Origin of the sequence: Galbibacter marinus, from assembly GCF_000300875.1 — a bacterium.
Classification (GTDB): Bacteria; Bacteroidota; Bacteroidia; order Flavobacteriales; family Flavobacteriaceae; genus Galbibacter; species Galbibacter marinus.
Genome location: NZ_AMSG01000005.1, coordinates 1 through 182195, shown reverse-complemented (window position 1 = coordinate 182195; position 182195 = coordinate 1). Strand labels below are relative to the sequence as shown.

Genomic DNA, 182195 nt, shown 5'->3' with positions numbered 1-182195 from the left:
TCGGGTATTGTAATACTTGCTTGGGATGTATTACCAATTGATTTCATTACTAAAGAGTTTCCATAAACATCACATTTTACCAAGAACCATTCGAGTCTACTGTTTTCGAGATTTGGAACTTGGTAACTCCATGGGGTTTCTGAGGTTTTAAATACCGCTGTATACTTGTATGGAAAATCCACTTTTAATCGAGAAGCAGGTTTTAAAATGTTAATTTTTAGATCTTCTGGAGTGTACTTTTGGTGATTTAAAAAAGATTGAACCCTATAAAGATCTGGTTTTATAGCGCCTTTAAAATCGATCAACCCATTTAAGTCCATGCTGTTACTCTCATGTCTATCTTGAAAGTTAGCAATATAGAGGCTTTTGTTCTCTTTGTAGAGTGCTTCCACTTGTGGGAGTGTTTTAGGAGGTACAGTACCTAATTGATAGGCAATGTGATGCTGTTTTGCAAATGCAACAAATTCTTTCAGATAACAATTGTCTTCTTCCTTATTTAGGTTTAAAGCTAGGGCGTCAATAGGGGGCGCCTTAGAGAGTAGTATTGCGGTGTTTGTAATTGTGTACTTATTTAAGTCTAGGGAGACGATAATCGGACGAGAGGAATCTTCGGACTTAATTTTTATCAAAAGTTCTTGTAACCAATCAGTATACTGTTGTTGTTTAGAATCAATGTGTTCTGATTTGTACGTTTTAGCATAATGACTCAGTAAGTCATTTGAGAAATGCCAAGAATCAATAATTTGCTCATTTTTTAATTGGCGAACCTTGTCTAGTACTTGATTTTCTATCTTTTCTATGAATGCGATATTGGTAAAGTCTTCAATCTCGGGGAGCCAAAAACCATAATCGATTTGTAAATTGTACTGTTTTGCTGTTTTAAATACATTGTGGTTGTAAATGGGGCTTCCAAAATATTTTACACGATTAAACCCAAGTGTTCTTATCTGGCTAAAATCTTTTTGAAGGGTGTTAATATCAAGAGTGTAATAATTTTTATACCAATTAAGACCCTTGTTATAAATAACTCCTTTGATATTTTTAGTGATCTCCACAAAGTTTGTAGTGTGCTGGGTTAACTTAAGGGTGTCGGTGGATAAGGGGATACAATTTTCTTGACGAATTTCAGCCTCCCAAAGGGTTCTTCGAAGCTGGTTGTAATCTGCAATTTTCCAATTTAATATCGAGGTGTCTAGCTGTTCAGGCACATTTCTATCGATTGAACTATTAAAAATTACCAAATGATTAATCTCAGGGTAGTTGTCAGCGATACTTTCTACCCCTTGGTTAATCCAGGTGGTTTGATTGGTGTTATTGGCTAAGCTACCGAATTCTGCTAGGATGACGGGTTTTTGGATTCCTTGGGAAGTAAGAGCATTTTTAAATGGAGCGTACCAATGATCAAAACTGGGCTGTTTGCCATAATTCAGTGCAGTTAGTCCCACATAGTCAACATAAGTGTCGCCAGGGTAATATAAATCAATCGCCTCTGATTTCCATGGATTCCATACCCATTTTACATTATCCACACCAAGTTCTTTGTAAATGTTCCAGATATAGACCCATGCCTTTTTGAATTCTTCAGCTGTATTGTTCCCGCTTTGGGACCATGGGTAAAAAGGGTTGTCAAACTCATGTGCAAATCTTAAATACACTGTTTTTCGATAATTTTTAAATGCAAAGGCTGTTTGTTTGATATAATTATCGAAGTCTCCTTGTAGAATATGTTTAAAAATATTTTTGTTTTCTTGATATTGCTTTCGACTTTTACTGAAGCTAAAATCATTGCTCCAAGGTTCCCAGCTAATAATGGGAGTGTGTTTATTCTGATTTAGGACCTTTTTTAGATTCTTGAATTGAAAGGTGTCTCCCCAAGGGATATAGTGTGCACTGATATCGAAGGCGATATTTAATTTTTGCTCTACTTTTTTTATTTCTTCGGCATTACTGAAACCATTGTTGTATAGTGGGTTATATATGCCTAAGTAGCGTTGGGAGAGATGTGCTGGTTTTACATTTGAATCAACTCCATCCCATTTTCTATATTGTTGTTTGTTAATTGAAATCAGAGAAAAGCACATAATTAAAAGAAGTAATGGCATCCCTGTCTGGCGTACCAGACTATAGATAGCATGACGAAATCTCCACAATTGAACCTTCACATTGAGGTTGGTTTGGTAAGCCTTTTTGGAAAAGTTATTCTTTATCGCGGCCAGTTGACTGGATTTATGGAAACCCAGATAAATGGTGAAAAACATGAAGAAGGCATTTAAAAGTGCGAACCCGGACATAAATAGACTAAATGGCGTGAGGTTTTTTTGTAAGCCATAGATAATCGAGGCTAAGGATACAACCCCCACTATGATATTCGGGGCAAGTAACTTCCAACTAGTTTTATCTTCTCCTGTTTTTGGGGTTGGTAGGTATGGGATCTTTTTGGAAAATACGGTGTAAATACATCCCAAACAAAATATCCACCAAGTGCTGATTTGCAATAATCCTCCCACGGCATGAAAACCTCGTTCCGTCTCTTCCATAACCCAGCGTTGGACATAATTTCTAATGATAATTACAGTGGCCATTAAAGGAAACAAACTTAGTCCGAACAGTAATATATTGCCTTTCCACGGAGTAATGGAAAAGCTTAATGAAATGATAGGAATTAAAAAATTGATCAAATAAATAAAGCCAAAGATATAATGTAAAGGAATCAGACCGTAATGAATGCGCTGTCTCCAATTAAATTGCTTGAATAACTTTGGGTACACATGAGCAAGTAAATCTGTGGTGCCTCTAGCCCATTTTAATTGTTGTTTGTAGTATGCTGTTAATGATGATGGAACTAGACCTCTAGCTAAAATCTTCGGAACATAAACTGACTTCCATCCCTTTGCATGTAGTTGCATAGCGGTATGCATATCTTCGGCTAACCCAGGGGCGTGACCTTGAATGCTATCCAGGGCCGCACGTCTAAAGGTGCAATTTGCCCCGATAGCATTTACGGTCCCATAGCTGTTCATACACATCATAATGGGGCCATAAAACTGAAACGTCTGTTGGGCGGAACCTTTTGCTACATATGATTCGTGGAGGTTTTTGTATGCTTGAACTATTTGTACAAAACCTATGTTGTCATCCTCGAAATAGGGCAGGACATGATCCAAAAACTCCGGCGCTGGAACGTGGTCTGGATCTAAGATTACACATATTTCACCTCGGGCAATTTTACATAAGGCATTATTGATGTTTCCAGCCTTTGCGTCAGTGTGAACCGATCTTGCGATGTGGCGAATATCATGCTTAAGACAAAAGGTAATCAAACGAGGATCATTGGCCTCATCACATAGAATAGTCGTATGTGGATAGGTTATATTTTTAATAGCTATCAAAGTGTTTTCAACCATCTCATAGGGCTCACCTGGGAAATAGGTAGTCAATATATCTACCGTAAAGTTTTTTGTCAAGGGCTGAAACTTAGGGATGGAGATATCCCAGTAGTGATACCATTCGTATAATATTCTTGCTAGACTGTAGGCTAGTGTCGTACAGAGTAGGATGTAAAGAAATTTGTTTCCAATTTTATCGATGGAAAAGAAAATAAACACAAAATAAATCAGGGCAAGACAACCTACAACGATCATAAATCGCAAAGTGATTTTTTCCTTTTTAGTAGGTGGTTGTATAGTAATACGACGTTTCATCTTAAAACGTAGAATGGTATATTAGCGGTGGTAAAGTTTTGATTTGTATCATATAAATAAACAAATAAGCGATAAGGCCCCTCATTTTCAGGCGCTTGGAAAGTTATTTTTTCTAAACCTTTTGTCAAGGGGTAAGTAGTTGGCTTGATCTCCTTTTTACCGGGTTCGACATTCCACCCTTCTTTTACGATTTCCCAATGTATATCCAGACTGTCTGAAGCTTTGTATTCAACCTTAGCTTTACAAATTGTATTGGGCTCTATAATAATGTCAGACCAACTGTTTTGGGAATTTAAAAGCATGTTTTCTATTAAAGGCGGGCGATTTAACATAGTGTTAGGTCCTTGAAAATACTGAGCAACGCTATTGGCCATATTGCTTTTTCTTCCCTGAGAATCTAACAGGCTAAACCAGGTATGCGTGGTTTCTTGCTTCTCTCCCCAGTAGAATACAAGGTCTCCAAGGTTTCTAGAAGGATATGCATCTAGGTATTGGGTGTATACTTTTTCGATTTCCTTTGCTTTTTCACCATCTTTATGTTCAATGGTTGAATTCCAATTTGTTTTTCTATTTATCCAGGGGCCTTCTGCTCCCCACTCGCTAATTAAGAAGGGTCCATCCCAAAAGAGACTTAATTTGGAAATTTGAGAATCCATTTCATGGATTTGCCCAAAGATGTTAATGGAGATAAAATCTAAATTAGGACTTCTTCTCTGAATACTAAAAATTCGTTTTTTTGAAATAGAGGCAATACTAGTAGAGACAGGATGGTTGGGATCCAATTCATGAATTTGCTTTAAAAGTGTGTTAAAAAATGCGATAAAACTAAGCTGCCTGCTGTTCAAAAAATAGTCGGTTGGAAATTGTAGTTCATTGCCCAGCATCCAAAATAAAAGTGCGGGATGATCTTTGTGACCTTCCACAAGCTTTTTAATGCGGATAAAGGCGGAATCCCGATTGGCTTGAGACTGATAAAAGGTGCTTTGGTAATTTGCCATTGGAATATCAACCGCTACTGCCAAATTGTGGGCCAAGGCCTTATCTAATACTGTCTTTAGATCGGTGGTGTCATAGACGCGAATGGTATTTGCGCCAGCCTGGGCTAAGGACTCGATATGGTCTGGGGAACCTGCAGCCCCTTTAATTTTAAAAGGTAGGGAGTTTCTCATAAGGGTGAACCCTTCTGTTGTTTTAGCTACATATACAGTTTTCTCTTCGTGGAACTCAGAAGGTGTGGAGCAATAAGTCAGTAGGGTTAGAATTAAAAAAAATAGTATTTGACGCATGTATTTTAGGATTGCTCTTTAAAGTTAAAACAAGTGCTTAATCCATCAGTTTTATACAGTCCAATGTCCTAAAAAATAGACGAATGGAAATACTTTTAATTGCTCAAGAGGACAAATCTTACATTAAGTGGAAGTCTTCAATTTGCTGTAATTTAAATTTGCATTGATTTGAAGTGTGATTTGTCTATAGCTCAGACTTTAAAACATGAGCTAAATACTTATATTTGCAGCTAAATTTGAAAGTTGATGAATATTCAAGAGCTTATTATATCCAAGGTTAAGGAGGCGGTAGCTACGATTTTTGAAAAAGAACTCGAAATGGTAGAACTTCAAATCACCCGAAAGGAATTTGAAGGTGATTTAACGGTTGTAATCTTCCCAATGCTTCGCACCCTTAAAGGAAATCCACAACTTATAGGTGAAGAGATAGGGGCTTACCTAGAGCTCAACATGGATCAGGTGATTCGTTTTAACGTCGTAAAAGGATTTTTAAACTTGGTTATTTCTGAGTCTTATTTCATGGACTTTTTTAACGGGATTAGAACCCAAGCCCATTTTGGGTATGTAAGTGCAGAACCAGGAAGTAATGCTGTAATGGTGGAGTATTCATCTCCAAATACCAACAAGCCATTGCATCTAGGACATGTTAGAAATAATTTGTTGGGTTATTCGGTATCGGAGATCCTGAAGGCCTCTGGGAAGAAGGTTTATAAAACTCAAATTATAAATGATCGCGGAATCCATATTTGTAAGTCTATGCTGGCTTGGCAAAAGTATGGCAATGGTGAAACTCCGGAGTCCACAGGGCTTAAAGGAGATAAATTGGTAGGGAACTACTATGTGGAATTTGATCGTGCTTATAAAGAGCAAATCAGTGAGCTTATCGCTCAAGGTGTTGATGAACAACAAGCTGCAAAACAAGCTCCTATTATATTAGAGGCTCAAGAGATGCTTCGAAAATGGGAAGCTGGAGATACCGAAGTGGTTAGGCTTTGGAATACAATGAACGGATGGGTGTACGATGGTTTTAATAAGACTTATAAGAATTTAGGAGTAGACTTTGATCAGCTTTATTACGAGAGTAATACCTATTTATTAGGGAAAGATATTGTCGCAGAAGGTTTAGAAAAAGGTGTTTTTTATACTAAAGAAGATGGTTCTGTTTGGATCGATTTAAGCGAGGAAGGCTTGGATGAAAAGATCGTGCTTCGCTCCGATGGAACAGCTGTTTATATGACGCAAGATATTGGGACTGCGATTCAAAGGGTAAAGGATTTTCCAGATGTGGGTGCCTTGGTTTATACTGTTGGAAATGAGCAGGATTATCACTTTAAGGTCTTGTTTTTAATTTTAGAAAAGCTTGGATATTCATGGGCAAAACATCTCTATCACTTAAGTTATGGGATGGTTGATTTGCCTGATGGTAAAATGAAAAGCCGAGAAGGAACGGTAGTGGATGCTGATGAACTTATTCAACAAATGACGGATACTGCTGGGGAAATTTCAGCAGAGCTAGGTAAGCTAGAAGGCTTTAGTGAACAGCAAAAGCAAGAACTTTATAAGACCATTGGTCTTGGGGCTTTAAAGTATTATATATTAAAGGTAGATCCTAAAAAACGAATTTTATTCAACCCTAAAGAATCCATCGATTTCCAAGGAAATACAGGCCCTTTTATTCAGTATACCTATGCTCGCATACAATCCATTATCCGCAAGGCGGATTTTGATTATGAATCCAATGTGAGCCCCACCTACGAGTTACATGAGAAGGAACGAGAACTTATTAAATTGATGCAACAATTCCCAGAAGTGATTCAAAATGCAGCTTCGAATTACTCTCCAGCACTGATCGCTAATTATGTCTTTGATTTAGTGAAGGAGTTCAATTCTTTCTATCAGAATGTCTCGATCCTTGGAGCTGACCAGCTTGAAGAAAAAATATTTAGAGTTCAACTTTCTAAAAAGGTTGGTCAAATTATAGAAGATGCACTCGTATTGTTGGGTATTCAAGTGCCTGAGAGAATGTAGCACTCCTTTAATTATATAAAATTTAAAAACCCCAAGACTTCTTGTTTTCTTGGGGTTTTTCCTTGTTATAAGCAAGGTTGAACTAACAAACTCAAAATATAATTGGCTTTCTTTTTTTCAGATCTAATGTCAGGCGAAGCTTAATTTGGCTGCCAATTGTAATTTATATCTGATGCCGTGATCAGCTCTTGATTACTTTGATGCATGGCTATCAAGCGTTTTAATTCCAAAACCTCCGCTTTGTTTAGTAAAATCAATAGATTGGATTGAATAGTCGGTATTGGAATGCGCTTTTCATATATCGAATATTTGAATTCTTCTTCCCAAAAGTCAACCTCTAATGTATACATATACCGTTGAAAACTTTCATATTCACCTTGGGTGAAATTAAAGTTGAGGTTGTTAAATAACAATTGATACATGTGATTATGCTGGCAAAAAATGAGTAATCCGTTCTTTGATCTGCTTAGTATTTTTAGGTGTTTACACATGGTCAATTGGTTTAAATGAAACTCTACTAAAACAAAATTATAAAATTTATTTAGATTTAATAAAAATAAAAGTATATTTGTTCATCTATTATCCATGAAATAGTTGATTGACCTTTTATTGTTTTTAAGCTAAGGTACTTTAGTTTTTATCTCTGAAGAGAGGGTAGGGTTAATCGAACAAAAATTCAAAAATTCTTAATAGATGTGATTGTAATTAGTTGACTTTGTGTATCCATAAGGAAAATTACATTATTAGTTTCATCATTAAATTCATGTGGTTAGGGGGCAATCTGTAGTAGACTGCTCCCTTTTTGAATTTAATGATTGATTTATGTTATTATGACAAAGAGTGTTGCTTTGTGCCAATCCACTCGGATGCGTGGTTGAATGTAAAAATTCTATATATTGCAAAAAAAGTACATCTATGAATAAATTTTTTTACGGGCTGATCCTTATATTGGGCTTTATATCTTGTTCGGATGGTGATGACGCTAATGAAATTGCTAGATTAACTGCTTCAAATCGATTATCAACTGGGGATTCTGCAAGAGACTTCTTGACCCAGGACCATTATAAAGAGCTCGTAATGGAGATTGTATATGTGGAAGAATTTCCACCTTCAGATGAAGCTTTGCATAGTTTGGTGGAATTTATAAATCAATATTGTCATAAATCAGGGGGTATAGAAATTACAAAAAGAGCTATTGAATCTCCATCAAAGGAGTTTTATACCATTTCTCAGGTTGATAGTCTAGAAAAGGAGTTACGTGGACATTACAATAGTGATGGTCGTTTGGCTATGTTTGTTTTTTATCTCGATGGGAGGTATAAAAGCATGGAAGAATCTTCAAAATCAAGTGGTTTTGATGTGGTTTTGGGAGTTTCTTATAGAAATACTTCTTTTGTTATTTTTAAGCAAAGTATCAATTCCATGACCACTTCGAAGTCATTTGCATTAGAGAGTACGGTACTAAGGCATGAATTTTCTCATTTGCTAGGACTTGTCAACGTGGGTACCCCTATGCAACAAAATCATATTGATCCTGAAAATGGACATCATTGTAATGTAGAGGACTGTCTTATGAATTACAAAATCGAAACTGGATGGGAATTTTCTGGTTTTAACACAGACCAGCAGCTTCCACAGCTCGATAACTATTGTGAAGCGGATTTACGAGCCAATGGTGGTAAATAAGTTATTTAAATCTAAAGGGCTATAGTATTGCTTACCGTATTAATTATTAATTTTGTACGGTGATGCAACAAAGGATACTTTTTTCTAACGAAAATAAACACATTTTAAATACCATACTCAAATTGGCATTTCCTATAATAATTGCCAATGTTTTACAAACCATGTACCAGCTCGTAGACACCTTTTGGTTGGGACGCTTAAGTGCCAACGCGGTAGCGAGTGTGAGCTTGAGTTTTCCAATTTTATTTTTAGTGGTTTCCTTAGGTGGGGGTTTAACTCTTGCTGGGACTGTTATCGTGGCGCAGCATAAAGGAGCGGGGGATCAAAAAATGGTCAATTATGCTTCTTCACAAACGGTCATGGTTATTTTTTTCATTTCTATTATTTTAGCTCTTATTGGTTATTATTCTGCAGGGACTTTGATGAACCTAATCGGTGCAGGAGAGGAACTCATGGATGATGCCGTGATTTACTTTCAGGTGTCTTCCTGGGGTTATATCTTTATGTTTATGTTTTTTGTCTATCAATCTCTAATGAGAGGGATTGGTAATGTTATTATACCCATGTATATTGTTCTGGGAACCGTGTTTTTAAATTTGGTTCTAGATCCTTTATTTATCTTTGGTTATGGTCCCATCCCTGGATATGGGGTTGCAGGAGCTGCGATAGCTAGTATTTTTACCCAAGCTATTTCTGCTGCCTTTGGGTTGTATATTCTCTTCAAAGGAAAGAGGGGTATTAAGATTCGTCTTATTCATATGAGTTGGGATTTTAAGTGGGTTAAAAACTTATTTTCTTTAGGACTTCCAGCGAGTTTGGATCAATCAAGTAGAGCTGCGGCAATGGCGGCTATGGTGATGCTAGTCACTAGCTTTGATAGTGAAATAGTAGCTGCTTATGGAGTAGGGGCGCGAATATTGAGTTTAGTGGTCGTTCCCGCATTAGGGCTTTCTATAGCAACTACTAGCCTAGTTGGGCAAAACATAGGAGCAGGTCGGTTGGATCGTGCAGAGCGGGTAGGTAATATAGGGATGCTTATAGCGGCAATTGGCTTGAGCCTTTTAGGAATTATATTATTTTTCCTTGCTGAACCTTTAACGCGTTTCTTTGTCCCAGATGATCCGCATGTTATTGAAGTGGGATCAAAATTCATTAAGATTATGGCGCCTACCTTTGGGCTTTTAGGGATTCAACAGGTACTCAATGGTGTGTTTAATGGAGCTGGACTCACAAAAGTTTCCATGCTTATTTCTGTAATGGTACTTTGGATGGCTAGATTTCCAGTAGCATTTATGCTTTCCAATAATACCAGTCTAAGCTATGAGGGTATATGGTGGGCTTTCCCAATTTCAAATGCCATCGCAGCCATGATTGCATTTATGTATTACAAGAGAGGTAGTTGGAAAAAAATACAACCACAGCTGGTGTAATGGCTAAATTTTTACGGAAGTGTTTTTAATTTTAAGCTGCTGTAAATCCCCTGATTAAGAAGTCTAAAATAACTTTCGAACTTCGAGTTCAAATTCTTAAATTTGCAACTCTCTATAAATTCGCAGTTGAATTTTTTGAGAATATTACCAATTCTCAGTATTGAGTAAAAGCAGTAAGATAATATGTTTGATAATTTAAGTGAAAAATTAGATAAAGCCTTTCATGTTCTTAAAGGACATGGGCAAATTACCGAGGTTAACATAGCAGAGACTCTTAAGGAGGTTAGACGTGCATTGTTGGATGCGGATGTGAACTTTAAAACAGCCAAAGAATTTACCAACTCGGTTAAAAGCAAAGCGCTTGGGCAGGATGTATTGACATCCTTGAAGCCAGGACAGTTGATGGTGAAGCTTGTCAAAGATGAGCTTACCGAGCTTATGGGTGGTGAAGCCGCTGGGGTGGATCTCTCAGGTAATCCTTCTGTTATTTTAATGGCGGGTCTTCAGGGGTCAGGTAAAACAACCTTCTCAGGTAAATTAGCTAATTTTCTAAAAAATAAAAAAACAAAGAATCCTCTTTTGGTAGCTTGTGATGTGTACCGTCCGGCTGCGATTGATCAGTTGCATGTTGTAGGTGAGCAAATAGGAGTGTCGGTATATTCCGATAGAGAGAATTCTGATCCAGTAGCTATTGCTAAGGCTGGTGTGGATTATGCGAAGGCTAATGGTCATAATGTGGTTATTGTGGATACCGCAGGTCGTTTGGCAGTGGATGAGCTTATGATGAAGGAAATTTCTAATATTCATAATGCCATTAATCCAAATGAAACCTTGTTTGTGGTTGATTCTATGACAGGTCAGGATGCTGTTAACACTGCAAAGTCATTTAATGATGTCTTAGACTTTGATGGAGTTATTCTTACAAAACTCGATGGTGATACTAGAGGTGGGGCAGCTTTGTCTATAAAATCTGTGGTAAATAAACCGATTAAATTCATCGGTACTGGAGAGAAAATGGATGCGGTAGATGTCTTCTATCCTTCTCGTATGGCTGACCGGATCCTAGGAATGGGAGACGTTGTTTCCTTGGTAGAAAGAGCTCAGGAGCAATACGATGAGGAGGAGGCTAGAAAACTACATAAAAAAATTGCCAAGGATCAATTTGGTTTTGACGACTTTTTGAGTCAGATACAACAAATCAAAAAGATGGGTAGTATGAAGGACTTGCTCGGGATGATTCCTGGCGCAGGAAAGGCTTTAAAAGGAATGGATATAGATGATGATGCATTTAAGGGAATTGAGGCCATAATTCATTCTATGACGCCTGAGGAACGTTCTACTCCTTCTGTCCTTAATGGAAGTAGAAAAAAACGTATTGCAAAGGGTAGTGGAACTTCAGTTCAGGAGGTAAACCAACTTCTAAAACAGTTTACTCAAATGAGTAAAATGATGAAAATGATGCAAGGAGGCGGTGGTAGAAAGATGATGCAGATGATGCAAGGGCTAAAGTAAATTACCTTTTTGCAAATTATGTAATCTGGATTTGTAAACAAGCTTAAAAATAATAAACCTATATAATGGAACTTCTAGACGGAAAGAAAATATCCAATCAAATTAAGGACGAGATTGCAGAAATCGTTCAAAAGATAAAAGCAAGAGGCGAAAAGGTACCTCATCTTGCGGCTGTGATAGTAGGTAATGACGGTGCGAGTCTGACATACGTGGGAAGCAAAGTAAAGGCTTGTGAGCGTGTTGGATTCGAGTCTACTCTTGTAAAGCTGCCAAGCACTACTAGTGAATTGGAGCTTATGCGTAAGATTGATGAGCTTAACAAGAATAAAGATATCGATGGATTCATCGTTCAATTACCATTGCCTGAGCAAATCAATGAACAACGTGTGCTAATGGCAATTGACCCTAATAAAGATGTGGACGGTTTTCATCCAACAAATTTCGGGAAAATGGCCTTGGATATGAGTACTTTTATTCCAGCGACACCTTTTGGTATTCTAGAGCTGTTGGAGCGATATAACGTTGAAACTAAAGGAAAACATACTGTGGTCATAGGTCGCTCACATATCGTGGGACGCCCAATGAGTATTTTGATGGGTCGAAAAGGGTTTCCAGGAAATTCTACAGTAACACTTACTCATAGTCATACTAAAAATATTACGCAGATCACTTCTCAGGCTGATATTATTATCACGGCATTAGGGCATCCGAATTATCTCAAGGCTGAAATGGTTAAAGATGATGTTGTAGTGATCGATGTTGGAATCACCAGAGTACCAGATGAGAATTCTCCCAAGGGTTACCGCATTACTGGAGATGTTGACTTTGATAACGTGAGTAAAAAGGCAAGTTTTATCACCCCAGTTCCTGGTGGTGTAGGTCCAATGACCATTGCAATGCTTCTTAAAAACACGCTTCTAGCAAGAGAGCGCCACCGTGTGACTGCAGAGCCTAAATAAGCGATATAAAAAATAATTTTGAGGTTATGCTAAGCTTACCCTGTCTATTGATGGGGTAAGTTGGTATCCTTATTGCCGTATTCATTTTTGTATATTTTCACCAATAACAGAAATAGACTCAGTAACAAGGGACCAAATACGAGTCCTATAAAACCAAATAAGGGCACACCTATGATCACCCCTATAAGAGTAATAAGAGGGTGGAGATTGGCGAGTCTTCTCTGCACGACCATTCTAAATACATTATCGGTGGACCCAACCACTGCTATTCCATAAATCAGTAAACCTACAGCTTGCCATTGTTCTCCTTGTGCGTATAGAAGTAGGGTTACGGGTATAACCCCAAGGGCTGTCCCAACAAAAGGAATCATGGAGCCTATTACGGTCACTACAAACCAAAATATTGGGTCTTGAACCCCGAAAATATAGTAGCCGATTAGGGCAACTATCCCTTGTAAAAGTGCTACCAAAGGAATTCCGATGGCATTTGATTTTACGACTTCACTACTTTCTTTGGAAATTAATCTGATGTTTTCATCACTAAGAGGAAGGAAGTTCAATACTCTTTTTTGTAAATTCTCCGAGTCTATTAATAGAAAATAGAGAATAAAATACATGATTGTTAAAGCGATCAGTGCATCAAATGTCCCACCAGCTAAGCCTTGAATTTGAGTAGAGACCCAACCTGTGATTTCTTTGGTGTTTAATTCGGTAGATAAACTGAATCCTACATATTGTTCGACCTCCAATATTTTACTTTTTATAATAGCGATCAGATCCTCTGAGTTTGCTACGGCTTTTTGAATCTTAGAGGATAATAATAAAACTATTAAGCTTACCGGTATGATGATAATCACTATTGAAATTAAAATGATAATCGTTGCCGCTACCCAGCGCCTACAGCCTATCTTAACAAGTCGCTTCATGAGCCTTTTGAAAATGACATACATAGTGACTGCTCCTAATATACCTGAGAGGTAAGGAAGCAATTCCTCAATTATAAGATATCCTAATAGTACTATGGATAGAAGTACAAATAGTTGCCGTATGAGGCCTGGACTTAGTTGGTCTTTATACATTTCTAATGATTCAGTAAACTCAAATTTAATCAATGCTTTTATGATTCTACTACTTTAGAGCATATTTTTAACATCATGTACTAATTTGATAGGTGTAAGGACTATTGTTGTCTTAAAATAAGGGTCTTCTTCTAGGCTTTAAATTTGGTGTGAATTTGTTAGATTGGAGCTCAGGGGGGACTCTGCAAGCATTAATCTAGGATGTTTACTGAAAAGTTGTGGTCGTTTTGTAGGCATAAAAAAAAAGCCTGCACTTTTTTAAAAAAGTGCAGGCTCTATTGTATTGTGTCTGCCGATAAATTATTGATTCATCGTCATTAAAAATTCTTCATTATTCTTAGTCATACGAATACGTTGATCCATAAACTCCATAGCTTCAACAGGGTTCATATCCGATAGGTATTTACGTAAGATCCACATTCTTTGAATCGCATTGTCATCTAATAATAAATCGTCTCGTCTAGTTGAAGAAGATATTAAATCAATTGCAGGGAAAATTCGTTTGTTAGCAATACGTCTGTCAAGTTGTAACTCCATATTACCTGTTCCTTTAAATTCTTCGAAAATAACTTCGTCCATTTTAGAACCAGTATCGGTTAGTGCTGTAGCAATAATAGTTAAGGAACCACCGCCTTCTATATTTCTTGCCGCACCGAAAAAGCGTTTAGGTTTGTGTAAAGCGTTCGCGTCAACCCCACCACTTAAGACTTTACCACTAGCTGGTTGAACGGTGTTGTAGGCTCTAGCTAGACGTGTGATGGAATCTAAAAGAATTACTACATCGTGTCCGCATTCTACTAGACGTTTTGCTTTTTCTAATACAATATTGGCAACTTTTACGTGTCGGTCTGCAGGTTCGTCAAAGGTAGAGGCAATTACTTCTCCTTTTACATTACGTTGCATGTCGGTTACCTCCTCAGGACGCTCATCAATTAATAGAATTAATTGATAAACCTCTGGATGGTTTGCTGCAATTGCATTGGCGATGTCTTTTAAAAGCATCGTTTTACCAGTTTTAGGCTGAGAAACGATCATACCTCTTTGGCCTTTACCAATAGGAGAGAAGAGGTCCACAATCCTAGTGGATATGGTGCTTCTATTTTCAGCTAACCTGAATTTCTCCTCTGGGAATAGGGGTGTTAAATGCTCAAAAGATACGCGGTCACGAACAACCTGTGGATTTAATCCATTAATTTGGTTTACCTTAATGAGTGGAAAATATTTTTCTCCTTCTTTAGGTGGACGTACTGTTCCTCGTACAGTATCTCCTGTTTTTAAACCAAATAAACGTATTTGTGATTGAGATACATAAATGTCGTCTGGTGATGAAAGGTAGTTGTAATCGCTACTTCGTAAAAACCCATATCCATCTTGCATGATATCTAAAACACCCTCACTCTCTACAATACCGTCAAATTCAAAATCAGGTTCCCTGTACCTGTTTCTCTTTTCCTTGTCAAAATTGTCTTTATCCTTAGGACCGTTATTGTTATTTTTCTTATGGGAATGAGCTTGATTGTTGTTATTTGGATTATTATTGGGGTTGCGTGCATTGTTAGCGTTCTCGTTACGCTTAGTATTGTTTTGCTGATTGTTGTTAGCGCTGTTAGGCTGTTGTTTTGATTCCGTTTTAGGTTTCTTTACAGCTTCTGGTTTCGCTTGGTTATCAACTTCTTTCTTTACAGGCGCACTCTCTTTTTTGGGTTTTGGCTCTGTTGGATTAGCCTCGGTAACTGGCCTTGAGGGCGCAGGGGTTGAGGTAAATGCTTTATTTGCACCACCATTAGTATCTTCCGCTTTCCCAGTAGATCTTTTTGTGGTACGCGTTCTTTTTTTAGGCCTTTGCGCAGAAGGTGTTTCTTCGCCTTTAGGAGTGTCCTTTTTTGGAGTATCTATAGTGCTTACTGCACTTGGGCTAGCAGCTTGGACGTCGAGAATTTGATAGATGAGGTCGTTCTTTTTGAACGTTTTAAATTTTGGAATACCAGCCACTCTAGCAATCTCATGTAGTTCGGCAAGCTTTTTTGCCTTTAAATCTGAAATTTCAAACATTGATTAAATAAATATATTATTATTTGGTCTGAGGTAAATTATGATTGTTGTTTTGAAAAAAAATAGAAGTACAAAATCTATTGAAGTAAAGTACTCGTTTCGAATTGACTACGCAATATTACAAATTTATTTTAATAAACAAGCATTATTTTTAGAAAAGAACATTATTTTTGCCTAACAAAATTCAAATTTGTGATACAACGAATTCAAACTATTTATTTACTAGTGGTGGTCCTTGTTAGTGGGGCTTTGCCTTTTTGGTTGCCTTTATGGACGGATCAAGAGGCTAACTGGGTGTATGCTCAAGATGAGCTAATGATTCTAGGTGGTTTTGGAGTTGTTTCAATTTTAGCGCTTATCGCTATATTTTTATTTAAGAATAGAAAAAATCAGTTTGTGGTGAACAGACTTAATATGATATTTAATCTTTTTCTACTAGGATTTTTCGTTTATCGGTCGCTAACTTTATCCGGAGAAACGAACGTTTCTGAGAAGGGTATTGGGATGCTTCTCCCTATTGTTTCTATCGTTTTTTTAGTGTTAGCCAATAAGGCTATTAAAAAGGACGAGGATCTCGTAAAATCTGTTGATCGGTTACGATAAACCTAACATCTTAGTATATTAGTGCGTTAAAAAGCCCCTTCATTATGTAGGGGCTTTTTTATGGGATTCTCCACTGGAAATAAGTTGAACTATTGTCCACCTATTTTAGGACGACTCAATATGTTCTGTTATTTGTATTCCGATACAAAATGTAATTTCACTGTCGGATACTTTTGCTGTGCCATTTGTATAGAAAATGCCGAGTCGGCCAAAAAGACTAATTGACCTTGTTTGTCATGAGCTAGGAATTTTTGCTTTACGCGTTTGAATTCAGCAAATTCTTCGTTATTAGGATCTTCTGCTTCTACCCAACACGCTTTGTGTACTGGGAAGTTTTCGTAGCTACACTTAGCCCCATACTCATGTTCTAATCGGTATTGGATCACCTCGTATTGAAGTGCTCCAACAGTTCCAATAATTTTCCTGTTGTTTAATTGCAGGGTGAATAACTGAGCAACCCCTTCATCCATAAGTTGTGTAATTCCTTTTTCCAACTGTTTAGATTTCATTGGATCGGCATTATTAATGTAGCGAAAATGTTCTGGTGAAAAACTTGGGATCCCTTTAAAGTTTAATTGTTCACCTTCAGTTAAGGTGTCGCCGATTTTAAAGTTTCCTGTATCGTGTAAACCTACAATATCACCAGCATAGGATACATCAACAATTTCTTTTTTCTCAGCGAAAAAAGCATTTGGACTTGAGAATTTTAGGTTTTTTTGATGCCTTACATGTAGGTATGGTTTGTTGCGTTCAAAAGTTCCAGATACAATTTTAATAAAGGCCAAACGGTCTCTGTGTTTAGGATCCATATTGGCGTGAATTTTAAATACAAACCCGCTAAATGTATTTTCCGTGGGAGTAACTGCGCGTTCCTCCGCTTTTTTGGGAAGTGGAGGTGGGGCGATGGTAATAAAGCAATCAAGAAGCTCACGTACTCCAAAATTATTTAAAGCAGAGCCAAAAAACACGGGTTGTAGTTCTCCTTTAATGTAGGCCTCTCTGTCAAAATCTGGATATACCTCTGAGATTAACTCTAGGTCTGTTCTTAGCTCTTCAGCTTCGTCTGATCCTATAAGTTTTTCAAGTTCTGGACTTTCGATATCGTCAAATGCTATGGTGTCCTTGATGTTTTTCTTATTGTCACCACTAAATAGATTAATGTTTTTCTCCCAAATATTATAGATGCCTTTAAAATCATACCCCATTCCAATAGGATAACTTAAAGGGCATACTTTTAGTTCGAGCTTTTGTTCGACTTCATCTAAGAGGTCAAAGGCATCTTTTCCTTCCCGGTCTAATTTGTTGATAAACACAATCATTGGGATTTTTCGCATACGACAAACTTCAACCAATTTTTGTGTTTGTTCCTCAACTCCTTTTGCTACATCAATTACCACTATAACACTATCAACCGCGGTTAGGGTTCTAAAAGTATCTTCGGCAAAATCTTTGTGTCCTGGGGTGTCAAGGATATTAATTTTTTTGTCCCTATAATTAAAGGCAAGTACCGAAGTAGCTACAGAAATTCCTCTTTGGCGTTCTATTTCCATGAAGTCACTAGTAGCTCCTTTTTTGATTTTATTACTCTTGACGGCTCCTGCTTCTTGTATGGCGCCTCCAAAAAGTAATAGTTTTTCAGTTAATGTTGTCTTTCCTGCATCCGGGTGGGAGATAATCCCAAAGGTCCGTCTTTTATTGATTTCTTTTTCTAGCTGCATCTCTCTAATTTACAGAGGTGCAAAATTAATCTTTTTCTATCAAAAGGGCGCATAAACTTTAAAACATCTAAAGGAGTGGTTTTGTGTTGTTTTCCAGTCTTAATAATCAGTGGGTTAGTTGTTTAATGTGGGCTATAGCGTCTTATGGTTTTACTGGGCATCTATGTTTTGGGAATTGCTTAACCTTTTTTGTAATTTTGTTGATGTATTTTTAAAGCTCAATAAAGAGTGTACCCTAATTATTAAATTTAAAATTAACACAATGTATAAAGAAAAAGAAAAGGTAGTTCTGGTGGATAAAGATGATCGGCAGATTGGGTTGATGGAAAAAATAGAGGCTCATGAGAAGGCATTATTGCACCGCGCTTTTTCTGTATTCGTGTTTAATGATAAGGGAGAAACCTTGTTGCAGCAGCGGGCAGCTCATAAGTATCACTCTCCAGGGCTATGGACAAATACGTGTTGTAGTCACCAGCGTGATGGAGAAAGTAATATAGCTGCAGGAAAAAGAAGGTTGCAGGAGGAGATGGGCTTTACAACAGCGCTTGAAGAGGTGCTGTCATTTATTTATCATGCTCCATTTGATAATGGGCTCACGGAGCATGAGTATGATCATATTATGGTTGGGAAGTTTAACGACCAGCCAGTGCCAAATCCGGATGAAGTAGCTTCTTGGAAATGGATGTCCTTAAAAGATATTAAAGCTGATATTGCCGTTAACCCTGATCATTATACTGCTTGGTTTAAAATTATTTTTGAAAAATTCTATGTCCATATTGAGCAGCAATCCACCAATGTATTATGAAATTAAAAGTAAGTAGAAAAGCACATTTTAACGCTGCTCACCGCCTGTATAAAAAACAGTGGGATGATACTAAGAATCTAGAGGTTTTTGGCAAATGTAGCAATCCTAATTTCCACGGACACAATTATGAGTTAATCGTTAGTGTTACTGGTGAAGTGGATGAAGAAACTGGTTTTGTAATTGATCTTAAGATATTAAAACAACTAGTTCGAAGAGAGATCGAGGAGCATCTAGATCATAAGAACCTCAATATTGAGGTGGAGGAATTTAAAAACCTTAATCCAACTGTTGAGAATATTGCTGTGGTTATTTACAATCGATTAAAGCCGCATTTACAAGATTTTGAATTGGAAATCGTGCTCTACGAGACTCCAAGAAATTTCGTAACCTATAAGGGATAGATTACCTCCCTGATCAATTTATATATTTAATTCAAAAGCATTAGATGGAAAGTTTAAACCATAATAGTACTTCAAATGACCTATGTTATCCAATAAAATTTTCCCCAATATTCAAGGAATATCTATGGGGAGGGACTAAACTAAAAGAGGTGCTGAACAAGGATGTGACAACCGAGACTGCCTCAGAGAGTTGGGAAATTTCAGGCGTAGAAGGGAATGTTTCTCAGGTATCAAATGGAAGCCTAAAGGGAAGGAACTTGCAGGAATTAATGGATACCTATACCTCAGAGATATTAGGGAATTCTGTTTATAAGCGTTTTGGGACAAAGTTTCCTATTTTGATAAAATTCATTGATGCGCGATTGGATTTATCAGTGCAATTGCATCCTCATGATGATTTAGCCAAAAAGCGCCATAACTCTTTCGGGAAAACCGAAATGTGGCATGTGATGCAGGCAGATCCAGGTTCTAAGCTAATTGTTGGTTTTAATCAAGAGCTCACTAAGGAGTCTTATTTGGAATCTCTTGAGAAAGGACAACTTTTAGAAATCTTAAATCAAGAGGAAGTTGTAGCGGGGGACACCTATTTTATAAATACAGGGAAGGTTCATGCTATCGGAGCAGGAATTTTGCTAGCTGAGATCCAGCAGACCTCAGATATTACATATCGAATCTATGATTATCAGCGAAAGGATAAAGATGGTAATACTAGGGAGCTTCATACGGAGCTCGCGGTGGATGCCATAGATTATTCATTAAAGAAGGATTTTAAGGTGAACTATCCTAAGCAATCCAATACGACCAATAATATGGTTAACTGTCCGTACTTTGTTACTAATTATTTAAACGTGGAAGGTACCTATGTTCAGCAGTTAGTTAATCGTGACTCCTTTACCATATACCTATGTGTAGATGGGAAGGCACAGATTAAAATTGGCGAACATACTGAGAATTTGAGTATGGGTCAGACTGTCTTAGTACCTGCGGTAGTCAATGATGTAGTGATTAGTGCGGCTGATGCGAAAATTTTAGAGGTATATTTGTGAAATTAGCTTATTTTTGCAAAAAAAATAGAATCAAATGGCGAGTGTTAGAAATTTAAAGAGAGATATTAATAATGTACTTGGAGACATTATTGAGGCGGTTTACATATGGGAAATCAGCACGGAGAATCCAAACTCAAAAGCAGGTGATAAGATTATAGATAAGGCAATTACAACCTTTGATGCTCTTATTGAGAAGGTTAATGATAAAACTGTGGAAAACAGAAAGGCACATCTTAAGGATGTCAACAAAGAGTTGGAGTCACAAGCCAATGCGCTAGTTGAGGAGTTAAATAAACTTTCTGTTTCTAAAGCTTAAAAAAGTTTAAATAAAAATTTGGAATAATAAATTTCAGGTTTATATTTGCGCACTTTTAAAAGCAAACGCCGATGTAGCTCAGCTGGCTAGAGCAGCTGATTTGTAATCAGCAGGTCGTGGGTTCGAGTCCCTCTATCGGCTCAGAAAAAAGTCTTTCAGAAATGGAGGACTTTTTTTTTACACCCATTTGAAGGGTAAAATGTTCTTCTTTTGTTGGTCAAGAAAAATTGTAATTCGGTTAATTTTGAAAAATGATTTCGTGCTATCGGGGGTAGGATAACTAATTTTTGGTCAAAAAAATTCTACCAATGTTGCCACTGGTAGAATTTATATAGTTAAAATAACCGATTAATCGAACTATTGAATCTCAGTAATTTCTAGATCAAATACAAGGTCTGCCTTTGGTGGAATAGGACCGTATCCTGCTTCACCGTAAGCAAGGTAATAAGGAATAAACAGACGGTATTTAGAGCCTTCTTCCATTAACATGATCCCTTCCTTAAAGCCAGGAATAATGCCTGCATCAGGGCTAACTTCCATCATCATTGGTTTGTACATCCCGCGAGCTTTTTTTTCTGGATTTACACTACCAAATTTTTCTGCAACTTCTAAAACGCTAGTGTCAAAAAGTTTACCATCCTCATAGTGACCAGAATAATGAACTAGTATCACATCTCCAGTTTTAGGTTTGTTTCCGTTACCTTCACTAATTACTACATATTGAAGGCCAGATTCAGTACTTTGGGCTACTTTCTTTTGTTCTTCAAATTCTGCAGCAGCTTCACTTATGGTTTTCTCAAGTTCTTTTTGTTTTTCTGCTTCCCCAGCAAAATAATCATCCATAACTTTTAAAGCATCAAATTTTCTGGCGTCCTTGCCATTTCTGATGATTTCTACATGGTTGATTACTACCTCGTCAACTGGTCTGTCTTTAGCGGCAGTTTCAACATTTGCAATACTATCCACAACCTCTAAGCCGATAACAACTTCTCCAAACACAGTGTGTTTACCGTCTAAAAAAGGAGTTTCTTTATGAGTTATAAAAAATTGACTCCCGTTGGTTCCGGGTCCTGCATTAGCCATTGAAAGAATTCCTTTTTTATCATGTTTAAGGCTATCTACAAACTCATCTGTAAATTTATATCCTGGATTTCCATTTCCTTCACCTGAAGGATCTCCTCCTTGAATCATAAAATCTTTTATTACTCGGTGGAATATAATACCGTCATAATAGCGTGTTCCTTTTAGGGAGTCAACTACGTGTGTGCTAGTTCCCTCAGCGAGGCTGATAAAATTGGCTACTGTAATAGGGGTTTGTTGGTAGTATAATTCTACAACCATATCCCCTTTATTGGTCTGTATATCTGCAAAGATGCCATCACCTAAATCTGAGTATTTAGAACTAGAACATGATGCAAAAAATAACATTGAAATAAGAATGAGATTTAACTTCTTCATCGTTGTAAGGTTTTTTTTAATTTGCGGTTAAACTATCTGTTGATTTTTGGATAATTTCAATAATATGGATGGTGCTTTTAATGGTTTGGTTGGTTCCAATTCTGTGGTCATCACCATGGTACCCATAGGCCAAAGAGGACGGAAATAAGAAAGTTGCGGTCTCTCCTTCTCTTAAGAGCTTGACAGCTGTTCGCAGACCGGGAAAATAATCTTCCTTGTCGACCTTAAAGTTAATTTCACCTATTTCTTCACTGGAGTAGATGGTCTGGTTGTTTAAGGTTCGTATATCGTAATTTATTTTTACCACATCTCCTTCTTTTGGATGGTAACTGTTTGTGGAATCAAGTTTGTTGAAATAATAAGAGTACCCATTAGGAGAGCTATGGTATTGATTAAGAGTGTCTTTAGTGATTATTCTATCTATAATCGCTTCTTCATGACTCAGTAATGCTTTACTTCGTTCAATGGAAGTTGACATAAAGCTCCCAGTTTTTACACTAATCGGTTTTCTGGGTTTTGGTTGGCTACACCCTGCGGTTAAAAAAACTAGGCAGAGTAGGTATAGGTAGCTGAGGTGTAGTTTTTTCATAAAAATTTCTATTAGGTTTTGGAGCGTATTTGATTATTGTAATTGATTCTTATAATCAGGAAGAAGGTCTTTAAATTTTCTCACCGTTTCTTCCAATGAAATTGTGCTTCTACCTCCAGCGGCATTGGTATGCCCACCGCCGCTAAAATGTAATCTTGCAAAGTCATTTACCGAGAAATCTCCTTTGGATCTTAAGGATATCTTTACGATTTCTTCTTGTTGACTTTCAATAAAAATTACAGCAAATTTAATACCTTTTAATGAAAGTCCATAATTCACAAAACCTTCAGTATCACCTTTTTTGAAATTATTTAAAGCGAGTTCTTCTTTTGATAATGTGATGTATACTGTGTTGTATTGTGGTAAGAGAACTAGGTTTTTTAATGCGGTTCCTAATAATTGTAATTTATCCAATGAACTCGTATCATAAATAGCATTGTGAATTTCTGAATTGTTTGCGCCTTTGTCGATTAAATCTGCAACCACGCGATGAGTTACGCTGCTGGTTGAAGGAAAACGGAATGAACCTGTATCGGTCATAATGCCTGTGTAAAGACAGGTGGCTATATCTCTAGTGATCTTTTGACTATCTGCCATCATTCCAATGAAATTGTACACCATCTCACAGGTGCTGCTCATGGCAGTATCCGAATAAGTGTATTTAGCATAGGAATCTGGCGCTTGATGGTGGTCGATCATTACATAATCACCCTTGAACTGTTCTAATGTCTCTGCTACGCCGTTTATTCTGCTGAGGGAATTGAAGTCTAGTGTAAATACTAGTTCTGCTGATTTAATACAACGCGTGGCTTGATCAAGCTGTCTTTCGTGAATGAGTATTTGATCAGCTCCAGGCATCCATTTTAAAAAATCTGGAAATTCATTTGGAGCGATTACCGTAGGGTTGCATTTATATTGTTTCAGGTAGTGGTATAGCGCTAAACACGATCCTATGGCATCTCCATCAGGGTTTTTGTGGGGAATTATAACAACCTTTAAGGGAGTGGAAATTCGTTCTTTTAATTCGTGTATTTCTATTGTAGTCAAAAGTTTTAATTTTAAGCCATTTAAGCGAAGCGAATATACAATTTAAAATAGAATCATGGGCGTATCGTGTACGGGAATCCCCTTTAGGAAGTTAGGGTGAATTCACTTGTTTTGTATGCTTTAAGAATTTTTTTAATGGTGATGTGAAAATGAATAGTACATTTGTGGTACCAAACTGATATGAGATGCGGGTACTATACTGTGGGTTTCTACTGATGTTATTAATGGGTTGTAATGCGATACAGAACACGTTGTATCCCCTGGATAATGACGAATTCGTAATAGCTTTTGGCTCTTGTAATAGGCAAGATCAGGAGAATCACCTTTGGGATGATGTAGTGGCAAACAAGCCTTCGGTCTGGATCTGGGGTGGGGATAATATCTATTCCGACACCGATGACCTTAGAGAAATGCGCAAAGATTACGAAGAGCAGCGTTATCAAAACGGCTACAAGGAGGTTCGAAAGTCCATGGATATCATAGGGACTTGGGATGATCATGATTACGGCTTAAATGACGGGGGACGTGAATGGGCTTTTAAGGACCAAGCACAGGAGCTCTTCTTAAACTTTTTAGAAGTGCCTAAACACGATCCAAGGTGGAATCAAAAAGGAGTTTACGATGCCAAAACTTACCATACCCCACAAGGAGATGTGAAGATCATAGTGTTGGATACGCGTTATTTTAGAAGTCCTTTGACTAAAAATTTAGGAGATGATGGCAAGCGATTTATGCCAAACCCTTATGGAGAGGGAACTATTCTTGGAGAAGTGCAATGGGCGTGGTTGGAAAACGAACTTAACACCTCACAGGCAAGCTTTAATATTATTGTAAGTAGTATACAGTTCTTATCCAATAAACATGGGTTTGAAACCTGGGGTAATTTTCCTTCAGAAGTGGAAAAGTTAGTAGACTTAATCAAATCAAGTAAAGCTGAGCGAGTAATTATACTCTCTGGTGATCGCCATATCTCTGAATTTTCTCAAATCAATATTAGCGATTTGGATTACCCATTAATAGATTTTACTTCGAGTGGACTTACGCATACCTATGAAGCTTTTTCTGGTGAGCAAAACCCTTATAGAGTGGGTGAGGTTGTTAAGGAAAAAAGTTTTGGGTTACTTCGACTTAATTTAAAAAATTATAGGGCTACCCTTCAGATGATCGGGGATGGAAATAAGGTGTTAAATGAGTTGGAGCAAGCTTATTAAAGGTTCGAATTACAACTTTGTTTTCTGTTTTTTTGGTGTAAATACGAAGCGTGTCAAAATTTTTTAAGTAGTATTTATTTAAAAGCTATACGAGCATTAAATTTAATTCCCTTACTTTTGCGCAAAATTTAATAACCCAACAAAGGCAGTACGTTGAATGTTTCTTACTGAGTTGGGAACAAAAAATTAGTAAAGTAAAAAAATGGCAACAAACAGAACATTTACAATGATTAAGCCCGATGCAGTTGAAAACGGTCATATAGGGGCTATTCTTGAAAAAATTACTGCTGCTGGATTTAAAATAGTTGCAATGAAGTACACGCAACTAAGCCGAAGAGATGCAGAAGAATTCTACGCGATTCACAGCGAACGCCCTTTCTTTGGGGAGCTAGTGGAATTTATGACTCGTGGACCTATTGTGGCTGCAATCTTAGAAAAAGACAATGCTGTAGAAGACTTTAGAGCTTTAATTGGGGCTACAAATCCAGAAGAGGCTGCTGAAGGTACCATCCGTAAACTTTTTGCTACTTCTATTGGAGAAAATGCAGTTCACGGATCAGATAGCGACGAAAATGCTGCTATTGAAGGTGCTTTCCATTTCTCTGGTAGAGAGGTTTTTTAAAACATACTCATAGAATTTAAAAAAAAACTGAGATTGCCTTATTGGTAGTCTCTTTTTTTTTGAGTACTAAAGACTTGGATTTAGCGAAAAATAATTGCTTTTACAATGTCCTTTCCGAGTTCTTCATTGATCATTCTAATGATCTTATCCTTACCAAAGGCAAGTTCCTGTCGTAGAACAGAAGAAGATAAACAGACGTACAAAGTGTCTCTTTTGAGTTCGATTTGAGTGGTGTAGGTATTGACTCCTTTGCCCATTAGATTAATCCATGCGTTACGAACATCAATCTTGTCCATACCTTTTTCAAGACTGTTTTCTTGTACAAAAGTTTTAAGCAGATCGTTTAAAGAATTAGATTCGTTACGTCGTTTGGCCATTATTTTAACTCAAATTTTTTAAAGGGTTTGTAGTGATATGTCAATTCATCCCTGTTGATTACTACCAATTTTTCTTGATTTAATGAGATTACTCTTTCACTGTGAGTTACACCGTCTTTATCGTAATCTAAGTAAAGCTCACCTTCGCGTAATGATATCTTAAAGGGTTCTTGATCTCCATTGCTAATAAATGTACCATCAAGTTGTGGCATAACTTTTTGGCGTACTCCGCTAGAGTCCCCAGTAAGTAAAAAGTAATCCACTACTGCATTGACTTGATAGATCTTGGTTTGCCCTGATGGAAAACTTACCTTTTCGATCTCCCAATATCCGTTAAGTATGGTAGTGTCTTTTACTTTTTCTTGGCTACAACCCCATAAAATAAGGCCGACTAAGCCCATTAGAAGTGCTCTCAAATTGGTCGGATTTAGTTTGTTGACAAAGGTAGGTAAAAGAAGAGGGTTTACGCAATGAGATCGGATATATATTGGAATTTTTCCAGTTAAGAGATGCTATAGCTCGATCATTCTGTAAGATTGTTCGGCTTGTTTAACTACATTTTCTGTGCGCTCGCGATGGGTGTCACTAATGAATATTTGCCCAAAAGAATCCTTGTTAACAAGACTTATAATCTGGCTAACGCGCTTTTCATCTAGTTTATCGAATATGTCGTCCAGAAGCAAAATTGGGGTCTGTCCTGATTGCTGTTTTGTGAAGTCAAATTGTGCCAGTTTTAATGAAACTAGGTAAGATTTCTGTTGTCCTTGGCTACCGAATTTTTTAATGGGGTGGCCGTCGATCTCAAAAATTAAATCATCTTTATGCGTCCCAACCGAGGTGTATTGTAAAGCTTTGTCTTTGTTTAGATTTTCATCAAATAGTTGTCCCAGGCTCTTATTTTCTAATTGACTCTGATATTTAAGGTCCACTGTTTCTTTTCCTGAGGAGATTTCCATGTAGCGATCCTTGAAAATTGGGATGAACTTTTCTAAGAATTTTTTTCGCTCTAGGTGAATCTGTGTACCGAATTGGTTTAACTGATCATTGTATACCGACAAGGTGTCTTGGTTAAATGTGTTATTAAGTGCAAAGTACTTAAGAAGTGCATTGCGCTGAATTAGTACTTTATTGTAATTAATCAGGTTTTGAAGATAAGTTTTATTGCCTTGGGAGATGACGCTATCTATAAATTTTCTTCTCATTTCACTTCCTTCGGTAATTAAATCTCTGTCAGAGGGAGAAATAATCACTAAAGGGATTAATCCTAGATGGTCCGATAATTTATCATATTGCTTGCCATTTCTTTTGATGAGCTTTTTTTGTCCCTTTTTAAAGCTGCAAATGATCTTTTCAGTTTTTTGGCCTTTTAGAAAAGTCCCGTCGACAACAAAGAAATTTTCATCGTGATTGATATTTTGAGAAGCTATAGGGTTAAAATAGCTTTTTCCGAAAGCAAGTAAATATATGGAATCCAATGCATTAGTCTTTCCAATACCGTTTTGACCTACAAAACAATTTATTTTGTGGTCAAATTCAAATTCTTGAGATTTAAAGTTTTTAAAATTAATAAGGGATAGCCTTTGAAGTTGCATAGGAGTGCTTCTACTGTTTTTATTGTTGAGGTACTTGATAAGAAGTTGCAAATTATAAAAAATATCAAATGAATAAGCTTTCCTATTTGAATAAATATTTTATTTTTGCCACGCTTAACAATATATCATTATTATGGCAACATATAAGAAACGCGGCTACAAAAAAGCTGTAGATAAGAGTGAAGAAGGACAAGGTGGACCAAGTACAACTAGAGATGTATTCTCTGCACTGGACGAAGGTGCTGGAAAAACTGAGGCATGGGTGATGAAAAACCAAAAGATTCTTTTGGGTGTAATTGGTGTTGTGGTTGCAGTGATTCTTGGATTTTTAGGCTATCAACAATTTGTAGTGAAGCCAACAGAAGCAGAAGCTTCTAATGAATTGTTTTTTGCACAACAATATTTTGACCAAGCTGTTAACAGTACTCAAAATGACTCTCTATATGTTTTAGCATTAAATGGTGCTGATGGAAAATACGGATTGTTAGATATTATTGATAATTATTCTGGTACTAAGGCTGCGAACCTTGCGCAATACACTGCTGGAATGGCATTTTTGAATACTCAAAAATACGATCAAGCGATCGCCCACCTTCAGGAGTTTAGTTCTGATGATGAGATCTTAGGATCTTTAGCTTTAGGAGGAATAGGTGATGCTTTTGTTCAATTAGGACAACAGGCTGACGGCTTGGATTATTATGAAAAAGCAATCAAGAACTCTACGAATAACTTCACGACTCCTAAATTTTTATTTAAGGCTGGTGTGATTTTACTTCAAGACGGAAAGGCTGACCAAGCTGCGAAGTACTTCAACAGAATTAAAAATGAATTTCCTAACTCTGAAGAAGGACGAACTATTGATATTTATATTGGAAGAGCAGAAACTGCTCAACAATAATTAGAAGTTGTACATTTGTGCGTTGTAAAACGAACAATAATCAATGATAAAATATTATGGCAACAGCAAATACTAATTTGTCTGATTACGATAAGTCAACAATCCCAAATGCGGAAGATCTTCGATTTGGGATTGTTGTTTCTGAATGGAATTCATCTATAACTGATGCGCTTTACCAAGGTGCTGTAGAGGCGTTGCTTGATTGTGGTGCTGTAGAGCATCAGATCGTTAAATGGGATGTGCCTGGTAGTTTTGAACTAGTCTATGGTGCTAAAAAAATGATCAAAAGACATGATCCAGATGTGATTATTGTCATAGGAAGTGTTATCCAAGGAGAAACCAAGCACTTTGACTTTGTTTGTCAAGCAACTGCCCAGGGAATCATGGATTTAAACCTTCAGCACGAGACACCAATTATCTTCTGTGTGCTCACTGATAACAACATGCAGCAGGCCATAGACCGTAGTGGGGGTAAACATGGAAATAAAGGTGTTGAGGCGGCAATTGCTGCTATTAAAATGGCCGTCCTTGGCCGGGGTAGTGCTTTCGCTGATGAATTGGAATTCTAATATTACAAAAATCTTATCGTATTTGTTGATTTAGCGCTTCTTGTTAACAAGTTTTAGGATTTAAAGCCTGCGTTTCTGCCACTTTTTAAGTAATTTTGGTAATTAAGCTAGTGTGCTCAAGTGAAGTAATTCGCTCGCTTGCACATTGCCAATATTAATTTTAAAACTAGACCAGTGAGACTTCCGTCACTTTTTAAAACCCAGAAACCGAAAGCTTATAACTATAAGCCTAGGTATTATGATGAGCGAAAGGAACGCTTGGAGGCCCTTAAAAAAAGTAAGGAATCACGTTCTGATGAAGAATACGTAAAAGGGTATAGGCCTAAGGGTTTTAAAGATAATTGGAAAGCTGCTCGCAAAAGCAGTGATAATAAAAATTCAAGGTTACGCTTTATCGTTATACTAATCCTTCTTTTGTTATTCGCATGGTATGCGCTTAAGGAAATTAAACTTGAGACTCTCTTTTAATGGCAGATATAATACAGCTTTTACCCGATCATGTTGCAAACCAAATAGCAGCCGGTGAGGTAGTACAAAGGCCTGCCTCGGTGGTAAAGGAATTGGTAGAAAATGCAGTAGATGCAGGAAGTACAGTAATTCAGCTTATCATTAAAGGCGCAGGGAAAACACTTATCCAGGTTGTCGATAATGGAAAAGGGATGAGTGAGCGCGATATGTTGCTCTCTGTGCAGCGTCATGCTACCTCTAAGATCAGAACGGCAGAAGATCTCTTTCAATTACACACCAAAGGGTTTAGGGGTGAAGCATTGGCTTCTATTGCGGCTATTGCGCACCTTGAGATTTCAACTCGGGAAGAGGATAATGAAGTAGGTATACAACTTAAGATTGAAGGGAGCACTATTAATGACCCAAAACCAATCGCCTGTGAAAAGGGAACCTCTATTGCTGTTAAGAACTTGTTTTTTAATATTCCAGCACGACGTAATTTTCTAAAGTCAGATACTGTGGAACTGCGTCATATTATTGATGAATTTCATCGGATTGCGCTTGCTCATCCTGATATTCATTTTGACTTTTTCCATAATAATTCCGAATTATTTAAATTACCACCTTCTAACCTTCGGCAACGAATTGTCAATGTTTTTGGAGGTAAAACTAATGAAAAATTGGTGCCCATTAAAGAGGACACAGATGTGGTTAAAATTAATGGTTTTATCAGTAAACCAGCTTTTACTAAAAAAACTAGAGGTCAGCAGTTTTTCTTTGTCAATAACCGTTTTGTAAAAAATTCTTATTTACACCATGCGGTTAGCTCAGCATTTGAAGGTTTATTAAAACCAGGTCATCACCCTGGGTATTTTATATTTTTAGAGGTAGATCCATCTTCTATTGATATTAATATCCATCCCACAAAAACGGAAGTAAAATTTGATGAAGACCAGGCGATGTATGCCATTCTTCGATCAACTGTCAAACATAGTCTTGGGCAGTTCAACGTGGCACCTGTACTAGATTTTGATCGGGATTCCAATTTGGACACCCCTTATAGTTATAAAACCAAATTACCAAAGCAACCTGGGGTAGAGGTTGACGCCGACTTTAACCCCTTTAAGGAGGAAGGTAAAGGTGGTGTTAGGGTAGCCTCAAAGCCCTATCTCAAAGCCGATAGAGTAGAGGCTTCTTGGGAGAGTTTATACGTGTCGGTAGATTCTAGTGAGAATTTTAAAACCGTCAGTATTGAGTCGGAATCTACAGCGAATGAATTATTCACCGAAGAGGAAACAGATATTTCACCGACCACCTATCAGTTGCACAAAAAATATATTGTCACTACCATTAAATCAGGTATGGTGATTATCAATCAACATCGTGCACATCAACGGGTGTTATATGAGCAATATTTAAAAAATATCACGGTGGATACTGGAAGTAGTCAACAATTGTTATTTCCATTGACATTGGAATTTTCCACCACAGAGATGGAGCTTTTAAAAACAATTAAGGACAGTCTAGAACGTACTGGATTTGTGTTTTCAGAAATGACTGAAAATGAGGTTCAACTCAGTGGGATGCCCTTGAATGTATCAGAAAGTGAAGTTGGCGGGATCATTGACCAGTTGCTGGCTGATTTACAGCAAGAAATTCCGGAATCTTCACTCTCTCAATCAGATGTTTTGGCCAAGGCGATGTGTAGGACTCTTGCGGTGAAGAGCGGAGCACATTTAAACACTGCTGCCCAGGAATCTTTAGTAAATAATTTGTTTGCTACAAAAGAGCCCATGGTTTCTCCATTTCAAAAGCCTATATTTATTACAATGTCATTAGAAGAATTAGATAAACGATTTTTATAACAATAGCATGGGAAGAATAACAGACGCGGTTAAGCATATACTGATTGTCAATGTGCTGTTTTTTATCGCCACACAGCTTCTTGGGGATCAAATGTATCAGTGGTTTGCGCTATGGTTTCCAGAAAATGAAAACTTTTACCTCTGGCAGGTAGTCACTCATATGTTTATGCATGGGGGCTTTATGCATATTTTATTCAATATGTATGCACTTTGGGCTTTTGGTACTCCATTGGAACAAATGTGGGGACGAAATAAATTCATATTCTTTTATTTTTCTTCAGGTCTTGGAGCAGCTTTAATTCATATCTTGGTTAATTATTATCATTTCAATAGTGGATTGCAGCTTTTACTTGCTGAGGGGTATGATAAATTTGAGATTTATACAATTTTAAGAGAAGGAAGGTATATGATTACCTGGGAAGCCATACTATCGCCAGATGGGTTGGATAATTTCCTTGGATCTTATATTAGTCCTTCCGTGGGTGCCTCAGGGGCTATTTACGGAATTTTGGTGGCCTTTGGAATGATGTTTCCAAATGCAGAGCTTATGCTGATATTTTTCCCAATTCCAGTAAAGGCTAAGTATTTTATACCAGGACTTATCTTAGTTGATTTGTTTTCAGGTCTCTCTGGATCCTCTATTCTTGGAGAAGGAATAGCACATTTCGCGCATTTGGGAGGAGCACTATTTGGATTTATAATGGTTTGGTATTGGAAACGAAATCAATTTAGAAATAACCGCTGGGATTAGTGTAGTAGATCAATGAGGGTTTAAAACAATAATTAAGTATGGGTATAAGGGATGAAATAAATATGAAATTTTCAGCATTAAACATCGCGGAAAAGCTGATCATAATCAATACCGCTGTGTTTATCATCAATGCACTTGTGGTGTTTTTATTTCAGTTACCAATCGATTTTATAATGGGCTGGTTTGAGCTTCCTAAAGGATTTGATGACTATATTATTCAGCCTTGGGCTTTAATCACCTATTCGTTTTTCCACGGAAGCTTTATGCACCTATTTTGGAATATGCTCCTGCTTTTTTTTGTAGGACGTTTTTTTCTAATGATACATCCTACTAAGCGCTTTATTAGTTTGTATATCTTAGGAGCTATGGCAGGGGGGCTTTTATTTTTGCTGAGTTATAACATATTCCCTGTCTTCTCTGGGGTGAACTCTTCTCTTATTGGGGCTTCAGCTGCTGTAATGGCGGTTATGATTTTTGTTTGTACTAGTATGCCTCACCAAGAAGTGAAATTGTTCTTTATTTTGAATGTAAAACTTTGGTATATTGGAGCTGCCCTAGTTTTACTTGATTTAGTGTCATTGCCTTTTTCAAATTCAGGTGGCCATCTAGCGCATTTAGGTGGTGCTTTACTCGGCTTTGTGTATGCCAAAAAGTTGCAACAAGGCAATGATATGGGGAGAGGGATTTACATGATTATGGATAGCGTGTCATCTTTGTTTAGCAAATCAAAGAAGGCACCCATGAGGACTGTTTACAGAAGCAAGAAATCTAGGAAAGGTAATGCCCCTGAAATATCAGATCACCAGAAGAAAATAGATGCTATTTTAGATAAGATTAGCAAAAGTGGATATGAGAGTTTGTCTAGGGAAGAAAAAGACTTTCTATTTAATGCAGGCAAAGATTAATCACCAATAAAACCGGAATCGGACCGATAGTAGATGAAAAAGTTAAGTTGGGCAAACAAGTTTGTTTTTAGTATTAATATAGTTGTTGCTGTGCTGCTTATTTTAGGATATATATCCCCTTATATTCCTGTGAAATCATTTCCTAGAATTTCTATTTACAGTCTTATTACGCCCATTCTTATAATAATCAACATTCTTTTTATGTTGTATTGGGGGCTGAAGTTTAAAAGGCAATTTCTACTGTCTTTCCTGATCCTTTTGCTGGGATATCCAAAGGTAAGTTCTCTGTATAAATTTTCCGGCAAAGAGGAAGTTGTAGGTAATGGAGCTTTAAAGGTGATGACCTACAACGTACGTGTTTTTGATGTTTATAAATGGATTGGTGGGGATACGGAAGTCTTTGATCAAATTAAGTCGCTCATCAAGGAAGAGAATCCTTCCATACTGTGCTTTCAGGAGTTTTATTTTACTAAGGAGGATAAGTTCGAAGAATTTCCTTACCGTTATGTGAATTACAAAACCAAGGAAACGGGCCAGGCTATCTATTCAAAATTCCCTATTGTAAATAAAGGTTCTTTAGATTTTCCAAACTCTGGAAACAATGCCATTTTTGCCGATATTGTAAGGGATAATGATACTGTTCGAATATACAATGTGCATCTGCAATCCTTTCATATAGATCCTCAAAGTGAGGAGTTGAGCCAAGAAAATTCAACTCGCCTGGCTAGTCGTATGGGTGCCGTGTTTTCTAAACAACAGGTCCAAACTGATATCTTTGTCAAGCATTTCAGTGAAAGTCCGTATAAGACCATTACCTGTGGGGATTTAAACAACAATCAGTACTCTGCCATATACGACCAAATACGAGGTGATAATATCGATACCTTTGAAGAGCAGGGAACAGGTACTGGAAAAACCTTCTACTTTAAGTATTTTCCTTTGCGTATTGACTTTATTTTCACTGACCCAAGTATAGAGGTGATCTCGCATAAAAATCGTTATGAAAAGCTCTCAGATCACTATCCAGTAATCGCTCAGTTACAGCTGTAAAGACATTAATAAACAATCTGTGCTGTCGGCAACAAGATGTAACAGTAAGGCTAATCCATAGATTCGAGTCTTGGGGTATACAAATAAGACTAAGTAAATTATAAAGGCTACAAAGGTATGTAGGGTATGAAATCCGATACTACAGCGATCAGGATCAAATATCGGAACGGCCCATAAATGATCTAGATCGATAATAATTCCAAGCCATAGAATTAGCACAGCCTCTTTAAATCGTTTTCGGTAGAAAAGCCAAGCAATTGCAATAGGGACTATAAAGTGTATTCCGTAATGGACTAAAAATCGAATCAAGGAATTTGGTTTAAATCCACGTTTAATAAATAATTCAGGGAATTAGGTCCTTCATTGAACAGGAGGTCTAGTATGCTTAAGTTTGGTATAAAACCATGCTTATCATCAAAAACCTGTACATAGGAATCAAACGAGTACTCTTGTTTTGTTTTGGCGTTTACTAGTGATCGCTTATCTAATTTGTCCTGGTGGTTCAAAAGGAATTCATCTGTAAGCTCATAGGTGAAAGGTTCTAGTTGCATGCACTGAGCTATGATTTCCATGCTCTCAAGATTCATCTGAAACAAACATTGGTGTTCTTTCTTAAAAAACGGTTCTAACTCATCTTCGTAGAATTCAAAATACGGAGAAGTGCGGTACGCCGTTTCGATAGATTTCCAATGTTGTTTTTTCCAATCAAAGCTTTCTTCTATGGTTACCTGATTGTACTTTTGACGACCAGTGGTTTTTGTGTGTACAATAGGGACCGTTAGTAGTTGCTTTGCGTTTGGGCTATAGATATAGGTTCTATTTCTATAGGTTTGTTTTTGATAATTATCCTTTGCCTCAATCACTAATTTCCCTTGGTGATGTGCGATAACAACCCAATGAGAAATGCTGGGAAAATATGTAGGATGTATCAGAACCTTCATTTGTGTGATGGAAAAAAAATCGATTTAAGATTTTGGATTTTTACGTTTTCTAAAAACGCTATACCCGTACCACAGTCCAACAGCTACTAAGAAATAGACCAAGTAGGAGCGAGGCTGGTTGTCGCCACTGACAGTGGTGAAAACACGTTCCCAACGAATTTTATTCCAAAATGGACCACTTGCGTTGCTATCGAAACTCATCCAGATAAACACTGGCTTACCAACAATATGATTTTCAGGAACAAAGCCCCAATAACGGCTATCCTCTGAGGCGTGGCGGTTGTCACCCATCATCCAATAATAATCTTGTTTGAAGGTGTAGCTATTTGCCACCTGTCCATTGATAAGAATTTGATCACCATCTTGTTTGATGGTGTTGCCTTCATAACGTTCTATGATGCGTTTATATATTGGAAGAACTGTTGGGTTTAAATCTATTGTTTTACCAGCTTCTGGAATGTAAATTGGACCGAATTGATCTTGATTCCAAGGGTAATTACCATTATCATTTGGAAATACACTTCCCATCCTAGCGCTTCCTTCTTCCTCAATGTTTCTTTGAATTTGAACCACATTTGGATTGTCTTTTAACTTATCAGCTGCCTCTTGGGTGAGGGAAGAAAAGAAGTAGACGCCTTCTTTGACCTTACCAAAGCTTCCTGTTACTCCATAGCGCTCATACATGTACCTAGGAGTGAGTTCTCCAGTGGTTTGGACATAATAAGAGAATTGCAGCTTTGCTCGTCCAGGTAATTGGTTTTGTTCTCCATTTATGAAGACATATCCATCTCTTATCGATAGGGAATCTCCTGGTAATCCTACAGAGCGCTTAACATAGTTGGATTTCTTATCGATCGGTTTACGAATCTTGCGGTGTGTTATTTTAAAAAATTGTTCGACCGTATCTGTGGGCCAGTTAAATACCACAATGTCATTTCGTTTGATATCCTGTAGCCCAGGTAGTCTAAAATAAGGCAATTGTGGTTTGTCTAGATAGGACTTGGTGTTGATCACTGGAATGGTGTCGTGTACCATCGGAAAAGCAACAGTGGTCATCGGTGTTCTTGCTCCGTAGTGAAACTTACTTACAAATAAGAAGTCCCCTACTAATAATGTTTTTTCTAATGAGGAAGTTGGGATCACAAAGGGTTGCATGAAATAGGTGTGAACCAAGGTAGCTGCGATAACAGCAAAGAGTATGGAACTTATCCATTCTCCAGTTGCTGTACGTGGTTTTAAATTGCGATCCTCTATGTGTTTTACATCCAAAACGTAGTTAACGTAATAGACGTAGAATCCAAGAGTAAGTATTGCTAACCATGTGTCTGTTGTGCTATTTCTTCCATAACTTCGAATGGTTTCCACCCAAACTACTGGAAACATGATTAAGTTAATGATGGGGATAAATAGTAAAATCACCCACCACCAAGGACGGTTGATGATTTTCATCAAAACTACAGCATTGTATACAGGAACTAATGCTTCCCATGGCTTCCTACCAGCTTTTATATATAATTTCCAAGTTCCTGCGAAGTGAATTACTTGCAGTAATAGAAAGAATATAAACCATTGTGTTATTGTCATAATTTTTGGTTTAGCTTAAAGTAATTTTTTTAACTATGTTGGTAAAAGTAAAATTTATTACCGCATAAGCTTCTCTATGTATGTTCTAAATGCGGTTTTTAACCCAAGTTTAACACGTCTTTCATAGTGAAGATTCCGGACTTTCCAACGATCCACTCTGCTGCCACTACGGCTCCAAGAGCAAAGCCTTCACGACTATTTGCTGTATGAGTCATTGAGATGCTGTCAATTTCGCTTTCATAACTCACCGTATGAGTTCCAGGTACTGCATCAATTCTCTTGGCGCTGATCGGAATTTCATTGGCTTTAGGAGTCTCAAGGGTCCAGTTCTCTTTATCGGTATGTTTTATAATACCTTCAGCTAAGGTGATTGCAGTCCCGCTTGGAGCATCTAATTTTTGGGTGTGGTGAATCTCTTCCATGCTTACTCCATACGCGGAGTGATTATTCATGATCTTGGCTAGATATTCATTGATTTGAAAGAAGATGTTAACTCCTAGACTATAATTAGAGGCATAGATAAAAGCACCTTTATGTTTTTCACATAAAGCAACCGCCTCAGGGTATTTGTCAAGCCATCCGGTGGTTCCACTAATTACTGGAACGCCGTTTTCTAGGCAAAGGCTAATGTTGTTAAAAGCAGCATCAGGGATGCTAAAATCGATGGCTACATCGGCCTTAGTAATATCTGTATCTGAACTATTGATGTCTATTTTGGCTACAATTTCATGGCCACGGCTTAGGGCAATCTTTTCAATCATTTTTCCCATTTTCCCATACCCTAGTAAAGCTATTTTCATCAGTATTATTTTATAGATTTTAAAAATTCAAACTCAGGCTTAGCCCGTAGTTTGGATTGTAATTAAGTTGATTTTGTTCAATATATGGCTTGAATGATATATTTTCATTGACGTTGAATTGTTTTAAATGCGCATCGACATTGGCGTCCACAATATTTAAGACATATAATCCAATGGTAATCAGTAGTGAAAGATCGCGATTTCGTTGATAGAATTCCTGTGCGTCCCTTAAGGCGTCATCACTGACATCTGGGTTTCCAGGAGAAATACCATCACCGTTAATATCGTAGAATTCATCATCGTGAAATCCTGCTAAACGTCTTTTGTAGGCGTCTCGGTAACGATTGTAATTATTGGTGTTTTCAATGTAAAAATAAGCCCCAGTACCAATGGCTCCATATACTAAAGGAACTTTCCAATAACTTTTATTATAGATTTGTCCAAGACCTGGAAGTATGGCAGAATAAAAGGCCGCTTTAGCAGGTGCTAAAGGATCAATATCCACTGGGATTTTGGCAATACTATCGCGTTTTTGTTGTCTTTTGAGCTGTCTGACTTCTTTTTTAGACAAGGTGTCGCTAGCGACCGTGTCCTGAACTGCCAAAGGCTGTATGGAGTCTTTTGCTTCTTCTTCTAGCTTCTTGAGTTCTCTTTTAGTCATTTCATGAATGGGATCCTCATTGACCTGTTGGCTCGATATCGAATCCGTTTGCTTTTCCTGAGCGAAAACTATAAAATGAAAAAGCGAGAAAAAAAATATGGATAATCCTTTTTTAAGCACTATTTAAGAAGTTTAGTAAGACGTAAAAAATCTTCTTTAGAGTGGAATGGTATAATTAACTTACCTTTTCCATTCTTTGCTACTTTAACGTCAACTTTTGAAGAAAAGTATTCTGTTAATTCATCGACATTTTCGGAGATATACTCTGGAACTTCTACATTAGCCCTTTTTACAGTCTTTTGATCTTTACTTTCTTGGTAGGCTCGAACTAATTTTTCAGTATCGCGAACACTAAGGCGTTGAGAAATTACTTTTTCATAAATCTCTAATTGGTCTTTTTTGTTCTCTATGTTGATCAGTGCTCGTCCGTGACCCATACTGACAAAACCATCCCTCATTCCAGTTTGGATGATGGGATCTAATTTCAACAGGCGTAAATAGTTGGTGATTGTGGATCGTTTTTTACCTACGCGATCACTTAATTGTTCTTGAGTAATATTGATCTCATCGATAAGTCTTTGATAAGAAAGTGAGATCTCGATCGGATCTAGGTCTTGTCGCTGAATGTTCTCTACCAAGGCCATTTCTAAGGACTCTTGGTCATTGGCAATCCTTATATAAGCAGGAATGAGTTTCAGACCTGCTAATTTTGAAGCTCGCAATCTTCGTTCACCAGAGACTAGTTGGTATTTGTTGAAGTCTAATTTGCGAACCGTTATAGGTTGAATTACTCCAAGCTCGCGAATAGAGGTGGAGAGTTCTTGTAATGTTTCTTCGTTAAAATTGGTTCTAGGTTGAAATGGGTTTACTTCTATGGAGTCAATTTCCAGTTCCACAATGCTACCCACTACCTTATCGGCATTCTTATCCGAGGCCGTTTTGATATCGTTGTCGGGATCCTTAAGTAATGCAGATAAACCTCTTCCTAAAGCCTGTTTCTTTGTCGCCTTTGCCATTTACACCGTTTGCTTATTCTTCTTTATTATCTCGTGTGCCAAACTTAAGTAGTTTGTTGCACCTTTACTAGTAGCGTCGTAGTTTATAATGGTTTCTCCATAACTGGGAGCTTCACTGAGTCGCACATTTCGCTGGATTATGGTTTCAAAAACCATTTCGCTAAAGTGTTTTTGAACCTCTTCTACGACTTGGTTGGATAGTCTAAGTCTAGAATCGTACATCGTTAGTAGTAATCCTTCGATGTCCAGATTCGGGTTGTGTATCTTTTGTACGCTTTTGATTGTGTTGAGTAATTTCCCTAATCCTTCTAATGCAAAATACTCGCATTGAATTGGAATAATTACGGAATCAGACGCCGTTAAGGCATTTAATGTCAATAAGCCAAGAGAAGGAGCGCAGTCTATCAATATATAATCATACGAATTCCTAAGCTTCTCAATAGCCTTTGCTAACATATATTCACGCTGATCTTTATCGACTAGTTCGATCTCAATAGCGACTAGGTCAATATGTGCAGGTATGAGTTCAACGTTTGGGGATTCCGTTTTTACAATGATTTCTTCGGGGGTTGCCGAATGTTCTAACAATTGATATGTGCCTCCCTCCACCGACTCAACATCAATTCCTAAACCGGAGGTAGCATTTGCCTGAGGATCAGCGTCAATTAGCAATACTTTTTTTTCAAGTACGCCCAAAGATGCCGCTAGATTAACGGAAGTGGTGGTCTTACCGACCCCACCTTTTTGATTTGCTACAGCAATTACTTTGCCCATGAGTTAATTCGATTTTAGTAAGGTAATTTTAGTCAGGTAAAAATACGATTATTTGTGAGTTTAGAAAATGAATTTTGTTAACAGTTAGCCAACAAAGTAATTAACAACTACAAATTGGTCTTATTTAGTGAAAATAGGGTGGTTTTTATGATTTTAATTTTGAAATTTTACTTCTTGTTAGCACGAATCATGGCTTCGAGCTGATCCCACATTGTCTCGGGTATAGCTTCTAAAATATTAAATTGACCAGCACCTTTTAGCCATTCTCCACCGTCTAAAGTGATCACCTCTCCATTGAGGTAGGCTGAAAAGTCTGAAACCATATAAGCGGCAAGGTTAGCGAGCTCTTGATGTTCACCCACTCTTTTGAGTGGTACTTTTTTAGCTAGGTCAAATTTCTCTTTTAAATCACCTGGTAATAAACGGTCCCATGCTCCCTTTGTGGGGAAGGGGCCAGGTGCAATGGCATTAAAGCGCATTCCATATTTTGCCCATTCAACTGCCAAGCTGCGTGTTAGGGCTAACACACCAGCCTTGGCCGTAGCTGAGGGAACGACATAGGCAGAACCTGTCCAAGCGTATGTTGTCACTATATTTAATACTGTGGTATTGGTTTGTTTACTCTCAATCCAATGCTTGCCAAAGGCCAAGGTGCAATTTTTTGTCCCTTTTAATACTATATCTATAATGGTGTCAAAAGCATTAGAAGAAAGTCGTTCTGTGGGAGAAATAAAATTACCTGCTGCATTGTTAAGAAGAGCATCAATCTTTCCGAACTTTTCAACAACTGCCTTGTGCATGGCCTCCACCTGTTCATAATGTCTAACATCACAGGACACAGCAAAGCAATTTCCGCCTGTTTGCTCTTGTAGTTCCACCGCTGTTTTTTGTAATTTTTCTAGGTTCCTTGAGGTAATGGCTACTTGTGCTCCCAATTCCAAAAAATAACGCGTCATGGCTTTACCTAAACCACTTCCGCCCCCAGTTACTACTATTGTCTTACCTTTTAAGGCATTGTCGCGAAGCATTTTTTTGCTGTAATTCATATTTTTAAATATATTTATAAACAAAATAACTTTTTTTCTCCTAAACCAAATGTAATCTAATTTATCCAATTTTGACTTTCAAATCATTCGCAAATTATGACTTAAATCATATTTTTTATCTGGGGTTCAGTGTATATTTGTTTCAAATAAGATAAAGTTATCCGATTTATTAAAATCCTAATTAAAATGTTATAGCTATGAGTAATTTAATTAAATTTTTCGTTTGCCTTTTACTGGTTTATTCTTGCTCTACTAAAAAGGAAGAAACCGTAGATTTAGAGCACTCTAATGTAGAATTAGAAATGGTTGCGGATCTTACTTCGCCACCTTTTGTACCCAAACCCACCGCTAAGCGTAAGGCTAAAAAGTTGATTGTGGATATGGAAATTGTAGAGAAGGAAATGGAGCTTGCAGATGGGGTAAATTATGTTTTCTGGACCTTTGGTGGAACTGTTCCAGGGAGCTTTATTCGCGCCAAGGTAGGGGATGAAATTATGTTCACCTTAAAGAACCACCCAGACAACAAGTTGCCTCACAATATCGACTTGCACGCTGTGAACGGTCCTGGCGGTGGTGCCGAATCATCCTTCGTGGCTCCTGGGTATGAGAAATCATTTTCTTTTAAAACACTCAACCCTGGTTTGTTTGTATACCACTGTGCTACAGCTCCTGTGGGGATGCACATCGCTAACGGGATGTACGGATTGATTTTAGTAGAACCAGAAGAAGGATTACCACCTGTGGATAAGGAGTACTATATCATGCAGGGAGACTTCTATACCAAAGGAAAAACTGGCGATAGGGGACTTCAACCATTTGATATGGAAAAAGCGATGGCAGAACAGGCGGATTATGTGGTCTTTAACGGACACACTGGTTCGATGGTAGGTAAAAATGCGATCACCGCTAAAGCTGGTGAGACCGTTCGATTGTATGTCGGAAATGGAGGTCCAAACCTTGTTTCGTCCTTTCATGTGATTGGTGAGATTTTCGATAGAGTCCACGTTGAAGGAGGTGATTTGATCAACGAGAATGTACAAACAACATTGATCCCAGCTGGAGGCGCTGCTATTGTAGAATTTAAAGTAAATGTACCTGGTAGTTATGTGTTGTTGGATCACTCTGTATTTAGAGCATTTAACAAAGGGGCTTTAGCACAATTGCAAGTTTCAGGTGATGAAAACCTTAAAGTGTTCTCTGGAGAATTAAGAGAAGGAATCTATCAACCAGAAGGGGGAACAATTCAAGAATTACCTTCTAATAATGAGGTCATTACCCCACCAACAGCAGTGGATTTAGAGGATCAATTGGCTTATGGAAAACAAATCTATATGGCTACTTGTTTTGCTTGTCACCAATCAGAAGGGCAGGGGATAGAGAATGTGTTCCCTCCACTAGCTGCAGCAGATTATCTGAATGCTGATGTGGATCGAAGTATTAAAATTGTCCTACAAGGTTTACAAGGAGAAATTACTGTAAATGGATCAACTTATAATAACGTAATGCCTAGTCAAAGACTTTCTGATGAGGAGATTGCCAACGTACTGACTTATATCTATCACAGTTGGGATAACTCAAAAGCACGGGTTACCCCAGAAATGGTGGCAAAAGTTAGGGCTGGGGAGTAGTGGTGAATTATATAAAGGGGGGCTTACTAGGAGTTTAGTTTAATTCCCCAGCGCCCCCTTTTTATACAATATTATCTTGAATCTAGGTCCTATTGGATTGTTTAACAGTTACTAAAAGATGGTTATGATGGCAGAATTTAAAAAATACGGAGTTCTTATAATATGTTTACTGCTCACTACCATAGCGCTAGCCCAGCAACCAACCATGGCTCGTATTAGGGCAGGGGAGTATATTCCACTTTACGGTAATGATACGGTAGCAGTCAAGGTGGATGCTTTTCTTCTTGATAAATATCCTGTTAGTGTTAAAGATTATCTTCAATTTGTAAAGACCAATCCTTCATGGAAACGTTCTAATATCAAATCCATTTTTGCCGATAAGGGGTATTTAAAGAGTTGGGAAAGTGATATCCTGCTAGGGGATGAGCTCAATGAAAATGCTGCTGTTAATTATGTGTCTTGGTTTGCAGCCAAGGCTTATTGTGAATGTCAAGGTAAACGGCTACCAACCCTAGATGAATGGGAGTATGTTGCAATGGCCGATGAGACTAAAAAAGACGCTCGAAAGGATGTGAATTATACCGAAAAAATCTTATCCTGGTATGAAACCCCAAATACAGCCCTTCTAAGTGTTGGACAAAAACAACCGAATTATTGGGGGGTCTACGATATGCACGATTTGGTGTGGGAATGGACCATGGATTATAATTCAGTGATGTTATCTGGAGAATCGCGTAGGGATGTGGATAGCGATCAGAACCTATTCTGCGGTGCAGCTTCCATTGGTGCTACAGATTTGATGAACTATGCCGCCTTTATGCGCTATGCTTTTAGAGGAAGTATTAAAGCGCGTTATGCGGTAAAGAACCTCGGGTTTAGATGTGCCTTAGATATTAATTAAATTGTCAACAACAGAATTATGATGAATCGATATAACATGATGGGCTTAGTGTTAATGAGTCTATTTATCTCATGCAACACTGCTACGGATAAAAAGGATCAAAGCGATGATCAACCAACACATGTAGTAAGTAGTGATCAGGCGATTTCTGATATGTCTATATACAATTTGCCTTCCCAGTGGACCAATCAGGATGGTAAGGATGTTAGTTTTTTGGATTACCGAGGAAAAGTTTTGGTCAGTGTAATGATTTATACCTCATGCCAAATAGCATGTCCAAGATTGGTTGCTGATATGCGAACCATTAAGGATCGCTTGCCTGAGGATCAATTGGATAAAGTACAAATGTTGCTCATTAGTATCGATCCAGAGACCGATACCCCAGAGCGCTTAAAGTCATTCGCTATAGAAAACCATATGGATCAAGATCCATGGGTGTTTCTACGATCTTCTAAGGCTAATACTAGAGAATTCGCGGCAGTGCTAGCGGTCAATTATCGCAAAATTTCACCTATTGATTTTTCACACTCCAATATTATCAGTGTTTTTAATGAAAAAGGAGAACTAGCTTTTCAGCAGGAAGGAATCAATGTAGGTCCTGATGCTATTGTAAAGCAAGTAGAAAAGGCGATTTCTGCTATGCAATAAAAGTGGATGTTATTTCTTTAGGTTACGTTGTTTGTGATACTTCGGCTAGGCCAATTTTTAGTACTGAACTTTGCAAAACGCTTATAAGTAATAGAAGGATCCCTACCACCAGTACGGCACTTCCAATAAATAACCACAAATAGTATTGGGGTAATCCAGAACCTAACCTAAGGATATAGATTAAACCTTGAGTGAAAAGCAGTAGTTCTGTTACAACGATTCCAATAAGAAATAAATAAGATCCCCATTTAAAGCAAAAGAGGTTCGATACTCTTAAACTTCGGTAGAAATATACAAACAGCAGACTGCTGATAATCCCAAGCATAAAAAGATGGATAAATCCTATTACTAAATTTCGGTAGAGATGTGCCTGGTCTGCAATATATGGCACACATGAAAATATTTGGGTAATTACCTTGATCATAAAACTAAAAATGGCAAAGCGGTATAGGTTCTTTACCAGCGTATTTTGGTTGCTTAGATAATCACCAAGAGGTTGTCTTAGTAATCTAACTAGGTAATACAACATTGCCAGCTGTAATATAACTCCTAGGGCGTTCACCCAATACAGCATGTCTAAATTTAGATACCAACTTGCTGGAAAGGCAAAAGTCAATATAGTAGATATAATCCCAAGAGTATAGACTTTGCTAACTAATGAGCTATTGGGTATCTTCAGAATTTTAAGTAATATGGATAGAACCGCAAATAAAAACCACCCATTGAATTGAAAATGTAAGAAATATTGAATGGCCAATTGATAAAAAGGGGACGATTTCCCAAGCTGAGAAACGGTTGGACCTAAACACCAAACACCGATGGTAGAGAGTATCATAAAGATAAATGCCCAGCGCATGAATTTATTGGCAGGATTGATCGGTTTAATTTCTTTTAAGCAGTAGTAGGCAAGGAAATAACTACAAAAGATATGAAGGGTTGAAAAACTAATTGATATGGCTGCATACCCTTGAATTGGAAAACTAAGTAGCATTCCTAAAACTGCCAATTGTGTAACCCAAAATAATCGCTTGTATTTCTTTAAGGAACCTTTGATGAACCAGCCCACAACAAAACACTGGATGGATAAATAAACCCATCCTAACATAGCGATATGTGAATGAGCATGGGTTAGGAATTTAAAGTTAAAACCAGTGGTTGGATATATATACAAGAACCTAAGGAATAGTCCTAGTGTTGCAGCAATTAGGAAATTACTAAAACACAGGCTCATGAATTTCTTTTCCATTACAAAAATGATTTCAGGATGATTTACAGTTGCTATAAAGGTATAAAAGTTACCATTATAGTAGTTAATATGTAGGTCAAAAGAATTATTAAGGGGCAGGGCTTTTACAAATTTAAATACAATACCATAAGTGATTCTAAGGGGTAAGGGTAAGAATCACTTATGGTAGAACAAACCTAGGAACAAAAACTCAAAACATAATTGCTCGTTCAAAGCTACTTTTTAATGTAAATAGCATCGCTTCTTTTATGGTTTATAACCGGGCTTTAAACCACAGCGCTTTCTAATTCAATAGCCCTAGGAAACAGAATGTTGTTTTCCAAGTGGATATGCCTGTGAAGATCTTTTTCGAACTCATCCAACATGGCATAGGTAATCCTATATGTATTGCACGCATCTGCTGGTGGGGTGTAATTATTGGAGAGTTCACTGATTTTCACAAATCGGTCACCTTCATCTTCGTGTTCTTGCATCATCATAGCAATTGGATTTTTAACCGTTCCAAACCCAGGAGGTGTCCAAGTAGTCCCAGTTTTTTGGGCGTTTTCCATTTTTTTAATTTGTGGGAAAAGCATGAGTTCTTCCTTTTTCATATGAGCGGCTAGGTCACCTGCGGTGTATTGAAAGTGCTCGTGAATTTCAAAAAGTTCAGGGTGAGCCTCTCCGTGCACCTTGCAGAGTTTGGCTAAGAATTGCAATAGGATAGGTGACTTTTGTTCAACGTACCTATGGTGCGTTGGGACAATATGGTCGATGAGCTTTGCTAATGTCCAAGTCCTTGGATCATCAACTCCTCTACCAGCGGTATCGAGTGCTTCCCTGAGTTCGGCTTCCAATTTAGTGGGATCGATATTTTTCTTCTCACATACATCATTTATGACTCTATTACCTCGGCAGCAAAAATCGATTCCGTGGTTGTAGAATACTGCGGCAGTTCTAAAATTTTCTGCCACTACTTGACCAATGGTTTCATTCATTAAATTTTCCATGACTGTTCTATTTTGAATTAATTTTATTTTTAATAGTTAGATCGAATACGAAATAACAACAACTTAGAATTCCAACTGCAAATACAACATCACCTATAGTTCTAAGCCATTTAAGGGTGATCATTGTTGGGTGTTGCATAAGTTCAGAGGATCTCGCATACCACATACCGTGTTCAATGCTCTCAACGGCTTGCCATATTCCAATTGGAAGTAGACTTAAAAGGGCCATAGCGAGTAATCCGATATTTAAGGTCCAAAAAGTGATGGCTATTAGACGATCATTCCATTTAACATTTCTGTATAAACTTCTTAGCACAAAGAGCATTAAACCAATACCTAACATACCGTAGACTCCAAATAGGGCTGTGTGTGCATGTAGAGCAGTGGTGTTTAGGCCTTGGATGTAATACAAGGCAATCGGCGGATTGATAATAAATCCGAAAACCCCAGCTCCAAGAAAGTTCCAAAACGCCACGGCGATCATAAAATAGATAGGCCATTTATAATCCTGGATCCACTGGGTTGATTTGGTCACTTTATAGTTGTGATAGGCCTCATATCCTATAAGAGTTAAAGGCACCACTTCTAGAGCACTAAAGGTAGCTCCAAGGGCCATAACCGCTGTTGGGGTTCCACTGAAATACAAGTGATGGAAGGTTCCCAGAATTCCTCCGGACATAAATACAATTGTCGCAATGAGCACGTTTAAAGTAGCCGTTTTGGTTTTTAAAAGGCCAAGTCTTACAAATAGGAATGCGATTACAACGGTAGCAAACACTTCGAAAAATCCTTCTACCCAAAGGTGAACGACCCACCATCTCCAATATTCTGCGATAGCCAAATTGGTTTGTCTACCCCACATAAGGCCAGCGCCGTAGAACAAAGCAATAGCACAACAAGAAACTAGAAATAAAATGATGAGGTTTTTTTCTGCTGTTTTTTGTCTTATAATATCAATTAGTGGTCGAACCATTAAGGCTAACCAAATAAATAAGCCTACAAATAAAAACAGCTGCCAGAATCTCCCAAGATCCACATATTCGTACCCTTGGTGTCCAAACCAAAAGTTATCAATAAGATCCAGTTTTTGCATGATTCCCATCCATTGTCCAATCATAGACCCTACTACAATGATCAAAAGGGATATAAATAGTAGGTTTACACCCAGGCTTTGGTATTTAGGGTCCTTTCCAGATACCGCTGGGGCAATGTAAAGACCAGTTGCTAACCAAGCTGTTGCGATCCAGAATATAGCTAGTTGGGTATGCCAAGTCCTGGATACCGAATATGGAAGGAACTGGTCTAGGGGGATACCATAAAGTCCATCGCCTTCAACCCCGTAGTGGGCAGTGATAATTCCTAGTACCATCTGTAGTACCATCAGTAAACAAACCACCCAGAAATAATTCTTGGTTAGACGCATAGAAGGAGTAATGCCTTGTTTTAAAAGTGGGTCTTTCGCGGGAGCTAATACTTCGTCTTCACCACCAGATCTCACGTGATAGAATACCATAATACCAATGCATAGAATAAGCAGGATAATACTCACCCCCGACCATGCCAATAACTCAGTAGTAGCCTTGTTTCCGACTAAATCGTCTGCTGGCCAGTTGTGAGTGTAACTTACCTGCGAATCTGGACGCTGTGTTACAGTAGCCCAAGTAGCCCAAAAGAAAAAGGCATTGAGTTGCTTTAGCTTTTCAGGATCTTTAAGAGAGTTTTTTGGAATAGCATAATCGTGCCGGAGCTTTTCAAAATCTGGATCGTCTGTAAAAAGTGAGGAATAATACTGAGTTAATTCTTCTATTGCAATAGCACGCTCCTTGGAGATGTATATCACTTCACTGATTGGATCATAGGTGTTTTTACGAATATACTCTTGAAGATCCACCTCAAGGGCAGCTTGCTGTGCTGGGCTGGCTTGCTGATAGTTTATATTGTATTGCTTGTTGGCATACTGATCAAGAATCAACAAGGCCTCACGGTGAAGCCAGTCTGCCGTCCAATCAGGTGCCTGATATGCACCGTGACCCCAAATTGAGCCTACTTCCTGTCCACCTATACTTTGCCATACATTTTGGCCGTCTAAAATTTCTTTTTCGGTAAAAATCACTGTCCCATCTTCGGTTTGAACCGATTTGGGAACAGGTGGCATTTGTTGGTAAATCTCAAAACCGTAGTAACCAAGCACTGCAAAAGAGAGTACCATTACAGCCGAAAATAATATCCATAGTTTTCGTTCTTTGTTCATTGCTTATGTGTCGTTAAATCGGACAATTATATCCTATTTCTGTTTAAATTTTTTTAATTTGTCGTTAAATTTTTAAAACAGTTGTCCCGTCATCAAGCTTAAGAGCGAGTTCTTTTAAAGAAGTATTTTCTAACATTTCTTTTAAATTTTCGCGAACGACTTTGAATTTATCGTGAATAGGGCAGGGGTTAAGCTCATCACATTTTACTAGACCCAAACCACATCCCTTATAAACATCATCGCTATCAATAGCCTTGACAATTTGGGATAATTTAAGTTCTCCAGGATTGTGAATTTCAAAACCTCCACGGGCGCCTTTAATGGAAGTGACTACCTGATTTCTAGCCAAGTCTTGTAATATCTTAGCTGTAAATGCTACAGGTGAATCAATCTCAGCAGCAATCTCTTTTAAACTTACTCGATTGTTTAAAAGCGAGTTTTGCGTAATATAGATTGCTGCTTTAATTCCGTATTCACATGCCTTTGAAAACATAAATGTCTTGTTTTATTGGGTACAAATATACATTGAAAATTTAATTAGGACAAAAATATCTTAATTAATAATTAGTCCATTAAAATCTCTAAAATTGTAATTGCTGCATCACTGATTTTAGTACCAGGACCAAATACTGCCACTACACCATTATCAAATAAAAATTCATAATCTTTCTTAGGAATAACTCCACCGACGATCACCATAATGTCCTCTCTTTGGTAGGCTTCTAAAGATTCCATAATTTCCGGAATAAGAGTTTTATGCCCTCCAGCTAAAGAGGATATTCCTAAGATGTGAACATCGTTTTCCACGGCTTGTTTGACAGCCTCTTCTGGGCTTTGAAACAATGCGCCAATATCGACATCAAAGCCTATATCGGCATAGCCTGTTGCCACTACTTTAGCGCCCCTGTCATGGCCATCTTGTCCCATTTTGGCTATCATAATGCGGGGTCTTCGACCATCTTGCTGGGCAAAGCGGTCTGCTAACATTCTTGCTTTTTCAAAGTTGGTATCCTTGTTCACTTCTTTGGCATATACTCCACTAAAAGTTTGTACTTGGGCCTTATAACGGCCAAAACTATTCTCAAGGGCAGTTGATATTTCACCCAATGTAGCACGCTCTTTTGCGGCATCAATGGTTAAAGCTAGTAAATTTCCTTGGCCTACTTGTGCTGCTTGTTGGATTTTCTTTAAACACTCTTGGACCTTTGTATTGTCTCTTTTTTGTTTGAGTTGTTGTAATCGATCGATTTGTCCTTGGCGTACGGCGTGATTATCGACCTCTAAAACCTCTAAGAAGTCCTCCTCTGGGGATTGGTATTTATTCACTCCTATTATAAGGTCTTGATCACTATCTATTCTGGCCTGTTTTCGGGCTGCTGCCTGTTCGATCCGCATTTTCGGAATACCAGAGCTAATTGCCTTTGTCATTCCTCCAAGTGACTGAATCTCTTTGATATGTTTCCAGGCCTTTTGAGCAATATCTGCCGTTAGGCGTTCTACATAATAACTTCCTGCCCATGGGTCAACGGTTTTGGTAATCCCTGTTTCATGTTGTAGATACAATTGGGTGTTTCTTGCAATACGAGCAGAGAAATCACTAGGTAGAGCAATGGCCTCATCCAGCGCATTGGTATGTAAGGACTGTGTCCCGCCAAATGCCGCAGCAGCAGCTTCAATACATGTTCTAGCAACATTGTTAAAGGGGTCTTGTTCGGTTAAACTCCATCCACTGGTTTGGCTATGGGCTCTAAGGGAACTAGACTTGTCTTTTTTAGGGTTGAATTGCTTTAGTAATTTTGCCCAGAGCATTCTACCGGCTCTTAATTTGGCAATTTCCATAAAGTGATTCATTCCTATTCCCCAGAAAAATGAAAGCCTTGGTGCAAATTCATCGATGTCCATCCCTTGGGATAGCCCTGTTTTAATGTATTCTAGTCCATTGGCCAAGGTGTAAGCCAGCTCAATATCCGCTGTGGCTCCTGCTTCTTGCATATGGTAGCCAGAGATACTTATACTGTTAAATTTTGGCATGTTACCACTTGTATATTCAAAGATATCTGCAATAATCTTCATCGAAGGTTCTGGTGGATATATGTACGTATTACGAACCATAAATTCTTTCAAAATATCATTTTGTATGGTTCCAGAAAGTTTATCTTCACTAACGCCTTGTTCTTGTGCTGCAATGATATAAAATGCCATTATTGGAAGCACCGCACCATTCATAGTCATGGATACCGAAATCTGATCTAAAGGGATTTGGTCGAACAGAATTTTCATATCCTCCACACTATCGATTGCCACTCCTGCTTTTCCGACATCAGCATTTACCCGTGGGTGATCGGAATCATACCCTCTATGTGTGGCTAGATCAAATGCTACTGAAAGCCCTCTTTGACCCGCCGCTAGATTTCTTCTGTAAAATGCATTACTTTCTTCTGCGGTAGAAAATCCAGCATACTGTCGTATGGTCCATGGTTTTCTAACATACATAGTGGTGTACGGACCACGGAGATAAGGAGGAAAGCCTGCAGCAAAATTTAAATGATCAAGCTGGGCAATATCTTCTTTAGTATAATGAGCCTTTAGAGCGATATCTTCAGCGGTATTATATTTGGTATCACTTTGTGGTTTTTGATTATAAAACTTGTCAAAGCTTAATTCAAGTTCTTGGAGGTCTTTCCTACTCATGGTGTTTCAGTCTTTAGTCGTTGTTTTTCTAGCTGCTCTGATAGGCGTCTCTCTATAATGGGTTCGATGAGTGTTTTTCTTGAATTGGTCTTTACAAATGGATAAAGTTCTAAATCCTCAGACATTCTGTCCTGTGGATTCTCATAACGGTTTGTACCCACAAGCACCGTGGTATTTTCTTGAAAACGGGTGGATTCTTTACTGGCACTCTCTTTTATTTTCTTTTGAATCTGATGCGATTTTAATTGTGATAAAAAGCCTCCACTTTTCTCTATTTGTTTAAAGAGCTTAAAGGCCTTTTCACACAACTCACGGCAGAGTTCTTCAATATAATAGGTCCCATCTGCTGGATTTTTTACTGTGTCAAAATAACTTTCATGTTTTAAAATTAACAACTGGTTGCGGGCGATCCGGGAGGAAAATTCATTGTCCTTGTGGTATATAGCATCGTAGGGAAGAAATGAAATTCGGTCTGATCCCCCTAATATAGCACTCATGTATTCCGTAGTGGTTCGCAGCATGTTGAGATTGTAGTCGTACAGGGTTTTATTGCGCCTTGATGGGGTACTGTGAATAAATAGTTTGGAAGGTATTTGATAGGCCGAGATCAAATTTTCCCACAATACACGTATAGCTCTAAGTTTAGCGATTTCAAAGAAATAGTTCCCAGACATGCTGTTGAGAAAGGTAACATTCACGCAGGTGTCCTTAAAATAATCTAAGTATTCATTAGCATGAGAAAGGCCATAGGCCAATTGTTGTACCATGGTCGCTCCAGCATTTTGGTATAAACTCAGGTCAATAGCTATTGAACTCTCGACTTGGCTGCTTTCTTGGACTTGGTTTATAATCCAGGACAGCTTCTCAAAATCCTTCTTTTGATTTTCATGCCAGTTCCCCTGCCTAGCTAAACGACCTATAATGTCTAGGTTTAAATGAAGCTTGGCTTTTTTGCCTGTGAAAAACCTTAGTAGTGAATCAATGAAATCGACGCAGAAAAATTCAAATTCAAAATCGATCTGCAGTCCCTCTAAAGGAACTTGATTAAGGACCGCCTCTAAAGAGATGTCCTTTGAGGCAATGGTTAAGTACAGACCCTCAGCACCATTTTCAAGTGCTTTTAGAATACTAACATTTGAAGCGCTTTTGTTTTTTACATATATTTTTTCTGCAATTTTCCATCCTTGATGATGCATTGTGATGGGACGGTCATCTTTTACACCTTGGTAAAAGGGTTTGATGTTAATATCCTCCGCTGTTCTAGTTAGTAAGGTCTGGTTATAATCTTCGCCCTTTAACTCGAATTGGATTTTTTGTTTCCATTGTTTTGCGGTAATCTCATCAAAGTCACTAAATAGAGAATTTTGCATTGTTGTTAGTTTTAGAGATTAAAGATATAATCTTGTATTGAATTCACCACCCCTTAAAACGCACCATATTTATTATAAGGTATAAGCATTGTGTTTGTTGCTAATCCTTTTTGATACTATCTTGATATTCTATCAAGTAGATTTCTTCACCGTCCTTTTTTAGGTAATATTTCTCGCGAGCGTATTTTTCGAGATCCTCCTTGCTTTTAAGATTCTTTAGAATCTTTTTATCATCTGCAATTTCTTTTTGCAAATGAATTTTTTGTTTTTGGAGTTTTTCAATTTCATTATTGAGCTCCCTATGGGTGAACCACCAAGAGTTGGTGTCGAAAAATAGCATCCAAACCACAAACAGGGTGAGTACCAATACATATATATTGGAAAAAAATTTAAACCACCTGGATTTTCTAAGTTCTTTAAATGTCATGCTTATATCAGACGCTCGTTAATAATAGTACGTACTATGTTAATGGCTACGGTGTTGTATTTATTGTTTGGTATAATAATATCCGCGAATTCTTTGGATGGTTCTATGAATTGTTGGTGCATTGGTTTCAGGGTTGTTTGATATCTGGTAAGCACCTCATTGACATCTCTTCCTCGTTCTGTAATATCCCTTTTAATTCTTCGTATTAACCGCTCATCCGAATCTGCGTGTACAAAAATTTTAATATCAAATAACTCACGTAACTTTGGGTTGGTCAATATAAGGATTCCTTCGACAATCATCACCTTTCTTGGGTGTGTTAATATGGTATCTTTTGTACGGTTGTGTTTTACAAAGGAATACACAGGTTGCTCGATAATTTGATTGTCTTTTAATTGTAGTAAATGTTCGTATAACAAATCAAAATCGATGGTCCTAGGATGGTCAAAATTAATTTTTGTTCGTTCCTCGAAACTCAGGTGTGAGGTGTCCTTATAATAGGAGTCCTGAGAGATTACGCCAACTTCGTTCTCAGGGAGTTCATTGATAATTTGATTGACTACTGTTGTTTTTCCACAACCAGTCCCACCAGCTATTCCTATAATAAGCATTCGTTATAATTTTTTACAAAAATAGAAAATTTGTGGGTTTTAAAAATTGGTAATTAACAAAAGCTAGGTTCTGGACTAGAATATATTTTGTACTGCTTGGTGCATATCTAGTAAGTGTAGTGACTTTTAGCTAGGGTTCAATAAAGGCTTTACTTTGGTAGAACTGAAATTTTTGTAATTTAGAGGAATAGTTTTAAAACTGATGAAGCTTCATTTTTTAGATCGTACTAACTCTCAACAAAATTCCTTTTCTATTACTAGAAATAGACACCCTCATTTTTTAAAAGTATGGCATTATCACCCAGAGCTTGAACTAGTTATTATTCTTGAAAGTACTGGAACACGCTTTATTGGAGATAACATTGAACCCTTTGCCGTAGGCGATGTGGTACTCATTGGAGCAAACCTTCCTCATATGTGGATGAATGATGGAATCAAGTTAGACGGTATTGATGATGAGCATTATGCCGATGCTATTTCGGTGCATTTTCGTGAAGATTTTTTAGGCGATCATTTTTTCAACACCTTCGAATTGAAACCCGTGAAGGATCTTTTGCAAAGGTCAGAATTGGGGATATGTTTTCGTAGACTTCCAAAAAGGTTTATTAATAAATTCATCAGCCTTTCTGAAAATAAAAATCGCTCACCCCTTATGAAGACCATCACTTTATTGGATTTACTAGCGCAATTATCTGAACATAAAAATTATCAAATACTTTCGACTGCTGGATTTAAAAAATCATTTGAAAAAGAGGAAAACTCCAATCTCAAGAAGATTTACGAGTTTATATATGAGAATTTTAGAAACCCAATTAGTTCTTCAGATGTAGCGGAGGTGGTAAATATGAACAATGCAGCCTTTAGCCGATTTTTTAAACGAATACACAGAACTACTTTTACCAATTATCTAAATGAAATCAGAGTTGGATATGCTTGTAAGTTGTTGATCGAGAACAAGCTGAGAATTACTTATATATGTTATGATTCTGGATTTAATAATATCTCTAATTTCAATCGACAGTTCAAACTGGTCAAAAACATGACGCCTTCTCAATACACAAAAAAATTTGGTGTTAAGTATTAAGGGCAAAAATAGTATCATGTTTTGTGAATTCTGTGGTGGTAATATGACGAAATTGCTATTACATTTGAAAAAAGCAATTTTAGCATTTCAAAGAAATGACCATAACGGATATTATTATAAAAGACGTTCGATTTCCAACCAGTAAGACTCTGGATGGATCTGACGCTATGAATACTGACCCAGATTATTCAGCTGCTTATGTGATTTTACAAACGGACCATTCCGATTTCCAGGGACACGGTCTTACCTTTACCATTGGAAGAGGAAATGAGTTATGTACGGCCGCTATCGCTAGTTTGGCACCATTAATTAAAGGGAAAAAACTAGAAGAATTCACCACTGATATGGGCGGCTTCTGGAAAATGATTACAGGAGATAGTCAGCTGCGGTGGTTGGGACCTGAGAAAGGGGTTATCCATTTAGCAACTGGTGCGATCGTTAATGCGGTTTGGGATCTGTATGCTAAGGTGGAAGGTAAACCACTTTGGAAGCTTCTTGCCGATATGAGTGCAGAAGAATTAGTGCGTTGTATTGACTTTACCTATATCACCGATGTGATAACACCAGAGCAAGCCATTGCGTTTTTAAAATCTAAAGAATCTGGAAAAGCAGCCCGTATTGAGTATTTGAAAACCCATGGTTATCCAGCCTATACCACCTCTGCAGGTTGGCTAGGTTATTCGGACGAGAAAATGAGAAGGCTTTGTCGAGAGGCCAAAGTACAAGGCTTTAAGCATATGAAAATAAAGGTGGGATCTAACCTTCAAGATGATATCAGGCGTGCGGCTATTATTAGAGAAGAAATCGGGGAGGATTTAAAATTAATGATGGATGCCAATCAAAAGTGGGATGTGGATCAAGCAATTGAAAATATGGAATCCTTAAAGCAATTTAACCCATGGTGGATAGAAGAACCTACAAGTCCAGATGATATTTTAGGTCATGCCAAAATCGCTAAATCGGTGTCTCCTATCAAGGTTGCCACCGGTGAGCATTGTCAAAATAGAGTTATATTTAAACAACTAATGCAAGCTGGAGCTATTCAAATCTGCCAGATCGATAGCTGCAGAGTAGGAGGGGTTAATGAGAATTTGGCTATTATGTTAATGGCCGCCAAATTTGGAATACCTGTTTGTCCACATGCTGGTGGGGTGGGGCTTTGTGAGTATGTGCAGCACCTTTCTATGATCGATTTTATTGCCATTAGTGGTAGTATGGAGGAACGGGTTATTGAATTTGTGGATCATTTACACGAGCATTTTCTAGATCCTGTAGATATAAAAAACGGAGCTTATATGCCACCTAAAATGCCTGGATACAGTATCACAATGAAACAAGAATCGTTAGAGAAGTATAGCTTTCCAAATGGGGAAGCCTGGATGAATTCTTAAAATTAACATATACATTAACCTAAAAACCAAATAGATGAAAACTATTTGCCTTTACATTTGCCTTTTAGGATTGATCACCACCACCACGATGGCTCAAGAGAAGTATGTCCCGTCTCAGGAAAACTTGGAGGCTAGGGAATGGTTTGAAGATGCCCGATTTGGAATGTTTATTCACTGGGGAGTATACAGTATACTTGGCGATGGTGAATGGGTGATGAATAATCAAGATATACCTGCGCAGCGTTACCGATTATTGCCTTCATTTTTTAATCCTACAGAATTTGATGCTCAGGCGATAGTTTCCTTAGCCAAAGAGGCTGGGATGAAATACATCACTTTTACCTCGAAACATCATGATGGTTTAGCGATGTATGATTCTAGGGTTTCAGATTATACGGTTGTTAAATCTACTCCTTATAAGAAGGATGTGCTTAGGTTGTTGGAAGAGGCTTGTAAAGAACAGGGCCTTAAACTCTTTGTTTATTATTCGCAATTGGATTGGGATCATCCTGATTTTTATCCAAGAGGTTGGACTGGAAGAAAAACAGGTAGACCTGAGACCGGAGATTGGGATGCGTATCTAGACTATCAGGATGCACAAATTAGAGAGTTGGCGGAGAATTACGATATCGCTGGATTTTGGTTTGACGGATGGTGGGATCAGGCTCCTCACAAGGAGGATTGGCATCGTGAGGTTGATTACAGAATTAGCGGAAATGATTGGAAGCTCAGCAATACCTACCAAATGATTCACCAGATAAATTCAGCCTTATTAATTGGTAATAATCATCACGAGATGCCTTTTGAAGGAGAGGATTTTCAGATGTTTGAGAAGGATTTACCTGGAGCAAACACCACTGGTTTTGGTGGAGCAGGGATTAGTCAATTACCCTTAGAAAGTTGTCAGACGATGAATACTTCTTGGGGTTTTAATCTTCAGGATACCAAGGAAAAGAGTAAAAAAGAGTTGATTCAGTTTATGGTGCAGACCTTTGGAAATGGAGCCAACCTACTACTTAATGTTGGGCCAATGCCAAACGGGAAGATTCAACCGCAGCATGTTGAAAACTTAAAATTCATAGGGCAATGGATGGATCAATATGGACAGACCATTTACCAAACTCAAAAAGGCCCTGTTAGTATAGAGGGCGTTATGACATCCACTCAAAAAGACAAGCGGGTGTACTTGCATTTTTATGGATCTTATGAATCTGATATTTCCCTCCATGGATTGGATGGAAAAATAAAGGAGGTACTTCTTTATAAGGATCAATCAAAGATTAAGTATAAAAAGAATAAACAGGGTGTTACTATTGAGATTCCAGAGAATAAACAGGACTCGATAGTTACTGTTGTGGAAGTTGTTTTAAAATAAAAAAAAAGTATTTTAAATCTAATAAATAGATACCGGAAAGATGTCAGGATTTAGTTTAAAAAATAAAACCGCCATAGTAACAGGCGGTGGAAGTGGAATAGGAAAGGCGATTGCAACTACTTTTGCTAAAAGTGGCGCATTTGTGTATATATTGGAATATAACAAAGACAATGCAGCTGAGACTTTATATGAGATCACCTCTAGTGGAGGGCAGGGGGATTGGAGAAAATGTGATGTTTCCAATCATAAAGAAGTGGTTTCTATTTTGGATGAAATTGGCCGAGAAAGAAAAGTGGATATCTTAATAAACAATGCTGGAATTGCTCATGTAGGAACTATAGAACAAACACCCGAAGAGGATCTTGATCGCATTTACGAGGTGAATGTAAAGGGAGTGTACAATTGTATCTATGGGATTCTTCCACACTTTAAAGGTAATGGAGGCGGAGTGATTATAAATATGGCCTCAATTGCTTCAGTTGTGGGGATTTCAGATCGCTTTGCGTATTCAATGTCTAAAGGAGCTGTCCTTACGATGACCTACTCAGTTGCCAAAGATTATCTTTCGGATAATGTACGGTGTAATTGTATATCACCCGCTAGAGTACACACTCCATTTGTGGATGGATTTATTGCAAAGAATTACCCGGGTAAGGAAGAGGAAATGTTCGAGAAGCTATCCAAAACACAGCCTATTGGTCGCATGGGAACTCCAGAGGAAGTTGCTAACTTAGCCCTTTATTTATGCAGTGATTCGGCCTCGTTTATCACAGGGACTAATTTCCCAATCGATGGTGGATTTATTAAATTAAACGGATAAAGGATAGAAAAAGAAAAAGTAAAAAAACGTACATAGAGTAAAAAATAATAAAAATGAAATTAATTCGATTTGGAGCAGTAGGACAGGAAAAACCAGGACTGCAACTTGAAAATGGTAAGCGCATCGATGTGAGCGCTTTTGGAGAAGATTACAATGAAAACTTTTTTGGCGATTCAGGAGTCAATCGTTTGCGTGAATGGTTAAAGGATCATTTGGACTCTTGTCCTGAGGTTTCTGATCAAATCAGATTAGGATCTCCGCTTGTTCGTCCATCTAAACTGATTTGTGTAGGGTTAAACTACGCTAAACATGCTGCAGAAAGCGGTATGGATACTCCAAAGGAACCAGTATTATTTTTTAAGGCAACTTCAGCTATAGTAGGTCCTTTTGATGATGTGGTTATTCCTAAGAATAGCGTAAAAACTGATTGGGAAGTGGAACTAGCAGTGGTTATAGGAAAAAAAGCTTCTTATGTGTCTAAAGAGGATGCATTGGATCATGTGGCTGGATATGTGCTCCACAATGATTACAGTGAGCGTGAATATCAAATAGAACGCGGTGGACAATGGGTCAAAGGAAAATCATGTGACACCTTTGCGCCTTTAGGACCATTTATTGCTACTTCAGACCAGATCAAGGATCCAAATAATTTACAACTTTGGTTAAAACTAAACGGAGAACTGATGCAAAATAGCAACACTGAAGATTTTGTCTTTGATGTACAGACTCTAGTGAGTTATATTAGTGAATTTATGACTTTATTACCAGGAGATGTGATTTCCACGGGAACGCCGGCAGGGGTAGGAATGGGCCTAAGTCCACAACGTTACCTTAAAGCTGGGGATGTGGTAGAGTTAGGAATTGAAGGGTTAGGAGTATCAAAACAAACAGCGAAAGCCTACCAACAAAGTTAAGCTATGTATATTGATAGCCACCAACATTTTTGGAATTATGACCCCAAGCGTGATGCTTGGATTACAGATCAAATGAGTGCTATACAACGTGATTTTACACCCAAAGATCTTGAGGTGTTACTAAAGCAGTGTAATTTGGATGGTTGCGTTGCTGTGCAATCAGACCAATCGGAAGATGAAACTCATTTTTTGTTATCATTAGCAGATCAATACGATTTTATCAAAGGTGTGGTCGGTTGGGTGGATCTTTTGAAAGAAAATCTAGAGGAGCGATTGTCCTATTTCTCCACCTTCGATAAATTTAAAGGGATACGACATATTGTACAGGATGAACCTTTAGGTTTTATGGGTAACCAAGGATTTGAAAATGGTATTGGTTGTTTGGGCGCATTTAATATGACCTATGATATTTTAATTAAACCACCACAGCTAGCGGAAGCCATCAGGTTGGTTGATAAATTTCCTAAACAAAAATTTGTGCTTGATCACATTGCCAAACCTAGGATATCCAAGGGGCTAGATTACAAGTGGGCCAGTGAAATAAAGGAGTTGGCTAACCGTGAAAACCTGTATTGTAAAGTCTCGGGTATGGTGACAGAAACCGATAATTTTAAATGGACCTCTGATGATTTTACAGTGTTTTTAGAACTAGTAACTGAAGCCTTTGGGACCGATCGAATCATGTTTGGCTCGGACTGGCCGGTGTGTTTACTAGCGGCAAGTTATCAGCAGGTGCATTCCATTATCTCCGATTTTTATTCTCCTTTAGATCTAGATAAGGTCATGGGTGAAAATGCGGTGCGATTTTATAATTTATAAATAAAAAAAGAAATAAAAGTGAGAATACAATCTTTAACCCTGGCTTTAATTACCTTAATAAGTGTTGGATGTAACCAGCGGGATGCCCAAAATAAGGGCGTGGAAGTGGATGAATTGTGGTATGAGCAAGCGGCCGAAGATTGGATGCAAGCCCTTCCTGTAGGTAATGGACGATTAGGTGCCATGATTTTTGGAAACCCTGATATAGAACACCTGCAACTCAATGAAGATTCTATGTGGCCAGGCGGTCCTACATTAGGGGATAGTAAAGGAACGGTGGAAGACTTAGTAGCTTTACGAGCTTTGATTGATCAGGGTAAGGTTCATCAGGCTGATAAGTTTATAGTCGATAAGTTTTCACATTTGGAGGTCACAAGATCCCATCAAACCGCTGGGGATCTTTTCTTAGATTTTAAACGCAAAGGTGAAGTAACGGATTATTACCGTGGACTCGATTTGGATAAGGCCGTGGCTACTGTATCTTATAAGGTTGACGGGGATCAATTTACTGAAAAAATTATCGCTTCTAATGTGGATGATGCCTTGATTATTTCTCTTGAAACAACAGCTGAGAAAGGTCTTGATTTTGATATACAGCTCTCCAGACCTATGGATAAAAGCGCTCCTACAGTATTAGTTACAACTCATAATAGTGATGAACTCATTATGGATGGTATGGTCACCCAACGCGGTGGAGTGGTTGAAAATAAACCCTATCCAATGCAGGAAGGCGTCGAATTTCAAACCCGACTAAGGGCTACCACAGAGGGAGGGACTATTGAACCTTCTGATGGGATTTTAGAATTAAGAGGCGTTAGAAAAGCGGTCATTTATCTGGTGACTAAAACCTCTTTTTATCATCAGGATTTTAAGGCTAAGGCTCAGGAGAATTTAAATGAGGTGGCCTCAAAATCTTTTGACGAGCTACTTCGTAGACACAGCCAGGATTTTGGAGAGTTCTACGACCGAGTGAATTTTAGTCTTGGTAGTTCCGATCTAGATTCTTTACCTACTGATAAAAGGTTACAACGTTACAAAGACGGACAGGTGGATTTGGATTTACAAACCAAGTTGTTTGACTATGGACGATATCTTTTAATTTCCAGTTCAAGAGAAGGAACTAATCCAGCCAATTTACAAGGAATTTGGAACAATCATATTTCAGCACCTTGGAATGCCGATTACCATTTAAATATTAACTTACAAATGAACTATTGGCCATCAATGGTGGCGAATCTTAGCGAATTACAGCAGCCCTTATTTGATTTTTCAGATCGGTTGCTGCAACGTGGAAAAAAGACTGCTAAAGAGCAATATGGGATACAAAGGGGTGCGGTGATGCATCATACAACTGATCTGTGGGCACCGGCATTTATGTTTTCTTCTCAACCCTATTGGGGATCTTGGATCCACGGTGGTGGGTGGCTCGCTCAGCATTACTGGGATCATTATCGATTTACTCAAGATGCTGACTTCTTAGAAAACAGAGCGTATCCATTTATGAAAGAAATTGCCTTGTTTTATATGGATTGGTTGCAAAAAGATGCTACAACCGGTAAATGGGTTTCGTATCCAGAAACCTCTCCAGAAAATTCATATTTAGCGGCAGATGGAAAACCAGCTGCGGTATCTAAAGGAGCGGCTATGGGTCATCAAATTATTGCAGAGGTTTTTGATAATGCTCTTTCGGCGGCAAAAGTTCTAAATATAAACGATGAATTTACCCAAGAACTGAAAGCTAAACGCGCAGACCTTACTCCAGGAATTGTTCTGGGTGAAGATGGAAGAATACTGGAATGGGACAAACCTTACAAGGAGCCTGAAAAAGGACATAGACATCTTTCGCATCTCTATGCCCTACATCCAGGAGATGCTATCACGGAGGCAACACCAGAGCAGTTCAAGGCGGCTAAAAAAACTATTGATTACCGATTAGAACATGGAGGAGCAGGAACTGGCTGGAGTCGCGCATGGATGATTAGCTTTAATGCTCGTTTGTTTGATAAGGCTTCTGCTGAGGAAAATATTAATAAATTTTTTCAAATTTCGATAGCTGATAACTTATTTGATGAACACCCTCCATTTCAAATTGATGGTAATTTCGGATATACTGCTGGTGTGATCGAATTGCTACTTCAATCTCATGAGGATTTTCTTAGGATATTACCTAGTTTACCAGAGAATTGGAGTGAGGGATCCATTAGTGGGATTAAAGCACGGGGTAATATTGAGGTCGGTATTACCTGGGATCAAAATAAATTAACACAACTTAGCTTAGTATCACCTGAGACAAAAAGTGTTGAGGTCAAATATGGTGATATTAAAAAGAAACTTTCTTTAAAGGCAGATCAGCCACTGATATTGGATGTTTCCTTAAACTCTAAAACTAACAATTAAACGCAACCGTATATGATCAAGCATTATCTTTTTTTTGTCTCCATTGCAATGTCAATGATAAGCTGCATGGAAGATCCTCCTCAAGCCTTAGGGCCAGTTCCATCACAGAGACAGCTTAAATGGCAGGAGTTAGAGTATTATGCGTTTTTTCACTTTAATATGAACACCTTTACCGATATGGAGTGGGGACTTGGTGGTGAAGATCCTTCTCTTTTTAACCCTACAGAATTAGACGTTGAGCAATGGGTTGAAACGGTGAAGAATGCCGGGATGAAAGGGGTGATATTAACGGCAAAGCATCACGACGGGTTTTGCTTGTGGCCTACAAAAACAACAGAACATTCCATTAAAAACTCACCTTATAAAAATGGAGAAGGTGACCTGGTAAAGGAGTTGGCCGAAGCCAGTAAGAAGCATGGACTTAAGTTTGGTGTATATCTTTCTCCTTGGGATCGAAATAGTGAGTTTTATGGAACCGATAGGTATGTGGATATATTTCATGAACAGCTACGGGAATTACTAACTAACTATGGTCCTATATTCGAAGTATGGTTTGATGGCGCTAACGGTGGAACGGGTTACTATGGAGGAGCCAACGAAAGGCGTGAAATTGATAATAAAACATATTACCAGTGGGATAAAACAATAGCTATAGTGCGGGAGCTACAACCAGAGGCGGTTATTTTTGGGGACAATGGGCCAGATATTCGATGGGTTGGAAACGAAGAGGGTTGGGCCAATGAGACTAACTGGAGTATAATGCGAAGAGATGAAATTTACCCAGGATGGCCTCGCTATAAAGAACTCAGAGGAGGTCATTACGACGGGACACATTGGTTACCTGCGGAATGTGATGTATCTATTCGTCCAGGATGGTATTATCATGCCTCGGAAGATCATCAGGTGAAAACTCTGACGCATCTTTTGGATATCTATTATCAATCCATTGGACGCAATTCTAATTTACTACTCAATATCCCTGTGGATGATAGGGGATTAATACATCCTAAGGATTCCATTCAGTTGATGCGATTAAAAGAACAGATCGATAAAGATTTTGCAGAAGACCTCGCTTTGAAAGCTCATGTACAGGCTTCAAGTAGTAGAGGTAGAGGATATAAGGCTGATAATCTAAATGATTCAGACGATGGAAGTTATTGGGCAAGTGGACAAGCAATAGATACTGCCAGTGTAGTATTAAAATTTAATGAACCTACTACTTTTAATAGAATTCTGCTGCAAGAGTTTATAAGTCTAGGTCAACGAGTCTCTGAATTTACCCTAGAGGCTGAAGTAGATGGAAAATGGCAATTGATCGATAGTCAAACAACTATAGGGAATAAAAGGATTCTTCGATTCGATACTGTACGATCTTCTAAAATTAGAATTCGTATCAAAGCTTCGAAAGGGGAGATCCTGCTTTCTAATATCAGTATTTACAATGCACCTACCCTGTTAGTGGCGCCAGAGATAAAAAGAGATAAGGATGGAACACTTACCCTTAAGGTGCCAGATACAAAGGTTCAGGTTTATTATACGCTTGATGGCTCAATGCCTGATTTGAGTTCTACAAGGTATACAGATCCTTTTATTGTAGAGAATGAATCGATGCTCAAAATGTTTGCTTATAACCCAGAAACCGAGCAAAAAACTGGAATTACGGAGCAAAAATTAGAAGTTTCCAAAAAGGATTGGAGTATTGTTAAAGGGGGAGAAAAATCATCTCATGTAATCGATGCTAATAGTGATAGTTTCTACACCACTTCGATTAAGGATCAAAATCAGGTGATTGTGGACCTTGGAAGTTCGATGGGCCTCAAAGGTTTTTCATACACACCAATGCAGGCTCGATTCCCTCACGGAATTATTACAGATTATGAGTTTTCAGTGTCTATGGATGGGGGAAATTGGACCGTGATATCCAAGGGAGAATTTGGAAATATTGTCAATAACAGAATTAGACAGGAAATTTATTTTGAGTCTTCCAAAGCGAGATTTATAAAATTAAAAGCACTAAAAGTAGCAGGGGAAAAACCAAATGCCACTTATGGAGAAATAGGAATTTTACAAAACTAAAAGAATGGATTTAGAATTAAATAACAAAGTAATTTTAGTAACCGGTGGTGATAAGGGTATAGGGTTTGGTATTAGCCAGGTCCTGGCTCAGGAAGGAGCCAAAGTTATTATTATCGGTCGAACAGAGAAAGATGTAATAAAAGCCGTAAGGGATATTAAGAATCAGGGAGGATCGGTGGATTATGAAATTGCTGAACTGACCGATCCCAAGGCTTGTCAGCGGGTGGTTTCTTCGATAATTACAAAGCATAAGCGCATAGATGGTCTGGTGAACAACGCTGGGGTAAATGATGGCGTGTCACTCTCTGGAGGGAGCTATGAGAAGTTTATTCATTCGATAAATAAGAATTTAACACATTATTACATGATGGCTCACCTGTGTTTGGATGAGCTTAAAAAAAATCAAGGTTCTATTGTCAATATTAGCTCTAAAACAGCTTCTACCGGGCAAGGTGGAACCTCAGGATATGCCGCTGCAAACGGGGGGCGAAATGCACTTACCCGGGAATGGGCTGTAGAGTTATTGCCTTATAAAATTAGGGTCAATGCCATTATTGTAGCTGAGAGTTATACTCCTTTATACAAAAGGTGGATTCAAGGGTTTGAGAATCCTCAGGAGAAACTCAAAGGAATCATCGAGAATATACCACTAGAAAATAGAATGACCACAGCAGAAGAAATAGCAAATACCACGGCATTTTTATTATCTTCAAAATCTAGTCATACCACAGGACAATTGCTTTACGTGGATGGGGGGTATACCCACCTAGATCGCGCCATTAAACCAATCAACTAAATGAAAACTGAAAAAATCAAAATTGTAAACAAAAAAAACTTAAAGCCTTTTATTTTAATTACCTCATTATTTGCACTTTGGGGCTTTGCTAACTCAGTGACCGACCCTATGGTTCAAGCCTTTAAAAAGGTATTGGAATTGTCGAATTCCGAGGCTGCATGGGTGCAGATGGCCTTTTATGGCGGATATTTCTGCATGGCACTTCCTGCTGCTTTATTTGTACGTAAATATTCTTATAAAACAGGTGTTCTTATCGGACTTGTGCTTTATGCCTTTGGGGCCTTACTTTTCTATCCAGCAGCTATATCGGAAGAATTTTGGTTTTTTTGTTTGGGACTTTATATTCTGACCTTTGGGTTGGCATTTTTGGAAACTACTGCAAATCCTTACATTCTAGCTATGGGTCATCCTTCCACAGCCACACGTAGGCTTAATTTGGCGCAAGCTTTTAATCCTGTTGGTTTATTGCTCGGTCTTTTAGTAGCCCAGCAATTTGTGTTAGAAGAATTGCAATCAGATGATATTACAGATTTTTCGGTGCTAACTGAAGCTAAAAAAGCACTCGTTCGAACAACGGACTTAATGGCTATAAGGGATCCTTATGTGGTTTTGGGTCTAGTTATCTTAGCAGTCTTTTTTATAATTCTACTTAGTAAAATGCCTCAAGCTCGCGATCAAGGAGGAACTCCTAGCCTTGGCAACACCTTTAAAAAACTCTTTAGTAATAAGAAGTATAGTTATGGTGTGATAGCTCAAATCTTATATGTAGGAGCACAAATCATGTGCTGGACGTATATTTACCAATATGCCGAAGCCTTTGGTATGTCAAGTGAAGATGCGGCAAACTATCAATTTGGAGCATTTGTATTATTTTTAATTGGTAGAGCCATTGGAACATGGATTTTAAAATACATCACAGCCTCAAAAATGTTGATGTACTTCGGAACTACTGCTGCTATATGTGCTTTGGCTACCATATTCTTAGTAGGTGTTCCAGGGCTGTACGCCTTAGTACTGGTCTCTTTTTGTATGTCCATAATGTTTCCAACCATTTATGGAATTGCTTTAGATCGGCTATCGGAAGAAGAGTCCAAAATAGGAGCAGCTGGCTTGGTTATGGCTATAGTTGGTGGTGCCTTAATGCCTAAACTTCAAGGAATGGTGATCGATCTTGGCGGTGTGGCAGTGAATGATTTAAATATTTTAGGGGTATCTGAGGCCAATTTCTCTTTTGCACTTCCTTTATTTTGTTTTGTCTTTATCGTATATTACGGTTCTTGGGTACATAAGAATTATCAAAACATATAAAATCGCTAAAAAATGAAAGAATATGCATTTGCTTTAGACCTGCAAAATAATCCAGAGAAGATCGTTTCTTACATTGTTCATCATAAGAATGTTTGGCCGATCGTTATTGAAAAGATAAAGGAATCAGGGGTCAGGGATATGAAAATTTACCAATTAGCCAACAGATTGTTTATGATAGTGAAGGTAGAAGATGATTTTTCAATTGAAACTGATCCTATTGGTGATCCAACTCACCCTGAGGTCCAACGATGGGAAAATCTCATGTGGGAATATCAACAAGCCCTGCCTTTTGCGCATAAAGGAGAGAAATGGCTACTGATGAATAACATATTTCAATTGCCCTAGGCATTATAATAAAAATGAAAGAAATAAAATTTGATGGACGATATCCGAGTGTTGATGATCTTAGAAATCACGCGATAAAAAAAATTCCCAAATTTGCATTTGAATACTTGGATGGTGGTTGTAATAATGATGTCAATTTAATTAAAAACACCAAAGAAATTAGGGATGTTGAGCTAATTCCATCTTATTTGGACCAACACCTTGGTTCGGATATGAAAACCGAACTATTTGGACATACCTACGATGCGCCTTTTGGAATAGCTCCAGTGGGGTTGCAAGGACTCATGTGGCCTAATGCACCGGAGATTTTAGCAAAGTCAGCTTTTGAACATAATATTCCTTTTATACTCAGTACTGTGACCACTAGTAGTATTGAAAAAATTGGAGAAATAACCCAGGGTAAAGCCTGGTTTCAGCTGTACTATCCAGCCAAAGAAGAAGTTCGTCAGGATATTTTGGACCGTGCTTGGGCTGCTGGTTATCGTGTACTGGTGATCCTGTGTGATGTTCCTACCTTTGGATTTCGTCCTCGGGATATCCGAAACGGTTTAGCGATGCCCCCTAAGATGTCCTTAAGTAATATTATTCAAATTTTAAAGCGCCCCGAGTGGGCGATAAAGACCTTAAAGTATGGTCAACCGAATTTTCAGACCTTAAAGCCTTATATGCCTAAGAATTTAGATTTAGCGCAACTAGGTAAATTCATGGATGATACCTTCTCTGGTCGATTAACTCAAGAGCGAATTAAACCTATACGCGAAAAGTGGAAAGGAAAGTTGGTGCTAAAGGGGGTTGCCAATGAAAAAGATGCCAAGAGTGCTATTGCATTAGGTTTGGATGGTCTTATAGTCTCTAACCATGGAGGGCGGCAATTAGATGCTGGTGAGTCTACTTTAATGCCCATGAAACGGATTGCACAACTTTACGGAGATCAAATTAAAGTGATGATGGATAGTGGACTTCGTGAAGGACCAGATATCGCAAGATGCATGGCTAGTGGATCACAATTTACTTTTTTAGGACGTAGTTTTATGTATGGAGTTGCAGCACTAGGAGAAAAGGGTGGCGATCATACCATTTCACTTTTAAAGGTTCAACTTCAACAGATCATGGATCAATGCGGCTGTGCTAAAACAGCCGATCTTAAGAATCACCTCAAGCTGTAATTTGATGTTTTATAAACTATAAAAGTATTCTTTTAAGGTGAGCTAGGTGACGGTATTGACACTTTAGATTGTCGTTTTTTACCCTGTTTTATTAGGATAAAAAAATTAAATTCACTTACTTTTTCACTGTATAGTCTGGCTTATAGCTTTTTAAGAGGTCTGCTTTGCTTTGAATAACACTTTGAATGTTTATTTTAAATTTATGGAATTATGGCTAAAAAAGTTTTATTTGTAGTATCTGCTTTGTTCGGACTCATGTTTATAAATGCTGGGTTAAACAAATTTTATAATTATATGCCCGTTCCAGAGGATTTGCCTACAGAACTCGTCAATGATATGATGGCAATGTCTGAGATTATATGGCTTACTCCACTTGTGGCTGTGGCAGAAATCCTAGGTGGATTATTAATTATATTTCCAAAGACGCGTGCTCTTGGATCCCTTGTTATTCTTCCTGTTTTTGTAGGTGTTTTACTTACCAACACGGTTGTTGAGACCTCGGGATTACCACTTGTTTTGGTTCTTTTAGCAATTCTAATATGGATATTGGTAAGCGAGAAAGCTAAGTTTAAACCCTTGTTTAGATGACAAAGAAAAGCACCCATGATCAAAGAAATTTAATTTCCTTTGATCTGGATGCTCTCCAACCATGAACAAAACATTTCTCTAGCGTTGCAAAGTATTGACTTTGCTTACTAATTTTTCTAAAGTAGCTCTAAATTGATCCACCTCATGTATGTTGTTTGTATTCTCATCGTAGATTAATATGGATGTTTTATCTCCATCTTTTTCTACTATCTCAAGGTGCATTTTATCAATAATTTGTTGGTTCGAAGGGGAGGTATAATAGCTATAATCAGGTTTTATGCTTTTAAGGTCATTGATGGCCCATATATTTCCTTTTGATTCCCCTGACTTTTCAATTTCGAAATGCAATAATTTTTTGGAGTGCGCATCTAGAATAAATTGTTGTTTTCCTAGGTCATTGAAAGTGTCAGTAGGACTTAGCTCATGCTGATTTATTAGCTTTTGTGTTAGTCCTTCAATTTTACGTTTTTTAGCTTTTGATTTAATGATGGCATAAAAAATTGGAACAATAAAGATTAGTAATAATAGGATTCCAATAATAGCAGTATTTGAACTCATAGTTTTAGTATATAATAGATTTTTTAAAATGTCTTAATGATTCTCTTGTTGTAACAATCATATTATGTAAATCCATGAAAAGGAAACAGTAGTGCGATTACACCTCTAGTGCCATGGTGTCCATTAAAATACATTCTCCTTATCTTTTTGTCTGTTAGTGCTTCTTGCATGGCATCACAGTCAATTGCGGACTTTAAAGAAGTGCCTGGATTATTGTTAAGCTGATGGAAGGTGTTATAATGTACCGTTAGTGGTTCTAATCCATATTGTTGTATGGGGTTTGTGGAGGTTAATACCACAGAAGAAACAGCATCCAAGGCTCTGAGGCATTCCACCGTTTTATAGCTCTTGGAAGTACTTAAGGATTGTAGTACCAAGAAGAATAATAAACTGGTGAAATAATTGAAATTTATACTTTTAAGCCAATACATGATTGTCTACTTTTTTACCCTTGGTTGCATTTTGAGCTATATAGACATAGGGTCTATACTGGCTCGTTTTATGCCTAAATTGCGATTAAATAGCGGAGCACCACCTTTAAGGCTTCTTAATAGCCAAATGGCGCAATGTGGTAACTATCGATTTATTTTAGAAAAGATTGTTGGCTTAGGAGAAGCCATGAAAGGGAAGTAAATGTTGAATTATTCTATTTTTAGCCGATAAACTATGCAGTTCCAAATCCTTGTTAAGGGTGAAGAATGTGGTGATTAAGAGTGGGCTGGTAAATCTTACTAAGCCCTCAAATGGTCTAATAATGTTAAGTGTCTCGGTTTTGACATCAAACTGCTTGTAGATATTCGTGAAGGCTTGAAATTGAAATTGGATTTGAATCCGAGAACTTAAATTGCTTTCCTGCGTGGTTTGATGGGAAATAGCACCCTGGTTAAATTTATCCAGAGAAGGGGCTTCACGAGATAAATTCGAGAGTACCAATATTAACAGTATTGATACCAATAGGCTATTTCCTTTTCTTAAAAGCATGGAGCAAATATACTGTTTATTTGTTTTATGAGTTCTTAATGTTCAACAAATTAAATATGGTAAAAGAAATCTGGGAGCTTGGTTACCAAATGCATATTTCTAATTGAGGAAATTTATGGTGCTGCGGTGTTTTCCTATAGGTTTTAAGTCAATTGTAAGTATTTAATCGAGTAGGCTTACTCAAAATAACTAAGTCCTATGATTTCTTTTACCTTGTCCATAGTCTGCATTAGATTCTTACTAAATTCAAAGGAAGCAATAGGGCTTTGTGTTTTTCCTCTTCGAAGTAAGTCATTAAAGTGTGAAATTTCATAATCATATCCAAATGTTCCAACTCCAAAGTCTTTTAATGTCTCTTTACCTGTATGATCGATAAAGCTCACTTTGCTTGGCTTATGGAAAGATGGATGAATAACGATTTTCCCTTTTTCACATTGTATGACCCCTTGGGTAGGGGTTTGTTCTAATAGGGTGGAGTGCAACAGCGCTGTTTTGCCTTGTGGGTAGTGAAATTTCATTTTGCATTCGGAATCAACTCCTGTTTCAAAGAATTGGGCGTGGGCTTCTATCGAATCAGGGATTCCTAGTATGCTAAGAGCTAGTATGATAGGGTATATGCCAATGTCCAAAAGACTTCCCCCTCCTAGCTGCTTGTCAAACAATCTTCCACCTTGGATAAATTCTGGTAAAAATCCAAAATCAGCTTCTATAGATAGTACTTCTCCAAAGGCGCCTGATTCTATAAAAGTAAGCACCTGCTTAAAGTGTGGTAAAAAGCAGGTCCATAAGGCCTCCATAAGAAGAATGTCTTCTTGTTGAGCTACTTGAATCATTTGCTCCACATCTGCACTATTTAGGGCTAATGGTTTTTCGCATAGTACTGCTTTTTTTCTTCTCAAGCAATCAATGGTGTAAATCTTATGAAATGCATGGGGTGTAGCAATATAGATGGCATCGACTTTGGGATCATTCATTAAATCCATGTAGTTCCCATAGGCTACCTTTGCCTTGTATGTATTTTTAAATGCGATCGCGTTATCCATATTTCTTGAGGCAACAGCATATAATTGTGCATCTTTAAGTGTAGCGAGATCGCTCGCGAATTTTGTGGCGATGCGGCCTGGGGCAAGTATGCCCCATTTTATTTGTTTACTTTTTGATGACATGGGTAGATCTGTTTATGATTTCAAATAATAGGGCTAATATAATCACTAGGGCGCAGCCTATAAAATTGAGCCACATATAGCCTAGTTTCTCCTCTCCAGTGTCGTACTGGTATATCGCAAAATAATAGAGTAGGATCACCAATATTTGTGTTATAATGGCGGCGATAAACACGGCATTCCCACGGATAAATTTGATAAAAAAAGCTATCAGAAATATTCCAAGTACATTTCCGTAAAAGATGGATCCAATAATATTGACTAGTTGAATGAGATTATCTAGCAGGGTGGCGAAATTGGCAAAGCAGATGGCAATTATTCCCCAAGCAAGGGTAAACCATCTAGTGGCATTTAAATAATAGCGCTCGCTGTGTTGTTTGTTTTGTTGTCTTTTAAATAAATCCATGGTTGTAATGGTCCCTAAAGCGTTGAGCTCGGATGAGGTGGAGGACATGGCCGCTGAGAATATCACAGCTAGTAGTAGACCAACAAGACCCGTTGGAATATTATTTAATATAAAGTGTATAAATACATAATCCTTATCGTTCGTCTCTAGATCTTTATCAACTTGTTGGATCAGTGCCCTAGCCTGTTCGCGGTTTTGTCGTTCCTCCACATTGATATCGTGAATTTTGTTTTTTGCTGACATGATAAGGGAATAGTCTTTCATGTCTAACATGGCAGAGAATCGCTCTTGTGCAATCTTTTTTTCTTTTTCTAAGACCAGGTGCTCTTTTTCCATTAACTGGTACTTTTGGGCGTATTCTGAGTTTTGAACTGCTTGTACTGCAGCAGGATTGAAGTTCAGTGGAGAGTGATTGTATTGATAAAATACAAATACCATTACCCCAACAAGTAGAATAAAGAACTGCATGGGGACTTTTAAAAGACCGTTAAAGATCAATCCTAGCTGACTTTCCCTTACTGATTTACCACTTAAATAGCGCTGTACTTGACTTTGATCGGTTCCAAAATAGGCTAGCGCAAGAAAAAGTCCTCCAGTAATACCACTCCAAAATGTATATCGACTAGTAAAGTCTAATGAGAAATCTAAGATATTTAGTTTGTCATTGGCTCCTGCTATTTTTAGTGCTTTTCCAAAGTTAATGTCATCTGGTAGGTAGCTCATCACTAGATAAAAAGCGGTGAACATTCCGACCATTATAACAAACATTTGCTGTTTCTGAGTCACACTTACTGCTTTGGTACCTCCAGAAACTGTATAAATGATCACCAGTATTCCGATGATTATATTAAGGGTTTCAATTTTCCAACCAAGTACTGCAGAGAGTATGATAGAGGGGGCATATATGGTGATCCCTGCGGCTAATCCTCGTTGAATTAAAAACAGGATTGCTCCTAAGGATCGAGTTTTTAGATCAAACCGTGATTCTAAAAATTCATAGGCAGTATACACTTTTAATTTATGGTATATAGGGATAAATACCATACAAATAATAATCATGGCCAGGGGGAGTCCAAAATAGAACTGGACAAATCCCATTCCATCGTGGAAGGCTTGTCCAGGTGTGGATAGAAAGGTAATGGCACTAGCTTGGGTGGCCATTACGGATAGCCCGACTGTCCACCATTTAGCCTCCTTTCCGCCTAGTATGTAGTCATTTACATCTTGGCTTCCTTTTGTTTTCCAATACCCGTAGACTACGATAAAAAGTAACGTACCTACTAAAACAATCCAATCGATTAATTCCATAGTAGGGCTACTTGTTAGAGAACATTATTAAATAAAATATAAAAATATAGATCGCATTTAATAACAGCACAAGGGTATAAGCGCGTTTCCATTCAAATTTGTTTAGCATGATTAGTTGTTTAATGCGTTGTTGTTCGTTTTATCTTGCTCTCCCAAGGAGATCATGTTGGCCAAAAGCTTGTATGCGCCACTAACACCTGCAGGTAGTTCTCTAAAAAAGCTCAAGCCTGTATAAATATAGTAACCTTTTCCATATGGAGCTACCAAAAGACTTCCTTCTTTTGGACTTTCTCCCGCATCATTCATAGCTAGTATGGGTTCAAACTCTCTGGCCCAATTTTGTGCAAAGTACAATCCTCTTTCTTGAACCCAACCTTGAAAATCCGCTTGGGTAATTTTATTAGGACTATTTAAAATCGGATGATTTGGAGCTAGGAAAGTCACTTGGGCATTTTCATCGGTTACACGCTTTCTAGAAAGCTCCAATGAGAAGGGGGCTAAGTTGGACGGTCCTTTACCTTCCCGGTTAACGGTATTGTATTGTACTATAAGATTTCCTCCATTTTTCACAAAATCAAATAAGAGATGTTGTTTAAATTTTAGTGTCTTACTGATATTATAGGCTCTAATGCCTACAACCACCGCATGGTAATTTTTAAGCAAATTAGCGGAGATTTCATTGGGATCTATTAAATCGACCTTATAGCCGATTTGTTCCAAGCTTTCAGCAATGGCGTCCCCAGCGCCGTTGATATAGGCTATGCGATTGCCATTAATATCGATATTGGAACGTACCACCTTAACACTAGGGTCTAATAGGACGCTCTGCCTCGGAACATGTTGGTAGTTGATGGTGTTTAATTCCTTAGAGAACCGCTGACCCTCAACGGTCACCACAGGGGTGATATTTCCATGGCTTTCTTGCTTTGGGGGTTCAACTATAAATGTCACTGTTCTTACTTCTCCTTTATTGGGAATTACAATCTTATGCTCACTGGGAGACACCTTCCAGCCGTTTGGAGTCTCTAAGCTCACTACACCGTTTATCTTATTAGTAGCCGAAGTGATAGAAAGGGATAATGGTTTTGGCCTCTGATCGGCAAAAACCATTACTTTACTTGCAGCATTTACCGTTACTTTAGGTAGAATTTCAAAAGGTTGGTAGCGTTCGCCCTTGTCAGGTTTGGCAAATTTATAAACAACAGAGGTTTTAAATTCAATTGGTACACCTTGTATTGTTATGGTGACTTTAATTGGTATGGCCGCAGGTGTTTGCGCCTTACCACGTAGCTCCAAGGGGGCCTGATACATTCCTAAGGTACTTGGGTTATTGAGCCAATAAGGATTAGAGTAATCACTGTCTTGTGGGATTTTAAAGCGCAAAGGGATATTCTCTATCTGATTGTTCTCTAATGTTCTTTTTAATGGAAATTCTGTATTGCTGGGTAGGATTTCAATTTTCTCTAACTCCATTTGTATTGGTGATCTATTGAGAAGGTTTGCTTGAATCTCAATTTCAGATCCAGGAACTGCTGCTGCAATATCGGTTGTGGTTTCAATGAATAAACCACTGCATGCCCCTATGATGTTTTTGATTTGTTCTAGTTTGACCGATCGCCAGTGTTGATCTTCTAGAGCATCAATTAATTTATAAGCCTTTAGAAGATCAGGGATATGTGCAGAGGGATTGGTGAAATTAAAATCTTCTTCTATTGGTAAAAGAATTTTTTCGATTTCTTCCCCTTTTTCGACCCTGGTCCAACTGGTATTGATACCATCGAAAATTTGACTTCCACCTAACTCACCTTTTAGAAGTTCTAAATAGTGATGATGGGAGCCTCTGGAGGTTAGGGTGCCAAATCCTTGACTTAAATGCTGGCTTCTTGCTACAGATGCAATTTCATTGTTACTTTTTCCAAGGTTCGGATAATAGGTGCCAACATCCACCGAGATTAAATTGGATTTATCAGCTTTATGAAATTTTTCCTCACTACCATAGAACCACCATGAGGTGTTGAAAAATAATTTTTTCGTTTGCCAAGGATCGGTATGTTTAAGCTGCCCAGGGAAGGCATTTTTATCATTGGCTTTATCAAAAGCCTCCATGCTTAACATTGCGGATGAGGTGTGATGTCCATGGGTAGACCCAGGACTTCTGTGGTCGAATCGATTTATGATTACATCGGGTTTGAAGTTTCTGATCACCCATACTATATCGGATAAGACATCTTCTTTGTTCCAAATTTTAAGGGTTTCATCGGGATGTTTGGAATAGCCAAAATCATTGGCACGTGTGAAAAACTGCTTACCACCATCGATGGCTCGAGCAGCTAATAGCTCTTCGGTTCGAAGCACCCCTAGAAGTTCTCTAAGTTCGGGTCCAATGAGATTTTGACCACCATCACCTCTGGTAATGGATAAATAGGCTGTGCGTGCTTTAACACCATTGGATAAATATGAGATTAATTGGGTGTTTTCATCATCAGGATGAGCAGCTATATAGAGTGCTGTTCCTAAAAAGTTAAGTTTCTGGACTGCCTGATAAATTTCAGAGGAGGTGTAGGTTTTAGGTCCTTGGCCGTATGAGAGAAGTGTAAATAAAAATCCAATGGTAAAAATGGATACTCTTGTTAGCATGCTTTTGTATTTTCCGTGACCTTTCAAATATAGAAAGAATAGTTTTTTGTTAATACGTTTTAACTAAAAGTTATTGATGATGTTTAATTTGCCACAATATTCAGACCAAATTCAATATTGAGGAGCCTTTAAGCCCTAAGATTTTATTTTTGTATAGAAAGGTTACTTTTTAAAATGATTTAAAAAGTTGTATTTTAGTTTTTAAACCAGTGGGTGACCCTTTAACAAAAAAGTGTTGCCGCGAAAAATTCTTATTAAATTTTTGTTTTCCAAATGTCATTAATTGATTATTTAAATGGATTTGTTACCCCTGAACGAAGAGAGCGCATTGAGCATGTGCTTGAAAGGCGTACCAATCATATTGCCGTCTGTATTGAGGATGTATACCAATTGCACAATACAAGCGCTGTACTTCGTAGTTGTGATGTTTTTGGTATTCAACAACTTTATGTAATCGAAGAACAATTCGGAAAAAGATTGGATAAAAATATTGCTATGGGATCCGAGAAGTGGGTGGATGTTCATCGTTTTGATACCGCAAAGCAATGTATTGATCGTCTAAGATCAGACGGTTACAAAATTATTGCCACTACACCACTAAAGACAAGCGCTCCTTTGGAAGACTTTGATATTAGTGAGAAGTCAGTGATATGTTTTGGAACGGAGAAATCTGGACTATCTTCTGCTATTATGGACCAAGCCGATGGCTATATCCATATTCCAATGGAGGGTTTTTCGGAGAGTTTAAATATATCCGTTTCTGCAGCAATCATTCTTCACCAGTTGCGATCACGCTTAAATGAATCTGAAATTCCTTGGCAATTAAACATGGAGCAGTATACTGAAAAACGTCTTGATTGGACCATGAAATCTATAAGGAGTATCGATGATGTTTTAAGCCGATATACCCAGGAGAATCAGGCTTTATAGAGGGGTCACTTATTTCTGTTTAACACCTTGTATTCTTCGTAACAGTTGCTGATGGCATCGAGAATCTGCAAGTCATTGGCCGTTTCGATAAAGCCATCTGAATAGTTGCAGTTTCTCAAAATTTCTTCAATGTCTAATTTGTCTACTTGTAGTAGTGCCATAAGGGTTTCCCGATCAAATTTTGAAGATAGTAAACTACGGATTTTATCATCTTCTTGCATCTTACGCAATTTGCGCATCTGCTGTGGCTTTTTGCCAAAGAGATTGTGTAGAAAATCCGCGGGGTTGAAAATGGATCCCAATATATTGGAAAAGGCATTGGGGTTTCTACTTCCAGCCTCGTAGCCCATGTTTAACCCTGATATGCTATAACGTGCTGATTGGTTGATGGGAATGTTTTTAGAATCGATATCCAGGTAACCTGTGAGTTGATAAGGGCGTACAACCACCTCTTCAAGTGCAAAGGCTAATTCTGTCAGACCGATCTTGGTGTTTTGATACTTTATCATGTCATTAGTGACTCTTACCTTGACGGCTTTAAAGCCGATATATGACAAGTATAAGGTGTCATTTACTCGGGCAGTGATGTTGAATTGTCCCTTGTCATCAGTAATGGTACCAATGACCTGATTCAGGTTTAATACGTGTACATTCCCCATAACTGATTCATCTGAGGTGTTAAACACGACTCCTTGGAGTTCACCTGTAGTATCATCATTTTGTGAAAATCCTATACCAGCAGTTAAGAGAATCAGTAAACATATAATTTTTTTCATTAATTCAAACATACTAAAAAAGTATTCCTGAGCCTAAACATAGTGTGGTATTAAATAGTTAGCAACTTCGTTTTTAAAGTTTAGGCAAAATTAGCAATATATAGCGGGGCTAAAAATAGCAAACTAAAGCAAAAAATGCGCCTATTAGACGCATTTTTAATTTATTATTAACTAAAACCTTTTTTTAGGCTTTCCTTTTCCCCTATGACTTTTAGGTTTGAAGTTTCGATCTTTCCCCTTGTTAAAGTCTCTACCACCTTTTCTAGACCTTTTGCCAGAGCGATCGCCACGATTTCTGTTCTCATGAGCGTTTTTAGATACCTCGACATTAATAAAGCGATCGTCAAGTTTGAATTCTGAGAATGTCGCTAATACATTTTCTGTGTGGGTAGCATCAGTGTTAAAGAAAGAGAAACTCTCTTTAACATCTACCTTAAAGACGTCATCCTTTCCTAAACCTAATTGTTCTTTAAGGAAGTCCTTTAATACCATCCAATCGTATCCGTCTCTTGAACCAACATTTATAAAGTACCTTACCTTGCCTTCTGAAGAGAAGTCTTCACTGCGTCCATTATTAGAAACATTGATATCTCCAGCTTTTTTGTAGTATTCCGCAAAACGTCCGAATTCAACAGAAACCATTTTTTTGATTAGTTCCTCACGGTCAATTCCTTCTAAAACATCTTCAATAGCAGGAAGATAGGTCTCTACCTCCTTGTTTACCTCAGTGTTTTTGATCTTGCTGGCCAAGTGATACAATTGTATCTCACATATCTCATCTGCTGATGGAATCTTTTTAGCATCAAACTTTTGTTTGATAATACGCTCTATAGCACTGATTTTTCGCAGTTCACTCTTGGTGATAATCACCATGGAAATTCCAGATTTACCAGCACGTCCCGTACGACCACTTCTGTGGGTGTAGGTTTCAATTTCGTCTGGTAATTGATAGTTGATCACATGGGTGATGTCATCTACGTCGATTCCTCGAGCAGCAACGTCCGTAGCCACTAACATTTGTATTTGTTTGTTACGGAATGATTTCATGACCATATCACGTTGATTTTGACTTAAATCTCCGTGTAATGCTCCAGCATTGTATCCGTCTTCTATAAGTTTTTCGGCTACTTTTTGGGTATCTCTTTTGGTTCTACAGAAAATGACCGAAAAGATATCTGGGTTTGTGTCTGCTAACCTTTTTAATGCTAGGTATCGATCTCTACCACCTACAACATAGTATTCATGTTGTACATTTTCAGAAGCTGAATTCTTTGTACCCACAGTTATTTCATGTGGTTGATTCATGAACTTCTTAGCGATGTTCGAAACCTCTTTTGGCATAGTAGCTGAAAACAACCAAGTACTTTTTTCTTTGGGTGTATGAGACAAAATATCTTTGATGTCTTCATAGAATCCCATGTTCAGCATTTCGTCAGCCTCGTCTAAAACACAATACTGTATTTTAGAAATGTTTACCATTTTTCTGCTGATCATATCCTTCATACGTCCAGGAGTGGCCACAACAATTTGCGATCCTCTTTTGACCTGATTTGCTTGCTCTATAATGCTAGCACCACCATATATGGCAGTGACATTTAAAGAAGGGTAGTATTTTGAATATTGTTTTAATTCATGAGCGATTTGTAAACAAAGCTCACGAGTAGGCGAAAGAATAAGCCCTTGTGTAGTTTTGCTTTTAGTGTCGATCTTTTGAATCATAGGAAAGCCGAAAGCAGCCGTTTTTCCCGTTCCTGTTTGTGCCAAGGCCACGATGTCTGTTTCTTGGCTTAGTAGGACCGGAATAGCTTTCTCCTGTACCTCAGACGGCGACTCAAAGCCCATATCGTGAATGGCTTTTAATAGCTGTTCGTTCAGTCCTAATTGTTCAAATTTATTCATATATGTATTTAAAATAAGGGGGCAAAGGTAATCTTAATTATTGGATTGTTAGGTATTTATAGTTATAAATATTTGAATAAAACACCTTGGGAGCTTAGATGTAACTATTTGAAAGTTAATTGATTGCGTTCTTGACGCTGTTCGCCTAGTAGAAATGTTGTATGATGAGCCCTTGAATAAAGGTCGATTTTAGGTCAATTACTTTAAAAAGTTTGCCAGTTTTTCAAAAGCCCGACCCCTGTGACTGATGTTGTTTTTTTCTTCTTTACTAAGCTCTGCAAAAGTGCGATTAAAGCCATCGGCAACAAAAATGGGATCGTACCCAAAGCCGCCTTCCCCTGATTGCTTTTCAGAGATTTCACCATTTACAATTCCTTCAAATTGTTGTAACGTCCCATCAATTATTAGGGCAATCACAGTTTTAAAACGTGCTTTTCTGTCCGTCTTGCCTTGAAGGTTCTCTAATAATTTTGCCATATTTTTATGGGCATTATTCTCTGGGCCTACATAACGTGCCGAATAGACCCCTGGTGCATTGTCAAGTGCTAGAACTTCTAATCCCGTGTCGTCTGAAAAACAATTTAAATTATAGTGATCCCAAATGTATTTTGCTTTTATAACTGCATTTTGCTCTATGGTTTCTCCCCATTCTTCTATGGGCTCATCACAGCCTATTTCTGATAGACTTACAATCTCAATATGTGGAGGAAGTATCGATTTTATTTCAGCTAACTTGTTATGATTATGTGTGGCAAAAACTAACTTCATACTTTAATTTTATTTTTTTTAACCTTTAGCGATGGTGATAGGGTTCGTTTCTTAATATGGTAAATCCTCTGTATAGCTGCTCTATAAAAAACAATCGAATCATTTGATGGGAAAAAGTCATGTGTGAAAGGGAGATCTTTCCTTGTGATTTTTGATACACCTCTTCAGAAAATCCGTATGGGCCGCCTATGACATATACCAATTGCTTGACGCCGCTATTCATGCGTTTTTGAAGCTGGGCAGCAAAGTCAACTGATGAAAATTGTTTTCCTTTTTCATCTAATAGGATTACGCAATCTGCTGGTGAGACTTTGGATAATATCTGCGCACCTTCCTTTGTCTTTTGCTCAGACTCCGATAGATTCTTTGCTTGTTTAATATCTGGAATGATTTCTATACTGAAATTCACATAATGCGACAAACGTTTGGTATATTGTGCAATGAGTTCAATAAGGTTTGAATCATCTGTTTTCCCTACTACAATGAGTTTAATGTTCATGGGGTAAAAGTAGGAAACTCCTAGAATAATATTGTAATGACTTGGTTTAAAATTGCCGTGCTTTAACTTGGTAGTATATTTAAAGACTGTGGGTAAGTGTGGTCATTTTATGGCAGAAATAAGTTTTCTGCTTTTTAAAATTAAGGTTAAAGTGTGTGATATGCGCAATTGAAGCCCCTAATATTTTTTTAACTTAGCGAAAAAATAATTACAATGATATCAAAACTTCAATTTGAGAATGAATTGGATTTAATTATAGCCAATGCCGTACGTGAGGATGTAGGGGATGGGGATCATAGTTCTTTGGCGTGTATTCCGCCTAGTGCACAAGGGAAGGCAAAATTACTTGTAAAGGACACTGGTGTTCTTGCTGGAGTTGCCTTTGCTAAAAGGGTTTTTGCTTATGTGGATCCCGATTTAAAAATTGAGATTCTTATAGAGGATGGGGCACTGGTCAAACACGGTGACGTTGCTTTTTATGTTGAAGGTACTTCCCAATCTATTTTAAAGGCAGAGCGATTGGTGCTTAATGCGATGCAGCGTATGAGTGCTATTGCCACAAAAACTGCCAAATATGTAAAACTTTTGGAGGGTACAAAAACAAAGATTTTGGATACCCGTAAAACTACTCCAGGAATTCGGGCATTGGAAAAATGGGCTGTTAAGATTGGTGGAGGGGAGAATCATCGTTTTGCACTCTACGATATGATTATGTTGAAAGACAACCATATTGATTTTGCGGGTGGAATTCCCCAGGCCATTCAAAAGACAAAAGATTATTTAAAAACAAGTAATAAAGATTTAAAAATCATTGTGGAGGCTAGAGATTTAAATGAGGTCCAAACAATCCTAGATTCAGGTGGGGTGTATAGAATTTTATTGGATAATTTTAATTATCAGGATAGTAAAAGAGCTGTGGCCCTTATTGGAGATCAGTGTCAAACGGAATCTTCAGGTGGGATAGATGAATCAACCATTCGCCTTTATGCTGATTGCGGGGTTGATTATATTTCATCTGGAGCCCTAACGCACTCAGTATCGAATTTGGATCTAAGTTTAAAAGCCCTTTAATATGTCTATAGAAATTGAAGAACGCTTAGATAAAATCCCTGTTGTAAACTATTTTGTACGTTTGCTGAAAAATATTCGTCTTCCTGGGTTTGAAGGCTTGTCTATATACGACTTGACAGAAATGTATTTTATAGGAGTTATCAAGGGAGCACTGACCGATAGGGCTAGTGCTATCGCATATAGTTTTTTTCTGGCGCTTTTTCCATTTCTACTTTTTATATTAAACTTGATTCCCTACGTGCCTATGGAAGGGTTTCAGGAGAATTTCATCGTATTTATTGAGAGTTTACTTCCACCGAGAACAGTAGGGTTCTTCGATACAATTATTGAGGATATTGGGAAAAATCAACGAGGAGGGCTGTTGTCTTCTGCTTTTTTGCTTTCCATTTTCACCATGGCCAACGGAATTAATGCGATTTTTGGAGGATTTGAAAACTCTTATCACTCGGTCAATACCCGAAGCATGATTCGACAATATTTGGTGGCCGTTGGAGTAGCAATGTTAATGGCTTTGGTTCTTCTAGGATCTGTGGTTGGTTTTATTGTCTATGAAATTTACATTGGACATGTTGTGAATGATCTTGCTGCGAGTGCTGCAAATGGCGCTGTTGGATCTGGTGAGACTCTTGGGGTGAAACTCGGACGTTTCTTCTTCTTTGTGGTTATTACATTTCTTACCACAGCCATGTTGTATTATTTTGGAACCTCAGAAGGGAAGCAGACCAAGTTCTTTTCTCCAGGGGCTGTAATGTCGACAGTTCTTATAATTTTGACCACTTATTTTTTCGGAATTTACATTGAGAATTTCTCTAAGTATAATGAGTTGTATGGTTCCATTGGTGCTTTACTGATTCTTATGCTGTATATCTGGTTGAATTCAAATATAGTATTGCTTGGTTTTGAGCTCAATGCATCTTTAAGGAGTTTACGAAGAAATTTTTAACTTTACTATTAAGGTATTCGATATACTAAAATCCTAAAATTATGAAAGCACTATTGAGTTTTTTTCTAGTTCTGTTTATTGGCGCAGTTCAAGGGCAAACAGTCACCGGCCTATGGAAGACTATTGATGATGACACAGGGGTGGAAAAATCGATCGTTGAAATATACCAGCAGGATGGGAAAATTTATGGGAAGGTCAAAGAGATTTTAAATAAAGATAGGGCTGATGTTGTATGTGATCGCTGTGATGGAGATAAGAGAAATCAACCTGTTCAAGGAATGGTTATCATTGAGGGTATGGAAAAAGATGGGAATCAGTACAGTGGAGGAACTATATTAGATCCTGAGAAAGGCAAGCAATACAAGTGTAAGCTTTGGGTGGATGAGGATAATCCTAATATTTTAAATGTTCGAGGTTATATTGCATTTTTATACCGTACGCAATATTGGAAAAGGGTTGAGTGATCATTAGCTATTATAAACCACCAGAAAAACTGTTATCAACTTCCTTTATAATCACCTTATAATTAAATGCATTTTATAGATGTCATATTACCGATTCCCCTGACCAAGACTTTTGTGTATCAAGTCAGTGAGCGGGAGGCAGACTTTTTGGAAAAAGGGATGCGAGTGGCGGTGCCATTTGGAAAATCTAAGATTTATACAGCTTTGGTGTATGCGATTCATCAAAATGCGCCTACTACATATAAGGCAAAAGAGATTGATCAGATCTTAGATCGTTCGGCGGTAGTTTCTGCACGTCAACTTGAGTTTTGGGAGTGGATAGCTTCTTATTATATGTGTAGTTTAGGGGAGGTATTTAAAGCTGCTATACCTTCCGCTTTACTTTTAGAGAGTGAGACTATTATTCTTCCAAATAAAAACTTTCAGTGGCAAGGGGAGGAGTTTTTTAGCGATCAGGAGTCCTTAGTGTATGAAGCTCTGCAGCATCAATCCTCTTTAAAGATACAGGAAGTCAGTGATATCATTGATCGAAAAAACGTACTTCCGATCCTCAAGGCTTTAATAGAAAAACAGGTAATTCAGCTTAAAGAAGAAGTCTATGAGACCTATAAGCCAAAGCTTGTTAAGTATGTGAAAATGCATCAGGATTATAATTCGGACCAGGCTTTAAGCTCTTTGTTGGATACCCTCTCTAGGGCAAAAAAGCAACGAGAAGTTGTCCTAAAGCTCTTTTCCATGGAAGCTGTAACGCAAAAACCAATTCAAGTCAAAGAGTTGGAGACCGAAAGTAAGGTATCTTCTGCTGTGGTAAAGTCACTTATCGATAAAGGAGTTTTGGAGGTGTATCATTTGCAGACCGATCGGGTTCAATATGATGGTCAAGAGACCGTTGAGAGTAAAACCTTAAATGAATACCAATCCACGGCTCTTACTCAGATTAAGGGTCAGTTCCAGGAAAAGGATGTTGTTCTCTTGCACGGGGTGACTTCCTCTGGAAAAACTGAGGTATATGTTAAATTAATTGAACAAGTCATACAGAAAGGTCAGCAAGTTCTTTATTTACTCCCTGAGATTGCTCTTACTACTCAACTTATTAAACGACTACAGCAATATTTTGGGGAAAAGGTTAGTGTGTATCATTCAAAGTATTCCAATAATGAACGCGTAGAGGTGTGGAACAATATATTAAAGTCTGATGATAAAGCTCAGATTGTTCTTGGGGCCCGCTCTGCTGTTTTGTTGCCCTTTAGTAATTTAGGTTTGATCGTAGTGGATGAAGAGCATGAGCAATCCTTTAAGCAATTTGATCCTGCTCCACGTTATCACGCTAGAGATGCAGCAGTGGTTCTCGGGAAATTACATCAGGCTAAAGTTCTTATGGGAACTGCCACCCCAAGTATTGAATCCTATTTTAATACACAAAATAAAAAATATGGGTTGGTTGAAATTAATAGGCGATTCGCCGGGGTATTAATGCCCGATATTGAATTGACTGACATTAAAGAAAAGCATCGCAAAAAGCGCATGAAAGGCCATTTTTCGGATCGATTAATCGAAGCCATTGCTGATGCTTTAGAACTTGGAGAGCAGGTGATACTATTTCAGAATCGAAGAGGCTATGCGCCTATTTTAGAATGTCAAGAATGTGGAAACTCACCACAATGTCCAAATTGTGATGTGAGTTTGACCTATCACCATTATCGTGATCAATTGCGTTGTCATTACTGTGGTCATGCTATGGCTATGCAGCAGAGTTGTATTGCCTGTGGGAGTAGTGAGTTAAGTACGAAGGGTTTTGGTACAGAACAGATAGCCCACGAGTTGGCAGACCTCTTTCCCGAGGCTAAGGTGGGTCGGATGGACTCCGATACAACTCGTGGGAAGTATAGTTATGAAAAGCTTTTGAGCTCTTTTGAAAGATTAGAAATTGATATTTTGGTAGGTACGCAGATGCTTACTAAAGGTTTGGATTTTAGGAAGGTGAGTTTAGTGGGGGTAATGAATGCTGATAATTTGTTGAACTTTCCTGACTTTAGAGCTCATGAGCGTAGTTTTCAATTAATACAGCAGGTCTCTGGAAGAGCAGGTCGTACTCAGAAGAGGGGAAAGGTGATTGTTCAGACCTATAACCCGTATCATCAGATCCTTCAACAGGCATCAATGAATGATTTTCAAGCAATGTATACGGATCAAATTAATGAGCGTTATCAGTTTAAATACCCTCCTTTTATAAGACTTATAAAGCTTGTGTTCCGTCACAGGGATTTTAGTAAAGTCAATGAAGCAAGCGATTGGTATGTGCAATCTTTAAAAACAGTTTTTAAAGGTAGTGGAACCGAGATTTTAGGGCCCGTTTTTCCAGCTGTTGCTAGGATAAGAAATGAGTATCATAAGCATATTATAATTAAAATTCCTGCGCATCAATCTTTGCCCAAAAGTAAGCGAGCTATTTTAAAAATAGATAAAAGCTTTCAGGCTATACCGGCATATAGAAGTGTAAGGATTGTTTACAATGTGGACGCACAATAGTGTTGTATCATCCTATGAGTTACTAAGGGCCTCGGAAAGGTCTTGTTTTTTGTTACGGCTAAGTGGAATTAGCTTACCGTTAACTTCAACGTTTTTACTATTGAACTTCTGTACCTTATCCAAATTTACGATATAGGATTTGTGGATTCTTAAAAAACGCTCTGGTGGGAGTTCGTTTTCAAATGCTTTCATGGTAGAGAGAATGACAATATTTGCATCCTCAGTAACTAGTTTGATGTAATCACCAAGAGCCTCTACCCAATTAATTTCATTTAAAAAGACTTTTCGTTTTTTTAAGTTACTTTTTACGAAAATATGATCATCATCCTCTTTGGAAGCAACCTTGAGTTTGAAATTCTCTTGTGCTCTCTTAATAGAAGCCTCGAAGCGTTCTTGAGTGATGGGTTTATGCAGATAATCTGTAACATCGTAGTCGAATGCTTTTAATGCATATTGAGCGCTTCCGGTGATAAGTATGACTTGTGGTGGTTCACTTAGGGCTTCTAATAGGTCAAAGCCATTTACCACTGGCATTTCAATATCAAGGAAAATTAAATCAATAGCCTGTTTCTTTAGGCCATTCTTTGCCTCAATGGCATTACTGTATTCAGCAACCAAATTCAGCATCGGATGATTTTTGATCAACCTAGCCACAGACATCCGCTGGATACTTGAGTCATCTACTATGATACAATTCATTTTCATATTCTATAAAGGTGATCGATTGGTTTTTAACGTGTACAATTTTAATCAAAATACCTCACTGAAGCAAACAATTGTTGTAAAATGGGGAAATATGTTGGCGAAAAGGGTGTTTTTCACCTTAGTTTATCGAAATCTTTAAGCTTCACTTTGTAAATATAATAATTAATTCTACTTTTGCAGCCTTAAAAATAATAATAATTTATTCAAGATTATGAATCAATATGAAACTGTTTTCATTCTAAATCCCGTTTTATCTGATACTCAGATAAAGGAAACAGTTAAGAAGTTTGAGAATTTCTTAACCTCAAAAGGGGCTGAGTTTGTAGCTAAAGAAGATTGGGGCCTTAAAAAATTGGCGTATCCTATTCAAAACAAAAAAAGTGGTTTTTATCACCTTTTTGAATTCAAAGTTGCTGGTGAAGCAATTGAGCCATTCGAATTGGAATTTAGACGTGATGAGCGTGTAATGCGTTATTTAACTGTTAAGTTGGATAAACATGCAATTGCTTGGGCGGAGAAAAGAAGAAAAAAACTTAACGAAAAAGCTTAATTATCATGGCAACATCTATAGAGCAACAAGCAAAAGGTAAAAAAGATGGAGAGATCAGATATCTAACTCCACTTAACATTGAGACTAACAAAACAAAGAAATACTGTCGTTTCAAAAAATCTGGTATTAAATATATCGATTATAAAGATCCAGATTTCTTATTGAAATTAGTAAATGAGCAAGGTAAGATTCTTCCAAGAAGATTGACTGGAACTTCATTGAAATATCAAAGAAAAGTGTCTGTAGCTATCAAAAGATCGCGTCACTTAGCACTTATGCCATACGTAGCAGATTTATTAAAATAAAAGGAAGGTAACCATGGAATTAATATTAAAGAACGACGTCGAAAACTTAGGTTTTAAAGATGATGTGGTAACCGTTAAAAATGGTTACGGTAGAAATTATTTGATCCCTAAAGGATACGCTATTCTAGCTACCACTTCTGCTAAAAAAGTATTGGCTGAGAATCTAAAGCAAAGAGCCTTTAAAGAGAAGAAAATTGTTGATGATGCTCAAGTTATCGCTGATCAACTTAAAGGTTTAGAGATCAAAATTACAGCTAAAGCAGGTGTTGGAAACAAACTTTTTGGTTCTGTAACAAACGCGGATCTTTCTGAAGCAATTCAAAAAGAGTCTAAAATAGCTATTGAGAAGAAATTTATAAGCATCTTAGGAGGTAACGTTAAAGTTGCTGGTCCTTATGAGGCTACTATTAGACTTCATAGAGAGGTAATTGTTAACTTCCCATTTGAAGTAGTAGCTGAGGCTTAATTAGTAGAAATTATTTCATCATACGAGGAGGTTGTATAAAAATTTATTTTTTTTGCAACCTCTTTTCGATTTTTGTACATAGATAAATATAAGATTTAAGTGAAGTACAGAAGATTAACAAAAGAGCAGTTAGAGGAAATGCACCAAGAGTTTATAAACTTTTTGGCTACACAATCCATAACAGCTCAGGAATGGAAAAGTATCAAAGAAAATAAACCAGAGGTTGCTGAAGAAGAAATTGATGTCTTCAGTGATTTGGTTTGGGAGGGTGTGCTTGCCAAAATCGAGTTTCTTGAAAATATCTCTGCTACACAGATGCATCTTTTTCATTTGACAGAAAAGCAAATGAACCTTATTGCAGTTCGTGTAAGTCAGCCAGGGATAGACCTAAGGACTCAACATGGATTTGGGTGGTTCAAACAAAACTTTATGGGTGAGAATGTTGAAATTATGACTGCTGTCAAAGCCTATTCAGAGGATAAGTTACTGGATAAATTTGAACTCATTGAGAAGGGAGCCATAATCACCAAAGGGGAGTTATTCCGTTACTTTGACGACATCATTGAATAATCTAAGTATTTAAAATTTAAGTACGGCTAGCTTTAAGGTAATACTCCTATTTTTTAGTAACTCTATATAGTTGAGGTATAATTTAGTGTAAATCTCTAAACACATAGTAACAATGGCACAAAAACCAAGCATCGCAAAAGGAACAAGAGACTTTGGACCAGAGGAAGTCAATAAACGTAACTATATTATCAGTACCATAAAATCTCATTTTGAAACTTTTGGTTTTATGCCTATCGAAACCCCAAGTTTTGAGAATTCTGAGACCCTTATGGGAAAATATGGGGATGAAGGTGATCGCTTGATTTTTAAAATTTTAAATTCTGGAGATTATCTTTCCAAAGTCGATGATGCACTTTATACTAAAAAAGATGCCAGTGCCCTAACATCAAGGATTTCAGAAAAAGCATTACGTTATGATTTAACGGTTCCATTTGCGCGGTATGTTGTAATGCACCAAAATGAAATTGATCTCCCTTTTAAGCGTTATCAAGTGCAGCCTGTTTGGAGAGCGGATCGCCCTCAAAAAGGGCGTTTCAGAGAGTTTTACCAGTGTGATGCCGATGTAGTAGGTTCAACTTCACTTTGGCAGGAGGTAGAGTTTATACAGCTTTATGATACGGTATTTAGTAGTCTTGGGGTAGAGGGTGTGACCATTAAACTCAATAACCGAAAAATACTCTCTGGAATTGCAGAGGTTATTGGTGCCAAAGATAAACTCATCGATTTTACTGTTGCTCTGGATAAATTAGATAAAATTGGTGAAGATGGCGTGAAGAAGGAAATGCTGGAAAAAGGTATAACTGAAATGGCTATTGAGAAAGTTCAGCCTTTATTTAGTTTTACTGGTAGTAATGGTTCAAAATTAGAAAGTTTGAAAACCATGTTATCTACTTCCGATGAAGGACTTAAAGGAGTGGAAGAATTGAGTTTTATACTAACAGCTATTGATGCCTTAGGTCTTAAGACTTCGAACCTGGAGTTGGATGTAACTCTAGCCAGAGGGCTTAATTATTATACTGGAGCAATCATTGAGGTTGCTGCGCCTGAAAGAGTTAAGATTGGCTCGATCGGAGGAGGTGGTCGTTATGATGATTTGACTGGTATTTTTGGTCTTAAAAATGTCAGTGGTGTAGGTATTTCTTTTGGACTTGACAGAATTTATTTGGTGTTGGATGAACTTGGTTTATTCCCACCATCTGTTACTACTACAACTGAGGTCCTGTTTTTAAATTTTGGCCAGAATGAAGCTTTATATGGTCTAAAGGCAGTTAAAGCGTTAAGAGAAAGTGGTATAAAAGCTGAGTTGTACCCCGATGACACTAAGATGAAAAAACAAATGAATTATGCCAACAAAAGGGGTATTCCATTTGTGGTTTTAGCTGGGGAATCTGAGATGGATAAAAATACCTTTACTTTAAAAAATATGAACTCGGGTACTCAAGACGAGGTCGATATAACTGCCTTAATTGAGAGTTTAAGAGCTTAGACTTCCTTTTTTGGTTCACACACAAGGTGATTTCTGATGGCGGATTATGAATCCATAGCGTAGGGATTAATTAATTGATTATCGAAATTTTTGTACTAAAATTAATGGCATTAAAACCTGTCTATCTAATAGTCCATTTCTATTTTCATTTGAATTTCTTATTCATTACACTCTAAAATCAAGAGGGTGTTCCCGTGATTTCATTTAATACCTCCCTTCTTAGCCAATTCTAATACTGCTGAAGGCAGTCTTTTTTGGATAAATCCCAGGTTTATGAGTGATGTTTGTCGTCTATTTAATTAGATAGGGATCAATGCCAAAGTTTTTGGATAAAAAAAATCGACATTCCGAAGAATGCCGATTTGAATGTTTTCACAACGGAATAATCCTTATTGTGAATTGCTTTCAGATTTCAAAGATATAAATTTATTTTAATCTTGGTTTGAGGGTTTCCGTAATTGCGATATTTTTTTTCATTGTATATTTAGGAGCAAAACTAATTCTACTATTACAATGAAAACTATATTAGGTCTTGATTTAGGAACAAACAGCATCGGTTGGGCTTTGGTTAAGGAGGCAGAAAATGAAAATGAAGTTTCGGATATTATCAAATTGGGTGTAAGGGTAAATCCTCTGACTGTAGATGAATTGACGAATTTTGAAGGAGGGAAAGCATACTCAAATAATGCAGAAAGAACGCTGAAAAGGGGGGCTAGGAGAAACCTTCAACGTTATAAATTACGTAGAGAAAATCTCATTGAGATCCTCTTGAAAAATGGATTGATAAACAAGGATACGGCACTCACAGAAGTAGGGAAAGAGACTACTCATCAAACATTAAAACTAAGGTCCAAGTCGGCTAATGAGAAAGTTTCATTGGAGGATCTGGCAAAAATTTTATTATCAATAAATAAGAAACGAGGGTACAAAAGTAGTCGTAAAGTGAACGCTGAAGATGATGGTGTAGCCATAGATGGAATGGAGGTTGCTAAATTATTGTATGATGAAAATATGACTCCAGGGGAGTATGTTTTAAGGCTATTGGAGTCAGGAAAAAAGCATCTGCCGGATTTCTATCGTTCCGATCTACAGGAAGAATTTAATCTAGTTTGGAAAAAACAAAGTGAATTTTACCCGCTTATACTTACTAAGGAACTTTTTTTTGAACTCCATGGGAAGAATAAAAGTCAAACTTGGGCGATCTGTAAAGAACCTTTAGGAATTGTTGGTGTTAAACTTAAAGGGTCCGCCAAAGAGCAGAAATTTGCCCGATATCGATTAAGGAAAGAAGCGTTGACTCAACAAATAGAACTTGAACATCTTGCTATCGTATTGCAGGATATAAACAATGATAGTAATAAATCTAGTGGATATTTAGGTGCAATTTCAGATCGTAGTAAAGAGCTTTTCTTTAACAAGGAAACTGTAGGACAATATCAATATAAACAATTGCAGAAAGATCCAAATACTTCACTCAAGAATCAAGTTTTTTACAGGCAAGATTATCTGGATGAATTTGAAGTCATTTGGAGAAATCAAGCCAAATTTTATCCTCAACTAACAAATGAACTTAAGCAAGAAATAAGGGATGTCGTTATATTTTATCAGCGTAAGTTAAAATCCCAAAAGAATCTAATTAGCTTTTGTCAGTTTGAAAGTACCCAGCAAAACTATGTGGAAAAGGAGACAGGTAAGACCAAAATAAGAACCATTGGACGAAGGGTAATTCCCCGTTCTTCTCCATTGTTTCAAGAATTTAAAATATGGCAATCTCTCAATAATCTGAAGTTTGTAAATTCAGAGAGTAATCAAATAATTCAGTTCATAGAGTTGGAGGATGATGTGAAAAAGGTTGTTTTTGATGAATTAAACCTCAGAGGGGATTTAAAGCCGAATCAAGTGCTAAAAATTTTATCGAAATATATGAAAATTGGGAAGTTAACCCAATGGAAGTGTAATTTGGAAGAAATTGAAGGTAACAGAACCAATTCAGCTCTGTATAATGTGTTTCAAATGATTGCGGAGGAAGAAGGTTATGGGTTTAATTGGGGAAAGAAAAGCGCTTTGGAAATTAAATCCGAGTTAAAGGCTATATTTTCTTCAATTGGAATCAATGATTCTATTTTGGATTTTGATTTCAGCAAAAAATTGGATCAGCAACTGAGCTACCAATTATGGCATTTGTTGTACTCCGCAGAGGAAGGTAACAGTAAAATAACAGAAGAGGATAAGTTTACTTATGGTAATACTGGAGTTGCTTTAAAAAAGAAGCTCCATCTTAAATTTGGTTTTAAACCAGAATATAGTACTCTAATTTCAAATTTAAGGTTTACTTCTGATTACGGTAATTTATCATCGAAAGCCATTAGTAAGATCCTTCCTTTTCTTCGGGATGGGAGTGATTACTCAAAGGCATGTCAATATGCAGGATATAACCACTCGAATAGTCTAAGTGCAGATGAGTTGGATAACCGAGAATTAAAGCCAAAGCTTGAGTTGCTTAAGAAAAACAGCCTACGTAATCCGGTTGTTGAGAAAATTCTTAATCAGATGGTCAATGTGGTTAATCAGGTTATTGATAATTACGGGAAACCTGACGAAGTTCGGATTGAACTGGCTAGAGAATTAAAGAAGTCGGCTAAAGAGCGAAGTCAAATGACAAAAAACATTTCAGATGCTACTCGAAGAAACGCTGAAATAAAAAAATACTTAAGCAAAGAGTTCGGTATCCCGAATCCTACAAAGGGTGATGTTATACGTTATCGACTTTGGGAAGAATTGGCATCTAATGGTTATAAGGATTTGTTCAGGGATAAATATATCCCAAAAGAAAAATTGTTTTCTAATGAGATTGATATAGAGCATATTATTCCAAAAGCTCTGTTGTTCGATGATTCTTTTTCGAATAAAACATTGGCTTTCAAGGTAGATAATTTGAAAAAAGCGGATAGAACAGCTTTTGATTTTATGTCTACGGATTTTTCCAAGGATGTTGATAGCTATATTGGCCGTATTGAAACATTACATAAAGATGGAAAAATCTCATCCTCTAAATATAAAAAACTAATGATTCCAAAGAGCAAATTAGTGGATGGATTTATTGAGCGTGATCTACGTAACACACAGTATATAGCCAAACAGGCAAGGAAAATGCTTTTAGAGGTGTTTAAAACTGTAGTGCCAACTACAGGTAAAATAACCGATAAATTAAGAGAGGATTGGGATTTAATTAACGTAATGAAGGAGCTTAATTTTCCTAAATACAAAGCACTTGGTTTAACAAAAAAAATAGAAAGGTTTGATGTAGGTTCAGAGAAAATTAAGTCAATTAATGTTATAGAGGGATGGAGTAAAAGAAATGACCATAGGCACCATGCCATGGATGCTTTAGCTGTTGCATTTACGACTCATAATCATATCCAGTACTTAAATTATCTTAATGCCAGAAAAGATATTCATCATGAAATGCATGGCACCATTAAGTCTATTGAAAATCAGATTATAGGGAAAGATGTAATGGGTAAAAGGCGATTTATTCCGCCTATATCGGATTTAAGAATGAAAGCCAAACTCCAGATAGAATCAATCTTAATTTCATTTAAAAATAAGAATAAAGTAGTCACATGGAGTGTGAATAAAACCAAGCTAAAGGGTAAAGACAACTATAATAAAAGGAGACAACTTACGCCGAGGGGACAGCTACATAAGGAGACGGTGTACGGGAAAATAAAACTTATTGATCCAAAACCCTTAAAACTTAATAATAAATTTACTTTAGTTAGAGCGTCAATGATTGTGGACAAAGTCCATAGAGAGATTGTGTTACAACATCTTTCTAAATACGATAATAACTCTGAAGTTGCATTTGATTCAAAAACAATCAAGATAGATCCAATTCTAATTGAAGGAATAGGGCTTAAAGAGGTGGTGTGTTATGAAGACGTATTCAAAATTCGAAAAAAGATATCTGGGGATAATTTTAAAAATGAGAAACATTTAGAAAAGGTCATTGACGAAAAGGTAAAACAAATATTGAAAGATCGTGTGATTAAATTTCAAGGTAATTTTAAAGAGGCCTTTTCTAATTTAGAAGAAAATCCAATATGGTTAAACAAAAGCAAAGGAATTGCTGTGAAAAGTGTGGCAATTAAAGGCGTGAATAATGCTGAGTCTCTCCATGAAGGAAAGGATCATTTTGGAGATCAAATATTGGATAAAAATAAAAAGCAAATTCCAGTTGACTTTGTGAGTACTGGGAATAACCATCATGTGGGTATATATGAAGACAAAGATGGTAATCTGCAAGAAAGGGTAGTTTCGTTTTTTGAGGCCGTAACAAGAGTTAATGAGGGGCTGCCAATAATTGATAAAACTTATAATTCTGATATAGGTTGGAAGTTCAAATTTACGATGAAACAGAATGAAATGTTTGTGTTCCCATCAGATGATTTTGATCCAAATGAATTTGATTTAACAGATGGAAAGAATGCTGCTAAAATATCGCCTAATTTATATAGAGTTCAGAAAATAGCTACTAAAAATTATATGTTTCGCCATCATCTCGAAACTGTTGTGACAAACGATTTAGAGTTTACCTATAAGAGTATCAGATCTACTGGATGGCTTAGGAATCTCGTTAAAGTCAGAATTAATCACCTGGGCGAAATCGTTTATGTAGGTGAGTATTAATATACTAATTTAAAACGAAATGGTAAAACGTACTCTCTTCTTTGGTAATCCTGCTTATCTCAGCACCAAAAACGACCAGCTGATCGTTAAATTCCCAGGAGATGAAAATGCTGAGAAAAGTCTTCCTATTGAAGATTTAGGATACGTTGTATTAGAAGACCCTCAAATAACAATTACCAATGGACTATTAATGAAATTGGTTCAAAATAAGACCGCCGTAATTACATGTGACAAGCAGCATTTGCCTTGTAGTTTTTTACAGCCACTAGTGGGGCACACCGAGCAGACCGAGCGGATTCGATATCAACTTAATGCAAGTGTGCCGCTTAAAAAACAGTTATGGCAACAAACTATTTCAGCTAAGGTCAGCAATCAAGCGAATCATTTGCTGTTGCGGTCCAAAAATGCCTTAAAACTTAAACGATGGGCAACAGAAGTCAAAAGTGGAGATCTTGGAAATATAGAAGCAATTGCCGCAGCATATTATTTTCAAAACTTGTTTGATGATGATGTGGTTGAGGGTTTTAGTCGTAATCAAAAAGGGATACCTCCTAATAATCTATTAAATTATGGATATGCCATATTAAGAGCGATTGCAGCACGAGCTCTTGTAAGTAGTGGATTACTACCATCAGTAGGGATTTTCCATAGTAATAAATATAATGCTTTTTGTCTGGCTGACGACCTCATGGAGCCATACAGGCCCTTTGTTGATTCTTTGGTGTTTGATATAGTTAATACGGGCTGTAATATTGAAGAATTGTCTAAAAATATAAAATCAGAACTTTTAAAGATACCGACCATCGATGTGCAAATAGAGGGTAAGCTTAGCCCCTTAATGATCGCCATGAGTCGTACAACGAATAGTGTTCAAGAGTGTTTTGCAGGCTCGAGTAGAAAGGTACTGTATCCTGATTTCTAAAGTTTATAAAGAGCATCTATAGAACTATTGAAGTGTTGTCATGCAAACGGATAGATTTTCACGATTAAATCAATATAGAAGTATGTGGGTACTAGTGTTTTTTGATTTACCAACCGAAACTATTACAGATCGGAAAACGGCCTCTCGGTTTAGAAAAAATCTACTTAATGATGGTTTCAATATGTTTCAATTCAGTATTTACATGAGATTCTGTCCCAGTAGAGAAAATGCAGCTGTTCACATAAAAAGGACAAAAAATGCCCTACCAAAAAAAGGGAAAGTCTGCATCATGCAGATTACAGACAAGCAATTTGGAATGATGGAACTCTTTCATGGGAAAAAGGAAACTACCCTCGAAAAACCCAATCAACAATTGGAATTGTTTTAGTATAATCGTTGAAGAATTACTCTAATTTTTCTGTTTTTGTGCATTTTGTTTTATACCAAATAGGATCAAAAATGTGCAAACATCCTTGTGCCGAATCATAATTTTTCATTCTGATTTTAAATCCTGAATTTGGATTTAAAACACAGGATGCCAGTTTTTTACGGCTGGTATCCTGTGAATTCCATACTAAGATAGTATTCTGAAAGCAATTCACAACACATATACTGACATATTGACAAAGATACTGCCTGTGAATTCCATACTAAGATAGTATTCTGAAAGCAATTCACAACACATACTGACATACTGACATATACTGACATCCTGTGAATTCCATACTAAGATAGTATTCTGAAAGCAATTCACAACACATATACTGATACTGACATATTGACAAAGCCTGTGAATTCCATACTAAGATAGTATTCTGAAAGCAATTCACAACGGTAGGCAATATCTCGCCGTTAACGATGCCCCTGTGAATTCCATACTAAGATAGTATTCTGAAAGCAATTCACAACGCAAAATATTCAACCTATAGAGATAGATCTCCTGTGAATTCCATACTAAGATAGTATTCTGAAAGCAATTCACAACAATGGTTGTTATGTTTATGGTTCTGATGGTCCTGTGAATTCCATACTAAGATAGTATTCTGAAAGCAATTCACAACTCATATCTATCATATCCTGTCCCTGCTCTTCCTGTGAATTCCATACTAAGATAGTATTCTGAAAGCAATTCACAACATTATGACAAGGTATCTAAATTCGACCAACCTGTGAATTCCATACTAAGATAGTATTCTGAAAGCAATTCACAACAATTGTTAATTTCATGGTCGTAAATTTCGTCCTGTGAATTCCATACTAAGATAGTATTCTGAAAGCAATTCACAACACATAGTGATTGAGTATGTGTTCCCTTTTGCCTGTGAATTCCATACTAAGATAGTATTCTGAAAGCAATTCACAACTAGCCTTAGTTGTGGGTGGATTAGGTCATTCCTGTGAATTCCATACTAAGATAGTATTCTGAAAGCAATTCACAACTAGTTTCCATCTCTGTCTTGTTTTATTGTTCCTGTGAATTCCATACTAAGATAGTATTCTGAAAGCAATTCACAACGGCTGTTTTTCTCTGACTCTAGCGAAGGTCCTGTGAATTCCATACTAAGATAGTATTCTGAAAACAATTCACAATATTAAGACACCGGATGTTTTGCAATGGATCTGGGTACAAAACTGCCCTCCCCTCTATTTGTGTGACCAGAGTTTATCATTCGTATCCCAAGTTTAACTTCTGTGCTTGATTGGATAAAAACTCCAGCTGTGCATCTCGTTCCTTAGCAAGCTGTCGCTTATACTCGATAACATCTTTTAACAACACCCTTCTATGACTCCCTACCTTTCTAAATGGAATTTTTGTAGTCTCTAATAGTTTTACTACATGAGGCCTTGATACATTGAGTGTTTCAGCTACTTGTTGTGTGCTTAACTCCGATTTGGAAGAGACTATTGAGATCGATTTGCCTTCAGCCATATTTTCAATTATAGTAGAAAGTATTGCCATTGCCTTTTTGGTTGTTGTTATGAATTCATCTGTTTCTTGAATCTTTATTTTGACATCATTTTTCCCAGAAAATTTTATGCTTTGAAACACCACCTGAAAATCTTGCAAACAGTTCTTTGCAATCTCTTAATAAGTATTTGTAGTTATTTCGTTATAATTTCTCATGACATTAATTTTTAAATAAAAATAAACGAATTAAATGAAATAATTTTTAAATTTTTTCTATACGTAAGCTATTTAATATTTCGTTAATAACCACTTGAATCATGGCTAAACCCAATTCATTGGAGCTTAAATATTTATATAGAAAACTTGCTTCATCAAGATATTGGAGATGTGCCCAATGATACTTGTGATTAGATGTGGGTACTAGAACCTACCGCCAATTTTAAAAAAGGCCTTAATAAAATCAAAACTTCCAAAAAAAGTACAAGGCAACAGCTGTGTGCCAAAAAAGCTTGAAAAATGGAGGAGTGGCGTTATTACCAAAGTCAATAATGCCTCATCGATTGAAGGGTAATTACAAAGATCACTGATAATCAAGTTGATAAAAATAGGTTCCCATTCAGATTTATTCAAGTAATAAATAGCTTAGTATTTTTTGTTATCATAACGTATTTTACTCATAAAATCCCCCTTTTAAAAGTTTAATCCAGAGGATAATAAGATCATCCTCCGGATTAGGTTCACTGTTCGTTTTTGAGATAGTGTCTTTTTTTGATTTATCGTTCATAAAAAAATGGAGGCTCGATATTTAAGCTTCTCAAATATACATAGCCTTGACCCCTGTGATGTATTTCATTATCTATAAAATACATAATAGAAGAGGTGATCGTCCCATCATATTGGCCAAAGAGTTTGATCTGTTTTTGAAAATCTTCTGGTTTTATTTTAGCGAAGTTTTCATTGATGATATCTGTGGTTTCATCCCAAGCTTTTAAATAATATTCTTTTTTATTGGGATATTCTGGCTCGGTAAATGTTCCGGTGTTTTTTTCTACAATCTCTTTGATTCCAGGACCTGCAATGGCTAACAATTCTTGAATAAGTTTAGCGTAGGTTCTCATGCCTCCAATGCTATGTGTGAAGAATTCTTCTTCAGGAAACGCTTCAATGGTTCTACGGGTAAGTCCACGATGTCCTTGCCAGTGGTTTAATAGTTCTTCTGGTGTCATTACTGTTGCTTGTACTGTTTGTGTTTTTGAATTTTCCATGATAAATGAATTGGTATTTTTATTATTGGTTTTTAATTTCAATTCAAAATTAAGATTGGTATATGACAAGGGTGTGTCAGTAGTAATTACAGTTTGTAAATTTTTCTAGTATTAGCTCATTTTTAACCTTCTTTACTATGTTGACAAGGGGTTGTCACTAGCTGGTTTTTTCTTTGTGATGAATTAAAATCAAAACGTTATGAAGACCATGCCTAAAGTAAGTTTAAATCAACCGTCCATAGAGAATTTAATAAAATCCTATTCTAGATATCATTATTGGGCAAACAAAATTTTGATTGATTGGATACGGGAAGAATCAGTTTGTGAGTCTCAACAATTACATTCTGTTAGTTTTTCAGAAGTTGATTTAGCGCTCAGAACCGTTTTGCATTCCCAAGAGTTTTGGTTAAGGATCATCAAAAATGAACAATGTAATAGGGTTGACCCACCTGAAAACTCAATTATAGAAGCTTATGATGAGTTGCCATTTTATGAACTCATGGATGGTGTTGTATCTATTTCATTGCAATTTTCGAACTATGTGTCTGCATTAAATCAGAACGATCTCGAAAGAAAGCTTCACCTTAAGAGTCCATGGTTTGAGTCGTTCCAGAGACGATTTGAATTGATTTTACATGTAGTTAATCATGCCGCGTTTCACCGTGGGCAAATTAGCAGTATGGGAAGGAGTTTAGGGTATAATAATGTTCCTATGATGGACTATAATTACTTTATGCTAAATGTAAACTAATGTCCTTTAAAGAATTGTACTTCCAATGGATGTTTTATCTTTGGAGTATATGTCGATCAGTTATGAGTGATGAAAGCGTTAAACGTTTCGATAGAATCGTTTCCATACACATTCAATTGCAGTCTAAAAAAATCGTTCGAGCCCAGGATCTAGCAGATCGCTTCCAGGTGAGCTTGAGAACGATTTATCGGGATATTAGAACTTTAGAATCCTCTGGTGTTCCTATTGTGAGTGAAGCAGGGGTCGGTTATAGTATTATGGAAGGATATAGGTTACCTCCAGTGATGTTTACCAAAGAGGAAGCTGGAAGTTTTGTTGCAGCGGAGAAACTAATGGAACAGTTTACTGATGATACTTTGGGAGCTTATTATAAATCTGCCATGTATAAGATTAAATCAGTTTTACGTGGTAGAGAAAAAGACTGGATCGATGCTATAGAATCTAATGTGTGTATTGATGGACGACAGGGGTTATTTAATAAGGATATCCCAGATGCTCTAGAAATTATCTTTGAGAGCATTGCAGAGAAAAAACAATTATTTTTAACCTACCAGGCCTTAGAGGCTGATTACCCTAGTGAGCGACATATTGAACCCGTGGGTTTATTTCATGAACATAATTATTGGTACTTAATGGCGTATTGTCATTTACGCCAGGATTATCGGCAGTTTAGAACAGATCGGATGCTTCAAATTAAGCGCACTCAAATACCTAATGTTCTTGAACATGGTGAATTGGATGACTACAGACCAAATCACGTGGAACGTGAACAAACCAAGATTGTTCTTTTGGTAGATAAAAGAGTAGCTCGTTATATGCGCAGTGCGACGAACTATCACCGTTTGGTTGCTGAGGTTCCTAAAGGAGAAGAAGTTGAGATGACTTTTTTAAGTTCTAATATTGAAAATGATTTTGCTAGATGGTACTTAATGTTTGCAGATTATGCTACCATCAAGTCGCCTAATTCATTGAAAATTAGAGTTCGTGAAATACTTTCTGTTGCCAGTTCACGCTTGTGAATTGTAAATTTTAGGAATATTTAAGTGTTGTTTTTCTACAAAGTTTTGTACCTTGTTTTTAAATAAATTAACTGTGAAAAATATACTAGTTTTAAGCTTAATTTGGTGCTGCGCGATTGTAAATGCTCAAAATGTAAACGAAATGAAGGACACTTCTATCTATCAGTTTACCGTTCAGGATATCAACGGTGATGATTTTCCATTAAGTGAATTAAAAGGGAAAAAGGTAATGATTGTCAATACTGCAAGTAAATGCGGGTTAACTCCGCAATATGAATTATTAGAAAGTATATACAATACCTATAAATTTCAGAACTTCGTAATTATTGGATTCCCAGCAAACAATTTTGCCAACCAAGAACCTGGATCTAACCAAGAAATTGCTGAATTCTGTCAAGCCAATTATGGGGTTAGCTTTCCAATGATGAGCAAGATTTCAGTAAAAGGGGATGACATACACCCGTTGTATAAGTTTCTCACCCAAAAGGATAAAAGTGGTCTTGAGGATTCAGAAGTGGCGTGGAACTTTCAAAAATATTTAATTGATGAAAATGGACAGCTTGCCAAGGTGATATCTCCTAAAACCTTACCTACGGATAAGAGTGTGATTGATTGGATAGAACAGTAAATTTGTCTCCAACTTCCTGATGCCAAACACTAAGTTGGTATCAATAATTCTTTAAATTTACTTTATTAAACAAACTGGCATGATTGCTGTCGCTCAGGCATTATCTCATATCGAAAAATCTATTATGTCCAATACTATTATTGAGACAAGTATTACAGAAGCTCATGGTTATGTTTTAGCTCAGGATGTAGTTTCTGATATCGATTTACCACCTTTTAGACAATCAGCTATGGATGGATACGCAGTTCGTCTATGGGGTCATGAGGAATTTGTTGTAAAAGGAGAAATTCAAGCCGGTTCCAATATGGAAGTTTCATTACGACAAGGAGAAGCCGTCCGAATTTACACTGGAGCCCGAGTACCTGAAGAGGCCAATAAGGTCGTTATGAAAGAGCATGTTGAGGTTTTTAATTCATCGATTAAGGTAGTTAAATTTCAGGAGAAAACTAATATTAAGACCCAAGGCGAGCAGATAAAGAGAGGAGAACGTGTGCTTTCAAAGGGAGATGAACTCAATACTGCTGCAATTTCTTTTTTGGCTGGTTTAGGGGTGGCAAAGCTTATGGTTTATAAAAAACCTAGCGTAGCTGTTTTAATTAGCGGTAATGAACTTCTACAACCTGGGGATCCATGGCAGCAGGCCAAAACCTACGATAGCAACTCTTATATTTTGAAATTGTTACTTCAAAAGGTAGGAGTTGATGACATCTCATTCTATTATGTTGAGGATGACACTAAATCCAGTGTTGCAATGGTAGGTGACCTACTTGATGATCATGACTTTATAGTAGCCACCGGCGGTATTTCTGTAGGAGATTACGATTTAATGCGGGTAGCATTTCAGGCTAATGATGTAGAGGAACAGTTTTACAAAATCAATCAGAAACCAGGCAAACCAATCTACTTTGGTTTAAAAAACGATAAGGTAGTTTTTGGACTTCCAGGAAACCCAGCAGCATGTTTTATAAATTTCCAAATATACGTATTACCAGCACTTAGGCGGTTTTTGGGAAAAAGCATCTCGAGTTTTAAAAAAGGTGTAACTGACCAAAAGATTGTAAACAACTCCGGTAAGGCGTTGTTTCTAAGAGGAGAGTGTTTAAATGGACATCTAAATGTTTTTTCCAATCAAAGTTCGTCCTTACTACAGAGTTTAATTCAGGCCAATGCTTTGATCTATGTGCCGGAGGATATGGAAGCTGTTGAAATTGGAGATGAGGTTCAATATGTGGATATAGTTCAGTAATTTTACCAAAAGGAAAAATAATATTATGGAGCGGAAGAAGAAAAATGTATTTATACAAGGGGCAATACCACCTGAATTTATTGCAGAATCTATTGCAAAACACCAATCCAAACACAGCATTGGAGCACACAATATATTTTTAGGGCAAATTAGAGCTGATAATAAAGAGGGTAAAGTTGTTTCGGCTATTGAATACACGACCTATCAAGGGATGGCCGATCAAAAGCTGTATGAAATTCGAGAGGAGGCTTTTGAAAAATTTGACCTTAGCTGTATGCACATTTACCATAGTTTGGGAAGGGTAGGTGTGGGAGAAATCTGCTTTTTTGTTTTTGTTTCTTCACCTCACCGCAAAGGAGTTTATCAAGCAACTGAGCATATTGTAAACCGCATCAAGGCTGAAGTTCCAATTTTTGGTAAGGAAATATTCGAAGATCAGACCCATCAGTGGAAGGTGAACAGCTAATCGAAAATTCTAGAATTATTATGGAAGATATAGGAGATCATATTACAGCAAATTGTTTGGCCATAGCTCAGATTGTAATCGAAATGGATGAAATGGCACGGCAAGTCTATAATGATACTGCTTTTTCCAAAATTCAAGTAGCTGCAGAACTGGCTGTTAAAAATTCATCCACGGTAATTCCTGGGGTACACGTAGTGGCATTTGACTTTATTTCACTCTCACAAGAACAACAAGATGATCGACTGATATATCAACTTCAGCTAAAAGCTATACACAAAACAGGTATTGAAACTCAAGCCCTTTATGGTATTTCCGTTGCGGGCTTAAGTCTTAAAGAATTCATCGGTTCAAAGGGGAAGGTCAGAATCGGTGCTCCTCAAATTATAAAAAGTAATAGCCCTTACTCAACCGATAAACGAATGTTTCCAAGTGGACTCACCGCTGCTGTGGTAGTTTGTTCCGATAGTATTTCTGATGGTTCCAAAACAGATGCTGCAGGGAAGGCTATAATTGCAGAACTTGAAAAGTATCAGATAAAGGTAAATCATTACCAAGTGATTCCTGATGAAAAGGAAATCATTTCTCAATGCGCCACTAGCCTTTCTAAGGAGCATCACCTTTTAATCTATACTGGGGGAACAGGATTGTCATTAAGAGATGTCACACCTGAGGCTCTAGAGCCGCTTATTCACAGAAGAATTCCGGGGATTGAAGAAGCGATAAGAGCATATGGTCAACAGCGAGTGCCTTTTGCAATGCTCTCTAGAAGCTTAGTGGGTACTATTGGGAATTGTTTGGTAATGGCAATTCCAGGCTCTACCAAGGGGGCTAGTGAATCAATGAAAGCAGTATTTCCACATTTATTACATGTCTTTAAAATTCTAAGAGGGCAAACACAGCATTAGACCATCGAACTCATTTTTATGATTAGTTTATAGGTGTTACTGCCTGATTTATGGGGTTAAAATCTGATTTTGGAGCCTCACATAGGGAGCAGTGATAATGCTCAGGTAATTGTTCAAATGGTGTGTTTTGAGGGATGTCTTGTTGTATATCTCCGTACATTTGATCGTATATAGTTAGGCAGTTACTGCACTGATTTACCTGTTTTTCTTTAAGTGGTTTGGTTTGCTTGTTACTTTTATCTTTTAATGATTTATCGGTTTCTTCTGTGGTTTGACCGAGCTGTTGAAAATACGCCTTACTCAGCTCCATTAATAATCCAGGTAATTCTATCTTATCGACATGTAGCGCATAGGTTTTATAAGTTCTGGTATTGGGATTGAAATCTTTAGCATGGCGTACACTGTAAGTGTTTCTTAATTTTAGATTGGCCTGACTATAGATCGGTGGATTGCACTGAATTACAATGGAAGTGAAATGAAACACTTTGTCGTGCTTCCTTGTAATTCCAATGGTCAGACCATAGGTGCTAATATCATAACTGTCTAATTTAGACACCAGATAGTTTTTAAGTTTAAGCGCCTTTTGATCCCCCACGGGAAGATGCCAGTTGAGTTCTAATTGAGAATGCCGAACATTAATACCATGCTTTCCTAAACATTTCTCCCACTCTAGTTTAGCCTCTGCTGGAATGCCTTTAATGATAAAAGACTTCCATGGGGTGATGCATATTTTCCCGATCTTCGATTCTGCACAAAGCTCACATAATGCAAGTAGAAAAGGGAGATCGTAATTGTTATTGCGCCAGTATAAACCTAACCAGTATTTATTGGTTCCCATTTTGTTCATGCCCTCATAATAGAGAAATGGATGAAAGGAAGTATTTAAAGGACTATTGATGGTTCTGTTGTTAGTATCTGTACTATCATTTATAAGCTCAAAAAGTAGGTCTACAGATTCCAATTCTTCCAACACCAGATCTTCAATGGTTTTGGAAATAGTTGCCATGTCCCAACTGTATATTAATGCGGGATAAAGCTGTACTGATTCCCAGTCGGGCATTTGAAGGTAGAGATACCAATAATCTTCATGGTTAGAGGCTATAAAATTAAGGTGACCAGTAAACAAAGGAACTAAACACTGCAAGGGGTCAACAATGTTTATTTTAAGTTTAGGATGGAATTTAAACTGTTCCAACAGATATAAATAGCGATCACTTGTGAGCCAGGGTGTTGTGGTTAAAATATCGGTGGAAAGGTAGGAGCAAACTATGTTCTCTTCTTCTTTATGCATAGGATCTACACAACTTATATCCCCATTAAAGTTGAAATTCTTAACAGGTATGTCTGTTGTAAACAAAATGTCTTGCCTTGAGCCAAAACTGATATGTTTTACCTTTTGATCCATGAGTGTTGTTAGGATCATTTTTAGTTCCCCAGGTGAGAGAACTCCGCCTTTTATGAGTAATCGGTAATAGTCCTTTTCCATACGATCAAATTAATGCGGTTTGTTTATTGAGTAATTCTCTTATTTCTGTTTTACAACTACCACATCCAAGACCAGCGCCTGTCTTTTTACATAATGAGTTAAAATCTTGCTCTCCGGCTTGTATAGCTTCCTGAAGATTCCCAAGTCCAACTTGGCCACAGGAACAAACAAGGGAGCCCTTGACTTGTTTATCGTTAGCTGTAGAACGTAGTAATTGATTTCTCTTGTCGGCTAATTCAAGTCGATTTGAAATCATTTCCTTGAACTGCGCAAATTCGTTCTTATCTCCCATTAGGATGGCACCAATTAAATGGTCATCCTTGACGATGCATTTTTTGTAATAGCGTTTATTAAAATCAGAAAAAATAATTTCTTCATAAGATGGATCATTTTCAGGGACTTTGAGTTCTCCAATACTACACAAATCTAGATCGTTGAATTTTAGGATGTTCATCAGTACTGATCCGTTATACACACTGCTAATATCTCCAGCCATATAGTTGGCCAATATATCGGCCTGTTGCTCAGCGGCATCTGTTATTCCGAACAATTGGTTGTTAAATTGGGCAATTTCTCCAATTCCAAATATAGAGGGGTCAGAGCTTTGTAAATGCTCATTCACTTTAACCCCTCTACCACAATCTAACTTTGCTTTTTTAGCTAGGGCTATATTTGGAATCGTCCCTATAGCATAAACTATCGCATGTGCTCCAATGATTTTGCCACTTTTAAGGGTGATTGATAATTCTTGATTTTCTGTATGATTAAATACGGTACTGACCTCATTGTCAAAATAAATTTGGATTCCCTTTTCTTGTACATCCATGGATAATAGTGTACTGGAGGTTTTGTCTAATTGACGTTCCATAAGGCGGGAGGATCGCTGTATGATAGTAACTCTAAGGCCTTGGTGTTTGAGGGCAGCGGCCATTTCCAAGCCTAGTAAACCACCTCCAACTATAACTACATGCTTTTGAGAGGTGGGAAGCTGGAGTTGACCAAGGTGCTCTTTAAAACGATCGGCATCGATTTTGGTCCTTATGGTAAACCTTCCAGGAAGTTCGAGTTGCACGTTGGAAGGCACAAACGGGCTACTTCCTGTTGCTAATATAAGTTTGTCATAGCGATAGTGTCTTTGGTGGTTATCGATAATGGTTTTCTGGTCCCTGTCTATGGCCGTTATATGACTATTGTGATGCAGGTTGATCTTGAGCTTGTCGAGTTGTTCTTTTTTTATTTTCTCAAGCTGTGTCCATGATAATTCTTCGCTGATGTATTCTGGAAGTAATACACGATTGTAAAATGGATGGGGCTCCTGGGAGAACACCTCAATTGAATCGGTGGTGTTTTGGTCTCTGTAATTTTGAATAAACCTAAAGGCCGCGGCACCAGCTCCAATGATCACAATCTTTTCTACTGGTTTTACGTACCTGGAAATGGAAACAGCAGTAAATTTAAAATCAGGTTCTTTGGATTGTGGATCGACAATAGTATTGGTTAAGTTGTTTGCTCTACCAAGGTCGCTTTGCAAAATTTTCCCCCAGTGCATGGGCGCAAATATAACCCCTTCTCTAACGGCATCGGTAACTTTAGCTTTTAAGCGGATGGTCCCATTTTTACTCTTTACCTCACAGATGTCTCCATGTGAAATATGGTGGATATATGCATCAACTGGGTTGATCTCAATTCTGGGGTAGGGGTAATGCGTTTTTAATCGTGCAACTTTCCCCGTTTTAGTCATTGTATGCCATTGGTCTCTGATGCGTCCTGTGGTCAGAATTAAAGGGTATTGAACACTAGTGCCAATAGAGGCGTTATTTACACTATATGGAACATTGAACTTCGCTTTTTGATTTGGGGTGAAAAACTTGCGATCCTCAAATAAGCGTGCAGTACCAGGATGTGTTGGAGTAGGGATGGGCCATTGCATACTACCTTGGTTTTTGAGCCTAAAGTAACTAAGTCCCGAAATATCAATATTGGTGTTTTTTGTCATCTGGCAATATTCCCTGTAAATTTCTTCACTTGACTGATAATTAAATCCTCTAAACCCCATATAATTGGCAAAATCGCAAAGAATTTCAACATCAGCTCTTGCCTCACCTGGCTCTTGGAGTACCTTTGGTAAATAACTGATTCTTCTCTCTGAATTGGTCATAGTTCCTTCTTTTTCTAGCCAAGCGGCTGCGGGCAGAAGTAAATCAGCAAATTTCGTAGTATCAGATTTATGAGAAATGTCTTGAACTACAACGAATTTAGCATTGGATAAGGCCTTTTCAACTCGTCTTGAGTTGGGCATGCTCACCAAGGGGTTGGTTCCGATGATCCAAATGGCCTTTAAGGTACCTTTTTCTAAGGCATCAAACATTTCTGTGGCAGAGAATCCAGGTTTGGATGAGATCTTATTAACGCCCCAAAAGTCGGCGACTTCCTTTCGATGTACTGGGTTATTTAAGTCTTTGTGGACAGCTAATAAGCTCGCCATTCCACCGACTTCTCGACCCCCCATGGCATTGGGCTGCCCTGTAAGTGAAAAAGGGCCTGCCCCTGGTTTGCCAACCTGACCTGTAATTAAGGAAAGATTGATAAGAGCTACATTTTTGTCAGTACCAATAACACTTTGATTTAAACCCATAGCCCACATGCTAATATACCTTTCAGATAATCCGATAATATCTGCGGCCTTCTTTATATCCTTTTCACTAACCCCACAAATCTTAGCGGCTTGTTTTAAACTTATGGATAGTATTTGCTCTCTATATTTTTGATAGTTATCTGTATGGTTTTTTATGAACTCATAATCGATTAATCCACGCTCTAACAACCTCCTCCCTATAGCGTTATACAACACGATGTCGGTTCCAGGAATTAACTGAAGGTGAAGGTCTGCGAAATTTGCTGTATCGGTTTTTCTAGGATCCACCACAATAATTTTAACCTCGGGATGCTTCTCTTTATGTTTTTCAATTCTTCTAAAGAGAATTGGGTGGCACCAAGCAGGGTTGGCCCCTGCAAGTAAAAAACAATCAGCAAGCTCTATGTCTTTATAGGATAAAGGCACCGCATCTTCACCAAAGGTGTTTTTGTAACCAACCACAGTGGAGCTCATGCAAAGTCTTGAATTGGTATCTATATTATTGGTTGCTAAAAACCCTTTTGTAAGTTTGTTGGCAATGTAATATTCCTCGGTTAAACACTGGCCTGAGATGTAAAACCCAACGCTATCTGGACCATATTTTTTTATCATTGAAGAAAATACCGCGGAGGCTCTCCTTAACGCATCATCCCAACTTACACGCTGTGTAGGATGCATTTTACTCCACCGCATTTCAGGATAGAGGATTCTATCCGAATGGTCGTTGGCTACGTAATGTAGATTCATGCCTTTAGAACACAACATTCCTTTGTTTACTTCATGATCAGGATCCCCTTTAACTTCTACTTTTCCTTGAGGGTCTTTTGTGACGATAATTCCACATCCAACACCACAATAGGAACATGTTGTTTTTACTGTTTCATTCCCTCTCATGTGCATGATTTTTTACTAATTTCACTAAATAATTTTATACTAAAAACAGCAGCTATAAGAATTGTCAAACTCTAAAATTTCGGGCAACTGTTTTTAAATATTCTTAGTTTTACCCCATTGATTTTGATGATATTAAGGGAGTGGTAAATGCTTGTTTTTTAAAATCTACATAGTCCCCCAGGACGCTTAATAAAATTAATCGATGAGCGAGTGTACTTTACATTACTTTGTTTAAAATTAAGTACAAATACTTAAATTTTGAAAATGAGAATTAATTATTTTAGAAGAATTGTCACATTAGAAAAAGTGACTAGTAAAAATGTATAAATAAGAAAATCAGGTGCTTTAAATTCATAATTTCGGAATGGGGTACTATATAGTTTTACCCTAATTGATATTCACGGGCTTTATTGGCAAGTTCCATAGGGTTTTTAACGCCCATTTTTTTCATGAGATTAAAACGGTGTACCTCGGCAGTTCGTTTACTGATTTCTAAAGCATCGGCTATTTCTTGATTGCTTAGGCCCTCTAGAACTAAATTTAATATCTGCAGCTCCCTTTTGGTTAGATTAAAGTCGTTCTTTGGTTGTTGTGGTCGTTGGGTGGTGAAATTTTTGATAATACTTGCAGAAACCTCTCCTGTGAAGTATTTACCCCCATTTGCAATGATGCGAAATGCTTTGACTATTTCTTCTTTGGTCGCTCCTTTTAAAAGATAACCATCTGCACCCGCTTTAATAGAGTGAAGTACATACTCTTCAGAATCATGCATCGAAAGCAATAAAGTCTTAATGGGAGAACCTTTGGATTTTAATTCTTTTACAACTTCTATTCCAGTGAGTTTTGGCATTCTAATATCTAGAACCAGTACATCGGGAATAAGATGTTCAACCAGTGATAAGGCTTGTTGCCCATCATAGGCATCGCCTATAATTTCAAATTCTGTTGAATCCTCTAACATAGCTTTTATTCCGGTGATTACCAGTGGGTGGTCATCCACAAGGATTAGTTTGATTTTTTCCATCATCGTTGTTTCTAAGTACAAAAGTAGAGAAAAATACGTATTTTAATTTAAATCCACTAAAAGGGGAATATTTATCGTTACACGCGTGCCTACTTTTTCACTAGAGGAAATATACAGGCGGCCGTTTATGTATGCTATTCGTTCTTTCATAAAGGTAAGTCCCATTCCACCGTGTTCCTCTTGGGTGGCTATGGCATCAAGGTCAAAGCCTTTTCCGTTGTCATCTACCACGATACTTAACATATCCTCACTATGTGATATCGTGATTACGATATGAGAAGACTCCGCATATTTAATTGCGTTGTTTACGGCCTCTTGAACGATTCTGTAGATGTTGATTTCAACTAAGGGATCAAGTCTTGAATTAAAATCTGTTTTGTTTATGGTGAGGATTTCTTTACCCGTAAATTTAGATAGTTCTTGACTTAAATTGGTAAGAGAAGCAGCTATACCGTAGTCGACAAGTTCAGGAGGAGAAAGGTTGAAAGTAGCCGTTCGAACTCCAATGATGATTTCAGCGCTCAATTCTTTTAACTGTTCTATTTTTTTGTTTGTGCTCTCTATGTTATTAGGGTCAATGCTTTCAATGGTGAACTTTAAACCCGTTAGCATTTGCCCAATGCCGTCATGAATATCTTTGGCAATTCTATTTTGCTCCTTTTCTTGACTCTCTATAATTTTTGAAGAGAGTTCTTTCTGCCGGTCCATCTCAGATTCAAAGTGATCTTTGGTGAGTTTGCTTATTTGATTTTGGGCTTTTTTTCTCTCAGTGATATCAAAACATATCACAAGTAAGGCTTCGTTGTTATTTTCGTTGTGATAGGGGTTAATAGAAATCTCAAACCATCGCGGCTCTCCTTGGGAATCGCTTCCTTTTATTTCGCCTTGCCACCCAGTATTTTTATGGGTGTGTATGATGTTGTTAATGTATTCTTGGTCTCTTTCTTCTTTGGCTATTAAGGTGGAAAACTGAACTTCAGGATCGTTAGGATTGAAATTGAAAAATCTAGAAAACTTGCTTCCTGCACTGATGATATATCCTTGTGGATCTAACCTAGTATAGAGAAGACTTTGTTCCATTACGGTATTAAGAGTCTGCAATGCTTTAACAGTCTCTTGTTTCTCTTGAGTTAGAATATCAGCACGGCGAACTTTTTCTTGTGCGTTTTTATTTAATGTTAATAACTGTTTTATAATTCGGCTAATGTATTTTGTACTGGGTTTTAGTGCAAGATAATAGGCAATTGTAATAAGTGAAACGCCTAGAAAGCACGATAGAATTAATTGGGCTTTTAAACTTTCTGAGATTTGATCTGTACGATTATCATAATTGCTAGAAAGGCTCTTTATTTGTTGCAGATAGCTATTCTCAATTTTATAAACTTCATTGATTTGAGGTTGTATATCGGGATGAAAATTTAAGGCTTTAATTTGATCTATTGTGGTTTTACTTGCGTTGATATAGTCTTTAAAATAGGGTTCTATAGCGGAAGGAGACTGTTTTTTTTCTTGTACTTTCTGGATGTTTTGTTTTAAGGTATCCAAACGTACTTGCCAATTGGCAATGGAAGTGTTTAGTGTAGTAATAATCTTTTGATCTGGGCTTTCTTCTACTGGTACCTCTGTTGGTTCAGGCCTATCGATAATGCTTAAGAAGGTAGGTCTATCTTTAAAACCCTGAATGGAATAGTTGCTTTCAACTTTCTTGACTTGAGCAAAGAGGTAAACAAAGCCCGCCAAATAACAAACACTAAGGCATATAAGGGTTATAATAAAAAGTCTTTGTAGTCTTTTATAAATTATGCGATCTAGCGTTTTTTCCGCACTCATTACTTTTAATTATTGTTGTAAGGCTTTTTCAATTAAGGCGCGAGCAGTTATATCTAAATCCAATTCTAATGCTGCATTGCGTCCTTTTTCAGACATTTTGGCCCACGTTTTTTGAAGGATACCAATGAGTTTTTCTTCGGTATGTTTTTGCGAAAACTCAACAAAGTAGTGCTTTAAAAACACAAGGCAAACTACATCTTGGAGTGTTTGGGCATCGTCGTTTTTTTTGAGTAATTTTTTTTGAATTAAATCACTGACCTCAGTTGTAAATTCATCTGAATAACCCACTTTTTGCAAAATTGCAACTGTTAGATCTGCATGCATTTTTTTGAGATCTGTTCGCCACTTTAGATATCCTGCACGATCCATAGAGTAGGCTTGTCTGTCAACTTTCCAACGTCCAATGTGTTGTGCTCTTGCTGCGATTTTTAGACTTTCTTTGGCCTGAGGAACAAATTTCTCAAGGGTGTCAGTCATGCGCTGGGAATACACTAATTCTTTGGGGTCATCTTTGCCTTTGTATAGTTCAGTATTTGGGTCTTGCTCATTGATTTGGTCTATCTGTTGGATGGCTTGCTTAAATCTATCTTGATCCATTTTTCTTTTTAAGTTAATCTACAAAGCCAATATACACATTTTCGTTTTCAATTTTAACAGGGTAGGTCGCTAATTTTAACTGGTCTCCACATAGACTTTCTCCGCTTTCGAGTGAAAAAGTTTTTTTGTGTAATGGGCAGGCTACTTTTGGAATACCACTTAAATCTCCGATCATTCCTCTAGAGAGAACCATTTCCATTTTATGAGGGCAGAGGTTTTGACAAGCATACCACTGATTAACTCTTCTAAAATTGTATACCGCTATTTGTTTTGATTTGTATTTTATACACACGCCGGAATTTGCTGGAAAATCTGAGGTCAATCCCGCTTTAAACCAATTAATAACTTTGTTTTGAGCTACAGTGTCATATTGTTGAAGTAGTTGTTCCATCGTTTTATTTTTTATTATGGTTTATAGTTTCACAGCTTAGTAAGTTGTTATTGTAGTTTCTTTTAGCGCCATGCTCTAGGCATTTTTTGATCTCTAAGAGGCACAAAGGATAAGTTATCATCACTTTGATCTGAGTTGACAAAGTGCTTGAATCGTTTGATCATTTGCGGATCTTCTATGGCCTGTTTCCATTCACATTGGTAGCGATTAACTAAACTCTGCATTTCCTGTTCTAATTCAGTAGCTAAGGATAAGGAGTCTTCTATGACAACCTTTTTAAGGTAGTCGATTCCTCCGTCGAGCTTTTCAAGCCAAGCTGCTGTTCTCATAAGTGGAGCGGCAGTTCGAATGTAATACATCAAAAAGCGATCTAGGTACTTAATGCAGGTCTGTTCATCGAGTTGTTCTGCAAGTAATATGGCGTGTTTAGGGTTAGCACCTCCATTGCCGCATACATAGAGATTCCAACCTCCTTCTACGGCTATAAGACCAAAATCTTTTCCTCTAGCCTCAGCGCATTCTCGTATGCATCCCGATACACCACCTTTGAGTTTATGTGGAGACCTAAGGCCTCTGTATCGGTTTTCAATTTCAATGGCAAAGGACACGCTCTCGTGCATACCAAATCTGCACCAGGTAGAACCTACACAACTTTTAACGGTGCGTAATGATTTGCCATAGGCGTGTCCACTTTCAAATCCCGCCTCAATAAGTTCTTCCCAGATTAATGGTAACTCATGTAATTGAGCTCCGAACATATCGATGCGTTGTCCCCCGGTTATCTTGGTGTAGAGGTTAAATTTTTGAGCGACCTCTCCCAAAGAAATTAATTTCTCTGGGGTAATTTCACCACCAGCTACACGAGGAACAACTGAATAGGTGCCATTTCTTTGAATATTCGCTAGAAAGCGATCATTTGAATCCTGAATTTCAACTTGTTTGTTAGCAGTCTCCATATAAATACTTGAAAATAAGGAAGCAAGAAGCGGTTTGCAAGTTTCGCAACCACTCCCGCTACCAAAGAGTTCTATGGCCTGTTCAAAGGTTGTGACTTTGTTGATTTTAATTAAATCATAGAGTTCTTGTCTATTAAAACTAAAGTGTTCGCATATATCTTTTTTGACCTGTTTACCAAGAGATTTTAAGGTGACTTCAACTAATTCGCTTACCATTGGTTTACATCCTTCGCATCCAGTTGTAGCCTTAGTTTTGTCGATGACCTCTGAGAGACTATTACAACTACCATCTTCTACTAATCCACATATTTGTCCTTTGTTAACGCTCTCACAGGAACAAACCTGTGCAGTATCAGGTAATTCTAGAATATTTCCTGCAGACCCTGTGTTGGATCCTCGCGATCCTAGAATGAGGTCTTCTGGGTTTTCCGGAAGTTTCATGGAATTATTGTATAGCTGGAACAGCGTGTTGTAATCGGAGGTGTCACCAACTAAGATCCCACCATATAGTTTATGACCATCTTTGCTGACATTGATCCGTTTGTAAATGCCCTTTAATTTGTTTTCATAAGTAATTACAGACACACTGTGATCACTTATAAAAGGATTGCCAAAACTTCCTACTTCAGTCCCAATGAGTTTTAATTGGGTGGATAGGTCTATGTGAGCATCCATGGTGGTTTCATATTCCTGTAATAATTGGGCAACCGCTACCTTGGCCATATCGTATCCTGGTGCTACTAATCCATAAATGGATTGATTGTAAAGAGCTACCTCACCAATGGCATAAACATCCTTTTCAGATGTCTGCATTTTTTCATCCACTTGGATCCCTCCGCGTTCTCCTACTGTAATGCCTGCCGCTTTGGCTAGTTCATCCCTAGGACGTATCCCTGCTGAGATAATCAAGATATCGGATTTTAACTGGGACTCATCGCTAAACTCTAACCCATTTATTGAGGAATCCCCTAAAATGGTTTTGGTAGATTTTTCTAAGAGAACTTCAATACCTAATTCTTGGATTTTGCTCACAAGCAAATTACTTCCTGCCTTGTCTAACTGTCGGGGCATCAGCCTTGGTGCAAATTCCACAACATGGGTATTTAATCCTAATGCCTTGGCTGCATTGGCAGCCTCTAGGCCAAGTAAGCCACCTCCTAGAACTACGGCCTCATTTCTTCCTTGTTTTTTTAATTGATTCGCATAGGACTTTATGGCATCCAAGTCCTCGAGTGTTCTGTAAACAAAGACACCCTTTTTCTCTAGGCCATTAATAGGGGGGATAAAGGCTGAAGATCCCGTAGCAAATACTAGAGAGTCATATTGGAAGATCTCATTCTTATAGGTGGTTATTTGTTTATTTTGTGGATCAACCTGTGATACTAATGATGAGGTATGTAGTGTAATATTATTTTCTTTATACCAATTGGTTGGAGCTAATAATAGTTGTTCAGCGGACTTTTCACTCATATATTCACTTAAATGAACCCTGTCATATGCAGGTCTAGATTCTTCTCCAAAGACCGTGATTTCAAATTCGTCACTGCGATTAGAATTTACTAGTTTTTCACAGTACTTATATCCGACCATTCCATTTCCGATAACAATAAGTTTTTTCATAATCCACAATTTTATAATTCAAATATAAGTAATTATACGTACATATAATATATGAAAAACTAAATCAACTACGTATTTCACGTATTTTTGAGGATAATGGAATATGGAGTGGCTATTTTATAGTATGTGCAATATTAATAGTGTTGAATTTTCAATCTGATGACATGGGTTCTTTAAGGATCTTTAATTTTTAATTACATTTGAAAAACACCTTTTCGCATGAAATTAATTTTTGTACTCAGTGTCGTTGGTCTTTTGTTTGGTTGTAAAGAGGCTACGCAGAAAGAGTCTAGTGAAAAAACAACCCCTAATGCTATAGATACCATTGCAGTAGTGGACACCACCGCTAAGGTTGAAACAATTCAGAAAAAACAAGTCCCTGATTTAAATTCACTTGCTGATACCACCTTTGTCCGTCTTAAGGATTACAGTGACGATTTTGTATATGATATGCGTTATGCAACAGAAAACAATTTTCTAGAAGCTCAGGTGTATGATTGTGGGGAGTGTTATGTTCGTGCTATTACTGCCAAAGCTTTGATTAAAGCCAATAAAGCCTTTATGAAGCAGGGGTACCGAATTAAATTCTTTGATTGTTACAGGCCTCATGATGTGCAAAAGAAAATGTGGGCCATTGTTCCAAATCCTACTTATGTAGCGAATCCTGCAAAAGGGTCTATTCACAATAAGGGAGGAGCTGTGGATATCACCTTAACAACATTAGATGGGGAGCAACTCAACATGGGGACGACCTTTGATTTTTTTGGTAGAAAGGCAAGACACGCCTATCAGGATTTACCCAAGGAGGTTTTGGAAAATAGAAAGCTGCTAAAGTCTGGCATGGAGGCCTATGGTTTTGGAGCGATTACCTCAGAATGGTGGCATTATAATTATAAACCTACCCTGGGATATAAGGTGGCTAACTTTCGTTGGGATTGTAATTAGGGTGAAACGTACAATTTCAGTAAAAAGAACTTTTGTTTATTTGGTTGGAAATGCCACTATTCCAAATTTCACTTTAACCTAAATTGAATTAGAATGATCCTGCTATTTGCTGTTACAAACTAAAATTCAATTAAATCAAATCTTATGAGAGGATCAGTAGAAGGAAAACGAATGTATGGTCTGTTTGAGGACCTGTATGATGGTGAGCCTTGGTTAGGGGTGAATATGATGTCTAACTTACGTAAAATATCAGCTTCTCAAGCTGCTGCTCGGCCTTTGGAGAACTGTAACACTATATGGGAGATCACTCAACACATGATACTGTGGAGGGAAAATGTCTTGGAACGATTACATGATAAAGTACTGATGAGTCCAGAGGATAATTACATTGAAAAGGTGTTGGATACCTCCTCTGGGGCCTGGGAAGCAGTGTTGCAGGAGTTGAAAAAAAGTCAGCAAGATTGGAAAGCTTATCTGGAAAATGTTAGAGAAGAAGAACTCAACAAAGTGTATGGGCCAAATAACCAAGATTACTACAAACACATCCATGGAATTCTTCAACATGACGCATATCATCTTGGTCAAATTATATTGCTTTTAAAATTTGTTTAGAGGTGGGTTTTGTAGCATTATAACATAATTTTAACTTGAATTTTTAAGGGAAAAACAAGGGTTTAAATGAAACTAGGATATTTTTGTTTAAAAGAACTTAAAAGAGCATTAATTAAATGAACATTTAACGTTTAAACTGCCAAAAAGACCTTATTTTTGCCATCTGAAAATCAATTGGTAAAATCAGCATAACTCATGTTAGAATCCCTTAAGAAAGTTCTATTCTCTACACGTTTAATGGCCATCCTTTTTGTTGTATTTGCAGTCGCATTGGCCATGGGTACCTTTGTCGAAAGTTGGTACAATACAGAAACCTCAAAAATTTGGATATATAACACCTGGTGGTTTGAATTGATCATGCTCATTTTTGTGATCAATTTCTGCGGGAACATCAAACGATATAACTTAGCTAAAAAAGAAAATTGGCCAGTTTTATTACTTCACCTATCATTTATTATAATTTTAGTTGGTGCTGGTATTACTCGTTATATTGGTTACGAGGGAATTATGCCCATTAGAGAAGGGCAAACTGTCGATTACATGTTGACCCAGAAAAAGTATGTTTCGGTACTAGTGGACGGGGAAATTAACGGTGAACCAAAAAGAAAGTCGTTGCAAGACGAGATAATGATTTCTAAAATGGGTCGTAAAACTTCTCTACCTTGGAAATCTGACTTTAACGGACAGGATTTTAAAATATCATACGCAGGCTTTATTCAAGGGGCCGAAGAAGGTCTAGTTGAAGCTGAAAACGGTGATACCTATTTAAAGATCGTGGAAGCTGGTGGAGGAGATCGACATGATCACTATATCAAAGAAGGGGAGGTTACCAATATACACAATATTCTATTTGCTTTAAATAAGCATACTCCAGGAGCAATCAATTTAACTATCTCAGATTCTGTAAGTACGATAGACCCACCTTTTGAAGGTACGTTTTTACGTATGGCAGACCAATTTCAGGGAGAGGTATTTAAGGATAGTGTTCAAGGGCTTAAATACCGCTCATTGTATTCCATGGCTGGGATGCAGTTTGTTTTTCCAGACCCTGTAATAAAAGGCCACTATGGTATTGTAGAAACGGAAGAGAAAATGCCAAACCAGGCGGATGCTTTGATTTTAGATGTCACAACAAATGGAGAAACTAAACAGGTTAGACTCCTTGGTGGTAGTGGGATTATTAGTAAACCCGAGTCCATTTCAGTAGGTGGTTTGGATTTTCATCTGAGTTTTGGTTCTATTAAGGTTCAACTTCCTTTTAGTATTACTCTTAATGATTTTATCGCCGAGAAGTACCCTGGGACAGAAAAAGGGTATTCTTCTTATATGAGTAGAATTACGGTGAATGATGAAAGATCTTTTGACTTTGATATTTATATGAATCACGTGCTTGATCACGGAGGACATCGCTTCTTTCAAGCGAGTTTTAATCCAGATGAAAAAGGAACCATTCTTTCAGTGAATCACGATTGGTGGGGAACTTGGGTAACCTATCTTGGTTATACTTTATTGTACATTGGTCTTATCGCTATAATGTTTGTGGGGAATACACGATTTAGAAAATTGTCTAAGATGCTTAAAAAGGTTAAAGCGAAGAAGGCCTCAATGACGGCTGTTCTTGCATTGTTTCTAATCACTAATACGTGGGCTCAGGTATTTGAGAATGAACCCAATAAACAGGAGCATGAGCACGCACATGTTCAAGAGGAAGAAGTAGAGGCTGTTGACCAGGCGCACCTGCATAGAGCACCTACTAAAGCTGAGGTCGATTCGATATTGAAAACCACTGTTGTAAGTAAAGATCACGCTGCTAAATTTGGTGCCTTGGTGATCCAAGATAGTGAAGGACGAATGAAGCCTGTTAATACATTTGCCTCTGAGCTTATGCGCAAAATACATGGTTCTGAGACCTTTAATGGAATGGACGAGAATCAAATTTTGTTGTCCATGTTACAAAACCCTCCGCTATGGTACAATGTAGAGTTTGTCTATATTACCAAGAAAAATGATAGTATTCGAAAAATTGTCAATGCACCAGAGGATCAAAAATATCTAAAAGCAGTCGACTTTTTTGAAGGTCTTGAATATAAGTTAGGTCCCTATTTAGAGGAGGCCTATAGTACCAATACGCCTAATCAGTTTCAAAAAGACTTTAAAAACTTTGATTTAAAACTTGGACTTTTAAACCAGGCTTTGGGTGGAAATATTTTAAGGATATTCCCATTACCTAATAATGAAAATAATAAATGGATTTCTTTGACCGACTATCACAAAGGTGACTTTCATGTTACCGATAGTCTTTATGCGAATTTCATCAATAAGTCATTATCGTTCTACTTAATGACTCTTGAGAATGCTAAACGCACTGGTAATTACGATCAGGCAGATCAGTTACTTGAAGCCTTTAAGCAGAATCAGAAAAATTACGGAGGGGAGGTGATGCCATCTGATCGTAAAATTGAAATGGAATTGATGTATAATCAATACAATATATTTGAGGAGCTTTTAGTATGGTATTTACTTGTTGGTATTATCATGTTCACAGTGGTCATCCTACAGGTGTTTAAAGATAATTCGGTCTATAGAGCCATTATTACAATTGGGAAAGTGGGACTTCTGATCTGTTTTATTATACACACAGCGGGATTGATTGCTCGATGGTATATTAGTGGACATGCACCTTGGAGTGATGCATATGAGAGTATACTGTTCGTTGGTTGGAGTACTGCTGCCATAGGTTTGATATTTGCTAGAAAAAGTGATCTAACTGTGGCTTCCACGGCATTTGTTACGGCTATTATATTGTTCGGAGCGCACCTTAACTGGATTGACCCAGCTATTGCCAACTTACAACCTGTACTAGATAGTTACTGGTTGATGATCCACGTTTCTGTAATTGTTGGAAGTTATGGACCATTTACCCTTGGAATGATTTTAGGATTGGTCACCCTATTCTTAATGATATTCACTACAGAGAAAAATAAAAAGCGCATGGCTATCAATATCCAAGAGCTTATCATTATTAATGAAATGGCCTTGACTGTTGGTTTAGTGATGTTGACCATTGGAAACTTTCTTGGCGGACAATGGGCTAATGAGAGCTGGGGACGCTATTGGGGATGGGATCCAAAGGAAACTTGGGCACTTATCAGTATTATGGTTTATGCCTTTGTTATCCATATGCGCCTTGTACCTGGACTTAGAAGTAGATGGGCATTTAGTTTTGCTAGTGTTGTAGCATTTGCCAGTATTATGATGACCTATTTTGGGGTGAACTTCTACCTAGTTGGTCTACATTCATATGCTAGTGGAGATAAGGTTATAACACCTGTATCAGTGTATTACTCCGTGGTATTTGTATTTGTAATTGGTGCCATCAGTTATTGGCGATTTAAGAAAATGTATTCTAAAACCAATCGGCGTATAGATTAATCATATATATATCGTTACTCATCTGGTCCTTAAGTTTGGGTGAGTGACGAATTTTAGTTTTAAATTTTATAGAAGTAGGAGTGGCATCTCCTACTTTTTTTATTGTACAGCTATTGTACCCTGAGTTTTGCTTAAGAGTATTATCACAAAATCGGCGAATAGTTCTTGTAAGTTGGATATTTAATTAAAGACAAAAGCTTTAACTTTGGACTTTAAGATCAAAAAAATACTTATGAAAACCGAAAATTTTAAACTCAACACCATCTGTACACATGTAGGCGAGCTTGAGGATAAACAATTTAAAGGAGCCGTTTCTCCCATATATCCCTCAACTGCATATGCATTTGAACATGTGGATCAAAAGCGTTATCCACGATATTTTAATACACCAAATCAACAAGCATTATCTAAGAAATTAGCAGCTTTAGAGTATGCGGAATCCGCACTTATTTTCGGTAGTGGAATGGCGGCTATTAGTACCACCATGCTTGCTTTTCTTAAATCAGGTGATCATGTTGTTCTTCAAAGAGAGCTTTACGGAGGGACACATAATTTTATAGTACAGGAATTCGAGCGATTTGGGATCCATTATAGTTTTGCTCCAGGTAGAAGTGTGAAGGATTTTGAAGAAGTTTTTAAGCCAAATACCAAGCTTATCTATATGGAATCTCCTTCAAATCCATTATTATCTGTGGTGGATATTCAAGCCATTGCATCCCTTGCAAAATCAAAAGGGGTATTGTCGTTGATTGATAATACCTTTGCCTCACCAGTTAATCAGAATCCGATCAAACTTGGCGTTGATTTGGTAATTCATAGTGCTACTAAATACCTAGGTGGACACAGTGATATTTTGGCAGGGGCTGTTTGTGGTAGTAATGAGCATATAGAAAAGGTGCATTCTTTGGCGGTTAATCTTGGAGGTACATTGAGTGACTACACTGTATGGTTGCTTGAGCGCAGTATTAAGACCTTAGGGGTTCGTGTAAAGGCTCAGAATCGAAATGCGAAGAAGTTAGCTAAGTATCTAAGTAAAAACCAGGCAGTTTCAAAGGTTTATTATCCAGGGCTGGTATCACATCCAGATCACGCTATTGCCAAAAAGCAGATGAAAGGGTATGGAGGGATGTTGTCTTTTGAATTAAAAGAAGATATCGATGTTTCTAAATTCTTAGATGCTTTACAGATTATTAAGCCTGCAATGAGCTTGGCGGGAGTAGAGAGTACCATATTGTCACCAGCACAGACATCACATTCGTTACTTACCGCTCAGGAAAGAGAACAACAAGGTATTAGTGATAATGTCCTGAGGTTTTCTGTTGGAATTGAAGACAGAAAAGATTTAATTGCAGATTTTGAGCAAGCCGTTGCGAAGGTAAGAGCACAACAATTAAAGGTATAATAGGTTCTTGGTTTGCCTGACAATTTAATATTACATTATATAAAATACAAGCATGAAATTAGACATTCTGGCATTTGGAGCGCATCCTGACGATGTGGAACTAGGTTGTGGAGCTACTGTAGCCAAAGAAATTTCACTAGGAAAGAAGGTTGGTATAATTGATTTAACCAGGGGGGAGTTAGGAACCAGAGGTTCCGCAGAAATTAGAGCCATAGAGGCTGAGAATTCAGCTAAGATACTTGGTGTAGTAGCTCGAGAGAACTTGGGATTTGCTGACGGATTTTTTGTCAATGATATGGAGCATCAATTGAAAATTATTGAGATGGTGCGTAAATATCGCCCAGAGATTGTTCTCTGTAATTCCATTGATGATCGTCATATCGACCACGGGAAAGGGAGTAAGCTAGTCAGTGATGCTTGTTATTTAAGTGGTCTAGTAAAGATTCAAACAAGTCACCAAGGGGAAGCTCAAAGCCAGTGGCGTCCTAAAGTTGTTTATCACTATATACAATGGAAGAATTTAAAGCCTGATTTTGTAGTGGATGTCAGTGGTTTTATCGATAAAAAAATGGAGTCAATCAAGGCTTATTCATCACAATTTTACGATCCAAATAGCAAAGAACTTGAAACGCCCATCACAAGTAAAAACTTTTTTGACAGCGTAGATTACAGGGCTAGGGACCTTGGTAGGCTGATTGGAGTGAGTCACGCTGAGGGGTTTACTGTAGAGCGATTGTTGGGTGTGAATGAGTTAGGTAATATTATATAAAAAAGATACTATTTTTCTTTGCAAATGAGGTAAATTAAATTACATTTGCATCCGCAATTATACGGTGGTTGTAGCTCAGCTGGTTAGAGCGCTGGATTGTGGTTCCAGAGGTCGCCGGTTCGAACCCGGTCTTCCACCCAAATGCATAAAGAGGCTCCTTTTTTTAAGGAGCTTTTTTTATTTTATGATTTTCCTTTAAAAGACAAAAAGGGACTATCCATTTCTACATGCTTCTTAAGTAATCATGTTTCATTAGATCAGATACGTCATTTACATCAATTTTCTGAGCATCTTTAATTTATCGTTTTCTCTTACTGTCACAATCTTTGGAAAATAACCCAGGTTTCTTGGTAAGTAGGCATAAAAAAAGTGTTTCTTCTAAAATCAGAAAAAACACTTTATCAATATGGTATCTTACTTCTTTTGGTTGCCCTTATTCTTTAGGAGCTTTATCTACCACAAGACGCTCCGGTCTATTGGCAACTTCCCAAGCGGTATGGAATACCAGTCTTGTTCTATTCTCCAATAGATCGTAATTGATCTTATCTGGAGTGTCCGTTACTTTGTGATAGTCCTCGTGAGTTCCGTTAAAGTAGAATATAATTGGAATATTGTGTTTTGCAAAATTGTAGTGGTCACTTCTATAGTAAAAACGATTTGGATCATTTTCGTCATTATAAGTATAATCCAATTCGATTTGCATGAACTCATCATTTACCTCTTCTGATAATTCATGAAGATCCGTACTTAGTTTATCCGATCCGATAAGGTAGATATAATTTCTATCACCATCTCTTTTAGGATCTATTCTACCAATCATATCGATGTTAAGATCGGCTACTGTATTTGCCAATGGGAAAATAGGATTGTCAGTGTAGTACTGTGATCCATAAAGTCCTTTTTCCTCTGCTGTAACATGTAAGAAAACAATGGATCTTTCTGGACCGTTGCCATCTGCTACTGCTTTTTTAAATGCTTCAGCGATTTCTAGCATTGCAACAGTTCCACTTCCGTCATCATCTGCTCCATTGAATACATCTCCGCTTGGATCAACACCAACGTGATCAAGGTGAGAAGAAATATAAACATATTCTTCTGGTTTGCTTTTTCCTTTGATTATAGCAACTACATTTTCAGAATCTACATCTGTAGTAACACTTTTAATGTTCAAGGTTATTTGCTCTTGAAGGTCTTTTGCTGTATGGTTACTGTCGATCTCAGGATAAATCTTAGTAGCTACATCTTTATTTACGAAAATATAAGCGATTTTTTCTTCGTCGCTTTTAAGTACCATGTTTCCACCACCGTCAGCCTGGATAAAGTGATCGTATCTGTTTTTTGAACGACTGTAATACACATCATCATAATAGATAATTCCTTCTGCTCCTTTAGCTGTAGCAATATCTACTCGTTTGCTTAGGGTTTCTCTCCAATTAGACCAAACACCTGGCTGATCACTTCCAGTTAGCGTATAGTTGCCATTTTCATCTTTTGGTTCCCCTAATTTGATAAGGATATATTTTCCTTTTACATCAATATTAGAGTAATCTGAATACCCGTCAGTCTCGATACCGTACCCAGCGTATACAATATCATACGATTGGTTTGGTACAGTTGAGAAGGTAATTATACCTTCTCCTAAGGTGTAGTCATTTCCTCCTACAGCGATAGATCCACTAGGGATGCCATTGATTTCTAATGGAACTTTTTGGAAATATTCATCTGTTCCTTGTGCTCCTGGTACATTGATGTCTTGGTAGTGATTTTTAATATACTCAACCGCTTTCTTTTGTCCAGGTTCTCCTGTATTTCTTCCTTCAAACTCATCTGAAGCGTAGATATAGAGGTGTTTTTTCAAATCCTCTTGAGTGATGGTTTCTGCGTAAGAAATCCTTTGTTCTTTAGTTACTCCCTGATCCTGGACTTCACTTTTGCTTGTATTACTGTCAGTGTGCTGCGCACTATTACATGACATGGCTATAAATAGCCCTGCGAATAAAATTTTATTCATCTTTAGATTGTTATTTAGCGTGTTATTTTCCAAATATAAGTTGACTCTTTGATATATTGGCCATTTTTCCTCTAATTACTTGTTAAAATTGCCATTTTTCACTCAGATAATGTCTTGTAAGGGTGCTAATTCGTTGTTTTTAAGGTTATTATGAAGTCGTGTCACTCTTAATCTTCTGGATAATTTTTTGTTTTAATTATAATCCCCTATAACGGGCAAAACGATACATAAGTTTTTTGTTGAATTCAAAATAACTCATGCCTTTTGTTTCCGCAATTACCTGTGTATATTTGTAAGTACCCTGAACCACCACTTTTAAGGTTTTAATGTGGTATGTTAGATAAAAAAAAATTTACTAGACCCAAATGGCTTAACGTATTACTGCGAGTAATTGTGGTACTTATTCTCATTTTTGCAATGCTTATCATTTTCATTCAAAGTAAATGGGGGCAGGATATCATTGTTTCTAAAGCTGTAAACTATCTGCAAGAGCAAATCGGAACACATGTTTCAATTGATAAATTATATCTCACCTTCTCAGGAAACCTCTCTATTGAAGGTTTGTATTTAGAAGATCAAAAAGGGGATAGTTTGATTTATTCAAAAGACCTTCAAGTTTCACTAGCGCTGATGCCCTTAATTCGGGGAACTAAGATCCATATTAAGGACCTAGATTGGGACGGACTTATTGCCAATGTACATATGGATTCTCTGGGTACTTTTAACTTTGATTATATTCTTGAGGCATTTGCAAGTGAGGATACCACTACCGTAGATACGACCTCCACTATGGTTTTTCAACTTGACCACTTGGATTTCCATGATTTTAGGCTCAATTATCAGGATGAACAGCAAGGGATGATAGCAGATTTGAAGTTGGGAGTATTAGGGGTAGAGATGGATGAGTTTAACTTAGAAAAAATGCATTTCGATGTCAAAAGTCTAGAATTTAAAAATAGTAGACTACATTATATGCAAACGAAGGTCTTGCCATCGGACACCACTGAAATTTCGACCAATGAGCAAGAGGAAGCTTTACCAACTTTAAAAATACAAAACCTGGATCTAGAAAACCTTCAAATGGATTATAAGGTACCCTTACAAAACACATCGATAGCAATGCAGTTAGGGACATCCTCTTTAAAGGATGCGGATTTCGATCTCTCAGATTCTAGGATCTCCATAAATTCTTTTGGACTAGCAGACACCCAAATTAATTACACGGACCTATCTACAACTAAAATTGAGAAGGACACTGTAATGGAAGTAAACAATACTCCGTTTAAGTGGCCAGATTACCAGGTAGAAGTAGGAGGAATCTACTTAGTGAATAATAAAATTCACTTTAAAAATGGGGTGGTAGAGCCGCATAATGATTTTAATGCATCGGATCTTCAAATAGAAGATTTAAATTTTACAGCTCAGCAATTATCCTATAGACCTAAGGAGCTTAATGCAAATGTCGAAGAGTTCACTTTTAAAGATGGGCAGCGTTTTTGGTTGAATAATATCGCTTTCCATTTAGAGGTGGATGATAGGGTGGCCAGTTTAACGAATGTTGAATTATTAACCCGCAGAACTAGCATCAATGGGGATGCCTCCCTTGAGTATGCCTCCATGGATGCCCTGATAAATAAGCCAGAATCCGCTTTTATTACTCTAAATATACCTTTTGCTCTGGATGTATTGGATTTAAGCTATATTCAATCTGAACTTTTAGAGAACCCATATATAAAAGCGTTAAGCTCGGCCCCATTACAGGGTAGGCTTGTATCAAGAGGAAGTTTGGATAACCTAAAAGTCGACTCTTTCTTACTACAATGGCAAAATAGCCATGTAAGCCTAGATGCAGTGGTTACATCTCTTTTAGAGACTGAAAGGATGTATATGGAGATTCCTAATTTAGAAATTGAATCAACAAATGCAGATATTTATAGATTTTTACCACAGGAAGAATTAGGACTTGATTTGCCTGAGAGTCTGAAACTCAGTGGAAGTTTATCAGGTGGAATGGAAGAAGGGACCGCGGATCTGAACCTTGATTCCTCCCTAGGTAATTTGTCTTTGGCTGGGAATTTTTTGTATTCCGATGCCGTTTCCTATGCTGTGGATTTACAAACGCATCGATTAGATCTTGGACGTATCATACAAGATCAAAAACTTGAGCCAATTACAGTATCACTCAAAAGTATGGGAGCAGGGACTTCTTTAAATAACATAACAGCCTCACTTACCTCCGAATTTGATTCCCTTGTATATGCAGGGTATGATCTTACCCCATTAAAGTTAAACGGCCAAATCACCCAAGGAGAAGGAGATCTTAATTTAGCATTTACCGATGATAACCTCGATCTTAACACCGTTGTACAAATGCAATTAGACTCTGTAAATTCTGTGATTGATTTAGAGGTAGATCTAAAAGGGGCTAATTTATACGAGCTCGGACTTACTAAAAAAGACCTGCGAACGGCTTTTAATCTAAATGCTAATTTTCAAGGAGATTTGGAGAATTTTACCCTTGAGAGTCACTTAAATGATGGGGTAGTAGTGGCCGATAATAATTCTTATGATATAGGGGTGATGGAGCTCAATGCTGATGTTTCTCAGGATCAAACAAATTTTAATATACATCACAATATTCTCCAAGGCCAGTTGCGTTCAAATGTAAATCCGCAACAACTCACCAGTGCTATTAGTTCCTATATTAAAGGGTTTGAGAGTGACACTATAATTGTGGATTCTACTTTGACAGGTATAGATGCCATTGTAAATATGCAATTTCAAGTTAAAAATGGGCCGATTTTAAATAGGGTACTCCTTCCTGGTTTAAACGCCATGGACACCATTTCATTAGCGTTGGATTTTAATCAGAGTGAACAATTACTTTCTACTTATCTGGATATCCCTCATTTAAATTACCAGGATAATGAAATACATAATTTCAATCTGGATATCACAGGGACTCAGAGGTTATTGGAACTCGATTTGAATTGGTCAGGTGTAAGCGCAGGACCAGTGGATATGGGAGATACAGAACTAACCGGTGTTTATCATGGGAGAAATCTATCGCTGCGATTTAAAAGTATGGATTCCATAACTCCTGTGGTGGATGTAGGTTCTGAAGTTACTTTTAAAAATGACAGTATTCATTTTAAGATTGATCCTTCTGGACTAACCTTAAACAAGCAACCTTGGTTTATTCCACTGTCCAATGAAATTATTTATTCGACCGATTATCTGAGTGTTCGTGATTTTAAACTAAACCATGCCTCCCAGCAAATCACCCTTGAGAACAAAGAAGCCCCAGAAGCAGCGGTGGCTTTGCAATTGGGTTTTGAGGACTTTGATTTAGCCACGGTGATGAACCTTCTGAATCCCAATGAATCTATTGTAAAAGGGGTGTTAAATGGTCAATTAGAGGTGGAGCACGTATTTACTCAACCAGGATTACAGGCTGATTTAGCTATTGAAAAATTTGAAGCCCTTCAACTTCCTCTAGGAACCTTATCAGTAAAAGCCCTGGCAGATCAGGACCATAGATATACTCTTGATCTTTCTCTAAAGGATGGTTATTTGGATTTGGATATGGGAGGGAATTACACGGCCATGAAAGATGATGGTAAGTTAGACTTTACAATTGATTTTAATCAAATCCAAGTAGAAGCTTTGGAAATACTTGCCCAGGAGTCAATCTCAAAAGCAACTGGTTATATTACTGGAAAGGCTCGTATTTCAGGGATGGTTTCCGATCCGAACTATCAAGGTGAATTTGAATTTCATCAACTTGGACTTGTCCCAACTACCCTGAGTACTGAATTTAGGTTAGAGGATGAAAGTGTGCGTTTTGAAAATGACGGATTTTATTTAGATGCTATCGCAATTACTGATGAGCAAGGAAATGCATTTACTCTTGATGGTACTATTGGAACTGAGCAAATCACTATACCGAATTTCGATTTAGTGATCAAGGCGGATCATTTTAAAATTCTACAAGCTACCAAGGAAGAAAATGAACTCTTCTTTGGTGATGTAAGTTTAAGTACGAATTTAAGTATCACAGGGGATATGGAAATTCCAATTGTAAGAGGGGATTTGAGTATCGATCAGGGTTCGAGTTTTACCATGGTTGTCCCAGATTCCGAAGTGGAAATCAACCGCAGAGAGGGTATTGTTGTTTTTGTAGACAAATCCAATACCAATACCATTTTAACGCAAGACCAATCCGCCTCAGAGAGGGCTAGTTTGATGGAAGGTTTTGATCTGGATGTAGCCTTAAAGGTCGATAAAAACTCAACTATTAAAATTATCATGGATAAACGCACAGGAGACAATTTGCAGGTTACTGGAATGGGGGAGTTCTCCCTTTTAATGGATCCCAATGGCAGAATGAATCTCTCTGGTCAATACGAGGTAGAGGATGGACATTATGAGGCAAGTTTATACAATATAGTAAAAAGAAGATTTGATATTGCCTCTGGCAGCCGTTTGACGTGGAGTGGAGATCCACTAGAGGCCCAATTAGACCTCCAAGCTATATATAACGTAGAAACTTCGGCATCTGCACTTATGGCTACACAAACCGTTGGGGTTAGTGAGGATGTCATGCGTTCTTATCGTCAGGAATTACCCTTTATGGTGTATTTGAATATAGATGGAGAACTATTATCTCCTGAACTGTCATTTCAGCTCGATATGCCTGAGGAAAGTCAAGGTGCTTTGGGTGGAAATGTGTATGGGTACATACAGCAACTCAACAACCAAGAGGAAGAATTAAACAAACAGGTATTTTCTTTACTTGTTCTCAATAGATTCTTCCCAAGCTCAGGAAGTGATGGTAGCGCAGGAGGGCCTGCCTCTATTGCAAGGGACAATGTTAATAATGTGTTGTCCGATCAATTAAATTCCTTTTCCAGTAAATTAATGGGAGATACGGGGGTGGATTTAAATTTCGGGCTAGATAGTTATACGGATTACCAGTCTGCAACCCCTCAAGAGAGGACCGAGCTCGATATCAATGCTTCTAAAAGCTTGTTTGATAATCGACTCGTTATACAGGTTGGAAGTGAGGTGGATATTCAAGGTGGCAGTAGTGAGCAAGGCAGAAACGCACCTGTAATAGGTAATGTGGCTTTGGAATACTTAATTACAAAAGATGGGCGTTATCGTCTTAGAGGGTATCGCAAAAATCAATTTGAAAGTGTGGTGGATGGTGAACTCATCGTAACTGGAATTTCACTTATTTTCAGTAAGGAATTCAATAAATTTAAGGAATTGTGGGAGCGTGAAATGAAACAGGAACTTGAAAAACAAGCCACCCAAGCAAAGGAAAAATCAAATGATAGCACAAAGGTGAAGGACTCAAAGAAGCAGGAAAAAACGGATATTAGCAAAGATGAAGCAAGTTATAGATAACATAATAAAAAGCCATAAGCAACTCTTAATGCTACTGTTTGCGGGATGTCTTTTCTCCTGCAGTGTTAAAAGTTATATCCCAGAGGATGAACTCTTGTACACTGGTGCTGAAATTCAGGTCAATTCCCAAAGTGACTCTATTGAATTACCTCGAGCGATTAAAGATGAGTTGGAGGAGCTTTTAAGACCTGTTCCAAATTCTAAATTTTTAGGCATGCGTTTAGGGTTGAGGTCTTACTATAGGGCGCAGAGGGAAGATCCAGGTTTTATCAATAAATTTTTCAACAAAAAAATTGGAGAAGAGCCTGTTTATTTGTCGGATGTCGATAGGCAAAAAACCGAAGAGCTGATTAATAATCGTCTGGAAAATAGAGGTTTTTATAGGAATCTTGTTGGCAGTGGTAGCGAAATCAAAAAGTATACGGCTTCTGTGGATTACACTGTTCAAATCAATGAACCTTATCGTATTGCAAATTACTCCTTGCTCCAAGATTCTACCTTAGTCTTTAAGCATATAGCACAATCCCTACCAAATAGTCTGATTTCAACTGGGGACCGATTCGATCTTGACTTGTTTAAAAACGAGCGGGAACGTATAGACACTTATATGAAGTCCAAAGGCTTCTATAATTTCAATGATGACTTTCTGCTCTTTGAAGCAGATACAAATCAATATAAAGGAAAGAAGCTTGACTTGTATCTCAAGCTTAAAGAAGAAACACCTTTGGCCTCTAAGGTGCCCTATAAGCTTAATTCCATAAAGGTACACGCCAATTACTCAGTTGACACAGAATCACAGCTAGCAGATAGCGTGCAATATAAAGGAATCACTTATATTCAGCATGGCGATTTCTTTAAGCCAGAGCGCCTCGCTCCTTTTATTTTATTAGAAACTGGACAGTATTATAATCCTATAACCTCTAAATTTACCAGTAACCGCCTATCTAAAATTGGAGTTTATAAGTATACTTCCATTCGTTATGACCAAGTCAAGCCACCTATAGAGGGGGATAGCGTAGCCTTATTGGATGCTTCTATTTTTTTATCTCCCTTAAATAAGCATGCCTTAAGAGCTGAGCTTCAAGCCAATTCTAAGTCGAATAATTTTGTGGGGCCTGCTCTTGCTTTAACTTATACTAATAGAAATTTGTTTAAAGGTGGTGAGATTTTTAGCACTACTGCCCGCTTTGGTTTTGAACAGCAAATTGGAGGTGAAGGTGATAATTCAGGTGCGCGAAGTTTGCAATTAGGGTTAAAAACGGATTTGATATTTCCTCGAATATTATTTCCTCTTAAATTGGACTTAGGATTTGATTATGAAGTTCCAAAGACAAAGATTTCTACAGCAATCGAGTACTTGAACCGACAAGACCTATATCGCTCCATTTCGCTTTTAGCTGGTTTTGGGTATACCTGGAATGCGAATGAGTATGTTTATCACGAACTAATTCCCATTAGCTTTAATTACAGTAGTCTTTCCAATACCTCCGAGGCCTTCGAAGAATTGTTGGCCGAAAACCCGTATTTAAGGAATAGTTTTGAACAGAAATTTATCGCTGGTTTGAACTATAGCTTTGTTTATAACGAGGTGAATGACCTTCAAAAGCGATCTCCTATATATTTTGCAGCTAATTTTGAGATTGCAGGGAATGCCTTAAGTCTAATCAGCGGTTCTGCTAATGAGAACGGCACCGAAAGTATTTTGGGAATGGAATACGCTCAGTACATCCGAACTGATATTGATTTTAGATACCAGTACCGATTTGATGATCAGCAGGCGCTAGTAGCTCGATTATTTGGCGGTATTGGCTATGCCTATGGAAACTCTATTAGTATGCCATACTCTAAACAGTACTACTCTGGTGGACCTTTTAGTGTTCGAGCTTTTAGAATACGTGCACTAGGGCCTGGAACCTATCAGCCTAATGCCGATAATCAGGAATTAGGAAGCGCTTCTTATATTGACCAAACAGGAGATATACGGCTAGAGGCCAATTTAGAATACCGTTTTCCTATTATGTCATTTGTAAAAGGAGCACTTTTTGCTGATGCAGGAAATGTATGGCTATTAAAGCAAAATCCAGCGCTTATTGGTGGAGAAATCTCTTCAGGTTTTATGAAAGAGTTAGGAGTAGGGGTAGGTGCAGGTGTGCGCGTTGATGTACAAGGTTTTGTAATTCGGTTTGATTTAGCGGCGCCTATTCATAAACCTTACCAAGATCATTATGATCTCGATCTAAGTAAACCAATCTTAAATTTTGCATTTGGTTACCCATTCTAAGTTAATGTATTGGTAACTAGCGACTAACAATATTTTGTATACTTGCGTTTTGTTTGTATTTTAGAACCTAACGAACCAACCATCAAAGTATAAAATGATACGAAACTACTTAAGTGAATTTTTCTCTACTTCAAGGCTGTATAAAAAAAAATTTGGCCATCACAAAATGGAAATACAGCACGATGAGACACACAAATTAGAACTCACGGTGAAGACTATTTGGTTTTTTGATAATTCACTTTTCTTATGAATTCCAACCGAATCATGTCCATCGACATCATGAGAGGCATTACGCTGTTTTTAATGCTTTTCGTGAATGATTTGTTTATTCCTGGAGTGCCTAAGTGGTTGGTGCATACACAAGAGTGGGAAGATGGAATGGGACTTGCTGACTGGGTGTTTCCTGGTTTTTTGTTTATGGTTGGGTTATCCATACCCTATGCCATGAAGGCTAGGAAAAATAAGGGACAGAGTAATCTTCGCCTGTGGAGTCATGTCATTATGCGAACACTAAGCCTTCTTCTGATAGGGATTTTGATGGTTAATATTTCCCGTGTAAATCCTGAGCTTACAACGATCTCCTCAGAATTATGGGCATTATTGGTCTATAGTTGTATCTTTTTACTTTTTAACCGCTATCCAAAGCCTTCAAAAAACACTAAGATATTTAGACTATTAAAAATTCTAGCCGTAGTAGCTTTATTTGTTCTTGTGGCCTTGTTTACCGCAGGTACGCCTGAGAACCCAGAATGGCTTCAGACAAGTTGGTGGGGGATATTGGGTCTTATTGGATGGGGTTATTTAGCGGCTGCAGCTACTTTTTTAGCTCTTCGTGGGAGCTTTGTTGGGGTAAGTTTAGTTTGGTTGCTATTTTTGCTTTTAAACATATTCTCTCAGCTTGGTTTTCTTGAAGGTCTCAGTCCCATGGAGCCATTTATTGGTGTTCTACTATCAGGTAGTATACCTTCCATTGTATTAAGTGGACTAATTGTTGGAATGTTGTTAAAAAAGTACAGCACAACTACGACAAAACTCATGGGTGTTCTGGTTTGTGTAGGACTGTTTTTCCTTATATTAGGCCTTGTTTTACACCAGTATTTTATTGTATCTAAACTTCTTGGAACCCCAAGTTGGGTGATGTACTGCAATAGTATAAGTGTATTTTTATTCTGCTTGTTATATATGATAGTGGATGTTTTTAAAATAATGGGATGGGCCAAGATATTTTTACCAGCAGGACAAAATTCTTTGACCACATATTTAGCACCAGATTTTATATACTATACTGTTTGGGGATTGGGGTTGCAGGTGTTTTTTTATAAGCAATCTGAATCAGCAATTCTAGCTGTTGGTGGCTCACTGGTGTGGGCATTTCTTATGATAGGTTTTGCAACCTTATTATCAAAAATTCATATTAAACTTAAACTATAGACTATGCGATTTTATCTAGTCATCTTATTTTTTATAGGGTCTTTTTCATATGGGCAAGAGCAGTTACCACTTCGAGGACTAGCAATTGCTGCACCTTCACCAGAGCACGTGGATCGCTTCGTCGATTTTATTGATGCCGAGTTAAGTCCGATGGGGATTAATACCCTTATACTTCGAGTAGATTATAATTTTCAGTATACCTCTCATCCAGAGCTTGTAGATGAGCATCCTTTATCACAGGACCATGTGGATAAATTAGTAGAAATCTGTGCTAAACATAACATTACTATTGTTCCACAGATTAATCTTTTAGGTCATCAATCTTGGGCTGAAGAGATAGGAAAGTTGTTGGAGGTTTACCCACAGTTTGACGAAACTCCCGCGGTTAAAATGCCAGAGCAATACCAGTGGCCCAATGATGATGGTTTGTACTGTAAGAGTTATTGTCCACAGCATCCAGATTTACATAAAATTGTTTTTGCCCTAGTAGATGAGGTCATGGAGGCCTTTAAGGCAGATGCATTTCATGCGGGTATGGATGAGGTGTTTTACATAGGTGAGGATAACTGCCCAAGATGCTCAGGTATGGACAAAGCCGAATTATATGCAGCAGAGGTTACTAAAATTAGGAATCATTTAGCATCTAATGGGAAAAGGCTTTGGATTTGGGGTGATCGATTAATAGATGGAAAGTTAACTGGATTAGGTATGTGGGAGGCAAGTATGAATTCTACTCATAAAGCCATAGATTTAATTCCAAAGGACGTGTTTATCTGTGATTGGCATTACGAACGTGCGGATCCGACAGCGGTTTATTTTGCAATCAAAGGTTTTGATGTAGCAAGTTGTTCGTGGCGTAATCCACAGGTTGCCATAAAGCAAAAGGAACTTCTGAATAGCTTTAGATCCTCAGCCACCGATGCTATGAAATCTAGGTATCAAGGTATGATACAAACCGTATGGGGAAGCCCACAGAGTTTTATGGATTTATGGGCGCAAAAGGATCTTGAAGCACCCAATGAGGCCAACACAATGAAAGCCCTATTTAACTAACAGGCTGAACCTACATGGGTAAAATTCCAGAGAGTGCTTTTAATGAAATCTCTGATAATTTTGCTTTAAATATAGCATTACTATGTCTTAATTGCGCATTAATGTAGTTAAGTTGAGCTGTCCTAAATTCAATTGTGGGAATAATTCCGATGCGATATTTTTCCATAGTTATTTCCAAATTCTCTTTAGCCATCGATTCGTTCTTGTGTTCTAGCGCGATGAGTTGGAGATTTGTCAGATAGGTCTTATGAGCAACACTCAGTTGAGCAAGTAACGTTTTTTCTTGTTGTTCGATGAGAAGTTTGCTATTGTCAATTCTCAGTTTTGCTATCTTTTCACTTCTATTTTGGTTAAAGCCGTCAAAGATATTTAGGTTTACACCAACCCCATATCGCAATCCATGAGATGATGAATTTGTTGTAAAGCCCAAGCTCGATTCTGATTCGCTAAAATTATAAGAAGTTGTGGCGATAACAGTCGGGTATCTGGATGCTCTAATTTCTTTAAACTTTAATTTAGCTATTTTATTTTGAATTATATAGCTTAAAAGCTGTGGGTTGTTCTCTGATGCCATTGCTTCTAGATCTGGTAAAAACAGGCCGCTGTCAATTTTGATCTCTGGGGCTACAGTATAATTGGCATTGATGTCTCTAGCAAGTAATCGGTTTAAGACAACTTTTGTGTTGGCATACAATTCCTTTTGTTCTAAAAATAATGTTTGATCGGTGTTTAAGTCAACTTCTGCATTGAGCACCTCTAATTTTGAAGCTTTTCCGATGTCGAATCTATTTTGAGCTAAAGTCACTCGTTGTTTTGAAATCACCACAGTGCTATCTAAAGCAGCGAGTTGTTGCTGTTGTTGTACCAGATCATAATAGGTTATAAGTACTTCACTTAAATTATTGATAATGGCTTCTTTAAGCTCATTGCTCCCTAAGTTTATCTGTTCTTTTAAACGCTCATGGGTAGCAAACATTTTAAAACCATCAAAGAGTGTCCAGCCTAATTCTAGGCCATAATTCAAGCTATTGTTTTTGGCGTCGTCTTGAGAGTTTACCGTGCCGTCTGAGCGGGTCTGCTCTAAATTTTGTATACTGTTGTTATCATCTAAAAAGGCATTGACTCTTGGTAGCATACCAGAGAACCCAGCACTATGACTAAGACTGTCGATGCTAAGTTCATTCTTAGCCATCCGGATCTCATAATTGTTTTCAAGAGCAAGAGAGATAGCCTGTTCTGCTGAGAGAATTTCCTGGGAATACCCCAGTATTGAACAGGTTCCAAAAAGTAGTACTATGATATATTTATAACTAGACATAGGGGTTAATTTAACTAGCTTCATAAGCTGTTCTAATTTTCTTTTTACCAGACCACATTGCGTAGATGGCAGGGATGATATATAAGGTTAGCATCAGAGAGAACATCGTTCCTCCGATGATGACCACTCCCATTCCAATTCTACTAGTGGATGCTGCTCCAAGGGATAATGCGATTGGCATTGCACCAAGAGCAATGGTTAAACTCGTCATTAATATTGGTCTTAAACGTGAAATAGCTGCTTTGTGAATGGCTTGTTCCTTAGGCATGCCTTCCTCTCTGAGTTGATTAGCAAATTCAACAATTAAAATTCCATTCTTGGTCACGAGTCCAATTAACATAATTGTCCCAATTTGACTAAATATATTCCAGCTTTGACCAAATAGCCAAAGTGAAAATAGTGCTCCAGCTACAGCCATTGGAACTGTTAGTATGATTATAAATGGATCGATAAAACTCTCAAATTGTGCCGATAATATTAAAAATATCAGTAGTAATGCCAAACAAAACGCATAGAGTGTATTGGAACTACTCTCTACAAAGTCTCTGGACTCTCCTCCTAAATCTGTGGTAAAGGATTCATCGAGTACCTTGTCTTTAATTTCGTTCATTGCTGCAATCCCATCTCCTATACTTTGTCCGCTTGCCAAGTTGGCCGAAACCGTTGCAGACATATAGCGGTTGTTGTGAAAGAGTTGAGGTGGACTACTAAATTCTGTGGTAGTTACTAAGTTGTCCAGTTGGATAAGTTGCCCCTGATTGTTCTTGACAAAAATAGAGGTAAGATCCGTTGGAGTTTGTCGATCTGCTTTATCGAATTGACCAATTACTTGATATTGTTTACCATTTCTAATAAAGTACCCAAAGCGCTGTCCGCTTAAGGATAATTGTAATGTTTCAGCCACATCTTTTACGCTCACACCAACACTTTCTGCCTTTTCTCTATTGATGCTTACATAGAGTTCAGGTTTGTCGAATTTTAAATTCACATCGACATATGAGAAGACTGGATGATTTTCTGCCTCCTTCATAAAAAGAGGTATTTTTTCTTCTAATTTTTCAAAATTTGGTGCTTGTATAATGTATTGAATCGGTGGGCCACCTCTTCTGTTTACTGCAATTGTCGGGGTTTGCGAAACACTTACCTTAGCTCCGTGATAGTTCTTAGTCCAGTTGCTTAAATCAGTGGCGATTTCTTCTTGGGAGCGTTCTCGAAGACCAGGTTCAACTAAGGCAATATTTGCTCTTCCACTGTTTACTGATGAGGTGCCAAAGCTAGGGGAAGTAAGAATCAAACTTACTTTTTTCTCTGGAACCGAATCGTTGATAAGGTTGGTGATTTCAGTCATATACTGATCCATGTACTCATAAGAGGAGCCCTCTGGAGCAGTGACGTTCAAACTGACATAACTTCTATCTTCGTAGGGTGCTGTTTCTTTCTTTAGCAAGGAGTAAAATAACCCAATCATGATTAGACATAAAAATAGAATTGGGAAACTGAGCCATTTTCGTTTCATGAAACTCCCCAAAGATGAGGCATAACTATTATTCATGTTTACGAAATAACGCTCTGTTACCAAGTAAAACTTAGAATGTTTTTGCTTTCCTGTTTTGATCATATATGCATTGAGCATAGGGGTAAGGGTGAGGGAAACAAATGCCGATACCATGACCGCAGATGCAATCACCACCCCAAATTCTCTAAATAATCGTCCTACGAATCCTTCTAGGAAAATCACAGGAAGGAATACTGCTGCCAAGGTAACCGAAATGGAGATTACAGCAAAAAAGATTTCTTTTGCTCCTTGAATAGCGGCATCGATAGGTTTGAGTCCTTCCTCTATTTTTTTATAGATGTTTTCTGTAACCACAATTCCATCGTCCACCACCAGTCCCGTAGCTAGAACAATAGCTAATAGAGTTAGTACGTTGATTGAATAGCCCAACATCCACATGATAAAGAAAGTAGCAATCAGTGAAACAGGGATATCAATAAGTGGCCGTAGTGCCATAGACCAGTTCCTAAAGAAAATAAAAATGACCAGGATTACCAGTACAATGGAAATCATTAAAGTTTCAACAACCTCACTTACTGCTTTACGGACAAAGGCAGTATCATCAATAACAACATTTAGAGTATAGCCTTGAGGTAAATCCTTTTTTAATTGCTCAAACTCTTGATAGAATTCATCGGCAATATCCAAATAATTAGTTCCAGGTTGAGGAACAATTGCAATGGCTACCATGGGTTGACCTGAGTCACTCATTTTGGTCTCCATATTTTCTCCTTCTAAGGAGGCTTTTCCAACATCACTTAAACGAACCACTGTGCCGTTTTTCGCCAAAATGATGATGTTGTTAAATTCTTCTTCACTGTCTAGATTACCAATGGTTTTGACGGTTAACTCCGTGTTCTGACCTGTGAGTTTTCCAGAGGGTAATTCGACATTTTGTGCAATAAGGGCTGCCTTAACATCGGCTACCGTAGCGCCATAAGAAGCTAGTTTCATGGGGTCTATCCAAAGGCGCATTGCATAACGTCTTTGTCCCCATATTTGGACACTACTAACACCAGAGATAGTTTCTATACGCTGAGCAATGACATTTTCAGCATAATCAGAAAGTTCTAAAATGTTTTTGGTGTCGCTTTGAATTGTCATTGCGATAATACGCCTAGCGTCGGCATCTGCTTTGGATACCACAGGAGGAGCATCAATATCCTCTGGTAATCTTCTTACCGCTTGGGATACTTTATCTCTTACATCATTTGCGGCCTCCTCGAGGTCTTTACCAAGTTCAAACTCGATATTAATCCTACTTGCACCTTGTATACTTGAAGAGCTTATATTTCTAATTCCATCAATGGAGTTAATGGATTTCTCTAAAGGTTCTGTGATCTGAGATTCTATGATATCGGCATTTGCACCAGTGTAGTTGGTTCGTACCGATACTTGAGCAGGATCAATGGATGGAAATTCTCTTACGCCTAGAAAAAGGTATCCTATTATCCCAAAAAGGATAATAAATATATTCATTACAATGGTAAGCACAGGGCGCTTTATACTAATAGTGGATAGGTTCATCTTTAAAGCGGTTTAAGAAGGGTTTTTTAAACGTAACTTCACAGGTGTTCCATTTTCTAACGCCATTACACCGTAGGTCAAAATAGTGTCACCAGGTTTTAAACCTGATAAAACGCGGACCATGCTACTTGTTCTGGCCCCAGTTTGAACTTCTCGTTCTACGGCCTTTCCATCGCTGAAAACAAATATTTTCTTACCGTTTTGAATTGGTATTAAGGATTCAGATGGTACCATAAGTGCATCTGTTATGGTTTCTAAAGGAAGAGCGATGCTGACAAACATTCCAGGGTAAAGGGTTTGGTTTTCATTATTAGTATAACCTCTCATCTTAAGGGTTCGCGTTTGCAGATCAAGTGTAGGTTCTATAGCATATATTTTAGCTTGATGTGTCTTTTGGGTGTTTGAGGATGTGAAATTAAAAACATCATCAATCTTAACCCTAGAGGCGTATTTTTCTGGAATTGAAAAGGTGAGTTTTAACCGATCTGTGTTCACTAAATTAGCAATAATATCATTTGAGGTGAGGTATTCACCAACAGAGATGTTTCTAAGTCCTATGGTGCCTTGAAATGGTGCATATATGCTTGTTTTTTGTAATTGTGCTTGGATGAGCTGGATTTCTGCTTTGGCGGAAAAATATTCTGCGCTGGCCATATCGTATTCCTCCTGACTGATCGCTTGCTTTTCTAGTAGCAGAGCTGCTCTTCGTTCGTTTTCTTGAGCTAAATTTTGTGCTGTAGTCGCCTTTGACAGTCTTGCTCTAAGCTCAACGTCATTGATTTTCACTAAAAGTTGGCCTTTATTTACTTTACTACCTTCAGTAAAGTTTATGCGTTCAACCAAGCCAGAAACCTCGCTGCGAATAGCAATTTGTTCATTAGCCTCTAAGGTTCCTGATAGTGAAATATCTTCTTCGAATCCAGATGGTAGTAAAACCATACCATCTATTGTTGGAATATTTTGATTTTGAGCACTGCTCTTGCTTACTTGTTTTGATTGCTGATTATCAATAATTCGATATGCGACCAGTCCACCTATACCTATAATAAGTAACAGGTATATAATGTATTTCATTTTCATAGTAGTTAATAGGAATTGACTTCTTAATTTTAGATTCGTTTAGTATCGGGTATTTTAAAACTCAAAAAGACGTGAAATTTAGTAAGATTGCAAGTTAAAGTATGTTAAAGTTTAAAGTTTAACACTGTTTTTAGCCAATTTACTTGATCTTTTATTAAATAGGGTATTTGAATAGTTATAGCTTATCTTTATATAAGATACAAATATCGATAAAAATTGCTTATAGACGCCTACCGTGTTACTTTAGCAGTGAATTAAATAACTAAAATAAAACAAATATGAAATTATCTAAAATTAATAAAATAGGACTTAAAATAGCAGATTCAGAAAAAGTAGCAAAGAAGCTTAATGAGCTACTTTCTAATTATCAAATCTTCTATATGAACGTCAGGGGATTTCACTGGAATATTGAAGGAAGTGATTTCTTTGTTTATCATGAGAAATTTGAAGAATTATACAATGAATCTCTTCATAATATTGATGAGATTGCAGAACGTATTCTAGCTCTTGGACAGATGCCATACCATTCTTTTGGTTCCTATAGGCAATTCTCTACTATTATGGAGGTTGAAGGCGTCATTAAAAGTAAAGATGCGGTCAAGGAGATTTTAGAGGGGCTTCAGCAACTTTTAATTATAGAACGTAAAATTTTAAAGTTGTCTTCTTCCATTGGAGATGAAGGGACAGTTTCTCTGATGAGTGACTATATCACTGAGCAAGAGAAATTAGTTTGGATGTTCTCGGCTTCCCTATAATAATCACTGCCTTATAAAGGTAGCTTTTTTATTGATATGAACAAAAAATAGAGTATATGAGATTCCATACAAGAAAATGGGTAAAACCTGAGGATTTAAATGCTAATGGGACACTGTTTGGTGGGAAATTGTTGGCTTGGATTGATGAAGAGGCAGCCTTGTACAGTATTATTCAATTAGAGAATAATTTTGTGGTGACTAAATATATTTCAGAGATAAACTTTGTTTCATCTGCTAAGCAAGGAGATGTTATTGAGATAGGTATTGGTGTAGTGAAATTTGGAAATTCCTCTATTACCTTATGCTGCGAGGTTCGAAATAAGATGACTCGTCAAACGATCATTACTATTGATAAAATTATTATGGTTAATTTGGATAAAGATGGTAAACCTGCTGCGCATGGTAAAAAACAAATTGAGTTTGTGCATGAGCGCTTGGAGCGATCAAAAAATGATAAGGTCAAAGGTGAAAAGGAAAATTAGATTGATATTTTAATGACCATTACTTCGGTAATGGTTTTTTTATGGCCTAAAAACAAATAAGCTTTTCAAGAAATTGAAAAGCTTATTTTGCTTTGGTGGGCGATACTGGATTCGAACCAGTGACCCCCTGCTTGTAAGGCAGGTGCTCTGAACCAACTGAGCTAATCGCCCGATCAATATTTTTATAAAAAAAGACTCCCGCTTGGAAGTCTGAAAGGTTGTGGGCGATACTGGATTCGAACCAGTGACCCCCTGCTTGTAAGGCAGGTGCTCTGAACCAACTGAGCTAATCGCCCTTTCATTTACTCGATTGCGGTTGCAAATATAGAACAGTTTTTTATATGAGCAAAGAAAAAGTTTTAAAAAATTAGAGGACTTCCGCTACTACAAATGTGCTCCCGCCAAGGTATATAAAATCTTTTATGCTCGCATTCTCCCGTGCAGCTTTCAAGGCTTCTGAAACTGAATCATATACCGATCCTTTTAGTTCAAATTCGACTGCTTTATCTTTTAGCGTTTTGGCATCTAATCCTCTTGAAATATTTGGTGAGCAAAAATAATAAGCGGCATTTTTTGGGAATAACGGCAAGATACTTTCTAGGTTTTTGTCTTTAACAAAACCTAAAACTATATGAAGCTGATCATAATTCTCTTGCAGTAGTTGGGAAAGTACTATGGATAATCCTTCTTTATTATGCGCTGTGTCACACAATACTGTCGGTTTGGTATCTATTTTTTGCCATCGTCCCAATAATTGAGTGTTTTTAATAGTGTTTTGTAGCCCTTGAATTAAATGGGATTCTTTAATATCGAACCCTTTTAGCTGGGATAAGGTAGCAACAACCCCTTTAATATTTTTTAATTGATAGAATCCCAGTAAATCGCTTGTGTAATTGACCTCTAGGTTTTCAGCCAAAGTAAGTGGCGCGTTTTTTTGCTTTGCCACACTTTCAAACACTGGAAAACTCATTTGGTTATATTCGCTAATGACAACTGGGGTATTTTGTTTAATGATTCCTGCTTTTTCTGCGGCAATTAAATCAATAGAGTCACCTAATATATCAGTGTGATCTAGACCAATGTTTGTAATTAGAGATACCTCTGGACTAATGATATTGGTAGAATCAAATCGTCCTCCTAATCCAACCTCAATAATGGCAATATCTATTTGTTGTTCTTGAAAGTACCAAAAAGCCATTCCAACGGTCATTTCAAAAAAAGATAGCTCTTGTTCTATTAAATAATCCTTATGTTTTTTAATAAAGGATATAACCGTCTGTTCTGGCAAGGGTATGCCATTAATTTTGATTCGTTCCCTGAAGTCAACAAGGTGAGGAGAGGTGTAGAGCCCTACTTTATACCCCGCCTCTTGTAAGACAGATGCCAACATATGACTTGAAGAGCCTTTGCCGTTGGTTCCTGCTACATGTATTGATTTAAATTGTGTTTGTGGGTTTTGTAGATGTTCACAAAACGCTATCGTATTTGTTAATTTAGGTTTTAATGCTGTTGCCCCTTGTTTTTGATACATGGGTAACCTGGAAAACATCCAGTCTAAAGTCTGAAGATAGGTCATTGTTTACTCACCTAGTTTAAAGTTAACAACCACAAAACCTATTTGGCGAACCGGTGCATCGGAGTCAGCATTCCATTTGTACGACTGAGCGGTTTTGGACGCTGCATCTAAAAGACACTGTGCCGTATTGGTGGTTCCTTTAACCCCTGGAGATGTTTTTACCACATTACCAGAGCGATCTACTTCAATTTCAACAACGACCGTTCCTTGTTCGTTACATTGCTGTACAAATTTATCGCTAGATCTCAAGTTTCTTCCACTTAACCCATATCCAGCTCCACCTGTCCCAGCCCCTGGACTGCCATAAGTGCTATTAGCATAAGGGTTGCCATCAATTTGACCTCTATCCCCAGATTGATTATCGCTGCCTTCACCACCAGTTGCTGTGCCTTGAGAACTGTTTAAGCCTCCCATTAGCTCGTCTAAGTTTTGTCTTTTGGCTTCTTGTTCTCTTCGTACACGTTCCGCCTCTGCTTGTCTTTTTGCTTCAGCTTCGGCTTCTGCCTTTCTTTTGGCCTCTTCCTCTGCCTGGCGTTTAGCTTCAGCTTCGGCTTCAGCTTGTCTTTTGGCTTCAGCTTCTTTCTGTTGTTTGATCACTAAAGACTCTTCGTTGTCTTGAGTAACGACATTCTCAGTTTTTACTTCCTCAGGAGTGCTCGGAGTGGCTTCTTCTGGTTGTGATTCTTCAACAACCGGAATTACTTCTTTAACTGGCTCGGGTTGATTCTGTGGTTGACTTCTAATGGGTTCATTAGGTTGTACATTGCCACTTCCCAAGTCTGTGGTTCCAAAATTTACTGAAATACCACTTTCAATTGGTGGATCTAAGTAGGATAATCCAATATAAAAGAAAAGCACCAACAAAACTGTGAGCAATGCTGTGGTCAATGTGAATGATTTTCTTTTATGTGTGGTATCAAGTAGTGACATTTTATTTTGGCCTTACTGCGAGTATTACTTTATAATCATTTTGGTTTGCAATATCCATAATGTGTACTGCATTATCAATTGGGACACTTTGTTCTGCTCTAAGAATAATAGTGGGTTTTTCGACTTCTTTTAACCTACGTCTGAGCTCTGTTTCCACGAATTCGGGATTTACCTTAACCTTGTCGATATAGATTTCAAGATCTTTATTGATGCTTACCGATACATTTTGAGTATTGGTTGACTTCCCTTTAGCTTTTGGCAATAGAAGATCTAGAGCATTGGGTGAATTTGAGGTAAGCATAAAGAAAACCAATAACAAAAATACGATATCTGTCATGGAACTCATGCTGAATTCTGCTGATACTTTATTTCGTCCTCTGAGTTTCATTTGTTTAGAATTTGATGTTAAAAAGAACAGATAATTAGACAGCGGCCAATTATCTGCTCATATCATATGTGATATGTTATCAATTATCAACCTTAGGCTGGTTCGTCTAATAAATCTAAAAACTCAACTGCATTGGCTTCCATTTGATGAACAACCTTGTCTGTTCTGACAACTAGGTGGTTATATCCAATATAGGCTATAATACCCACAATTAATCCTGCAACTGTAGTTGTCATGGCTGTATATATACCACCTGCTAGTAGTCCCATCTCAGCTTGACCACCACTGGTTGCCATCTGGTGAAACGCAATGATCATACCAATAACTGTTCCTAGGAACCCGATCATGGGGCCCGCTCCAGCAATGGTAGCCAATATACTTACATTTTTTTCTAGTTTGTAGACCTCGAGTGTTCCCGCATTTTCTATGGCTTTATTAATGTCCTCCAATGGTTTCCCAATTCTAGAAATTCCTTTTTCGGTCAATCGTGCCACAGGAGAATCTGTTTGCGCACAAAGGATTTTTGCAGCCTCTATCTTACCATTAGAAATATGGTCTTTAATCTGATTCATAAAGTTTTTATCAATCTTTGAGGCGGCCTTTATTGCAAAATTGCGCTCGAAGTAGATGTAGAGGGCGATAGATAGCATAACAAATAGGATGGCAATAATGATAATACTTGCCGTTCCGCCATTTACAATTAAGTCTATTACTGAAATGGTCTTCTCCTCAGAAAGCACCTCTTCAGCGACCTCTGGGGTCGCTTCTTGAAATAAATTCATATAACCTATGATCTTTTAAGTTTAATGTATAACGATAAAATTTGTTCGAAATTATGAATTTAAAACTAAATTACGCATTAAAATAAACACAATACTTCCAGAAAAGAATCCTAGCATAGCTAACCATGTGATTTTTTTCAAATACCAGATGAAATCAATTTTTTCCATACCCATGGCAACAACCCCAGCAGCAGAACCTATGATAAGCATGCTTCCTCCTGTACCAGCTGAAAAAGCAATAAAATGCCAAATTGGATCATCTAAACCAGCGGAAAACATTCCCATACTCGCTGCAACCAGCGGTACGTTATCAATAACTGCAGATGCGAATCCTAGAACTATAATAACTAAATCGGATACTTTTTCTCCTGCAGATTCTGTACCCAATAGTGGAATAGAATTACTTAAGGTCTCCGCAAAATGGAATAACATTCCAATAGATTCTAGAGCGGCAACTGCCATCAAAATTCCTAAGAAGAATAATATACTAGGCATTTCAATTCTTCCCAATGAGTGATGTAAAGGACTGTGATAAGTTAGTTGATCGTTTCCGTCTTCACCAAGGGTGGTAAGTGTGAATTTTCTTCGGCTAAAAATTTCGGCTAAAATTGCTACTATAGACAAAGATAGCATCATCCCAACATAAGGAGGTAAGTGTGTGAGTGTTTTAAAAATAGGCACAAATATGATAAAACCTAACCCTAAGTATAACATAATTGGGCCGTATTTAGAGGTATTATTACCTACTTCCTTTGATTCTTGTTCCTGTTCCTGTTCAATTTCTCCATTAAATGCTGATAATCTAGATGCGAAGAATGTTGGGATAGCGACACAGGTAATTGAAGGGAGTAAAACTTGTTGAACCAATGCTGCTGCTGTGACTTTATTTCCAATCCATAGCATAGTGGTGGTAACATCGCCAATTGGAGACCAGGCTCCTCCTGCATTTGCTGCTATTACTACTATGCCTGCGAACCAAAGACGCAATTGTCTGTCCTTTATGATTTTTTGAACGATAGTGATGAGTACTATTGTTGTTGTAAGGTTATCTATAATAGCAGAGAGTGAAAATGCTAACAGGCTAAAAAACCATATTAATTTTCTTTTGTTTTTAGTTTTGATGTACTTTTTTATGGTGCCAAATCCGCCGAAAAAATCAATAATTTCAACAATGGCCATCGCACCCATTAAAAAGATTAATATTTCTGCTGTTTTTCCTAAATGGTGTAATAAGATGTTTTGAAAGTCCGTTGGAACTAATTCTTTAAGTGACGCATTAACCTCAAAAACATCCATATGTGTGGTAGAAACAATAGCCCATATTGTGGCCATCATCAATAAGGCAGGAATTAGTTTGTCAATTTTCAAACTATGCTCTATTGCAATGGCTAAATAGCCAAGTACAAAAATTAGAATGATAATAGTTTCCATGAAGTAATTTAATAGGATATAGGGAATGGTTAAATGAGTTGATTCAATGCAAGTTCAAATGCGGTATTACTAATGTTCTTTTTGTCTGCGCTTGTTTTATAAGTGTTTGTTAAAGCATTTTTTATGGTGTTAGAAGTGTCTAGAAATATGGCTTCATCTGTCATTTGCGTTCTGCGTTCCATAAAATAGGCGAACACCCGAGCCATCCCACAATTGGATATAAAATCTGGAATAAGGCTGATTCGCTGGTCGGTATGTTCCATAATGGGCCCGAAGAATATTTCTTTATCTGCAAAAGGTACATTTGCGCCACAAGAGACTACTTCGAGTCCAGAATCTATCAACTGATCGACTTGTTCTTTAGTAATTAAACGTGAAGCTGCACAGGGTAAAAATATATCAGCTGGGAGTTTCCAAATTATTTCGTTGATCTCTTTAGCTGGAATGAGCTTAGAGCTTGATAGTGTATTTCCTTTCTTGGATAAAAACAAGGTTTTGATTTCCTTAAAACTAAACCCTTCTTCATTTATAAGGCCTCCATTAATATCCACAATACCTACGATTTTCACTCCGAGTTGAGAGAGATAATAGGCCGCAGCAGCGCCGACATTTCCAAATCCTTGAACAATAGCCTTCTTGCCTTTAATTTCTCCCCCGTATATCTGATAGTAGTGCTTGACAGATTCTGCCACTCCATATCCTGTGATCATATCCGCAACGGTGTATTTCTTTTGAATGTCAGGAGAGAAGTTTTTATTTTCAATTACCTTTATGACCCCTTGACGTAATTGCCCAATCCGGTTAATTTTATCAGCCTCAGTAGGTTTGAAGTGTCCATTAAATACTCCTTCCTGTGGGTGCCATACACCACAGTCTTCTGTCATGGGAATCACCTCATGGATCTCATCGACGTTTAAATCCCCTCCAGTGCCGTAGTAACTCTTAAGTAAGGGAGATACGGCTTTATACCAGCGTTCTAGGACTCCTTTTTTTCTCGGGTCATTGGGGTCGAAATTTATACCTGATTTAGCCCCACCAATGGCGGGTCCTGAAACGGTAAATTTGACTTCCATGGTTTTGGCTAGAGAAAGGACCTCATTTGCATCTAAGCCAACACGCATGCGCGTGCCGCCACCTGCAGCACCACCTCTTAATGAATTGATTACTGTCCAGCCTTCGGCTTCAGTTTCTGGGTCTTTCCAATTAAATACTATTTCTGGAGGTTTCTCCTCGTATTGTTTGAGTAGTTGTTTCATAAACATACTGATAAAGTTTTACAAATATATAAGAAAGTCGAAATTTCCACAGCCAAAATACTAAACTATCTAAATAGGATATCACTTTAAAGTGGTTATTGTATCGGAAAGAGTTCAGTGCTGTGAAGCTCTTCTACCTGTCGTGTAGGAGTTTTTTGTGAGTTTTTTATAGAGGTAGTTTGACTGTTTTTAAGGTCTTAGATGATCACTTTAGTTCTTTATATTTGTGTAATTTTGAAAATTAAATTTAAACATTCATGATTAGAGATTTGCGCATAGTTTTTATGGGTACACCAGATTTTGCCGTCGCTACCTTAAAGCATATTTTAGATAATGATTACACGGTCGTTGGTGTAATTACCGCACCTGACCGCCCAGCTGGACGGGGTCGCAGAGTTCAACAATCAGCTGTTAAAAAATTTGCCCAAGAAAAGGGATTGAAAGTCCTTCAGCCAACCAACTTAAAGGATGAAGATTTCATAACTTCTTTACAGACTCTACAGGCAAATTTGCAGGTTGTAGTTGCTTTTAGAATGTTGCCGAAGGTGGTTTGGGATATGCCTGAATTTGGGACCTTTAACCTTCACGCTTCTTTACTTCCCCAGTATAGAGGAGCCGCTCCAATTAATTGGGCATTAATTAATGGAGAAAATCAAACTGGAGTGACTACTTTTTTTATAGACGATAAAATTGATACTGGAGAGATTATCGCCCAGCGTACTACGGATATTGAAGAGGATGAGAACGCAGGGCATTTACATGATCGATTAATGAATCAGGGAGCAGTGCTTGTGGTGGAAACACTTCGGCAAATAGCATCTAATAAAGTTACGACTACTAAACAACCACAGCTAGGAGCTGAAAAAACAGCCTATAAGTTAAATAAGGATAATACAAGAATCAATTGGAATACAAGTGCTGATGTTATTCATAATTTAATAAGAGGCCTGAGTCCTTACCCTTCGGCTTGGACAGTTTTGGATAACGGCAATAAAGAGAAGGTAAATTTAAAGGTATATGATAGTGCTGTAATTGTAACAGATCATAATCTAGAACCTGGCACTGTTTTGGTGGAGGATAAGAAGCTTAAAATAGCTTGTTCCAATGGCTTTGTTATCTTAAATGAAATTCAACTTGCTGGCAAACGAAGAATGCCCATTAAAGATGTTCTGAATGGTTTTTCATTTAATTCTGAAGCTAAAATGCGCTAAGGCCGCGTCATCGTTAGGGTAGTAGGATTCTATAAAAAGCAAGCCACTTTATTAACAATCAAGCGAAGTTATTAACAAATGCGTGGATTTCCCTTGATATTACTTGCGTGAGAATGAAATCCGTATAATTTTGTGTAGCGAATTAAATAAATGTTTAACCGTATATTCATTTTTAAATCTTTAAATTATGAACAAAACAGAATTAATCGATGCGATGGCTGCTGACGCAGGAATAACCAAAGCTGCAGCAAAGAAAGCACTAGAATCTTTTTTAGGTAGTGTAGAAGGTACATTGAAAAAAGGAGGACGTGTTTCTCTAGTAGGATTTGGATCTTGGTCAGTTTCTAAAAGATCAGCTAGAGAAGGTAGAAACCCTCAAACTGGTAAAACAATTAAGATTGCTGCAAAAAATGTAGTTAAGTTTAAAGCTGGTTCTGAGTTAGCTGACGCTGTAAACTAATCTAACTTATCATTTCATATTATTTAAAGGCGCTCATTATGGGTGCCTTTTTTGCTTTATAGGGTTAAAAAAATCTTACAATTATTTGACGGTTTGTGATTTTTTCTTAGATTTAAAAGAAAAAATATAGCGCTTATGGTTGCTTTAACTCCGAAGAAAGGCCATTTGCTAATTGCCGAACCCTCCATTATAGGTGATGTAGCTTTTAATCGTTCTGTAGTCTTGCTCGCTGAGCATAACAATGAAGGATCTATTGGTTTTATTCTAAATAAGCCCTTGGAATTTGATCTCAGTGAGCTTATTCCAGAGGTGAACACTTCTCTTAGAGTGTATAATGGTGGTCCTGTTGAGCAGGATAATTTGTACTTTATTCATAAAGTTCCCGAGCTTATTAGCAATAGTATTGAAATTTCCAACGGAATATATTGGGGAGGCGATTTTGAAACAATCGTTGAACTGATAAATAACAAGCGAATAAAGGATTCAGATATAAAATTCTTTTTAGGTTATTCTGGTTGGGATACAATGCAACTCGATAAAGAGCTATCAAGTAGTTCTTGGGTGGTATCAGAAAATAGGTATAAGAGTAATGTTATCAAGAAATCCTCCCTGTCTTTTTGGAGGGAAAAAATGCTTGAACTCGGTGGCGACTATTTGCTTTGGTCCAATACCCCAGAAAATCCACTACTTAATTAAAGCAGTCGCACGTGGGCATTTAATCGTCCAAGTAGCGTTTTGGCAACCTCGTTATTGTACTGTTTTTTACGGTACTTGGTTACCGAAGTAATTCCTGATATCACATTGGTTATGAACATCTCATCAGCCTTTTGTAGTTCAAAAGGAGAGATAGGTTCTTCTTCTAGTTCGAACTCTGGTGTCTTTTTGATAATTTCAATGAGTTGCTTTCTGAGGACTCCGTTGAGGCAACCTTGGGTGATAGGCGGGGTTTTAATGGTGTTATTTTTAATTAGAAATAAGTTTCCATTAGAGGCCTCAATGACGTTTTTATGCTGATTTAGAAGAAGACAGTTTTGATACCCGTTTTCACTTGCAAAGACTCCAGCTAGGATATTAACTAATTTATTACTTGATTTAATAGTGGACAACAGACCTGCGTCAAGGTAGTGATCTTTGAAAAGTTCTACTTCATAGGGTTGTTGGGAGCTAGTGTAAAAAGGCGTTTCTAAAGCGGATGCTTCTATAATATAAGATACATCGGTACTAGTAGGAGTGTAGTATCCTCCTTGGTCTCTAAAGACAGTTAGTCGAACTCGAGCCGCTTTCGATTCTAAAGAATTTGCTTTTAAGGTTTGTAAGATTTCTTCTCCGAGCTGCTCCATGGTAAAATGCATAGGAATAGGAAGTCTCATTATACGCATCGAGGCCATGAGTCTTAGGTAATGAGGCTCCCAGAAGAATATCTTTGAATTTACCACTCGGATAGTTTCGAATAATGCGTCGCCATATCGCAAACCACGATTGGATTCATCGAGAAATGCAGTTCCTTTTTCTAATAGTCTTCCGTTAAAATTTACCATAAAAAAATGCCTTGAAAATTCAAGGCACAAATATACTTTATAACAATTAAGAATCCTAAGCGGAACCCAATACTTGTTTTAAGTCAGAAATTTGGTTTTCCCATAGCATTTTAGCTTCTTCTAGTTCGTCTTCTTCAGTGAAATCGGTAATCATTAAGGAAACATCTTTGGTTATTTCATCTACCACTATTTTAATTTCAAAAAAAGTGTCGTCTCCGCTTTCATCCCATTTGAATTTTACTAGCTCTCCACTCTTTTTTCTAATTAATTTTGCCACCTCTTCTGCGCCGTCCCATATGAAGGTGAAAACCTCTCCTCTTGAGTTTACATTATCTGCAAACCATTCTGAAAGGCCAGAAGGTGTTGATATGTATTGATACAGTAACTGCGGGGAGGAATGAATAGGGAATTCTAACTCGTATTTAACTTTCTCTTCCATAAATAAATCATAATATTATATAAAGCGACAATATAATTATTTAAGTTCAACTTCACCTATTTTTTAATTAAAATATTTTTACACTTTGATTTGATTGACCGAAATTTGTTTATATATTTGCACCCGCTAAAGCAAAAAGGCGAGGTAGCTCAGTCGGTTAGAGCGTCGGATTCATAACCCGGAGGTCTCGGGTTCAATTCCCGATCTCGCTACAAGAAATTAAGTTTCTGAAGAATTGAAAAAGAGGTTTTTAAGTGCTAAAAGCCTCTTTTTTTATGCGCTGTAATTGGTGTATAGACCGAACTTAATTCCATTTTATCCCAAAATATTCTACATCAGTAATTACTGTAGCTGATAGTGACATTCCCACTATGGTTAAGATAAAATAAGAATTGCGTAAAAAGAATATTTACTAGGTCTTGGGATAAGATACGACCTATAACAATCTAACAGGACATTCATCTAGATTAGAAGTTGCTAATGATTAAAAATGAGATCCTCTCTAGAGCATAGTGTAAAGAGATTCCTTTTATGTTTGTCTTTTGAAAACTCAGAGTTGTATGATGCTCGAGGTAGGTTAGAACAACTCCAATGTGCGTTCTAAAGCCATTGCTCTTGAACCTTTTATTAAAAATAAATCGTCCTTATTTTTCTTCAATGTTCTTGGGAAAGCCTCCTTGAACTCTTCAAAGTTTTTGAACTTTAATTGTGAGCCTTTAGTTTTATAGAAATTTTCACCTATTAAATAAGCATTTTCAATGCCGTGCTCAGAAAGTTGGTCTACAATATTCTGGTGTTCTGTTGCTGCTTCAGCGCCAAGTTCTAGCATATCGCCTAGGATGACAGCCTTGTTTTTCTGCTCTAGATCCGCGAAATTATTTAAAGCGGCTTGTACGCTTGAAGGGTTTGCGTTATAAGCGTCTAAAATGATTTTAACCTTGCCCTTTTCAACGATTTGTGATCTATTGTTTGAAGGTGTGTAATTTGATATAGCCACCTTGATATCCTGCTCATCTATTTTAAAATAAGACCCTACGCAAATGGCTGCTGCAATATTGGTAAAATTATAGGATCCTATGAGATTTGTCCGGATTTCAGTATCATTGAAATGTACGCTGACAAATGGATGGTTTTGGGTGAGTTCGATTTTAATATCTGATGCAGGGTTGTGTTTTGTTAAGGCAAATCCGTACACCTTAGTATGGGTCATTAATTTCTTCTTCTGAATTGGATCTTCTAGATTGTAAAAGATCGTTTTTTCGTGCTCGATAAGGTGTTGGTACAATTCGCTTTTAGCGTGTATAACTCCTTCAAGACTTCCGAAGCCTTCTAGGTGAGCTTTTCCAAAATTGGTGATATAACCATAGTCGGGTAGGGCGATATCGCATAAGAATTCTATTTCTTTCGCGTGATTTGCTCCCATTTCAACCACTCCAAACTCTGTGCTTTGATCCATAGAGAGAAGCGTAAGTGGTACTCCGATATGATTGTTTAAATTTCCAGTAGTCGCTACGGTTTTGAACTTCTTTGACAAAACTGCATTAAGGAGTTCTTTGGTGGTGGTTTTTCCATTACTTCCTGTAAGGGCTAGTATTGGAAGACCTAGGTGTTGTCTATGATATTTAGCTAGCTCCTGTAGGGTTTTTAAGCTGTCCTGAACTAAAATAGTACGATCTCCGATATGGTAATTAGCATTGTCAATAACAGCGAAACAAGCTCCTTTTTCTATAGCCTGAACGGCGAATTCATTTCCGTTAAAATGATCTCCAACAAGTGCGAAAAATAAATTGTTTTCTTCTATTTTTCTAGTGTCTGTTACAACGCCTTTGGAGCGGAGAAAAATCTCGTGAAGTGATGCTATTTCCATAGGGGTAAAAGTAAAAAAAAAGCCCCGAATAAATCGGGACTCTATATAAATAACAACTATTATTTTTTTTAATGTCTTGGAGTCTTCTCCTTTTTGGCTTTAGACCCTACTCTTGACATGGCACATCTAAATCCTATATAATCCGTAGCCATATACTGAGGAAGGTATCTTCGCTGTGCTGGATCAAGCCAATACGCTCTATCTCTCCAGGATCCTCCTTTGTATACGCGAACTTCATCACTAATCATAGTGGTTCGTGTGTTGGAATCGTCAAACTGTTTGATGATATTTCCTAAAGAATCTCTTCTAATTACGTTTTCTGGAGCGTTGTACATTCTTTGGGAGTCATCCAACTGATCATCTGAGAACATATCGTAATATCTTGAGGAGCCTTTATCTCCGTCACGATAATTTCTGTTGTCACTTGTATCGAAATTTGTTCTTAAGAAGGTGTCTTCACCATCCACTGGAATCATGGCGATTTCTCCAGGTAGATCTCGAGCTACAATTCTTCCGTTGCTCAAAGTATCATAGACGATTTCATCTCTTCCTACAATTTGTACTTTGCCATCTTCTCCGATAGCCGTTTTCATATATACATTACCTCGGTAGTAATTAAAGTCATTAGCCTCATCATCGACAATAGGTCTGTATACATCTGCTACCCATTCAGCAACGTTACCTGCCATATCGTAAAGCCCCCAATCATTTGGTGGGTATGATTTTACCTGTGCAGTAATATCAGCTCCATCGTCTGACCAACCTGCAATTCCACCATAATCACCTTTCCCTTGTTTGAAGTTCGCTAATTGATCACCTCGGTTTCTTCTTTTCCCACTTCTGGTGTATTCACCTTCCCATGGATATTTTTTTCGCCCTCTATAATTGTTGTATTCTCTAGAGCTAATTAAAGCCGCCGCAGCATATTCCCATTCTGTTTCAGTAGGGAGCCTATAGGATGGCATGATCACTCCACTTGAACGTTTAGCAAAGACATTGGTGGAGTCCCTTTTTGCTCTACCTTGTAATGAGTCGATTTGACCGCCATATACATTTTCAGGGCTATTTAGGTATGTTTCAGTGCTGAAGGTTCCTTGAGTTTCACCGCTTACAGCGGCATACTTACTGTTTTTAGCAAGATATCCTTCACGCTCTAACATCAATTCGTTTACACGATCTGTTCTCCATTCGGAGAATTGCACGGCCTGAACCCAATTAACACCAACTACAGGGTACTCCGCATAGGCTGGGTGACGTAGGTAATTATTGGTCATTACCTCGTTGTAACCCAATCGGTTTCTCCAAACTAATGTATCGGGAAGAGCTCCTTTGTATATGTTCGCATACGCTGGGTCATCTGGAGGATAAACACTTTTTAAATAATCGAGGTATTCCATGTACATTTTGTTGGTGACCTCTGTTTCATCCATATAAAATGATTGGACGTGTTGCCTGGTGGGAGTATTATTCCAGTCGTGCATGACATCGTCCTGTACCTGACCTCTTACAAAAGTTCCTCCTTCTATAAATACGAGCCCTGGTGCGGTTTCCTGTTCCTTGAAGTTTGTGTTGTATTGAAAGCCACCTTCGTTGGAGTTAATCTGCCAACCAGTAGCTCTGGAAGTGTTTTTAGAGGAGTTACTACAGCTAGTAAACCCTGCTAACGCAACCAAACATAATACGTATGGGTTAAATAGATACTTCTTCATGATTAAGATTTGAGTTGTCTTAAATATGTGTGCAATATAGCAATTAAGTAAATTATTCCAATTTTTTTCATCGAATTTGTAAGTATAATGTTGTCAAAGTTGGTGTGTCTGTTGTCAAAACGAATAAAATGAGATTTTAGTATATGGTGGTGCTTAGGTAGTAAACATAACTGGGCAGATAATATGTTGAACTCAACATCTAATTATGGGTGATCATCGGAATTTTTTGGCCTCAGAACACCCTAAGAGTAATTTTAATGAATCATAAGAAAATTATGGATTTTACGTTATCTAAATGTTAGTCACTTTAAATTATGATTTGTAAAACGTCAATTTAAAATTATATTTGTTTTAAGAAACCAAATGACCTAATGAAATATACCCTCCTACTAATCAGTCTGTTACTTTATTCATTCCCTGTGATAGCTCAAGATAATACCGAATATCGTGTCATCAGTACTGCAGTTCCATTTTTAGCCATTGCATCAGATGCTCGTGCTGGTGGAATGGGGGAAGTTGGTATTGCCACCCCAACTGATGTGTTTTCCCAGCAGTGGAATCCAGCGAAATACGCCTTTGCTACACAGGCCATGGGAGTGGGTATGAGCTATACGCCTTATCTGAGTAAACTAGTCAATGATATTGCGCTTTTAAATCTGACTTTCTATAATAAAATTGACGACCGTAGTTCGTGGGCTGCGAGTTTAAGATATTTTAGTCTAGGGGATATTGAGAAAATCACAGAAGCAGGATACCACAGTGGGATGGCACCTATTATTGAACGTCCTAATGAATTGGCCTTTGATGTATCCTATGCTCTTAAATTAAGTGAAACTTTCTCTATGGCAGTGGCAGCACGATATTTGCGCTCTGACCTTAAAATACAAACTGAAAACATTGATGCTTCTGCAGCGAGTTCTGGTGCGGTGGATGTAGCTGGGTATTTTAGATCCAGAGACATTGCTTATAATAGTTTTAATGGTCGGTGGTTAGCAGGATTTAATTTATCTAATGTAGGGCCAAAGCTTAAATACGATGAAGAAGGGAGAGAAAGTTATTTACCAACCAATTTAAAACTTGGTGGTGGTTTTGATTTTATTTTCAGCCCCGTGAGTGAATTGGGTGTGCATGTTGAATTCAATAAGTTGTTGGTACCGTCTCCTAGTGATTCTGATCAGGATGGAGACATTGATATCAATGATGATTTTTATACTAAGAGTTTTCTTAACGGAATGTTTTCTTCCTTTGGAGATGCACAAGATGGTTTTAGTGAAGAGTTAAAAGAAATCACCTGGGCCCTTGGGTTAGAATACCGTTACAACGATGCACTTGCACTTCGTACTGGTTACTTTCATGAGAGTGATTTAAAGGGGTTTAGGCAGTTTTTTACTCTTGGAGCGGGTTTTAATTTTAGGACCGCTGTAATAGATTTTTCGTATTTGTTTTCTACCTCTGATCTTCGCAACCCGTTAGAAAACACATTGCGGTTTTCTGTGAGTTTTAATTTCGGTGATCCGTATTACAATTAAAAGTTAAGGGAAATATTTCGTAATTTGCTTTACTTATAAGATCAAAATATGAAAAAACTTGAGATTAATACAACCCTAACGGTATATGATTCTGTAAGCGAACTTTCCGAGCAACAGAAAGAGTTTATGATAAAAGCGGTGAATATAAGAAGTAAAGCCTATGCGCCATATTCTAAATTTAAAGTTGGTGTGGCTTTAGAACTCGAAAACGGAGAGGTTGTCCTTGGTACTAATCAAGAGAATGCCGTATTTCCATCTGGGATGTGCGCTGAGCGTGTGGCTATAAATCAAGCTGGCACCTTATATCCTGGGGTTAAAATTTTAAGCTTGTTCGTTTCTGCGGCTTCCGATAATTTTGCAGTATTAACTCCCACACCGCCATGTGGTGGTTGTCGTCAATCCATTTTTGAATACGAAGAGAATCAAAATCAACCAATTGCGATTTATTTTATGGGCGAGACCGGCAAGGTAGTTAAGGCAGATTCTGTAAAAGATTTACTTCCGTTGACCTTTGGGAAAGCTACTTTAAATCTTATTTAACAAAAATCTTAGATAAAAGGTTTAATTCATTTTTACTCTTTGTACTTAAAACGCTACTTTTGTAGTGCTTTTGAAAAAGCTTTGTTATTTTTAAAAGTGATTCGTCTCCTTTGATGGGGTATTCATGTTTTTGCAAAAAGAAAAATATAAATGAAAAAAGTTACAAAAGAAGTTTACTTGAAATGGTATGAGGACATGCTGTTTTGGAGAAAGTTTGAGGATAAATTAGCTGCAGTATACATTCAGCAAAAAGTTCGAGGATTTCTTCATCTGTATAATGGACAAGAGGCTATTTTAGCTGGAACGCTGCATGCCATTAATCCCAAAACCGACAAATTGATCACCGCCTATAGGAATCACGTTCAGCCCATTGGAATGGGAGTTGATCCTAAGAGGGTGATGGCTGAATTATATGGAAAGGCGACTGGAACTTCCCAAGGTCTTGGAGGTTCGATGCATATCTTTTCGAAAGAACATAACTTTTATGGAGGACATGGAATTGTCGGTGGACAAATTCCATTAGGAGCTGGACTTGCATTTGCTGATAAATACTTCAAAAGAGAAGGAGTGACCCTTTGTTATATGGGTGATGGAGCAGTACGACAAGGTTCCTTACACGAAACTTTTAATCTTGCTATGTTGTGGAATTTACCTGTTGTTTTCATTTGTGAAAATAACGGATATGCCATGGGAACATCTGTGGCAAGAACTTCCAAAGAACAAGAAATCTGGAAACTTGGACTAGGATTTGATATGCCTTGTGGTCCAGTGGATGGTATGGATCCTGTTAAAGTAGCAGAAGCTGTACACGAAGCTGTTGAAAGAGCTCGTAAAGGGGGAGGGCCTACATTCTTAGAAATGAAAACCTATAGATATCGTGGACACTCTATGAGTGATGCACAACACTATCGTACCAAAGAAGAGGTTGAAGAATACAAAAAAATTGACCCAATTACACAAGTAAAGGATATTATTCTTAAAAAGAAATACGCCAAAGAATCTGAATTAAAAGAGATTGATAAAAGTGTGAAGGCCAGAGTTAGTGAATGTGAAAAATTCGCTGAAGAGTCACCGTTCCCAGAAAAGAACATTATGTACGACGCTGTGTACGAACAAGAAGATTATCCATTTTTACCACATAAACTTTAAGAACAATGGCAGAAATTATTAATATGCCACGACTCAGCGATACCATGGAGGAAGGTGTTGTTGCTAAGTGGTTGAAAAACGTAGGAGACAAAGTTGAAGAGGGGGATATCCTCGCCGAGATAGAAACCGATAAGGCTACCATGGAGTTTGAATCTTTTTATGAGGGTACCTTATTACATATTGGAATCCAAGAAGGAGATGGTGCTCCAGTAGATTCTCTCTTAGCCATCATTGGTGAAGAAGGAGAAGATATTTCAGGACTGATCTCTGGTGGTGGTGCCAAAGAAGATACTAAAGACCAGGCCAAGTCTGAGGCTCCAAAAGAAGAAGAATCGGCTCAGGAGTCTCAAGAGGCTGCTGGTGGTGAAGTGCCAGAAGGTGTTGAGGTTGTAACCATGCCACGCTTAAGTGATACCATGGAGGAAGGAACCGTAGCCTCATGGCTTAAAAAGGTTGGAGATGAAGTTGAAGAAGGTGATATCCTAGCCGAAATCGAAACCGATAAGGCGACCATGGAATTTGAATCTTTCTATAATGGTACCTTATTGTATGTTGGAATAGAAGAAGGACAATCTGCGCCAGTAGATGATGTATTGGCTATTATTGGCCCTGATGGGACCGATGTAGAGGCTGTTCTCGCTTCAGTTAAAGGAGGAGGTAGCGCAGCAGCTTCATCTCCTAAGGCTGAGAAAGTTGCTGATAAATCACAAGAACAAGAAAAAGAAGAAAAGCCAAAAGAATCAACTGACAGCAATAGTGCTGGTGGAAGAATTTTTGCTTCACCACTTGCTAAGAAAATTGCTGAAGAAAAAGGAATTGACCTAAGTCAATTAAAAGGAAGCGGTGAAAACGGAAGGATCGTTAAGAAAGATGTAGAGAATTATACACCTTCGGCTAAAGATCCTGAAGTAAAAACTGATCAGGCTAGTGATATAGCTTCTGCAGCCGCACCATTTGTTCCTGCAGGGGAAGAGCACGTTGAAGAAAAGAAAAATTCGCAAATGCGTAAGACTATTGCTAAACGTTTAGCGGAGTCTAAATATTCAGCGCCTCATTATTACCTAACTATAGAGGTAGATATGAGTACTGCAATGGCTTCTAGGTCTCAGATTAATGCACTACCTGATATTAAGGTTTCATTCAATGATATGGTCGTGAAGGCTTGTGCAATGGCACTTAAAAAGCATCCACAAGTAAATACAACATGGAAGGATGATGTGACAAAGTACAATCACCATGTTCATATCGGTGTTGCTGTAGCGGTGGATGAAGGACTTTTAGTACCAGTATTGAAATTCGCTGACCAAATGTCCTTGACGCAAATCGGAGGCAATGTTAGAGAGTTGGCAGGAAAGGCTAGAAACAAAAAAATTACTCCTCAAGAGATGGAAGGCAGTACTTTTACTGTTTCTAATTTAGGAATGTTTGGAATTCAAGAATTTACCTCTATTATCAATCAGCCAAATTCAGCAATTTTATCTGTTGGAGCAATCGTTGAAAAACCAGTGGTTAAGAACGGTGAGATTGTTGTAGGTCATACCATGAAGTTAACATTGGCATGTGATCACAGAACGGTTGACGGTGCAACGGGGGCGCAATTCTTGCAAACTCTACAAGCTTATATTGAAAACCCAGTAACGATGCTAGCTTAATTAGCAATTCGTTATTAATTAATGATACAAAGTCCCGCTTAATGCGGGATTTTTGGTATATTTAAATCATAAGACAACTACTGATGAACAAAATAATAATTGTACTTGCTCTGCTAGTTATAGGATGTAAGAGCACCACAAGTGTAGCGGAGAAAAACTATCAAGTAACCCCAGATCAGGTTGCTAAACATATGAATTTCTTAGCCTCCGACCAGAGGGAAGGTAGAGATACCGGTGGGGAAGGAATAGCAGAGTCTGCAGCCTATATTGAAAATATTTTTAGTCAAAACGGGGTTAAACCGTATTTTGAAACTTATGGGGATACCCTTACCAATTATGAGCAGCCCGCATATAATGTTGTAGGTTGGGTAGAGGGTAATGATCCGCAATTCAAAGAAGAATTTGTTATTGTTGGAGCGCACTACGATCATATTGGGCAGGGTAAACCAGTTGGTGGAGATTCACTTGCCAATGGGGCTAATGATAATGCCTCGGGTACAAGTGCTGTTATTGAATTAGCAAAGTATTTTGGAAACAACAATACCAATAAACGAAGTATGTTATTTGTACTGTTTTCAGCCGAGGAAAAAGGGCTTTTAGGATCAAAGCATTTGGCTAAAAAGTTAAAAGATCAAAACATGCCACTTTATTTTATGCTGAATTTTGAAATGATTGGAGTTCCGATGCAACGAGAAGAACTCACCTATATTACAGGGTATAATGAGTCTACTATGGCTTCTGTAATGAACACATATGCTGGGGCGGAAGCTTTTGGGTTTTTGCCTAAAGCAGCCGAGTACAACCTTTTTAAGCGTTCCGATAACTATCCTTTTTATCAAGAGTTTAAGGTGCCAGCGCAAACGGTATGTACTTTTGATTTTGAAAATTACCCTTACTATCATCATGTCGATGATGAGATTAGCGAAATGGATTTCAATCACATGGCTAAAGTAATTAACACCAGCCTGCCAGTTCTTGAGAAAATGACCAACGCTAAAGAGCATGAGATAAAATTTAATTAGAAAAAGTAGTTTGATATATGGCTAAACATATTATTGTTACGGGGAGTAGCCGTGGCATAGGATTAGAATTGGTTAAAATCTTAACCGAAAAAGGGCATAAGGTGTTAGCGCTTTCACGGAATTCAAAACCTGTGAAAGAATTAGCCCTTGATGGCGTTGATGCAATTGATTTTGATCTTCGTAAAGAGGAGGATTTAACCATATTGGATGGCTTTATTAAAAATCATTGGGGGAGTGTTGATGTACTAATTAATAATGCAGGTGCATTAATCAATAAGCCATTTTCAGAGCTGAGCAGGGAAGATTTTAAAAAAGTTTATGATGTTAATATCATTGGACTTGCTAGTATTACTCAGCTTATAATCCCCTATATGCCTAAAGATGGTCATGTGTTGAGTATCAGTAGTATGGGTGGGGTTCAAGGCAGTGTAAAGTTCCCCGGTCTTGCAGCTTATAGTTCATCAAAAGGTGCTGTGATTACCCTAACAGAACTTTTAGCTGAAGAATATAAGGAATCTGGGCCTTGTTTTAATGTATTGGCCTTAGGGGCAGTGCAAACAGAAATGTTAGAGGAAGCTTTTCCAGGTTTTCAGGTAAATACTTCAGCATGGGATATGGCAAAGTATATTGCTGATTTTTCACTCTCAGGGCATCAGTTTTACAATGGTAAAATGCTCCAGGTAAGTAATAGTACCCCGTAATTGTTTTTCTATGAGGGATGTTTTACTGAAATATCTTCCTGAGAGAGCAGTTGATCCCTGTATTGACTTAATTAAGACAAATCATGTCCATCTTAAAATTGTCAATCAGCGGGTGACTCGTCATGGTGATTATAGGAGGTACCCTGATGGTAGTCATCAGATCACGGTTAACTCGAACTTAAACAAGTACCGTTTTCTAATGACACTTATTCATGAAATTGCCCATTTAGCAGCCTTCGAAAACCATGGGAGGAGAATTAAACCACATGGGATAGAATGGAAGAGAACCTTTCAAAAACTCATGCTTCCTTTTATAAATCCAAGCGTGTTCCCGCCCACATTGCTGCCTCTTCTCGCTAGGCATTTTAGGAACCCTACCGCTAGTAGTGATACCGATGCTCATTTGTCTATTGCACTGAAAGAATATGACCCGAGTACTGATAAAAATTATATATTTGAACTCCCTACTGGCAGCGTTTTTAGATTGCATAATGGAAAGATTTATAAGAAGGGAAATAAACTTACTAAGCGTTATGAATGCGTTGAAATGGCCACTGGAAAAGTGTATTTGTTTCAACCCAATGCTGAAGTTGAATTAATTAGTAATTGATTGATGAATAGTAACTACTACGCAATATTAATGGCAGGAGGTATTGGATCGAGATTTTGGCCCTTAAGTACCTCAGAATTACCTAAACAATTTCACGATATTTTAGGTACAGGGGAGACCCTTATTCAAACGACTTACCGGCGGTTGAAAAGGATGATCCCAAGTAAAAATATTTTGATACTTACAAATGCACAGTACGGAGAACTTGTGAAAGAGCAACTCGAAGGTGTGAAGGATCATCAACTTCTATTAGAACCTGCGATGCGTAATACTGCACCTTGTATTTTATATGCTTCCATGAAGATTAAAAAGATGGATCCGAATGCTGTTTTAGTAGTGGCTCCAAGTGATCATTGGATCGAAAATGAAACGAAGTTCTTAGATGATCTTCAATTGTGTTTTGACCATTGTCAAAAAAACGATGTATTGATGACCCTAGGGATTAAGCCTACCTTCCCAAATACAGGCTTTGGATATATACAATATGAAAAGTCAGATCAGCCAATAAAGAAGGTAGAACAGTTTAGAGAAAAACCAGATTATCAGACAGCGAAATCCTTTTTAGCCCAAGGTAATTTTTTATGGAATGCAGGGATATTTATTTGGAATGTGGAAAGTGTATTGGGTGCATTTAAGAAATTTCAACCTAAGATGTATCAGCAGTTGGAACAAGGATATCAAGTGCTTAACACTGATAAGGAGGATGAATTCATTGAGCGCGCTTACCCTGAACTTGAAAAGATCTCTATTGATTATGCGATAATGGAGCGCTCAGAGAATATCTATGTGCTACCAGCAAATTTTGATTGGAATGATCTAGGTACGTGGGGATCTCTTTATCAAGAACTAGAAAAAGATCAACAGCAAAATGTCATTATTGGCGCCCAAGCTAAATTAGAGAATAGCCACGGTAATATGGTTCATGCTTCAGAAGAAAAGATCGTAGTGATCCGTGATTTAGACGATTATATTGTAATTGATCGCGATGATAAACTTTTGATTTATCCTAAATCAAAAGAACAAGAGGTTAAAAATGTGATTGACCAACTAGGTAATTCAAAATAGAATTCGGCGGATTTTTACTCATAAGGATAGATCAACATATCGCTGTGCTATGTTTAACAATGGAAAGTAAAAAAGTAGAGGTGCGTAAAATTCGATTAGCCTTAATATTTTCACGATGCCTGAGCAAGTAGCAAGTCCTTAGATCAGGGAATTTAAACGCACCACATCAAATAATGATGATAGTATTAAACCGTTTTTGTCATATTATCGGAAAGAGTATTGATGAAGTTTGTAATAGGGCCTTTAATCATCATCCCCATCATTGCGTTGAATTCTCCTTCGAACACCAAATTCACCTCAGAGGTGCTTTCTGACACTTCATTGATGTTTGCCGTTAGTGTAAAAGGAACTTTGTCGCTAGCTGAACCTAAAACGAGCTTGCTATAAGGAGTCTTCTCCTTCATTTTTAGCACGATTTCAGGCATTCCTTTAAGTGCAAATAGGAATTTATCTTCACCAAGAATTTCGAATTTACTGATGTTCTCAGGCATCAGCTTTTCAAAGTTTTTAACATCTTCTAGAAATTCATACAATTCTTTGGAAGACTTATTTATGCTTTTGTTTGGAGTTTCTAATTTCATGATAACTTATGTTTATTTCCAAGTTTGCGGATTGGATCTCCACTGTTGTAGGGTCATTAAATCCGAGTCGCTAATGTATTTGGTCTCTAAGGCTTGTTGCAATAGATGATCATAATTACTCAAAGTGATTAAATTAGTGTTTTGAGTTTTAAAATTTTCAGAGGCAACATCAAATCCATAGGAGAAAATCCCAATCATTCCCTTGACAGCGGCTCCGTGTTCCTTTAAAGCCTTTACGGCGTTTAAGCTGCTCATACCAGTACTGATAAGATCTTCTACAACCACTACATTTTGCCCTCGATCTAGGAAACCTTCAATTTGATTGCCGCGCCCGTGTTTTTTTGGCTCAGGTCGAACATATACAAATGGAAGGCTCATGTACTCTGCAACAAGCATACCTATACCGATAGCTCCGGTTGCTACTCCTGCAATAACATCAGGCTTTCCGTAATGTTCCTCCAACTGGTGTGCCATTTGTTCTCTAATGTAATTTCGAATCGGTGGAAACGAAAGAACAATACGATTATCACAATAAATAGGAGATTTCCATCCAGAGGCCCATGTAAATGGATTTTTTGGATTCAACTTTATTGCATTAATTTGCAATAGAAGTTCTGCTGTTTTCTTGGCGGTATCTTTGTCTAAAACCATGATGCAAATGTATGAAGTTTTTGTTAATGAACATCGGATTATTTTAACCAACAAAATCTCCAAAGAAGAGGGTTTTAAACTCTTCCTACTTGAAACGGTTGATATTGACGATGTTATTACACAGCTCAATAAGGGTAAAATAAAATGCGCTCATATTTATTATAAGGATAAATCCACCCTGTTTAAAAAATTCTGTAAAAAGGTTCCCTTAGTAGTTGCTGCCGGGGGAATGGTTGTAAATAAGAATCAAGATACACTTTTTATTTACAGAAATGATAAGTGGGATTTGCCAAAAGGTAAGGTTGATAAAGGAGAAGCAATTGAGGATGCTGCCATTAGAGAAGTGGAAGAAGAAACGGGTGTAAAAGACCTTGAAATAGATGCGCTTTTAAAAAAGACCTATCATATTTTTAAACGAAATGGCACCTATAAATTAAAAGAAACCTATTGGTATTCGATGCATACTGCTTACCAAGGAAAATTGGTTCCTCAAGTGGATGAGAATATCGTCCTCGCAGAATGGCGTCCGAAACACCAAATTCCAGAGCTGTTAAATAATTCTTACGAAAATATTAAAGCATTGTTTTAAAAGCTGTTCTACGGTATTCTGTAGATAGGATATCGCAAATGCGCTTTTTCATGGTAGGGTGACTTTTTGTGAATCCAATCTAATTGAAGATACCAGTTATTTGCAAAGGTAGTATCGGTTTGTCTTTTAGCCTCAAAGGCTTTATTAATTGATGGGTTTTCCTTTAGAAACTCTAATGCCAAATCTTCCCATACATAAGGAGAGAACCCTTCTTTTTGCTGTAAGATGGTATCGAAGAAATTCCAATTAAAAAATGAATCTACAGCCTCAGGCTCTAAGGTTTCTAGTATATAGCGAATTCCGGCTTGCTGTGTTGGAACCCTATAATAGGAACCAGGAATTATTGTGATTTGCTCAATGGTGGTACTTAACTGAGTATTTTTATGTAAATAATGACCTTCATAGGGAGATTTTACCGTTTCATAGTCTTTTATGTTATAGACCTCAACTGTTAGTTCTTCAGTGTTGTTTATGAGCTGCATTTCGATCTGATTTACTTTTAATCGCTCGATTACCTGATTCCATGCCGTTGGAATCAAATATGCCTTAGGTATATCCACTGTCTTAACTGCTCTGTAGGTGTCGTAGTGTTTAACTGGCTTAGTGAAGGGTTTGCTTCGATCATATTTAAGGCGCGTTAGACCTGTTACCTCACTTGGGATGTATTGACCTTGAAAACCTTTAAAGTCCAGTATAGTGGCCGTATCTTTTACTAGCTCCCAGGCTACAGGGTAAGTTTTTCTGTTTTTAAAATCTTCTTGACTTTTGCTTCTTACTTGTTTTATTTTTAAATGATCCTTTTCTATAATATCAATCATACTACTGATTAGTTCATAAGTCCCATAAACCCGTTTGTCATAAGATTTCAACATATGCGTCTCTACCATCATCCCAAGAGTATTCCAAAGAGTGGTGTATCCAGTGGAATATCTTGGAGAGTCAAAAAATTGTGCAAAGCCCTTTTCTGGAACTTGATTAAACACATTGACATAGGGGGTCATGTGGTAGTCTTTTTTCTTTAAAGATGCTATAAGAGCTGGTTTTAATTCTTGGTTAAGGTATCTTCCACTATAGGAGCCCAATTTGTTGTGTTGAGTAAAGAGATGGGTTAATATATATTGATAATCGGCACCGTTACTCACATGATCGTCAATAAACACATCAGGTTTTAATTCGTGATAAATCTCTGCAAAGGCAAATGCATTTTTAGAGTCGCTCTTGACAAAGTCGCGATTCAGATCATAATTTTTAGCGTTTCCTCGGAATCCGTATTCCATAGGACCATTTTGATTGGTTCTACTATGGCTGTTTCGATTCAGGGCACCTCCGATATTATAAATTGGTATGGTGGCTAAAAGGGTGTGTTTTGGAGATTTAATTTTACCCTGAGCGATATCCCTGTAAAGCATCATTGTAGCATCAATTCCATCGGGTTCTCCTGGATGGATGCCATTGTTTATCAGAAGAACTCTTTTATGTTTCCTGACCTGGTCGATATTAAAGTTTTGATCGGGGTTTAATAGAATTAAATGCAAGGGGAGCCCAGCGTCAGTATCTCCTTTTTCGATTACTTTAATCATGGGGTAAGCCTCTGAGAGCCGAGTGTAAAAATCGATTACCTGATTATAGGTTGCAGTTTGTTTGGCATTAGACTGCTCAAATACGGTTGTGAATTCATTGTTTTGAGCAAAAACATTCCCGAAGCAGACTAGGCTAAAGGATATTAAGATATATCTTTTCATGTGGTTTTTGTGGCGTTTTGTTTAACCTGAGGTTTCGCCTTTATTAAATTGAGCTCACTAAAACTACTTTTTAAAAAATGGGCAAAACAAGCGCTCAAACTTAGTGAAAAACCTAGAAAGTATTGACTGTAAATTATGTGAAATTAAAACCGCTAATTCTAGGTAGTGGTGGATTCTTTGGCCAAGGCTAGTAATTTATCCTTATTAATGGGCTTAATGAGATGTTTTACCTGAAAGGGAAATTTTTGGTTGTATTGCTCAACCTTTCTAGCATCAGAAGGATTAATGGAAGAGGTCATCACGTAGATAACAATGTTGGTGTTTAAGTTTAACTTGCTGTATGCATCCATAAATTCCCAGCCATCTACAATAGGCATGTTTAAATCCAATAAAATCAACTCTGGCTCACTTTCATTCTCAAGGCTTTTGAAGAATTCCAGAGCTTCATGCCCATTGTGAAAACAATGTACAGTCTCTGAGATCTGGGTGATTTCTATGAGTTTCTTAACACTAAAGATAGTGATAGGGTCATCGTCGATTAGACATATAGCATTAATAGTTCTCATAAAAATAGATTTTAAATTTAGTGCCCTGATCTACCGTGCTTTCCACTTCGATTTTTCCTTTCATGGCCTCAATCTGGTTTTTGGTTATAAAAAGACCGATCCCTCTTGCATCTCTGTTTCCATGGAAGGTCTTGTACATCCCAAATAATTTGTGCCCGTGTTTTTCTAAATCAATTCCTATGCCATTGTCTGCTATGGTGATAATGGAATATCCCTTAGTAGCTTGATAATCAATCGTTATTTTAGGATAGCGCATTGGTGATTTATATTTAATGGCGTTGGTAAATATATTTAATAATATACTTTCTAGATAGGCTTTAACTACATTAATTTGAACATCATCAGGTACATTGATCTCGATTTCGGCAAAAGCACTTTTGGTGAGCTCACTAATATTGGTGAAGGCTTCATCAATCTGGTGACGAAGATTAACCACCTCAGTTTTTATGTTTAAATTGGTGTTTATAGCGATAATTTCGTTGAGGTTTGCAATAGTCTCCAACATATTCTTTGAGGCTGTATTGAGCATCTCCATAATTTCAACTTTTTTAAAGATGTCCTCCTCGATACCTAGGAGTTCAATAAGCATGGAGAAATTGGAAGCATGGGAGCGCAGATTGTGAGAAACGATATGCGCAAAATTAAGAAGACGGTTGTTTTGCTCACTCGCTACATTAATTAGTTCTAAAAGTTCTGCCTCCTTCTCTTGTAGCTGAGTGATGTCTTGTACTACGGACCAGATGAGTTTTTTTCCATCGTGATTGGTAATGAGCACTCGGGTGATTAATGAAGCAACAGGTGTGCCGCTCTTGTGAAGGTATTCTCCTTGATAAGGCCCGTAAATTCCATCTTCCAGTACCGCCTTTAAAACCCGCAATTCTTTTGTCTTATCCGCCTTAGGAATCACATCGGGGTGTGTAAGATCATGGAGTTCTTTTTCAATATAACCTATGCTTTTTTTAAAGGAACCATTCATTTCAATAAATTCTCCTGACATGGCGTCGTTTAACACCAGTCCAGTAGGGGAGTGCTCTAAAAGCATACGGTGTAACTTTTCGCTCTCACTTAGTTTTTTTCTTGCCTCTACCATTTCTTGAATTAGACGACCTTCAGAAATCAAAAAGACAACGCGTTTATTTTCATCTAATACTGGTTTTAACGAAAAATCAATATAGGTAGGGACTTGATCCTTGTCTAGGATCTTCGCTTCATAGCGCACGAATTTTCCTTTGGCAGCCTTGGCTATACTTTTGCGAAGTTTGCGCCGCTCCTTCTTCGAACTTTGCCACCAATAGGTGTCCCAAAAATATTTGTTTAGAACGTCCTCTATTTCTACACCAGCGAATTTTAAAGCGGGTTTGTTCACATCGATAAGTCTCCCCTTAAGGTTTAAAAACCCAGTAAATTGAAACGTCGAATTAAAGATGCTGGTAAATAAGCGTTTATTTTCAAGCATTGACCGCTTGGTGCTTTTTAATTGTTTTTCTTGAAGAGCGATCTTAAGGGCAGTATTCTTTTGCTTGTTTATATCTTGTACTGTGCCATAAATGGTATTAGAACTTGGACAATTTGATGCTTTTTCTCCAACAAAGTGGATCCATTTTTCTTTCCCATTATTGGTGGTTATCTGTAACTCTAAGTCAAACCGATCACCCGTTGTGAGAACCTGGTTGATGGCATTAAGAGCTTGATCGAGATGTTGCCCTGGTTTGAAAAATAAAAAGCTATCCTGCAAGCTAGGCGTATAATCTATGTCAACTTCATAAATGGACCTAGTGATAGAGGACCAATGAAGTAGGTCATTTTCAATGTCATAGTGCCAGGATCCAATTTGTGCATTTTTTTCTAGAAGATTTCTAAAGTAGTGATTGTTGTGATTCTCCTTATGGAGTGTAATGTCTTGTATGTTAACTACGATTTGCTCAGGGGTGTCATAAATTTGATATGAGATCCATTTAAGGCATCCTTGGTTATCGAGGTAGGAGTCTTCCCCGTTTAACACTTGGCCAGGTATGTAGTCTAACAGTGCCTTACGAGTTTGTTCTAATGAAGGAGGTAGGGTTTCACTAAAGTGTAATTCGTTATATGGTACCATTATGGGATGTTTAAATAAAACATTCCAACCTCTTGAGGTTTTCAGAAGCTCTTTATTTTTGTTGAGCACAGCCATTGGGGTTGGGCAGTGTTCAACCAAAGGTAGGTTAATCATATAGTAGGTAGGTTTATCTCTTATTTAGGGTTTGTTTTTAAAATTCACTGTATCTGGGACAAGGCCTGTATAATCACCATTGTTTCGAATTACATCACGAACAATGGATGATGAAATATAACTTTTTCCTGATGAGGTAAGCAAGAAAACAGTTTCTATTTCAGATAGTTTTCTATTGGTGTGAGCAATGGCTTTTTCAAATTCAAAATCTCCTGGGTTGCGCAGTCCTCTAAGGATAAATTGGGCATCTATTTTTTTACAAAAATCGACCGTTAAGCCCTCATAAGTCATTACCTTTATTTTAGGTTCATTTTTAAAAGCATTTTCAATGAATTCTTTGCGCTGCTCTAAGGAGAACATATATTTTTTTTCTGCATTGATGCCAATGGCAATCACCACTTCATCAAAAAGCGTAATACCACGGGATATAATATCGTAGTGTCCTAAGGTAATAGGATCAAAAGATCCTGGAAAAATGGCCTTACGCATCTTGGGTTAAATTTATAAGTTAAAGTGTAAATATAGCAAATTAGAACTTTCTACCTATTTTTAATGCTTCTTCTACAGCATTGCCAAATAGATCTTCTAGGGAAATACCAGCTTTTGCGGCTTGTTGTGGTAAAATACTTTCGGCGGTAAGCCCCGGAATGGTATTCATTTCTAAAAGGTAAGGATATCCATCTACAAAGATAAATTCACTTCGACTAAAGCCTTGCATATTAAGAACCTCATAGATGTTTTTTGCAATCTGTGAAACGGTCTCGGCCATTTGCTCACTGATTCTTGCTGGGGTGATTTCTTGAGATTTTCCTTCGTATTTCGCCTGGTAGTCGAAGAAATCATTTTCGGATACTATTTCTGTAATAGGTAAAACTTTCAACTGGCCTTTGTAACGGATCACTCCAACAGAAACTTCGGTTCCGTCCAAAAAAGATTCGATGATAATTTCATCATCTTCTTTAAGTGAGACCTCAATGGCTTGTGTTAGTTCTTCTTCTTTATAGACTTTGGTGACGCCAAAGCTAGAACCCGCCTTGTTTGCCTTTACAAAACAAGGAAGACCTACCTTCTCACAGATAAGTTTGGTGTCAATATTTTGACCTTTATTTAGGTAATATGAAGCTGCTGATTTAATCCCAAATGGTTTCAGGGTTGCTAGTAAATCTCTTTTGTTAAAAGTGAGCGCTGCCTGGTACATTGCACAGGAGGTATGAGGGATGTTTAACATAGCTAAATAACCTTGAAGGTGACCGTCCTCTCCTGGGGTACCGTGTATGGCATTAAAGATACAATCAAAGGAGATGGTTTGATCGTTAATGGTAACTGTAAAGTCGCCTCTGTTTATTGGGTACTCTTTATTATCCACTACACAAACCCATTTATCCTTTAAAATATGCAACGGATAAATCTCATACAACTCATCACTGAGGTGATCACATACAACCTGTCCGCTTTTTAGCGAAATTTGATATTCAGAAGAATATCCTCCCATGGCAATACCTATATTTTTCTTCATTGGAATTTAGAGTTTATCAACGTGTAAAGTTATTTATTTAAAGTTTTATATTTATATTTCCTATAAAAAATAACTTCATAAATGTATTATATTCAAAACCTTCTAAATTGCAATCTGATAGCTTAATTGACTGCTAGGCTTTTTAAACTAATTTGTAGATTACGGTTAGAATAGCACTATTGGTTTCAATTCTAGGGGTATAACTTTGTAATCTAATCTTTTGTGATTCAATGTGATTTAAAATTCCAACTCCATTGAATTTAAACAAAAATGTTTAATATTTGCTTGGGTTGTAAATACTATTCGAACTAGAAATTAGTTGTATATTTGTCACCGTTATTAAGATAAAAAGCCCAATGACTAGTTGAATTATAAGGATTTTAAGTTCTTTATAATACATTGGCTTTGAAGGGAGTTACAACCATGTTGGTGATACTGTTTTTAATAATTTCACAATCGAGATATAACCGTCATTAACAGGTTGTGTTTCCAAAAAAAAATACTAGATGAGCCTAATAAGATTTTTGACCAGCAAAACCTTCTTAAAGCAGATTATATTAGCCGTTGTGGCTTTAATAGTTTTGGTGCTACTGGCATTACAAGTTTTAAAAATGATGACCAATCACGGTGAATTCGTGATAGTGCCTGATTTATCTAAAAAATCCCTGCGTGAGGTAGAGGAGACTTTGGATAAGGTGAATCTTAAGTACAGTGTATTAGATTCTACAAACTTCAACCCTGATTATCCTAGGTATTCGGTCATTGAGCAAAACCCTAAAGCTGATAAGGAGGTAAAAGAAGGTAGAAAAATATATTTGACCATCAATCCTTCTGGATACAGAAAGGTTAGTGTTCCTAATGTTATTCAAGTTACGCGAAGAAATGCTGAATCCATGCTTAAGGCCGTGGGTCTTAATGTTGGTAAAGTTACTTATATCAATGAAATCGGTAAGGACATGGTGTATTATGTTCGATATGAAAATGAAAATATACTTCCAGGTTTTCAATTGCCAAAAACCACAGAAGTTGAATTGGTCTGCGGAAATGGTAACAAGGCTGGAGTTGTAGTAGAATAACCAAATGGGGAATGCATGTTAGAGAATCAGCAAGAGGATTTCAATCAACAAGACGAACTTTTTGAACACTATAGTTTTACCGCGGGAAAGGGACAAGAACCTTTAAGAGTAGACAAGTTCTTGATGAATTTTATTGAGAACGCTACCAGAAATAAAATCCAACAAGCCGCAAAAGGAGGTAATATTTATGTAAATGGACATGCTGTAAAATCCAATCATAAAGTCAAGGCAAATGATCAGGTTAAAGTGCTCTTTGAGCATCCACCTCATGAGTATTTGTTAACCCCAGAGGATATCCCCCTGGATATTGTGTATGAGGATGATGAGCTTTTAGTGGTGAATAAACCTGCAGGGATGGTAGTGCACCCTGGGCATGGAAATTATTCAGGAACGCTTATTAATGCGCTTATTTTTCATTTTGATAACCTGCCGTTAAACAGTAATGAGCGACCTGGATTGGTTCATCGTATAGATAAAGATACTAGCGGGTTGTTAGTGGTGGCTAAGACCGAAAATGCGTTAAGTCATCTCTCCAAACAATTTTTCCATAAAACAAGCGAGCGCGAATATATGGCGTTGGTTTGGGGAGATCTTAAAGAGGATCAAGGTGTTGTAGAAGGGCATATTGGAAGACATCCAAAAAACAGACTTCAAATGGCAGTTTTTCCAGATGGCGATCAAGGAAAAGAAGCTGTAACTCATTATAAGGTTTTGGAACGATTTGGATATGTGACACTGGTTTCTTGCAGACTGGAAACAGGTAGGACACATCAGATTCGGGCCCATATGAAATTTGTAGGTCATACTCTTTTTAATGACGAGCGTTACGGAGGTGACAAAATTTTAAAAGGCACCACCTTTACCAAGTACAAACAATTTGTTGAAAATTGCTTTTCTATATTGCCTAGGCAGGCATTACACGCTAAAACTTTAGGGTTTGAGCATCCAGTGAGTGGAAAGTTTCTTAGGTTTGAAACCCCACTTCCAGAAGATATGGAGAAGTGCTTGGAGAAATGGCGGCAATATTCCAAGCATCAAGATCTTTGACTCAATAGATAAAAGTTATCAAGCTATCAAAAACAGTGGTCGTTTTTAATGGTTAATTTATGTTGAAGGTTGTATGTTTGTTAGTGTAAAATCACAGTACCATGAAAATCGTAATATCACCAGCAAAATCACTTGATTTTGAAAGTCCACTTCCTGTAAAAGATTACACGCAACCTGAGTTTTTAGAACAGTCACAGAAGTTAAATGAGGTTCTTCAAAAGAAGACGCCAAAGAAACTCTCAGACCTGATGGGTATTTCTGCAAATCTAGCGGAGTTAAATTGGAAAAGAAATCAAGATTTTGAAATTCCTTTTACTTCACAGAATGCGCGCCCAGCGGTATTTGCTTTTAATGGAGATGTATACACTGGTCTGGACGCCTATAGCTTGGACAAGGACAAATTTGCTATCCTACAACAACAACTACGAATACTAAGTGGATTGTATGGGGTGCTGAAACCTCTTGATTTAATACAACCTTATCGATTGGAGATGGGTACCAAACTTCATGTAGGATCACACAAGGATCTCTATGGATTTTGGAAGAAAAAAATAACGGCAAAACTCAATGATGAATTAGAGGCCGATGAGTTGTTTATCAACTTGGCAAGTAACGAGTATTTTGGAGCTATCGATGAGAAAAGTTTAAAGGTGCCTGTGATCACTCCTATTTTTAAGGATTGGAAAAATGACAAGCTTAAGATAATTAGTTTCTTTGCTAAAAAGGCTAGAGGAGCTATGGTTCGATATATTGTAGATACCAATGCCCAGACTTTGGAAGATATTAAAGGGTTTAATACTGATGGGTACCAATACAGTGAACAGTATACCCAAAGGGAAGATCAGCCTGTTTTTGTAAGGTAATCATGGAGTTATGGTACATAATTGCTTTAGCCTGGGGCGGTGATATAAATCCCCCAAGCTAAAGCAAACTTTTTATATTTTTTTAGATTACTTTTTGGTATCGACACTTACCTTTTCTTCAACTGGCGGTCTTTTTTTAATTTTTTTACGCCTGCGCACGCCATAGCTACCACGGCTAATTTTACCTCTTCTTGTTTTTACATCTCCTTTTCCCATATGTGAATTTATATTTACAATTGCCTCAAGTTAAGTAATTTATAGGTGATATTCAAGTAATACCAAATGTTTGAGTTTAGGAATTGCCTTCTTAATATGGGATGGCTCATTGCTGTTAGTACAAAAGGCATTTAGAAACCATTAAATCAACCCCTCTATTGGCCTTTTATTACTAATTTACTACCATCTTGAAAAGATTTTTATAGTTTTTTGTTGAGAATTATAAAACTTTAAGAATATCTCTCAAATATTCTCTAAACAGCAATAGGCGTGCTACCAACGGTCCATGAATATGTACAAACGACAAAAGGCACCTTAAAACCTGCTTGAGATGCCCTAAATGCTGCGGGAGTTATTTCTGATTGACTCTCAATGAATTAGTTTAGTTTTATTAAAAAAACGCTTGCAGAAAGTTATAGAGCCCTAGTTCTTTGCATTAGGTAATTTGTTTCAAAATAAGTACTTTAGTGAGCATGAGTAATTACCACATAAAACATTTAGAAGAGTATTTTCAAGTTTATAGAAAATCAGTACGCGACCCTGAGAGTTTTTGGGGAGAAGTCGCAGAGGAACATTTTGTCTGGAGAAAGAAATGGGATAATGTCCTAAATTGGGATTTTAACAAACCAGAGATCAAATGGTTTGAGGGCGGAAAGCTCAATATAACCGAAAACTGCATTGATCGTCATCTTAGAACCCGTGGAGACAAGCCAGCTATTATATGGGAACCTAATGATCCAAGTCAACCAGCGGTGCATATCACCTATAAGAATTTGCATGAACGTGTTTGTAAATTTGCAAATGTCCTAAAATCTAAGGGCGTTGGAAAAGGAGATCGGGTTTGTATATACTTACCGATGATTCCAGAATTGACAATTTCGATTTTGGCCTGTGCTAGAATTGGTGCCATACATTCGGTAGTGTTTGCAGGATTTTCCTCCACGGCACTTTCTACGAGAATTAATGATTCTGATTGTAAGTTGTTAATAACAGCCGATGGTTCCTATAGAGGTAAGAAATCTATTGACCTTAAAGGAATCGTTGATGAAGCCTTAGTAAACTGTGATTCTATTGAAGCTGTTTTGGTGGCAAAAAGAACCAATGAGAATATTCACATGGAACAGGGGCGGGATGAATGGTTGCAACCGCTACTTGACAATGCGTCTATGGATTGTGAGCCTGAGATTATGGATGCTGAGGATCCTTTATTCATTTTGTATACCTCAGGATCTACAGGAAAACCTAAGGGGATGGTCCATACCATCGGAGGGTATATGGTCTTTACGGCCTTTACTTTTAAAAATATATTTCAATATCGTGAAAATGATGTCTTTTGGTGTACAGCCGATATAGGTTGGGTAACTGGACATAGTTATATTATATACGGACCATTAGCCAATGGTGCAACTTCGATTATGTTCGAGGGAGTACCATCGTATCCTGACTTTGGGAGATTCTGGGAGGTAATTGAAAAGCATAGAGTAAACCAGTTTTATACAGCGCCAACAGCTATTAGAGCATTGGCAAAAAGAAGCACTGAATTTGTTACCAAGTATGACTTGAGCTCACTTAAGGTTTTAGGTTCTGTAGGAGAACCGATCAATGAAGAGGCATGGCATTGGTATAATGATATTATTGGAAAAGGAAAATGTCCTATTGTTGACACCTGGTGGCAAACAGAGACTGGTGGAATTATGCTCTCACCAATACCTTATGTCACTCCTACGATCCCGACCTATGCCACTTTACCACTTCCAGGAGTTCAACCTGCATTATTGGATGATGATGGAGTAGAAATTAAAGGAAATCTAGTCAGTGGAAGATTGTGTATGAAATTCCCTTGGCCTGGTATGGCTAGAACTATTTGGAATGATCATAAACGTTACAAAGAAACCTATTTCTCAGCCTATGAGAATATGTATTTTAGTGGAGACGGTGCCTTTAGAGATGCAGTAGGCTATTACCGTATTACGGGAAGGGTAGATGATGTGGTTATTGTTTCTGGTCATAATCTAGGGACTGCACCAATAGAAGATGCAATTAATCAACACCCCGCGGTTGCGGAATCAGCTATTGTAGGCTTTCCACACGATATTAAAGGGAATGCCTTATACGGTTTTGTAATTCTAAAAGAAGTTGGAGAAACAAGAGATCGGGAAAACGTTCGAAATGAAATTAATCAACAAATAGTCGACCATATTGGTCCTATTGCAAAATTGGAGAAGATTCAATTTGTTAGCGGTCTTCCAAAAACCAGAAGTGGTAAGATTATGCGAAGAATATTGCGTAAGATTGCCTCTAATGAGCTTAGCAATTTAGGTGATACAAGTACATTGTTGAATCCAGAGATTGTTGATCATGTAATTGAAAACAGAATCGATTAGATTCTTAAATCGAAGTAATATTAAAAAAAATATCAGAACAAGACTTTGCTTTGTTCTGATATTTTTTTGATCTGTACATTTTGGGCTATCTGTTTAGCCGGATTAAATCTTTTAATCGTCCATTTTTTTGATTGCTTACCCTTGAGACGATTTTTAAAAATGCGATGGCCGTAATATAGGCATCTCCAGCAGCAGTATGTCTGTCTTTTAACGATATATTCAAGTTTTCAGCTAACTCATCCAACGAATAATTACGTTCCTTATCAATGAGATTGGAGTTAATTCTGCTTGCTCTATAAAGCAACATGGTATCCAAAGTTTTATTCTTTAGCCTAGGAAGTCCCATTCGGTGTAATACCTTGTTAATCATTCCAACATCAAAGGCAATGTGATGGGCGACAAGGACTGAGTTTCCAATATACTCTAGGAATTCAATAATTGCATCCTCTTCGGTGGTATTTGGATTTAGATCGTTTTTAATAATACCGTGAATAGCTACAGTCTCAGGATTAAAGGTACTTTGGTTGATATACCTCTCAAATATATTGGCCACTTCGATAGTTTTACCTTGAACTTTCAATGCTCCAATACTTAGTATTCGGTCCTTTTTAAGATCTAGGCCAGTTGTCTCTGTATCAAAGACTACGAATGAGTTTTCTTCAATGGTCTCTGGAGGGTTGGTTTTGAATTTGTTTTGATAGTCGGTCCAGAATTTTGGATACTCTTTCTTTTTTTTGAATAATGAGAACATAGCCATTAGATGAAACTTGAAACTTTAAAACGTAATTTAATTAATTCTTGAACCTCACTGATGGTTTTAAAACAGCGTTTGAGTTTTATTCGCTCTTCTTTTGAAAGCGCGTCTAGTGCAATGAACCGACCGGTGTCCTTATGCATTAGACCTTGTTTGGTTCTAAACTTTAATAAGGCCTTCGCGGTATAGGAACACGAGAGATAGAGTTCACTGTTTTGTGGCTCTAAAGAGGCAAGTTTTTCAAATCTCTCAGCGGTGTTGTTGATATTTTTGATCTTGTGATGTAGGATTAATACGCGACCTGCATCGGTAATGGGCATTAATGCTCTTTTTTTAAGATCAAAGAAATCTTTATGTTCTCCGTTACTTTCAATTAGAAATTGACGGAAGAATCCTAATGGAGAAGGACTTCTAAGAGAAACAGATGCCATGGCAGCGAGGAATATTTGATTATTTTCACTCAATTGGAAAATGTGATCTGCTAGTTGGTTTGTCAAATGAACGTCTCCATAGGAGATGTCGTAGTCAAAAAATATAGAACATAACAAAATATCTTCATTCTCAGGGTTTACCATCCAGTCCTCAAACTGATCTTTCCATTGACTCAAAGGAAGGCACCAACTTGGATTTCTAGCCATCATATCTGCAGGACAGTAGTCAAACCCAATGGTGTACAGGCTTTTGTTTGCAATTTTTGCTAGTTTGATGAAATAGGCTTTGGTAGCTTCGAGTTCACTTTCTGGAACGTCCTGAAAGATAATAGCGTTGTCTTGATCTGTATGGAGCAATTGTTCTTTACGGCCCTGACTTCCCAGAGACATCCAAGCAAATTTAACAGGAGGATGCTCGTTCATTTTTTCCAAACTTCGCTCGATAACCCTTTTAATGGTGGCATCATTGAGTTCGAAGATTATTTTAGAGACATGAGTCATCGGGATGTTTTGTCGTATATATCCACTGAGTAAATGCATAACCCTTTCTCGAATCGCTCTAAGAGACTTGCTTTTATTTGCTCGTTTGATTGCCTTAATAAGTGCTGCAGGGTTGTTTCCTTGACTCACGATTATGTCGTGCTCTGATACTATTCCAATAGCCTTGGTATTTGGGGTGCCATCTTTAGTAATGCACAAGTGACTAATTTTGTGTTTTATCATGGCAACCTGCGCCTGAGCTATAGTAAGTCCCTTCTGATAACAAATCACTGGGGAAGTCATTATTTTTTCAACAGCTACATCAATAGGATATTTACCAACGGCAATAGTGTTTCTAATATCTTTATCCGTAACAATTCCAACTGGTATTTGATTCTCAAGAACCAGTATGGATCCAACCTTTCTTTTAGACATCATTTTAGCAACCTCGGATACGGGATCTCCTTTGTTGCAACTTATGAGGTTTTTAACGAATTTAACGGGTTGAAGTTCAAAAAGTTCTGGGGTGATTTCTTCTTGGTCCTCCTCTTCGGTATAGAGTTTTCCTCTGTGCTCTCTAGAATATGGGTTTCTAGTGTTGGAAGCAAAGCTTTCAATTAAAAACTGCCCGACTCGGTAATTTCTTTTAATTAATGGTTTGAATGTTTCAATTGGAATGGCGTATAAAACAGATTCCTCTTCTACTATTGCACTGATTTTATAATGTTCATTTGCAAAGAGTGGACGCAATCCAAAGGCATCACCTTCGTCACATTTGTCCAATGTCCTAACTTGATCGTTTTCTGTTTTTTCAATAGCTACAGCGCCCTTATGAACCACGTAAAATAATTCGTGACCTTGGGTTCCTTGCTGAAATACATATTCACCCTTTTGTTTGTATATTACCTTTACCTGCTGAGCTATTTCCAATAATTGGTGAGGTTTTAACAGGTCAAAAGGAGGAAAGCGTTTTAAAAAGTCCGCAATTCGTTCGGCTATGGTGTTTTTCATAACAATTTAATTGTTTTACTAAGATACAGAAAAGCCTTCGAATTTTAGAAACCATTATATGTATGTGTGCATGAGCGACAACTATTGGGGCCAGGTGTCAAGGAAGTCCTAGTAGTTCAAAGCTTTAGATTATGGCAGAGCAGTTCATAGGAAACTGCAGAAGCATAAAACTACTGCAGAGTTTAGATAAGTGGCATCAAGAACTAGGCTTATTGGTAGTATAAAAACATGGGTTAGATCCAAGATGAAGAATCTAATAAGACTTGTAGTTAAAAAATTCAGGGCATGGAGATGGGACACAGCTACTATTAATATTCTTAGTAAAACAATGAAGCGCAATACTTAATTCAGTTAGGCAATATTGAAAAACTAGCCTCAATCTTACTGAAACACCACTGAGGACAAAGCTATGTAGGATTGTGTGAGAGAGAAGATAGGGAGTAGATCCCTATCTTTCATCTTATCTACAATGTTTGTCTTCTAATAGCAGAAATAACCAGGTCTACATAATCTGGTGGATGAGGTACATAGGATTTTAAAAGTGAAAAATCTTTTAATGATTCTCTATAGATATTGATGTCAATGAATTTTATCGCTGCAACTTCTGTAGTTTGAATCCTTAGTTCGCCTATTGGTACCTTTAACTCTGTCAAATAAATATGGTTGAACTCACAATCTATCAAATCCTTGTTGTGGATGACTGTTGATCGATACTGGCCAATTTTATAAAGATCGGACTTTTGTAGTCTTAGACCAATTTCCTCACTTGTTTCTCTAATAGCAGTAGTGACAGGATCTTCGCCTGCACAAATATGTCCTGCTACGGAAACGTCCCACTTGTTTGGATAAGTCTCTTTATTACCTGATCTTTTTTGAATGAGAATTTCTCCGTTTCGATTATAGATCCACACATGAGCTGTTGCGTGGAATAGCCCCTTTTTGTGGGCTTCCGATTTCAGCAAGCTTGTTCCAGTGGATTTGCCTTGCTTGTCAAGTATGTCTACTAGTTCATCCAAAAATTATTATTTAAAATAACTGAAGTTTTCATTGTTTTTGATTTTTAATAAAGATTCGTAAATAAGTCGAATAACGTTTTCTACATCATCCTTATGAACCATCTCTACGGTGGTATGCATATAGCGTAGTGGCAGGGAAATTAAGGCTGAAGCTACCCCGCCATTACTGTATGCAAAGGCATCAGTGTCGGTTCCTGTATATCGAGAGGCTGCCATACGTTGAAATGGAATTTTGTTTTCCTCGGCCGTATCGATAATTAATTCTCTTAGCTTATTCTGCACCGCTGGAGCGTATGAAATCACAGGTCCTTTTCCGATTTCAGTATGACCTTGTTTTTTCTTATCAATCATAGGTGTTGTGGTGTCATGACAAACATCAGTAACGATAGCCACATTAGGCTTGATGGTTTGGGTGATCATTTCAGCGCCTCTAAGACCGATTTCTTCTTGAACTGAATTGGTGATGTATAGACCAAAAGGAAGTTTCACTTTGTTCTGGTGAAGTAACCTGGCCACTTCTGCGATCATAAATCCACCAGCACGGTTATCAATAGCTCGGCAGACAAACTTATCTTTATTCATTACAAAGAATTCATCAGGGTAGGTTATAACGCACCCAACATGTACTCCCAATTTTTCAACTTCTTCTTTATCTTTAGCACCTATATCTACGAAAATGTTTTCCAGTTTAGGACTTTCTTCTTTTTCATTTGATCGGGTGTGGATAGCTGGCCATCCAAAAACACCTTTTACAACCCCTTTTTTAGTATGAATGTGTACCACTTTGGAAGGAGCGATTTGATGATCACTTCCGCCATTGCGGATCACATAGATAAGACCGTTGTCTGTGATGTAGTTCACATACCATGATATTTCATCAGAATGTCCTTCTATAACAACTTTGTATTCGGCTTTTGGGTTGATTACGCCAACAGCGGTTCCATAAGTATCTGTGATAAATTCGTCTACATAGGGTTTTAAGTATTCCATCCAGATCTTTTGGCCTTCCCATTCATAACCTGTAGGCGAAGCATTGTTTAAATAGTTCTCTAAAAAAGCTAGAGATTTGTTATTCATTATTTTTTTATTTGCCATGGACTTAATTTTTAAGTGTACGAAAATACTAATATTCGCACTGATAATTATAAAATCTCTTGTAAAATCCTCGGATTACTGTATGTGTTGAAGGTCATTTTTAATAAAGTGCATTTCGATAATTTGATCATTTAGCTTGTAAGATTCATAAATAACGCGTTAAATTTGATCGTGAGTAACGATGTGAACTAATTTGTTATTACATTTCGGTTGTGATACGTATTATATATGTGTAAAGGAGTCGAATTAAAAAAGGAAGTGAATAAAGGTTGTGAATAGAGGTATATTAACAGCGATTTTGGTGGTAAGTAGCCATATGCTTTGGGCGCAAACTAAGCAAAAGGATACTGTTGAGGTGGCAACTGACACTGTTTTGGATAGCTCAGATATGTATTACTATTTCTTTGATGGAGACTCCATTCCTAAAAAGACTATTGAGCTGGCGCCTGTAGTGTTATCTCAACCGCTGCGTTTTGCATCCTATAAGGATAGAGTTCTGTATTCGATATTAAGGAGAAAAACCAAAAAGGTATATCCTTATTCGAAGTTGGCATCTGAACGATTGACCGAACTCAATAAACGACTTGCTACTATAGAGAGAAAATCAGATAAACGTAGGTATACTAGAATTATTCAACGATATATAGAGGAGGAGTTTACTGCAGAACTTAAAAAGCTCACTAGAACTGAAGGGCAGATTTTGGTTAAGCTCATCCATCGCCAAACAGGAGTGACGACTTTTGATCTGGTTAAGGAGCTTAAAAGTGGGTGGAGAGCCTTTTGGTATAATACAACGGCTAGTATGTTTGATATTAGTTTAAAAGAGGAATACCACCCAGAAAGTGTATTGGAAGATTATCTAATTGAAGATATTTTACAACGTGGATTTGCCAATGGTTCTTTAGAAAGGCAGCCTTCTGCCTTGGATTTTGACTACGCTGCACTAACTAATAAGTGGGGGAGGATCTCATTCCCAGATAAATAAGTTGCACGAAACATTTTTTTTACTTACTTTAGTTGTCCTTTTCTGGTGAAGTTGTGGGGTTTGGAGTCTTTCATGAAGATGTTTCATCAATTGGATAAGGGGATTTTCGGAGTGTATTAAAGCATTTTAATCTTTTTTCAATTTATTTTC

Annotated in this window: 155 protein-coding genes, 5 tRNA genes and 1 CRISPR repeat array; of the genes, 85 read left to right on the top strand and 75 right to left on the bottom strand. The window is 37.5% G+C overall.

Annotated features, from left to right (window positions below; genetic code table 11):
• Nucleotides 1–3701, bottom strand: a 3701-nt coding sequence (locus tag I215_RS15675; RefSeq protein ID WP_008991117.1) for a glycosyltransferase family 2 protein, incomplete at its 3' end; no start/stop codon positions are given.
• Nucleotides 3698–4987 carry a glycoside hydrolase family 2 TIM barrel-domain containing protein gene (locus tag I215_RS06230; RefSeq protein WP_008991116.1) on the bottom strand — a complete coding sequence of 430 codons (1290 nt, stop codon included), beginning with the start codon at nucleotides 4985–4987 and terminating at the stop codon, nucleotides 3698–3700. The genes I215_RS06230 and I215_RS15675, both read right to left, overlap by 4 nt.
• Before the next feature lie 246 nt (nucleotides 4988–5233).
• On the opposite strand from I215_RS06230, the gene argS reads away from it, so the two are divergent.
• Nucleotides 5234–7015 carry an arginine--tRNA ligase gene (gene argS / locus I215_RS06225; protein ID WP_008991115.1) on the top strand — a complete coding sequence of 594 codons (1782 nt, stop codon included), beginning with the start codon at nucleotides 5234–5236 and terminating at the stop codon, nucleotides 7013–7015.
• Nucleotides 7016–7155: 140 nt separating this feature from the next.
• On the opposite strand, the gene I215_RS06220 is transcribed toward argS, so the two are convergent.
• Nucleotides 7156–7506, bottom strand: a complete 351-nt coding sequence (locus tag I215_RS06220) for a DUF6686 family protein (protein WP_040459909.1) — start codon at nucleotides 7504–7506, stop codon at nucleotides 7156–7158.
• 424 nt (nucleotides 7507–7930) lie between these two features.
• On the opposite strand from I215_RS06220, the gene I215_RS06215 reads away from it, so the two are divergent.
• The 4 genes from I215_RS06215 to I215_RS06200 all read left to right on the top strand — a co-directional run bounded on the left by I215_RS06215 (nucleotide 7931) and on the right by I215_RS06200 (nucleotide 12602).
• Nucleotides 7931–8701, top strand: coding sequence for a hypothetical protein (locus I215_RS06215; protein WP_008991113.1), 771 nt, complete (start codon nucleotides 7931–7933; stop codon nucleotides 8699–8701).
• Nucleotides 8702–8823: 122 nt separating this feature from the next.
• Nucleotides 8824–10131 carry an MATE family efflux transporter gene (locus I215_RS06210; RefSeq protein WP_237738931.1) on the top strand — a complete coding sequence of 436 codons (1308 nt, stop codon included), beginning with the start codon at nucleotides 8824–8826 and terminating at the stop codon, nucleotides 10129–10131.
• Between the two features lie 183 nt (nucleotides 10132–10314).
• Nucleotides 10315–11643, top strand: coding sequence for a signal recognition particle protein (gene ffh / locus I215_RS06205; protein WP_008991111.1), 1329 nt, complete (start codon nucleotides 10315–10317; stop codon nucleotides 11641–11643).
• 65 nt (nucleotides 11644–11708) lie between these two features.
• Entirely contained in the window at nucleotides 11709–12602 is an 894-nt protein-coding gene (locus tag I215_RS06200) for a bifunctional 5,10-methylenetetrahydrofolate dehydrogenase/5,10-methenyltetrahydrofolate cyclohydrolase (RefSeq protein ID WP_008991110.1), read from the top strand.
• 44 nt (nucleotides 12603–12646) lie between these two features.
• Here I215_RS06200 and I215_RS06195 read toward each other — a convergent pair whose 3' ends face one another.
• A complete protein-coding gene (locus I215_RS06195) occupies nucleotides 12647–13681 on the bottom strand; it encodes an AI-2E family transporter (RefSeq protein ID WP_008991109.1) in 1035 nt (344 codons plus the stop codon).
• A gap of 300 nt (nucleotides 13682–13981) precedes the next feature.
• Nucleotides 13982–15733 (bottom strand): transcription termination factor Rho, encoded by a 1752-nt coding sequence (rho, locus tag I215_RS06190; RefSeq protein ID WP_008991108.1) that lies wholly within the window; start codon nucleotides 15731–15733, stop codon nucleotides 13982–13984.
• A gap of 192 nt (nucleotides 15734–15925) precedes the next feature.
• Between rho and I215_RS06185 the strand changes: the two genes are divergently transcribed.
• Entirely contained in the window at nucleotides 15926–16336 is a 411-nt protein-coding gene (locus I215_RS06185) for a DUF4293 domain-containing protein (RefSeq protein ID WP_008991107.1), read from the top strand.
• Between the two features lie 128 nt (nucleotides 16337–16464).
• Here I215_RS06185 and I215_RS06180 read toward each other — a convergent pair whose 3' ends face one another.
• The gene (locus I215_RS06180; RefSeq protein WP_008991106.1) at nucleotides 16465–18054 is read right to left on the bottom strand and encodes a peptide chain release factor 3; all 1590 of its coding nucleotides are present in this window, start codon (nucleotides 18052–18054) and stop codon (nucleotides 16465–16467) included.
• 262 nt (nucleotides 18055–18316) lie between these two features.
• On the opposite strand from I215_RS06180, the gene idi reads away from it, so the two are divergent.
• The 5 genes from idi to I215_RS06155 all read left to right on the top strand — a co-directional run bounded on the left by idi (nucleotide 18317) and on the right by I215_RS06155 (nucleotide 20763).
• On the top strand, nucleotides 18317–18859 hold the full coding sequence (gene idi, locus I215_RS06175; protein ID WP_040459920.1) for an isopentenyl-diphosphate Delta-isomerase: 543 nt from the start codon (nucleotides 18317–18319) through the stop codon (nucleotides 18857–18859).
• The gene (locus I215_RS06170; protein WP_008991104.1) at nucleotides 18856–19260 is read left to right on the top strand and encodes a 6-pyruvoyl trahydropterin synthase family protein; all 405 of its coding nucleotides are present in this window, start codon (nucleotides 18856–18858) and stop codon (nucleotides 19258–19260) included. The genes idi and I215_RS06170 overlap by 4 nt, the downstream gene beginning before the upstream one ends.
• A gap of 44 nt (nucleotides 19261–19304) precedes the next feature.
• Complete coding sequence (locus I215_RS06165; RefSeq protein WP_008991103.1) at nucleotides 19305–20306, top strand: type I phosphomannose isomerase catalytic subunit; 1002 nt, start codon at nucleotides 19305–19307, stop codon at nucleotides 20304–20306.
• A gap of 34 nt (nucleotides 20307–20340) precedes the next feature.
• Nucleotides 20341–20622, top strand: a complete 282-nt coding sequence (locus I215_RS06160) for a hypothetical protein (RefSeq protein WP_008991102.1) — start codon at nucleotides 20341–20343, stop codon at nucleotides 20620–20622.
• 67 nt (nucleotides 20623–20689) lie between these two features.
• Nucleotides 20690–20763: transfer RNA gene (locus I215_RS06155), tRNA-Thr, on the top strand.
• 216 nt (nucleotides 20764–20979) lie between these two features.
• Here I215_RS06155 and I215_RS06150 read toward each other — a convergent pair.
• Genes I215_RS06150 through I215_RS06140 form a run of 3 tightly spaced genes read right to left on the bottom strand, consistent with a single transcriptional unit; the run spans nucleotide 20980 to nucleotide 23716 of the window.
• Complete coding sequence (locus tag I215_RS06150) at nucleotides 20980–22080, bottom strand: peptidylprolyl isomerase (protein WP_008991101.1); 1101 nt, start codon at nucleotides 22078–22080, stop codon at nucleotides 20980–20982.
• 16 nt (nucleotides 22081–22096) lie between these two features.
• Nucleotides 22097–22669, bottom strand: coding sequence for a gliding motility-associated peptidyl-prolyl isomerase GldI (gene gldI / locus I215_RS06145; protein ID WP_040459905.1), 573 nt, complete (start codon nucleotides 22667–22669; stop codon nucleotides 22097–22099).
• Between the two features lie 33 nt (nucleotides 22670–22702).
• Nucleotides 22703–23716: a DHH family phosphoesterase gene (locus I215_RS06140; protein ID WP_008991099.1), complete on the bottom strand. Its 1014-nt coding sequence runs from the start codon at nucleotides 23714–23716 to the stop codon at nucleotides 22703–22705.
• Between the two features lie 224 nt (nucleotides 23717–23940).
• On the opposite strand from I215_RS06140, the gene I215_RS06135 reads away from it, so the two are divergent.
• Entirely contained in the window at nucleotides 23941–24927 is a 987-nt protein-coding gene (locus I215_RS06135; RefSeq protein WP_008991098.1) for an alkaline phosphatase D family protein, read from the top strand.
• 202 nt (nucleotides 24928–25129) lie between these two features.
• Nucleotides 25130–25549 (top strand): nucleoside-diphosphate kinase, encoded by a 420-nt coding sequence (locus tag I215_RS06130; RefSeq protein ID WP_008991097.1) that lies wholly within the window; start codon nucleotides 25130–25132, stop codon nucleotides 25547–25549.
• 80 nt (nucleotides 25550–25629) lie between these two features.
• Here I215_RS06130 and I215_RS06125 read toward each other — a convergent pair whose 3' ends face one another.
• The 3 genes from I215_RS06125 to recF all read right to left on the bottom strand — a co-directional run bounded on the left by I215_RS06125 (nucleotide 25630) and on the right by recF (nucleotide 27518).
• Nucleotides 25630–25926, bottom strand: coding sequence for a DUF721 domain-containing protein (locus I215_RS06125; protein ID WP_008991096.1), 297 nt, complete (start codon nucleotides 25924–25926; stop codon nucleotides 25630–25632).
• On the bottom strand, nucleotides 25926–26342 hold the full coding sequence (locus I215_RS06120) for a hypothetical protein (RefSeq protein ID WP_040459900.1): 417 nt from the start codon (nucleotides 26340–26342) through the stop codon (nucleotides 25926–25928). The genes I215_RS06125 and I215_RS06120 overlap by 1 nt, the downstream gene beginning before the upstream one ends.
• A 96-nt stretch (nucleotides 26343–26438) precedes the next feature.
• Entirely contained in the window at nucleotides 26439–27518 is a 1080-nt protein-coding gene (gene recF, locus I215_RS06115) for a DNA replication/repair protein RecF (RefSeq protein ID WP_008991094.1), read from the bottom strand.
• Between the two features lie 133 nt (nucleotides 27519–27651).
• On the opposite strand from recF, the gene I215_RS06110 reads away from it, so the two are divergent.
• The 7 genes from I215_RS06110 to I215_RS06080 all read left to right on the top strand — a co-directional run bounded on the left by I215_RS06110 (nucleotide 27652) and on the right by I215_RS06080 (nucleotide 34003).
• Nucleotides 27652–28416 carry a tetratricopeptide repeat protein gene (locus I215_RS06110; protein WP_008991093.1) on the top strand — a complete coding sequence of 255 codons (765 nt, stop codon included), beginning with the start codon at nucleotides 27652–27654 and terminating at the stop codon, nucleotides 28414–28416.
• Nucleotides 28417–28472: 56 nt separating this feature from the next.
• Nucleotides 28473–28985, top strand: a complete 513-nt coding sequence (gene ribH / locus I215_RS06105) for a 6,7-dimethyl-8-ribityllumazine synthase (RefSeq protein WP_008991092.1) — start codon at nucleotides 28473–28475, stop codon at nucleotides 28983–28985.
• A gap of 174 nt (nucleotides 28986–29159) precedes the next feature.
• Entirely contained in the window at nucleotides 29160–29453 is a 294-nt protein-coding gene (locus I215_RS06100; RefSeq protein WP_008991091.1) for a hypothetical protein, read from the top strand.
• Nucleotides 29453–31297, top strand: a complete 1845-nt coding sequence (gene mutL, locus I215_RS06095; protein WP_008991090.1) for a DNA mismatch repair endonuclease MutL — start codon at nucleotides 29453–29455, stop codon at nucleotides 31295–31297. The genes I215_RS06100 and mutL overlap by 1 nt, the downstream gene beginning before the upstream one ends.
• A gap of 7 nt (nucleotides 31298–31304) precedes the next feature.
• A complete protein-coding gene (locus I215_RS06090) occupies nucleotides 31305–32048 on the top strand; it encodes a rhomboid family intramembrane serine protease (protein ID WP_008991089.1) in 744 nt (247 codons plus the stop codon).
• Nucleotides 32049–32086: 38 nt separating this feature from the next.
• Nucleotides 32087–32953 carry a rhomboid family protein gene (locus I215_RS06085; RefSeq protein WP_008991088.1) on the top strand — a complete coding sequence of 289 codons (867 nt, stop codon included), beginning with the start codon at nucleotides 32087–32089 and terminating at the stop codon, nucleotides 32951–32953.
• A 33-nt stretch (nucleotides 32954–32986) separates the two neighbouring features.
• Nucleotides 32987–34003 carry an endonuclease/exonuclease/phosphatase family protein gene (locus tag I215_RS06080; protein ID WP_008991087.1) on the top strand — a complete coding sequence of 339 codons (1017 nt, stop codon included), beginning with the start codon at nucleotides 32987–32989 and terminating at the stop codon, nucleotides 34001–34003.
• Here I215_RS06080 and I215_RS06075 read toward each other — a convergent pair.
• The 8 genes from I215_RS06075 to I215_RS06040 form a co-directional block, all read right to left on the bottom strand.
• Complete coding sequence (locus I215_RS06075; protein ID WP_008991086.1) at nucleotides 33992–34312, bottom strand: DUF6122 family protein; 321 nt, start codon at nucleotides 34310–34312, stop codon at nucleotides 33992–33994. The two genes, I215_RS06080 and I215_RS06075, sit on opposite strands and share 12 nt — an antisense overlap.
• Nucleotides 34309–34944, bottom strand: a complete 636-nt coding sequence (locus I215_RS06070) for a WbqC family protein (RefSeq protein WP_008991085.1) — start codon at nucleotides 34942–34944, stop codon at nucleotides 34309–34311. Before I215_RS06070 ends, I215_RS06075 begins: the two co-directional genes overlap by 4 nt.
• A gap of 24 nt (nucleotides 34945–34968) precedes the next feature.
• Nucleotides 34969–36528 (bottom strand): signal peptidase I, encoded by a 1560-nt coding sequence (lepB, locus tag I215_RS06065; protein WP_008991084.1) that lies wholly within the window; start codon nucleotides 36526–36528, stop codon nucleotides 34969–34971.
• 98 nt (nucleotides 36529–36626) lie between these two features.
• Nucleotides 36627–37328 (bottom strand): 4-hydroxy-tetrahydrodipicolinate reductase, encoded by a 702-nt coding sequence (gene dapB, locus I215_RS06060; protein ID WP_008991083.1) that lies wholly within the window; start codon nucleotides 37326–37328, stop codon nucleotides 36627–36629.
• A 19-nt stretch (nucleotides 37329–37347) separates the two neighbouring features.
• A complete protein-coding gene (locus tag I215_RS06055) occupies nucleotides 37348–38109 on the bottom strand; it encodes a DUF5683 domain-containing protein (protein WP_008991082.1) in 762 nt (253 codons plus the stop codon).
• On the bottom strand, nucleotides 38109–39005 hold the full coding sequence (locus I215_RS06050) for a ParB/RepB/Spo0J family partition protein (protein WP_008991081.1): 897 nt from the start codon (nucleotides 39003–39005) through the stop codon (nucleotides 38109–38111). The genes I215_RS06055 and I215_RS06050 overlap by 1 nt, the downstream gene beginning before the upstream one ends.
• Nucleotides 39006–39779, bottom strand: coding sequence for a ParA family protein (locus I215_RS06045; protein ID WP_008991080.1), 774 nt, complete (start codon nucleotides 39777–39779; stop codon nucleotides 39006–39008).
• Between the two features lie 167 nt (nucleotides 39780–39946).
• Complete coding sequence (locus tag I215_RS06040) at nucleotides 39947–40825, bottom strand: SDR family oxidoreductase (protein ID WP_008991079.1); 879 nt, start codon at nucleotides 40823–40825, stop codon at nucleotides 39947–39949.
• Nucleotides 40826–41022: 197 nt separating this feature from the next.
• On the opposite strand from I215_RS06040, the gene nirK reads away from it, so the two are divergent.
• The 3 genes from nirK to I215_RS06025 all read left to right on the top strand — a co-directional run bounded on the left by nirK (nucleotide 41023) and on the right by I215_RS06025 (nucleotide 44002).
• A complete protein-coding gene (gene nirK, locus I215_RS06035; protein ID WP_008991078.1) occupies nucleotides 41023–42453 on the top strand; it encodes a copper-containing nitrite reductase in 1431 nt (476 codons plus the stop codon).
• Nucleotides 42454–42571: 118 nt separating this feature from the next.
• On the top strand, nucleotides 42572–43354 hold the full coding sequence (locus tag I215_RS06030) for a formylglycine-generating enzyme family protein (protein WP_008991077.1): 783 nt from the start codon (nucleotides 42572–42574) through the stop codon (nucleotides 43352–43354).
• Nucleotides 43355–43372: 18 nt separating this feature from the next.
• Nucleotides 43373–44002: an SCO family protein gene (locus I215_RS06025; protein WP_008991076.1), complete on the top strand. Its 630-nt coding sequence runs from the start codon at nucleotides 43373–43375 to the stop codon at nucleotides 44000–44002.
• 22 nt (nucleotides 44003–44024) lie between these two features.
• Here I215_RS06025 and I215_RS06020 read toward each other — a convergent pair whose 3' ends face one another.
• From I215_RS06020 to udk, 8 genes are all read right to left on the bottom strand, one after another.
• Nucleotides 44025–45248, bottom strand: coding sequence for a hypothetical protein (locus I215_RS06020; protein ID WP_040459894.1), 1224 nt, complete (start codon nucleotides 45246–45248; stop codon nucleotides 44025–44027).
• A gap of 266 nt (nucleotides 45249–45514) precedes the next feature.
• The gene (ric, locus tag I215_RS06015; RefSeq protein WP_008991074.1) at nucleotides 45515–46237 is read right to left on the bottom strand and encodes an iron-sulfur cluster repair di-iron protein; all 723 of its coding nucleotides are present in this window, start codon (nucleotides 46235–46237) and stop codon (nucleotides 45515–45517) included.
• A 7-nt stretch (nucleotides 46238–46244) separates the two neighbouring features.
• Complete coding sequence (locus tag I215_RS06010) at nucleotides 46245–48488, bottom strand: nitric-oxide reductase large subunit (RefSeq protein WP_008991073.1); 2244 nt, start codon at nucleotides 48486–48488, stop codon at nucleotides 46245–46247.
• Nucleotides 48489–48552: 64 nt separating this feature from the next.
• The gene (locus I215_RS06005; RefSeq protein ID WP_008991072.1) at nucleotides 48553–48981 is read right to left on the bottom strand and encodes an RrF2 family transcriptional regulator; all 429 of its coding nucleotides are present in this window, start codon (nucleotides 48979–48981) and stop codon (nucleotides 48553–48555) included.
• Nucleotides 48982–49052: 71 nt separating this feature from the next.
• A complete protein-coding gene (scpA, locus tag I215_RS06000; protein ID WP_008991071.1) occupies nucleotides 49053–51179 on the bottom strand; it encodes a methylmalonyl-CoA mutase in 2127 nt (708 codons plus the stop codon).
• On the bottom strand, nucleotides 51176–52549 hold the full coding sequence (locus I215_RS05995; RefSeq protein ID WP_008991070.1) for a methylmalonyl-CoA mutase subunit beta: 1374 nt from the start codon (nucleotides 52547–52549) through the stop codon (nucleotides 51176–51178). Before I215_RS05995 ends, scpA begins: the two co-directional genes overlap by 4 nt.
• Before the next feature lie 100 nt (nucleotides 52550–52649).
• Nucleotides 52650–52976 (bottom strand): FtsB family cell division protein, encoded by a 327-nt coding sequence (locus I215_RS05990; RefSeq protein ID WP_008991069.1) that lies wholly within the window; start codon nucleotides 52974–52976, stop codon nucleotides 52650–52652.
• 2 nt (nucleotides 52977–52978) lie between these two features.
• Nucleotides 52979–53587: a uridine kinase gene (gene udk / locus I215_RS05985; protein WP_008991068.1), complete on the bottom strand. Its 609-nt coding sequence runs from the start codon at nucleotides 53585–53587 to the stop codon at nucleotides 52979–52981.
• Nucleotides 53588–53789: 202 nt separating this feature from the next.
• Between udk and I215_RS05980 the strand changes: the two genes are divergently transcribed.
• From I215_RS05980 to I215_RS05920, 13 genes are all read left to right on the top strand, one after another.
• The gene (locus I215_RS05980; RefSeq protein WP_008991067.1) at nucleotides 53790–54671 is read left to right on the top strand and encodes an AraC family transcriptional regulator; all 882 of its coding nucleotides are present in this window, start codon (nucleotides 53790–53792) and stop codon (nucleotides 54669–54671) included.
• A gap of 95 nt (nucleotides 54672–54766) precedes the next feature.
• Nucleotides 54767–56062 carry an L-fuconate dehydratase gene (locus I215_RS05975; protein WP_008991066.1) on the top strand — a complete coding sequence of 432 codons (1296 nt, stop codon included), beginning with the start codon at nucleotides 54767–54769 and terminating at the stop codon, nucleotides 56060–56062.
• Nucleotides 56063–56096: 34 nt separating this feature from the next.
• Nucleotides 56097–57437, top strand: coding sequence for an alpha-L-fucosidase (locus I215_RS05970; protein WP_008991065.1), 1341 nt, complete (start codon nucleotides 56097–56099; stop codon nucleotides 57435–57437).
• A gap of 40 nt (nucleotides 57438–57477) precedes the next feature.
• Nucleotides 57478–58257, top strand: coding sequence for an SDR family NAD(P)-dependent oxidoreductase (locus I215_RS05965; RefSeq protein ID WP_008991064.1), 780 nt, complete (start codon nucleotides 57478–57480; stop codon nucleotides 58255–58257).
• A 53-nt stretch (nucleotides 58258–58310) separates the two neighbouring features.
• The gene (locus tag I215_RS05960; RefSeq protein WP_008991063.1) at nucleotides 58311–59171 is read left to right on the top strand and encodes a fumarylacetoacetate hydrolase family protein; all 861 of its coding nucleotides are present in this window, start codon (nucleotides 58311–58313) and stop codon (nucleotides 59169–59171) included.
• Between the two features lie 3 nt (nucleotides 59172–59174).
• Nucleotides 59175–59990, top strand: a complete 816-nt coding sequence (locus I215_RS05955; RefSeq protein WP_008991062.1) for an amidohydrolase family protein — start codon at nucleotides 59175–59177, stop codon at nucleotides 59988–59990.
• An 18-nt stretch (nucleotides 59991–60008) separates the two neighbouring features.
• The gene (locus I215_RS05950; protein WP_008991061.1) at nucleotides 60009–62387 is read left to right on the top strand and encodes a glycoside hydrolase family 95 protein; all 2379 of its coding nucleotides are present in this window, start codon (nucleotides 60009–60011) and stop codon (nucleotides 62385–62387) included.
• 12 nt (nucleotides 62388–62399) lie between these two features.
• On the top strand, nucleotides 62400–64463 hold the full coding sequence (locus I215_RS05945) for an alpha-L-fucosidase (RefSeq protein ID WP_040459892.1): 2064 nt from the start codon (nucleotides 62400–62402) through the stop codon (nucleotides 64461–64463).
• A 4-nt stretch (nucleotides 64464–64467) separates the two neighbouring features.
• Nucleotides 64468–65259, top strand: a complete 792-nt coding sequence (locus tag I215_RS05940) for an L-fucose dehydrogenase (protein ID WP_008991059.1) — start codon at nucleotides 64468–64470, stop codon at nucleotides 65257–65259.
• Nucleotides 65260–66567, top strand: coding sequence for an L-fucose:H+ symporter permease (gene fucP / locus I215_RS05935; protein WP_008991058.1), 1308 nt, complete (start codon nucleotides 65260–65262; stop codon nucleotides 66565–66567).
• Nucleotides 66568–66579: 12 nt separating this feature from the next.
• Nucleotides 66580–66912 carry an L-rhamnose mutarotase gene (locus I215_RS05930; RefSeq protein WP_008991057.1) on the top strand — a complete coding sequence of 111 codons (333 nt, stop codon included), beginning with the start codon at nucleotides 66580–66582 and terminating at the stop codon, nucleotides 66910–66912.
• A gap of 14 nt (nucleotides 66913–66926) precedes the next feature.
• Entirely contained in the window at nucleotides 66927–68078 is a 1152-nt protein-coding gene (locus I215_RS05925) for an alpha-hydroxy acid oxidase (RefSeq protein WP_008991056.1), read from the top strand.
• A gap of 210 nt (nucleotides 68079–68288) precedes the next feature.
• Nucleotides 68289–68666 carry a DoxX family membrane protein gene (locus I215_RS05920; protein ID WP_008991055.1) on the top strand — a complete coding sequence of 126 codons (378 nt, stop codon included), beginning with the start codon at nucleotides 68289–68291 and terminating at the stop codon, nucleotides 68664–68666.
• Nucleotides 68667–68744: 78 nt separating this feature from the next.
• Here the strand turns inward: I215_RS05920 and I215_RS05915 are convergent, their stop codons facing one another.
• The 5 genes from I215_RS05915 to I215_RS05890 all read right to left on the bottom strand — a co-directional run bounded on the left by I215_RS05915 (nucleotide 68745) and on the right by I215_RS05890 (nucleotide 75719).
• Complete coding sequence (locus I215_RS05915) at nucleotides 68745–69224, bottom strand: hypothetical protein (RefSeq protein WP_008991054.1); 480 nt, start codon at nucleotides 69222–69224, stop codon at nucleotides 68745–68747.
• Nucleotides 69225–69286: 62 nt separating this feature from the next.
• The gene (locus tag I215_RS05910) at nucleotides 69287–69655 is read right to left on the bottom strand and encodes a hypothetical protein (protein WP_008991053.1); all 369 of its coding nucleotides are present in this window, start codon (nucleotides 69653–69655) and stop codon (nucleotides 69287–69289) included.
• 726 nt (nucleotides 69656–70381) lie between these two features.
• Nucleotides 70382–71371 carry a Gfo/Idh/MocA family protein gene (locus I215_RS05900; protein ID WP_008991051.1) on the bottom strand — a complete coding sequence of 330 codons (990 nt, stop codon included), beginning with the start codon at nucleotides 71369–71371 and terminating at the stop codon, nucleotides 70382–70384.
• On the bottom strand, nucleotides 71355–73082 hold the full coding sequence (locus tag I215_RS05895) for a sodium:solute symporter (protein WP_008991050.1): 1728 nt from the start codon (nucleotides 73080–73082) through the stop codon (nucleotides 71355–71357). The genes I215_RS05900 and I215_RS05895 overlap by 17 nt, the downstream gene beginning before the upstream one ends.
• Before the next feature lie 111 nt (nucleotides 73083–73193).
• Complete coding sequence (locus tag I215_RS05890) at nucleotides 73194–75719, bottom strand: PIG-L family deacetylase (RefSeq protein WP_008991049.1); 2526 nt, start codon at nucleotides 75717–75719, stop codon at nucleotides 73194–73196.
• 273 nt (nucleotides 75720–75992) lie between these two features.
• Here I215_RS05890 and I215_RS05885 point away from each other — a divergent pair, with 273 nt between their 5' ends.
• Complete coding sequence (locus I215_RS05885; RefSeq protein ID WP_008991048.1) at nucleotides 75993–76649, top strand: TrmH family RNA methyltransferase; 657 nt, start codon at nucleotides 75993–75995, stop codon at nucleotides 76647–76649.
• A gap of 5 nt (nucleotides 76650–76654) precedes the next feature.
• On the opposite strand, the gene I215_RS05880 is transcribed toward I215_RS05885, so the two are convergent.
• The 4 genes from I215_RS05880 to rlmH all read right to left on the bottom strand — a co-directional run bounded on the left by I215_RS05880 (nucleotide 76655) and on the right by rlmH (nucleotide 80591).
• Nucleotides 76655–77425 (bottom strand): carboxypeptidase-like regulatory domain-containing protein, encoded by a 771-nt coding sequence (locus I215_RS05880; protein ID WP_008991047.1) that lies wholly within the window; start codon nucleotides 77423–77425, stop codon nucleotides 76655–76657.
• Nucleotides 77426–77596: 171 nt separating this feature from the next.
• Nucleotides 77597–79324, bottom strand: coding sequence for a DEAD/DEAH box helicase (locus I215_RS05875; protein WP_008991046.1), 1728 nt, complete (start codon nucleotides 79322–79324; stop codon nucleotides 77597–77599).
• Between the two features lie 198 nt (nucleotides 79325–79522).
• The gene (locus tag I215_RS05870; protein WP_008991045.1) at nucleotides 79523–80092 is read right to left on the bottom strand and encodes a non-canonical purine NTP diphosphatase; all 570 of its coding nucleotides are present in this window, start codon (nucleotides 80090–80092) and stop codon (nucleotides 79523–79525) included.
• 25 nt (nucleotides 80093–80117) lie between these two features.
• Nucleotides 80118–80591 (bottom strand): 23S rRNA (pseudouridine(1915)-N(3))-methyltransferase RlmH, encoded by a 474-nt coding sequence (gene rlmH, locus I215_RS05865; protein ID WP_008991044.1) that lies wholly within the window; start codon nucleotides 80589–80591, stop codon nucleotides 80118–80120.
• Nucleotides 80592–80804: 213 nt separating this feature from the next.
• Here rlmH and nadC point away from each other — a divergent pair, with 213 nt between their 5' ends.
• The 4 genes from nadC (at nucleotide 80805) to priA (ending at nucleotide 85598) form a co-directional block, all read left to right on the top strand.
• Complete coding sequence (gene nadC / locus I215_RS05860) at nucleotides 80805–81662, top strand: carboxylating nicotinate-nucleotide diphosphorylase (RefSeq protein WP_008991043.1); 858 nt, start codon at nucleotides 80805–80807, stop codon at nucleotides 81660–81662.
• Nucleotide 81663: 1 nt separating this feature from the next.
• The gene (locus I215_RS05855) at nucleotides 81664–82605 is read left to right on the top strand and encodes a YihY/virulence factor BrkB family protein (RefSeq protein WP_008991042.1); all 942 of its coding nucleotides are present in this window, start codon (nucleotides 81664–81666) and stop codon (nucleotides 82603–82605) included.
• 41 nt (nucleotides 82606–82646) lie between these two features.
• Nucleotides 82647–83069, top strand: a complete 423-nt coding sequence (locus tag I215_RS05850; protein WP_008991041.1) for a DUF2147 domain-containing protein — start codon at nucleotides 82647–82649, stop codon at nucleotides 83067–83069.
• A gap of 66 nt (nucleotides 83070–83135) precedes the next feature.
• Entirely contained in the window at nucleotides 83136–85598 is a 2463-nt protein-coding gene (gene priA / locus I215_RS05845) for a replication restart helicase PriA (protein ID WP_008991040.1), read from the top strand.
• A 12-nt stretch (nucleotides 85599–85610) separates the two neighbouring features.
• Here the strand turns inward: priA and I215_RS05840 are convergent, their stop codons facing one another.
• Nucleotides 85611–86303 carry a LytR/AlgR family response regulator transcription factor gene (locus I215_RS05840; protein WP_008991039.1) on the bottom strand — a complete coding sequence of 231 codons (693 nt, stop codon included), beginning with the start codon at nucleotides 86301–86303 and terminating at the stop codon, nucleotides 85611–85613.
• 211 nt (nucleotides 86304–86514) lie between these two features.
• Between I215_RS05840 and rpsF the strand changes: the two genes are divergently transcribed.
• From rpsF to cas2, 8 genes are all read left to right on the top strand, one after another.
• Nucleotides 86515–86853 carry a 30S ribosomal protein S6 gene (gene rpsF, locus I215_RS05835; RefSeq protein ID WP_008991038.1) on the top strand — a complete coding sequence of 113 codons (339 nt, stop codon included), beginning with the start codon at nucleotides 86515–86517 and terminating at the stop codon, nucleotides 86851–86853.
• Between the two features lie 5 nt (nucleotides 86854–86858).
• Entirely contained in the window at nucleotides 86859–87158 is a 300-nt protein-coding gene (rpsR, locus tag I215_RS05830) for a 30S ribosomal protein S18 (RefSeq protein WP_008991037.1), read from the top strand.
• 13 nt (nucleotides 87159–87171) lie between these two features.
• A complete protein-coding gene (gene rplI, locus I215_RS05825; protein WP_008991036.1) occupies nucleotides 87172–87624 on the top strand; it encodes a 50S ribosomal protein L9 in 453 nt (150 codons plus the stop codon).
• Between the two features lie 99 nt (nucleotides 87625–87723).
• Nucleotides 87724–88194: a DUF6495 family protein gene (locus tag I215_RS05820; protein WP_008991035.1), complete on the top strand. Its 471-nt coding sequence runs from the start codon at nucleotides 87724–87726 to the stop codon at nucleotides 88192–88194.
• Nucleotides 88195–88306: 112 nt separating this feature from the next.
• Entirely contained in the window at nucleotides 88307–89680 is a 1374-nt protein-coding gene (gene hisS, locus I215_RS05815; RefSeq protein ID WP_008991034.1) for a histidine--tRNA ligase, read from the top strand.
• A 513-nt stretch (nucleotides 89681–90193) separates the two neighbouring features.
• Nucleotides 90194–94369 (top strand): type II CRISPR RNA-guided endonuclease Cas9, encoded by a 4176-nt coding sequence (gene cas9 / locus I215_RS05810; protein ID WP_008991033.1) that lies wholly within the window; start codon nucleotides 90194–90196, stop codon nucleotides 94367–94369.
• Nucleotides 94370–94388: 19 nt separating this feature from the next.
• Complete coding sequence (cas1, locus tag I215_RS05805; RefSeq protein ID WP_008991032.1) at nucleotides 94389–95291, top strand: type II CRISPR-associated endonuclease Cas1; 903 nt, start codon at nucleotides 94389–94391, stop codon at nucleotides 95289–95291.
• 40 nt (nucleotides 95292–95331) lie between these two features.
• Nucleotides 95332–95679 carry a CRISPR-associated endonuclease Cas2 gene (gene cas2 / locus I215_RS05800; protein ID WP_040459890.1) on the top strand — a complete coding sequence of 116 codons (348 nt, stop codon included), beginning with the start codon at nucleotides 95332–95334 and terminating at the stop codon, nucleotides 95677–95679.
• Between the two features lie 171 nt (nucleotides 95680–95850).
• A CRISPR array of direct repeats spans nucleotides 95851–96882; the repeat unit is 46 nt; unit sequence CCTGTGAATTCCATACTAAGATAGTATTCTGAAAGCAATTCACAAC.
• Between the two features lie 75 nt (nucleotides 96883–96957).
• Here the strand turns inward: cas2 and I215_RS05795 are convergent.
• Nucleotides 96958–97359: an excisionase family DNA-binding protein gene (locus I215_RS05795; RefSeq protein WP_008991030.1), complete on the bottom strand. Its 402-nt coding sequence runs from the start codon at nucleotides 97357–97359 to the stop codon at nucleotides 96958–96960.
• A gap of 614 nt (nucleotides 97360–97973) precedes the next feature.
• On the bottom strand, nucleotides 97974–98465 hold the full coding sequence (locus tag I215_RS05790) for a DinB family protein (protein ID WP_040459917.1): 492 nt from the start codon (nucleotides 98463–98465) through the stop codon (nucleotides 97974–97976).
• Nucleotides 98466–98664: 199 nt separating this feature from the next.
• On the opposite strand from I215_RS05790, the gene I215_RS05785 reads away from it, so the two are divergent.
• The 6 genes from I215_RS05785 (at nucleotide 98665) to I215_RS05760 (ending at nucleotide 103480) form a co-directional block, all read left to right on the top strand.
• Nucleotides 98665–99216 (top strand): DinB family protein, encoded by a 552-nt coding sequence (locus I215_RS05785; RefSeq protein WP_008991028.1) that lies wholly within the window; start codon nucleotides 98665–98667, stop codon nucleotides 99214–99216.
• A 62-nt stretch (nucleotides 99217–99278) separates the two neighbouring features.
• On the top strand, nucleotides 99279–100235 hold the full coding sequence (locus I215_RS05780; RefSeq protein WP_008991027.1) for a helix-turn-helix transcriptional regulator: 957 nt from the start codon (nucleotides 99279–99281) through the stop codon (nucleotides 100233–100235).
• A gap of 73 nt (nucleotides 100236–100308) precedes the next feature.
• Nucleotides 100309–100863 (top strand): glutathione peroxidase, encoded by a 555-nt coding sequence (locus tag I215_RS05775; protein WP_040459916.1) that lies wholly within the window; start codon nucleotides 100309–100311, stop codon nucleotides 100861–100863.
• A 79-nt stretch (nucleotides 100864–100942) separates the two neighbouring features.
• The gene (locus tag I215_RS05770) at nucleotides 100943–102109 is read left to right on the top strand and encodes a molybdopterin molybdotransferase MoeA (RefSeq protein ID WP_008991025.1); all 1167 of its coding nucleotides are present in this window, start codon (nucleotides 100943–100945) and stop codon (nucleotides 102107–102109) included.
• Nucleotides 102110–102134: 25 nt separating this feature from the next.
• Nucleotides 102135–102575 carry a molybdenum cofactor biosynthesis protein MoaE gene (locus I215_RS05765; RefSeq protein WP_008991024.1) on the top strand — a complete coding sequence of 147 codons (441 nt, stop codon included), beginning with the start codon at nucleotides 102135–102137 and terminating at the stop codon, nucleotides 102573–102575.
• Nucleotides 102576–102595: 20 nt separating this feature from the next.
• On the top strand, nucleotides 102596–103480 hold the full coding sequence (locus I215_RS05760) for a molybdenum cofactor synthesis domain-containing protein (RefSeq protein WP_040459915.1): 885 nt from the start codon (nucleotides 102596–102598) through the stop codon (nucleotides 103478–103480).
• A gap of 22 nt (nucleotides 103481–103502) precedes the next feature.
• On the opposite strand, the gene I215_RS05755 is transcribed toward I215_RS05760, so the two are convergent.
• The 7 genes from I215_RS05755 to nirB form a co-directional block, all read right to left on the bottom strand.
• Nucleotides 103503–104966, bottom strand: a complete 1464-nt coding sequence (locus I215_RS05755; protein ID WP_008991022.1) for a rubredoxin — start codon at nucleotides 104964–104966, stop codon at nucleotides 103503–103505.
• 4 nt (nucleotides 104967–104970) lie between these two features.
• Nucleotides 104971–108501 carry a nitrate reductase gene (locus tag I215_RS05750; RefSeq protein WP_008991021.1) on the bottom strand — a complete coding sequence of 1177 codons (3531 nt, stop codon included), beginning with the start codon at nucleotides 108499–108501 and terminating at the stop codon, nucleotides 104971–104973.
• 376 nt (nucleotides 108502–108877) lie between these two features.
• On the bottom strand, nucleotides 108878–109519 hold the full coding sequence (locus I215_RS05745) for a response regulator (RefSeq protein ID WP_008991020.1): 642 nt from the start codon (nucleotides 109517–109519) through the stop codon (nucleotides 108878–108880).
• Nucleotides 109520–109561: 42 nt separating this feature from the next.
• Nucleotides 109562–111349, bottom strand: coding sequence for a PAS domain-containing sensor histidine kinase (locus I215_RS05740; protein ID WP_008991019.1), 1788 nt, complete (start codon nucleotides 111347–111349; stop codon nucleotides 109562–109564).
• A 9-nt stretch (nucleotides 111350–111358) separates the two neighbouring features.
• Nucleotides 111359–111946, bottom strand: coding sequence for a DUF4202 domain-containing protein (locus tag I215_RS05735; protein WP_008991018.1), 588 nt, complete (start codon nucleotides 111944–111946; stop codon nucleotides 111359–111361).
• 13 nt (nucleotides 111947–111959) lie between these two features.
• Nucleotides 111960–112337, bottom strand: coding sequence for a nitrite reductase small subunit NirD (gene nirD / locus I215_RS05730; protein WP_008991017.1), 378 nt, complete (start codon nucleotides 112335–112337; stop codon nucleotides 111960–111962).
• Between the two features lie 62 nt (nucleotides 112338–112399).
• Entirely contained in the window at nucleotides 112400–114913 is a 2514-nt protein-coding gene (nirB, locus tag I215_RS05725) for a nitrite reductase large subunit NirB (RefSeq protein WP_008991016.1), read from the bottom strand.
• A 219-nt stretch (nucleotides 114914–115132) separates the two neighbouring features.
• On the opposite strand from nirB, the gene I215_RS05720 reads away from it, so the two are divergent.
• From I215_RS05720 to I215_RS05695, 6 genes are all read left to right on the top strand, one after another.
• A complete protein-coding gene (locus I215_RS05720) occupies nucleotides 115133–115858 on the top strand; it encodes a M15 family metallopeptidase (RefSeq protein WP_008991015.1) in 726 nt (241 codons plus the stop codon).
• A 144-nt stretch (nucleotides 115859–116002) separates the two neighbouring features.
• The gene (locus I215_RS05715) at nucleotides 116003–116470 is read left to right on the top strand and encodes a DinB family protein (protein WP_008991014.1); all 468 of its coding nucleotides are present in this window, start codon (nucleotides 116003–116005) and stop codon (nucleotides 116468–116470) included.
• A gap of 195 nt (nucleotides 116471–116665) precedes the next feature.
• Nucleotides 116666–119902 (top strand): cytochrome c biogenesis protein, encoded by a 3237-nt coding sequence (gene ccsA, locus I215_RS05710; RefSeq protein ID WP_008991013.1) that lies wholly within the window; start codon nucleotides 116666–116668, stop codon nucleotides 119900–119902.
• A gap of 232 nt (nucleotides 119903–120134) precedes the next feature.
• A complete protein-coding gene (locus tag I215_RS05705; RefSeq protein WP_008991012.1) occupies nucleotides 120135–121304 on the top strand; it encodes a trans-sulfuration enzyme family protein in 1170 nt (389 codons plus the stop codon).
• A 52-nt stretch (nucleotides 121305–121356) separates the two neighbouring features.
• Nucleotides 121357–122073 carry a bacillithiol biosynthesis deacetylase BshB1 gene (bshB1, locus tag I215_RS05700; protein WP_008991011.1) on the top strand — a complete coding sequence of 239 codons (717 nt, stop codon included), beginning with the start codon at nucleotides 121357–121359 and terminating at the stop codon, nucleotides 122071–122073.
• A gap of 63 nt (nucleotides 122074–122136) precedes the next feature.
• Nucleotides 122137–122212 (top strand) — tRNA-His (locus I215_RS05695).
• Nucleotides 122213–122506: 294 nt separating this feature from the next.
• Here the strand turns inward: I215_RS05695 and I215_RS05690 are convergent.
• Complete coding sequence (locus I215_RS05690; protein ID WP_008991010.1) at nucleotides 122507–124084, bottom strand: M28 family peptidase; 1578 nt, start codon at nucleotides 124082–124084, stop codon at nucleotides 122507–122509.
• Nucleotides 124085–124417: 333 nt separating this feature from the next.
• On the opposite strand from I215_RS05690, the gene I215_RS05685 reads away from it, so the two are divergent.
• The 4 genes from I215_RS05685 (at nucleotide 124418) to I215_RS05670 (ending at nucleotide 134261) form a co-directional block, all read left to right on the top strand.
• Complete coding sequence (locus I215_RS05685; RefSeq protein ID WP_008991009.1) at nucleotides 124418–129496, top strand: translocation/assembly module TamB domain-containing protein; 5079 nt, start codon at nucleotides 124418–124420, stop codon at nucleotides 129494–129496.
• Nucleotides 129477–131777, top strand: coding sequence for a translocation and assembly module lipoprotein TamL (gene tamL / locus I215_RS05680; RefSeq protein ID WP_008991008.1), 2301 nt, complete (start codon nucleotides 129477–129479; stop codon nucleotides 131775–131777). The genes I215_RS05685 and tamL overlap by 20 nt, the downstream gene beginning before the upstream one ends.
• A 246-nt stretch (nucleotides 131778–132023) precedes the next feature.
• Nucleotides 132024–133208, top strand: coding sequence for a DUF5009 domain-containing protein (locus I215_RS05675; protein WP_008991007.1), 1185 nt, complete (start codon nucleotides 132024–132026; stop codon nucleotides 133206–133208).
• A gap of 3 nt (nucleotides 133209–133211) precedes the next feature.
• Nucleotides 133212–134261 carry a family 20 glycosylhydrolase gene (locus I215_RS05670; protein ID WP_008991006.1) on the top strand — a complete coding sequence of 350 codons (1050 nt, stop codon included), beginning with the start codon at nucleotides 133212–133214 and terminating at the stop codon, nucleotides 134259–134261.
• A gap of 10 nt (nucleotides 134262–134271) precedes the next feature.
• Here I215_RS05670 and I215_RS05665 read toward each other — a convergent pair whose 3' ends face one another.
• From I215_RS05665 to I215_RS05655, 3 genes are read right to left on the bottom strand one after another with little or no spacing between them, the layout of a single operon-like run.
• Nucleotides 134272–135579 (bottom strand): TolC family protein, encoded by a 1308-nt coding sequence (locus I215_RS05665; RefSeq protein WP_237738929.1) that lies wholly within the window; start codon nucleotides 135577–135579, stop codon nucleotides 134272–134274.
• Between the two features lie 10 nt (nucleotides 135580–135589).
• Nucleotides 135590–138661 carry an efflux RND transporter permease subunit gene (locus I215_RS05660; protein WP_008991004.1) on the bottom strand — a complete coding sequence of 1024 codons (3072 nt, stop codon included), beginning with the start codon at nucleotides 138659–138661 and terminating at the stop codon, nucleotides 135590–135592.
• Between the two features lie 12 nt (nucleotides 138662–138673).
• Entirely contained in the window at nucleotides 138674–139741 is a 1068-nt protein-coding gene (locus I215_RS05655; protein ID WP_008991003.1) for an efflux RND transporter periplasmic adaptor subunit, read from the bottom strand.
• A gap of 278 nt (nucleotides 139742–140019) precedes the next feature.
• On the opposite strand from I215_RS05655, the gene I215_RS05650 reads away from it, so the two are divergent.
• Both I215_RS05650 and I215_RS05645 read left to right on the top strand, forming a co-directional pair.
• Nucleotides 140020–140496: a Dps family protein gene (locus tag I215_RS05650; protein ID WP_008991002.1), complete on the top strand. Its 477-nt coding sequence runs from the start codon at nucleotides 140020–140022 to the stop codon at nucleotides 140494–140496.
• A gap of 56 nt (nucleotides 140497–140552) precedes the next feature.
• Nucleotides 140553–140978: an acyl-CoA thioesterase gene (locus I215_RS05645; protein ID WP_008991001.1), complete on the top strand. Its 426-nt coding sequence runs from the start codon at nucleotides 140553–140555 to the stop codon at nucleotides 140976–140978.
• Nucleotides 140979–141071: 93 nt separating this feature from the next.
• On the opposite strand, the gene I215_RS05640 is transcribed toward I215_RS05645, so the two are convergent.
• The 8 genes from I215_RS05640 to I215_RS05605 form a co-directional block, all read right to left on the bottom strand.
• Nucleotides 141072–141149, bottom strand: a tRNA-Val gene (locus tag I215_RS05640).
• 50 nt (nucleotides 141150–141199) lie between these two features.
• A tRNA-Val gene (locus I215_RS05635) sits at nucleotides 141200–141274 on the bottom strand.
• A 71-nt stretch (nucleotides 141275–141345) separates the two neighbouring features.
• Nucleotides 141346–142554, bottom strand: a complete 1209-nt coding sequence (locus I215_RS05630) for a bifunctional folylpolyglutamate synthase/dihydrofolate synthase (protein ID WP_008991000.1) — start codon at nucleotides 142552–142554, stop codon at nucleotides 141346–141348.
• Nucleotides 142555–142557: 3 nt separating this feature from the next.
• The gene (locus I215_RS05625) at nucleotides 142558–143484 is read right to left on the bottom strand and encodes a cell envelope integrity protein TolA (protein WP_008990999.1); all 927 of its coding nucleotides are present in this window, start codon (nucleotides 143482–143484) and stop codon (nucleotides 142558–142560) included.
• Between the two features lies 1 nt (nucleotide 143485).
• Nucleotides 143486–143872: an ExbD/TolR family protein gene (locus tag I215_RS05620; protein WP_008990998.1), complete on the bottom strand. Its 387-nt coding sequence runs from the start codon at nucleotides 143870–143872 to the stop codon at nucleotides 143486–143488.
• A gap of 92 nt (nucleotides 143873–143964) precedes the next feature.
• On the bottom strand, nucleotides 143965–144654 hold the full coding sequence (locus tag I215_RS05615; protein WP_008990997.1) for a MotA/TolQ/ExbB proton channel family protein: 690 nt from the start codon (nucleotides 144652–144654) through the stop codon (nucleotides 143965–143967).
• A gap of 51 nt (nucleotides 144655–144705) precedes the next feature.
• A complete protein-coding gene (gene nhaD, locus I215_RS05610; protein WP_008990996.1) occupies nucleotides 144706–146085 on the bottom strand; it encodes a sodium:proton antiporter NhaD in 1380 nt (459 codons plus the stop codon).
• Between the two features lie 29 nt (nucleotides 146086–146114).
• Nucleotides 146115–147341 (bottom strand): Glu/Leu/Phe/Val dehydrogenase dimerization domain-containing protein, encoded by a 1227-nt coding sequence (locus I215_RS05605; protein ID WP_008990995.1) that lies wholly within the window; start codon nucleotides 147339–147341, stop codon nucleotides 146115–146117.
• 257 nt (nucleotides 147342–147598) lie between these two features.
• Here I215_RS05605 and fmt point away from each other — a divergent pair, with 257 nt between their 5' ends.
• From fmt to I215_RS05590, 3 genes are all read left to right on the top strand, one after another.
• Nucleotides 147599–148552: a methionyl-tRNA formyltransferase gene (gene fmt, locus I215_RS05600; RefSeq protein WP_008990994.1), complete on the top strand. Its 954-nt coding sequence runs from the start codon at nucleotides 147599–147601 to the stop codon at nucleotides 148550–148552.
• A gap of 187 nt (nucleotides 148553–148739) precedes the next feature.
• Nucleotides 148740–149012 carry an HU family DNA-binding protein gene (locus I215_RS05595; RefSeq protein WP_008990993.1) on the top strand — a complete coding sequence of 91 codons (273 nt, stop codon included), beginning with the start codon at nucleotides 148740–148742 and terminating at the stop codon, nucleotides 149010–149012.
• A 135-nt stretch (nucleotides 149013–149147) separates the two neighbouring features.
• Complete coding sequence (locus I215_RS05590; RefSeq protein ID WP_008990992.1) at nucleotides 149148–149708, top strand: YqgE/AlgH family protein; 561 nt, start codon at nucleotides 149148–149150, stop codon at nucleotides 149706–149708.
• On the opposite strand, the gene I215_RS05585 is transcribed toward I215_RS05590, so the two are convergent.
• Both I215_RS05585 and I215_RS05580 read right to left on the bottom strand, forming a co-directional pair.
• Nucleotides 149705–150550: an aminotransferase class IV gene (locus tag I215_RS05585; RefSeq protein WP_008990991.1), complete on the bottom strand. Its 846-nt coding sequence runs from the start codon at nucleotides 150548–150550 to the stop codon at nucleotides 149705–149707. The two genes, I215_RS05590 and I215_RS05585, sit on opposite strands and share 4 nt — an antisense overlap.
• A gap of 55 nt (nucleotides 150551–150605) precedes the next feature.
• Nucleotides 150606–150989, bottom strand: a complete 384-nt coding sequence (locus I215_RS05580) for an START-like domain-containing protein (protein WP_008990990.1) — start codon at nucleotides 150987–150989, stop codon at nucleotides 150606–150608.
• A gap of 138 nt (nucleotides 150990–151127) precedes the next feature.
• On the opposite strand from I215_RS05580, the gene I215_RS05575 reads away from it, so the two are divergent.
• Nucleotides 151128–151201: transfer RNA gene (locus I215_RS05575), tRNA-Met, on the top strand.
• A gap of 365 nt (nucleotides 151202–151566) precedes the next feature.
• Here I215_RS05575 and I215_RS05570 read toward each other — a convergent pair.
• Both I215_RS05570 and gldJ read right to left on the bottom strand, forming a co-directional pair.
• On the bottom strand, nucleotides 151567–152856 hold the full coding sequence (locus I215_RS05570; RefSeq protein WP_008990989.1) for a UDP-N-acetylmuramoyl-tripeptide--D-alanyl-D-alanine ligase: 1290 nt from the start codon (nucleotides 152854–152856) through the stop codon (nucleotides 151567–151569).
• Between the two features lie 68 nt (nucleotides 152857–152924).
• Nucleotides 152925–154565: a gliding motility lipoprotein GldJ gene (gene gldJ, locus I215_RS05565; protein ID WP_008990988.1), complete on the bottom strand. Its 1641-nt coding sequence runs from the start codon at nucleotides 154563–154565 to the stop codon at nucleotides 152925–152927.
• Nucleotides 154566–154936: 371 nt separating this feature from the next.
• Between gldJ and porV the strand changes: the two genes are divergently transcribed.
• The 8 genes from porV to I215_RS05525 all read left to right on the top strand — a co-directional run bounded on the left by porV (nucleotide 154937) and on the right by I215_RS05525 (nucleotide 162833).
• Entirely contained in the window at nucleotides 154937–156094 is a 1158-nt protein-coding gene (gene porV, locus I215_RS05560) for a type IX secretion system outer membrane channel protein PorV (protein WP_008990987.1), read from the top strand.
• A 48-nt stretch (nucleotides 156095–156142) separates the two neighbouring features.
• The gene (locus I215_RS05555) at nucleotides 156143–156634 is read left to right on the top strand and encodes a cytidine deaminase (RefSeq protein ID WP_008990986.1); all 492 of its coding nucleotides are present in this window, start codon (nucleotides 156143–156145) and stop codon (nucleotides 156632–156634) included.
• A 150-nt stretch (nucleotides 156635–156784) separates the two neighbouring features.
• A complete protein-coding gene (pdhA, locus tag I215_RS05550) occupies nucleotides 156785–157783 on the top strand; it encodes a pyruvate dehydrogenase (acetyl-transferring) E1 component subunit alpha (protein ID WP_008990985.1) in 999 nt (332 codons plus the stop codon).
• A gap of 5 nt (nucleotides 157784–157788) precedes the next feature.
• Nucleotides 157789–159435: a pyruvate dehydrogenase complex dihydrolipoamide acetyltransferase gene (locus I215_RS05545; protein WP_008990984.1), complete on the top strand. Its 1647-nt coding sequence runs from the start codon at nucleotides 157789–157791 to the stop codon at nucleotides 159433–159435.
• A gap of 83 nt (nucleotides 159436–159518) precedes the next feature.
• Nucleotides 159519–160457: a M28 family metallopeptidase gene (locus I215_RS05540; protein WP_008990983.1), complete on the top strand. Its 939-nt coding sequence runs from the start codon at nucleotides 159519–159521 to the stop codon at nucleotides 160455–160457.
• Nucleotides 160458–160474: 17 nt separating this feature from the next.
• Nucleotides 160475–161158: an SDR family NAD(P)-dependent oxidoreductase gene (locus tag I215_RS05535; protein ID WP_008990982.1), complete on the top strand. Its 684-nt coding sequence runs from the start codon at nucleotides 160475–160477 to the stop codon at nucleotides 161156–161158.
• Between the two features lie 10 nt (nucleotides 161159–161168).
• A complete protein-coding gene (locus I215_RS05530; protein ID WP_008990981.1) occupies nucleotides 161169–161768 on the top strand; it encodes a SprT-like domain-containing protein in 600 nt (199 codons plus the stop codon).
• 3 nt (nucleotides 161769–161771) lie between these two features.
• On the top strand, nucleotides 161772–162833 hold the full coding sequence (locus I215_RS05525) for a mannose-1-phosphate guanylyltransferase (protein WP_008990980.1): 1062 nt from the start codon (nucleotides 161772–161774) through the stop codon (nucleotides 162831–162833).
• A gap of 185 nt (nucleotides 162834–163018) precedes the next feature.
• Here I215_RS05525 and I215_RS05520 read toward each other — a convergent pair whose 3' ends face one another.
• Together I215_RS05520 and pyrE are read right to left on the bottom strand one after the other, a co-directional pair.
• A complete protein-coding gene (locus I215_RS05520) occupies nucleotides 163019–163414 on the bottom strand; it encodes a hypothetical protein (RefSeq protein ID WP_008990979.1) in 396 nt (131 codons plus the stop codon).
• Nucleotides 163415–163426: 12 nt separating this feature from the next.
• Nucleotides 163427–164065, bottom strand: a complete 639-nt coding sequence (pyrE, locus tag I215_RS05515; protein WP_008990978.1) for an orotate phosphoribosyltransferase — start codon at nucleotides 164063–164065, stop codon at nucleotides 163427–163429.
• 7 nt (nucleotides 164066–164072) lie between these two features.
• Here pyrE and I215_RS05510 point away from each other — a divergent pair, with 7 nt between their 5' ends.
• Nucleotides 164073–164654 carry an NUDIX hydrolase gene (locus tag I215_RS05510; protein ID WP_040459913.1) on the top strand — a complete coding sequence of 194 codons (582 nt, stop codon included), beginning with the start codon at nucleotides 164073–164075 and terminating at the stop codon, nucleotides 164652–164654.
• A gap of 8 nt (nucleotides 164655–164662) precedes the next feature.
• On the opposite strand, the gene I215_RS05505 is transcribed toward I215_RS05510, so the two are convergent.
• The 5 genes from I215_RS05505 to I215_RS05485 form a co-directional block, all read right to left on the bottom strand.
• Nucleotides 164663–166396, bottom strand: a complete 1734-nt coding sequence (locus I215_RS05505; RefSeq protein ID WP_008990976.1) for a M14 family metallopeptidase — start codon at nucleotides 166394–166396, stop codon at nucleotides 164663–164665.
• 158 nt (nucleotides 166397–166554) lie between these two features.
• On the bottom strand, nucleotides 166555–166962 hold the full coding sequence (locus I215_RS05500; protein ID WP_008990975.1) for a response regulator: 408 nt from the start codon (nucleotides 166960–166962) through the stop codon (nucleotides 166555–166557).
• Nucleotides 166949–169171, bottom strand: a complete 2223-nt coding sequence (locus I215_RS05495) for a PAS domain-containing sensor histidine kinase (RefSeq protein WP_008990974.1) — start codon at nucleotides 169169–169171, stop codon at nucleotides 166949–166951. The genes I215_RS05500 and I215_RS05495 overlap by 14 nt, the downstream gene beginning before the upstream one ends.
• A 24-nt stretch (nucleotides 169172–169195) precedes the next feature.
• Nucleotides 169196–169660, bottom strand: a complete 465-nt coding sequence (coaD, locus tag I215_RS05490; RefSeq protein ID WP_008990973.1) for a pantetheine-phosphate adenylyltransferase — start codon at nucleotides 169658–169660, stop codon at nucleotides 169196–169198.
• 40 nt (nucleotides 169661–169700) lie between these two features.
• Nucleotides 169701–170687 (bottom strand): D-alanine--D-alanine ligase, encoded by a 987-nt coding sequence (locus I215_RS05485; protein ID WP_008990972.1) that lies wholly within the window; start codon nucleotides 170685–170687, stop codon nucleotides 169701–169703.
• Nucleotides 170688–171193: 506 nt separating this feature from the next.
• Here I215_RS05485 and I215_RS05480 point away from each other — a divergent pair.
• The 3 genes from I215_RS05480 to yaaA all read left to right on the top strand — a co-directional run bounded on the left by I215_RS05480 (nucleotide 171194) and on the right by yaaA (nucleotide 173673).
• Entirely contained in the window at nucleotides 171194–171763 is a 570-nt protein-coding gene (locus I215_RS05480; RefSeq protein WP_008990971.1) for a PASTA domain-containing protein, read from the top strand.
• A gap of 15 nt (nucleotides 171764–171778) precedes the next feature.
• Nucleotides 171779–172810 carry an RluA family pseudouridine synthase gene (locus I215_RS05475; protein WP_008990970.1) on the top strand — a complete coding sequence of 344 codons (1032 nt, stop codon included), beginning with the start codon at nucleotides 171779–171781 and terminating at the stop codon, nucleotides 172808–172810.
• Between the two features lie 101 nt (nucleotides 172811–172911).
• Complete coding sequence (gene yaaA / locus I215_RS05470; protein ID WP_008990969.1) at nucleotides 172912–173673, top strand: peroxide stress protein YaaA; 762 nt, start codon at nucleotides 172912–172914, stop codon at nucleotides 173671–173673.
• A gap of 87 nt (nucleotides 173674–173760) precedes the next feature.
• Here the strand turns inward: yaaA and I215_RS15850 are convergent, their stop codons facing one another.
• Nucleotides 173761–173889, bottom strand: a complete 129-nt coding sequence (locus tag I215_RS15850) for a 30S ribosomal protein THX (RefSeq protein ID WP_008990968.1) — start codon at nucleotides 173887–173889, stop codon at nucleotides 173761–173763.
• Nucleotides 173890–174362: 473 nt separating this feature from the next.
• Here I215_RS15850 and acs point away from each other — a divergent pair, with 473 nt between their 5' ends.
• Entirely contained in the window at nucleotides 174363–176273 is a 1911-nt protein-coding gene (gene acs / locus I215_RS05465) for an acetate--CoA ligase (RefSeq protein WP_008990967.1), read from the top strand.
• A gap of 85 nt (nucleotides 176274–176358) precedes the next feature.
• Here the strand turns inward: acs and I215_RS05460 are convergent, their stop codons facing one another.
• From I215_RS05460 to I215_RS05445, 4 genes are all read right to left on the bottom strand, one after another.
• The gene (locus I215_RS05460) at nucleotides 176359–177024 is read right to left on the bottom strand and encodes a 3'-5' exonuclease (RefSeq protein WP_040459912.1); all 666 of its coding nucleotides are present in this window, start codon (nucleotides 177022–177024) and stop codon (nucleotides 176359–176361) included.
• A 5-nt stretch (nucleotides 177025–177029) separates the two neighbouring features.
• On the bottom strand, nucleotides 177030–178949 hold the full coding sequence (locus I215_RS05455; protein ID WP_008990965.1) for a DUF294 nucleotidyltransferase-like domain-containing protein: 1920 nt from the start codon (nucleotides 178947–178949) through the stop codon (nucleotides 177030–177032).
• Between the two features lie 464 nt (nucleotides 178950–179413).
• The gene (locus I215_RS05450) at nucleotides 179414–179965 is read right to left on the bottom strand and encodes an NUDIX hydrolase (protein WP_008990964.1); all 552 of its coding nucleotides are present in this window, start codon (nucleotides 179963–179965) and stop codon (nucleotides 179414–179416) included.
• Nucleotides 179966–179971: 6 nt separating this feature from the next.
• Nucleotides 179972–181060, bottom strand: coding sequence for a M42 family metallopeptidase (locus I215_RS05445; RefSeq protein WP_008990963.1), 1089 nt, complete (start codon nucleotides 181058–181060; stop codon nucleotides 179972–179974).
• A 271-nt stretch (nucleotides 181061–181331) separates the two neighbouring features.
• On the opposite strand from I215_RS05445, the gene I215_RS05440 reads away from it, so the two are divergent.
• Nucleotides 181332–182045, top strand: a complete 714-nt coding sequence (locus tag I215_RS05440) for a DUF4294 domain-containing protein (RefSeq protein WP_008990962.1) — start codon at nucleotides 181332–181334, stop codon at nucleotides 182043–182045.
• Nucleotides 182046–182195 lie beyond the last annotated feature (150 nt).

Bases quoted from the DNA above. Each gene is read 5' to 3' on its own strand.
- I215_RS06230 (WP_008991116.1), bottom strand. From the start codon at position 4,987: ATGCGTCAAATACTATTTTTTTTAATTCTAACCCTACTGACTTATTGC.
- argS (WP_008991115.1), top strand. From the start codon at position 5,234: ATGAATATTCAAGAGCTTATTATATCCAAGGTTAAGGAGGCGGTAGCT.
- I215_RS06220 (WP_040459909.1), bottom strand. From the start codon at position 7,506: ATGTGTAAACACCTAAAAATACTAAGCAGATCAAAGAACGGATTACTC.
- I215_RS06215 (WP_008991113.1), top strand. From the start codon at position 7,931: ATGAATAAATTTTTTTACGGGCTGATCCTTATATTGGGCTTTATATCT.
- ffh (WP_008991111.1), top strand. From the start codon at position 10,315: ATGTTTGATAATTTAAGTGAAAAATTAGATAAAGCCTTTCATGTTCTT.
- I215_RS06200 (WP_008991110.1), top strand. From the start codon at position 11,709: ATGGAACTTCTAGACGGAAAGAAAATATCCAATCAAATTAAGGACGAG.
- I215_RS06195 (WP_008991109.1), bottom strand. From the start codon at position 13,681: ATGTATAAAGACCAACTAAGTCCAGGCCTCATACGGCAACTATTTGTA.
- rho (WP_008991108.1), bottom strand. From the start codon at position 15,733: ATGTTTGAAATTTCAGATTTAAAGGCAAAAAAGCTTGCCGAACTACAT.
- I215_RS06180 (WP_008991106.1), bottom strand. From the start codon at position 18,054: ATGCAGCTAGAAAAAGAAATCAATAAAAGACGGACCTTTGGGATTATC.
- idi (WP_040459920.1), top strand. From the start codon at position 18,317: ATGTATAAAGAAAAAGAAAAGGTAGTTCTGGTGGATAAAGATGATCGG.
- I215_RS06170 (WP_008991104.1), top strand. From the start codon at position 18,856: ATGAAATTAAAAGTAAGTAGAAAAGCACATTTTAACGCTGCTCACCGC.
- I215_RS06165 (WP_008991103.1), top strand. From the start codon at position 19,305: ATGGAAAGTTTAAACCATAATAGTACTTCAAATGACCTATGTTATCCA.
- I215_RS06160 (WP_008991102.1), top strand. From the start codon at position 20,341: ATGGCGAGTGTTAGAAATTTAAAGAGAGATATTAATAATGTACTTGGA.
- I215_RS06150 (WP_008991101.1), bottom strand. From the start codon at position 22,080: ATGAAGAAGTTAAATCTCATTCTTATTTCAATGTTATTTTTTGCATCA.
- gldI (WP_040459905.1), bottom strand. From the start codon at position 22,669: ATGAAAAAACTACACCTCAGCTACCTATACCTACTCTGCCTAGTTTTT.
- I215_RS06135 (WP_008991098.1), top strand. From the start codon at position 23,941: ATGGGTTGTAATGCGATACAGAACACGTTGTATCCCCTGGATAATGAC.
- I215_RS06130 (WP_008991097.1), top strand. From the start codon at position 25,130: ATGGCAACAAACAGAACATTTACAATGATTAAGCCCGATGCAGTTGAA.
- I215_RS06125 (WP_008991096.1), bottom strand. From the start codon at position 25,926: ATGGCCAAACGACGTAACGAATCTAATTCTTTAAACGATCTGCTTAAA.
- recF (WP_008991094.1), bottom strand. From the start codon at position 27,518: ATGCAACTTCAAAGGCTATCCCTTATTAATTTTAAAAACTTTAAATCT.
- I215_RS06110 (WP_008991093.1), top strand. From the start codon at position 27,652: ATGGCAACATATAAGAAACGCGGCTACAAAAAAGCTGTAGATAAGAGT.
- ribH (WP_008991092.1), top strand. From the start codon at position 28,473: ATGGCAACAGCAAATACTAATTTGTCTGATTACGATAAGTCAACAATC.
- mutL (WP_008991090.1), top strand. From the start codon at position 29,453: ATGGCAGATATAATACAGCTTTTACCCGATCATGTTGCAAACCAAATA.
- I215_RS06090 (WP_008991089.1), top strand. From the start codon at position 31,305: ATGGGAAGAATAACAGACGCGGTTAAGCATATACTGATTGTCAATGTG.
- I215_RS06085 (WP_008991088.1), top strand. From the start codon at position 32,087: ATGGGTATAAGGGATGAAATAAATATGAAATTTTCAGCATTAAACATC.
- I215_RS06080 (WP_008991087.1), top strand. From the start codon at position 32,987: ATGAAAAAGTTAAGTTGGGCAAACAAGTTTGTTTTTAGTATTAATATA.
- I215_RS06070 (WP_008991085.1), bottom strand. From the start codon at position 34,944: ATGAAGGTTCTGATACATCCTACATATTTTCCCAGCATTTCTCATTGG.
- lepB (WP_008991084.1), bottom strand. From the start codon at position 36,528: ATGACAATAACACAATGGTTTATATTCTTTCTATTACTGCAAGTAATT.
- dapB (WP_008991083.1), bottom strand. From the start codon at position 37,328: ATGAAAATAGCTTTACTAGGGTATGGGAAAATGGGAAAAATGATTGAA.
- I215_RS06050 (WP_008991081.1), bottom strand. From the start codon at position 39,005: ATGGCAAAGGCGACAAAGAAACAGGCTTTAGGAAGAGGTTTATCTGCA.
- I215_RS06045 (WP_008991080.1), bottom strand. From the start codon at position 39,779: ATGGGCAAAGTAATTGCTGTAGCAAATCAAAAAGGTGGGGTCGGTAAG.
- I215_RS06040 (WP_008991079.1), bottom strand. From the start codon at position 40,825: ATGAATTACAGCAAAAAAATGCTTCGCGACAATGCCTTAAAAGGTAAG.
- nirK (WP_008991078.1), top strand. From the start codon at position 41,023: ATGAGTAATTTAATTAAATTTTTCGTTTGCCTTTTACTGGTTTATTCT.
- I215_RS06030 (WP_008991077.1), top strand. From the start codon at position 42,572: ATGGTTATGATGGCAGAATTTAAAAAATACGGAGTTCTTATAATATGT.
- I215_RS06025 (WP_008991076.1), top strand. From the start codon at position 43,373: ATGATGAATCGATATAACATGATGGGCTTAGTGTTAATGAGTCTATTT.
- I215_RS06020 (WP_040459894.1), bottom strand. From the start codon at position 45,248: ATGGAAAAGAAATTCATGAGCCTGTGTTTTAGTAATTTCCTAATTGCT.
- ric (WP_008991074.1), bottom strand. From the start codon at position 46,237: ATGGAAAATTTAATGAATGAAACCATTGGTCAAGTAGTGGCAGAAAAT.
- I215_RS06010 (WP_008991073.1), bottom strand. From the start codon at position 48,488: ATGAACAAAGAACGAAAACTATGGATATTATTTTCGGCTGTAATGGTA.
- I215_RS06005 (WP_008991072.1), bottom strand. From the start codon at position 48,981: ATGTTTTCAAAGGCATGTGAATACGGAATTAAAGCAGCAATCTATATT.
- scpA (WP_008991071.1), bottom strand. From the start codon at position 51,179: ATGAGTAGGAAAGACCTCCAAGAACTTGAATTAAGCTTTGACAAGTTT.
- I215_RS05995 (WP_008991070.1), bottom strand. From the start codon at position 52,549: ATGCAAAATTCTCTATTTAGTGACTTTGATGAGATTACCGCAAAACAA.
- I215_RS05990 (WP_008991069.1), bottom strand. From the start codon at position 52,976: ATGACATTTAAAGAACTTAGAAAATCCAGGTGGTTTAAATTTTTTTCC.
- udk (WP_008991068.1), bottom strand. From the start codon at position 53,587: ATGCTTATTATAGGAATAGCTGGTGGGACTGGTTGTGGAAAAACAACA.
- I215_RS05980 (WP_008991067.1), top strand. From the start codon at position 53,790: ATGAAGCTTCATTTTTTAGATCGTACTAACTCTCAACAAAATTCCTTT.
- I215_RS05975 (WP_008991066.1), top strand. From the start codon at position 54,767: ATGACCATAACGGATATTATTATAAAAGACGTTCGATTTCCAACCAGT.
- I215_RS05970 (WP_008991065.1), top strand. From the start codon at position 56,097: ATGAAAACTATTTGCCTTTACATTTGCCTTTTAGGATTGATCACCACC.
- I215_RS05965 (WP_008991064.1), top strand. From the start codon at position 57,478: ATGTCAGGATTTAGTTTAAAAAATAAAACCGCCATAGTAACAGGCGGT.
- I215_RS05960 (WP_008991063.1), top strand. From the start codon at position 58,311: ATGAAATTAATTCGATTTGGAGCAGTAGGACAGGAAAAACCAGGACTG.
- I215_RS05955 (WP_008991062.1), top strand. From the start codon at position 59,175: ATGTATATTGATAGCCACCAACATTTTTGGAATTATGACCCCAAGCGT.
- I215_RS05945 (WP_040459892.1), top strand. From the start codon at position 62,400: ATGATCAAGCATTATCTTTTTTTTGTCTCCATTGCAATGTCAATGATA.
- I215_RS05940 (WP_008991059.1), top strand. From the start codon at position 64,468: ATGGATTTAGAATTAAATAACAAAGTAATTTTAGTAACCGGTGGTGAT.
- fucP (WP_008991058.1), top strand. From the start codon at position 65,260: ATGAAAACTGAAAAAATCAAAATTGTAAACAAAAAAAACTTAAAGCCT.
- I215_RS05930 (WP_008991057.1), top strand. From the start codon at position 66,580: ATGAAAGAATATGCATTTGCTTTAGACCTGCAAAATAATCCAGAGAAG.
- I215_RS05925 (WP_008991056.1), top strand. From the start codon at position 66,927: ATGAAAGAAATAAAATTTGATGGACGATATCCGAGTGTTGATGATCTT.
- I215_RS05920 (WP_008991055.1), top strand. From the start codon at position 68,289: ATGGCTAAAAAAGTTTTATTTGTAGTATCTGCTTTGTTCGGACTCATG.
- I215_RS05915 (WP_008991054.1), bottom strand. From the start codon at position 69,224: ATGAGTTCAAATACTGCTATTATTGGAATCCTATTATTACTAATCTTT.
- I215_RS05910 (WP_008991053.1), bottom strand. From the start codon at position 69,655: ATGTATTGGCTTAAAAGTATAAATTTCAATTATTTCACCAGTTTATTA.
- I215_RS05900 (WP_008991051.1), bottom strand. From the start codon at position 71,371: ATGTCATCAAAAAGTAAACAAATAAAATGGGGCATACTTGCCCCAGGC.
- I215_RS05895 (WP_008991050.1), bottom strand. From the start codon at position 73,082: ATGGAATTAATCGATTGGATTGTTTTAGTAGGTACGTTACTTTTTATC.
- I215_RS05890 (WP_008991049.1), bottom strand. From the start codon at position 75,719: ATGCTAACAAGAGTATCCATTTTTACCATTGGATTTTTATTTACACTT.
- I215_RS05885 (WP_008991048.1), top strand. From the start codon at position 75,993: ATGTCATTAATTGATTATTTAAATGGATTTGTTACCCCTGAACGAAGA.
- I215_RS05880 (WP_008991047.1), bottom strand. From the start codon at position 77,425: ATGAAAAAAATTATATGTTTACTGATTCTCTTAACTGCTGGTATAGGA.
- I215_RS05875 (WP_008991046.1), bottom strand. From the start codon at position 79,324: ATGAATAAATTTGAACAATTAGGACTGAACGAACAGCTATTAAAAGCC.
- I215_RS05870 (WP_008991045.1), bottom strand. From the start codon at position 80,092: ATGAAGTTAGTTTTTGCCACACATAATCATAACAAGTTAGCTGAAATA.
- rlmH (WP_008991044.1), bottom strand. From the start codon at position 80,591: ATGAACATTAAACTCATTGTAGTAGGGAAAACAGATGATTCAAACCTT.
- nadC (WP_008991043.1), top strand. From the start codon at position 80,805: ATGATATCAAAACTTCAATTTGAGAATGAATTGGATTTAATTATAGCC.
- I215_RS05855 (WP_008991042.1), top strand. From the start codon at position 81,664: ATGTCTATAGAAATTGAAGAACGCTTAGATAAAATCCCTGTTGTAAAC.
- I215_RS05850 (WP_008991041.1), top strand. From the start codon at position 82,647: ATGAAAGCACTATTGAGTTTTTTTCTAGTTCTGTTTATTGGCGCAGTT.
- priA (WP_008991040.1), top strand. From the start codon at position 83,136: ATGCATTTTATAGATGTCATATTACCGATTCCCCTGACCAAGACTTTT.
- I215_RS05840 (WP_008991039.1), bottom strand. From the start codon at position 86,303: ATGAAAATGAATTGTATCATAGTAGATGACTCAAGTATCCAGCGGATG.
- rpsF (WP_008991038.1), top strand. From the start codon at position 86,515: ATGAATCAATATGAAACTGTTTTCATTCTAAATCCCGTTTTATCTGAT.
- rpsR (WP_008991037.1), top strand. From the start codon at position 86,859: ATGGCAACATCTATAGAGCAACAAGCAAAAGGTAAAAAAGATGGAGAG.
- rplI (WP_008991036.1), top strand. From the start codon at position 87,172: ATGGAATTAATATTAAAGAACGACGTCGAAAACTTAGGTTTTAAAGAT.
- hisS (WP_008991034.1), top strand. From the start codon at position 88,307: ATGGCACAAAAACCAAGCATCGCAAAAGGAACAAGAGACTTTGGACCA.
- cas9 (WP_008991033.1), top strand. From the start codon at position 90,194: ATGAAAACTATATTAGGTCTTGATTTAGGAACAAACAGCATCGGTTGG.
- cas1 (WP_008991032.1), top strand. From the start codon at position 94,389: ATGGTAAAACGTACTCTCTTCTTTGGTAATCCTGCTTATCTCAGCACC.
- cas2 (WP_040459890.1), top strand. From the start codon at position 95,332: ATGCAAACGGATAGATTTTCACGATTAAATCAATATAGAAGTATGTGG.
- I215_RS05790 (WP_040459917.1), bottom strand. From the start codon at position 98,465: ATGGAAAATTCAAAAACACAAACAGTACAAGCAACAGTAATGACACCA.
- I215_RS05785 (WP_008991028.1), top strand. From the start codon at position 98,665: ATGAAGACCATGCCTAAAGTAAGTTTAAATCAACCGTCCATAGAGAAT.
- I215_RS05780 (WP_008991027.1), top strand. From the start codon at position 99,279: ATGAGTGATGAAAGCGTTAAACGTTTCGATAGAATCGTTTCCATACAC.
- I215_RS05770 (WP_008991025.1), top strand. From the start codon at position 100,943: ATGATTGCTGTCGCTCAGGCATTATCTCATATCGAAAAATCTATTATG.
- I215_RS05765 (WP_008991024.1), top strand. From the start codon at position 102,135: ATGGAGCGGAAGAAGAAAAATGTATTTATACAAGGGGCAATACCACCT.
- I215_RS05760 (WP_040459915.1), top strand. From the start codon at position 102,596: ATGGAAGATATAGGAGATCATATTACAGCAAATTGTTTGGCCATAGCT.
- I215_RS05755 (WP_008991022.1), bottom strand. From the start codon at position 104,966: ATGGAAAAGGACTATTACCGATTACTCATAAAAGGCGGAGTTCTCTCA.
- I215_RS05750 (WP_008991021.1), bottom strand. From the start codon at position 108,501: ATGCACATGAGAGGGAATGAAACAGTAAAAACAACATGTTCCTATTGT.
- I215_RS05745 (WP_008991020.1), bottom strand. From the start codon at position 109,519: ATGGAAAAAATCAAACTAATCCTTGTGGATGACCACCCACTGGTAATC.
- I215_RS05740 (WP_008991019.1), bottom strand. From the start codon at position 111,349: ATGAGTGCGGAAAAAACGCTAGATCGCATAATTTATAAAAGACTACAA.
- I215_RS05735 (WP_008991018.1), bottom strand. From the start codon at position 111,946: ATGGATCAAGATAGATTTAAGCAAGCCATCCAACAGATAGACCAAATC.
- nirD (WP_008991017.1), bottom strand. From the start codon at position 112,337: ATGGAACAACTACTTCAACAATATGACACTGTAGCTCAAAACAAAGTT.
- nirB (WP_008991016.1), bottom strand. From the start codon at position 114,913: ATGAAAAAACTTATTGTTATCGGAAATGGAATGGTCGGATATAAGTAC.
- I215_RS05720 (WP_008991015.1), top strand. From the start codon at position 115,133: ATGAAATTAATTTTTGTACTCAGTGTCGTTGGTCTTTTGTTTGGTTGT.
- I215_RS05715 (WP_008991014.1), top strand. From the start codon at position 116,003: ATGAGAGGATCAGTAGAAGGAAAACGAATGTATGGTCTGTTTGAGGAC.
- ccsA (WP_008991013.1), top strand. From the start codon at position 116,666: ATGTTAGAATCCCTTAAGAAAGTTCTATTCTCTACACGTTTAATGGCC.
- I215_RS05705 (WP_008991012.1), top strand. From the start codon at position 120,135: ATGAAAACCGAAAATTTTAAACTCAACACCATCTGTACACATGTAGGC.
- bshB1 (WP_008991011.1), top strand. From the start codon at position 121,357: ATGAAATTAGACATTCTGGCATTTGGAGCGCATCCTGACGATGTGGAA.
- I215_RS05690 (WP_008991010.1), bottom strand. From the start codon at position 124,084: ATGAATAAAATTTTATTCGCAGGGCTATTTATAGCCATGTCATGTAAT.
- I215_RS05685 (WP_008991009.1), top strand. From the start codon at position 124,418: ATGTTAGATAAAAAAAAATTTACTAGACCCAAATGGCTTAACGTATTA.
- tamL (WP_008991008.1), top strand. From the start codon at position 129,477: ATGAAGCAAGTTATAGATAACATAATAAAAAGCCATAAGCAACTCTTA.
- I215_RS05675 (WP_008991007.1), top strand. From the start codon at position 132,024: ATGAATTCCAACCGAATCATGTCCATCGACATCATGAGAGGCATTACG.
- I215_RS05670 (WP_008991006.1), top strand. From the start codon at position 133,212: ATGCGATTTTATCTAGTCATCTTATTTTTTATAGGGTCTTTTTCATAT.
- I215_RS05665 (WP_237738929.1), bottom strand. From the start codon at position 135,579: ATGTCTAGTTATAAATATATCATAGTACTACTTTTTGGAACCTGTTCA.
- I215_RS05660 (WP_008991004.1), bottom strand. From the start codon at position 138,661: ATGAACCTATCCACTATTAGTATAAAGCGCCCTGTGCTTACCATTGTA.
- I215_RS05655 (WP_008991003.1), bottom strand. From the start codon at position 139,741: ATGAAAATGAAATACATTATATACCTGTTACTTATTATAGGTATAGGT.
- I215_RS05650 (WP_008991002.1), top strand. From the start codon at position 140,020: ATGAAATTATCTAAAATTAATAAAATAGGACTTAAAATAGCAGATTCA.
- I215_RS05645 (WP_008991001.1), top strand. From the start codon at position 140,553: ATGAGATTCCATACAAGAAAATGGGTAAAACCTGAGGATTTAAATGCT.
- I215_RS05630 (WP_008991000.1), bottom strand. From the start codon at position 142,554: ATGACCTATCTTCAGACTTTAGACTGGATGTTTTCCAGGTTACCCATG.
- I215_RS05625 (WP_008990999.1), bottom strand. From the start codon at position 143,484: ATGTCACTACTTGATACCACACATAAAAGAAAATCATTCACATTGACC.
- I215_RS05620 (WP_008990998.1), bottom strand. From the start codon at position 143,872: ATGAAACTCAGAGGACGAAATAAAGTATCAGCAGAATTCAGCATGAGT.
- I215_RS05615 (WP_008990997.1), bottom strand. From the start codon at position 144,654: ATGAATTTATTTCAAGAAGCGACCCCAGAGGTCGCTGAAGAGGTGCTT.
- nhaD (WP_008990996.1), bottom strand. From the start codon at position 146,085: ATGGAAACTATTATCATTCTAATTTTTGTACTTGGCTATTTAGCCATT.
- I215_RS05605 (WP_008990995.1), bottom strand. From the start codon at position 147,341: ATGAAACAACTACTCAAACAATACGAGGAGAAACCTCCAGAAATAGTA.
- fmt (WP_008990994.1), top strand. From the start codon at position 147,599: ATGATTAGAGATTTGCGCATAGTTTTTATGGGTACACCAGATTTTGCC.
- I215_RS05595 (WP_008990993.1), top strand. From the start codon at position 148,740: ATGAACAAAACAGAATTAATCGATGCGATGGCTGCTGACGCAGGAATA.
- I215_RS05590 (WP_008990992.1), top strand. From the start codon at position 149,148: ATGGTTGCTTTAACTCCGAAGAAAGGCCATTTGCTAATTGCCGAACCC.
- I215_RS05585 (WP_008990991.1), bottom strand. From the start codon at position 150,550: ATGGTAAATTTTAACGGAAGACTATTAGAAAAAGGAACTGCATTTCTC.
- I215_RS05580 (WP_008990990.1), bottom strand. From the start codon at position 150,989: ATGGAAGAGAAAGTTAAATACGAGTTAGAATTCCCTATTCATTCCTCC.
- I215_RS05570 (WP_008990989.1), bottom strand. From the start codon at position 152,856: ATGGAAATAGCATCACTTCACGAGATTTTTCTCCGCTCCAAAGGCGTT.
- gldJ (WP_008990988.1), bottom strand. From the start codon at position 154,565: ATGAAGAAGTATCTATTTAACCCATACGTATTATGTTTGGTTGCGTTA.
- porV (WP_008990987.1), top strand. From the start codon at position 154,937: ATGAAATATACCCTCCTACTAATCAGTCTGTTACTTTATTCATTCCCT.
- I215_RS05555 (WP_008990986.1), top strand. From the start codon at position 156,143: ATGAAAAAACTTGAGATTAATACAACCCTAACGGTATATGATTCTGTA.
- pdhA (WP_008990985.1), top strand. From the start codon at position 156,785: ATGAAAAAAGTTACAAAAGAAGTTTACTTGAAATGGTATGAGGACATG.
- I215_RS05545 (WP_008990984.1), top strand. From the start codon at position 157,789: ATGGCAGAAATTATTAATATGCCACGACTCAGCGATACCATGGAGGAA.
- I215_RS05540 (WP_008990983.1), top strand. From the start codon at position 159,519: ATGAACAAAATAATAATTGTACTTGCTCTGCTAGTTATAGGATGTAAG.
- I215_RS05535 (WP_008990982.1), top strand. From the start codon at position 160,475: ATGGCTAAACATATTATTGTTACGGGGAGTAGCCGTGGCATAGGATTA.
- I215_RS05530 (WP_008990981.1), top strand. From the start codon at position 161,169: ATGAGGGATGTTTTACTGAAATATCTTCCTGAGAGAGCAGTTGATCCC.
- I215_RS05525 (WP_008990980.1), top strand. From the start codon at position 161,772: ATGAATAGTAACTACTACGCAATATTAATGGCAGGAGGTATTGGATCG.
- I215_RS05520 (WP_008990979.1), bottom strand. From the start codon at position 163,414: ATGAAATTAGAAACTCCAAACAAAAGCATAAATAAGTCTTCCAAAGAA.
- pyrE (WP_008990978.1), bottom strand. From the start codon at position 164,065: ATGGTTTTAGACAAAGATACCGCCAAGAAAACAGCAGAACTTCTATTG.
- I215_RS05510 (WP_040459913.1), top strand. From the start codon at position 164,073: ATGTATGAAGTTTTTGTTAATGAACATCGGATTATTTTAACCAACAAA.
- I215_RS05505 (WP_008990976.1), bottom strand. From the start codon at position 166,396: ATGAAAAGATATATCTTAATATCCTTTAGCCTAGTCTGCTTCGGGAAT.
- I215_RS05500 (WP_008990975.1), bottom strand. From the start codon at position 166,962: ATGAGAACTATTAATGCTATATGTCTAATCGACGATGACCCTATCACT.
- I215_RS05495 (WP_008990974.1), bottom strand. From the start codon at position 169,171: ATGATTAACCTACCTTTGGTTGAACACTGCCCAACCCCAATGGCTGTG.
- coaD (WP_008990973.1), bottom strand. From the start codon at position 169,660: ATGCGTAAGGCCATTTTTCCAGGATCTTTTGATCCTATTACCTTAGGA.
- I215_RS05485 (WP_008990972.1), bottom strand. From the start codon at position 170,687: ATGAAGAAAAATATAGGTATTGCCATGGGAGGATATTCTTCTGAATAT.
- I215_RS05480 (WP_008990971.1), top strand. From the start codon at position 171,194: ATGAGCCTAATAAGATTTTTGACCAGCAAAACCTTCTTAAAGCAGATT.
- I215_RS05475 (WP_008990970.1), top strand. From the start codon at position 171,779: ATGTTAGAGAATCAGCAAGAGGATTTCAATCAACAAGACGAACTTTTT.
- yaaA (WP_008990969.1), top strand. From the start codon at position 172,912: ATGAAAATCGTAATATCACCAGCAAAATCACTTGATTTTGAAAGTCCA.
- I215_RS15850 (WP_008990968.1), bottom strand. From the start codon at position 173,889: ATGGGAAAAGGAGATGTAAAAACAAGAAGAGGTAAAATTAGCCGTGGT.
- acs (WP_008990967.1), top strand. From the start codon at position 174,363: ATGAGTAATTACCACATAAAACATTTAGAAGAGTATTTTCAAGTTTAT.
- I215_RS05460 (WP_040459912.1), bottom strand. From the start codon at position 177,024: ATGTTCTCATTATTCAAAAAAAAGAAAGAGTATCCAAAATTCTGGACC.
- I215_RS05455 (WP_008990965.1), bottom strand. From the start codon at position 178,949: ATGAAAAACACCATAGCCGAACGAATTGCGGACTTTTTAAAACGCTTT.
- I215_RS05445 (WP_008990963.1), bottom strand. From the start codon at position 181,060: ATGGCAAATAAAAAAATAATGAATAACAAATCTCTAGCTTTTTTAGAG.